Annotated in this window: 151 protein-coding genes, 1 tRNA gene and 1 other RNA gene; 77 read left to right on the top strand and 76 right to left on the bottom strand. The window is 62.8% G+C overall.

Annotated features, from left to right (window positions below; genetic code table 11):
- Positions 1-178 precede the first annotated feature (178 nt).
- The 4 genes from P3T40_RS26180 to P3T40_RS26165 form a co-directional block, all read right to left on the bottom strand.
- Positions 179-577 carry a DUF3443 family protein gene (locus P3T40_RS26180; RefSeq protein ID WP_429270603.1) on the bottom strand — a complete coding sequence of 133 codons (399 nt, stop codon included), beginning with the start codon at positions 575-577 and terminating at the stop codon, positions 179-181.
- Between the two features lie 31 nt (positions 578-608).
- Positions 609-815, bottom strand: coding sequence for a DUF2844 domain-containing protein (locus P3T40_RS26175; RefSeq protein WP_429270602.1), 207 nt, complete (start codon positions 813-815; stop codon positions 609-611).
- Between the two features lie 511 nt (positions 816-1,326).
- Positions 1,327-1,650: a rhodanese-like domain-containing protein gene (locus tag P3T40_RS26170; RefSeq protein ID WP_429270601.1), complete on the bottom strand. Its 324-nt coding sequence runs from the start codon at positions 1,648-1,650 to the stop codon at positions 1,327-1,329.
- An 8-nt stretch (positions 1,651-1,658) separates the two neighbouring features.
- Complete coding sequence (locus tag P3T40_RS26165) at positions 1,659-2,312, bottom strand: protein-L-isoaspartate O-methyltransferase family protein (RefSeq protein ID WP_429270600.1); 654 nt, start codon at positions 2,310-2,312, stop codon at positions 1,659-1,661.
- A gap of 256 nt (positions 2,313-2,568) precedes the next feature.
- Between P3T40_RS26165 and P3T40_RS26160 the strand changes: the two genes are divergently transcribed.
- From P3T40_RS26160 to P3T40_RS26130, 7 genes are all read left to right on the top strand, one after another.
- Entirely contained in the window at positions 2,569-3,609 is a 1,041-nt protein-coding gene (locus tag P3T40_RS26160) for a LacI family DNA-binding transcriptional regulator (protein ID WP_429270610.1), read from the top strand.
- A gap of 3 nt (positions 3,610-3,612) precedes the next feature.
- Positions 3,613-5,100 (top strand): sugar ABC transporter ATP-binding protein, encoded by a 1,488-nt coding sequence (locus P3T40_RS26155; protein ID WP_429270599.1) that lies wholly within the window; start codon positions 3,613-3,615, stop codon positions 5,098-5,100.
- A complete protein-coding gene (locus P3T40_RS26150) occupies positions 5,081-6,094 on the top strand; it encodes an ABC transporter permease (protein WP_429270598.1) in 1,014 nt (337 codons plus the stop codon). The genes P3T40_RS26155 and P3T40_RS26150 overlap by 20 nt, the downstream gene beginning before the upstream one ends.
- 139 nt (positions 6,095-6,233) lie before the next feature.
- Complete coding sequence (locus tag P3T40_RS26145; protein ID WP_429270597.1) at positions 6,234-7,196, top strand: substrate-binding domain-containing protein; 963 nt, start codon at positions 6,234-6,236, stop codon at positions 7,194-7,196.
- A 57-nt stretch (positions 7,197-7,253) separates the two neighbouring features.
- Positions 7,254-8,312: a sugar phosphate isomerase/epimerase family protein gene (locus P3T40_RS26140; RefSeq protein ID WP_429270596.1), complete on the top strand. Its 1,059-nt coding sequence runs from the start codon at positions 7,254-7,256 to the stop codon at positions 8,310-8,312.
- Between the two features lie 34 nt (positions 8,313-8,346).
- Positions 8,347-9,498: a Gfo/Idh/MocA family protein gene (locus P3T40_RS26135; protein ID WP_429270595.1), complete on the top strand. Its 1,152-nt coding sequence runs from the start codon at positions 8,347-8,349 to the stop codon at positions 9,496-9,498.
- Between the two features lie 54 nt (positions 9,499-9,552).
- Complete coding sequence (locus P3T40_RS26130; protein WP_429270594.1) at positions 9,553-10,260, top strand: NAD(P)H-binding protein; 708 nt, start codon at positions 9,553-9,555, stop codon at positions 10,258-10,260.
- 25 nt (positions 10,261-10,285) lie between these two features.
- Here the strand turns inward: P3T40_RS26130 and P3T40_RS26125 are convergent, their stop codons facing one another.
- The 8 genes from P3T40_RS26125 to P3T40_RS26090 all read right to left on the bottom strand — a co-directional run bounded on the left by P3T40_RS26125 (position 10,286) and on the right by P3T40_RS26090 (position 18,638).
- Positions 10,286-10,543 carry a hypothetical protein gene (locus P3T40_RS26125; protein ID WP_429270593.1) on the bottom strand — a complete coding sequence of 86 codons (258 nt, stop codon included), beginning with the start codon at positions 10,541-10,543 and terminating at the stop codon, positions 10,286-10,288.
- A gap of 168 nt (positions 10,544-10,711) precedes the next feature.
- Positions 10,712-12,067, bottom strand: coding sequence for an ABC transporter substrate-binding protein (locus P3T40_RS26120; protein ID WP_429270592.1), 1,356 nt, complete (start codon positions 12,065-12,067; stop codon positions 10,712-10,714).
- Between the two features lie 125 nt (positions 12,068-12,192).
- Positions 12,193-12,951: a GolD/DthD family dehydrogenase gene (locus P3T40_RS26115; RefSeq protein ID WP_429270591.1), complete on the bottom strand. Its 759-nt coding sequence runs from the start codon at positions 12,949-12,951 to the stop codon at positions 12,193-12,195.
- A gap of 60 nt (positions 12,952-13,011) precedes the next feature.
- Positions 13,012-14,295, bottom strand: a complete 1,284-nt coding sequence (locus P3T40_RS26110; protein ID WP_429270590.1) for a D-tagatose-bisphosphate aldolase, class II, non-catalytic subunit — start codon at positions 14,293-14,295, stop codon at positions 13,012-13,014.
- Positions 14,288-15,271, bottom strand: coding sequence for a tagatose kinase (locus P3T40_RS26105; protein WP_429270589.1), 984 nt, complete (start codon positions 15,269-15,271; stop codon positions 14,288-14,290). Before P3T40_RS26105 ends, P3T40_RS26110 begins: the two co-directional genes overlap by 8 nt.
- A gap of 79 nt (positions 15,272-15,350) precedes the next feature.
- Complete coding sequence (locus tag P3T40_RS26100) at positions 15,351-16,166, bottom strand: DeoR/GlpR family DNA-binding transcription regulator (RefSeq protein ID WP_429270588.1); 816 nt, start codon at positions 16,164-16,166, stop codon at positions 15,351-15,353.
- Between the two features lie 296 nt (positions 16,167-16,462).
- The gene (locus P3T40_RS26095; RefSeq protein ID WP_429270587.1) at positions 16,463-17,623 is read right to left on the bottom strand and encodes an ABC transporter substrate-binding protein; all 1,161 of its coding nucleotides are present in this window, start codon (positions 17,621-17,623) and stop codon (positions 16,463-16,465) included.
- Between the two features lie 73 nt (positions 17,624-17,696).
- Positions 17,697-18,638: a CysB family HTH-type transcriptional regulator gene (locus P3T40_RS26090; protein ID WP_429270586.1), complete on the bottom strand. Its 942-nt coding sequence runs from the start codon at positions 18,636-18,638 to the stop codon at positions 17,697-17,699.
- A 217-nt stretch (positions 18,639-18,855) separates the two neighbouring features.
- On the opposite strand from P3T40_RS26090, the gene P3T40_RS26085 reads away from it, so the two are divergent.
- The 7 genes from P3T40_RS26085 (at position 18,856) to P3T40_RS26055 (ending at position 26,084) form a co-directional block, all read left to right on the top strand.
- Positions 18,856-20,535, top strand: coding sequence for a nitrite/sulfite reductase (locus P3T40_RS26085; protein WP_429270585.1), 1,680 nt, complete (start codon positions 18,856-18,858; stop codon positions 20,533-20,535).
- 23 nt (positions 20,536-20,558) lie between these two features.
- Positions 20,559-21,104, top strand: coding sequence for a DUF934 domain-containing protein (locus P3T40_RS26080; RefSeq protein WP_429270584.1), 546 nt, complete (start codon positions 20,559-20,561; stop codon positions 21,102-21,104).
- Positions 21,101-21,841, top strand: a complete 741-nt coding sequence (locus P3T40_RS26075; RefSeq protein WP_429270583.1) for a phosphoadenylyl-sulfate reductase — start codon at positions 21,101-21,103, stop codon at positions 21,839-21,841. Before P3T40_RS26080 ends, P3T40_RS26075 begins: the two co-directional genes overlap by 4 nt.
- An 85-nt stretch (positions 21,842-21,926) precedes the next feature.
- The gene (cysD, locus tag P3T40_RS26070; RefSeq protein WP_429270582.1) at positions 21,927-22,889 is read left to right on the top strand and encodes a sulfate adenylyltransferase subunit CysD; all 963 of its coding nucleotides are present in this window, start codon (positions 21,927-21,929) and stop codon (positions 22,887-22,889) included.
- A 23-nt stretch (positions 22,890-22,912) separates the two neighbouring features.
- Positions 22,913-24,226, top strand: a complete 1,314-nt coding sequence (locus P3T40_RS26065; RefSeq protein ID WP_429270581.1) for a sulfate adenylyltransferase subunit 1 — start codon at positions 22,913-22,915, stop codon at positions 24,224-24,226.
- 75 nt (positions 24,227-24,301) lie between these two features.
- Positions 24,302-25,057 (top strand): uroporphyrinogen-III C-methyltransferase, encoded by a 756-nt coding sequence (gene cobA, locus P3T40_RS26060; RefSeq protein WP_429270609.1) that lies wholly within the window; start codon positions 24,302-24,304, stop codon positions 25,055-25,057.
- 430 nt (positions 25,058-25,487) lie between these two features.
- Complete coding sequence (locus P3T40_RS26055) at positions 25,488-26,084, top strand: plasmid pRiA4b ORF-3 family protein (RefSeq protein ID WP_429270580.1); 597 nt, start codon at positions 25,488-25,490, stop codon at positions 26,082-26,084.
- A gap of 635 nt (positions 26,085-26,719) precedes the next feature.
- Here P3T40_RS26055 and P3T40_RS26050 read toward each other — a convergent pair.
- Genes P3T40_RS26050 through lptF form a run of 3 tightly spaced genes read right to left on the bottom strand, consistent with a single transcriptional unit; the run spans position 26,720 to position 29,360 of the window.
- On the bottom strand, positions 26,720-27,097 hold the full coding sequence (locus P3T40_RS26050; protein ID WP_429270579.1) for a sirohydrochlorin chelatase: 378 nt from the start codon (positions 27,095-27,097) through the stop codon (positions 26,720-26,722).
- A 10-nt stretch (positions 27,098-27,107) separates the two neighbouring features.
- On the bottom strand, positions 27,108-28,256 hold the full coding sequence (lptG, locus tag P3T40_RS26045) for an LPS export ABC transporter permease LptG (RefSeq protein ID WP_429270578.1): 1,149 nt from the start codon (positions 28,254-28,256) through the stop codon (positions 27,108-27,110).
- A 3-nt stretch (positions 28,257-28,259) separates the two neighbouring features.
- Entirely contained in the window at positions 28,260-29,360 is a 1,101-nt protein-coding gene (lptF, locus tag P3T40_RS26040) for an LPS export ABC transporter permease LptF (RefSeq protein ID WP_429270577.1), read from the bottom strand.
- Positions 29,361-29,566: 206 nt separating this feature from the next.
- Between lptF and P3T40_RS26035 the strand changes: the two genes are divergently transcribed.
- From P3T40_RS26035 to P3T40_RS26025, 3 genes are all read left to right on the top strand, one after another.
- On the top strand, positions 29,567-31,078 hold the full coding sequence (locus P3T40_RS26035; RefSeq protein ID WP_429270576.1) for a leucyl aminopeptidase: 1,512 nt from the start codon (positions 29,567-29,569) through the stop codon (positions 31,076-31,078).
- 49 nt (positions 31,079-31,127) lie between these two features.
- Complete coding sequence (locus P3T40_RS26030) at positions 31,128-31,544, top strand: DNA polymerase III subunit chi (RefSeq protein ID WP_429270575.1); 417 nt, start codon at positions 31,128-31,130, stop codon at positions 31,542-31,544.
- A gap of 103 nt (positions 31,545-31,647) precedes the next feature.
- The gene (locus P3T40_RS26025) at positions 31,648-32,244 is read left to right on the top strand and encodes a DUF2486 family protein (protein ID WP_429270574.1); all 597 of its coding nucleotides are present in this window, start codon (positions 31,648-31,650) and stop codon (positions 32,242-32,244) included.
- An 18-nt stretch (positions 32,245-32,262) separates the two neighbouring features.
- Here P3T40_RS26025 and P3T40_RS26020 read toward each other — a convergent pair whose 3' ends face one another.
- On the bottom strand, positions 32,263-32,589 hold the full coding sequence (locus tag P3T40_RS26020) for a c-type cytochrome (protein WP_429270573.1): 327 nt from the start codon (positions 32,587-32,589) through the stop codon (positions 32,263-32,265).
- Between the two features lie 119 nt (positions 32,590-32,708).
- The gene (gene ilvD, locus P3T40_RS26015) at positions 32,709-34,382 is read right to left on the bottom strand and encodes a dihydroxy-acid dehydratase (protein ID WP_429270572.1); all 1,674 of its coding nucleotides are present in this window, start codon (positions 34,380-34,382) and stop codon (positions 32,709-32,711) included.
- 210 nt (positions 34,383-34,592) lie between these two features.
- On the opposite strand from ilvD, the gene P3T40_RS26010 reads away from it, so the two are divergent.
- Positions 34,593-35,576 (top strand): LysR family transcriptional regulator, encoded by a 984-nt coding sequence (locus P3T40_RS26010; protein ID WP_429270571.1) that lies wholly within the window; start codon positions 34,593-34,595, stop codon positions 35,574-35,576.
- Between the two features lie 148 nt (positions 35,577-35,724).
- Entirely contained in the window at positions 35,725-36,630 is a 906-nt protein-coding gene (lgt, locus tag P3T40_RS26005) for a prolipoprotein diacylglyceryl transferase (RefSeq protein ID WP_429270570.1), read from the top strand.
- 173 nt (positions 36,631-36,803) lie between these two features.
- Here the strand turns inward: lgt and P3T40_RS26000 are convergent, their stop codons facing one another.
- From P3T40_RS26000 to P3T40_RS25980, 5 genes are all read right to left on the bottom strand, one after another.
- Positions 36,804-37,529 (bottom strand): SIMPL domain-containing protein, encoded by a 726-nt coding sequence (locus P3T40_RS26000; protein WP_429270569.1) that lies wholly within the window; start codon positions 37,527-37,529, stop codon positions 36,804-36,806.
- Between the two features lie 350 nt (positions 37,530-37,879).
- Positions 37,880-38,338 (bottom strand): EVE domain-containing protein, encoded by a 459-nt coding sequence (locus tag P3T40_RS25995; protein ID WP_429270568.1) that lies wholly within the window; start codon positions 38,336-38,338, stop codon positions 37,880-37,882.
- 106 nt (positions 38,339-38,444) lie between these two features.
- A non-coding RNA gene (gene ssrS, locus P3T40_RS25990) (6S RNA) lies at positions 38,445-38,626 on the bottom strand.
- An 89-nt stretch (positions 38,627-38,715) separates the two neighbouring features.
- Entirely contained in the window at positions 38,716-39,030 is a 315-nt protein-coding gene (locus P3T40_RS25985; RefSeq protein WP_429270567.1) for a cell division protein ZapA, read from the bottom strand.
- The gene (locus tag P3T40_RS25980; protein ID WP_429270566.1) at positions 39,027-39,404 is read right to left on the bottom strand and encodes an ATPase; all 378 of its coding nucleotides are present in this window, start codon (positions 39,402-39,404) and stop codon (positions 39,027-39,029) included. The genes P3T40_RS25985 and P3T40_RS25980 overlap by 4 nt, the downstream gene beginning before the upstream one ends.
- A gap of 818 nt (positions 39,405-40,222) precedes the next feature.
- On the opposite strand from P3T40_RS25980, the gene P3T40_RS25975 reads away from it, so the two are divergent.
- The 5 genes from P3T40_RS25975 to cobC are packed head-to-tail and all read left to right on the top strand — an operon-like array spanning position 40,223 to position 44,549.
- Positions 40,223-41,233: a FecCD family ABC transporter permease gene (locus tag P3T40_RS25975; protein ID WP_429270565.1), complete on the top strand. Its 1,011-nt coding sequence runs from the start codon at positions 40,223-40,225 to the stop codon at positions 41,231-41,233.
- Entirely contained in the window at positions 41,230-42,072 is an 843-nt protein-coding gene (locus P3T40_RS25970; protein WP_429270564.1) for an ABC transporter ATP-binding protein, read from the top strand. The genes P3T40_RS25975 and P3T40_RS25970 overlap by 4 nt, the downstream gene beginning before the upstream one ends.
- A 36-nt stretch (positions 42,073-42,108) precedes the next feature.
- Complete coding sequence (cobT, locus tag P3T40_RS25965; RefSeq protein WP_429270563.1) at positions 42,109-43,191, top strand: nicotinate-nucleotide--dimethylbenzimidazole phosphoribosyltransferase; 1,083 nt, start codon at positions 42,109-42,111, stop codon at positions 43,189-43,191.
- A 24-nt stretch (positions 43,192-43,215) separates the two neighbouring features.
- On the top strand, positions 43,216-43,974 hold the full coding sequence (locus P3T40_RS25960; RefSeq protein ID WP_429270562.1) for an adenosylcobinamide-GDP ribazoletransferase: 759 nt from the start codon (positions 43,216-43,218) through the stop codon (positions 43,972-43,974).
- Positions 43,959-44,549 carry an alpha-ribazole phosphatase family protein gene (gene cobC, locus P3T40_RS25955; protein ID WP_429270561.1) on the top strand — a complete coding sequence of 197 codons (591 nt, stop codon included), beginning with the start codon at positions 43,959-43,961 and terminating at the stop codon, positions 44,547-44,549. The genes P3T40_RS25960 and cobC overlap by 16 nt, the downstream gene beginning before the upstream one ends.
- A gap of 12 nt (positions 44,550-44,561) precedes the next feature.
- Here cobC and P3T40_RS25950 read toward each other — a convergent pair whose 3' ends face one another.
- Genes P3T40_RS25950 through cobU form a run of 4 tightly spaced genes read right to left on the bottom strand, consistent with a single transcriptional unit; the run spans position 44,562 to position 48,030 of the window.
- Positions 44,562-45,476: a cobalamin-binding protein gene (locus P3T40_RS25950; protein WP_429270560.1), complete on the bottom strand. Its 915-nt coding sequence runs from the start codon at positions 45,474-45,476 to the stop codon at positions 44,562-44,564.
- 40 nt (positions 45,477-45,516) lie between these two features.
- Positions 45,517-46,539 (bottom strand): threonine-phosphate decarboxylase CobD, encoded by a 1,023-nt coding sequence (cobD, locus tag P3T40_RS25945; protein ID WP_429270559.1) that lies wholly within the window; start codon positions 46,537-46,539, stop codon positions 45,517-45,519.
- Between the two features lie 4 nt (positions 46,540-46,543).
- Complete coding sequence (gene cbiB, locus P3T40_RS25940; protein WP_429270558.1) at positions 46,544-47,479, bottom strand: adenosylcobinamide-phosphate synthase CbiB; 936 nt, start codon at positions 47,477-47,479, stop codon at positions 46,544-46,546.
- A 2-nt stretch (positions 47,480-47,481) separates the two neighbouring features.
- Positions 47,482-48,030: a bifunctional adenosylcobinamide kinase/adenosylcobinamide-phosphate guanylyltransferase gene (gene cobU, locus P3T40_RS25935; protein ID WP_429270557.1), complete on the bottom strand. Its 549-nt coding sequence runs from the start codon at positions 48,028-48,030 to the stop codon at positions 47,482-47,484.
- A 111-nt stretch (positions 48,031-48,141) separates the two neighbouring features.
- Here cobU and P3T40_RS25930 point away from each other — a divergent pair, with 111 nt between their 5' ends.
- A complete protein-coding gene (locus P3T40_RS25930) occupies positions 48,142-49,635 on the top strand; it encodes a cobyric acid synthase (protein ID WP_429270608.1) in 1,494 nt (497 codons plus the stop codon).
- Positions 49,636-49,786: 151 nt separating this feature from the next.
- Positions 49,787-50,203 (top strand): DoxX family protein, encoded by a 417-nt coding sequence (locus P3T40_RS25925; RefSeq protein WP_429270556.1) that lies wholly within the window; start codon positions 49,787-49,789, stop codon positions 50,201-50,203.
- A 164-nt stretch (positions 50,204-50,367) separates the two neighbouring features.
- Here P3T40_RS25925 and P3T40_RS25920 read toward each other — a convergent pair whose 3' ends face one another.
- The gene (locus P3T40_RS25920) at positions 50,368-50,787 is read right to left on the bottom strand and encodes a PaaI family thioesterase (protein ID WP_429270555.1); all 420 of its coding nucleotides are present in this window, start codon (positions 50,785-50,787) and stop codon (positions 50,368-50,370) included.
- Between the two features lie 174 nt (positions 50,788-50,961).
- Here P3T40_RS25920 and P3T40_RS25915 point away from each other — a divergent pair, with 174 nt between their 5' ends.
- On the top strand, positions 50,962-51,597 hold the full coding sequence (locus P3T40_RS25915) for a ParA family protein (protein WP_429270554.1): 636 nt from the start codon (positions 50,962-50,964) through the stop codon (positions 51,595-51,597).
- A 154-nt stretch (positions 51,598-51,751) separates the two neighbouring features.
- On the opposite strand, the gene panD is transcribed toward P3T40_RS25915, so the two are convergent.
- The 4 genes from panD to P3T40_RS25895 all read right to left on the bottom strand — a co-directional run bounded on the left by panD (position 51,752) and on the right by P3T40_RS25895 (position 54,317).
- Positions 51,752-52,138 carry an aspartate 1-decarboxylase gene (panD, locus tag P3T40_RS25910; protein WP_429270553.1) on the bottom strand — a complete coding sequence of 129 codons (387 nt, stop codon included), beginning with the start codon at positions 52,136-52,138 and terminating at the stop codon, positions 51,752-51,754.
- Between the two features lie 60 nt (positions 52,139-52,198).
- Entirely contained in the window at positions 52,199-53,032 is an 834-nt protein-coding gene (gene panC / locus P3T40_RS25905) for a pantoate--beta-alanine ligase (protein WP_429270552.1), read from the bottom strand.
- Between the two features lie 224 nt (positions 53,033-53,256).
- Positions 53,257-54,129 carry a segregation and condensation protein A gene (locus P3T40_RS25900; RefSeq protein ID WP_429270551.1) on the bottom strand — a complete coding sequence of 291 codons (873 nt, stop codon included), beginning with the start codon at positions 54,127-54,129 and terminating at the stop codon, positions 53,257-53,259.
- A gap of 2 nt (positions 54,130-54,131) precedes the next feature.
- Positions 54,132-54,317: a DUF3460 family protein gene (locus P3T40_RS25895; RefSeq protein WP_429270550.1), complete on the bottom strand. Its 186-nt coding sequence runs from the start codon at positions 54,315-54,317 to the stop codon at positions 54,132-54,134.
- 437 nt (positions 54,318-54,754) lie between these two features.
- On the opposite strand from P3T40_RS25895, the gene P3T40_RS25890 reads away from it, so the two are divergent.
- A complete protein-coding gene (locus tag P3T40_RS25890) occupies positions 54,755-56,494 on the top strand; it encodes an autotransporter assembly complex protein TamA (protein WP_429270607.1) in 1,740 nt (579 codons plus the stop codon).
- A gap of 54 nt (positions 56,495-56,548) precedes the next feature.
- Positions 56,549-60,727: a translocation/assembly module TamB domain-containing protein gene (locus tag P3T40_RS25885; RefSeq protein WP_429270549.1), complete on the top strand. Its 4,179-nt coding sequence runs from the start codon at positions 56,549-56,551 to the stop codon at positions 60,725-60,727.
- A 109-nt stretch (positions 60,728-60,836) separates the two neighbouring features.
- Here the strand turns inward: P3T40_RS25885 and metG are convergent, their stop codons facing one another.
- Both metG and P3T40_RS25875 read right to left on the bottom strand, forming a co-directional pair.
- Positions 60,837-62,987 (bottom strand): methionine--tRNA ligase, encoded by a 2,151-nt coding sequence (metG, locus tag P3T40_RS25880; RefSeq protein ID WP_429270548.1) that lies wholly within the window; start codon positions 62,985-62,987, stop codon positions 60,837-60,839.
- A gap of 407 nt (positions 62,988-63,394) precedes the next feature.
- Positions 63,395-64,045 (bottom strand): OmpA family protein, encoded by a 651-nt coding sequence (locus P3T40_RS25875; protein ID WP_429270547.1) that lies wholly within the window; start codon positions 64,043-64,045, stop codon positions 63,395-63,397.
- Between the two features lie 346 nt (positions 64,046-64,391).
- On the opposite strand from P3T40_RS25875, the gene apbC reads away from it, so the two are divergent.
- From apbC to P3T40_RS25850, 5 genes are all read left to right on the top strand, one after another.
- Positions 64,392-65,480 (top strand): iron-sulfur cluster carrier protein ApbC, encoded by a 1,089-nt coding sequence (gene apbC, locus P3T40_RS25870; RefSeq protein WP_429270546.1) that lies wholly within the window; start codon positions 64,392-64,394, stop codon positions 65,478-65,480.
- Between the two features lie 119 nt (positions 65,481-65,599).
- Positions 65,600-66,133 (top strand): superoxide dismutase family protein, encoded by a 534-nt coding sequence (locus P3T40_RS25865; protein ID WP_429270545.1) that lies wholly within the window; start codon positions 65,600-65,602, stop codon positions 66,131-66,133.
- A 317-nt stretch (positions 66,134-66,450) separates the two neighbouring features.
- Positions 66,451-67,020 carry a dCTP deaminase gene (dcd, locus tag P3T40_RS25860; protein ID WP_012432068.1) on the top strand — a complete coding sequence of 190 codons (570 nt, stop codon included), beginning with the start codon at positions 66,451-66,453 and terminating at the stop codon, positions 67,018-67,020.
- A gap of 87 nt (positions 67,021-67,107) precedes the next feature.
- The gene (locus P3T40_RS25855) at positions 67,108-69,393 is read left to right on the top strand and encodes an Orn/Lys/Arg decarboxylase N-terminal domain-containing protein (RefSeq protein WP_429270544.1); all 2,286 of its coding nucleotides are present in this window, start codon (positions 67,108-67,110) and stop codon (positions 69,391-69,393) included.
- A gap of 2 nt (positions 69,394-69,395) precedes the next feature.
- Positions 69,396-70,109: a lysozyme inhibitor LprI family protein gene (locus P3T40_RS25850; RefSeq protein WP_429270543.1), complete on the top strand. Its 714-nt coding sequence runs from the start codon at positions 69,396-69,398 to the stop codon at positions 70,107-70,109.
- Positions 70,110-70,122: 13 nt separating this feature from the next.
- On the opposite strand, the gene P3T40_RS25845 is transcribed toward P3T40_RS25850, so the two are convergent.
- The 4 genes from P3T40_RS25845 to ppc all read right to left on the bottom strand — a co-directional run bounded on the left by P3T40_RS25845 (position 70,123) and on the right by ppc (position 77,563).
- Positions 70,123-71,046 carry a bestrophin family protein gene (locus tag P3T40_RS25845; RefSeq protein ID WP_429270542.1) on the bottom strand — a complete coding sequence of 308 codons (924 nt, stop codon included), beginning with the start codon at positions 71,044-71,046 and terminating at the stop codon, positions 70,123-70,125.
- A gap of 710 nt (positions 71,047-71,756) precedes the next feature.
- Positions 71,757-73,163 (bottom strand): argininosuccinate lyase, encoded by a 1,407-nt coding sequence (argH, locus tag P3T40_RS25840; protein ID WP_429270541.1) that lies wholly within the window; start codon positions 73,161-73,163, stop codon positions 71,757-71,759.
- A 178-nt stretch (positions 73,164-73,341) separates the two neighbouring features.
- A complete protein-coding gene (locus P3T40_RS25835) occupies positions 73,342-74,157 on the bottom strand; it encodes a helix-turn-helix transcriptional regulator (protein WP_429270540.1) in 816 nt (271 codons plus the stop codon).
- 256 nt (positions 74,158-74,413) lie between these two features.
- Entirely contained in the window at positions 74,414-77,563 is a 3,150-nt protein-coding gene (gene ppc, locus P3T40_RS25830; protein WP_429270539.1) for a phosphoenolpyruvate carboxylase, read from the bottom strand.
- Positions 77,564-78,027: 464 nt separating this feature from the next.
- Here ppc and hemC point away from each other — a divergent pair, with 464 nt between their 5' ends.
- Genes hemC through P3T40_RS25815 form a run of 3 tightly spaced genes read left to right on the top strand, consistent with a single transcriptional unit; the run spans position 78,028 to position 82,216 of the window.
- Positions 78,028-79,011: a hydroxymethylbilane synthase gene (gene hemC, locus P3T40_RS25825; RefSeq protein ID WP_429270538.1), complete on the top strand. Its 984-nt coding sequence runs from the start codon at positions 78,028-78,030 to the stop codon at positions 79,009-79,011.
- Positions 79,011-81,023 (top strand): fused uroporphyrinogen-III synthase HemD/membrane protein HemX, encoded by a 2,013-nt coding sequence (hemDX, locus tag P3T40_RS25820; protein ID WP_429270537.1) that lies wholly within the window; start codon positions 79,011-79,013, stop codon positions 81,021-81,023. The genes hemC and hemDX overlap by 1 nt, the downstream gene beginning before the upstream one ends.
- 2 nt (positions 81,024-81,025) lie before the next feature.
- A complete protein-coding gene (locus tag P3T40_RS25815) occupies positions 81,026-82,216 on the top strand; it encodes a heme biosynthesis protein HemY (RefSeq protein WP_429270536.1) in 1,191 nt (396 codons plus the stop codon).
- Between the two features lie 119 nt (positions 82,217-82,335).
- On the opposite strand, the gene P3T40_RS25810 is transcribed toward P3T40_RS25815, so the two are convergent.
- The 3 genes from P3T40_RS25810 to P3T40_RS25800 form a co-directional block, all read right to left on the bottom strand.
- On the bottom strand, positions 82,336-83,655 hold the full coding sequence (locus P3T40_RS25810) for an MFS transporter (protein WP_429270535.1): 1,320 nt from the start codon (positions 83,653-83,655) through the stop codon (positions 82,336-82,338).
- 105 nt (positions 83,656-83,760) lie between these two features.
- A complete protein-coding gene (locus P3T40_RS25805; RefSeq protein WP_429270534.1) occupies positions 83,761-84,519 on the bottom strand; it encodes an SDR family oxidoreductase in 759 nt (252 codons plus the stop codon).
- Between the two features lie 105 nt (positions 84,520-84,624).
- The gene (locus P3T40_RS25800) at positions 84,625-86,064 is read right to left on the bottom strand and encodes an aldehyde dehydrogenase family protein (RefSeq protein ID WP_429270533.1); all 1,440 of its coding nucleotides are present in this window, start codon (positions 86,062-86,064) and stop codon (positions 84,625-84,627) included.
- Between the two features lie 194 nt (positions 86,065-86,258).
- Between P3T40_RS25800 and ppa the strand changes: the two genes are divergently transcribed.
- Entirely contained in the window at positions 86,259-86,786 is a 528-nt protein-coding gene (gene ppa, locus P3T40_RS25795) for an inorganic diphosphatase (RefSeq protein WP_429270532.1), read from the top strand.
- A gap of 88 nt (positions 86,787-86,874) precedes the next feature.
- On the opposite strand, the gene P3T40_RS25790 is transcribed toward ppa, so the two are convergent.
- Together P3T40_RS25790 and P3T40_RS25785 are read right to left on the bottom strand one after the other, a co-directional pair.
- On the bottom strand, positions 86,875-87,201 hold the full coding sequence (locus tag P3T40_RS25790; RefSeq protein ID WP_429270531.1) for a GIY-YIG nuclease family protein: 327 nt from the start codon (positions 87,199-87,201) through the stop codon (positions 86,875-86,877).
- Between the two features lie 2 nt (positions 87,202-87,203).
- Positions 87,204-88,373, bottom strand: coding sequence for a GNAT family N-acetyltransferase (locus tag P3T40_RS25785; RefSeq protein WP_429270530.1), 1,170 nt, complete (start codon positions 88,371-88,373; stop codon positions 87,204-87,206).
- Between the two features lie 137 nt (positions 88,374-88,510).
- Here P3T40_RS25785 and P3T40_RS25780 point away from each other — a divergent pair, with 137 nt between their 5' ends.
- Together P3T40_RS25780 and glnK are read left to right on the top strand one after the other, a co-directional pair.
- Entirely contained in the window at positions 88,511-90,199 is a 1,689-nt protein-coding gene (locus tag P3T40_RS25780; protein WP_429270529.1) for an NAD+ synthase, read from the top strand.
- A 190-nt stretch (positions 90,200-90,389) separates the two neighbouring features.
- Entirely contained in the window at positions 90,390-90,728 is a 339-nt protein-coding gene (glnK, locus tag P3T40_RS25775) for a P-II family nitrogen regulator (protein WP_007587958.1), read from the top strand.
- A 144-nt stretch (positions 90,729-90,872) separates the two neighbouring features.
- Here the strand turns inward: glnK and P3T40_RS25770 are convergent, their stop codons facing one another.
- The 4 genes from P3T40_RS25770 to P3T40_RS25755 all read right to left on the bottom strand — a co-directional run bounded on the left by P3T40_RS25770 (position 90,873) and on the right by P3T40_RS25755 (position 94,801).
- The gene (locus P3T40_RS25770) at positions 90,873-92,018 is read right to left on the bottom strand and encodes a porin (protein ID WP_429270528.1); all 1,146 of its coding nucleotides are present in this window, start codon (positions 92,016-92,018) and stop codon (positions 90,873-90,875) included.
- Between the two features lie 583 nt (positions 92,019-92,601).
- Positions 92,602-93,381 (bottom strand): ABC transporter ATP-binding protein, encoded by a 780-nt coding sequence (locus tag P3T40_RS25765; RefSeq protein WP_429270527.1) that lies wholly within the window; start codon positions 93,379-93,381, stop codon positions 92,602-92,604.
- Between the two features lie 20 nt (positions 93,382-93,401).
- On the bottom strand, positions 93,402-94,115 hold the full coding sequence (locus P3T40_RS25760) for an ABC transporter permease (RefSeq protein ID WP_429270526.1): 714 nt from the start codon (positions 94,113-94,115) through the stop codon (positions 93,402-93,404).
- A complete protein-coding gene (locus P3T40_RS25755; RefSeq protein ID WP_429270525.1) occupies positions 94,112-94,801 on the bottom strand; it encodes an ABC transporter permease in 690 nt (229 codons plus the stop codon). Before P3T40_RS25755 ends, P3T40_RS25760 begins: the two co-directional genes overlap by 4 nt.
- 163 nt (positions 94,802-94,964) lie before the next feature.
- Here P3T40_RS25755 and P3T40_RS25750 point away from each other — a divergent pair, with 163 nt between their 5' ends.
- Positions 94,965-95,180, top strand: coding sequence for a hypothetical protein (locus P3T40_RS25750; protein ID WP_429270524.1), 216 nt, complete (start codon positions 94,965-94,967; stop codon positions 95,178-95,180).
- A gap of 412 nt (positions 95,181-95,592) precedes the next feature.
- Complete coding sequence (locus P3T40_RS25745; RefSeq protein WP_429270523.1) at positions 95,593-96,303, top strand: pirin family protein; 711 nt, start codon at positions 95,593-95,595, stop codon at positions 96,301-96,303.
- A 168-nt stretch (positions 96,304-96,471) separates the two neighbouring features.
- Here P3T40_RS25745 and P3T40_RS25740 read toward each other — a convergent pair whose 3' ends face one another.
- Positions 96,472-97,008 carry a periplasmic heavy metal sensor gene (locus P3T40_RS25740; protein WP_429270522.1) on the bottom strand — a complete coding sequence of 179 codons (537 nt, stop codon included), beginning with the start codon at positions 97,006-97,008 and terminating at the stop codon, positions 96,472-96,474.
- A 222-nt stretch (positions 97,009-97,230) separates the two neighbouring features.
- On the opposite strand from P3T40_RS25740, the gene P3T40_RS25735 reads away from it, so the two are divergent.
- The gene (locus P3T40_RS25735) at positions 97,231-97,956 is read left to right on the top strand and encodes a response regulator (RefSeq protein WP_429270521.1); all 726 of its coding nucleotides are present in this window, start codon (positions 97,231-97,233) and stop codon (positions 97,954-97,956) included.
- Positions 97,940-99,256, top strand: a complete 1,317-nt coding sequence (locus P3T40_RS25730) for an ATP-binding protein (RefSeq protein ID WP_429270520.1) — start codon at positions 97,940-97,942, stop codon at positions 99,254-99,256. Before P3T40_RS25735 ends, P3T40_RS25730 begins: the two co-directional genes overlap by 17 nt.
- Positions 99,257-99,296: 40 nt before the next feature.
- Here the strand turns inward: P3T40_RS25730 and P3T40_RS25725 are convergent, their stop codons facing one another.
- Together P3T40_RS25725 and P3T40_RS25720 are read right to left on the bottom strand one after the other, a co-directional pair.
- Positions 99,297-99,563, bottom strand: coding sequence for a hypothetical protein (locus P3T40_RS25725; RefSeq protein WP_429270519.1), 267 nt, complete (start codon positions 99,561-99,563; stop codon positions 99,297-99,299).
- 127 nt (positions 99,564-99,690) lie between these two features.
- Positions 99,691-101,367: a sensor domain-containing diguanylate cyclase gene (locus P3T40_RS25720; RefSeq protein ID WP_429270606.1), complete on the bottom strand. Its 1,677-nt coding sequence runs from the start codon at positions 101,365-101,367 to the stop codon at positions 99,691-99,693.
- Between the two features lie 683 nt (positions 101,368-102,050).
- Between P3T40_RS25720 and P3T40_RS25715 the strand changes: the two genes are divergently transcribed.
- Both P3T40_RS25715 and P3T40_RS25710 read left to right on the top strand, forming a co-directional pair.
- Entirely contained in the window at positions 102,051-103,802 is a 1,752-nt protein-coding gene (locus P3T40_RS25715) for an ABC transporter permease (RefSeq protein WP_429270518.1), read from the top strand.
- 23 nt (positions 103,803-103,825) lie between these two features.
- Complete coding sequence (locus P3T40_RS25710) at positions 103,826-105,172, top strand: AAA-associated domain-containing protein (RefSeq protein WP_429270517.1); 1,347 nt, start codon at positions 103,826-103,828, stop codon at positions 105,170-105,172.
- 99 nt (positions 105,173-105,271) lie between these two features.
- Here P3T40_RS25710 and P3T40_RS25705 read toward each other — a convergent pair whose 3' ends face one another.
- The 3 genes from P3T40_RS25705 to P3T40_RS25695 form a co-directional block, all read right to left on the bottom strand.
- The gene (locus P3T40_RS25705; protein WP_429270516.1) at positions 105,272-105,799 is read right to left on the bottom strand and encodes a hypothetical protein; all 528 of its coding nucleotides are present in this window, start codon (positions 105,797-105,799) and stop codon (positions 105,272-105,274) included.
- On the bottom strand, positions 105,796-106,374 hold the full coding sequence (locus P3T40_RS25700) for a hypothetical protein (RefSeq protein WP_429270515.1): 579 nt from the start codon (positions 106,372-106,374) through the stop codon (positions 105,796-105,798). The genes P3T40_RS25705 and P3T40_RS25700 overlap by 4 nt, the downstream gene beginning before the upstream one ends.
- Before the next feature lie 306 nt (positions 106,375-106,680).
- Entirely contained in the window at positions 106,681-107,739 is a 1,059-nt protein-coding gene (locus tag P3T40_RS25695) for a sigma-54 interaction domain-containing protein (protein ID WP_429270514.1), read from the bottom strand.
- A 458-nt stretch (positions 107,740-108,197) separates the two neighbouring features.
- Here P3T40_RS25695 and P3T40_RS25690 point away from each other — a divergent pair, with 458 nt between their 5' ends.
- The 6 genes from P3T40_RS25690 (at position 108,198) to otsA (ending at position 112,950) form a co-directional block, all read left to right on the top strand.
- Positions 108,198-108,515 carry a DUF883 family protein gene (locus P3T40_RS25690; RefSeq protein ID WP_429270513.1) on the top strand — a complete coding sequence of 106 codons (318 nt, stop codon included), beginning with the start codon at positions 108,198-108,200 and terminating at the stop codon, positions 108,513-108,515.
- A 103-nt stretch (positions 108,516-108,618) separates the two neighbouring features.
- Entirely contained in the window at positions 108,619-108,897 is a 279-nt protein-coding gene (locus tag P3T40_RS25685) for a hypothetical protein (RefSeq protein WP_429270512.1), read from the top strand.
- A 345-nt stretch (positions 108,898-109,242) separates the two neighbouring features.
- Complete coding sequence (locus tag P3T40_RS25680) at positions 109,243-110,649, top strand: sigma-54-dependent transcriptional regulator (RefSeq protein WP_429270511.1); 1,407 nt, start codon at positions 109,243-109,245, stop codon at positions 110,647-110,649.
- 81 nt (positions 110,650-110,730) lie between these two features.
- Positions 110,731-110,934 (top strand): hypothetical protein, encoded by a 204-nt coding sequence (locus P3T40_RS25675; protein ID WP_429270510.1) that lies wholly within the window; start codon positions 110,731-110,733, stop codon positions 110,932-110,934.
- Between the two features lie 172 nt (positions 110,935-111,106).
- Positions 111,107-111,334, top strand: a complete 228-nt coding sequence (locus tag P3T40_RS25670) for a hypothetical protein (RefSeq protein ID WP_429270509.1) — start codon at positions 111,107-111,109, stop codon at positions 111,332-111,334.
- A gap of 191 nt (positions 111,335-111,525) precedes the next feature.
- Positions 111,526-112,950 carry an alpha,alpha-trehalose-phosphate synthase (UDP-forming) gene (gene otsA, locus P3T40_RS25665; protein WP_429270508.1) on the top strand — a complete coding sequence of 475 codons (1,425 nt, stop codon included), beginning with the start codon at positions 111,526-111,528 and terminating at the stop codon, positions 112,948-112,950.
- A 218-nt stretch (positions 112,951-113,168) separates the two neighbouring features.
- Here the strand turns inward: otsA and P3T40_RS25660 are convergent, their stop codons facing one another.
- The 6 genes from P3T40_RS25660 to P3T40_RS25635 all read right to left on the bottom strand — a co-directional run bounded on the left by P3T40_RS25660 (position 113,169) and on the right by P3T40_RS25635 (position 118,540).
- A complete protein-coding gene (locus tag P3T40_RS25660) occupies positions 113,169-113,744 on the bottom strand; it encodes a hypothetical protein (protein WP_429270507.1) in 576 nt (191 codons plus the stop codon).
- A 146-nt stretch (positions 113,745-113,890) separates the two neighbouring features.
- Entirely contained in the window at positions 113,891-115,330 is a 1,440-nt protein-coding gene (locus P3T40_RS25655) for an MFS transporter (RefSeq protein WP_429270506.1), read from the bottom strand.
- A gap of 139 nt (positions 115,331-115,469) precedes the next feature.
- The gene (locus P3T40_RS25650) at positions 115,470-115,973 is read right to left on the bottom strand and encodes a YbhB/YbcL family Raf kinase inhibitor-like protein (RefSeq protein ID WP_429270505.1); all 504 of its coding nucleotides are present in this window, start codon (positions 115,971-115,973) and stop codon (positions 115,470-115,472) included.
- A 173-nt stretch (positions 115,974-116,146) separates the two neighbouring features.
- On the bottom strand, positions 116,147-116,593 hold the full coding sequence (locus P3T40_RS25645) for a very short patch repair endonuclease (RefSeq protein WP_429270504.1): 447 nt from the start codon (positions 116,591-116,593) through the stop codon (positions 116,147-116,149).
- Complete coding sequence (gene dcm / locus P3T40_RS25640) at positions 116,593-117,855, bottom strand: DNA (cytosine-5-)-methyltransferase (RefSeq protein ID WP_429270503.1); 1,263 nt, start codon at positions 117,853-117,855, stop codon at positions 116,593-116,595. The genes P3T40_RS25645 and dcm overlap by 1 nt, the downstream gene beginning before the upstream one ends.
- Before the next feature lie 373 nt (positions 117,856-118,228).
- Positions 118,229-118,540 (bottom strand): hypothetical protein, encoded by a 312-nt coding sequence (locus P3T40_RS25635; protein WP_429270502.1) that lies wholly within the window; start codon positions 118,538-118,540, stop codon positions 118,229-118,231.
- A gap of 154 nt (positions 118,541-118,694) precedes the next feature.
- On the opposite strand from P3T40_RS25635, the gene P3T40_RS25630 reads away from it, so the two are divergent.
- From P3T40_RS25630 to P3T40_RS25620, 3 genes are all read left to right on the top strand, one after another.
- Positions 118,695-118,886: a CsbD family protein gene (locus P3T40_RS25630; protein ID WP_429270501.1), complete on the top strand. Its 192-nt coding sequence runs from the start codon at positions 118,695-118,697 to the stop codon at positions 118,884-118,886.
- A gap of 149 nt (positions 118,887-119,035) precedes the next feature.
- Positions 119,036-119,257 (top strand): hypothetical protein, encoded by a 222-nt coding sequence (locus P3T40_RS25625; protein WP_429270500.1) that lies wholly within the window; start codon positions 119,036-119,038, stop codon positions 119,255-119,257.
- 228 nt (positions 119,258-119,485) lie between these two features.
- Positions 119,486-120,190 (top strand): glutathione binding-like protein, encoded by a 705-nt coding sequence (locus P3T40_RS25620; protein WP_429270499.1) that lies wholly within the window; start codon positions 119,486-119,488, stop codon positions 120,188-120,190.
- Between the two features lie 56 nt (positions 120,191-120,246).
- On the opposite strand, the gene P3T40_RS25615 is transcribed toward P3T40_RS25620, so the two are convergent.
- A complete protein-coding gene (locus tag P3T40_RS25615) occupies positions 120,247-121,977 on the bottom strand; it encodes a tetratricopeptide repeat protein (RefSeq protein ID WP_429270498.1) in 1,731 nt (576 codons plus the stop codon).
- A 233-nt stretch (positions 121,978-122,210) separates the two neighbouring features.
- On the opposite strand from P3T40_RS25615, the gene P3T40_RS25610 reads away from it, so the two are divergent.
- On the top strand, positions 122,211-122,546 hold the full coding sequence (locus P3T40_RS25610; protein WP_429270497.1) for a hypothetical protein: 336 nt from the start codon (positions 122,211-122,213) through the stop codon (positions 122,544-122,546).
- A 173-nt stretch (positions 122,547-122,719) separates the two neighbouring features.
- Positions 122,720-123,268, top strand: coding sequence for a DUF2867 domain-containing protein (locus P3T40_RS25605; RefSeq protein ID WP_429270496.1), 549 nt, complete (start codon positions 122,720-122,722; stop codon positions 123,266-123,268).
- Between the two features lie 66 nt (positions 123,269-123,334).
- Here the strand turns inward: P3T40_RS25605 and P3T40_RS25600 are convergent, their stop codons facing one another.
- A complete protein-coding gene (locus P3T40_RS25600; protein ID WP_429270495.1) occupies positions 123,335-123,586 on the bottom strand; it encodes a hypothetical protein in 252 nt (83 codons plus the stop codon).
- 385 nt (positions 123,587-123,971) lie between these two features.
- Here P3T40_RS25600 and P3T40_RS25595 point away from each other — a divergent pair, with 385 nt between their 5' ends.
- Together P3T40_RS25595 and P3T40_RS25590 are read left to right on the top strand one after the other, a co-directional pair.
- On the top strand, positions 123,972-124,301 hold the full coding sequence (locus P3T40_RS25595) for a DUF4148 domain-containing protein (protein ID WP_429270494.1): 330 nt from the start codon (positions 123,972-123,974) through the stop codon (positions 124,299-124,301).
- Between the two features lie 210 nt (positions 124,302-124,511).
- A complete protein-coding gene (locus tag P3T40_RS25590; RefSeq protein ID WP_429270493.1) occupies positions 124,512-125,492 on the top strand; it encodes an alpha/beta hydrolase in 981 nt (326 codons plus the stop codon).
- A gap of 64 nt (positions 125,493-125,556) precedes the next feature.
- On the opposite strand, the gene P3T40_RS25585 is transcribed toward P3T40_RS25590, so the two are convergent.
- Positions 125,557-125,802: a hypothetical protein gene (locus tag P3T40_RS25585; RefSeq protein WP_429270492.1), complete on the bottom strand. Its 246-nt coding sequence runs from the start codon at positions 125,800-125,802 to the stop codon at positions 125,557-125,559.
- Between the two features lie 248 nt (positions 125,803-126,050).
- Between P3T40_RS25585 and P3T40_RS25580 the strand changes: the two genes are divergently transcribed.
- The gene (locus P3T40_RS25580; protein ID WP_429270605.1) at positions 126,051-126,338 is read left to right on the top strand and encodes a DUF3761 domain-containing protein; all 288 of its coding nucleotides are present in this window, start codon (positions 126,051-126,053) and stop codon (positions 126,336-126,338) included.
- Positions 126,339-126,575: 237 nt separating this feature from the next.
- Here P3T40_RS25580 and P3T40_RS25575 read toward each other — a convergent pair.
- From P3T40_RS25575 to P3T40_RS25565, 3 genes are all read right to left on the bottom strand, one after another.
- Positions 126,576-126,650 (bottom strand) — tRNA-Arg (locus tag P3T40_RS25575).
- 406 nt (positions 126,651-127,056) lie between these two features.
- Positions 127,057-127,473 (bottom strand): hypothetical protein, encoded by a 417-nt coding sequence (locus P3T40_RS25570; protein ID WP_429270491.1) that lies wholly within the window; start codon positions 127,471-127,473, stop codon positions 127,057-127,059.
- A 111-nt stretch (positions 127,474-127,584) separates the two neighbouring features.
- Complete coding sequence (locus P3T40_RS25565) at positions 127,585-128,457, bottom strand: LysR family transcriptional regulator (RefSeq protein WP_429270490.1); 873 nt, start codon at positions 128,455-128,457, stop codon at positions 127,585-127,587.
- A gap of 112 nt (positions 128,458-128,569) precedes the next feature.
- Between P3T40_RS25565 and P3T40_RS25560 the strand changes: the two genes are divergently transcribed.
- A complete protein-coding gene (locus P3T40_RS25560) occupies positions 128,570-129,877 on the top strand; it encodes an aspartate aminotransferase family protein (protein WP_429270489.1) in 1,308 nt (435 codons plus the stop codon).
- Positions 129,878-130,070: 193 nt separating this feature from the next.
- Here the strand turns inward: P3T40_RS25560 and P3T40_RS25555 are convergent, their stop codons facing one another.
- A complete protein-coding gene (locus P3T40_RS25555) occupies positions 130,071-130,256 on the bottom strand; it encodes a rubredoxin (RefSeq protein ID WP_429270488.1) in 186 nt (61 codons plus the stop codon).
- Between the two features lie 228 nt (positions 130,257-130,484).
- Between P3T40_RS25555 and P3T40_RS25550 the strand changes: the two genes are divergently transcribed.
- The 4 genes from P3T40_RS25550 (at position 130,485) to P3T40_RS25535 (ending at position 137,880) form a co-directional block, all read left to right on the top strand.
- Positions 130,485-132,413, top strand: coding sequence for an ATP-binding cassette domain-containing protein (locus P3T40_RS25550; RefSeq protein ID WP_429270487.1), 1,929 nt, complete (start codon positions 130,485-130,487; stop codon positions 132,411-132,413).
- 363 nt (positions 132,414-132,776) lie between these two features.
- Positions 132,777-134,762: a DNA topoisomerase IV subunit B gene (locus P3T40_RS25545; RefSeq protein WP_429270486.1), complete on the top strand. Its 1,986-nt coding sequence runs from the start codon at positions 132,777-132,779 to the stop codon at positions 134,760-134,762.
- A gap of 67 nt (positions 134,763-134,829) precedes the next feature.
- Positions 134,830-137,148: a DNA topoisomerase IV subunit A gene (parC, locus tag P3T40_RS25540; RefSeq protein ID WP_429270485.1), complete on the top strand. Its 2,319-nt coding sequence runs from the start codon at positions 134,830-134,832 to the stop codon at positions 137,146-137,148.
- 273 nt (positions 137,149-137,421) lie between these two features.
- Positions 137,422-137,880 carry a CopD family protein gene (locus P3T40_RS25535; RefSeq protein WP_429270484.1) on the top strand — a complete coding sequence of 153 codons (459 nt, stop codon included), beginning with the start codon at positions 137,422-137,424 and terminating at the stop codon, positions 137,878-137,880.
- Between the two features lie 96 nt (positions 137,881-137,976).
- Here P3T40_RS25535 and P3T40_RS25530 read toward each other — a convergent pair whose 3' ends face one another.
- On the bottom strand, positions 137,977-138,960 hold the full coding sequence (locus P3T40_RS25530; RefSeq protein ID WP_429270483.1) for a LysR family transcriptional regulator: 984 nt from the start codon (positions 138,958-138,960) through the stop codon (positions 137,977-137,979).
- A 114-nt stretch (positions 138,961-139,074) separates the two neighbouring features.
- Here P3T40_RS25530 and P3T40_RS25525 point away from each other — a divergent pair, with 114 nt between their 5' ends.
- Both P3T40_RS25525 and P3T40_RS25520 read left to right on the top strand, forming a co-directional pair.
- Positions 139,075-140,385, top strand: coding sequence for an MFS transporter (locus P3T40_RS25525; RefSeq protein ID WP_429270482.1), 1,311 nt, complete (start codon positions 139,075-139,077; stop codon positions 140,383-140,385).
- A 34-nt stretch (positions 140,386-140,419) separates the two neighbouring features.
- Positions 140,420-141,448 carry a histone deacetylase family protein gene (locus tag P3T40_RS25520; RefSeq protein ID WP_429270481.1) on the top strand — a complete coding sequence of 343 codons (1,029 nt, stop codon included), beginning with the start codon at positions 140,420-140,422 and terminating at the stop codon, positions 141,446-141,448.
- A gap of 64 nt (positions 141,449-141,512) precedes the next feature.
- On the opposite strand, the gene P3T40_RS25515 is transcribed toward P3T40_RS25520, so the two are convergent.
- From P3T40_RS25515 to P3T40_RS25490, 6 genes are all read right to left on the bottom strand, one after another.
- Positions 141,513-142,721: a chromate transporter gene (locus P3T40_RS25515; RefSeq protein ID WP_429270604.1), complete on the bottom strand. Its 1,209-nt coding sequence runs from the start codon at positions 142,719-142,721 to the stop codon at positions 141,513-141,515.
- 152 nt (positions 142,722-142,873) lie between these two features.
- Positions 142,874-145,246 carry a bifunctional diguanylate cyclase/phosphodiesterase gene (locus P3T40_RS25510; protein WP_429270480.1) on the bottom strand — a complete coding sequence of 791 codons (2,373 nt, stop codon included), beginning with the start codon at positions 145,244-145,246 and terminating at the stop codon, positions 142,874-142,876.
- 479 nt (positions 145,247-145,725) lie between these two features.
- Positions 145,726-146,610: a PhzF family phenazine biosynthesis protein gene (locus tag P3T40_RS25505; protein ID WP_429270479.1), complete on the bottom strand. Its 885-nt coding sequence runs from the start codon at positions 146,608-146,610 to the stop codon at positions 145,726-145,728.
- Positions 146,611-146,872: 262 nt separating this feature from the next.
- Entirely contained in the window at positions 146,873-147,337 is a 465-nt protein-coding gene (locus P3T40_RS25500) for a RidA family protein (protein ID WP_429270478.1), read from the bottom strand.
- Positions 147,338-147,377: 40 nt separating this feature from the next.
- Positions 147,378-148,574, bottom strand: coding sequence for a PLP-dependent aminotransferase family protein (locus P3T40_RS25495; RefSeq protein WP_429270477.1), 1,197 nt, complete (start codon positions 148,572-148,574; stop codon positions 147,378-147,380).
- A gap of 135 nt (positions 148,575-148,709) precedes the next feature.
- Positions 148,710-149,420 (bottom strand): VOC family protein, encoded by a 711-nt coding sequence (locus P3T40_RS25490; RefSeq protein ID WP_429270476.1) that lies wholly within the window; start codon positions 149,418-149,420, stop codon positions 148,710-148,712.
- A 198-nt stretch (positions 149,421-149,618) separates the two neighbouring features.
- On the opposite strand from P3T40_RS25490, the gene P3T40_RS25485 reads away from it, so the two are divergent.
- Entirely contained in the window at positions 149,619-151,097 is a 1,479-nt protein-coding gene (locus tag P3T40_RS25485; protein WP_429270475.1) for a PLP-dependent aminotransferase family protein, read from the top strand.
- 156 nt (positions 151,098-151,253) lie between these two features.
- The gene (gene htpG / locus P3T40_RS25480) at positions 151,254-153,152 is read left to right on the top strand and encodes a molecular chaperone HtpG (RefSeq protein ID WP_429270474.1); all 1,899 of its coding nucleotides are present in this window, start codon (positions 151,254-151,256) and stop codon (positions 153,150-153,152) included.
- A 229-nt stretch (positions 153,153-153,381) separates the two neighbouring features.
- Here htpG and P3T40_RS25475 read toward each other — a convergent pair whose 3' ends face one another.
- Entirely contained in the window at positions 153,382-153,645 is a 264-nt protein-coding gene (locus P3T40_RS25475; protein WP_429270473.1) for a hypothetical protein, read from the bottom strand.
- A gap of 251 nt (positions 153,646-153,896) precedes the next feature.
- Between P3T40_RS25475 and P3T40_RS25470 the strand changes: the two genes are divergently transcribed.
- Complete coding sequence (locus tag P3T40_RS25470) at positions 153,897-155,756, top strand: glycosyltransferase family 9 protein (RefSeq protein WP_429270472.1); 1,860 nt, start codon at positions 153,897-153,899, stop codon at positions 155,754-155,756.
- 57 nt (positions 155,757-155,813) lie between these two features.
- Entirely contained in the window at positions 155,814-157,604 is a 1,791-nt protein-coding gene (locus tag P3T40_RS25465; protein ID WP_429270471.1) for a tetratricopeptide repeat protein, read from the top strand.
- A gap of 97 nt (positions 157,605-157,701) precedes the next feature.
- On the opposite strand, the gene P3T40_RS25460 is transcribed toward P3T40_RS25465, so the two are convergent.
- Positions 157,702-158,205 carry an OmpA family protein gene (locus tag P3T40_RS25460; protein WP_429270470.1) on the bottom strand — a complete coding sequence of 168 codons (504 nt, stop codon included), beginning with the start codon at positions 158,203-158,205 and terminating at the stop codon, positions 157,702-157,704.
- 237 nt (positions 158,206-158,442) lie between these two features.
- On the opposite strand from P3T40_RS25460, the gene P3T40_RS25455 reads away from it, so the two are divergent.
- On the top strand, positions 158,443-159,123 hold the full coding sequence (locus tag P3T40_RS25455; RefSeq protein ID WP_429270469.1) for a chorismate--pyruvate lyase family protein: 681 nt from the start codon (positions 158,443-158,445) through the stop codon (positions 159,121-159,123).
- Positions 159,120-159,653, top strand: coding sequence for a DNA-deoxyinosine glycosylase (locus tag P3T40_RS25450; RefSeq protein ID WP_429270468.1), 534 nt, complete (start codon positions 159,120-159,122; stop codon positions 159,651-159,653). The genes P3T40_RS25455 and P3T40_RS25450 overlap by 4 nt, the downstream gene beginning before the upstream one ends.
- Positions 159,654-159,656: 3 nt before the next feature.
- Here the strand turns inward: P3T40_RS25450 and P3T40_RS25445 are convergent, their stop codons facing one another.
- Complete coding sequence (locus tag P3T40_RS25445) at positions 159,657-160,352, bottom strand: mobilization protein (RefSeq protein ID WP_429270467.1); 696 nt, start codon at positions 160,350-160,352, stop codon at positions 159,657-159,659.
- Positions 160,353-160,466: 114 nt separating this feature from the next.
- Between P3T40_RS25445 and P3T40_RS25440 the strand changes: the two genes are divergently transcribed.
- The 4 genes from P3T40_RS25440 (at position 160,467) to P3T40_RS25425 (ending at position 164,790) form a co-directional block, all read left to right on the top strand.
- A complete protein-coding gene (locus P3T40_RS25440) occupies positions 160,467-161,390 on the top strand; it encodes a spermidine synthase (protein ID WP_429270466.1) in 924 nt (307 codons plus the stop codon).
- A gap of 335 nt (positions 161,391-161,725) precedes the next feature.
- A complete protein-coding gene (locus P3T40_RS25435) occupies positions 161,726-161,965 on the top strand; it encodes a DUF3311 domain-containing protein (protein ID WP_429270465.1) in 240 nt (79 codons plus the stop codon).
- Positions 161,962-163,506, top strand: coding sequence for a monocarboxylate uptake permease MctP (mctP, locus tag P3T40_RS25430; RefSeq protein ID WP_429270464.1), 1,545 nt, complete (start codon positions 161,962-161,964; stop codon positions 163,504-163,506). The genes P3T40_RS25435 and mctP overlap by 4 nt, the downstream gene beginning before the upstream one ends.
- A 135-nt stretch (positions 163,507-163,641) precedes the next feature.
- Positions 163,642-164,790 (top strand): FUSC family protein, encoded by a 1,149-nt coding sequence (locus P3T40_RS25425; RefSeq protein ID WP_429270463.1) that lies wholly within the window; start codon positions 163,642-163,644, stop codon positions 164,788-164,790.
- Positions 164,791-164,856: 66 nt separating this feature from the next.
- On the opposite strand, the gene yjdN is transcribed toward P3T40_RS25425, so the two are convergent.
- Positions 164,857-165,273 carry a VOC family metalloprotein YjdN gene (gene yjdN / locus P3T40_RS25420; RefSeq protein WP_429270462.1) on the bottom strand — a complete coding sequence of 139 codons (417 nt, stop codon included), beginning with the start codon at positions 165,271-165,273 and terminating at the stop codon, positions 164,857-164,859.
- Between the last annotated feature and the right edge of the window lie 629 nt (positions 165,274-165,902).

The following is a 165,902-nucleotide window of genomic DNA, read 5'->3' as shown; positions in this document are numbered from 1 at the left end:
TGACCCGCCGTGCCTCAGCACTGGGCTTTCGCCTCGAACCCGCAACAACCCCGGCATGACAATACGCAACTGGATTTGTTTCTCAGGAGGGATGGTGCAGTCGGGCCGCCCGTCGAAGCAGGAACCCGCCGAAACCACTAGCGCCATCCCGGCCTAGGGTTGTAGGAATGATCGGCCTTCAGGCCGGTGAGGATGTCAAGATCGCGCGGCCTTGATACTGGGTCGTAAAGAAACCGTTGCCGTCCACCGCCAGGATCGTCGGGTTGGCCGGCAAAGCATTATTTTGCTGTGTGCCCACGCCGAACACCAGTTCACCGGCCACGCTGGCCTGGCCGCCCGCGGATAGTGCGGGCAGTCGGATGACGGTGCCGTTGTTATTCGTTGAGAAAGCTGCGACCGGATTCATGACCTGCTTCGCTAGCGCCACGCGTGTGCTGGCACATGAGTTTGTGGACGAGCAGTAGTAGTACGTCGCGGGTATCAGCGTTTGTGCCACAGTTGCCATGCCGCCACAGGCTGAGAGGGCTACGCTGACGATCAGTAGCGCGATACCGAGGGTTGGGTTGAAGGTCTTCATTGTGATTGTGTCCCGGAAAAGCGGCGCTGCGTTACGGCAGATTGTTCGCGCGGAGATTGGCCGGCATCAGGCCGGGGAGGTAGGCCATGCCGAAGAAATTGCCGGGACGTCCCGCCGATTCGACCTGCAGGTCGCCATTGCGTTGGATCAACGTGCCTGTGCCACGCAAACGCTCTTCGCCCGCGGAGACGAAGTTGGGAAAATAGCCGCCAAGCAACACGTTCATGTCCGGCCGCACGGGGCCTTGCCATGAGACTGCGAAGACGACGTTATTCGGCAGTACATACTCACCGTGATACCGTCGGCGTCGCGCGATTCGTGCGCCGAGTAGGCCGCGGTGGAGGGGATGTAACCGGGCTGGTTGACGCCGCGTGTGGATGTGGAGGGCGTGGAGGAGCAGCGCGAAGCGACATGGCAGAGGATGAGCCGGTCATGGGCGCACCCCCCAGCACGGCGTAGGAGGTAAGCGGCAGCAGTGTTGCCGCGGCCAGCGCGATCGTCACGAATCTCATCAGACTGCTCCGAACATGGGTCGGAGCATGTTGCCTTCAACTGTCTAACGAGGCCGTGCGAAATTTCCCAACCGGGAAGCGAAACTTCGCTGTGGGTCGGGCTGCTAAGGAAGCGCGTGACGGAGATGGCGACGCGCGGCCGCAAGCGTCAGGCACGCTAGCGTGTCGAATGGGATGGGGTAAAGCGAGGAGGCCGCCGCCAAACCGGCACACGGCCCATACACAACACGAATCAGATCAATACGTCGGCACAGCCGGATCAACCTGGCGCGACCACGCATCAATCCCGCCTTGCAGATTGAACACGTTCTTATGCCCGCGCGATTCGAGAAACATCGCCACCTGGGCGCTGCGCGCACCGTGATGGCAGACACAAACGATCTCTACATCGTCATCCAGCTCTTCACTACGCGCCGGAATCTCGCGCATCGGAATGGACACGGCGCCGGCAATCGAAGCCGTCTGGATTTCCCACGGTTCGCGCACGTCGAGCAGCACGGGCGCGGGACGCGATTGATCGGCCAGCCATTCGGCCAAAGCAGGAGCGGTCAGGTTTTGCATCAGCGGTCTCAGAACTTGAAGCGCGGCGGTTGCACGGCATTGATCAGCGGTTCGACGTAGGTCTCGAACACATCGGCGATGCGGTACTGCTTCTCGTCGATGCGTGTGATGATCTGCGCCTTCATCACCGGTGCGGTGCCTACAAACACCGCCAGACGGCCACCAATCTTCAGATGCTCGAGGATCTCTTGCGGCAGGACCGGCAGGCCGCCCGACACGCAGATCACATCGTACGGCGCCGCTGCGGGCCAGCCGCGCGATGCGTCGCCGGTCGCGACTTCCGCATTCAGCACGCCGTTGGCGGCGAGATTGGCCTTCGCCAGTTCGGCGAGTTCCGGTTCGATATCCACGGTCAGCACGTGCTGCGCGCGGTTCGCGAGCAGCGCTGCCATGTAACCCGACCCCGCGCCGATTTCCAGCACGCTTTCATGCTTCTTCACCGCCAGTTCCTGCAGCACACGCGCTTCGACGCGCGGCGCCAGCATGTGTTGGCCAGCCGGCAGCGGCACTTCGAAGTCGACGAAAGCCAGTTCGCGGTAGACCGTGGGGACGAAATTTTCACGCTTGACGATCGAAAGCAGATTCAGCACGTCCTGGTCGAGCACTTCCCAGGGACGGATCTGCTGTTCGATCATGTTGAAACGCGCTTGTTCGATATTCATGGTGGATTCGGCGGTTCGGTTTAGGTGCGACCCGTGGGGGTTCGGGACAACTGCGGAATTGTACCAAATTGAGGGCGGAACCCGTTCACAGACGGGCAACCCGGCCGCAATCCGGCGCGAACCGGTTGCCAACCCTTTGCCCACCTGGTGCCAACCCGGCCCGTGTTAATCCCTACGAGACTGACCTTGCGATTCGCTTAACCATCGCTCAAAAATGTAATCGATTACATTTTCGAGTCAAAAAAACGTGCCTCGCCTGCCTCAATCCGAGACCGACGCGCCCCGAACGGCCCCGCAGCCGTCCGACGGCACTTCCATCGCTGGCGTCGCCGAGCAGGCAGGGGTCTCCGTGGCGACTGTGTCACGGGTTCTGAACGGCCACGCCAACGTGCGCCCCGCCACCCGCGACAAGGTGCTGGCTGCGGTGGACGCGAGCGGCTACCGCGTCAACGAGCTCGCCCGCAACTTGCGCACCGCCGAAAGCCGCCTGCTGCTGACAATGGTGCCGGACGTCGGCAACCCGTTTTACGCGGAAATCGTGCGCGGCATCGACCGGGTCGCGCGCCAGCACGGCTATTTCATGCTGCTGTGCGACACGGGCGCCGATCCGGGCCGCGAGCGCAGCTACTTCGACCTGCTGCGGCGCCGCCGTGCGGATGGCGCCATCTGTCTCGATCCGGCCACCGTGCAGCAGGCGCTCGCCGAGGAGTCCGGCGCGCTGCCATGGGTCGCGTGCTGCGAATTCGATTCGGCGGTCGGCGTGCCGTATGTCGGCATCGACAACTACCGGGCCGCCGGCGACGCCGTGCGGCATCTGCTGGCGCGGGGGCATCGGCGCATCGGCCTGATCAATTCCGACGTCGCCTACCTTTACGCGCGGCAGCGCCAGCAAGGCTATCTCGACGCTCTGCGCGAGGCCGGCATTACCCCCGACCAGCGCTGGCGCATGAACCTGAACAGTCTCGACTACGAAGCGGGCGCGTCCGCCGCGGCGCTGCTGATGACGCAGCGCGACGCGCCGAGCGCGATCTTTGCCGTTTCGGACACGCTGGCGATCGGCGTGATCCACGGCTTGCGCAGTGTCGGCAAGCGCGTGCCGGACGACGTCGCGGTGGTCGGCTTCGACGATATCTCGATCGCGGCGCAGGTCGAGCCGCCGCTCACGACCATCGCCCAGCCGATGCGCGAGCTCGGCGAAACGGCTGCGCGCCTCTTGCTGCAGCGTCTGGCCAATCCCCTGGCTAGCGTGCCCGGCGTGCTGTTGCCGCACCGGCTCGTGATTCGCGGGAGTGCCTGAACGATGAGCCTCGCCGTGCGCTTCGACGACATCCGCAAAGACTTCGGCCCGGTGCGCGTGCTGCACGGCGTGAGCTTCGAGCTGACGCCTGGCCGCATCTACGGCCTGCTCGGCGAGAATGGCGCGGGCAAATCGACGCTGATGAAAATCCTTGCCGGCTATGAGGTGGCGACCACCGGCACGCTGCTCATCGACGGCCAGGTGCAGCAGTTCGCCAGTTCGCGCGAGGCGGAAGCGGCCGGTATTGTGCTGATTCACCAGGAGTTCAACCTGGCGGAGCATCTGTCGATTGCACAGAACATGTATCTGGGCCACGAAAAGCGCCGTGGCTGGTTGCTCGACGACGCGGCGATGCGCGGGGAGGCAACGCGCTACCTCGCGCAGGTGGGCTTGAAAAAACCGCCAGATACGAAGGTGCGCGAGCTCATCGTCGCCGAAAAGCAGATGGTCGAGATTGCCAAGGCGCTGTCGCGCCATGCGCGCCTCCTGATCATGGACGAGCCCACCGCGACGCTTACACCGTCCGAAACCGAGCGTCTGTTTACGCTGATGTCGAAGCTAAAGGCCGAGGGCGTCACGATCATCTACATCTCGCACAAGCTCGACGAGGTCGAGCACATCACTGACGAGGTGATCGTGATGCGCGACGGCCGCTTCGTCGCGCGTGGCGCAACCTCGGGGCTCGCGCGGCAGCAGATGGCCAACCTGATGGTCGGGCGCGACGTGTCCGACATGTTCCCGGACAAAGTGGCGGTGGCCGCTGACGCTGAAGTCGCTTTGAAGGTTGAAGGCCTCGTCGTACCGGATTGGGTCGAATACCTAAGTTTCGAGGTGCGCGCGGGCGAAGTGCTCGGTTTTGCGGGCCTCGTGGGTGCCGGGCGCACGGAAGCCTTCGAGGCGATCCTTGGTCTGCGCCCCCGCAGTGCCGGACGCATCGAGATTGGTGGCCGCGTCGTAGACGTGAAACGGCCGCGCGATGCGATGCGCCACGGCCTCACGTATCTCAGCGAGGACCGCAAAGGCAAGGCGCTGCACGTCGACCTGAACCTGCAGGACAACCTCACGCTGATGACGCTCGAGCACTACGCACATCCGCTACTCGATCTGAAAGCGGGACGTGCCGCACTCAAGCAGGCGGTCGCCGACTTCGGCATTCGCACCGGCGATCTATCGAGCCGTGCCCGCATGCTCTCGGGCGGCAATCAGCAGAAGCTCGCGCTCGCCAAGTTCCTGCAGCCCGAGCCGAACGTGATTGTGCTCGACGAACCTACCCGCGGCGTCGATGTCGGCTCGAAGCGCGACATCTATTTCCTGATTCACCGGCTCGCCGCCCAGGGACGGGCGGTGATCGTCATCTCATCCGAACTGATTGAGCTGATCGGACTGTGCCATCGCGTCGCCGTGATGCGCGCGGGACGCCTGCAGGCCACGCTCGATCTCGATCACCTGACCGAAGAGGAGTTGATCGCTCATGCGACCGGCACCCACTGAAGCCGCCCAATCCGGCCGCGCCGTGCGTCTCGCGCACCATCTGTATGGGCTGGGGCCGCTCGTCGGCCTTCTCGTGCTGTGCATCACCGGCACCCTGCTCAACCACGACTTCGCCACCGTCGACAACCTGATGAACGTGCTCACACGCACCTCGTTCATCGGCATCATCGCGGTCGGCGAGACGTTCGTGATTATTTCTGGGGGCATCGATCTGTCGGTTGGGTCAATGGCCGCGTTGATCGCCGGCAGCATGATCTGGCTGATGAACGGCTTGTCTGCGGGAGTCGGTGGACACACCTTCGCGCCGCTCACGATTATCGCCATCGGTATCGTGCTTGCGTTTGTGCTGGGCGGGCTGTTCGGCTGGGCGCATGGCCTGCTGATTACCAAGGGGCGTATCGAGCCGTTCATCGTCACGCTGGGCACGCTCGGCATCTTTCGCGCGGTGCTCACGTGGCTGGCCGACGGCGGCGCGCTCACGCTCAACAACTCGCTGACCGATCTCTATAGCCCCGTCTATTACGCGAGTTTGCTTGGCGTGCCGGTGCCGATCTGGGTGTTTCTCGTGGTGGCGGCGGGCGGCACGCTGATCCTGAACCGCACCGCGTTCGGCCGGCATGTGCAGGCGATTGGCTCGAACGAACAGGTCGCGCGTTACGCCGCAATCCGCGTCGATACGGTGAAGATCGTTACTTATGTACTCCTTGGCATTTGCGTCGGCGTCGCGACGGTGCTCTACGTGCCGCGCCTCGGTTCGGCTACGCCGACCACCGGCATTTTGTGGGAACTGGAGGCGATCGCGGCGGTAGTGGTCGGCGGTACCGCGCTCAAGGGTGGCGAGGGGCGCGTGATCGGCACGGTGATCGGCGCGATTCTGCTGTCGGTGATAGCGAACATTCTGAATCTCACCAGCATCATCAGCGTGTATCTGAACGCGGCGGTGCAGGGCGCAGTGATTATCGTTGTGGCGTTTTTGCAGCGCGGGCGGCGGTAAAGAAGGGTGGTGGGCAGGTGCAGGGCATGGCGGAAGGCAGCAGTCAAGAATCCGGGGCACACGAAGGCGCCTCATAACGCAAGCATGGGACCGGACTAAGCGCTAAAGCGCTAAGTCCGGTCGACACTGGAGACACAACATGAAGCAGGTCATTCGAGCGATCAGCGCCGGCGTGCTGGCGTTGGGGATACTAGGGGCGACGGGCGCAGCGCGCGCCGACGACAAGGTCATTCTGGGTGTGGCGATCCCGACGGCCGATCATGGCTTTACCGGCGGCATCGACTGGTGGGCGAACAAGGCCAAGGAGGACATGGAGAAGGCGCATCCGGACCTGAAGGTGATCCTCAAAACGTCGGCGAGCGCGCCGGAACAGGCGAACCAGTTGCAGGACATGGTCACCGTCAACAAGATCAACGCGCTCGTGATCTTCCCGCATGAATCGGCTTCGCTGACCCAGCCGGTGGCGCAGGTGAAGAAGAAGGGAATCTACGTAACGGTGGTGGATCGCGGTCTGACCGACACGAGCGCTCAGGATGCGTATGTGGCAGGCGACAACACCGCATTCGGCAGGATCGCCGGCGAGTACTTCTGCAAAACGCTGGACGGCCATGGCGATATCGTCGCGTTACGCGGCATTCCGACCACGCTCGATAACGAACGCTATACCGCGTTCACCACTGCCTTAAAGGCCTGCCCAGGCGTGAAGGTGCTCGACGCGAAATACGCCAACTGGAATCGCGACGACGCGTTCAAGGTGATGCAGGACTACCTGACGCGCTTCAAGCATATCGACGCGGTCTGGTCCGCTGATGACGACATGTCGGTGGGCGTGCTCAAGGCCATCGATCAGGCGAAGCGCACGGACATCAAGGAAGTGCTCGGCGGCGCGGGATCGAAAGAGATGATCAAGCGCGTGCTGGACGGCGACAAGCTCATCAACGCGGACGTCACGTATTCGCCCAAGTTCATCTACGACGCGATCAAGCTGACGGCCGAAGCCCGTTTGAAGGGCCAGACGTTGCCGCCGAAGACGATCATTCCGTCGGTGCTCGTCACGAAGGACAATGCGAAGGAGTACTACTTCCCGGATTCGCCGTTTTAACGCGCCGGCCGCGCGCCTGGCGGCGTGCGGCCCAACCTTTAACCGAGGACGGATACGATGAAAACCATCAAGGGACCGGCGGTCTACCTGGCCCAGTTCCTGGGCGACAAGGCGCCCTTCGACACGCTGGAAAACATGGCGACCTGGGCCGCCAGTCTCGGCTACGAGGGGATCCAGGTTCCGGTCGACGCACGCCTGATCGATCTCGAACAGGCCGCCGCAAGCCAGACGTATTGCGACGAATTGCTCGGTGTCGTGGCCGACGCCGGCGTCGAGATCACCGAACTGGCGACGCATCTGCAAGGTCAACTGGTGGCAGTGCATCCGGCTTATGACCTGCTGTTCGACGGCTTCGCCGCGCCGCACGTGCGCGGCAATCCGCAAGCGCGCACCGAATGGGCGATCGAGCAACTGAAGCTGGCGGCGCAGGCGTCGCGGCGGCTCGGGCTCGACACGCACGTGTCGTTTTCCGGCGCGCTCGCGTGGCCTTACGTCTACCCATGGCCGCAAAGGCCTGCGGGTCTCGTCGACGCCGCCTTCGATGAACTGGCGCGTCGCTGGACGCCGATTCTCGATGCATTCGACGAGGTGGGTGTGGATGTGGCGTACGAACTGCACCCGGGTGAAGATCTGCATGACGGCGTAACCTTCGAACGCTTTCTGGAGCGCCTGGACGGAACGCGCGGACAGCGCCGCGCGAATATTCTGTTCGATCCGAGCCACTACGTGCTGCAGCAACTCGATTACCTCTCGTTCATCGATATCTATCACGAGCGCATCAAGGTCTTCCATGTGAAGGACGCGGAGTTTCGTCCGACGGGCAAGGCAGGCGTCTACGGCAGTTACAGCGACTGGGTCGAACGTCCGGGCCGGTTTCGCTCGCTCGGCGATGGCCAGATCGATTTCGCCGCGATCTTCTCGAAGATGGCGCAATACGATTATCCAGGCTGGGCGGTCCTCGAATGGGAATGTGCGCTGAAGCATCCTGAAGATGGCGCGCGCGAGGGTGCCGAGTTCATTCGCCGTCACATCATTCGCGTCGCCGAACATTCTTTCGACGATTTCGCCGGCAGCGGTGTCGATACGGCGCAATTGAAGCGCGTGCTGGGTATCTGAGCGCTGTGTTGAGCGGTACTAAGGAGCATTTCCTATGACACGAAAGTTACGGCTGGGCATGGTCGGCGGCGGGCAGGGCGCGTTCATCGGCGCGGTGCACCGGATCGCCGCGCGCCTCGACGATCGCTTCGAACTGGTGGCGGGCGCGTTGTCGTCCGATCCAGAGCGTGCCAAGGCGAGCGCGGCGGAAGCCGGCATCGCCCGCAGTTACGCAGACTGGCGCGAGATGGCGCAAGCGGAAGCCGCGCGCAAAGACGACGGCATCGACGCAGTGGCGATCGTCACGCCGAACCATCTGCATGCGCCGGTGGCCACCGCGTTTCTTGAAGCGGGTATCCACGTCATCTGCGACAAACCGCTCGCCGTGTCGCTCGCCGAAGGGCAGGCCTTGGCGAAGCTCGCGCGTGAGAAGAAACGGCTGTTCGCACTGACGCACACGTATTCCGGCTATCCCATGGTTCGCCACGCGCGCGAACTGGTCGAGGCAGGCGGGCTCGGCGAGGTGCGCGTCGTGCAGGTCGAATATGCGCAGGATTGGCTGGCGGAGCCGATCGAGCAATCCGGCACCAACAAACAGGCTGGCTGGCGCACCGATCCGCAGCAGGCCGGTCCGGCAGGTTGCCTCGGCGATATCGGCACGCATGCCTATCATCTTGCGTCATTCGTGACCGGCATGCAGCCTAAATGGCTTTCAGCCGAGTTGCACACTTTCGTGCCGGGGCGCCGCGTCGACGATCATGTGCAGGCGATGCTGCGCTATGAGAGCGGCGCGCGCGGCATGCTGTGGGCGAGCCAGGTGGCGGGCGGCGCGGAGAACGCGCTACGGCTGCGCGTCTATGGCACGAAAGCGGGCCTCGCCTTCGATCAGGAGAATCCCAACGAACTGTGGTTCACGCCGCTGGGTGGCGCGGCAGAGCGGCTGACGCGCGGGAGGGTAAAGAGCGCGATCGCTGCGCATGCCACGCGTGTACCGCCGGGGCATCCTGAGGGCTATCTGGAAGCGTTCGCACAGCTCTATAAGGACGCCGCATTGCAGATCGAGGCATTGGATGCAGGCAAGGAGCCTCCTCCGGAAAGCAGGCTGCTCACGACGGTCGACGATGGCGTGGCGGGACTGCATTTTATCGAGGCGGTGCTCGCGAGCAGCGCGGCTAACGGGCAAATCCAGGAGGTGTTAGGCGGGTAAGCTTCATGTCGACGCTGTAAGATGCGGTGGTGCCCTTTTATGACGGACTCACGCATGTCGACTTCCTTCGCGTCCAGGCAGGCCAATGTCGTCCGCAAACAGACCGTGTTGCTGCTTGGCGGCACGGGTCTCGTGGGGAGCGCGTGCCTGCGATTGCTCGCCCGCGATGACCGGGTTCATGAGGTGCGGATGCTGGTGCGCCGGGCATCGGGGGTGGCCGTGACGGGTTCGACAGGGACCAACCGGATCGTCGAGCATCTGATTGACTACGACAGGCTCGACGCGGATGCGGATATTTTCGACGTCGATTCCGTGATCTGCACACTAGGCACGACCATCCGCACGGCCGGTTCGCAGAACGCGTTCCGCAAAGTGGACTATGAGTATCCGCTACGGATTGCGGGCATCGCGCGCCGCCACGGCGCGTCGCACTTTGCGATTGTCAGCGCGATCGGCGCCGATCCAGAGGCGCGGACTTTTTACAGCCGCGTCAAAGGGAATGTGGAGGAAGGGCTCAAGAAGCTCGACTATCCGGTGCTGACCATCGTGCGGCCTTCATTCCTGATGGGTGAACGCGCTGAGAGTCGTCCTCTGGAGACCGTCGCGCGGCACCTGGGCGTGTATCTGCCGCTGAAGTGGCGTTCCATCTCCGTCGAGCGGGTGGCGCGGGCGCTGGTGACCGAAGTGCTCAGCAACGATACGCGGGGCGTCAATATCATCGAGAACGATGAACTGCATCGCGCGCCGCCGTTGTGCCGTTAGCCGGTAGACGCTAGCGGCGCGGGTTTTAGCTCTTACTCTTCCTGATCTGCTCTTCGAACGCCAGGTCGAGCTTGCTCGCCTTGCGCGGCTTCGGCGGACCGAACCCGTCGACGAATTTGACGAAATCGTCGAGCGTCAGCGGGTCGGAGACTTTTTTGTCCGTGCCGCTCGACTTGTCGACGAGGTAAAACAGGCCGCCGGACAGGCTGATCGCCGCAAACTGCGGATTGCCGCTGCGGGTTTTCAGCCGCTCGACGGCATGGATGGCTCGGGTGGTACGCATGATGGAGGACTGCCGCCGGATGAGGGGGCATTTACTGTATCAGCAATGGAGCGTAATCGCCCACTCAATCGCTGCGCACGCCCCTGGCTTCCGGGGTCGATGCAGAGGCCACGCCTCTCGTGTCGCACGAAAGCGCGTGGCCTGACCGACTGCGGCAGAGGCTTCCGGTTACTTCTGGTAGCCCGCCTGGCGCACCGCACGGTTAGCCGCCGCCTGGCCCGCCTGCAGTGCCTGGTCAACGCTGAGCTGACCGGCAAGTGCACCTGCAATCTGCTGCCCAATAAGGGTTCCGAACGACTGGAATTCCGGAATACCCACGTATTGCACGCCGCTGTACGGGACCTTCTTCAAGGTGGAGTCATTGGGATTGGCGGTGTCGATCGCGTTCAGTACAAAATCGCTGAACGGTGCGGCCTGCTTGTATTCAGGACGTGTGTAGGTCGATTGACGCGTGCCCGGCGGCAGCGATGCCCATCCGATGTCATTGCCTACCAGGGTGATGTATTCCTTGGAGGTCGACCATTCGATGAACCGCTTGGCCGCGTCCTGCGATTTCGACGACTTCGGAATCGCTAAAGACCAGGACCAGAGCCAGTGGGCGCCCTTCGGCGTAATCTGCGTCGGCGCTGCGGCGAACCCTACCTTGTCCGCGATCGACGATTCGGTCTTGTTGTAAAGAATCCCGGCAGCGGACGTTGCATCCACCCAGATCGCGCACTTGCCGCTTGTCATGAGCGACAGGTTTTCGTTGAAGCCATTTGAACTGGCTCCCGGCGGCCCATCTTTCTTTAGCAGATCAACGTAGAAGTTGATGGCGTTTTTCCATTCCGGCGAATTGATCTGTGCGTTCCACTTCTCGTCAAAATACCGCCCGCCGTAGGTGTTCACCAGCGTTGAGACGAAGGCCATGTTCTCGCCCCAACCCGCCTTGCCTCGCAGACAGATACCGTAGACGCCGTTAGGCCTGTCGGTCAGTTTATCGGCAAGCTCGCTAATCTGGCTGTAGGTTGGATGATCCGGCATCGTCAAACCCTTGGCCGCGAATAAATCCTTCCGGTAGAACGTCATCGAGCTTTCGGCATTGAATGGCAACGCGTATAGCGTTCCATGGTACGACAGACCGTCGCGGACCGATTTGAGCACATCGTTGAGATCGTAGCTGGCGGGCAGCCCGGTGACTGGGACGAGCCATCCGCGCTTGCCCCACAGCGGTGCTTCATAGGTCCCGATGGCCGCGACGTCGAATTGACCGCCGTTCGTCGTGATATCCGTCGTCAGGCGTTGCCGAAGCACGTTTTCTTCGAGCACGATCCAGTTCAACTGGATATCGGGGTTGGCCTTCTCGAACACCGGAGAAAGCTTTTTCATTTCAATCAGATCGTTGTTATTCGGTACAGCAATCGTGACGGTGGTCGCATAGGCCACGCTACCGATGCCCAGTCCAATTCCAGCAACAACAGATACGGCAAGACGGCGCCGCAAGGCGTCGCGGCGCAACGAAACCACATCAGAACGGCAGATCATTTTTGTCTCCTAAACATCGTGGGTTGTGTAAAGTCCCTTGCTGCCTCCATTTACTCCCAGGTTTTCGCTCGTGCTTATGTCGTCAATAGCAGTCGCGGGTCAGCCCGATCTGAACGTGTCGGGATCTAAATAATCGTGTAACCACCATCGATCATCAGGTTTGCCCCGTTGACCATGGCGGCTTCCCTGCTTGCCAGGTACATGATTGCGGCGGCGATCTCGGCCGGCTTGGCGAAGCGCCGGGTAGGGATAGCGGCTCTGGCGCGTTCTCCTTTTTCTCCTGCCCATCCACTCAGCCCCAGCTCCGTTTCAACGACAGTCGGCGAAATGGCATTGACCGTCACGCCTCGCGGCCCCCATTCGAGCGCCATGCAATTGGTCATGCCAATGATTCCGGCTTTGCTTGCGCAATAAGCGACATGCCCTTCTATGCCGATCACGGCCGCCTGGGAGGCGAGGTTGATGATCCTTCCCTGCCCACGCGCGAGCATGCCCGGTGCGAATGCGCGCGCAACGAGAAACGCGCCCCGCAGATTGACCGCCATCGTTCTGTCCCACGTTTCAAGCGGGAAATTCTCAGCCGGTGCTAGCGGGCCGATGCCCGCGTTGTTGACCAGAATGTCGACGTGACCGAACAGCGAAAGAATCTCATTAGCCGCTGCCGTGACAGATTCAGCGTCGCTGATGTCAGCGACCCAGCCCGTATGCGGTGCACCGAGGCTCGAAGCTACATCTGCGATGGACTCGGAACGATCCAGCAGGACGAGGGTAGCGCCAGCTGCTGCGAATTGCTCCGCGGCCTGGCGGCCTATGCCGGCTGCCGCGCCCGTTATCACTACAACTGCGTTGCTAAAGTCATATGAAGCGTTGGGCTGAAAGGACATGATTTCCTCCTGGTTCTTGTGGGACTGTCGCGGCGTTTCGTTTCGTTTCGTTTCGTCACGTCACTCGCGACAAGCCGACGCGTAATGTTCGATGACCTCGCGGACCTTGCTCTGCACGATGCTCATCGGCGAGCCGTCGATCATGCCGCGCCGTAGTGCCCAGTACTGGGCCGGTAGATAACGGCTCAGGAGGTTTTCTGGAATCGTTGTGTCAGCGAGGTTTCCCAGCAGCCTTTGCGCTGCTGCATCGACCTCCGGATCAGCCCAGTAGTACCGCACCCGATCGCTATAGCTGTAGGTGCGAAGCAGACGTTTTTGGGCTTCATCGCCGTGGTAATACCTGTCCCAGTTGGCAGGCTTGCGCAGCATCGCAGCTTCCACGACTGCGCGCAGGTCGGCGCGCTTAGCCGCCGGCAACAACTCCGCCTCGATGTCTGCCAGCGCATAGAGGGCCTCGCGCAACGCGAAGGTGACGCCCGGTCCAACTTTCAGAATCGCGAAGCCATCTCGTACGAGCGCCCGCAGGGATTCGGGTGTTTGATAATCGGTCGAGTGCGCTTCGAACACCATGCCGGGCAGTTGTGCGAGCACTCGCGAAAGGCCGATGGCAAGCGCGGGCTGGTAGTCGATCACTTTCGTGTGATCGAACTCGACGCCTGGCTGCACGACCAGCGCAATGACGCGGTCCCACACTGCGTCGAGGTTTCGTGCGCGCCACGCATCACGATGCACAGCGACCGTATCGAACGCCGCGTCCTGCCGTGTGACGTCGACCGTATTCAGCGTTTCGCTTGCACCTCCGGGCACGGGCACCTCGGTGCCGATCACATAGACGGGACGGCTCTTGAGCCCGGTGCGAGCGGCAGCGGCTTCAGCGATGGCGCATAGGCGCGCGGCGCGTTCTGCCACGACGCTGTCCGACAGACGCTCCGGATCGTCACCGCAGGCCATGCTGGTGTCCAGATGGATCTTCGTGAAGCCGGCGCATACGTAGGCTTCGATGAGCGCTTCCGCGCGCTGCATCGCTTCTTCCGCGGGATAACTGCGCCACGCGTTCGGCCCGAGATGATCGCCGCCGAGAATCAGGTGATCGCGCGGCAACCCAACCCGCTCCGCGATCAGGTGAGCAAAGCGGACGAAGTCCGCCGGTTTCATGCCGGTGTAACCGCCGTATTGATCCACCTGATTCGACGTGGATTCGACCAGCAGCGGCGTACCGTCGTCGAGGGCCTGTTGCATCGCTGCGCCAAGCACCCACGGATGCGCGGAGCAGATCGAATAGATTCCCTTCAGGGAATTCGCCGCACTGTGCCCGTTGGAGAGGCGCGCAACCACGTTAGCCATGGTTAGACTCCGGTTTCGCTATGAAGGCGTCGAGTTCGGCCAAGGTCGCGGTGCCTTCCATCGGTCCGCGGAAGCTGACTGCCCGGGCGCCGCTCGCGCAGGCATAGCGCAACGCCTCAGCGACGCTCATGCCCTGCGCCCGGCAGGCGATATAGGTCGCGCCGAAGCAGTCGCCCGCGCCGGTGGGATCGACCTCTTCGACCTGAATCGCAGGCGCATGCAACTCATCGGTGCCGTTGTAGAAGCTGCAACCGTCCTTGCCGCGCTTGACCACGACTTCGCGGATGCCGCGCTGCAAGAGTTCCTCGATGGCGGCGCGCTCGGAACTGGCGGTTGCCAGCAACGTCACCTCGTGACCGCTCGGCAGAAAGACGTCCGTATAGTCGAGAATGAAATCCAGCGCCTCGCGCATCTCCGGAATGCGCAGCATCTCCTTGCGGATATTTGGATCGAAGCTGACCGTACCGCCATGCCCTTTCACGGTCTCGATGACCTTCTTCATGGCCTCGATGATGCGAAACGAGAACAGCGATGAGCCCATCACGTGAAAGTGACGGCAGTCCTTCAGCAGGTCCTCGCGGATATTGGCCACCGAGAGATGAGCCGAGGCGCTATTGGTGATGTTGAAAATGAAGTCGCGCTCGCCGTCCTCGCGATAAGTAACGAAGGCGCTGCCGGTCGTCTGCCCCTTGATGACGGCGATACCCGAGACGTCGACGCCATCCGCGCGCAAGCGCTCGACGTTGAGCGTGCCGAAGTCGTCGTCGCCGACGCAGCCGATCATCGCGCAGCGGCTGCCGAGATGGGCCGCCTGGTCGATGAAAATCGCCGGCGCGCCGCTGGCATAGGGGCCGATGAGCGTGCCTGGTTTGCGAAATGACTGGCCGCGTTCGGTCGCCATGATTTCGACGAGGATCTCGCCCATCGTCAGGATGTAGCCGGGCTTGCCGGCGCTATGCGGTTCAGGATTAGGCATGGCGCTTCTTTGTTTGAACAGGATCGATGTCGCCGCGCAGCGCTTTGTGCTTCATGGTGTCTCTTCCTTTTATGGATGGTTAGCGCGTGGATTTCCGGAACTCGAGAATTCCGTTTTCCCGTCTGTGTAGTTCAAGGTGCTTGCGTGGAAACAGGTCCATCGTGGGCGGATCGATGCCGTCGTCGATGACCAGTCCGCCGATATCGGCGAGGTTGCAAAACACGTGGCCGTCGCGCTCGGACAGTTGCGGTTGATACGCGACGACGATGGTGCGGGCGGCGGCTTGGGTGGCAGCATGAAACACCCGGGCGAGGCTCGGGTTGGCGCAGAGCAGGTTGCCGTCGCGGTCGAGACCTGACGCCTCGAGAATGCAGAGATCGAGCGGGCGAGCCGTGACGGAGCGCTCTGCATCGGGGCCGGTCAGGGTGGTGGCTTCGTCGATGAGGTGTCCGCCGGTCAATTGCAACTCGCAGTGCACGAAGCGCTGGGCGGTTTGAGCCATTGCGATGTCGTTTAACAGCAGCGACAGGTTCGAGCGATCCGAAAGCAGCGGCAGTACCTTGTGGACGATTTCGCCGGCGCCGAGCATCAGCGACTCGTGGTCGTCCACGGATTCTGCAGCGAACCGGGCAATCGCCATTTCCGCAGCCTTGCGAGTGGCGCCATCCGACAGCGGCATCAAGATGCTCTCGCCGGGGCGTTGGGCCAGATACCGCGCCTTGCCGAATGAACGCACCAGATAGCGCTGCTGTTCGAGGTAAGTCAGATCGGTACGTATGGTCACGCTCGACACGTCGAACGCCTGGCTGAGTTCCTCGACCGAGACTTCACCGCGCTTGCGGACCATCTCGACGATCTGCAGCCGTCGCTTCAGTGAACTCTTGTTAGCCAGCATGTCTCCGCTCTTCGAAAGAAAATCCTTTTGTTTCGAAAGAGTTTAGTTTCGAATCGAAAGTGAGTCAAAGAAAAGCGTGGGCGTGGGGGCTGTGGTTTTCCCTGGATGGAGGGGAACAGAGGTCAAGCATTTACATGCGCCAGTGCACTGGACGGCGTGGCGGGAGAGAGACGGTGGGAGTTGGTGTTGCGAGGAGATGCGCCGAGAGGCGGAAGAAGGAGCCGTTCAAAGTGAAGCGGCCCCTTCGTAGATACGTAGGTGCGTCGTTGGGCAGGCCGGATTCCCGGCCATCGAGCTTACTGGCTCAAGTACGTAAACTTCCCGTCCTTGATAATCCCCATCACGCTCGCCCGTTGATCGAGCCCGACGTGATCCTTCGCGCTGGTATTGACCACACCGTTCGGCACGACCAGTTCATGCGCGTGTTCCAGTTCATCGCGCAGCGCGACGCGAAACGCCGGCGTGCCCGGTTGTGCCGTCTTCAGCGCACGGGCCACGGCATCCTGCAGCCGCGGATACACGCCCGCCGCGTCGCCGGCGAATTGCGTGACCGAGCCCGGACCGTACTTCGCTTCATACGCATTCACGAACACCAGTGCGGCCTTCTTCGCCGGATGATCGGCCGGCAGCGTGCGCGCTACTACGACGGGTTGCGTCGGAAACAGCGTACCTTCGACATCCCTGCCGCCGAGCTTGATGAATTCCGGCGTCGCGATGCCATGCGTCTGGTAAATCGGGCCCTTGAAGCCGCGTTCGATCAGCGTGCGCTGCGGCAACACGGTCGGCGTGCCGGCGCCCGCGATCAAAATCGCATCAGGCTTGGCCGCCATCACCTTCAGCACCTGGCCTGTGACGCTCGCATCCGTGCGGTTAAAGCGCTCGGTCGCAACTAACTGGATGTGCCGCAGCGCCGCGAACTTCGAAAACTCATTGAGCCAGCTTTCGCCGTAGCCGTCGGCGAAGCCAATGAAACCCACCGTCTTGACGTTGTGGTTCGACATGTAGCGCGTCATCACGTCGGCCATCGCGCTATCGGTTTGTGCCATCTTGAAGGCCCATACACGCTTGCCTTCCTGCGGTTCGACGACGCTCGCCGAACCGACCAGCGTGATCATCGGCGTCTGGCTTTCCGCCACCGGGTCGAGAGCGGCCATCGCCGCCGGCGTGATATTCGGCCCGACAATCACATCGACGTGGTCTTCGTTGATCAGCTTGTGGATATTGCGTACCGCGGCGCCCGGGTCGGAGCCGTCGTCGAGAATGATGTAGTCGGCCTTCTGTCCGGCGATAGTATCCGGCCACATCAGCATCGCGTTCTTGCTGGTAATGCCGATCACGGCCGCAGGGCCGGTGCTCGACAGGTCAATACCGACTTTCAGATCGGCATGCGCGGCCGTTGCGGCCAACAGGGCCCCGAGCGCGGCGATGCCGCGCAGGCTCTTTTTATACGACATCATCGAAAATCTCCGTAGCGGGAAGCGGAAATTGAAGCGGCTCAAAAAGCGCAGTGCAAGGGCCTGATCGGACGACTCAAAGCTCGTAGCTTTCGTGTTCGCCCTTGAGCGCCTGCTCGATCAGCTTGCGGTTCATGCTCGGCGACAGCAATTCGACGAGCGTATACACGTAGCTGCGCAGGTAAGCACCCTGTTTCAGCGCCACGCGCGTCACGTTGCTGCCGAACAGATGGCCGACCGGCATCGCCCGCAGATGGCGGTCGCGCTCCGCGTTAAAAGCGATATCGGCCATGATGCCGACGCCCAGCCCCAGTTCGACGTAGGTCTTAATCACGTCGGCGTCGATGGCCTCCAACACAATATCCGGTACTAGCCCGCGCAGCCGGAACGCCTCGTTGATCTTGGTGCGGCCCGCAAACGCGTTGTCATACGTAATCAGCGGATATTGGGTCAGATCGTCGAGCGACAGCAGCTTGCGGTCGAGCAACGGATGGTCCGGCTGCATCACCGCGATGTGGTGCCACTGAAAGCACGGCAGCGAGACCAGTTCCTTATAGTTGGCGATTGCCTCGGTGGCGATCGCCAGATCCGCCTGGTCATGAATCACCATCTCGGCTACCTGGGTCGGATTGCCTTGCAGAATCGAAAGGTGAACTTTCGGGAAGCGCTTCTTGAATTCTGCGATTGCGGCCGGAAGTGAGTAGCGGGCCTGCGTGTGGGTGGCGGCGATGACGAGGTTGCCCTGGTCCTGCGCCGCGTAATCTTTACCGACGCGTTTGAGGCTCTCGACCTCCTGCAGGATCTTTTCGACAGAAGCGAGGATAATGCGCCCCGGTTCGGTCAGCGAGCGCACGCGCTTGCCGTGCCGGGTGAAGATTTCGACGCCGAGTTCGTCTTCTAGCTCGATGATCGCCTTCGAGACGCCAGGCTGGCTTGTATACAGTGCCTTGGCCGCTTCGGTGAGGTTGAAGTTCTGCCGCACGGCCTCGCGCACGAAGCGGAACTGGTGCAGGTTCATATATAACCTCTGCGCATATCAAAAGAATTTTTTAGTCGTTTGAAGTATATGGGGAGTTTATTACTATTTCCCCATCTTTTTCAATATGGATATCTGTTTTTGTCATTAGCAAATGAGCGGGGGGCTGAAAGGTTCCGCTCAACCTTACTGGCAAAGGCTGAGATCTTTGCGCGGCGCAACCGGAGCGCGGCGTGTAACGCAAAATTGGGGTCCCCGAATGTACCAATACGATCAGTACGACCAGACCATCGTCGATGAGCGGGTCGCGCAATACGCCGACCAGGTTCGCCGCCGCTTGTCGGGCGAATTGAGCGAAGAGGAGTTCCGTCCGCTGCGCCTGCAGAACGGTCTGTACATGCAGCGCCACGCGTACATGCACCGCATCGCGATTCCGTACGGCAACCTGCGCAGCGACCAGATGCGCGTGCTCGCGACAATCGCGCGCGAACACGACCGCGGTTACGGCCACTTTTCGACGCGCTCGAACATCCAGTACAACTGGATCAAGCTCGAAGAAACGCCGGAAATCCTCCGCAAGCTCGCGGCCGTGCAGATGCACGGCATTCAGACGTCGGGCAACTGTATCCGTAACATCACGGCCGATCAGTTCGCCGGCGTGGCGCCCGACGAAGTCGTCGATCCGCGTCCGTGGGCTGAGATCCTGCGCCAATGGTCGACGTTCCACCCCGAATTCGCCTGGCTGCCGCGCAAGTTCAAGATTGCCGTGTCGGGCTCGACGGAAGACCGTGCCGCCGTGCAGATCCACGACCTGGGCGTGTATCTGAAGAAGAACGAGCAGGGCGAACTGGTGGTCGACATCCTGGCCGGCGGCGGCATGGGCCGTACGCCGATCATCGGCGCGATCATCCGCCGCGACCTGCCGTGGCAACACCTGTTGACCTACTGCGAAGCCGTGCTGCGTGTGTACAACCGCTACGGTCGCCGCGACAACATCTACAAGGCGCGCATCAAGATCCTCGTGAAGGCTTTGAGCCCGGAGAAGTTCTCGGCGCAGGTCGAAGAAGAGTGGCAACACTTGAAGGACGGCCCGTCCACGCTGACGCAAGCCGAAGTCGACCGTGTTTCGCAATACTTCCAGCCGCCGCAGTACGAAAAGCTGCCGGATACCGACGCCTCGTTCGAAAAGCATCTGCTGGAAAACCGCGGCTTCGCCCGTTGGGTCGAGCGCAATGTGCGTCCCCACAAGGTGACGGGTTATGCTTCTGTGACGCTGTCGTTGAAGCCGACCACGATCGCCCCCGGCGACGCCACCGATGCCCAAATGGAAGCCGTGGCCGACTGGGCCGACCAGTATTCGCTCGGCGAGATTCGCGTGTCGCACGAACAGAACCTGATTCTGGCGAACGTGCAGAAGCGCGACCTGTTCGACCTGTGGGAAAAGGCCAAGGCGCAGGGGTTTGCGACGCCGAATATCGGTTTGCTGACCGACATCATCGCGTGCCCGGGCGGCGATTTCTGCTCGCTCGCAAACGCGAAGTCGATCCCGATTGCGCTGGCAATCCAGGAACGCTTCAACGATCTGGATTACGTGTATGACCTCGGCGACGTGTCGCTCAACATCTCGGGTTGTATTAACGCTTGCGGCCACCACCACGTCGGCAATATCGGCATTCTGGGCGTCGATAAGGACGGCTCGGAGTGGTATCAGGTGACGCTCGGCGGCGAGCAGGGTACGGGCGCCACGGGCGCGCATCTTGGCCGTGTGATCGGCCCGTCGTTCTCGGCGGAAGAGATGCCGGACGTGATGTCGAAGGTGATCGATACGTTCGTGGAGAATCGCATTGAAGGCGAGCGCTTCATCGAAACGTACAGCCGTATCGGCATCACCCCGTTCAAGGAACGCGTGTACGCATCGCGTCAGCCGGCTCACGCGTAACCGAGACAAAGGATACTGAACAGATGGCTTCTATCATCAAGAATCGCACGATCGTCAACGATGACTGGACGGTAGTGCGCGCAGCGGAAGACGGTACCTTGCCCGCGGTGGACACGTTGCCGGCTGGCAAGATGCTGGTGCCGCTCGCGTTGTGGCAAGCAGAGCGGGAAGCATTGACGGCCTCGCGTAGCGCCGCCGAAATCGCGGTGTGGCTCGCGGCGGACAGCGAACCGGCTGACATTGTGGGTGACTTCGACAAGATCGCGCTGATTGGCGTGGACTTCCCGGTGTTCCGCGACGGCCGCGGCTACAGCATTGGTCGTCTGTTGCGCGAGCGCTATGGCTACAAGGGCGAAATTCGCGCGATTGGCGACGTGCTGCGCGATCAACTGACCTTCATGTTCCGCTGCGGCTTCGACGCGTACGCCGTGCGTGCCGACAAAGATCTTCATGATGCGCTGAAAGCGTTCGACGAATTCAGCGTGCAGTATCAAGGCGCGGTGGATAATCCGTCGCCGCTGTTCCGCCGCCGCGAAGCGACGGCTGCTGCGCAGAAGGCGTCGGCATGAGTACCGTTGCCTCAGTGACGCCCGAGCTAACTGCGAAGATCGAGCGCCTGAACGCGCTGCTCGATTCGATCGCGGCTCGCCACGAGAAGGTGAAGCTCGCCAGCAGCCTCGCGGCGGAAGACATGCTGCTCACGCATGCAATCCTCTCGCGCGGCGTGAAGATCGGCATCTTCTCGTTGAACACCGGCCGCCTGCATGCGGAAACGTTGGGCATGCTCGACCGGGTGCGCGAGCGCTATGGCTACGAGATCGAACAGTTCCATCCGCAACAGGCATCGGTCGACGAGTATGTTGCGTCACATGGCCTGAACGCGTTTTACGAAAGCGTCGATCTGCGCAAGCGTTGCTGCGAGATTCGCAAGGTCGAGCCGCTGAATCGCGCACTGTCCGACGTGAGCGCCTGGGTGACGGGCCAGCGTCGCGAGCAATCGGTGACGCGTGCCGAACTGCACGAGGAAGAGCATGACGCGGCGCGCAATATCGCCAAGTTCAATCCGTTGACGGACTGGACCGAAGCCGATGTCTGGGCGTACCTGACGGCGTTCGACGCGCCGGTTAATCCGCTGCATGCGCGTGGTTATCCGAGCATCGGCTGCGAGCCGTGTACGCGGGCGATCCGTCCCGGCGAGGACAGCCGGGCAGGACGCTGGTGGTGGGAGTCGCGCGATACGAAGGAATGCGGCTTGCACATCACCACAATTCCGATTGCCGTCGTTTCCGAAAACGCCTCGGCCTGAACGCCGGAGTCGATCTCGATTCTCGATAGAATATTTGCGTGACGCGGGCAACCGCCGGCGACACGAACTCACGAAGGACCCGAACATGAGCACTACGCTCGATTCCACTGTCAACGCACCGACCACCAACACGGCGAACCGGATGGATCACCTCGACTGGCTCGAAGCTGAATCAATACACATCCTGCGCGAACTGGTCGCCGAATGCAGCAAGCCTGCGCTGCTATTCTCGGGCGGCAAGGACTCGGTCGTTGTGCTGCATCTGGCGTTGAAGGCATTCGGCCTCGGAGCGAACCGCAAGACCGTGCTGCCGTTCCCACTCGTGCACATCGACACGGGCCATAACTACCAGGAAGTGATCGACTTCCGTGACCGCCGTGCGCAGGAAATCGGCGCAGAGCTGGTGGTCGGCCACGTCGAAGATTCGATCAAGCGCGGCACCGTGCGCCTGCGCCGCGAAACGGATTCGCGCAACGCCGCGCAAGCCGTGACGTTGCTCGAAACGATCGCCGAACATGAGTTCACCGCGCTGATTGGCGGCGCACGCCGCGACGAAGAAAAGGCTCGTGCGAAAGAGCGGATCTTCTCGTTCCGCGACGAATTCGGCCAATGGGATCCGAAGGCACAGCGCCCGGAACTGTGGAGCCTTTATAACGCGCGTCTGCACAACGGCGAACATCTGCGCGTGTTCCCGATTTCGAACTGGACTGAACTGGACGTGTGGCAATACATCGCGCGTGAGCAGCTCGAACTGCCGTCGATCTACTACGCCCATCAACGCGAAATCGTGCGCCGCAACGGCTTGCTGGTGCCGGTCACGCCGATTACGCCAATGCGTGAAGGCGAGACCAGCGAACTCGCGCAGGTGCGCTTCCGCACGGTGGGTGATATCAGCTGCACGTGCCCGGTGGAAAGCGACGCCGACGATCTCGAGAAGATCATCGCCGAAACGGCTGTGACCGAAATCACGGAACGCGGCGCGACGCGGATGGACGATCAGGTCTCCGAAGCCGCGATGGAACAGCGCAAGAAGCAAGGTTATTTCTAAGCACACACGAGGGTACGGAAATCATGAGCATTCAACAACCGCAAGACCTCGGCGTGCTGCGTTTCATTACTGCGGGTAGCGTCGACGACGGCAAGAGCACGCTGATCGGACGTCTGCTGTATGACAGCAAGGCTGTTTTGAGCGATCAGCTCTCGGCACTGTCGCGCGCGAAGAACAAGCGCACCGTGGGCGACGAAATCGATCTGTCGCTGCTGACGGACGGCCTCGAAGCCGAACGCGAGCAGGGCATCACGATCGATGTTGCGTATCGTTACTTCGCGACGGCAAAGCGCAAGTTCATCATTGCCGACACGCCAGGCCACGAGCAATACACGCGCAACATGGTGACGGGCGCATCGACGGCGCATGCCGCGATCATCCTGGTCGACGCGACGCGCGTCACGTTTGAGAACGGCGTGGCGCAATTGCTGCCGCAGACGAAGCGCCATAGCGCGATCGTCAAGCTGCTCGGTTTGCAGCATGCGATTGTGGCGATCAACAAGATGGACCTGGTCGAGTACAGTGAAACGCGCTTCAACGAGATCCGCGATGCGTATGTGGAACTCGCGCGTCAACTGGGCCTGAACGACGTACGCTTCGTACCGGTGTCGGCGCTGAAGGGCGACAACATCGTGACGGCGAGCGAACGCATGCCGTGGTACGCGGGCGAACCGCTGCTGGACCTGCTCGAAGCCCTGCCGGTGGAGATCCCGACGGGCCAGGTGCTGCGTTTCCCGGTGCAATGGGTAGCGCGCCAGGACGGCAGCCAGGCGGACGATTTCCGCGGCTACATGGGCCGCATCGAAGCCGGTGAAGTGAAAGCCGGCGACACGATCGTGGTGCTGCCGGCGAACCGTGAAGCGACCGTGGCGGAGATTATTGCCCCGGTGCCGGGTGGCACGGCTCAGGTGGACCGCGCGTTCGCGGGCCAGACGGTGACGATTCGCCTGGCGGAAGACGTGGACGTGTCGCGCGGCGATACGTTCGTGCTGCGTGCAGCAGCACCGGAACCGGCGAAGAAGCTGGAAGCCGACCTGTGCTGGTTCGACGACACGCCTTTGTCGACGCAACGCAAGTACCTGCTGAAGCAGACCACGAATACCGTGTTTGCGCGGATTGGCGCGATCAAGCAGGTGCTGGACGTGCATACGCTGTCGCACGCGACGGACCGTCACGATCTGACGATGAACGATATTGGCCGAGTATCGCTGACGCTGCAAAAGCCGCTGGTGTGCGACGTGTACGACTCACATCAGGGCACGGGGGCATTCGTGTTGATTGATGAGGCGACGCACCACACGGTAGCGGCTGGGATGATCCGGGCGTTTTCGGCTTAACGGTCGCGCCAGCGGATTGATGCGCGCACGTGGCGTTGGATTTTTGCACGAACCGGATGAATGGGGTTGAGGCAAATGGGTAAGGTGTATCTGATCGGTGCAGGGCCAGGGGCCGCGGATCTCATCACGGTTCGGGGCGCGCGGCTTTTGGGTCTGGCGGATGTGGTGTTGCACGACGCGCTGGTCGAACCGGCGATGTTGGAGTATGCGCCGCATGCGCGCAAGATTGCGGTGGGCAAGCGCTGTGGTCAGCTTTCGACGGCACAGCAGTTCATCAACAAGCAGATCGTGGATGCGGCGCAGGAGCATGCAGTTGTTGTTCGCCTGAAGGGCGGCGATCCGATGTTGTTTGGGCGTGCTGATGAAGAGATGCGGGCGCTTGAGGCTGCTGGGATTGAGTATGAGGTTGTGCCTGGGATTACGGCTGCGCTGGCTAGTGCTGCCTCTTTGAAGCGTTCGTTGACGCTGCGTGGTGTGTCTCGGAGTGTCGCGTTGGCGACGCATAGCCGGGCGGCTGATACTGAGGCGATCCGTGAGCAGGTGAATGCTGATTCGCTCGTGTTTTACATGGGGCGGGATAGTGGGCCTGAGATAGCACAGGGGCTTATTGATGCTGGGCGGGATGGTCGTACTCCTGTGGCCATTGTTGAAGCTTGCAGTACAGCTCGTGAGCGGATGCTCACACTCACGTTATCTGATCTTGCCTGCGGCATGGCTCAGCAGTGGCTTGATGCTTCGCAGCCCAGTCTTCTTATGATTGGGGATGCTTTTGCTGCGCGCAGCGGGCAGCTCGAGGTGGGGGCTGTGGAAGCGGTGCTTAGTGCTGCTTGAGTTTTTTTCCTGTGCGGCGCTTTGGTGGTTTGCCTACGGCGTTGGCCTTTCCTTGATTTGATATTGGTTTATTAGCTTCGCCCCTGTGCGGGGCGGCACCTACTTTCTTTGCCGCCGCAAAGAAAGTAGGCAAAGAAAGCGGGCTGCAACCGCCAGCCTGTAGTGAGCCATCTCGGTCTTTGACCGGAAACGGCCTTACACGAGACCCGCCCTCGCACCACCCACCTTAGTGACAAAGCTGTCATCCGTTCCAGCGTCGCGCTGCGCGCCCCGCCCTCGAGACTCGTCCCGCACCCGCACCCGCACCCCCATGTCCTCGCGCGAGTGGCCGAGCACCGGATCAATCGTATTGTAGAAATGCTGTCATGGAGGTGGGAGTCGGCAGTGGGGGAGCGATAATGTGGTTCTTCCCGTCTCTCTCATTCATTTCATGGCCAAGTCCTACCAGTTGTACACCCTTCGCGTCGAGATTCGAGGCGTCAGTCCTCCTATCTGGCGTCGCGTCCAGGTTGAAGGGTTCGACTCGCTGCGCAAGCTTCATCACATTCTGCAGGCGGCGTTTGGCTGGACGGGCTCGCACCTGCATGACTTTAAAATCAACGACAAAACGTATGCCATGCTCGATCTTGACGATGCGTTGGACGGGATGGACCCGAACAAAATCTTCGACGACCGGAAGACGAGGCTACAAAAGGTCGCCTACCTTGGCCTGAACTTCGTCTACAACTACGACTTCGGTGACGGTTGGGAACACGACATCGTGGTGGAGAAGGTCGAACCCATCGACGGCGAGCCATATGGTTGTGCGCAAATCCTTGCTGGAGCACGTGCATGTCCACCTGAAGATGTTGGTGGCCCATTTCGATACCAGGACATTCTCGACACACTACGCAAGCGGCCTCGTAGCGAAGAAGCGAAGGACTACCTGCGCTGGGCAGGCGAAGACTTCGATGCCGAACTGTTTGATCGGCGAGCGGCAAATGCTGCACTCCTGCGCATGGCATGGAACCGCTGGGGCGGTAAATAGACCGCACGCGCGCCGCGTCTTGGGCAGCCATGCCGTTCAGATCAGAGCCGCTCGAGTCAGCCGTGGCTGCCGTATTCGGCACCTTGCCGGTATTGGCCGCTGTGACGCGCACGCGTCAAGAAGTGGCCGGCGCAACGCATACACCGACGTAGCGTTTTGCGACGCCGAAGATGGGGGACGAAGAATACGTGACCCACGTGCACGCCACTACATGTGCCAGAGCCGAACTGCGACGCACGGAGTGCGGAGCGGGGATGAATGAACGCCTTGTCACCGAGTATGGTGACGCGAGGTCGCGCCGGCAGCGGCGCTTCGCAGAAGGAATGTTATGCCCGACGGCGGGGCGCGCAGCGCGACGCTGGAACGGATGAGTGCCTTGTCACGAACCCGGGAAACGCGAGAGCGGGTCTCGTCTCGGACCACTCCCGGTGGATGACCGGGATGGCTCACTACGGGCTGGCGGTTGCAGCCCGCTTTCTTTGCCTACTTTCTTTGCGGCGGCAAAGAAAGTAGGTGCCGCCCCGCACAGGGGCGAACCTAATAGACCGATAAGACAGCAAGAAAAGGCCAACACCACAAGAACAACAACCATCAAGGCGCCGCAGGCAAACCCCACCGGGGAAGGGAAAAAACCGCTACTCCTGCACTTGACGAAGGCAATACAGAGCAACAGCATCGAGCACAGACTCATCCTCCCCAACGGCAGTCGCACAGCGAATAGCAACCCCAGGATGCGCCGCCCGGCAAACATCCAGCACCGCAGGTAAATCCCTCCGCACATGCCCACCTTGGCCAAAAAACACGGGCACAACAGTAACAGCGGAACATCCTTGAGCAACCTGCTCAGCAACCGCCGTAGGCAAATCCGGCGACATCAGTTCAAGAAACGCCAACGAAACAGGCCCGGCGGAGCCATGAGAACCCCGCACCTTCTCGGCGAGCCGAAAAAAAGGCTCCGCCCACCGAGCATCCCTCGCCCCATGCCCAAAAAGCACAACCCCATGCAAGGCCATGGCGAAACTCCTAATGCCGATCCACCCACTTCAACCCAACCAACCCAAGCACGAGATACACCAACCCAGGCGTAGCCGCAGTCAAAGGCGCGGGCCAGGTATTCAACATGCCCATGTGCGAGAACAAGGTATTGAACAGCTGAAAGCTCATCCCAAGCATGATCCCGCCAAACACCTTCACACCGACCACGCCAGCCCGCGTATGCAAATACGCAAACGGCAACGACAGCACCAGCATCACCAACACGGCAAACGGATACAGCAGCTTGCGCCACAACGCAATCTCATACCGTTGCGTGTCCTGATGGTTCTGCTGCAAATGCTGGATGTAGCGGAACAGGTTGAACATCGACATGTTGTCCGGCGACACCAGCAGCACCGACAGAATCTGCGGCGTCAACTCCGAGCGCAGTGAGTACTCCGGCACCGTCGTCTGGTTCGCCCGGTAAACCGGATTGAGCGCGTCCTGTGGCGTTCCCGCCACCGGCGGCACGTCGATCAATTGCGTATCCGTCACGTCCTTCAGCAACCAGTGGCCCGGTGGCTGATACCTGCCGCTCTGCGCAATCCGTACGTTCGACAGGCGGAACTTCGAATCGAATTCGTAGATGCGTACGTCGGTGATCGTCGCGTCCGGCTGCAGTTTGCCGACGTTCACGAAACGCGTCACCTGCTCACCATCGGCCCGAGCCGTCAACGTGTCCTTCACCCACACGCCGGACTCGAAGTTGGTCGATACCGCCGAGCCCAACGCCTCCAGCCGCACCCGCTCCGACAACTGATCCGTGTACGGTCCGACCACTTCACCAATGATGTAAGTGAGGAACACCAACGGAATGCCAATCTTCAGCAGCGAACGCAGCGCCTGATTCGTCGCGAGACCCGACACCCGGAAAATTGTGTACTCCGAGTTCGCCGCCATCTGCGCAAACACGTAGATCGCGCTGATCAGCGCCGCCACCGGAATGATTTCGTAGAACCGCGACGGCGTTTGCAACGCCACCCGCAGCACCGCATATTGGAACTTGTAGTTGCCGTGGCCTACCGAGTTCAGTTCGTTGATCAGGTCGAAAAAGAAGAACAGACCCGAAAACGCAAACAGGACGAAGATAAACGTAAGGTAGACCTGACTTGCGAAGTACTTTTCATAGATCCGCATCGGTCAAGCCCCCTGCGACGAACGTTGGAACATCGCCCGGCTAAATAACGGACGATTGCGCACGCGCAGCCAGAAGATGATTGCCACGATCCCCGCCACGATGATGTGTAGTCCGAGGAGTCCCACAGGGAACGACATCTTGCCTTGCTCGACCCACGACTGCACCACGTTCAACAGGTTGGAATACGTCAGATAAATCAGCACGGCCATGACCAGATTGAGGGTGCGGCCGCGACGCGGGTTCTGGTGGGCGAGGGGGATCGCCAGCAGCATCAGGTTGATCGCAATCAGCGGCAAGCCCGCGCGCCACGCGAATTCGGCGAGATTGTCCTTGGTCGGGTTGCGCAGCAGTTCGAGCGTCGGCGTACCGGTGGTGGTCGGGACGTTGACCACCGGCTGGCTCTGGATCTTCACGCCGTACTTTTCGAATTCCATGATGCGGAAATCCGGCTTGCCCGGCTCGCCGTCGTAACGGCGTCCGTTTTCAAGCACGACGAAGCGGTCGCCGTTCTTGTGCGTCTCGGTATGACCGGTCTTCGACACCACCACGTTGACCTTGCCGTTTTCGGTGCTGGTCACGAACACGTTCTCGACGCGCGACTGGTCAGGCGACATCTTCTCGATGAAGAACACCCGGTGGCTCACGGCCGATTCGCGGAACTGGCCAGGCGCGAGCAGCGAAACCTCGTCGCGCTGCTGGAAGCGCGCGCGGATCAGCTTGCTCTGCTGGTTCGACCACGGCCAGCCGACGAACACGAAGAACATGATGAGAATGATGATGGGCGTCGCAAACACGCCGATTGGCTTGATGAAGCGCGTGAGGCTCACGCCCGAGGCCAGCCAGACGACCATTTCCGAGTCTTTGTACCAGCGCGTCAGGACGAACAGGATCGAGACGAACAGGGTCGCGACCAGCATGATCGCCAGATAGCCGATCACGGTCAGGCCGATCAGGACCAGCACATCGCGCGGATCGATTTCCCCGGAGGCGGCGAAGCCGACGATCCGGATCATCATCGTTGTCAGCACGAGCGTGAGGAGAACCATGAACACGGCACCAGCCGTGTACGCGAGTTCGCGCTGGAGGGAGCGTTCAAAGATCATTGTTGATGAAGAGAGTGCCTTGAGAGTGCCCCCCAACCTGCCGCTTAGCGCCAGGCCCCTCGAGAGGGCATGAAAACTTGGGGCGGCCCGGCCTTTTCTTAGGTGCCGGGTGGGTCCCGCCAGCCTACCGTGCAGCCGCCGCGGGAAAAATAGCGGATAATTGCGGCTTTCATCCTAAGCCCAGATTTTATCCGAGGACAAGCGCGATGGACTTTAGCATAAAAGCCTGTGATTGGAGCAAAGGCTCGTCAAACGGGTTCCTGACTGGAAAGTCCGATTGCATCGTGATCGGCATTTTCGAGTCACAAACGCTGTCGGGTGCCGCACTGGAGATCGATGCGGCCACCAAGGGTCTCCTGACCCGCATCATCAAAGCCGGTGACATGGACGGCAAGAGCGGTACCACCCTGTTCCTGCACGAAGTGTCCGGTATCGGCGCGTCGCGCGTTCTGCTGGTTGGCCTCGGCAAGCAGGACGCCTTCAACCAGAAAGCTTACGGCGACGCCGTGCGAGCCGCCTGGCGTGCCATTCTGGCCACCAAGATCGTCCAGGTCACGTTCACGCTTGCCCAGTTGCCGGTGCTCGAACGCTCGGCCGACTGGGGCGTGCGCACGGCCATCCTCGCGTTGCGCGAACTGTCGTACAAGTTCACCCAGATGAAGAGCAAGCCGGACACGACCCCGCGCGCCCTGAAGCGCGTCGTGTTCAGCGTCGACACCGGCGACGAGAAAACCGCCAAGGTCGCCGCCAAGCAAGGCGCTGCGCTCGCCAACGGAATGGACCTGACGCGCGACCTCGGCAACCTGCCGGGCAACGTCTGCACTCCGACCTATCTTGCCAACACCGCCAAGAAGCTCGCCAAAGACTGGAAGCTGAAGGTCGAAGTGCTGGGCCAGAAGCAGCTCGAAGCGCTGCGGATGGGTTCGTTCCTGTCCGTCACGCGCGGCTCGGTCGAACCGCCCCAGTTCATCGTGCTGCAGTACCAGGGCGCCGCAGCCAAGGCCGCACCGGTGGTGCTGGTCGGCAAGGGCATCACGTTCGATACCGGCGGCATTTCGCTGAAACCGGGCGAGGGCATGGACGAGATGAAGTACGACATGCTTGGCGCCGGTTCGGTGCTTGGCACGTTGCGCGCGGTTGTGGAAATGGGCCTGAAGATCAATCTGGTCGTCATCGTCCCGACCTGCGAAAACATGCCGTCCGGCACGGCCACCAAGCCGGGCGACATCGTCACCAGCATGAAGGGCTTGACGATCGAAGTGCTGAATACCGACGCGGAAGGCCGTCTGATTCTGTGCGATGCGCTGACTTACGCCGAGCGCTTCAAGCCGGCTGCCGTGATCGATGTGGCAACCCTTACCGGTGCTTGCGTGATCGCGCTGGGCCACCACAACACCGGCCTGTTCGCGAAAGACGACGCGCTGGCGGGCGAACTGCTCGACGCCTCACGCGAAGCGTCCGATCCGGCATGGCGCATGCCGCTCGACGAGGAATACCACGACCAGTTGAAGTCGAACTTCGCGGATCTCGCCAATATCGGCGGGCGTCCGGGCGGCAGCATCACGGCCGCCTGCTTCCTGTCGCGCTTCACTGAAGCGTACCCGTGGGCCCACCTCGACATCGCCGGCACGGCATGGAAGAGTGGCGCGGCGAAGGGCGCAACGGGCCGTCCGGTGCCGCTCCTGGCGCAGTTTTTGATCGATCGCGCTGCACAATGATCCATCGCAGTACCGACGCGCGGATTGATGCGCCGAGGCGGAGCCGCCGATGACGAGAATCGATTTTCACTCAAACGTCGGCGACTCGTTGTTGTATGCGTGCCGCCTCGCGCGCAAGGCGTATCAGGCCGGCCAGCCCACCATCGTGCTGGCCGAGCCGGCGCGCCTGCGCGCTTTCGATGAGCAGTTGTGGACCTTTGCGCCGCTCGAGTTCGTGCCGCACTGCATGGCCGACAGCGCGCTCGCCGCACAAACGCCGATCGTGCTGGCCGCGAATCTCGACAATGTGCCGCACTACCAGGTGCTGATGAATCTCGGTGCCGAGGTGCCGGCGCAGTTCGCACGCTTCGAAAGATTGCTGGAAGTGGTCGGTAACGCACAGGACGAACTGGTTGCGGGCCGTGAACGCTATCGCTTCTACCGCGATCGCGGCTATGCTCTAACCAACTACAAGCAGGGCGGCTAGCGTCGCCGTGCCGCCGCGCGCGGACGCTGCCGCCGGCGTCTTCCGCGCCGGCCGGCAACGCGGCGCGCTTCCTCATCGCCCGCTTCATCGACGGAGTCTATTCGTGCCCGATTCGTCCGATCCTACGTTCGACTCCTCAATACCGGTTTTGAACGAAATCCTCGTGCCGGGCAAGCCCGCGCACGCCCGGCCCACCCATGGCGCGGATGCCGCTGCCGTTGCTCCCACCGCTGAAGGTGCTCCGGCTGAGGCTGCCGCAGAGGCTGCTGCCGAGCCGGCTGATGGCGTGACCGTGCACGCCGTGACGCCTGCCCAGGTGCATGCCTTTGAACTGCCCGAGCCGCAGGCGCCGTTCGAGCTGGCTTCGGCACCGCCCGGACCCGAGCCGGCCGACCCCATCGAGGCGTTCGGACCCAGCTCCGCGTTCCACTTTTCGCGCGCTTCCGCTTCGGCTCAGCCGGTTCACAACCTCGATGCCGACGTACTCGCCGAACGTTTGCGCGGCCGTTTTGCCAGTTATCTGACAGGTGAAGGGCGCGCGGTGATCGAAGCGCGTTGCCGTGATGCGCTGCAGGATCACACCACGTGGCTGGTCAACCAGATTACGCGGGAAGTCGCGCTGGCGCTCGAAACGGAAATGACCGGGTGGGTGCGTGAAGCGGTCAATGAAGAGATCGCGCGGCGTTCGACCGAACGCTGAACACGCGCGGCACGGCGTTTATTTCAGCGTCAGGATCCAGCTGGCCAGGACGGCGGCCTGATCGGGTGTGAGTTGAGTGTTCGCGGGCATCGGCACCTGGCCCCAGACCCCCGTGCTGCCGTCGATGATCTTGTGGGTGAGGTAAGTCTCCGCGTCGGCGCGTGAAGCGTATTTCGCAGCGACGTCATGCAGCGCCGGTCCCATGAACGGACGGTTCACCGAGTGACAGCTCATGCAGTTCTGCTGCTGCGCGAGCGCGAGGCCGGGAGCCAGTTCCGCCTGCGCCGAAGCGCTGATTGCGAGCCCGCCTGCCAGCGCTATTGCTGCATACGACATTGATTTCATTCTGGTCTCCGTCGGTGCAGGTGCCCGACTTGTGGTGCAGGCATTATAAAAGGAAAGGGGCGCACGGTTTTTCGTGCGCCCCTTTCGGCCTTTTCGGAGGGTCAGTGCCCCGCTCAAGCTTATCCCGTCACTGCGCCCTTGTTGGCCGGCAACGCCAATGCGGAGTACTTGGCCAGCACACCACGCGTGTAACGCGGCTTCGGTTGCTGCCACGCAGCACGGCGGCGCGCCAGCTCAGCATCGTCGATATTCAGTTGCAAGAGCAGCTTGTGCGCGTCGATGGTGATCGAATCGCCTTCCTGCACGAACGCGATGGTGCCGCCCACAAATGCCTCCGGCGCAACGTGGCCCACCACCATGCCCCACGTGCCGCCGGAGAAGCGGCCGTCGGTGATCAACCCCACCGATTCACCCAGCCCCTTGCCGATAATCGCCGAAGTCGGCGCGAGCATTTCCGGCATGCCTGGGCCGCCCTTTGGGCCGAGGTAGCGCAGCACGACCACATCGCCCGCCTTGATCTTGTCGGCGAGAATCGCTTCCAGCGCGCTTTGCTCATCGTCGAACACGCGGGCCGGTCCGGTGATAACCGGGTTCTTCAGGCCGGTGATCTTGGCGACGGCGCCGTCGACCGCAAGGTTGCCCTTCAGGATGGCGAGGTGGCCTTCCTTGTACAGCGCCTTCTCGATCGGGAAAATCACCTGCTGGTCGGCGCGCGGCTTGGCGGGCACGTCCTTCAGTTCTTCGGCGAGCGTCCTGCCTGTGATCGTGATGCAGTCGCCATGCAGCATGCCCGCGTCGAGCAGGATCTTCATGACCTGAGGGATGCCGCCGGCCTTGTGCAGATCGGTCGCCACGTACTGGCCCGATGGCTTTAGATTGCAGATCACCGGCACCTTCTTGCGCATGCGCTCGAAGTCTTCGATGCTCCATTCCACCTCAGCCGCATGGGCGATGGCGAGGAAGTGCAACACGGCGTTGGTCGACCCGCCCGTGGCCATGATCACGGCCACCGCGTTTTCAATCGACTTCTTCGTGATGATGTCGCGCGGCTTCAGGTCCTTCTTGACCGCTTCGACCAGCACGCGGGCCGATTCGGCCGCCGAATCCACCTTCTCCTGATCCGGATTGGCCATCGTCGACGAATACAGCAGCGACATGCCGAGCGCTTCGAACGACGAACTCATCGTGTTGGCGGTGTACATGCCGCCGCACGAACCCGTCGACGGGCACGCGTTCTGCTCGATCCCTTCGAAATCTTCCTCCGACATCCGGCCCGCAGTGAACTCGCCCACCGCTTCGAACGACGACACGATGGTCAGGTCCACGCCCTTCCAGTTGCCCGGACGGATGGTGCCGCCGTACACGTAGATGCCCGGCACATTCATGCGCGCGAGGCCGATCATGCCGCCCGGCATGTTCTTGTCGCAGCCGCCGATCACCACGACTCCGTCCATCCATTGGCCCTGCACACAGGTCTCGATACAGTCGGCAATCACTTCGCGCGACACGAGCGAATACTTCATGCCTTCGGTGCCCATCGACATACCGTCGGAGATCGTCGGCGTGCCGAAGATCTGCGGATTCGCGTCGGCGCCCTTGACCGCGGCGACCGCCGCGTCGGCGAGACGCTGGAGGCCGGCGTTGCAAGGCGTGATCGTGGAGTGACCGTTGGCGATGCCGATCATCGGCTTGTCGAAATCTTCTTTCTGATAGCCGATGGCGTAAAACATCGAACGGTTCGGCGAGCGTGCGACGCCTTGCGTGATGTTCTTCGAACGACGGTTGTACGGCATGGGGATCTCCAGTTTGTTTTGGTCTTTGCTCCGGTCCCGCCCGTTGGGACCGGACCACCGAGGCAAGCTCAACCCGGTTTAGCCGGGTACAACACAGTTCTGTTCAGTTTAGGTTGTTTGGATGGTGGCGCAGGCGGCAAGCGTGCAGTTTTTCAATGTGCGTGCCTGATGTATTATTTGCGGCTCATTAGGTCGTAAAATGTATTAACGATGCTACCCATTACGCCCGATCTGCGCCAGTTGCGCTATTTCATCGCTGTCGCCGAAGAGAAACACTTCGGCCGCGCGGCTGCTCGCCTCTCGATGACGCAGCCGCCGCTCTCGCAGGCCATCCGCGCCCTCGAGGAGACGCTGGGCGTCGAACTCTTCGCGCGTACCAAGCGTTCGGTCGAGCTGACCCAGGTGGGTACCGACCTGCTGCCCGAGGCGCGGCGGCTGCTCGCCAGCGCGGAAGCCCTGCGACCGCTCGCGCAAAGTCTGGCGCGCGGCGAGGCTGGGGTGTTGTCGCTAGCGTTCGTCTCGACCGCGGATTACGGGCTTTTGCCCTCGCTCTTGCGCGATTTCGGCGCTCGCCATCCGCGTGTGCGCCTGCAACTGACCGAGGCGACCAGCGACGTGCAGATCGATGAACTGGTGGCCGGCCGCATCGACGCCGGCCTCGTGATCGCGCCGCTGCCGCCGCGTCATGCCGCGCAGTTGTCCTGGCTATCGATCGCGCGCGAGCCGCTCGTGATCGCCATGTCGACGGAGATGGCCGCGCGGGTCGAAGGGCGGGGTGGTGACGACGGCGCATCGGCCGGCGCGGAGTGGCTCGATGCGCCGATCAGCCTGCGCGATGTCGCCGATGCACCGCTCGTGATCTTCCCGAGGCGTTTGGCGCCTGGCTTTTATGACATCATTATGGATTGCTACGGCGTGGCCGGCCTCACGCCGCGCATCGGCCAGGAGGCGATCCAGATGCAGACGATCGTGAGCCTGGTGTCGGCGGGCATGGGTGTCGCACTGGTGCCTCAGTCGTTGCGTAACCTGCGCCGCACCGGTGTCGTGTACCGGCCGCTGCGCGAGTCGGTGCCGGCCATCGAGACGGGGCTGGTCTGGCGCACCGCGCAGGTAAGCCCGGTGTTGGCCGGGTTTATCGGCATTGTCCGGGCGCACGCCGCCACTGTCGACGTGCAGGCCGGCGTGCACGGGTGAGGGGAGTGAAAGCTGCGGGGCTTACACTGCGCCTTTTTGCACCTCACGGCCTATTCGCAGCGAACGCATCGCGTCACGGCCCGGCCAATGCCAACCTGCTTAGCCTTATCGAATCCGCTTTTGAACCTGAACTGCCCATAACAATACGATGCACATTCATCCCAATTTCGACCCGATCGCGATCCATCTAGGGCCGCTCGCCGTACGCTGGTACGGTCTGATGTACCTGGTGGCGTTCATCATGGCGATCGTCGTCGGCCGGCTGCGCCTGCGTCTGCCGTACGTCGCCGCGCAAGGCTGGACCGCCAAAGATATCGACGACATGCTGTTTTATGGCGTGCTCGGCACGATCTTCGGCGGCCGTCTCGGCTATGTGCTGTTCTATAAGGCCGATTTCTACTTCGCGCATCCGCTCGACATCTTCAAGGTCTGGGAAGGCGGCATGTCGTTTCACGGCGGCTTTCTCGGCGTTACCCTCGCGATGGTGCTGTTCGCGTACCAACGTAAGCGTTCGTGGCTGCAGGTGACCGATTTCGTAGCGCCGATGGTGCCCACGGGGCTCGCCGCGGGGCGGCTCGGCAACTTCATCAACGGCGAGTTGTGGGGCCGCGTCACTGATCCGAACGCGCCGTGGGCGATGATGTTCCCAAGCGCCTCGAACGACGACGCCATCTGGCTCACGCGCCATCCGGATCTGGCTGCGAAGTGGCATCTGAACGAGATATTCGCGCAATACCACATGCTGCCGCGTCATCCGTCGGAACTGTACGAAATCGCGCTTGAAGGCATCACGCTGTTCATCGTGTTGTGGTTCTTCTCGCGGAAACCGCGGCCGATGGGCGCGATTTCCGCGGTGTTTCTGATCGGCTATGGCCTTGCCCGCTTCACGGTGGAATTCGCCCGCGAGCCGGATGACTTCCTCGGCCTGCTGGCGATGGGGCTGTCAATGGGGCAATGGCTGTCGATGCCGATGATCATCGCCGGCGTCGTCATGCTGGTCTGGGCGTATCGACGCAAGGGCCGCGAAGCGGTCAAGGCAGTCGGCGCGAACTGAACGCCATGTTGCACTAAGCGCGCTGAATAAAAAAACGCCACGGCAAGTACTTCCCGTGGCGTTTTCGTTTTTGCGGCTCGCTCTACTTCCTGTTTTGCCGCTGATTTTGCGGCTCGTTTCACTTGTGGAGAACGTGCGGCGGCTCAGTCTTCGAGCCCCTTCGTTCCCGTGCCTTACTTCATCTGCACGGAGCCGTTCACGGTCACGGTCACCGTCGAGGTGCCTGCTTCGAGCGGCAGCGGCGCGGCCGCCTTCGCGTCGGCGCCCATCGCCCGTGCGCTCATCATCATCATGGGACGCGGCATCACGCCGTTGTGTCCGATGTTGACTTCACGGATCGAATAGCCGCTATACCCAAACGCCTGCGCGCCGGCGCTCGCCTGCTGGCGGAACGAGGCGATGGCTTCGCCGGTGAGCTTTTGTTCTGCAGCGCGCTGCGCGTCCGGCGATAGCGAGAACTGCACGTTGCCGACCTGCATGTTCGATGCCATCTGACCAGCCAGCTTCGAGGCGGCAGCGAAATCATGCGACTCGAGTACGACTTCCGTCCGGCCGCGCCATGCGGAGATGCGCCCATCGCGATCGGTTGACGGATAGATCGAGAACGAACCGGTGCGTGCCGTGACGCCGCTCACGCCCTTGGCCTGGCGCAATGCTGCATCGGCGCGCTGGTTGAGCGTGCTGGTGAGCGCAGACGGGTCGCTCGCTTCCTGTTCGTAGAACAGGGTGATGTCCACCACATCCTGCGGAACTTCGGCGCTGGCTTGCGCGTTCAGCGATAGCACGCCAGACGGTTCGGCTTGCGTGACGCTCTGCGCGCGGGCAGCGGCCGATGCGAATGCGAGCGGAGTGGCAAGCGCCATGGCCAATGCGATGGCACGTGCGGTTTTTTGCGTCATTGTTAGACTCCTTGCTTGAGCAGGTTATGCGCGATCACTATATGTGCTGGCTTCGTGCGACGGCCTCCCATGAGGCAATCCACTGCGTGCGCCGCGTGCTCGGCATCGGGATTGATCGTTCTACCCAATGGCACGACGCTTGCCAGCCAGGCGCGCGGATGCCGCTTACGATCTATCTGTGCGATCGATGCGGGTGAGCCGCGCTAGCGACCCAATTAGGCGCGCGCACCCCGTCTTGGTTCCCTAACTTAACAATTAGCTTTCCGCGACGCGAGATCAGACCTCGCGGCCAGCGCGAAATCTCAGCGCGAAGTGAGTGTGCGTGCAGTGTTACGCGAGCCAGTACAAGCCTACGCAAGCCGCTTTGTGATGAAGCGCCACTCGGCTTCGGTGACGGGCGTGATCGACAGGCGATTGCCTTTGGCAAGCACGCGCATGTCCGCGAGTTCCTCATGCTCACGCAACGCGGCAAGCGGAATCAACGGGACTTTCTTCTTGAAGACGACATCGACGAGGACCCAACGCGGTGTCTCAGGCGTCGATTTTGGATCGTAGTACGGGCTCTTCGCATCGAACTGCGTGGGGTCGGGGTAGGGCGTCGATGCGACCTCGGCGAGGCCGGCAATGCCCGGCTCGGGGCAGCTCGAATGATAGAAGAGCACACCGTCGCCAACCTTCATCACGTCGCGCATGAAATTGCGCGCCTGATAGTTGCGCACGCCGGTCCACGGCAAGATGTGTTTCGGTGCGTGAGCGAGGTGATCGATGCTCGCTTCGTCCGGTTCGGACTTCATTAGCCAGTAGCGCATGAATCGAATTGAACGTTGAAAAGAAAGAGAAAACGCCGTAAACCAAGGCTTAAAAACGAAGCCCCAAAGAAAAACGGCACCGGACCCATGTCCGATGCCGTTTGATAAGGTCCCCGCCTTAGCCGCTAGGCCGGCATCCTGAACCGGGAGTTCAGAATTGGTCGCAGTTAGCAGCACTTCGGGTACATCAGACAGAGTGACGCGCACACCCGTGCTGCAAATTTCCACAACCGTGCACATGGCATTGGTTCAAGGAATATATGACCTTGGCGAACCAGGCAGGGAAGCTAAACTGATTGAACTCAAACGTTTGCTGATACTCGATCTCGCACTTCGCATGAATTCGAAACTTGGCCGTACAGCTACTTTAAACCTTTTTACTGCATGCTGTACTGTTGAATCACAGTACCTAGCTGTTCGTTCATCTGGTGCATTGTACGCCGGATTTCCTCGGCGGGAAATGCTTCTCCGTGTCGCACGCTCGCTTGCAGCTTAAGCAGTTCTGATGCCAGCGACAGCGCAGCCATCACTGCAATGCGATCGACGCCACGTACGTTGCTGTTCGCGCGGATCTTCGACATCTCAGCGTCGACGCGTGCCACCGCTTCAAGCAGAGCACCTTCGGTTTCTGGTGAGCAGGCAAGACGATATGGCACGCCGAGAATCGATACTTCGATCTGCTTGGTGGTCATGCGTTTTCTCCGTGGCGGGTGACGGCGCTACCGGCCTCTTCTTCCTGGTGCGCATCATGCTCCGATTCGTGCACGGGCGCGAGCAGGTCGAGCTGGTTGTCCGGCTCGCTATGAGCGCGTGCACGCGGCAACTTTTCGAGGATCGCATTCAGGCGCACCTGGGCGTCGTCGATCTTGGCCGACAGCGCGTCGCGCTCCGCTTGCAGTGCATCGCGCTCGTCGCGCATCTGTGCAAGCTCAGCGCGTGTTGCATCCGCCTCGGCGCGCACCTGGGCGAGCTGAACTTCGAGCGCTTGACGCGCTTCGTTGTGGCGCTGGCTGATCGAAATCAGTCTGCCGATATTCTGTGAAAGTGTTTCGAGTTCGGTGAGCATGTGCTGCGTCCTCTAAAGACATGGCATTTTAGCGCGGAATGTCGCAGGTTCCGACAATTGTCTCGTTTCGAGACGTAACAGCATCGCTTTGTGCAGACTTCGGTGGCCGAATTGGCCTGTACGTCCCCCTGAATTTGACATTTATCCGTCCGCGACCGCACAGAGCCGCTACGCCTTGACCATTCTTGACGGGTTTTTCCGGCGCTCATAAACTCGCGACACTTTGCAGTCCGTCCGCTGTTTCCGTGTCGTGTGGTCATCAAACGGGAAACAGGGAACGACGCCCGCCGGGGCGAAGCTAACGCGTGACGCGCCCGCTATAGTAGGCGACTGCATGTTCATGCGGGTCGACCATGACGTGGGGGTTCAAATCCGAATCCGCGAGTGTGCCACCTCGCGAGAGGCATGGGAAGACGGGCTGGCTGCGCTCTTGCTACGCATCGGCCGGCTAGTTTGCCGTCCGGCATGCAGGCCACTTTCACATTTCCACGTGAACCTCCGGTAAGGCCGGTATGCCCGGGTGAACGGAGCGAACAGTTACTATCTGGGCTGCGGTCACGGTCTCGCCAGGGGCAGGGCGTCATGGCGTGCCATTAATACTTACTCCGCACGCTACGACGCTGCAAATTCACAAAGGCGTGTTACGTCGCCGCGAAAATCCAGCAGCCTCTCTCAAACAGGACTATGAGCCGGCCTACACCCGCATCAAATCGCGTCGCAGCGCCTTCCTCGCGCTGGGTTGGCAGCAGCAATCACGCCATGTTTCCGGCGCTGAGGCAGCGCGGATGAATCGCCTGTCCGTGCGTCGGATGCCGGTCATGCACGCGAGACGCGCTGCGGCGATCTGGTGTGTGCTCGCAGCGCTGGCACTCGCCGTGCTGATCGCCTCGCTCGCGCTCGGCAGCGTGCCGCTCACGCCCGCGCGCGTGTTTGCCGCGTTGCTGCCGCAGTCGTCGCACGGCGGCGTTCCCGCCGACCTCGCCGGCGAGATTGTGCGCTCGTTGCGTCTGCCGCGTGCGTTAGCCGGCTTTGCGTGCGGCGCGCTGCTCGCGGTGGCTGGTGCACTGCTGCAGGTGTTGCTGCGCAATCCGCTAGCCGAGCCGTATGTGCTGGGCGTGTCCGGTGGCGCGGCAAGCTTCGCGCTGTTCGCGATGATGGCCGGCTGCGCGTGGTGGCTCGTCGATGCAAGTGCGTTCGCCGGGGCGTTCGTATCGATCCTGCTGGTGCTTGGTCTCGCGCGCCGCGAGTTGTGGCGCGGCGAGCCGCAGGATACGTCGCCGCGTTTGCTGCTGACTGGCGCGGTGATTGCAGCAGGGTGGGGCGCGCTGATCACGTTGCTATTGACGCTCGCGCCGGACGACCGCTTGCGCGGGATGTTGTTCTGGCTGACCGGCGACCTGAACGGCGGCGGTCTGCCGTGGCTTGCACTCGCGGCGCTCGTCGTCGTGCTGGTGGCGATTCTGCCCGCGGCACCTCAACTCAATGTGCTGTTGCGCGGCGATGCGGCCGCCCAGGCTTTGGGCGTTTCTGTGATGCGCTTGCGGCTGCGCGTGTATCTCGTGGCTTCGCTCGCGGCCGCTGCTGCGGTGACCACGGGCGGGACGATCGGCTTCGTGGGTCTCGTGGTGCCGCATACATTGCGGCTCGCGTTCGGTAACGATCAGCGCATGCTGTTGCCGGCGGCCGCGCTCGGCGGCGGCATGGCGGTGATGGGCGCAGACCTCGTCGCGCGCACGGTGATCGCGCCGGCCCAATTGCCAGTGGGCGTGATCACGGCGTTGATCGGCGTGCCGGTGTTTTTGTGGATGCTGTTGCGCAGACCGCGATGACAACCCATACGACTTCGCCATCCACGGTTGCGACGCTCAGTGCACAACAGGTCACGTTGCGTGCTGGCGAGCGCACGCTGCTCGAGCGCTTCACTCACACGTTCTACCCGGGCGAAGTCTGGTGCATCGCCGGGCCGAACGGGGCCGGCAAGACCACGCTGATCTCCGCGTTGGCGGGTTTGCAGCAGCCAGCCGCAGGCCAGGTCGAACTCGACGGCGTGCGCGTGGCCGACTGGTCGCCGGTGCCGCTCGCGCGACGCCGCGCGTTGATGCCGCAAAGCGCGCACGACGCGTTCAGCGCCAGCGTGCTCGATATCGTGATGCTGAACCGCTTTCCCCATCTCGCGGGGTGGGGCTGGGAGGGTGAGGCCGATCGCGCCGCCGCTCACGAAGCGCTCGACTTGCTGGGCCTCGCGAGTTTTGCGACGCGCGATGTGCTGTCCCTCTCGGGCGGCGAGCGGCAGCGTGTCGCGCTGGCCGCCGTATTGTGCCAGGATGCGCCGCTCCTGCTGCTCGATGAACCGCTGTCGCATCTGGACCTGCATCACCAGATCGACTGCCTCGAGGCCTTGACCGCCTGGGCAGCCGGGCCGAAGCGTACAGTAGTGTTTTCGTGTCACGACCTGAACCTGGCGCGCCGTTTCGCGACGCACGCGCTGTTGCTCGACGGCACAGGCGCGGCCTTCGCCGGCCCGGCGCGCGATGTGCTGACGCCTCCGCTTGCGAGCCGTGCTTTCGGTTATCCGCTGATCCTGCTGCAGGACGACGGCCACGAGGCGCTGATTCCGGCGCCGCGGCCGCACGATGCGCAGCGCGGGTCGGCCGGCCCGGCATCCTGAAGAACGAACAAGAACTTATCTTTTACTCGAAGCCCTATGATTTCGTCCCTCGCCTTACCCGTCGTCGAACCGCTCGACCAGACACTGCGCAGTACGCTGCAACACCTCATCGATACGAAGACCAAGCCGCCCGGCAGCCTGGGGCGGCTCGAAACGCTGGCGCGGCAGATGGGCCTGATCCAGCGGACCACGCATCCGACGGTGCAGCGCCCGGCCATGATCGTGTTCGCCGGCGACCATGGCATCGCGCAGGAAGGGGTGAGCCCCTATCCGCAGGCCGTGACCGCGCAGATGGTGGCGAACTTTCTGGCGGGCGGGGCGGCCATCAACGCACTGAGCCGCGTGGCCGATATCACGCTCGAAGTGGTCAATGCGGGGATTGCGACGCCGTTGCCGAACACCGAGGGCCTCATCGATATTCCCGTCGCCGCGGGCACGCGCAATTTCGCACATGAGCCCGCGATGACGCGCGATCAGGCGCTCGCCGCGATGCGCGCCGGCGCGGAACGCGTGCGTCACCATGCGGCGCTCGGTACCAACGTGATCGGTTTCGGCGAGATGGGGATTGCGAACACCTCGGCGGCCGCCTGTCTGATGAGCCGCCTGTGCGCCGTGCCGATCGACGAGTGCGTCGGCCGCGGCACCGGGCTCGACAATGCCGGGCTCGCGAAGAAGCGCAATGTGCTTGCCTCGGCGCTGGTGCATCATGCGCCCGGTGCCGACACGCGAGACACCACTGCGCCGGACGCCGCCGCGTTGGATGTGCTCGCAACCTTCGGCGGCTTCGAAATCGCCATGATGGCCGGCGCGTATCTCGCCGCCGCCGAAGCGCGCATGACGATTCTGGTGGACGGCTTCATCGCGACCTCCGCGCTGCTGGTGGCCGATGCGTTCGCGCCCAACGTACGTGAATACTGCGTGTTTGCGCATGCCTCGAACGAAGCGGGGCATCGCCGCATGCTCGATCATTTTGGGGGCATCCCGCTGCTCGCACTTGACATGCGGCTCGGCGAAGGCACCGGGGCCGCGCTAGCCGTGCCTCTGCTGCGCGCTGCGGTAGCGTTCCTGAACGAGATGGCCAGCTTTGAATCGGCCGGTGTCGCGGACCGCGATGCGTAAGCGGCTCACAGGCATCGCGCGCTGATGAACCCGCTCATGGAACTGCGCTATTTCTTCACGGCGCTAGGGTATTTCACGCGCGTGCCGGTGCCGCGCTGGGTCGGCTATGAGCCGCACTATCTGAACGCAGCCGCGCGTTATTTTCCGCTCGTCGGTGTGCTGGTGGGCGGGGTGGGTGCGCTCGTCTATCTGGCCGCGTTGCGCGTGTTTCCGCCAGGTGTTGCCGTGCTGCTGTCGATGGCCGTGACCTTGCTGGTGACGGGCGCATTCCACGAGGATGGTCTGGCGGATTGTTGCGATGCGTTCGGCGGCGCGTATACGCGTGAGGACGTGCTGCGCATCATGCACGATTCGCGCATTGGTGCGTTCGGCGCCATCGCACTGGTAGTGGCGCTGGCGCTGAAGTGGCAGACGCTCACGGCGCTGCCGCCATTGAGGGCCGCAGGTCTGATGATTGCCGCACACGCCGCGAGCCGCACGTGTGCGATCAGTTATCTGGCGACGCTCGACTATGTGCGTGCGGAAGGCAAGGCGAAGCCTGTCGCGCAGCGCCTGACCGGTGTGGCATTCGCATGGGCGGCGTTATTCGGGCTGCCGGCGCTGTTCTGGCCTGATTGGCGCTTCGGTTGTGCGGCGCTTATGATGTTGGCAGTACTGCGCTTTGCACTGGGCCGCTATTTCGTCAGACGCATTGGTGGTTATACCGGCGATTGCCTTGGCTTCGCGCAACAGATTTTCGAACTGGCTATCTATTTGGCGGGGCTTGCATGGATCTCGTCCTGATGCGTCATCCGGCCGTCGCCGTCGAGCAAGGCGTGTGTTACGGCCATAGCGACGTAGCACTCATGGACGATCCTGCTGTGTCCGCCGCGGCACTGGCGATGCGTCTCGCTACTTTGCAGGTACCGCCGCCACGCGTGCTGCTGTCCAGTCCGCTGCTGCGTTGCGCGACGGTCGCTGCGGCGATGGCAGGCGATTTCGGTTGCGCGCATAGCATCGACGAACGCCTGAAGGAAATGGACTTCGGCTCGTGGGAGCAACAGCGCTGGGATGCGATCGATCGCGCCTTGCTGGATGAATGGGCGGCCAATTTCGAACACGCGTGTGCCCATGGTGGCGAGAGCGTCGCGCAGTTCGTCGCGCGAGTGCAATCGTGGCTCGATGCGTTTGGGCTGACGCGTGAATGCTCGCCGGCTTATGTGGTCACGCATGCTGGTGTGATACGGGTGATTGCGTCGCTGGTGCTGGGCGTACCCGTTGAGCGTTCGACCCAATGGTCGCTCGATATGTCCGGCGTGGTGTGGCTGCGGCGTGACGATGAGCGGCAGGTCTGGTCGCTCGTGCGGTGGAATGTGTGAACGCGTAGCGTTTCAGTGTGTTCTGCGCGAGCGCGCCACCTCCAGATCCTCACACAGTTGCGCAGCGCCTTGTGCAATGCGTGGCGCAGGACGGTCGATCAGATCGCCGTCGATGGCGAACAGGTTGTTGCGTGCCACGGCTTTGAGGCTCGGCCATGCGCGCCATTTCTCCAGTTGCGGCAGCGGCGTGTCGGGCTTTGTTGCGCCCGCCGATGCGGTCACGATCACTTCCGGGTTGGCCGCGAGCACCGCTTCGGTCGATACCGTCGGCACCAGCGGTGCGAGCTTCGCAAACACATTGCGTCCGCCACATAGCGTGATCACGTCGCTGATCACGTGCGTGCCGTTGAGTGTCATTAGCGGCTGATCCCATACCTGATAGAACACGCTGACGGGCGGCCGGTCCGCATAGCGCGTGCGCAGGCGTGCGATGTCCTGGCGGTACGCGCTGGCGGCGGCGTCTGCGGTGCTCGACGTGCCGAGCAAGGTGCCGAGCCGGGTTAGCGTCGCCGCGACGTCGTCGAGTTGATGCGGTTCGCTGAAGAAGAGCGGAATATGCAGTTCGCGTAGGCGTTCGAGTTGTGCCTGGGCGTTGCCGTGCCGCCAGATCACGATCAGATCAGGCTTGAGCGCGACGATTCGTTCGAGGTCGAGCGCCTTGTTGTCGCCGACGCGCGGAACCTGCTTCGCTTCGGGCGGATAGTCGCTGTACGACACCGCGCCTACGAGCTTCGCACCACCGCCTGCCGCATAGATCAGTTCGGTCACGTGCGGCGCGAGGCTGATCACGCGTTGCGCCGGTGCGGCGAGCGAGACGGTCGCGCCGGTGTCGTCGGTCGCGGTGACGGTGGCCTGCGCGGACGGCACGTAAGCGCAGGCAATGAGGACGGCGCTGACAAGCGAGGCGAGGCGGGGCAGTCGGATCATGTGGCGAGACATTGGTTTTGATTGGCGCGAGTTCGACCGGTCAGCCCGCGCGCGCAGCATCGATGGCCTGAACGCTTTCGCCCAGTCCTTGCTCAAAACGCAGCCACTCCTGCTCTGTACCGGGCAAGCCAGATCGCACGCTTGCCGACGCGGGAAACAAGCGCGTCCAGATACCGCGCAACGCGAGCTCGTGATGCAATGCGGCGGCACGCGGGTCGTCGGTCCACGCAAAGAGCGGCGTGCTGTGCGGCGAAAAACGTTGTGCTCGCAACAAACCGGTCAGGCGCGCGCTTTGCGCCGCGAGTTGCGTACGCATCTGGCTTTGCCACTCTAGATCCGTGAACGCCGCGCTCACCGCATGTCGCGCAGGACCGCTGACGGTCCATGCGCCGAGCACCTCACGCAACCTGCCAAGCAGGGCGGGGTCGCTCAGCACGAAGCCGGCCCGCACGCCGGCGAGGCCAAAGAACTTGCCGGGCGAACGTAGTACGACGAGGCCAGGCCGGTCCGCGTAGGCGGCAAGCGACGCCGCCGCCGGCATTGCATCAGCGAATGCTTCGTCGACCACCAGCGTGCCGCCACGTGCCGTCAGTTGCTCATGCCACCGCAGCAGTTTCGCGGCGCTCAGATGATCTGCCGTCGGGTTGTTCGGATTGACTACCACGGCATGCGTGACATCGTCAGGTAACGCGTCGCACGCGATATCGAGCGGCACGATCCGATGACCCGCGCGCTCGAACGCGGGGGCGTACTCGCTATAGGTGAGCGGGGCGATCGCGACCGTCGCACGCGGCAGCAGTTGAGGCAAGGCGCGAATCGCCGCTTGGCTGCCCGCAACCGGCAGCACATGCCGCGCAGCGGGCGCGCCGTAGTAATGTGCGGCGCAGTCCGCAAAACCGTCGCCCTCGTCGGGCAGGCGGCGCCATGCATCGGCGGGTACCGATGGCACCGGATAGCCATGCGGATTGATCCCGGTCGACAGGTCCAGCCACTGCGCGTACGGCATCCCGTAGCGCTGCGACGCTTCGTGCAGATTGCCGCCGTGGACGATTGGATCAGCCATGAAATCAGCCACGAAAGGGGACGCTCAACAAGGCGAGCACGATCAGCACAGCAAGCCACAGCGTCACCGTACGGTCGACCAACTGCAGCGCAGCGGCGATATGCCCGGCGTTGGCGGGCTGCCCTGCGCCGAGCGTCGGGCGTTGTTCGATGGTGCCGTGATACACCGCCGGCCCGCCGAGCAGCACATTGAGACTGCCGGCACCGGACGCCATCACCGGCCCTGCGTTAGGACTGTCCCAGCGCGGCGCCTGCTCGCGCCAGCAGCGCCAGGCCGTGCGGGTGTCGCCGAGCAACGCATAGCTCGCGGCGGTCAGGCGCGCAGGAAACCAGTTGAGGCCATCGTCGATGCGTGCGGCGGCCCAACCGAAGCGCAGATAACGCGGCGTGCGATAGCCCCACATGGCATCGAGCGTATTGGCGAGGCGGAACGCGAGCGCGCCCGGACCGCCCGCCACCGCGAACCAGAAGAGCGCGCCGAAGATCGCATCGTTGCCGTTTTCGAGCGCCGATTCGACGGCGGCACGCGAGAGCGCGGCTTCGTCGGCAGTGCTGGTCTCACGCGACACGATGCGCGCGGTTAGCGTGCGCGCCTCGGCAAGATTACGTTGGGCGAGCGCGCGGGCGATTGGCGCGATGTGATCGTTTAGGCTGCGTGCGCCGAGCGCAAACCACAGCAGCAGAACATGAACCGCGCAGGCCAATGCAAACGGCAGCACGGCGACGAGCCACGTGGCGACGAGCACCGGCGGCAGCACGGCGAGTCCCCATGCGAGCATGCCCAGGAGCCGTCCGCGCCGCCCGGTGTTTAGCGTCGCTTCGATGCGCATGGCGAGCTTGCCGAATGCGACCAGCGGATGCGCCGCGCGCGGCTCGCCGAGCCAGCGGTCCACGGCGACACCGGCGGTCGCTAGCGCGGCGATCATAGGCAGCGACAGCATGGCTAGCGGGCCGCCGTTTTGAGTGCGAGCGGCAGGCCGGCGACCATCATCGTGACCTGGGTGCTCAATGCCGCGATGCGCTGATTGAGTCGCCCGAGTTCGTCGACATAAAGACGCGTCGCCGCGCCCATTGGCACGACGCCGAGACCAATCTCATTGCTGACGACGATGATCTTGCCGGTGGCCGCGCCAAGCGCCGCCTCGAACGCAGCAAAACGCGCGAGGTAATCGTCGCTGGGGGCGCTGCCGTCGGGTGGGCACAGCAGATTGGCGAGCCACAAGGTCAGGCAGTCAATCAGGATGCAGTGGCCGGGCGCGTCGGCCTGAGCAACGGCGCCGGCGAGATCCACGGACGCTTCGAGCAGCTGCCAGTGCGCCGGACGCCGCGCGCGATGATGGGCGATGCGGGCGGCGAATTCTGCATCGTCCGCGAGACGCGCCGTGGCGATATAGGTGACGGGCCGCGCGCTGTCGCTCGCGAGCTGTTCAGCATGCACGCTCTTGCCCGAGCGGGCGCCGCCGAGAACGAAGGTGAGGTCGCGAGGAATCATGGCGTGATTGTACCGGTGCGCCCTGGCGCGATGGGATAATGCCCGCTTCAAACAACCAGCGTGGGCTTCTGTTTCGTGACGATCGTAAAGACTTCGAACTTGCCTGAGGGGATGCGCGTACCACGCGGCACGTTGATGATCCAAGGGACGACTTCCGATGCGGGCAAGAGCACGCTCGTCGCGGGCCTGTGCCGCCTCGCGCGTCGCGCCGGCGTACGGGTCGCGCCGTTCAAGCCGCAAAACATGGCGCTCAACAGCGCCGTGACGGTGGATGGCGGCGAGATCGGCCGCGCCCAGGCTTTGCAGGCGGTCGCGGCGGGCATTGCTGCGCACACGGATCTGAACCCCGTGCTGCTCAAGCCCACCAGCGATCGCGGCGCGCAAGTGATCATCCATGGCAAGGCGCGCATGGATCTCGATGCGCGCGCCTATCACGACTACAAACCCGTGGCCTTTGAAGCGGTGCTGGAGTCGTATGCGCGTCTGCAGGCCGGTTACGACACGATCTTCGTCGAAGGGGCCGGGAGTCCCGCGGAAATCAATCTGCGCGACCGCGATATCGCCAACATGGGCTTTGCGGAGGCGGTCGATTGTCCGGTCGTGCTGGTAGCGGATATTGATCGCGGTGGTGTCTTCGCCCACTTGACCGGGACACTCGCGTGCCTGTCGGAGAGTGAGCAGGCGCGTGTCTGCGGTTTCATCATCAACCGGTTTCGCGGCGATATCAGCCTGCTCAAGCCGGGTCTCGACTGGCTCGAAGCGCGGACCGGCAAGCCGGTGCTCGGCGTGGTGCCGTACCTGCATGGCCTCACGCTCGATGCCGAAGACATGCTGCCACGCGAACTGCGCGCCGCAGAGGCACAGGGCGCTGAAGAGCGGACGATCCTGCGCGTGATCGTGCCGGTGCTGCCGCATATCAGCAATCACACTGACTTCGACGCGTTGCGTGCGCATCCGCAGGTCGATTTTCACTACGTGCGCAGCGGGATGACGCCGCCCGCCGCCGATCTGATCATCCTGCCCGGCTCGAAGAATGTGCAGGGCGACCTCGCGTTTCTGCGCGCGCAGGGCTGGGATCAGGTGCTGCAACGCCATCTTCGCTACGGTGGCAAGGTCATCGGCGTTTGCGGCGGCATGCAGATGCTCGGACGTGCAGTGGCCGATCCGCATGGTGTCGAAGGGGCGCCGGGAAGCGTCGCGGGTCTCGGCTGGCTTGATTACTCGACCATTCTGACACGCGACAAGACACTGAAGAACGTGACGGGTCGCCTCACGCTGCCGGGTGCGGCAGATGTGGCCGGCTACGAAATTCACATGGGTGAGACCGAAGGCCCGGCGCTGGCTGCGCCGGCGTTGCGGTTGGCCACGCCGGAAGGCGGCGAGCGTCCGGATGGCGCGCGCTCGGAGGATGGGCAGATTCTCGCCACCTATGTGCACAGCCTGTTCGACACTCCGGGCGCGTGCGCCGCGTTGCTGGAATGGGCCGGCTTGAGCGACGCCGAGAGGATCGACTATCCGGCGCTGCGCGAAGCCTCACTTGATCGGCTGGCCGATACGCTGGCCGAGCATCTCGACGTGGCGCGGCTGTTTGCGGCGATCCGCTAATCCGCTTCCGCCGTACTGGGTGCGGCCGATTAATTCCTACTAGGAAATAATCAAAGCCCAAACGGCGGTTTTTCCCTCTCCACGGTTCGAATACAGTCCGGTCTATCGACGACGCGCGTGCGTCGTCCCACTCAACTGACAAGGACTCTTGATGAACTCGAACCGTTCCGCCGAGCTGGCCGCCACGATCCTGCGCCTCGCACTGGGCGTTTTGTACCTCGCCCACAGCCTGCAGAAGATTTTTGTTTTTACGCTGCCGGGGACGGCGCATTTCTTTGAGTCGCTCGGTTTGCCGGGCTGGCTCGGTTATGTGACGGCCTTTGTCGAACTGGCTGGCGGGATCGCACTGCTGCTCGGCGTGCAGGTTCGGTGGGTCGCGCTGGTGCTGCTGCCGTTCATGCTGGGCGCCATGTCGGCTCATCTGCACAACGGCTGGGGCTTCGCTTCGCCGAACGGCGGCTGGGAATATCCGGCTTTCTGGGCGGTGACGCTGGTGGTGCAGGCGCTGCTGGGCGGCGGCGTGGCGGCGTTGAGCGGAGTGAAGGCGCCGCGGGCGGTGGTGGCGTAAGGGTGAGCCACTGAGGTGATGGGTTGTAGAAACCCCTTCGGACGCGATCCGAAGGGGTTTCGTGCTTTCAGCATCGCGCATCTTTTACCAACTGGGTCGAACCCGCCGCTGTAGATTACACAGCAGCCGCTGTGCAATCTACAGCGCGAGATGACCTTATACGCTCACACCAACACCATCTGCGTACACCGGAACAGCGCAATCGTCTTGCCGTTCGGATCTAATACCGTGGCGTCCCACACCTGCGTCGTGCGCCCCAGATGAACGGCCTTGGCGACCGCGCGTATCGTGCCTTCGATGCAGGTGCCGAGAAAATTGCTCTTCAGCTCGATCGTAGTGAAACTACGAGCCGCCTCCGGCAGGTGCGCGATGCAGGCATATCCGCACGAAGTATCGGCCAGACCAATCACGGTGGCCGCATGCAGAAAGCCATTGGGCGCCAGCAGTTCCTTCCGCACGGTCAGCTCCGCGGTGAGCGAGCCCTCTTCCAGCGCGATGACACGCACTCCAAGCAGGTCGGGAAGGGTACCCCGCTGGCGTTCGTGAAGGCCGTCGATCGTGCAGCTCGCGCGCAGTTTGCTCATGATATTTTGCTCCTTTCTGTAACAATGACCCCTCAAGTTGCGTTTCAGGGGTTTCGGGCTGACTGAATTTGTCGATATTATCAACGGCTGGATCGACGGGGTCGACGTAACACCAGACTAGAAGCAGAAGCGGCAAACCGGCTGGCGGTGCCAGCCTTCTTCCCGGGAGTATTCATGACGGTAATCGTGGTGGCCAATCCTAAGGGCGGCGTGGGCAAGAGCACGCTGTCGACCAATCTGGCCGGCTATTTCGCTGCCGCTGGCGAGTGGGTAGCGCTGGCGGACCTGGACAAGCAGCATTCGGCGCATGCATGGCTCGAATTGCGGCCCGCCACGCTGCCGGCAATCGAAGTCTGGGAAGTGGACCCGGAGTCGCCCGCGAAGCCGCCCAAAGGGCTGGAACATGCTGTGATCGATACGCCGGCGGGGTTGCACGGCAACCGGCTCGGCATTGCACTGGATCTGGCGGACAAGGTGATTGTGCCGCTCCAGCCGTCGCTGTTCGATATTCTCGCCACCCAGGAATTTCTCGAGCGCCTCGCCAAGGAGAAGGCGGTGCGCAAAGGCGGGATCGAAATCGGCGTGGTGGGGATGCGGGTGGATGCCCGCACGCGCTCGGCCGAGCAGCTACACCGGTTCGTCGAGGGCCTGAAGCTGCCGGTGCTCGGTTTCCTGCGCGATACGCAGAACTACGTGCAACTGGCCGCTCACGGACTGACGCTATGGGACGTGGCGAAAAGCCGGGTCGAAAAGGATCTGGAGCAGTGGCAGCCGATCATCGAATGGCTGGAACGCAAGCCTAAGGCTTAAGCGGACCCCCCGGCAGGGCGGCAGGGCCGCTGGGCGCGAGGCGCCCCAAGTCACTTCGTGGCCGCAGGGCGCGAGGCTTCCATGTAACTTCGGGTTTGCCGCTTCGGAACGGCCATCTGGATGGCCGGCTCGCCAGGCGACTACGGCAGTCGCTTCAGGTCCAGCTTTGGGTCGGCACGTGATCGCGGCTGCCCTTGATCCTGTTCTTGTCGTCGACGAACACCAGATCCGGTTTCCAGCCCGCTTTGAGTTCAGCTTCGTCCACCGTCGCGAACGCCGCGATGATCACCAGGTCGCCCAGTTGCGCGCGCCGCGCCGCCGAACCGTTCAGCGAGATCATCCCGCTGCCGCGCTCGCCCTTGATCGCGTAGGTCGAAAAGCGCTCGCCGTTGTTGATGTTCCAGATGTCGATGCGTTCGTTCTCGACGATATTCGCGGCTTCCAGCAGATCTTCGTCAATCGCGCACGAGCCTTCGTAGTGCAGCTCGCAGTGCGTGACGGCGACGCGATGGATCTTCGATTTCAGCATGTGACGTTGCATGGCCGTTCTCTTGCCTTTCCTTATGGTCTTTGGGTGCGCCCCCGAGCGGGTCAGGCGGCGTCAGATTTCCAGGTTGTCGATGAGCCGCGTGGCGCCCAGCTTGGCCGCGGCGAGCACGACGAGCGGCGTCTCGGTGTCCTGCGCCGTGGGCGGCAGCAGGTCGACGCGCTTGCGCACGGCGATGTAGTCCGGTTGCCAGCCACGGGCGGCGAGGGCCGCCATGGCGTCGCGCTCGATGGCGGCGAAATCGCGGTTGCCGGCCAGCACGGCGTCGCGCACCCGGTTCAGCTCAGCGGCGAGTCGAGGCGCTTCGGCGCGCTCGGCCGCCTGCAGAAAGCGGTTGCGCGAGCTGAGCGCGAGGCCGTCGGTGTCGCGCACGGTTTCGGCGGCGACGATTTCGGTCGGCAACGCGAACTGGTGGCACATCTGGCGCACGATCATCAACTGCTGGTAATCCTTTTTGCCGAACACGGCGACGCGCGGCTGCACGCACGACATGAGCTTCATCACGACGGTACAGACGCCCTGGAAGAAGCCCGGCCGGAATTCGCCTTCGAGGATGTCGCCCAGATCGTGCGGCGGATGCACGCGGTATTGCTGCGGCTCCGGATACAGATCGCGCTCGGTCGGCGCAAACAGCACGTAGACGTTTTCTTTTTGCAGCTTCTCGATATCGGCTTCTAGCGTGCGCGGATATTTGTCGAAGTCCTCGTTCGGCCCAAATTGCAGCCGGTTGACGAAGATGCTCGCCACCACTGGGTCGCCGTGCTGGCGCGCAAGCCGCATCAGCGACAGATGGCCCTCGTGCAGATTGCCCATCGTCGGGACGAACGCAGTGCGGTTCTGGCCGCGCAACTGGTCGCGCAATTCATGGATCGAGCTGATGACTTTCATGATGGGACGGTTTTCCTCGCGCGGATGCGGGCTCCTGCCGGCACAAAAATGGTGCATTTTCATGCCTTGACGCCCGTGCCGGTGATGACAGGTTCGGAGCGCCGGATTGTAGTGGATTTGCGAGACGCGTGTAACGGGGGCATGCACCTGTTCCGCGCATCGAAACGAGGCGCGGCCCTGATGCAGCGTGTATCGGTCCAAGAGCAGTGATTCGGCCGGCTGTCTCAGGCCGGCAGGTAGGCGAGCCGCACGTAGATAGGCGCGAAGGGCTCGGCCTGGGTGATCTCGATCAGCGATTCGCGCGACAACTCCAGCATGGCGATGAAGTTCACCACCACGACCGGCACGCCGCGCGTCGTATCGAACAGATCCGAAAACTCCATAAAACGCGCGTTCTGCAGACGCCGCAAGATCACGCTCATGTGCTCGCGCACCGACAGTTCCTCGCGCGAGATCCGGTGATGCTGCACGAGCTTGGCGCGCTTGATCACGTCGGCCCAGGCGGCGCGCAAGTCCTCGCTGTTCACGTCCGGGAAACGCGGCGTGATGCTTTGCTCGATGTAGACGTCGGCGCGCAGGAAGTCGCGGCCCAGTTGCGGCAAATGGTCGATCCGCTGTGCCGCGAGCTTCATTTGCTCGTATTCGAGCAGGCGCCGCACGAGTTCGGCGCGCGGATCTTCGGCTTCCTCGCCGGTGTCCGCCTTCTTGACCGGCAGCAGCATGCGCGACTTGATCTCGATCAGCATCGCCGCCATCAGCAGGTATTCGGAGGCGAGTTCGAGATTGGTTTGCCGCAGTTGCTCGACGTAGCCGAGGTACTGCGTGGTGACATCCGCCATCGGGATGTCGAGCACGTTGAAGTTCTGCTTGCGGATCAGGTACAGCAACAGATCCAGCGGTCCTTCGAACGTTTCGAGGAAGACTTCGAGCGCGTCCGGCGGGATGTACAGATCCGTGGGCAGCTTGAAGAGCGGCTCGCCGTACAGGCGTGCGAACGCGATACCGTCGACGGTATCGGGCGTCGAGTCGGTCGCGGGCGCGGCGAGCGCAGCGTCGGGCTGCGCCTTCGCGGCGCGGGCCTCGTCGGCAGTGCTCACGCTTAGAAGTTCTGGTAGTACTGGTAGGCGGTCTGTTGCACGCGCGAGGCTTGCTGCTCGGCGCGCTCTTCAAGGTCGATCGGCTGTTTGTCCCACAGCAGCGAGCGGCCGCGGCGCTGTTCTGCCTCCAGAGTGGGCTTTTGTGCCTTCAGCTGATTCAGGAATTGCGTGATGTCCGATTGATACATGGCTCAACGTCCGTATGGGGAGATGGCGGCAGCCGTTGCGACTGTCGCTCGTGTCAATCGCAATTTTACAGCAAGCGCCGCCCGCGGTCGAAAACTCGCGGAACATCGCTCCTCACGCCGCGTCCAAGGCGGGCGCGCTGGGCCAAACGACCGGCGCCGGTGCGGGCGGACAGGGCATGCGCAGCGCATCGGGCGGCTCGCAATGAGGCCTCGGCGGGGCTCGTGCCGCCAATTTCGAGATGATCGCGAGGCGGCTCCGATGTGGTCAAATAGCGTGCTTCGGGCCGCCGCAGCGGCCGTCAAGCGGAATCATTCATCAACAACGGCCGCGGAGGTCCTGTTTGGCGGGTTGTGCGATCCAACCGTCGCGTGGGCGGCAGGGCAAACCGGATGGGCGGCAAGGGCGGCTCGCGCACGGCACACCCGGCGCCTCGCGGCTGCTGCGCGCCTGGCTGGTGTTCGGCCTCGTCTGGCTGGCGTTCGCCGGGGTTCCGGCGCGCGCGGCCTATAAGGTGGATATCGAGGCAACGCCCCGTGCCTTGCGCAAGCTGCTGGAGGAGCATCTGGATATCGCCCGCTTCGCAAAGCGCGACGATGTCAGCGACGACCAGTTCGGCTTTCTTGTCACCGCCACTCCGCAGCAGGTGCGCGACCTGACCGCGACCGCAGGCTATTTCTCGCCGGTCGTGCGCACCGACGTCCGCACGGTGGGCGGCAAGAAGCGCGTCACCGTGAGCGTGGACCCGGGTCCGCAAACCACCATTTCGTCCATTTCGCTGTCGTTCAACGGGCCGGTGCTGACCGAAGATCCGGCGCAGGAAAACGCCACCCGCTTCGCCTTTTCGCTGCACGAAGGGGACCCGTTCTCGCAGTCCGGCTGGGACGATGCTAAAAGTGCGGCGCTCAGGGCGCTGCAATCGCGTCGCTATGTGGCCGCTAAGATCACGCAGTCTCAGGCGCGTATCGACCCGCGCACGCACCAGGCGAAGCTGTCCGTCGCTTTCGACAGTGGTCCGACCTTCACGATGGGCAAGCTCGAGGTGACCGGCACCCAGCGCTATCCCCAGCAGATCGTCGAGAACGTGAATCCGATTTCCGTCGGCGCAATCTATGACGTGCAGCGGGTAGCCGAATTGCAGCGCCAGTTGCAGAACACGCCGTACTACGCGAGCGTCGCGATCGACGTCGGCAACGACCCCGCCAAGCCGCTCGAGACGCCGGTGCGGGTGAAGGTCAGCGAATATCCGTACAACAGCATCCGCGGCGGGGTGGGTTATGCCACGGATACCGGGCCGCAGGTGCAGGGCAATTACTCGTATCTGAACACTTTCGGCAAGGCCTACCCGTTCACAGTGGGTGGGCGGATCGACCAGATCGAGCAGTTCGGGCAGATCCAGCTTTCCATGCCGCCGGCCGAGCGCGGGTGGACCAACAGCGTGCTCGCGTCCTATGGCACCACCAACGTATCCGACACACGCATCTACAGTCTTCGCGGCGGCGTGCAAACCACCCGCACGTCGCAGTATCTCGACTACGGCTATTCGCTCCTCTACTACGACGACCGGCTCGACCAGAATGCGCCGGTGGGGCCGGAGATCGCCCACGCGCTCGTGCCCGCGTGGTCCTGGACGCGCCGCAATACCGACGACCCGCTGTTTCCGCGCTCCGGCAACCTGGTCCACGTCGAAGCGGGTTTCGCAGTCAAGGGTGTCGCGGCCGATCAGACCTTCGGACGCCTCTACGCGCGCGGCCAACAGTACTTCCCGATCGGCAAGTCCGACCTGGTGGTATTCCGGGCTGAACTGGGCGGTGTGTTCACGGCGGGTAGCTCGAGCGGCATTCCGGCCTCGCTTCTGTTCCGGGCCGGCGGCTCGAACTCGGTGCGCGGCTATAGCTACGAGGGCATCGGCAATAGCGTCGACGGCTCGGTGCTGCCGACCAAATACCTGATCACGGCGTCGAGCGAATACCAGCACTGGTTCACGCATGACTGGGGCGGCGCGGTGTTCTTTGACATCGGCACGGCCACTGACACATGGGGCGAGAAAGTGTTTTACCCCGGCGTGGGTTTTGGCGCGCGTTGGCGCAGTCCGGTGGGGCCGGTGAACGTCGACCTCGCATATGGGATTCGTAACAAGGATATTCGGCCTTACCTGACGCTGGGCATCGCCTTCTGATTTTCAGACCGTAGTGACTTTTGTTTTCAGCATCCTGATTCGCATGGCTCAAGTATGACGACGGATTCTTCCGCCATCCCTCCTCCGCAGACGCCCGGTGACGCAACGCCGGGCGGTTCTGACACGCCGCCGCCCGCGCGCCGCAAGCGCCGGCTGTGGAAGGCGCTCGCGTGGGCCATGGGCGTGCCGGTGCTGCTCGTGGCACTGGCGGCGGGAACGTTATATGGCGCGGTGGCGACTGAGCGCGGCACGGCTTACGCGTGGCAGGCCGCGGTCAAGCTGTTGGGCGGGCGCCTCACCGGCACGCTGGAAGGCGGGACGCTAGCCACGGGCCTGCGGCTGCAGCAGGTGGAGTGGCGCAGCCTCGACGGCAGCGGCACGGACATCAAGATCGATAAGATCGATGGGCGCTGGGCCGTGAGCGGGCGGCCGTGGCGTCTTGCAATCGACTACTTGCACGTGGGCACCATCGACGCGCGGATCGGCTCGTCCTCCTCCAGTAGCAGTGCGCCGATGAGCTTGCCGAAAGAGCTGCGTCTGCCGATGCAAATCGACATACGCGACGTGCGGGTCGATACGCTGCTATTGCATGAAGGCGGGTCGACGTCGGAGTATTCGCACTTCATTTTCCATGGACGCAGCGACGGGCGGCATCACGAAGCTGCGATCGATCAGCTCGACACGCCGTTTGGCTCGGTGACGGCGGCGGCGAAACTGGACGGTGTACGGCCGTTTCCGCTGACCGGCGAAATCGGCTATTCGGGCAAGGTCAACGAGGAGCCGGTGCAGGTAAGCGGTCGTCTGAGCGGCACGCTGGAGACGTTGGTGGCTGAACTGGACGCGAGCGGCATGAAGCTCGCGGGCCACGCGCGCGTCGAGGCGACGCCGTTTGCCGAGGTGCCGCTGCAGCGCGCGACGTTGACGTTCGATCACATTAACCCGCAGGCGTTTGCGCCAGGCGCGCCGCTGGCGGATCTGGCGGTGCGGGCGGAGTTGCAGCCGGTGACGGAGGCGGGCGAGGGTGGTGCAGCGGGTGCGAGCGGGGCGAGTGCGACAAGCGCCCCCGCGGCCAAGCCAGCCGCCGGCTTCGTTGTCGCCGGCCAGGTGTCGATCGTCAACGCGAAACCCGGCGCCATCGACGAGCATCTGCTGCCGCTGATCGAAGCGCATACCGACGTGCGGCTCGACGCGCATGCCCAGAGCATCTCGGACCTGAACGTGCGGCTCGTCAAGAACGCCACGGTAACCGGTGCGGGCACACTGACCGGCAAGCGTGGCCAGTTCGATCTGCACGTGGCCGGACTCGACCTGAACGCGCTTGAGGCGAGCGTGCGTCCGACGCAACTCTCCGGACCGATCGGCATTCGCCTGAACGACGACGTGCAGAGCATCACCCTCGATCTTGCCGATCCCAAAGCCGCTCTGCGCGCCCAGGGCAAAATCACCTTCGACCCGGCGCGCATGAGCTTCAGCGATGTGAGGATCACCTCAGGCCGCGGGCGGATCGATCTTTCGGGCGCCATCAAGCACGACGCCAGTTCCACATACAACCTGAAAGCACAACTGACCGATTTCGACCCGCTCGGACTGACTTCGCAGATGCGGTCGCGCTCGCCCGCAAGCGCCGCACCGAACAACGGCAAGGGCCGCAGCAGCCCGGCCAAAGCCACACCAGCAAAACGCCCGGCGCCTGCCGCAAAGTCGTCGCCGCCGCCCAAGATCCAGGCACGCGTCAACGGCACGATCACAGCGGCCGGCGTCCTCGGCCCCACGTTCACGACCAAGGCCGAAATCAAACTCGGCGAGAGCGTCTACGACGACCTGCCAATGACGGGTGGCGGCACGATCCAACTGGCGGGTTCGCGGATTCTGCCAAGCAAGCTCTCGCTGTCGGTGGCGGGCAATCAGGTTGATCTGCAAGGCAGCTTCGGCGCACCGGGCGACCGCCTGCGGTTTCGTGCGGATGCTCCGCAAATCGAGCGCCTCGGCTTCGGTCTGGCCGGCCAGGTCGCCGCCGACGGCGATGTGACCGGCTCGTTCGCGCATCCGAATGTCGTGCTGAACTACAAGGCCGATAGCGTCGTGTTCGGCGCGAACCGGCTCGGCCACGCAGAGGGCCACGCCGAGTTGCGCGACGGTGCGAACGGCGCGCTTGTCTTCACAACCGACGCTCGCGACCTGAGTACGAGCGGCGTCGAACTGTCGACGCTGAGCGCGCGCCTGAACGGCACACGCGCGCGTCATACGCTGGAGGCCCATGCGGTCGGCACGCTGTATCAGCGGCCGCTCGACCTGGCGCTGGCAGCCCACGGAGGCCTCTCCGACACGGCCGCAGGCACGCGCTGGGACGGCACGGTCACGCAGTTGCAAAACCGCGGCACGCCCGCGCTCAATCTCGAATCGCCGCTGACCATCAGCGCCGCGCCTCAACACGTGACCCTCGGTGCGACCCGGCTGACGCTGGAAGGTGCCGTGCTCGATCTGAAGTCGTTCGCGCTGGATCACGGACGCATCCAGTCGGCCGGCTCGTTGACGGGCGTGTCGGTGACGCGCCTGATGGCGATACAGCAGGAATTCACCGGCGAGCCGCCGCCGGTGAAAACCGATCTGGTGTTTGACGGCGACTGGGATTTCTCGCTCGGCAACACGGCGAGCGGCCACATCCAGTTGAAGCGCCGCGGCGGTGATGTGACCGTGGAAATTGGCAACGGTCTTGCATCGATGGGCATCACCGATCTGTCGGCGCGCGCCGACTTCAGCGCCGGCAATCGCCTGAACGCGACGGTGCATGCGCAGGCAAGCCGGATCGGCGTGATCGACGCCGACGCCCACACTACGCTGGCGATGAACAACGGCGTGCTTGGCGTCAATGACGAGGCGCCGCTCTCAGGCGACATCAACGCCAATGTGCCGTCGCTGAAGACCACCGGCGGCCTGCTCGGCCCCAGTTATTTGCTTGACGGCCATCTCGCGCTGAAACTGGCGCTCGGCGGCACGGTGGCCAAGCCAAGCGTGTCGGGATCGCTGCTGGGCGATGGCCTCTCGGCCACCATGGTCGATCAGGGCATCCAGTTGAAAGATGGGGTGATCCGCATTGCGTTGTCACAGAATCTGGTCGACTTCCAGCAGGTCGAGTTCCACGGCGCAACCGGGACGCTGCGCGCTACCGGGCGGGTGCGTCTCGACGGTTCGGAGCCCGATCTGACCGCGAGCATCGTCGCCGACAAGCTGGAACTGTTCGCGGCGCCAGACCGCAATCTGACGCTCTCGGGCAGCGCGACCGTGGCTAATGGCGGCCACCTGGGGGCAATGGACATCAACGGCAAATTCACCGTCGATCACGCGCTCTTCGACATGCCCGAGCAGGCTGCGCCCAAGCTGGGCGACGACGTGGTGATCGTGCGGCCCGACGGCACGGTGCCCGGCGAATTGAAGCCGGGCGTGATCGCCGGCAACAAACCGGCGAGCCGCTTCGCGCCGCATGCCAGCATCGAAATCAGTCTGGGTAACAACTTCCGTTTCCGCGGTCAGGGCGCAGACCTCGGCCTGACGGGCAAGATTACCGCGGTGAGCGCGCCGGACGTGCCGCTGCGCGCGGTGGGCGATGTGCGCGTGACGCAAGGCTCGACCTATACCGCGTTCGGCCGCAAGCTGAACATCGAAAACGGCTTCTTCACGTTCAACGGTCCGGTGACCAATCCCGGTATCAACATCCTGGCCATGCGGCGCAACCAACAGGTTGAGGCGGGTGTGCAGGTGACCGGCACCGTCGATGCGCCGGTCGCCAAGCTGATCTCGGAGCCGTCCGTGCCGGACAACGAAAAGCTGTCATGGCTGCTGTTTGGCCATGGCACCGACCAGGGCAACAACCTCGGTCAGCAAAGCGCAATGACGACCGCGCTGGCGTTGCTTGGCAACACGCAGGGCAAGCGGATTGCGCAGACCTTTGGGCTCGACGAGTTTTCGATCGGCACGAGCGATGTGGGGCTGACGGATCCGCAGGTGGTGATGGTGTCCAAGGCGATTAACCAGTGGCTGGTGCTCGGTTATGAGCAGGGCTTGCAGTCGGCGAGCAATGCCATCAAGGCAACGGTCAATCTGACGCGCTACTGGTCGGTGGTCGCGTATGGCGGCACCTTCCAGGGGGCGACCCTTTTCTACACCCGGCGCTTTGATAAGTGGCCGTGGTTTAGCAAGTCGACACAGACGCAGACGCAGACGCAGACGCAGTAGGCCGGTGGGTCGCCCTACGAGGCCCTGCGACGCTCAAAAGCAAAAAGCACGTCGACTGACGTGCTTTTTGCATTCCGGCGCAGCGCCGAGTGCCGCTAACGGAGGGGTTTTACTTCACCCGCATGCCCGGCTTCGCGCCGCTATGCGGTTCGAGGATGTAGAGGCCCGGTTCGGCCTTCTCATCCGTTGCGGACGCCGCCAGCACCATCCCTTCGGACAGGCCGAATTTCATCTTGCGCGGCGCCAGATTCGCCACCATCACCGTCAGCTTGCCGATCAGTTGCTCGGGTTGATACGCCGACTTGATACCGGAGAAGACGTTGCGGGTTTTTTCCTCGCCGACGTCGAGCGTCAGTTGCAGCAGCTTGTCCGAGCCTTCCACCGCACGGCAGTCGACGATCTTCGCAATGCGCAGGTCGATCTTCGCAAAATCGTCGATCGAGATGATGCCTGATCCATCGTCTTCAGCGCCGGCTTTGGCTGCCGGAGCATCCGCTTTCGCCTGCGCCTTGGCTTTGGTCTTTGCGTCCGCAGGTGCCGCCGCTTCGGTGGCTTGCAGCGAATCGCGGTTCGCGGCCAGCAGCGCTTCGATCTGCTTCGGGTCGACGCGCGTCATCAGATGCTTGTACGCGTTGATCGGATGCGCGGAGCTAAGCGGCACCGCGACGTCGGACCACTTGAGCGGTTCGATGCCGAGGAACCCTTCCACGGCCTCTGCGAGCTTCGGCAGCACCGGTTTCAGAGCAAGCGACAGCAGGCGGAACGCCTCGACGCTGACGCTGCAGGTTTCGTGCAGGGCGACGGCATTGACCGGGTCTTTCGCCTGATCCCACGGCTTGGCGGTGTCGACGTAGGCGTTGACCGCGTCGGCCAGTTCCATGGTCTGGCGCAGAGCGCGGTTGTATTCGCGGGCTTCGTAGTTTGCTGCGATCTGCGGGATCGCCGTGCGCAGTGTGCCGAGCAGCGGATGCTGCATCGCGCTGTCCTGCACGCGCCCGTCGAAACGCTTGATCAGGAAGCCCGCCGCACGACTCGCGATGTTCACGTACTTGCCGACCAGATCGCTGTTCACGCGCGCCTGGAAGTCGTCGAGGTTCAGGTCGAGGTCTTCCATCGTGCTGTTGAGCTTGGCCGCGAAGTAGTAGCGCAGCCACTCCGGGTTCAGGCCGGTGTCGATCACGCTTTGCGCGGTAATGAAGGTGCCGCGCGACTTCGACATCTTCGCGCCGTCCACCGTCAGGAAGCCGTGCGCGAACACGTTGGTCGGCGTGCGATGACCCGAGAATTCGAGCATGGCCGGCCAGAACAGCGTGTGGAAGTACAGGATGTCTTTGCCGATGAAGTGGTACTGCTCGGCAGTCGAGCCCTTGCGGATCCACGCATCGAAATCGATACCGCGCTTTTCGGCGAGGTTCTTGAAGCTCGCATAATAGCCAACCGGCGCATCCAGCCACACGTAGAAGTACTTGCCCGGCGCGCCCGGAATCTCGAAGCCGAAGTACGGCGCATCGCGCGAAATATCCCAGTCGGCGAGCTTGGCTTCACCGGCGTCGCCGAGCCATTCGCGCATCTTGTTGGTGGCTTCGGGCTGCGCCAGACCGCCGACCCAGCCGCGCAGGAAATTCTCACAACGTGGGTCCGACAGGCGGAAGAAGTAGTGCGTCGAAGTCTTGCGGATCGGCGTGGCGCCTGACACTACCGAGTACGGGTTGATCAGCTCGGTGGGTTGGTAGGTCGAACCGCACACTTCGCAGTTGTCGCCATACTGGTCTTTCGCGCCGCATTTCGGGCACTCGCCCTTGATGAAGCGGTCCGGCAGGAACATTTCCTTGACCGGGTCATACGCCTGTTCAATATTGCGTGCGTCGATCAGACCCGCGTCCTTGAGCGACGTATAAACGGACTCGCTGAGAACCCGGTTTTCTTCGGAGTCGGTTGAATAGTAATTGTCGAAGGAAATGCCGAAGCTGTCGAAATCGCGCTTGTGTTCTTGCCAGACGCGGTCGATCAACTGCTTCGGCGTGATGCCTTCCTTTTCCGCCCGCAGCATGATCGGCGTGCCGTGCGTGTCGTCGGCGCCGACGTAGTAGACCTCATGCCCGTGCATTCGCAGCGCGCGGACCCAGATGTCCGTCTGGATATATTCGACCAGGTGGCCAATATGGATTTGCCCATTCGCATACGGAAGGGCCGACGTGACGAGGATCTGGCGACGGCCGGACGGCGCGCCTGCGGGGAGACCGGTTGCGGGTGCTGACATAGGGTGTGTGCGGGCTTGCGGAGAGACGAAACTTCGATTCTAGCAGGGCGGCTGCGGCGAGCGGCTTGGGCGTGCCTCGCGTGCGTGGGGGGAGCAAGGCCCCACGGGCGTTGGCGCGCTGAACCGGCACCAAAAAAAACCGGGGCTATGGGCCCCGGAGCAACAACGACAAGAGGAGAATGGTGCCGCAGCGGCATAGCCAGCCACGTACCGTAAAGAGAGACAGCGGATTTTCCGGAGAGTTCGAAATTTTTTTCGATTCGTTGACGGAAAACCTGCGGCTGCCTCCCGGGCGGTTTTTACCGGCCGGGATGATCCACCCCGGCCGCTCTATACCGTCCGCCTACGTGACCCGCCCTGCGTGGCCCGCCCCGCGCGGCCCGACCATTCCCCAGCTTGCCTAGCCGTTACTGAGCGTGCTGAGCGGTCGCACGCAGGTAGATTTCCACGCGACGGTTCGCGGCGCGGCCGGCTTCCGTGTTGTTGTCGGCAACCGGATTGTTCTGGCCCATGCCTTGTGCAGACAGGCGCTGCGGATTGATGCCGCGCTGGCCGAGGTAGCCGGTCACGCTTTCTGCGCGGTTAACCGACAGCGTCTGGTTGTACGCCGGCGAGCCCGTGCTGTCCGTGTAGCCCACGACTTGCGCGATGATTTCCGGATTCTGGGTCAGCGTCTGCGACAGCTGATCGAGCACCGGTGCGAACGACGGCTTGATCGCGTAGCTGTTCGTGTCGAACGTGACCGAGCTCGGGATGTTCAGCTTGAGCGAACCGTCCGGCTGCTCGGTGATCTGCGTGCCGGTGCCCTTGGTGGCGCCCGACAGCTTGTTGTGGATGGCTTGCCAGTTGTAGCCGGTGACGCCGCCCACCGCCGCGCCGACGCCGGCGCCGATTGCCGCGCCCTTGCCGCCGCCGAAGATCGCGCCAAGTGCAGCGCCCGTGCCCGCACCCACGCCCGTACCGACGGCCGTGTTGGTGCCTTGCTGGGTTGCGCAGCCTGCGAGCAGCGAACCGGCTACGGCGAATACTGCGAAGCGAGTCATGACTTTTGCGTTCATTTTGAATCCTCTTGATTATTAAAGCGGGTCGACCTTAAACGAGACCGCGTGAAAACCGCACTGCAACTGCGCGATGCCCCGCGCAATCATCTTGCATGGGACCGGAGTAAGTGCTAAAGCACTAACTCCGGTCGACACAACGAAGAAGGGTCTTCCGGCAACGCCTGGCGCCAGCCACTACAATGATGACTGATGTAAGCAGCGATGCGACCCTCTGGCCTGCTGCTGCCGAAGGGTGCCCGGCAAGGCCGTTTTTCGCAATGTCGCATAACAATTTCTTTCAATTTGCGGACGGCGGCCGAAACTTCGATTCGGCCGCGCCGCAAGTGTTCCCTACGGAGTCTCAATGAGCATTGATCGGGCATTGGTCGACGCCGCCCTCGCGAATGTCGCTGACCCCAACACGGGCCGCCCGTTTGCGGCGGCGAAAAACCTCAAGAACATCGCCATTGATGGTGCCACGGTTAGCGTGGAAGTGGTACTCGGCTATCCGGCCAAACGCCAGTTTGAAGCGATCCGCACACTGGTCGGCGATGCGTTGCGCGCCGTGCCGGGTGTCGCCGAAGCGCGTGTGCAGGTGTCGCAGCAAGTCGCCGCGCATACCGTGCAGCGCGGCGTGAAATTGTTGCCGAACGTGAAGAACATCATCGCGGTGGCGTCGGGCAAGGGCGGGGTCGGCAAGAGCACGACCGCCGTCAACCTGGCGCTGGCGCTCGCGAGCGAAGGCGCGTCCGTCGGCATTCTGGACGCGGACATCTACGGTCCTTCGTTGCCCATGATGCTCGGTATCGAGGGCCGCCCCGAGTCACAGGACGGCCAGTCGATGAACCCGATGCGCGGCCATGGCATGCAGGCCAACTCGATCGGCTTTCTGATCGAGCAGGACAATCCGATGGTCTGGCGCGGCCCGATGGCCACTTCCGCGTTGGAACAGCTGCTGCGGCAGACGAACTGGGAAGATCTCGACTACCTGATCGTCGACATGCCACCGGGCACCGGCGACATCCAGCTCACGCTCTCGCAACGTGTGCCGGTGACGGGGGCGGTGATCGTCACGACGCCGCAGGACATTGCGCTGCTCGACGCGAAGAAGGGCCTCAAGATGTTCGAGAAGGTCGGCATTCCGATTCTCGGGATCGTCGAGAACATGGCCGTCCATATCTGCTCGAACTGCGGCCACGAAGAGCATATTTTCGGCGCGGGCGGTGGCGAGAGGATGGCTAAGGAATATGGCGTCGAGGTGCTCGGCAGCCTGCCGCTCGACATTGCCATCCGCGAACAGGCGGACTCCGGCCGTCCGACCGTGGTGGCCGATCCGGACGGGCGGATCGCGGAGATTTACCGCGAGATCGCGCGCAAGGTGGCGATCCATATCGCCGAGCGGGCCCGCGATATGACCTCGAAGTTTCCGAATATCGTTGTCCAGAACACCTAAGGAGCCGTCAGGGCGGCGGGCGAAGGCGTTGGAGACGCCTCCGCTCGCGGTATCATGTCGACTTCATCAGGTTCGGCTCGGCGACCGCAGGGGCGGCCGGCGGTCGACAAGAGGATCGCATGGGAAAACGAATCGACGGGCAGGCGGTGCATGCGTTCATCGTCCTGGCTGCCAGCTGTCTGCTGTTATGCGGCTGCACTACATTCCTGAGACCACAGGAGAAACGCGCCGAGGCACAACTGGTGCCGGCCGTGGGGAGCCAGACGCGCGGCCTGGTGACCTTCATCGAGCGCTCGGATGGCGTGCAGGTGACCTACAACCTTTCCGGCTTGCCACCCGATAGCGACCACGCGCTGCAGGTACACGAGCGTGGCGACTGCAATTCGGCAGACGGCTCGAGCCTCGGCCCGATCTTCGCGCCGGCAGCCGAGCGGCTGAAGATGGGCGCGCGGGTCGAAGGCGACCTCGGCAATATTCACGCGGATTCGAACGGCGTGGCCACGGGCTTTATCGTGGCGCCTGACGTTTCGCTTGACGGTATCCGTTCGGTATTGCAGCGCGCGGTCGTCGTGCATCGCGACGCCTCCGACCCCTATGCCTGGCCGCAACACGGCGCGGGTGTGCCGCTCGCCTGTGGTGTGATTCGCCAGTAATGCCAGGCTGCGGCGTGGTGGCGCAGGATGCGCCCGGGCCGGGTCGAAAAGACCAGGATACTGCGCTGCAACAAAGCCGCGCTTGCTCCCGTCAAATGCACACGCAGCCCAACTTCGCGGCGTCCGGCGGTCTTTCCGCTGTGCCGTGAGCCTATGGTGGCCACATCGTGGTCGTACCTTGGCGGCCCATATTTGCCGCAGTTGCGGCAGCATCGCGCTGATCGCGTAAAATAAGCGCCTTTCGTCCGGCAGCACGCGGCCCTACGGGCCTCGGCCGGATTTTCATCCGTCTTTCATTCGTCACGCAGCGTTCAACTATGACCATCAAATCCGACAAGTGGATCCGCCGCATGGCGGCGTCGCACAACATGATCGAGCCGTTCGCGCCCGATCAGGTGCGCGTCTCCGAGGACGGCCGGAAGATCGTCAGCTACGGCACGTCGAGCTATGGCTACGACATTCGCTGCGCCGACGAATTCAAGATCTTCACGAATATCAACTCGACCATCGTCGATCCGAAGAACTTTGACGAGAAGTCCTTTGTCGATTTCAAGGGTGACGTCTGCATCATCCCGCCGAACTCGTTCGCTCTCGCGCGCACGGTCGAGTATTTCCGCATTCCGCGCAGCGTGCTGACGGTGTGTCTGGGCAAATCGACCTATGCGCGTTGCGGGATCATCGTCAACGTGACCCCGTTCGAACCCGAGTGGGAAGGGCATGTCACGCTGGAATTCTCAAATACGACACCTTTGCCTGCGAAAATCTACGCGAACGAAGGCGTCGCCCAGGTGCTGTTTTTCGAAAGCGACGAAATTTGTGAGACGTCGTACGCGGATCGCGGCGGCAAATATCAAGGTCAGCACGGCGTGACGTTGCCCAAAACGTGACGCTCGCAGCGCACTGACCCACCCGGAAATACAGGTGACCGCTGCACTTTACAAAAGTCAGCGGTCGTTCCTTTTGGAGAATCGCCCATGAAGTTTCGTTTTCCCGTCGTCATCATTGACGAAGATTTCCGCTCCGAGAACATCTCGGGTTCCGGCATCCGGGCTCTCGCCGAAGCAATCGAGAAAGAAGGCGCGGAAGTGCTCGGGCTGACGAGCTATGGCGATCTGACCTCCTTCGCGCAGCAGTCGAGCCGTGCGTCGTGCTTCATCCTCTCGATCGACGATGATGAACTGCTGCCGTATGTCGATAACGTCGCGGTCGAGGGCGAGACGCCCGAGCTGGCCGCCGCGATCGTTGCACTGCGCGCGTTCGTGACCGAAGTGCGCCGCCGCAACGCCGACATTCCGATCTTCCTGTACGGCGAGACGCGCACCTCGCGCCACCTGCCCAACGACATCCTGCGCGAGCTGCACGGCTTCATTCACATGTTCGAGGACACGCCGGAGTTCGTCGCGCGCCATATCATCCGTGAGACCAAGGTGTACCTGGATTCGCTCGCGCCGCCGTTCTTCAAGGAGCTGGTGCAGTACGCGGACGAAGGCTCGTATTCGTGGCACTGCCCGGGGCACTCGGGTGGCGTGGCGTTCCTGAAGAGCCCGCTCGGCCAGATGTTCCATCAGTTCTTCGGCGAGAACATGCTGCGTGCGGACGTGTGTAACGCCGTCGACGAACTCGGCCAGTTGCTCGATCACACCGGCCCGGTGGCCGCGTCCGAGCGCAATGCAGCGCGCATTTTCAGCGCTGACCACGTGTTCTTCGTGACCAACGGCACGTCGACCTCGAACAAGATCGTCTGGCACGGCACGGTTGCGCCGGGCGACATCGTGCTGGTGGACCGCAACTGCCACAAGTCGATCCTGCACGCCATCACGATGACCGGCTCGATTCCGGTGTTCCTCACGCCGACGCGCAACAACTTCGGCATCATCGGCCCGATTCCGCGTAGCGAGTTCGAGCCGGAGAACATCAAGAAGAAGATCCTGGCGAATCCGTTCGCCCGCGAAGCGCTGGCGAAGAATCCGGATCTCAAGCCGCGCATCCTGACCATCACCCAAAGCACGTACGACGGCGTGATCTACAACGTCGAGATGATCAAGGAGATGCTGGGCGACTGGCTCGACACGCTGCACTTCGACGAAGCGTGGCTGCCGCACGCCGAGTTCCACGAGTTCTATCAGGATATGCACGCCATTGGCGCGGGCCGTCCGCGCATCGGCGCGCTGGTGTTCGCCACGCACTCGACGCACAAGCTGCTGGCCGGCATTTCGCAGGCTTCGCAGATCGTCGTGCAGGACTCAAAAAACAGCCGCTTCGACAAGCACCGCTTCAACGAAGCGTATCTGATGCATACCTCAACGAGCCCGCAGTACGCGATCATCGCCTCGTGCGACGTGGCCGCAGCGATGATGGAAGCGCCGGGCGGCACCGCGCTGGTGGAGGAGTCGATCGCCGAGGCGCTCGATTTCCGCCGCGCGATGCGCAAGGTCGACGACGAATACGTCGACGACTGGTTCTTCAAGGTGTGGGGTCCGGAGGAGTTCGCGGAAGAAGGCATCGGTTCGCGCGAAGACTGGATGCTGCGTCCGAACGACGCGTGGCACGGCTTCGGCCCGCTTGCCGAAGGCTTCAACATGCTCGACCCGATCAAGGCGACCATCGTGACGCCGGGTCTGGACATGGACGGTGGTTTCGGCGAGTCCGGCATTCCGGCTGCGATCGTCACGAAGTACCTGGCCGAGCACGGCATCATCGTCGAGAAGACCGGGCTGTATTCGTTCTTCATCATGTTCACGATCGGCATTACGAAGGGCCGCTGGAACTCGATGGTGACCGAGCTGCAGCAGTTCAAGGACGACTATGACAACAACCAGCCGCTGTGGCGCGTGTTGCCGGAGTTCGTCTCGCATCATCCGATGTACGAGCGGGTCGGCCTGCGCGATCTGTGCGAGCAGATCCATAGCGTGTACCGTGCCAACGACATTGCACGCCTGACCACCGAGATGTACCTGTCGAGCATGGAACCGGCCATGAAGCCGTCCGACGCGTTCGCCAAGCTCGCGCACCGCGAGATCGACCGGGTACCGATCGACGAACTCGAAGGCCGCGTCACGTCGATCCTGCTCACGCCGTATCCGCCGGGCATTCCGCTGCTGATTCCGGGCGAGCGTTTCAACAAGACGATCGTCAACTACCTGCGCTTTGCGCGTGAGTTCAACGAACGCTTCCCGGGCTTCCATACGGATATCCACGGTCTGGTGGGCGAGACGATCAACGGTCGCATCGAGTACTTCGTCGATTGCGTGCGCGGCTGAAGATGGGACGGTTGCAACGGATCGGCGGCGCCTGGCTGTTGGCCGCCGCCGTGGTGCTGACGATCGCGTCGACGGCGACGTCCAGCGCACGCGCCGAAGTGGCCGCGGCCGATCCGATCGACGCGGCGATGCGCGCGTGTCTGGCGCGCAGCGACATGTCGTCGACGGCTGGCCAGTTGCAGTGCATGGAGACGGCCCGCCTTGGCTGGCAGGCCGCTGTGAACACGGCATGGCAGCAACTGCTGGCGAAGGTGCCGCCGGCGCGGCGCAAGCCGTGGGAAGATGCCCGGACGCGCTGGCAGGCGTCGCGTGATGCGCAGGCGCCCTTGCTCGACGCGGTCTTTGCGACGCGGCAAGGCGCGATGTACCAGTTGGCCGAGGCCGACATGCAACTGCAGCCGGTGCGCGATCGCGCGCTGTCCCTGCGCAGCGCGGTGGCGGGAGCGGCAACCGGCGCTGCCGCCCCGGTTCGCCCACGCCCCTGCACCGCGGATGCGCTGTGTGAACACGCGACGTTCGACCTGAACCGCTACTACCGCCGGTTGCAGACGAAAATGCCGGCGCGTGCCCGTCCTACTCTCGTGCGAGCGCAGCGGGCATGGACTGCCTATCTGGACGCAGCGAGCGCAGTGACAGACGAAGCCGGACGGGTCGATATCATTGGCGCGCGGGTCGCGACGCTCAAGCGTTTGTCCGAGACGATCGGTAACGGCTGAGGCGGGCGCGTCATCAATTGACCAGGAACTGCTCTTCTTCCGGACCGGGGATGGCGAGGGCGGATTCGCCGATCAGATCGCGCATGGCGTCTTCGATATAGACGGACATCATGTTGAGGGCGAGGTCGTTTTCGTCGGTGCCGAAGGGGTCTTCGAGCTGGGAGGCGATGGCCTCGTGGGCCATGAAGGTGTACGCGACGAAGACCGAGAAGACGGGCGTAAAGAAGCCGGTGTTCTCGACGAGTCCAAACGGCAGCGTCGCACAGAAGAAGTAGACGGTACGGTGAATCATCACCGAGTAGGCAAATGGCAGCGGCGTAGAACCGATACGCTCGCATCCGCCGATGACATCCGACAGCGAATTCAGATTGCGATCGAAGGCGAGCACGGCCATTGGGTCGAGCGCGCCTGCGCGCGACTGGCGCTGCACCCATTCGCCGAGGACCAGCATGAGTGTGGTGGGGCGATAGCGCGATGCCATGACGCGGTCGAGCAACGGTGCGGGCAGGTGCGCGGCGAGGTCTTCGCGGGGATCCGTTTTGCGGAGTTGGTGACGCAGCGCGTGGGGCAGGGCGCTGAGCACGTGGATGAATTCGTTGACGTCGTCTTCGATGAGGGACTCACGGGGCAGGGTGAGGGCCTGACGGGTCATGGAGCGCGCGTCGTTGAGGAGTCGTCCCCAGAGTTTGCGGGCTTCCCACCAGCGGTCGTAGCTGGCGTTGTTGCGGAAACCGAGGAAGACGGCGAGCGCGATGCCGATGAGGGAGAAGGGGGTGGTGCTGAGGTTGACGGTGATTTTCAGGAAGTGTTCGTGGACGGCCACCGCGACGATGGAGATGCAGAAGATCAGGAATAAGCGCGGTAGTAAGCGCGGCAGGACGGAGCCGCGCCAGGCTAACAACATGCGGAACCAGTGGAGGTGGGGGCGGATGATCATTGCTGGGCGCTTTTTTTTTGACCTTCGGTCGGTGGGGGTATTATCGCTCCAGTGGTGGTTGTTTTGCCTTGCGGCGGTTTGGTGGTTTGCTTACGGCGTTGGCCTTTCCTTGCTGTCTTATCGGTCTATTAGGTTCGCCCCTGTGCGGGGCGGCACCTACTTTCTTTGCCGCCGCAAAGAAAGTAGGCAAAGAAAGCGGGCTGCAACCGCCAGCCGGTAGTGAGCCGGTAGTGAGCCATCTCGGTCATCCCCCGGGAACGGCCCAACACGAGACCTGCCCTCGCGTCACCTACGTTCGTGACAAAGCACTCATCCGTTCCTGCGTTGCGTTGCGCTGCGCGCCCCGCCGTCGGGCATAACGCCTTCTGCGAGTTGTGTAGGTATTCTAACTATTTTGGCTTGCCCGCATTCCCGTGTGGACCCATCCGCGACGCACGTCGTGCGGAGTGGGGTGGATGAGTGCTGTGTCACTAACGCGGGAAATGCGAGGGCGGGTCTCGTCTTGGGCCGTTCCCGGTAGCCGGTTGAGATGGCTCACTACGGGCTGGCGGTGTGAGCCCGCTTTCTTTGCCTACTTTCTTTGCGGCGGCAAAGAAAGTAGGTGCCGCCCCGCACAGGGGCGAAGCTAATAGACCGATATCAAATCAAGGAAAGGCCAACGCCGTAGGCAAACAGCGCATACCAAGGCGCCGCAGGCAAAAAGCCCAGCCTTACTTCAGAGCCGCCCGCGCAGCGGCAACAGCCAGCCGAACCTGCTCAGGCGCGGTCCCACCTGGATGATTCCGGCTAGCCACGGACCCCTCTAGCGTCAAATACTCAAACACATCCTCGCCAATAAGATGCGCCACATTCGGCAATTCAGCCCGCATCTCATCGAGCGAAAGATCAGCCAAATCGCAATTGCGATCAACACAAACCCTTACTGCATGTGCCACCGCCTCATGCGCATCCCGAAACGGCAACCCACGCTTGACCAGATAATCAGCCAGATCGGTAGCAGTCGAAAACCCCTGCAACGCCGCAGCCCGCATAGCCTGCGGCTTAACCGTTATCCCCGCCACCATCTCAGCAAAAATCCGCAACGTATCCGCCACCGTATCCACGGTGTCGAACAGCGGTTCCTTGTCTTCCTGATTGTCCTTGTTGTACGCCAGCGGCTGACCCTTCATCAACGTCAGCAATGCCATCAAATGCCCATTCACGCGCCCCGTCTTGCCGCGCGCCAGTTCCGGTACGTCCGGGTTCTTCTTCTGCGGCATGATCGACGAGCCCGTGCAGAAGCGGTCCGCCAGATCGATGAAGCCCACCCGCGGGCTCATCCACAGCACCAGTTCTTCCGAGAAACGCGACACGTGCGTCATCACCAGCGCCGACGCCGCCGTGAATTCAATCGCAAAGTCGCGATCCGATACCGCGTCCAGCGAATTCGCGCAAATGCCGTCGAAGCCCAATGTCTTTGCCACCGCATGACGGTCGATCGGGTAGCTCGTGCCCGCCAGTGCCGCCGCGCCCAGCGGCAGACGGTTCACGCGCGTGCGGCAGTCGCGCATGCGCTCGGCGTCGCGCGTGAACATCTCCACGTACGCCAGCAGGTGGTGGCCAAACGTCACCGGCTGTGCCACCTGCAAATGCGTGAAGCCCGGCATGATCGTTTCGGCGTTTTGTTCAGCCAGATCGATCAGCGCACTGCGCAGATCCTTCAGCAAGCCGACAATCCGGTCGATTTCGCCGCGCAGCCACAAACGGATGTCCGTCGCCACCTGGTCGTTGCGCGAGCGGCCCGTATGCAGGCGCTTGCCCGCGTCGCCGATCAGCGCCGTCAGGCGCGCTTCGATGTTCAGGTGCACGTCTTCCAGATCGAGTTGCCACTCGAACTCGCCACGCTCGATTTCGCCCTTGATCTGTGCCATGCCGCGCTGGATGGCCGCGAGGTCGTCAGCGCCGATGATCTTCTGCGCAGCCAGCATCGCGGCGTGCGCGAGCGAGCCCTCAATGTCGACGAGCGCCAGTCGCTTGTCGAAGAAAACCGACGACGTGTAGCGTTTGACGAGCTCCGACATCGGCTCCGAGAAGCGAGCCGACCAGGCTTCGCCTTTTTTGTGCAGTTGGGACGTCATGGTGTTGGGGCAGTGAACGTGCAGTGAAGAGGCCATCGGCAGTGCAGACGTCGCCGATGCGAACAAGACAGCGATTTTAACATCCGGGAGCAACCGGCTAGGTGGCCGCCGCGTTGCCACGTCGGCGCGGCATAAGCGGGCCTGCAGGTGACCCGTGAGTGGACCTGCAAGCGCGCCGCTATTCCCGCACCAGCACCACCAGCTTCAGATCTTCCCGATGCGCCGGTTTGAACGTGATCTGGTCGTACACTACCCGCCCGTCGCGCGGATGGTTGAATTCGCGCCGGCCGCCTTCGCGCTCGCCCACGTCCTGCGACGCCCAGAAGCGCGCAAACGCGTCGCTCGTGCTCGTCAGCGTATCGATCAGGCCCCGCGTGGGCGCGTCCGTCAGGTGCCGGATCGAGTCGGCGCGAAACTCGGCGGCGAGCCGCCGCGCCCGCGTCTCCCAGTCGACGATCAGTTCGCGCGCCGTCGGCTCCGTAAAGGTGAAGCGCAGCAGATTGCGGTCGTGGCTGCCGTCGAGCCAGCCCACGAACAGGTCCGCCGCGCGCTCGTTCCAGGCCAGCGCGTTCCACTGCCGGTCCAGCACATAAGCGGGCGCGTTCACGAGTTGCACCGTTTCGAGCAGCGTCGCGGGGGCGTCGGCGGCGGCCGGGTCGGGCTCGGCCGGGTCGCGCTGCGCCGCCAGTTCGAACAGATAGGCGCGCTCGGCGCGCGATAGTTGCAGCGCGACGGCAATCCTTGCCAGTGCGTCGGCGGACGCCGACACCGGCCGGCCTTGCTCGATCCATGTGTACCAGGTGGGGCTGACACCGCACAACTGTGCGACTTCCTCGCGCCGCAGACCCGGTGTGCGCCGGCGCGGGCCGGGTGGCAAACCAACCGCCGCTGGCGACAGCCGCTCACGATGCGCGCGGATGAAATCGCCCAGCGCGTGCGCGGGCGTCGCATCGAGCGGAGGCGGGGAGGAATCGGCGGGGGATGGCGTGCTCATCGTGTTAGCAAAGGGAGGTGTCGGCGATACCAGAATAATTGTTCGGCCTGTACTGGTACAAGGCGGTCTCTATTGTAGCGGCAGGAACCGCGTATGCACACGCCCCCGCTGCGCGTGGCCGCGCTCCGCTTGCTGTGGACGAGCCCGCAAAACAAAGCGCCCCGTATTGCTGTGCAGTACGGAGCGCTTCGGGTATGCCGCTCAGAAACTCATTCGCGCTGGCGACGAACGAATTCGCCCCTGCGTCAATCCAGCATCAGCCGGTATTACGCAAGCCCGCCGCAATCCCGTTGATGGTCAGATGAATCCCGCGGTTCAAGCGGACGTTCGTCTCGCCCGCACGGTGGCGCTTGAGCAGTTCCACCTGCAAGTGATTCAGCGGATCGAGGTACGGGAAGCGGTTCTTGATCGAACGCGCCAGCAGCGGGTTATCCGCAAGCCGTTCGGTCTTGCCGGTGATTTCAGACAGCACCTTCGACGTGCGCTCCCATTCGGCCACGATGCGCTCGAACACATGCTTGCGCAGTTTCTTGTCGGTCACGAGCGCGGCGTAGCGCGACGCGACCGCGAGGTCCGTCTTCGCCAGCACCATGTCCATGTTCGATAGCAGGTTCGAGAAGAACGGCCACGTCTTGTGCATCTTCTTCAATAGCGCAAGGCGGCGGGCACGCTCGGCATCCGAGGGCGCGTTGTCCAGATGGGCGGCCACTGCGCTGCCGAAGCCATACCAGCCGGTGAGCAACAGACGGCATTGGCCCCACGAGAAACCCCATGGAATCGCGCGCAGATCTTCGATCTTGCGCTGCTTCGGATCCTGCAGCTTGCGCGAAGCCGGACGGCTGCCGATGTTCAGTTCGGCGATCTCCGAGATCGGCGTAGATTCGAAGAAATACTCCTTGAACCCCGGCGTTTCGTAGACCAGCGCGCGGTACGACGCCATCGCCGCGTCCGACAATTGCTGCATGGTTTCCTCGAAGACCGGCAGTTGCGCGGGCGTGTTGCCGTGCGGCAGCAGCGAGGCTTCGAGCGTCGCGGCGACCACGGTTTCAAGGTTGCGCCGGCCGATTTCCGGATTGCCAAACTTGCTGGCAATCACTTCTCCCTGTTCGGTCAGGCGGATCTGGCCGTCTACCGTGCCCGGCGGTTGCGACAGGATGGCCTGATAGGTCGGGCCGCCGCCGCGTCCGACTGTGCCTCCGCGGCCGTGGAACAGTCGCAGCGTCACGCCGCGTTCGTTGAAGAGCGACACCAGTGCGAGTTCGGCGCGGTACAGCTCCCAGTTCGAGGTGAGGAAGCCGCCGTCCTTGTTGCTGTCCGAATAGCCGAGCATGACTTCCTGCTCGCCGCCCTGGTGTTCGATCAGCGAGTCGACCCCTGGCAGTGCGATCAGGTCGCGCATGATGTGCGGCGCGTTTTGCAGGTCGGGGATCGTCTCGAACAGCGGGATCACCATCAAGCCGGCCTTGGCCGGGTTGTGTGGGTCGCCGAGGAGTCCGTCGAGCAGGCCGGTTTCCTTTTGCAGCAACATCACTTCCACCAGATCGCTGACGGTTTCCGTGTGCGAGATGATGTAGTTGCGTACGGCGCGCGCGCCGAACTTCTCGCGCGTCACGCGGGCGGCTTCGAGCACGCCCAGTTCGCTTTTCACGAGCTCCGAGTAGTCGAGATACGGCGAGCGCAATAGCCGCGGCTGTGCGAGTTCGGCCAGCAGCACGCGCAGCTTGTCGGCTTCGGACAGGCCGGCGTAATCCTCTTCGACACCGGCGAGCTTGAGCAACTCGGCGATCACCGCTTCGTGAATGTCCGAGCTTTGCCGCAAGTCGATGCTGGCGAGGTGGAAGCCGAACACTTCGGCGGCGCGCGCGAGCGGCGACAGACGTGGGCTCGCCAGCGACGCGCCATGGTGCTCGGCAAGCGAATCGATCAGCACATGCAGGTCGCGCGCGAACGCGTCGGCGTCCTCGTAAGGCTGGGCGCGCACCGGTGCCGCGCCGCGCCCGGCGCTGCGCAACGGCACCGCGCCTTCGCCGAGCCGCACGCGCGAGCTTGCCGCGAGCCGCGTATAGATGCCGATCAGCGCACGACGATACGGCTCATCGACGCGGTGCGGCGACTGGTCTGGCGACGCAGCCGCCAGCTCCTTCACGGCATCGCTCGCGCCCGTCAGCAGGTTCGACACAGAGAGCTCGGCGCCGAGCTTGTGCACCTGCTCCAGATAATGTTCGAAGATCACCGCGGCCTGGCGCGTGATCGCTTCTTCCAGCGTGGCAGCGGTCACGTTCGGGTTGCCGTCGCGATCGCCGCCAATCCAGCTGCCCATCTGGAAGAACGCCGGCAGCCGGGCGACAAGACCATGCTCGACCAGTGCAGCCTCGATATCCGCATACAGGGCGGGGATTTCTTCGAGGAAGGTCGCGCGGTAGTACGACAGCGCGTTCTCGATTTCATCAGCCACCGTCAGGCGCGCATCGCGCAGCATCCGCGTTTGCCACAGCGAGGTGACGCGGGCACGCAGCATGGCTTCGTTGTGCGCGCGCTCGCGGTCGGTGAGCTGCTGATCACGTTCGGCAAGCAGGCGGGCGATGTCGTGCTGGGCATCCAGAATGCTCTTGCGCTGCACTTCGGTTGGGTGCGCGGTGAGCACCGGGACGATCAGCGCCTCGTTAAAGAACTGCTGCAAGACCGGCGTGGCGGCCGCATTGGCTTCCATCAGCCGTTCGAGCGCGTAGGCAATCGTGCCGGCCTGCGCGGCCGATCCGGCCAGCGCGTGGATGCGGTGGCGGCGATTGCGATGACGGTCTTCGGCGATGTTCGCCAGATGCGAAAAATAGCTGAACGCCCGCACGACGCTCACGGTCTGCTCGGGGCTCAGCGAGCGCAGCTTCTTGTCGAGCGTCTGCGCGGCGCTGCTGTCGTCTTCGCGGCGAAACCGCACGGCGTTCTGGCGGATTGTCTCGACCACGTCGAACACCTCGTCGCCTTCCTGCTCGCGTACCACGTCGCCGAGCAGCCGTCCCAGATAACGGATGTCCTGGAAGAGCGGCTGGTCTTTGTCCTCGCGTGTGCGGCTGCCGGCTTTTGGCGCGGGCGCGGCTGCCTCTTTCGACACTGCATGCAGGACCGTTTCTGCCGTGCCGTTGCTGGCAGGCTTGGCATTGGACCCGGTCTTCGCGGACTTGCCCGGTTTCACGGCGCTGACCGCCTTGTCTGCCTTGCCAGCCTTGGCTGGCTTATCTGCCTTGGCCGTCTTGGTGGACTGTTTGGACTTCGCCGGGCTGGCGGCGCTGCGTTTGGACAAGGCGCTGGACGTGGCCGGTGCGGTAGGGGTGACTACGGGCGCACCCGCAGAACCGTTGAGCGATGCAGTGTTGCGGCGGGCAGGGCGCGCCGATCCGGAAGACGTCACGATGGGTTTCCTCAGGGAAGCCAGGGTCTATAGAGAGATGGACTGCTACTACATGAACGCTGCGCACGAACTGCGCATGTACTGCGATGCACGACGTTTGCGCTGTCAGCCACGCGGCATCAGCCACCCGGCGAACAGCACGGGAACAACGGGACCGGCGAGAGCGGCAATGAGCGGTAACCTACACTGCCAGCAGCACGTGGGAGAGGAGAGGCCCTCAGTGTTGTCGCGCGGTACGTCGCATTGCATCATCCCGCATGATGCCGTCCGGCGCGCGAACGATCGTGCGTGAAAGGCGGCACGGCGCGGCGGCACAGCGATGGGGTTGAAGTCTTGCGGGTACCCGGAGCGGGCCTGTCTCCTCCAACGGTGGCACGCCAGCGTAGCCATCAGGCCGATAAAGCAAGGCTGGAGCGCGTGCTAACATTGTTTGTTATTACCTCCCGTTATCCAGTGACCTTGCAATGAATTCCGAGACGCTTTCGGCACCACCGCCCTCTACCCTGGTCATCGCTTCGCGGGAAAGCCGCCTTGCGATGTGGCAGGCCGAACACGTGCGGTGTGCGCTGCACAAATTATATCCATCTTGTGACGTAAAAATCCTCGGGATGACGACACGTGGCGATCAAATTCTCGATCGCACGCTATCGAAGGTCGGCGGCAAGGGCCTGTTCGTGAAGGAACTGGAGAACGCGCTGGCCGAAGGCCGCGCCGATCTGGCCGTTCATTCGCTCAAAGACGTGCCCATGGAGTTGCCGCCGGGCTTCACGCTGTCCACCATCATGGAGCGCGAAGACCCGCGCGATGCGTTCGTCTCGAACGCCTACGATTCGCTCGCCGCGCTGCCCGCGGGCAGCGTGGTCGGCACCTCCAGCCTGCGCCGCGAGGCGATGCTGCGTGTGCGTTATCCGCAACTCGTTGTGCAACCGTTGCGCGGCAATCTGGATACGCGGCTCGCGAAGCTCGATCGCGGCGACTACGCGGCGATCATTCTGGCCGCGGCCGGTCTCAAGCGTCTGGGCCTGGGCGACCGGATCCGCGCCCATCTCGATCCGGACGACAGTTTGCCGGCCGCCGGACAGGGCGCGCTCGGCATCGAGATCCGCGCGGGGCGCCCTGAGCTGGAAGCGTGGCTTGCGCCGCTGCATCATGAGCACACGGCAGCCGCCGTCGAGGCGGAGCGGATGGTGTCGCGGGCGCTGGGCGGCAGTTGCGAAGTGCCGCTGGCGGCCTACGCCACCTGGCACGACGGCGCGCTGCATCTGCGCGGCATCGTGGCGACGCCGGATGGCCAGCGCGTGCTGAGCGCGCAGGCCTCGGCGCCCGCGCCGACGGTCGAACGGGCCCTGCAATTGGGCCGCGAGGTGGCGAACGCGCTCGAAAGCCAGGGCGCACTTGAAATCGTCCGCGCGCTCAGCACGGCGAGCGGTCCGGCGACTGGCGCGTGATGGCGGCACAGGCAGGCGTCAACTCATCCCCCCACTCGAACGGCCAGGCGCCGTATACGGCCGTGATCACGCGTCCGGCGGGCCAGTCGGAGGCGCTCGCGGCGCAACTGGCAGTGGCCGGTATCGCCACGCTCGACTTTCCGCTGATCGAAATTGCGCCTGCCGACGACGTGGCGCCGCTGCATGCTGCGTTGGGCGCGCTCGAACGTTATGCGCTCGTGGTGTTCGTCTCGCCCAATGCGGTCGATTACGCGTTTGGCCAGTTCGGCGCGATCTGGCCGCATGCGCTGCCGGTCGGCGTAGTGGGGCCGGGCAGTGTTGCGGCGCTCGCACGTCACGGCGTCGAAGCGCCGGCGTACCGGGTGATCAGCCCGTCGGCCGCGGCGGACGACGAGTCCGCGCGCTTCGACTCCGAGGCGCTCTTCGCGGCCATCGACGCGTCGCTTGGTGCGACCTCGCTCGAAGGCAAGCGCGTGCTGATCGTGCGCGGCGACGGCGGCCGCGAGTGGCTGGCCGAGCGGCTGCGTGAAGCGGGCGTCGAGGTGGAAACCGTGGCGGCCTACCGGCGCCTCGTGCCGGAGCCGTCAATCGGCGCGTGGACGCGCGTGCATGCGTTGCTGGCGGGCGAGCCGCACGCGTGGCTCGTCACCAGTTCCGAGGGCGTACGCAATCTGGATGAGCTGGCGCGCGAGCACCTGAACCCCGTCGAAATCGCGCAACTGAAGCGCGCCACGCTTGTCACGCCACATCCACGTATCGCGCAGACCGCGCGGGGACTGGGTTTTGATAGCATTACGGTGTCCGGTGCGGGCGATGAGCGCATTGCCCGTGCCTTGCTTGCTGCCGTACCTCCCGTTGTTCAACCGGTACCGACCAACCCGGCTCAATCACGCATGACAGAAACGAACGCTTCCACGAACGCTTCACCCCAGCCGGCTGCGACCACAGCGTTGCCGCCCAATCCCCCCTTCACGCCCTACGAAGCGCAACAGCCGCGCCGCAGTGCGGGCGGACCGCTGCTGTGGTTTGTCGTCGTGATCGTTGCTTGTGCAGCCGTGGCCGGCGGCATTGCGCTCAATCGCAAGGTCATCCGTCTCGATCAGCAGTTGTCCCAGCGCCAGCAAGCCAACGACGCGCAAACCGCTGCACTCGCCGTGAAGACCGACCAGGCGGTGGCGACCGTGCATGGGATCGATTCGCAGATGTCGCAGCTCGAAGGCAAGCTGACCGATGCGCAACAGGCCCAGCAGGCGCTGCAACAGCAATACGCCGACCTCGCGCGCAATCGCGACGACTGGACCCTCGCCGAAGTGGCGCAGATGCTCTCGAGCGCGAGCCAGCAACTGGAACTGACGGGTAATACGCAGCTCGCGCTGTTCGCGCTGCAAAGTGCCGACACGCGTCTGGCTGCGTCGGACAGTCCCCAGGCGTTGGCGGTGCGCAAGGCGATTGCACAGGACATCGACAAGCTGAAGTCGGCGCCGTCCACCGATCTGACGGGCCTCGCCATCAAGCTCGACAACGCGATCGACCAGGTCGACTCGCTGCCGCTCAACGGCGAAGCGATCACCGCGCACACCGTACCGCATGCCGCTACGCCGGCTGATAGCGCGCAGGTGGCGGCGGCTACCGGAGAGCCGCGCTGGAAGGTGTGGTGGCAGGCGTTCTCGGCGGGCATCGCCCAGCAACTGACGAGCCTCGTGCAGGTGCGCCGCATCGACAACGCCGACGCGATGTTGATCACGCCCGACGAGGGCTACTTCGTGCGCGAAAACCTGAAGCTGCGTCTGCTGTCGGCGCGCTTGGCCCTGCTGTCGCGCAACCAGACCACGCTGAAGTCCGATCTGCACGCGGCTGACGCGGCACTCGAGCGCTATTTCGACAACGCGTCGAAACGCACGCAGACCGTGCGCGGGCTGGTGAAGGACGTGGACGATGGCTCGGCGGCCGTTGAAGTGCCGAACCTGAATACGAGCCTGCAGGCCGTCAATCAATACCGGAGCCGGGGTTAATCATGGCGATCCGGGGACTTCTTTGGCTGGCCCTGCTGTTTGTCATCGCGGTGGCGCTGGCGACGGTTGGGCGTTTCGATACGGGGCAGGTACTGCTCGTCTATCCGCCGTACCGCGTGGACGTGTCGCTGAACCTGTTCGTGGTCGGACTGGTGGTGCTGTTTATCGTGGTGTATGCGCTGCTGCGCATCGTGCGCAACATCTGGCGCATGCCGCAGCGCGTGGCCACTTACCGGGCCCGTTCGCGTGTGGCAAAGGCGCATGCGGCACTGCGCGATGCGATCGGCAATCTGTATGCCGGACGTTTCTCGCGCGCTGAGAAGGCGGCGCGCGACGCGCTCGCCAACGGCGACAACAAGGGCGCAGCGGGCCTCGTCGCGGCCACGGCGGCGCATCGGATGCATGAGTACGCGCGGCGCGACGAATGGCTGGCGCAGATCGACGAAGCTGACTGGCAGGACGCCCGCCTGATGGCGACCGCCGACATGCGCGCGGACGGCCGCGACGCGGACGGCGCGCTTACTGCGTTGACCGAGATGCAGTCGCAAGGCGGACGCCGCATTCATGCGCAGCAGATTATGTTGCGGGCGCAGCAGCAATTGAAGAACTGGAGCGAGGTGCTCAAGCTCGTCAAGACGCTGGAAAAGCGTGAAGCGATTCATCCGGCGGTGGCGGTGCGTTTGCGCCAGCTCGCAGCTGAGAATCTGCTGCGCGACCGTCGTCACAACGCCGACGCGTTGCTGGAGTTGTGGCATTCGCTGTCGCCGACCGAGCGGCACTCGCCGCGCCTCGCCGATCTGGCGGCTGAATTGCTGGTGACGCTCAATCGCCCGCAGGACGCGCGCAAGATCGTCGAAGAAGCGCTGGCGCAGAACTGGGACGCGCGTCTGTTGCGCCGCTATCCGGACACGGCTGGCGGCGACGCGTTGCCATTGATCCAGAAGGCCGAAGCGTGGCAGAAGGAGCGTCCGGACGACGCCGATCTGATGTTCACGCTGGGCCGCCTGTGTCTGCATCAGCAGCTGTGGGGCAAAGCGCAGTCGTTCCTCGAAACGGCGCTGAAGCTGGCCGATAACGAGACGCTGAAGATCCGTTCGCATCGGGCGCTGGCGCGATTGCACGAACAGCTTGGCGATGGCGAGAAGGCGAGCCAGCACTATCGGGAAAGCGCGCTGGCGATGAACGTTGTTTGAGTGCGGGGCGGCGGTATAGCGGCGTCACGGTGTAAGCGCTCGGCGGCAAGCACTGCCACAAAAGCAAATGGAAAGCCCTCGGAGGAAACGTTCTCCGGGGGCTTTTTAGTTTCGCAGCCCTACTTGTTCACCAACTTCGCCGGCACGCTCAGCGCTAGCAACCCACCCAGCAGCATGAATGCCGCCAGCATATACATGCCCGAGTCGTTGGCGGCGGTGGCCTGCTTGAGCCAGCCCACTGCGTAAGGGCTCAGGAACCCGGCCAGATTGCCGATCGAATTGATCATCGCGATCCCGGCTGCTGCGCCTGTGCCGGCGAGGAACGCTGTCGGCAAACTCCAGAAGAGCGGCAGCGTGGTGAGGATGCCCATGGTCGCAAGCGTGAGTGACGCCATTGCCAGCAGCGTGTTATGCGCCCATACCACCGACAGCACCAGGCCCACTGCACCCGCCGCGGCAGGCAGCGCGATATGCCAGCGCCGCTCGCGTTTGCGGTCCGCACTGCGCGACACCAGCACCATACCCACCACTGCAGCGGCAAACGGAATGGCCGAAAGCAGGCCAATCATGAAGGCATCGGTGACGCCGGTTGCCTTGATGATGGTCGGTAGCCAGAAGCTCACGCCATAGAGTCCCATCACGAACGAGAAGTAGATCAGGCTCATCAGCCAGACACGCGGGTTGGCGAGTACCGTGCGGATCGGCAGGTCGTGTTTGGTGGCGTCCTCGGTCGTGATATTGCGTTCGAGCAGTTGCCGCTCTTCCGGCGTGAGCCAGGTGGCACGGGCGATGCCGTCGTCGAGCATGATGAATACGAGGATGCCTACGAGGATCGACGGAACGCCCTCGAGCAGGAACAGCCACTGCCAGCCATGCCAGCCGTTCGTGCCATTGAACGTCTTCAGGATATAGCCCGACACCGGGCCGCCGATCACGCCTGACAGTGCGATTGCGGTCATGAACCAGGTGGTCATGCGGCCACGCCGGTGCGCCGGATACCAGTAAGTGAGGTACAGGATGATGCCGGGGAAGAAGCCGGCCTCGGCTAGTCCGAGCAGAAAGCGCATCACGTAGAACATGGTGGGCGTGGTGACGAACATCGTCAGCATGGAGATCACGCCCCACGACGCCATGATCCGGGCAATCCACACGCGTGCGCCGACCTTGTGCAGGATCACGTTGCTCGGGATCTCGAAGAGGAAGTAACCGAGAAAGAAAATGCCGGCGCCAAAGCCGTAGATCGCGTCGCTCAGGTTCAGGTCGGTGGTCATCTGCAGCTTGGCGAAGCCGACGTTGACCCGATCGAGATAGGCCACCACGTAGCAGAGCATCAGAAGCGGCGTGAGACGCCACGCAACCTTGCGGTAGGTCGCCTCTTCAAACGTGGAGGGCGGCGCGCCCGCGCCGGGATGGTGAAGCGGATTCGCAGGACTTGCCATCGTGGTGTCTCCTCGTTTTTTTGTGGAAATCTGGTGCCGCCCGTTTGAACCTGTTCTGACGCGTGCCGCTGGTGCCGCACGGTGCCCGACGGTGCCCGACAGTGCCTATACGCAGCGCCCGCCGTCCACTTCGAGGCACACGCCGGTGACGAAGTCCGCTTCATCCGACGCCAGATACAGGCAGGCATTGGCGATGTCCTGCGGCGTCGAGAAGCGGCCGAGCGGGATGCCGGCGAGGAAGCGCTTGCGGTTCTCCGGTGTGTCTTCGACGCCCATGAATTCGGATAGCAGCCCGGTTTCGCCCATCACGGGATTCACGCAGTTCACACGGATGCGGTCCGGTCCCAGTTCGGCGGCGAGCGCCTTGCTGGCGATGATCACCGCGCCTTTGCTGCCGTTGTACCAGACGAGGCCAGGCCGGGGCCGCACGCCGGCGGTCGAGGCGATATTGATGAACACGCCGCCGCCTTGCTGGCGGAAGTACGGCACGAACGCCTGCACGCTCCAGTAGATGCTTTTCACGTTGACCGCGTAGACACGGTCGAACTCCGCCTCCGTCACATCGAGCACGGGCTTGTTGCGATGCGTGGTGCCGGCATTGTTGACGACGACCTGCACGCTGCCAAAGTCCTCGAGCGCGGCTTCTCGCAGGCGTTCCCAGTCGGCGCTCTGCGTGACGTCGCCGGGCACCGCGATGGCCTTGCCGCCCGCCAGCGCGATTTCGCTCGCGACGCGTTCGGCTGCCGCCGCGTTCAGATCGTTGATCACGACGTTTGCGCCTTCGCGCGCGTAGGTCTTGGCAATGCCCTCGCCGAAGCCCGAGCCGCCACCCGTGACGATGGCCGTTTTACCTGTCAACCGCATGATGTCTCCGTATTTGTCCGCGTTGTTGTTGCCGCTGATTGCTCTTGCAAGTGCAGTTGCTCCTGCACTTGCACTTGTACCTGCCCGTGCTGCTGTCGCCGCCCGCTAGCCGTGCCGGATCGCGACCGTCTTCAGCACCGTAAAGCCGTAGAGTGCCTCGAAGCCTTTTTCACGCCCATGGCCGGAATGCTTGACGCCGCCGAACGGCAATTCGACACCACCGCCCGCACCGTAGTTGTTGATAAACACCTGGCCCGAACGCACCCGCCTCGCGAGGCGCAACTGGCGCGCGCCGTCGCGCGTCCAGATACCCGCGACGAGACCGTATGGCGTGCCGTTCGCGAGTGCCACCGCTTCGTCTTCGTCAGCGAAAGACATTGCGGCGAGCACGGGCCCGAACACTTCCTCATTTGCGAGGTGGTGGCCCGCCGGCACATCGCGCAGCAGCGTAGGTGCCTGATAGAAGCCGGTTTCCGGCGCCTCGTGGATGATCTCGCCGTGTGCCACCATGCCAATGCCGTCGTGGTGCGCATCGGAGAGGAAATCCCACACGCGTTGCTGCTGTTTGGCGCTGATGAGCGGTCCGCAGTCGAGATCGGCATGCGACGGCCCGACCCGCAGTGCACTGAACGCAGCGCCGAGGCGGTCGAGCAAGGGCTCGTAGATCGAGCGCTCAATCAGCACGCGGCTGCCTGCCGAACAGGTCTGCCCGGCGTTTTGCACGATCGCCGAGACGAGCACGGGCAGCGCGGCGTCGAGATCGGCGTCGGCGAACACGATTTGCGGTGACTTGCCGCCCAGTTCGAGCGTGACGGGCACGTGATTCTCGGCGGCCATCTGCACGACCAGCTTGCCGGTCTCCGGCGAACCGGTGAACGAGATATGGTCGATGCCCGCATGGCGTGCGAGCGCCGCGCCCGCTTCGTGGCCGTAGCCGGTGACGATATTCAGCGCGCCGGCCGGCAAGCCAGCCTCAGCCGCGAGTTCGGCGACCCGCAGCACCGACAGGCAGGCGTCCTCCGCCGGCTTGACGACGCAGGCGTTACCCGCCGCGAGCGCCGCGCCGACGCTGCGGCCGAAGATCTGCATGGGGTAGTTCCACGGCACGATATGGCCGGTCACGCCGTGCGGTTCGCGCACGGTGAAGACGGTATAGCCGGTCTGATAGGGGAGGGTTTCGCCGTGCAGCTTGTCGGCGGCGCCGGCGTAGAACTCGAAATAGCGGGCCAGCGCGGCCGCGTCCGCCCGCGCCTGGCGCAACGGCTTGCCGGTGTCGCGTGCTTCGAGTTGCGCCAGTTCGTCGTGGCGGGCGGCCACGAGCATGGACAGGCGGTAAAGGATCCGTCCCCGGTCCGCGGCGCTGGCGGCACCCCATGGGCCCTCGAAGGCGTGCCGCGCCGCCCGTACCGCAGCTTCGATATCCGCCGCGGTGCCGCGGGCCAATTGCGTGAAGGGCTGTCCGTCGGACGGATCGAGCACAGGAATCGTCTCGCCCCCGGCAGGGGCGACCCATTCGCTGCCGATGAAGTGTTTCGCTTCTTCCATGCATGCTCCTGGCTGAAAAGGCTGTGTGACACCGCGTTCACAACGATTATCGCGCCGATCGTCCGGGCGGTGCCATCGGCCGATTGGCTATAATGGCGTATTCCGCACTTCTGGCCCGCTGTGCCACGCTCGACCTACGTTAGGCGCTGCATTGCGCGCTGTGTTCCGAATTTCATCCTGTTCAGAGAGCGCTCATGAGCTTCAATCACGTCCCCGCAGGCAAAGACCTTCCGCAAGATTTCAATGTCATCATCGAAATCCCGGCGCAAAGCGATCCGGTCAAGTACGAAGCAGACAAGGATTTGGGCCTGCTCGTCGTCGACCGTTTCATCAGCACCGGCATGCGTTATCCGGCCAACTACGGCTTCATTCCGCAGACGCTGTCGGGTGACGGCGATCCGGTCGACGTGCTGGTGATCACGCCGTACCCATTGCTGGCTGGCTCGGTTGTGCGCGCGCGTGCGCTCGGCATGCTGCAGATGACGGACGAGGCGGGCGTCGACGCAAAGCTGGTCGCCGTGCCGCACGACAAGGTCTGCCCGATGACGGCCAGCCTGAAGTCGATCGACGACGTGCCGTCGTACCTGAAAGACCAGATCAAGCACTTCTTCGAGCAATACAAGGCGCTGGAAAAGGGCAAGTGGGTGAAGGTCGAAGGCTGGGCGGATGTCGAAGCCGCTCACAAGGAAATCAGCGAAGGCGTGGCGAATTACAAGAAGTAAGCCCGTCCGCACTTTCAAATGTAAAAAAACCGCGCTGGCCCGAGAGGGCGGCGCGGTTTTTCATTGGGGCAAGGATCTGGGACAAGCGCTACGCGCTATCTGTCTCTTCAGCTTCTGTCTCTGACGCGGCGTCCGCTTGAACCACCACCGGCAACACGGATTCAAGCGTGCGCACACCCGCTGCCAGCGCCCGCTTCTCCGGCGGCGATAGCCGCTTGACCCAGTACTCGGCGCTCGACGCGCTTGAGCGGTCCGCCAGTTCGAACGAGGCCAGCACTTGCAACGGCTTGCGCGAGCGCGTATAACGCGCGCCGGTACCGTTCACGTGCTTCTCGAAGCGCGCTTGCACGTCAACGGCGATGCCAGTGTAGACGCTGCCGTCGGCGCATTCGATCAGGTAGAGAAACCATGGCATGGCTAGGTCTTGAAGGGATTATGGTCGCGCAGCTCGTCGACATAAGCGTGAATGGTGTTCGTCTCGCTGTCGAGAAAGCGCGCTACTGCATCGGAAAACGCCGGGTGGGCGAGCCAGTGCGTCGAGCGCGTGACGGTGGGCAAAAACCCGCGCGCCATTTTGTGTTCGCCTTGCGCGCCGCCTTCGAACACCCCGAGTTTCTCTTCGATGCAGAATTCGAGCGGCTGGTAGTACGCGGTCTCGAAGTGCAGGCACGGCACATGTTCCAGCGCACCCCAGTAGCGGCCATATAACGTGCCGCCGGTTTGTTCGTCGCGCTGGTAGACCACTAGCGAGCTTGCAATCGGCTTGCCCTCATACTCTGCGATCACGAGCAGCAGGTTCTCCGGCATGGTCGCACCGATCGTGCGGAAAAAGTCGAGATTCAGATACGGACTCGAAAAGTGCTCGCGATAGGTCTGCCTGTAGCACTTGGAGAAGAAGCGCCATTGCGCATCACTGATGTCTTCGCCGCGCACGCGGCGCATCGTGATGCCCGCTTCGCGTACCTTGCGGCGCTCCGCACGGATGTTTTTGCGCTTCTTCTGCTCGAGCGTCGAAAGGAAATCGTCGAAGTCGCGATAGCCGTCGTTCAGCCAGTGAAATTGCACGCCTTCGCGCTGCATCATGCCGAGGTCGGTGAGCGCTTCGGCCTCGTCGGCGGTCGGAAACAGCACATGCAGTGACGACACGTCTGCCTGTTCGGCAAACGCCATCAGCGTAGCGGCGAGATGGCGCAGCGCGTGCGGGTCCGCGGCCAGCAGCCGGTTGCCCTGCACCGGCGTGAACGGCACGGCGCAGAGCAGCTTCGGATAGTACGCGAGGCCGTTGCGCTTGTAGGCGTCGGCCCAGGCCCAATCGAAGACATATTCGCCGTAGGAGTGTCCTTTCAGGTACACCGGCGCAGCCGCTACGAGCCGGTCCGTGCGCGGGTCGGTCAGCGTGACGAACTGCGGCGCCCAGCCGGTATCGGCCACCGCGGATTGACTTGCATGCAGCGCGCTCAGGAACTCATGCCGCAGGAACGGCGTGGGCTGTGCTTGCTGGGCGAGAAGGGCGTTCCACTCGGCCGCGTCCACCTCGGAGGGCGAGGCCAGAATGCCCGTGCGATAATCAAAGCGTTGCTGGTTCAATCTGTTTGACTGTTCCTGATCTGAGCGGCGCTCTGCGAATAGCGGAGCATCGTTCGTTTGTCCGTGTGTGTGTCCGTTGCGTCGAGCCGTCTGGCCGCCGTAACCGGCAAGCCGCGCGGCTTGCCCCCGATCCTGCCATGAAGACCCGAATCGCTCTTGCTCAACTCAATGTCACTGTCGGCGACTTCGCCGGCAACGTCGCGAAGATCGTCGCCGCGGCCCGCGCCGCGCACAACGATGGTGCGAAGCTGCTCGTCGCCCCGGAACTCGCGCTCTCCGGCTATCCGCCCGAAGACCTGCTGCTGCGTCCCGCCTTCTATGCCGCCAGTGCCGCGGCGCTGGCCGATCTCGCGGCGCAACTGAAGCCGCTCACCGGCCTCTACGTGGTGGTCGGTCATCCGCACCGTGACGCCGCGCACGGCCATGGTAAAGCAAACGCGCCAATCGAGCGCGGCGTGCCGCCATTCGATACCTTTAACGCCGCCTCCCTGATCGTCGACGGCGAGGTGGTGGGCACCTATCTGAAACAGGATCTGCCCAACAGCGAGGTGTTCGACGAGAAGCGCTACTTTGCGTCGGATCCGAAGCCGTTCGTGTTCGAGCTGGACGGCACCAAGTACGGCATCGTGATCTGCGAGGACGTCTGGCATGCCCCGGCAGCCCAGCAGGCCAAGGCGGCCGGCGCCCAGGTGCTGCTGATTCCGAACGGCTCGCCGTATCACCTCAATAAGGAAGCGGTGCGGGTCGATATGCTGCGGGCGCGGATTCGCGAGACCGGTCTGCCGATGGTCTACGTGAACATGGTCGGCGCTCAGGACGAACTCGTGTTCGACGGCGGATCGTTCGTACTGGACGGCAAGGGCGAAATGGTCGCCAAGATGGCGCAGTTCGAGGAAGGACACGCGATCGTCGAATTCGACGGCGCGCACCCTGTGCCCAGCAGGATTGCGCCCGAGCAATCGCTGGAGGCGCAGGTCTATGCGGCGCTCGTCATGGGCGTGCGCGACTACATCAACAAGAACGGCTTTCCGGGCGCACTCATCGGCCTGTCGGGCGGCGTGGATTCGGCGCTGGTGCTGGCCGTGGCGTGCGATGCGCTCGGCGCCGAGCGGGTGCGTGCCGTGATGATGCCATCGCGCTACACGGCGGACATCTCGACCACCGACGCCGCCGAGATGGCGCGCCGGGTCGGCGTGCGCTACGACGAGATCGCGATTGCGCCGATGTTCGACGCTTTCCGCACCTCGCTCGCCGATGAGTTCGCCGGCCGAGCGGAAGACGCCACTGAGGAAAACATCCAGGCACGGATTCGCGGCACGTTGCTGATGGCGTTGTCGAACAAGTTTGGCTCGATCGTGCTGACCACCGGCAACAAGAGCGAGATGGCGGTGGGCTACTGCACGTTGTACGGCGACATGGCCGGCGGCTTCGCCGTGATCAAGGACATCGCCAAGACGCTGGTCTACCGGCTGTGCCACTACCGCAACGCGGCCACTACGTTCCCCAAGCAGGACATCATCCCGGAGCGGATTCTCACGCGCGCGCCGTCGGCCGAACTGCGCGAGAACCAGACCGACCAGGACAGCCTGCCGCCGTATGAGGTGCTCGACGCCATCATGCGCATGTACATGGAAGAGGACCGCTCGCTTGCCGAGATCATCGCCGCGGGCTATGCGGTGGACGATGTGAAGCGTGTCACGCGTCTCATCAAGATCAACGAATACAAGCGCCGTCAGGCGCCGATCGGCATACGCGTGACACATCGTGCGTTCGGCCGCGACTGGCGTTATCCGATCACTTCGCGCTACACCGAGCCTGTCGACTAAGGGAAGACCGAGTGGCGGTCTGCGCTGCGGCGCGATCGGCGGCTTGATCAGTGAAATGAGCGGCGCCCCGCAGCACTCTGAGTGAGGCGCGCGGGAAAGTCCGCAGGCCGTCCGGCGCAGCGTAGAATCAAAGCTATCTATTTCCTTTCGATTTTCCGAACAACTATCCGATCAAGAGACGAGGTACGCCATGAAGCGCATCACTGCAGTCATCAAACCCTTCAAGCTCGACGAAGTCCGTGAAGCACTCGCCGAGGTCGGCCTGACCGGGCTGACGGTTACCGAAGTTAAAGGCTTCGGCCGTCAGAAGGGTCACACGGAGCTGTATCGCGGCGCCGAGTATGTGGTCGACTTCCTGCCGAAAGTGAAGATCGAAGTGGTGGTGGCGAACGACCAGTGCGACCAGGTGATCGACGCGATCATCGGTGCGGCGCGCACCGGCAAGATTGGCGACGGCAAGATTTTCGTGGCGGACGTGGAGCGGGTGATCCGCATTCGTACCGGCGAGGAAAACGAAGCAGCGGTCTAAGGCCTCAGGCAAGAACATACGGCGGACGCAGATCCGCTCGCGCCAATAAAAAACGGTGCGATACCCTTGCGGACATCGCACCGATACGCGCCTCTCGCAGCAGCGTGAAAAAGTTTCTAAAGCTGTTCTAACTACACCGTTCGATTAGAACGAGTGTTGGATACCTGCATAAACACCGGTCTGTTGGTGTCCCGGAGTCGGGTTTTCGTTGTACGTAATCGAGCTACCCGAACCGCTGTTGCCGCCGGGGCCAGCTGCGTTAGCATCGAGGCCGAAGTTAGCCGTCTTGCTGTTACGCGTCTGTGCGACCTGGATGTCGAGCAACGTGCGCTTCGACAGGTTGTACGAACCGCCAACCGTGTAGATGTTCGCGTTGCCAGCACCGTTGTTCGCGTTCACGTGATACACGGCTGCGATAAGCGCTGCTGCCGGTGTAGCTTGCCACGTGATACCGCCCCATTCCTGGTCGGTCGTCGTCGGCGTGCCGATAGGTACACCGGTTTCGCCCGAAGTACGTGCTGCCTGGTACACGGCCTGAATCTTGAACTGGCCGAGGAACACGTTCACGCCCGCAAAGTACTCGCGGCCGTAGTTAAACGGACCATTCGGCGAGCCCGCGGTCGGATCGCCGAGGCTACCGTTGATGTTATTGCGGATTTCGTCATACAGGCCACGAACCTGGAACAGCGAGTTCGTGTAGGTCAACTGCAGACCGTCTTCACGACCTTGTGCCGAACCGTTGCCACCGTTGAAGGCCGTCGAGTTCGAGAAGGCGTATTGGCCGTACACATCAAAGCCGTAGAGCTTCGGCGACTGGTACGAAATGTTGTTGCTCGATTGCGGCCAGTTGCGGCCACGGACCAGCGACGCCGACGACCAGTTCGATTGACCGAACGGGTCGAAGTCCCACACGCCGTTGGAGATGAACAGTTCGCGACCGAGGAGCAGGGTACCGAACTGATCGTTTGCCACACCGACTGTCGCCCAACGATTCCAGATGGAGCCGGCAGAGCCGAGTGAGCCAGTTGCAGTGCTGAAGGAGCCTTCCAACTGGAAGAGAACCTTATTGCCGCCACCGATGTCTTCCACACCCTTCAAGCCCCACAGGCTGGTGCCCCAGTCGCCACTCTCAAGGCGGACACGTGAGGTGGAGCCCGTGTAATTAGCATTCGGAAGGCCGCTGATGTATTCAACACCCGCATCCAGACGACCGTACAGCGTCACGCTGCTTTGAGCGTGCGCAACTACACCGGCCGACATCAGCGCCGCGGCGAGTAATGCTTTCTTCATCTTCTCCTCCATACCCTGTCAAAAGAAAAACCCAGTACTGCGAATGGTGTCCGGACCCCAGAGGCGCCGAACAGAAATCCGTACCAGGGAGACGGTTTGGGTCGATCGGGTGTGTTGTCATGACGGTGCAGCGTGGAGCTATCTTTATCGTCATGCCGATCCCTCGTCGACCGGTATCTCCTCTGCGTGTTTTGAAGTGAAACTACTTTTAATCAACTTTGTTTTGGTACTTTGGTTACTAATTTATCAAAAATACCCCTCGATGGGAGAAGAAATTGGCTCAAGGCCGCCTAGGTGTCTCAAAATTGCAATAGTGGTGTGGTCGAGGTCTCACAGCTGCATCCCAAAAACGCCATAAAAGCCTTGTCTGACAAGGGAATCACGGTTCGGCTAAGGCAACGTTAAGGATTGCCACTATTGACGATGCAAAACGGTGGGAGTAGGGCAAAAAACGGGACGTTGGTGCGGTATTTGGGACGTTTGACGACCCAAAACGCGATGCGGAAATGAAAAAAGGCGCTGTTTGTAAGCGCCTTGTAATATTACATGAACTACAGCCGTTGTCCTAAGTGTTGTCTAAACGCTACTTGAGGCTGCCGGACAGAAATTGCTTGAGCCGTTCGCTCTTCGTGTTCCTGAATACTTCGTCCGGATGTCCCTCTTCCTCGACCCGCCCCTGATGCAGGAACATCACGTGGTTAGACACATTACGGGCGAACGCCATCTCGTGAGTGACGACGATCATCGTGCGGCCTTCCTCGGCGAGCGTCTGCATGACCTTCAGCACTTCGCCCACCAGTTCCGGATCGAGCGCGGAGGTCGGTTCGTCGAACAGCATGACGTCGGGATGCATCGCCAGCGCCCGAGCAATCGCGACCCGCTGCTGCTGGCCGCCCGACAGATGCGACGGATACTGCTTTTCCAGTCGCGGAGCGAGACCGACCTTCTCCAGATATTGACGGGCGCGGTCTTCCGCTTCCCGGCGCGGCAGGCCGAGCACGTGGACCGGCGCTTCAATGATGTTTTCCAGCACCGTCATGTGCGCCCACAGGTTGAAGTGCTGGAACACCATAGCCAGCCTGGTGCGCACGCGCTGCAACTGTTTGGGATCGGAGACTTTCAGCGCGCCGGTTTTGTCTTTGAGCGTGCGAACCTCTTCGCCGTCGACGAAGATGCGCCCGGAGTTGGGCTGCTCGAGAAAGTTAATACAGCGCAGCATCGTGCTCTTGCCCGAGCCGGATGAGCCGATCACGCTGATGACGTCGCCGGCGTTCGCACGCAGCGAGACGCCTTTGAGAACTTCGTTGTCGCCGTATTGTTTATGGAGCTCGTCGACGAAGAGCTTTTGCTTCCTGGTGTTCATGAGTCGGGGTCCTTGACGGCTTATTTGCCTTGCGGCCGCAAGTAAGCGAGCCAGCGGCGCTCGGCGCGGCGGAACAGCCACACGAGCGTGAAAGAGATAACCAGGTAGAGCAGGGCAGCGAGGCCGAACGCGTTGAACGATTGATAGGTCGCCGAGTTCACGTCGCGGGCGATCTTCAGGATGTCCGGCACGGTGGCGGTGAAGGCGACCGTCGTGGCGTGCAGCATCAGGATCACTTCATTACTGTAGTAGGGCAGCGCGCGGCGTAGTGCGGACGGCAGGATCACGCGCCGGTACAGCGTGAACGGCGACATGCCGTAGGCGCGCGCGGCTTCGATCTCGCCGTACGGTGTCGCCTTGATGGCGCCGGCGAAAATCTCGGTGGTGTACGCGCAGGTGTTCAGAGTGAAGGCGAGCAGCGTGCAATGCATGCCGTCGCGGAAGAACGCGTTGGTGAGTGCGTGATCGCGGATCACTTCGAGGCTGTAGAGGCCGGTGTAGCAGAGCAGCAACTGCACGTAGAGCGGCGTGCCGCGAAAGATGTACGTATACAGCCACACGAGGCGCGAGAGCCACTTCTTCTTCGAGACCCGCGCTACCGACAGAGGAATCGACAGGCAGAAACCGAGGCCGATCGACACTACCAGCAGCCACAACGTGATGACGACGCCGGTGAAGCGGTAGCCGTCGCTGTAGAGGTAGTTGCGCCAGTATTCCTGAATGATCTCGATCATAGGTCCGCCTTTCGTACGCCGGTCGAGTAGCGCTTTTCGAGGTACATCAACACAAAGTTCGAGACCGTGGTGATGACGAGATAGATGGCCCCCGCAAGCAGGGTGAAGAAGAAGAACCGCAAGGTGCCCTTGCCGGCGTCCTGCGAGGCTTTCACGACGTCGGCGAGGCCGATGATCGAAACCAGCGCCGTGGCCTTTACCATCACCTGCCAGTTATTGCCGATGCCGGGCAGCGCGAAACGCATCATTTGCGGGAACATGATCCGGGAGAACACCTGCCAGCTCGTCATGCCGTAGGCGTGGCCCGCTTCGAGCTGGCCGCGCGGCACGGCGAGGAACGCGCCACGGAAGGTCTCGGTGAAGTACGCGCCGTAGATGAAGCCGAGCACCGCGATGCCGGCCACGAACGGGTCGATGTCGATCTGATCCCAGCCGAGCAGGTCGGTCAGGTTGTTCAGGGCGATCTGCAGGCTATAGAACAGCAGCAGCATTAGCACGAGGTCGGGCACGCCGCGCACGAGGGTCGTATAGACCGTGCCGACGCCGTGCGAGACACGGTTTTTCGACAGTTTGGCCGCTGCGCCGAGCAAGCCCAGCACGAACGCGAACGCAAGCGACAGCACCGCCAGCTTGACGGTCTGCCAGGTGCCGTTGAGAAGCAACGGGCCGTAGCCTTGAAGGAACATATGAGGTCCTTGACGACGCGTGAGGTGCGCACCGCGAAAGACGCGGCCTGACTGCACCGCTGAGCAAATCATGACCATCCGGCCGTTGGCGGCTGGACAGCGCGTTTTCCGACTGTATTACGAGGCTCGCGGCAGGCCCATGCGGGTCCGTCCCGAGTCCCGGATGCTGCGAAGCAGTTTAGGCGCGAGGCGCCTGGCCGGTCAGATCGGTGTCGCAACCGACGAACTGGCCTTGGGCGGCAGTCGCTTCGAAGGGCGGGTAGCGGGCGTCGAAGCCGATGCGCACGGTTTCCGTTCCTTCGGCATTGCGCCGGTGGTCGTGGCCTCGATCGCCACGCACACTGCGAACTTCTTCATGTTTCTCCTGTGTCGACCGTGATGTAACGGTCTCGATGACCGCCAGCTTGTGGCCGGCCGTCGCTATTCTAGGCGGTCAAAATTGTCGTGCCGGATCGTTTGTCCAGCCGTACAGGCCTTCCGCGGGTTTCCCCCATTAGCACTCACAGCGAACACTGCAAGGCCGCATGCCTGAGTCCGCCCGAAAAGCGCGGTATTTTACCCGAACGTGCGCTCCATGCCAGTTTGGCGCCCCAAGCCCGGCAGCGGGGCCCGCGGCTTGCCTCGTGCAACTCTGGGCACGTGGGGTCATGGCCGCCCCGGTCCACGGCGGTTTGGTCAGCGCGCCGATTGCCCGGATTTATAGAACGATCCGGTGCATTCGTGCGGGTTGTTCTAGATGCTTTGCGCCCATACATTCTGGGCATCGCAATGCACACCCACTGGAGAACCCCATGATCGAGATCCGCCGCTCTGAAGAACGAGGCCACGCCAACCACGGATGGCTCGACTCGTATCACAGCTTCTCGTTTGCGGACTACTACGACCCGGACCACATGCACTTCGGACCGCTGCGTGTGATCAACGAAGATCGCATCGCCGGCGGCCAGGGTTTCGGCACGCACGGGCATCGCGACATGGAGATCGTGACCTACGTGCTCGACGGCGCGCTCGCCCACCGGGACAGCATGGGTAACGGCTCGACGATCCGCCACGGCGATGTGCAGCGCATGAGCGCCGGCACGGGTGTGATGCACAGCGAATTCAATGCATCGGAGGACGAACCGGTGCATCTGCTGCAGATCTGGGTCTTGCCGCAGCGCGCGGGCGATCAGCCGGGTTACGAGGAAAAGCGCTTCGACGATGCCGACAAGCGCGGCCGTCTGCGTATCGTTGCTTCGCCGGACGGACGCGATGGGTCGGTAACGATTCACTCGGACGCGTCGATCTATGCGGCGCTGATCGACGGCGCCGAAGAGGCTGCGCTACCGTTGCAGGCTGGCCGGCGCGCCTATGTTCACGTAGCGCGCGGCACACTCACGGTCAACGGCGAAGCACTGGCTGCCGGCGATGCCGCGATGATCGTCGATGCCGCTGCAGTGACGCTCGAACAAGGGAATGACGCCGAGGTGCTGGTGTTCAATCTCGGCGCGTTGAATGGCTGAGCAAGCGATCGAATGAGCGATTGAGCTCTTGAACGGCCAGGGGACGAGAGCTGGCCGCCTTGCTTCTCCCGCAAACAAACAGAAACGCCACGGAAGTCTCTTCCGTGGCGTTTCTGTTTGCACGGCCGGCGCCCTGTAGCGCGCTGACCGTGCGTTGGCAGCACTAACTTACTGGTTAGCTGCCGGGGCCGACGCTGCGCCCTGATGATGCTGCCAATGCTCACGCATCTTTTCGTGGCGAGCTTCCATCTTGGCCCAATGCTGCTTGAGGGCCGTGCTGACGATGGTCTTCTGCTTGTCGTTCAGGCCGTTGTAGAAGTTGAGCCACGCTGCCGAGGTCTGCTCGCGCAACTGGTGGTTCTGCTCTTCAGCCTTCTGATGCATGTCGTGCAGGGCGTTCAGATCGAGGATAGGCTGTTGCTGCATCGCCTTTATCTGTTCGTGCATCTGCTTGTGGGCGGCGCGCATCGCTTCACGATTCTGTTTCATCGTGTCGAGCGCGGCCTGCCACTGCTTTTCCTGATCTGGGCTCAGGTTAAGCTGGGTGTGCAGCTTGGCCATTTCCTCCTTGAAATGATCGTGGTGGTGCCAGCCGCCGGGACCGCCGGGGCCGCCTTGACCGTCAGGTTGAGCGGCGTAAGCGCCAAGACCAATAGCAAGCGATGCTGCGGCGACGGCGACGAAGCGTGACATTTTTGTGGACATGAGTGGCTCCTTGTAATGGAATAGCCGACGATGCAAACACGGCAACACAGGACGGGATGCATTCGGTAAGACACAGCGTAGAGACCTACGGACCGCGCTGTGTTACCTGAGCGCGTGTGGCTATTACGCGACATTACTGGCGCCTTTCGCCGTAACACCCGGTAACCCTTTGAGGGGTGTCCGGCCCGGAAACCCCACCTCCTGCGCGTTAAACTTCATCTCATGGCTACTCAAATACTTGTCGTCGATGACGACCTCGAACTCCGCGACCTGCTGCGCGACTATCTGGCCCGTCAGGGTATTGAGGTGTCGGTGCTGCACGACGCCGGCTCGCTCGAGCGGCGGCTGGAGCGCGAGCGCCCGGATCTGATCGTGCTCGATCTGATGATGCCGGGCGTGGACGGCCTGACGGCGCTGCGCAAGCTGCGCGCCGCAGGCGACGACATTCCGGTGATCATGCTGACGGCGCGCGCCGACGACGTCGACCGCATTGTCGGTCTCGAACTGGGCGCAGACGACTACCTCGGCAAGCCGTTCAATCCGCGCGAACTGCTCGCGCGCGTGCAGGCCGTGCTGCGGCGGCGCCGCACGCTGCCTTCGGCGGCCGCTCCTGAGCAGCGCGAACCATTTACGTTCGGCCGTTTTACGCTGGACTTCCAGTCGCGCACCCTGAATCTCGAAGACAAACCGCTGACCTTGTCGGGCAGTGAATTCGCGCTCCTCAAGATCTTCGTTAATCACCCAATGCGCACGCTCACCCGCGAGCGCCTGCTCGAATTGCTGCATGGTCCGGAATACGACGGCACCGACCGCGGCATCGACGTGCAGGTCTGGCGTCTGCGCCGCATCCTTGAAACCGATCCGTCCACTCCGCGCTTTATCCAGACCGTTCGCGGCCGCGGTTACGTGTTCGTGCCGGATGGCGAACAGCATGCGCCGACCCATTGATTCACTGTTTGGGCGGCTGGCGTTGCTGGTCGTCGGGGTGCTACTGCTGTCGCATTTCGCGGGCTATGCGCTATTTCGCCTCGAGCGCAGTCAGTTTCAGAACCGCTATGCCGTAGAAGAGGCCACGTTCCTGGTTGACGCGGTGCGTCAGCACGTCTTGCATACGCCGGATCAGCCGTTGCCTTCGCGGGTGCGCCTCGTCGACCCGTCGAGCAAGGACGTGCCGCCGCTGCAAGAAGATTCGAATACGCCGCTCAACCATTTTCTGGACGACGTGCGCGACCGCATGCCGCCTGGCACCCAGGTGCGCCTGGGCGACCCCGGCAAGCCGCCTACGCTGTGGGTGCGCCAGCCGAGCGATCCCAACTGGATCGTCGTGCCGGTCCAGCCGCTGCGTCCGCCGCGTTCGGTGGACCGCATGGTGCTGTGGCTCACCATCATCTTTACCTTTGCCGTGATGGCAGCGCTCTTTGCAGCATGGCAGTTGCAGCAGCCGTTGCGCTCGCTCGCCAACGCGGTCGCCCGCTTTGGCCGCGGCCAGCCGGTGCCGCCGGTGCCGGAACGTGGGCCGCGCGAATTGCGTCAGCTGACCCATGGCTTTAACCAGATGGTCCAGGAAGTGGCGCGCACGGAAAACGATCGCGCGGTGATGCTCGCGGGTGTCGCGCATGATCTGAAAACGCCACTGGCGCGGTTGCGCTTGCGCGCCGAAATGATGGACGAGGCCAAGGTGCGCGACGGCGTGGTGCGCGACGTCGATTCGATGACGCATATCGTCGAGCAGTTTCTAGTGTTCGCTCACGACGGCGCCGATCGCAGCGAGGCGGTCGAGGTCGACGCGCAGTGCGAGCGCATCGTGCGCAGCTACCGGGCGGTGGCGGCGGGTGCGGTCAGCGTGCTGACCGATCTGAAGGCGGGCCCGGGCTTCCTGCTGCCGGCCGCTACGCTCGACCGCATTCTGTCAAACCTGCTCGACAACGCCCATGCCTACGGCGCTCCGCCCGTCGTGGTGGCGACGGCCCGTACTTCGGCCGGCTACACCTTGTCAGTGCAGGACAACGGCGGTGGGATTGCGGCGCAGGATCTGATCAACGCCAGCCGGCCGTTCGTGCGGCTCGACCCGGCACGCGGCGGCAACGGCCATAGCGGGCTGGGACTGGCGATCGTCGAACGGCTGGTGCGGCGCGCCGGCGGCGAATGGGAAATCGGCAATCACGGCGGGCGCGGCCTGCGGGTGCTGATGACTTTCTCGTTCGAGGCCGTGCCGCGTATGACGTCGATTTCGGAAAGCGCCTGGTAGCGGTTGGGTAGGGATTGAGTAGTGGCTGGGTAGCGGCGGGTTACTCCGCAAACAGCGTATTCAGCGCACTGGCCGCTTCGCTATCCACCGTGTTCCACGTCACGGTCTCCGCCTCGAAAATATAGTGCGTCGTGTATTTGCCGAGGCGCGTGAGGATTTCCTCCTGAATCAGCTCCGGCGCAACTTCCAGTTTCAGATACCACGCCGTCGACGACAGGCGCGTCTGAAAGGCGCCGTACTCGGCCAGCAGATGGTCGAACGCGTCAGCATCGTGATCGCGGCAAACGATGACCAGATTTCCCTTCATGCATCTCTCCCGATAGAGCGGTAACGACAAGCCTTCCTATGAAGGTTGATCATACCTGCTTACTTCGGGGGTGTCGGCGCGTGGCGCAGGCGGCGTTGCGCCGCCCGTCCGTGCCAGCTCGCCAGGCCTACCAGGTCGTAGCGGCGGTGCGCGCCGGCGGCGCAGTGTCGTCCGGCGGGAGCGCCTCGGTGCGGTCGCGGCCACCCGTTTTGGCGGCATAGAGCGCCAGGTCGGCGCGGCTCATGATCCGCTCGGGCAGATCTTCCGGCGACAGTTCGGTGATCCCGATGCTGACGCTCAGGTTGGCCGAGGCCGGCAGCTTGGTCGACGGCACGGCCTTGAGCCGGGTGCGCAGCCGTTCGACGACCTCGCGGCCGCCTTCGAGTGCGGTGGCCGGCAACAGGATGCCGAACTCCTCGCCGCCCAGCCGGCCGATCGCATCGCTGCCGCGCAGTTCGGCGCGGCAGGTGTCGACGAAGTGCTCGAGGGCGCGGTCGCCGGCGGCGTGGCCGAAGCGGTCGTTGATCTGTTTGAAGTGATCGAGGTCGCCAATCGCCATACAAAGCGGTTGGCCGCTCGCGTGGGCACGTTCGATCTCATGCCGCAGCAGGTCGAGGAAGTAGCGGCGCGACAGGGCGCCGGTCAGCGCATCGTGGCGGGCCTCGGCGGACAGCAGCGTGTTGGCCGATTGCAACTGCTCGGCGAGGTCGCGCGTGGCCCGGTGGTGGCGGCGCTCGCGCACATAGGACACGGTAATCACCCACGCGAGCGCCGCCGTGCCGGCAAGGGTCAGAAACACCAGCAGGCGGTCGCGCTTATGGTTACGCAGCAGTTCGGGCCAGGCGGCGAGCGGATCGACCAGATGGGCGGACAGCCCCGAGTTGAGGCCGCCGCGCGATTCATAGAGGGCCGGCGCGGACCGGTTCGCGGTGCCGAACAGTTGCGTCGCGATGGCCGCGGGCACCCACGGCGCCTGCTCGCGCACCTGCTCCATGTCCGCCTCGATCTGGACGTTCGGAAAGTCTTCGTGGCGATAGATGTTCTGGCGTTCGGCGGCGTTCATCTGCTTGATGTGCCCATCCGGCAGGGCGTGGCCTTCCAGCGCGCTGTTGTGGGCCATGATGATCACGCCGTTCTCGTCAGCGACGAATGTTCCCGCATGGGCGACCCAGTGGCGCAACCGCGAAATTCCGACCTTGGCGATCACCGCGCCGACCAGCACGCCGTCGTCATACACCGGCGCGGCGATGAAGATGCCCGGTTCGCCGCTCGCGCGGCCGACGCCGTAGGCCTCCCCGAAGGCGCCAAGCAGCGCATTGGACAGAAAGTTGCGCCCGCGCATGTCGATGCCGACGAAGTTGCGGCTCTGCGTGTTGCTGGACGCGACGCAGATGCCGTTGGCGTTGACGAGCCAGATCGAGTCGAGTCCGGAGAACCCCTGGGCGTCATGCAGGAAGCCGCTGACCGACACCAGTTCCGGCACTTTGAGCAGGTTTGCGCGCAGCGTGTCGACCGGCATGGCGCCGTTCGCGGCATAGCCTTGCGACTGCGAGAGCGCGTGCTGGACGACGTTGATTTCCGCCATCGTGGCCGGAATGGCACGGGACATGGAGAGATCGCTGGCGATCACTTCGGCCATGTTGTCGACGATCGACGATGACATCTGCCGTTGCGCGTGCAAGGCGGCATCGAGTTCCTGCTGAACCATCCGGTCCGCGATCATGCCGGACACGAGCCAGCACGCGAGCACCACCAGCGCGAAGCTGAGCGGTCCGATTGCCTGGCGCAAGGAATTCCTGTTCATCGACTCTCTGATCCGTCTGACTTTTGGTTGCAACAAGGTCAATCGTTGCAGCGCGCCGGCGCTGAGTCGTTGCTGAGGGCGGCGAGTGATCCGCGGCGATCCGGGGAACGCCAGGTCTCTTCCTTCCGTCTATCTGGCTGGCCAGAGCCATCCGCCCTGTCTCGATTTTAACCGCCAGGTGGCCCAACGCCATCCGTTATTGCGATTCGGTACACGCCATTAGGTAATTAACGACAGCGCGCGCCGGTTTCTGAACAGCGCTGCGGGTTTTCCAGATGTATCCGGCATGCAACGCAACCGGCCGGCCGGAACGTGCGCGCTGCGCGCCGCGTCATTGATTTGCCCCGAAAGGTTGTGCCTGAAACACAGGTTGTAGTAGTGTCGTGCCGTCCAAAACAAGGAAAGCTCGCCAGCCCCCGGGCGGCGCCTGCCCTGACAGGTGGCCGCGGCGGTGGTCCGGGGTGTTCGCCCAGGATCCGGCCGCCGCCGGTCAATGTATCTCCGACGCTAACGACTACCTTGCATATGCTTGTTGCCATGCCTGACTTCCGCTTTCCGGACTCGTCTTCCGGCGTTCGCGCCGTGCTTGCTGCGCAGCCGGCAAGTGCTGCCTTTCCTGCACTTCCGGTGCCGTCCAGCGCGGCCTGTGTCCACCTAACCTATGCAAACAGGAAGGGCGCCTGATGGACTTCAGTTTCGACCTGAAACGCACCGCCAATGCTTCCGCCTGGCGCCTGCTGCCCAACGGCTGGGACTTTGTCGCCTTCCCGCTGATCATCTGCGTGATCGCTTCGGTGGCGATCGGTTTTCACCAGACGCTCGCGCCGATGTCGACGTTGAAGACTCAGGTCATCTCGCTCGATCCGGCGAACCTCCCTGAATACGCGCTGCGCACGACCCTGCGCATGCTCGCGGCGATGGTGGCGTCCCTGGTGTTCACGCTGACCTATGGCACGCTCGCCGCGAAGAGCCGTCGCGCGGGCCTCGTGCTGGTGCCGATTCTCGACATCCTGCAGTCGGTGCCGGTGCTGGGCTACATTTCGTTTACTGTCACGTTCTTCCTCGCGCTGTTCCCGGGGCGCGTGCTCGGCGCGGAACTCGCGGCGATCTTCGCGATCTTCACGAGCCAGGCGTGGAACATGACCTTCAGCTTCTACCAGTCGTTGCGCACGGTGCCGCGCGATCTGGATGAAGTCTCCCGCGGTTTCCACCTGACCGGCTGGCAGCGCTTCTGGAAACTCGAAGTGCCGTTCTCTATGCCAGGCCTCATCTGGAACATGATGATGTCGATGTCGGGCGGCTGGTTTTTCGTGGTGGCCTCCGAGGCAATCACGGTCGGCAACAACACTATCACGCTGCCGGGTATCGGCGCGTATCTGGCGCAGGCGATCTCCGACAAGAACCTGCACGCAATCGGCTGGGTCATCCTGACCATGACGGTCGTGATTCTCGTGTACGACCAGTTCCTGTTCCGCCCGCTCGTCGCCTGGGCCGACAAGTTCCGCATGGAGAACACCAGCTCCGGCAATGCGCCGGAGTCCTGGTTGCTCGACCTGATCCGCCGTACGCGCCTGATTCACCGCCTGCTCGTGCCGATGGGCTGGATCTTCGCCAACGCCGCGCGGGTGCCGATCCGCATGCCGTCCTTCGCAAACGTCAGTTTCCCGATTCCGCGGCTGCAGAAGTCATCGCGCCTCGGCGACTTCGTCTGGGGCCTTCTCGTCATCCTCGTGACGCTCTATGTCGTCTATCGCGTCGTGACCTATGTCCGTACCGGTGTCGACCTTGCCGAAGTGGGGCATGTGCTGGTGCTGGGCCTGATTACGCTGCTGCGCGTGGTGGTGCTGATTGCGATCTCGTCGGTGATCTGGGTGCCGCTTGGCGTGCTGATCGGGCTGCGTCCGGCGCTGGCCGAGAAGATCCAGCCGCTCGCGCAGTTCCTCGCAGCGTTCCCGGCGAACCTGCTGTTCCCGGTGTTCGTGATCGTGATCGTGCGCTTTCAGCTGAATCCGGACATCTGGCTGTCGCCGCTGATCGTGCTAGGCACCCAGTGGTATATCCTGTTCAACGTGATCGCGGGCGCCAGTTCGTACCCGAACGACTACAAAGAGGCGGCGACCAACTTCGGCATCCGCGGCTGGCAGTGGTGGCGCAAGGCGATGCTGCCGGGCATTTTTCCGTATTACGTCACCGGCGCGATCACCGCGTCGGGTGGGGCGTGGAACGCGAGTATCGTCGCGGAGTACGTGCAGTGGGGCAACACCAAGGTTGTTGCTCACGGACTTGGCTCCTATATCGCGCAGACTACCGCCGCGGGCGACTTCCCGAAGATCATTCTCGGCATTGCCGTGATGTCCCTGTTTGTGACTTTGTTTAACCGCCTGCTGTGGCGTCCGATGTACGCCTATGCCGAATCCAAGCTTCGGCTCGATTGACAGGAATTTAAAGGCAAACCGCGATGCAAAATCCTAAAGCTGCCGTAACCGCTGCGCCGGTCCAGACGCCGCCAATGCCACCACGCCTGGGTGAAGAGATTCTGGCGGTCAAGGAAGTGTCCAGAGGCTTCAACAAGAATCAGGGCGAATTGCTGGTTCTCGACGACGTTAACCTGTCGCTGCGCGAAGGCGAGATCGTCGGCATGCTGGGTCGTTCGGGCTCGGGCAAGTCGACCCTGCTTCGCATCATTGCCGGCCTGATCCAGCCGACCGACGGCACGGTGGACTACCTCGGCAAGCCGCTCGACGGTCCCGCTAAAGGCGTGGCGATGGTGTTCCAGACTTTCGCGCTGTTCCCGTGGCTGACCGTTCTGCAGAATGTGGAAGCGGGCCTCGAAGCGCAGGGTGTGGGCGCCCGCGAGCGGCGCGAACGCGCGCTGGCGGCCATCGACCTGATCGGCCTGGACGGCTTCGAAAACGCCTACCCGCGCGAGCTGTCGGGCGGCATGCGTCAACGTGTGGGCTTTGCCCGTGCGCTGGTGGTCGACCCGACGCTCCTGCTGATGGACGAGCCGTTCTCCGCACTCGACGTGCTGACGGCCGAAACGCTGCGTACTGACCTGCTGGATCTGTGGACGCAGGGCCGTATGCCGATCAAGTCAGTGCTGATCGTCACGCACAACATCGAAGAAGCGGTGTTCATGTGCGACCGGATTCTGGTGCTCTCATCGAACCCGGGCCGCGTGATCGCTGAGATCAAGGTGCCTTTCAAGCATCCGCGCAACCGTCTCGATCCGGCGTTCCGCCGCCTCGTGGACGAGATCTACGCGAAGATGACCGCGCGTCAGACCGACGAGTCGACGAAGAAGGGCCTGGAGCTGGGAAGCTGGTTGCCGCATGTCTCGACCAACCTGATGGCCGGTCTGATCGAAATGCTCGCTGCCGCGCCGTATCACGGCCGCGCGGACATGCCGGAAATCGCCCGTTCGCTGCATCTCGAGGTGGACGATCTGTTCCCGGTCGCCGAAGTGCTGCAGCATCTGGGCTTTGCCGACGTGCGCGAAGGCGACATTTTCCTGACGCCGCCGGCCCGCGTGTTTTCGGAGTTCGGCACGCAGGAGCGGAAGATGATGTTCGCCGAGCATCTGCTGCGCCACGTGCCGCTTGCTGCGCGGATCAAGAAGGTGCTTAACGAGCGGCCGGGCCATCGTGCGCCGCGCGTGCGTTTCGAGCAGGAGCTGGAAGATTTCTTGTCGGACAGCGCCGCGGAAGAGACGCTCGACGCGGTGATCAACTGGGGCCGTTACGGCGAGATCTTCTCGTATAACGATCAGACGGAAATTTTCAGTCTTGAGGACGTCGAGTCCTGATCTCCAGGGTGTGAGGAGGGGATTGAAGCAGAGAGATTGAAACAGCGTTTGAAGCGGGGCGGCACGACTCAATCGGCCGCCCCTTATGCTTTGTTGGCTTTATTGCAGGTTGCCCCACCTTTCCACAGCCGGTTCGGCTGACGCCCATCTCCAGCCGTTGTCTTGCAGGCACGCACTTGCCATATACCAGTCTTCGTGCGCGTCCGGCTTGTTGCCATCGGCCACCGAGAACACGAATTCCTTGCAGATGGCGAGCGTCGACGTGAACGCGCGCGTCACCCGCACTTCACCATGACCGTTCTCGACCGGCATCTTGTGCTTAACGCTCCATGGTGCGCTCCCGCCCACCGGCATGCCGCCCACCAGAGCGGCGATCTCGTTCTGCTGATCGGCGTGCATGGTCCGCATGTAGCGGTTCATGGCTTCGTCCGTGGCCGCCTGCACGGCGATGCCGACACCGATGCCGACCGCGGGGTTGGCTGTCACGAGACCCGTGGCGACGCCGGCCGCCGCGCCGCTGGCCGCACCTACCGACGAGCAGCCGCTTGTCAGGACGCTCGCGCCGACGCATAGCGCGCCCGCTAGCACGAGCCGCAGGCTGACCGGTACTGTCAGGTGCGGCTTCATTGCAGCGCGCCCCAGCGTCCGGTGGCGGGTTCTGCGGAGGCCCATTTCCACGCAGTGCCGTCGCGGCAGATCGAAGCGACGTAGAACGCGCTGCTGGCCGGTTTGTCCTTGGTCGCATCCGCGTCGACCGAGAAGACGATTTCCTTGCAGTCGAGCGTGCCTGCACTGATGGTGCGGCTCACGGTGACGCGGCCGTGTGTGTCGTCTTCGATCGGTACCGTGTGGGTCACGCTCCATGGCGCAACGGCGCCGACATCGAGCGGCCCCGCCACTTTGGCGATGCCGTCCTGCGTATTGCGGTGGACTACGCGTTCCGTGTACTGCACGCCGGCCCCGGCCGCGGCGACGACGCCAAGGCCGATACCGGTCGCAACTGCAGCGTTACGGGTGACCTGGCCGGCGACTGCGGCGCCCGCGATACCGGCGCCAGCGGTGGCGGTTTCCGAGTAAAGCGAACTGCAGCCGCTCAAATTGGCCGAGATCAGAGCGGCTACTGTGACGAACGATGCGAACGATGTGATGCGTGCGCGCGGGGCCAGTCGAGCCCACTGCGCATGAGTGATTGGTTTTTGCATTTCCCTGTCTGTGCTCCTGCCTCTGCCGTTCGTACCGGCCGGTCGCGGCACGCTGGGCTGACGACGCGTCGTCTGCGACGCTGCAGCATTTTGCAGTATGCGTTTTGCAATTGGGATAGGGAAAATGCAAGCAATTGCAAAAGATGATGCGACGCACGGCCTTTTCTGGCTTGGCTCAGCGCGCGTCGCGGTATCGATCGGGGTGGCCTTCATGACAGGGTCCAGAGGCGGCGACGCCATTAGGCTGCCCCGCGCTGAACCATGGAATCAGAAGAGAACGCCGCGCCGGCGGGGACTAAGCGGGCCTCAAGGCTCGCCTTCCTCCGGCGCGTCTTCGGTGCCGTAGGTGCTGAGCCGGTTGTAGAGCGTCTTCAGACTTACGCCGAGAGCCTTTGCCGCGCGGCGCTTGTCGCCGCCGCAGTACTTCAGCGTGCCGAGGATGATCTGCTTTTGCGCATCAGCAAGCGGCGTGCCGATCCACACGCTCATCGCGTCCCCTTGGGTGACCGCCTTTTTCACGCGCGAGGCGAGATGCGGGTGGGGCAGTTCCACTGATTTCTCGGCAAGGATGAAGGCGCGGTAGACCGCGTTCTTCAGCTCGCGCACGTTGCCCGGCCATGACCATGTGCGCAGCGTCTCGATGGACCGTTTGCTGAAGCTCTTGCTGGTGCTCTCCTGGGTGTTCAAGGCGGCGAGGAAATGCTGCGCGAGCAGTTCGCGATCGCCGTCGCGTTCCCGCAGCGGCGGAGCGCGCAGCGGAAACACCGCGAGCCGGTACATCAGGTCTTCGCGCAAGCCGTTTTCCTTCACAGCGACAGCGGGGTCGCGGTTGGTGGCCGCAATCACGCGCACGTCGCTGTGGATCAATTCGTTGCCGCCGACCCTATAGAACGTGCCGGTCTCCAGCGCTCGCAGCAGCTTCACCTGGCGTACCGGCGCCATTTCGGTGATTTCATCGAGAAACAGCGTGCCGCCATTGGCGTGCTCGAAGTAGCCGATGCGGCCCTGCACCGCGCCCGTAAAGCTGCCTTTTTCGTGGCCGAACAGTTCGGCTTCGATCAGTTCATCGGGAATCGCGCCGCAGTTGACGGCGATAAAGGGCGCGTCCTTGCGCGCGCTGTGGTCGTGAATCGTGCGGGCGATCAGTTCCTTGCCGGTGCCGGATTCGCCGATGACGAGAGCGGTTGCGTCGGTGGAAGCGACGCGTTCGATTTGATCGTATAAATCCAGCATCACGGGCGACGAGCCATACAGGAGACCGTACGACTTCAGTCCCGCGATGCCGTCCGTCACGCGCGACTTGCTCTGTGCCGCTGCGTTGCCGCCAGCGGTAACAGTGGGCGAGTCCAGATCGATTGACGCCATAACCAGGGTGTCCTGTGCAAATGTATTCGATGGTGCCGCGCAGGCCTGTCCAGAGTGTGAGCCCGCGCAAGGGCGCGATAGGTCACTATCTCACAAAAAATGATTTAACCATCCGCGGCCCGACTCAGCAATCCGCGCATCTACGGGCCGCGACGACTGAAGTATCGCGCTAACGATCGCACATCTGCGCTGTCCAACAAACATGGCGAATGGGTGCCCGTGTGCACCAATACGACGTGCTGATTAACGGTGTTTGTCGGCAATATTGACCGCAGGTGACAGTCTGGATCGGCATCTTTGTCGGATATGCAGATTCGCGGACCGCTATGGTGACCTTAATGCACTGGATTATCAGGTACGCGGTTTGCAACGCTATAACTTTTTAGAAGTGCAGCGCGTGCCGGTGCCATGCAATCGGACATATCACGCGGCTGCAGATGAACGCATAGGAGTGACGCATGACTCAAACCACGCAGCAACTTGAACTAGGGCGGCAGAAGATCGTTGAGGACTTGCGCGTATTGCTGACGGACTCGGAGGAAATACTGCGGCTTGCAGCCAACGTTCCGGGCGAAGGCGTCGGCGCGCTGCGCGAGCGGTTGAGTACGCATGTCGACTCGCTGCAGTCGGCGCTCGGCGATGCGCAGAACGCGGCGCAGCGGCGTTATCGCGTCGCTGCGGTGAACACCGAGCGCTATGTGCGCCACAACCCGTGGCAAGCCATCGGCATTGCTGCAAGCGTTGGTTTTTTGCTCGGCGTGCTGGCAGCGCGTTAGACGCTCCACGAGGTTTTCGGCTCCCTGATTTTGCTGGATGAGCGCGCTGAATCAGCATGTTGAAGCAGCCGCTAGGCACCAATTACGATATGGAGGATGCACTATGGCACGGCCCAAGATTGGCATTTTCGGCGCACTGGTCGCCGTCGGCGGTTTGCTGGCGTGGCGCTGGGCGCAAAAGCACCGGGCCTCGCAAGCCAATTTGAACCGCGAACTGAGTCGCTGGGAGGATGAAGGCGGGGCGGTCGCGTCGACGGCGCAGGCCGCGCCGACCGTGGCGAGCGTGCCGCCGGTCGCAGGCGGCGGGACGCCTCCGGCCGCGACGAATGGTGCGAGCCATCCGAACGGGCTCGGCGAGGCGTGGCCTTTTCCACATAGTTGAGCCGTGTCGGCGCGACCGTTTGGGTCGCGCTTGACCACGGTCCGATGGGCGGCGCAATTAGGACACTAGAGGCGGATAGGCATTCAGTTTGCCTTCATAAAGCCGTATAATAGGCATTCATACAACAATAGCCCAGTTTAATCCTGCGTAACGCAAGTATTGTTGCAAATTCGTGCCAAATCAGGTTTTGCGCAAACGCCACGGGCCGCACGTCAAGTTAGTATCTACTCACACTGACGAGCCGTATTTACGGCGTCCGGGCGGAGGCGCGCAAGCGCCAGGGTATTTCTCCAGGCCTTTTGCGCATGCCATCCACAACCAGAACTTTCGGGCTTTCGAGACGCGATGCCACACGTATTGATTGTTGATGACGACGCCGGTACCCGCGAAGCGCTTGCCGCCATCATTGGGGAAGACGGCCTCACTACGGCCACTGCGGGCGATTTGCGCGAAGCGCGCATCCAACTGGTCCGGCAGATGCCGGATGTCGTATTTACAGACCTGAAGCTGCCGGACGGCAGCGGGGTCGACCTGTTCGAAGACCTCGACCCGCGTTCAGGCGTTGAGGTGATCGTGATTACCGGCCATGCCACGGTGGAGTCGGCGGTCAACGCGCTGAAAATGGGCGCGACCGATTACCTCGTGAAGCCGATCAACATGCAGCGCGTGAAGGCGATTCTGTCGCGCCTGCCGCGTCCCGGTGACCTCAAAGCCGAAATCGGCACCTTGCGCGGCGAGCTGCGCCGCATGGGGCGTTTCGGTCTCATGCTCGGCAATTCGCCAGTCATGCAGGAGGTCTACGACCAGATCAGCCGGGTAGCGCCGACGGCGGCCTCGGTGATGCTGGTGGGCGAGTCCGGCACCGGCAAGGAAGTGGCCGCGCAGACCGTGCATCAGTTGAGCTTGCGCCGCAAGCACGCGTTTCTCGCGGTGAACTGCGGCGCGATTTCGCCAAACCTGATCGAGTCGGAAATGTTCGGACACGAGCGCGGCTCGTTCACGGGCGCTGACCGTCAGCACAAGGGCTATTTCGAACGGGCCAACGGCGGCACGCTGTTCCTCGACGAAATCACCGAGATGCCGATCGAGTTGCAGGTCAAGCTGCTACGTGTGCTGGAAACAGGCATGTTCATGCGGGTTGGTACAACCAAGGAAATCGAAACCGACGTGCGGCTGATTGCGGCAACCAATCGCGATCCGGAGCAGGCGGTGCTCGAAGGCAAGCTGCGGCTTGACCTGTACCACCGTCTGAACGTGTTTCCGATCAGCCTGCCGCCGCTACGCGAGCGCGGCAAGGACGTCGATCTGCTGGCGCAATCGTTCCTCGATGACCTCAACGAGCGGCACAGCACGCGCAAGCATTTCCCGGCTGCGGTCAAGGAGATGCTGCTGTCGTATCCGTGGCCCGGTAACGTGCGCGAACTGAAGAACTATGTGCAGCGCGCGCACATCATGTCCGGGTCGGATTCCGACAGCACGGCCACCGTGCCGTTGCAGATCACGCTGTCGAAACCCGCGGCTGGTACTGCGATCACAATTCCGTTTGGTACCTCGCTCGCCGAGGCGGACCGTCAGTTGATTCTCGCCACGCTCGAGCAATGCGGTGGCGTGAAAACACGCGCGGCGGAGATTCTCGGTATCAGTCTGAAAACGCTCTACAACCGTCTCGTCGAATACGGGAACGACGCCAGCCGTGCTGAAGATGGCGACGTTTCAGACGAATCGCGGGCCTTGGGCGACGCCGACGCCTGATGTGTCGATGTAGTGCCGCGGGGCGTGTGCCTCGGCATAGGCCTTGCTGTGATGGGTTAAACGCACACAAGGGATATTTATATGCCGCAGCACGCCCCCACTCCCACGCTCGAGGCGCACCGTCCCGAGCCGACCGACCCGCCCAATCCCGCCGAACCCGATACCGTGCCGGAGCCGTCGCACGAGCCGATCGAACCCGTCGCGCCACCAATCGGCGATCCTCCTCCGGCGCCGAACGAAACGCCCCATATTTCGCGTGGCGCGGGTCGTCACATCCTGTACTGACGCCAATTTTCAGAAGAGCGGCCGGCTCGTGGCCGCCACTCGCGCCGGCCCGTTCGTTTTGATGTACTTGTTACAAAGCGGACGACGCTTTTACCGGCAAATTGCCGTCGCGGGCCCTAGACTATGTTCAGGTCGTCTATCAGGACGACGGGCTTCCCCAGGAGGCATCGACATGAGACACCCGGCATTGCGGCGCTCCGCGCGCCATTCGAAGCGCGATTCCCGCCCCGGCAGCGAAACAGGGGGCCCGCCATCGGGCGGTCCGCCAGTAGGGCCGGATCCGGCCGGACAGAACCGTATCGCTCCCGATGCCCCGCCGGACGGCGATCACAACCAGGGTGGCGTGCGCCCGGAAGGTCTCGAATACCAGCGCGACCTCGGCTCCGAGCAGGACGCCTGAGGAATTTCGCCGGCGTATCCACACGCGGAAGATTCTTTTTGCAAGAAGCCTGCGCGAGGCAGGTTTCTGCTTGTCTGTCACATTTGCATACATTTTTATTCCGCCTGTTTTGAGATAACGGCACGCGATTTGCGTGCACCATGACGGCACATCCCCGCATGCAACGGACAACTGAATGAGGTGGAGCACCAATGAGCAGATTGATCGTGGTATCGAATCGTGTCGCGCCGACGCAGGAAGGCCGCCCCGCAGCAGGTGGTCTTGCAATCGGTGTACTGGACGCTCTCAAGGAAACCGGCGGCGTATGGTTCGGCTGGAGCGGCGAGACGGTGGCGGAGCCATCCGCGCCGGTGATCGAGAAGCAGGGCAACGTGACGTACGCGACGGTGGGCCTTACCAAGCGCGACTACGATCAGTACTACCGCGGCTTTTCGAATGCGACCCTATGGCCGACTTTCCACTACCGCAATGACCTGTCGCGCTTCGATCGTCAGGAGTACGCCGGTTATCTGCGCGTGAACCAGACGCTGGCTAAGCAGTTAAAGGAGATGGTCAAGCCCGATGACATCATCTGGGTGCACGACTATCACTTGCTGCCGTTCGCGAAGTGCCTGCGCGAACTCGGCGTGAAAAACCCGATCGGCTTCTTCCTGCATATTCCGTTTCCGGTGCCGGAAGTGCTGCGCAGCGTGCCGCCCCACGAAGAACTCGTGAAAGCCATGTGCAGCTACGACGTGGTGGGTTTTCAGACTGAAGCGGACCGCCAGTCGTTCGTCGACTATATCGAACGCGGACAGCATGGCACGTCGAGCGAAGACGGCATGGTGCACGCCTATAACCGCTTCCTCAAAGTCGCGGCTTATCCGATCGGGATTTATCCCGATGCGATTGCCAAGGCCGCCGAACAGTTCACCGACCGCAAGCCTGTTCGCAGCCTGCGCGACGGCATGCGCGGCCGCAAGCTGATCATGAGCGTCGACCGCCTTGATTATTCGAAGGGACTCGTCGAGCGCTTCCAGGCCTTCGAGCGTCTGCTGCTGAGTGCGCCAGGTTGGCACGGGCGCGTCTCGCTGGTGCAGATCGCACCGCCGACGCGCTCGGATGTGCAGACTTATCAACGCATTCGTCAGACCCTTGAAGGTGAAGCTGGGCGCATCAACGGCCGCTTCGCACAGCTCGACTGGACGCCGATTCAGTACCTGAACCGCAAGTACGAACGTAATCTGCTGATGGCGTTGTTCCGGCAATCGCATGTGGGATATGTCACGCCTCTGCGCGATGGCATGAACCTCGTTGCGAAGGAGTACGTGGCATCTCAGGATCCGGCGGATCCGGGCGTGCTGGTGCTGTCGCAGTTTGCCGGCGCCGCCGAGCAATTGCCGGGCGCGTTGGTGGTGAATCCGTTCGACTTGTCGCAGATGGCTGAAGCGCTGGAACGCGCGCTGTCGATGCCGCTCGCCGAACGCCAGGCCCGTCACGCGGACATGATGGCGCCGCTGCGCGAGAACAATCTGTCGGTGTGGCGCGATACCTTCCTTGCCGATCTGCGCAACGTGGCGACGGCGTCGTCGGTGACGGCTAAAGCGGTAAAGCTCGCAGACGTGACGGCGACCTGATGCGCTAAAGCATGGCGCAGCGAGGCGCTGGCGGGGAGTGCCACAGCAGCTTCGCTCTCGCTGTCACGTCGAATTCGCAAAACGGCAAGCGAAGGCTGGCGCAGCGTGGTGAGCGTCCGTCACGCGCGGCACAAACGATCTCCACGGCGGCCCAAAGGGGCCGCCGTTTTTACGCGTGCTGATGTCGCGTCGTCTCGCGCGGACGTCTTGCGGCTGCGTTACGCGTGCTGCTGATTCAGATCGCCCAACGGCACCGGGGTCGTAGTCGGATCGAAGTCCGCCCAACGGCCTTGGCGCCAATGTCCGGAAGCGCGCTCGAGGTCGGTGCCGCCGGCCTCTCGCAGGATGGCTGCCGCGTCGAGCTGATTATCGTTGCAGACATGCACGGCCACCACCACACCCGAGTTGCGGAACTCGCGGCGCACCCGGTCATGGTGCTCGGCGTGGGCCCTGCGCGTCTGCAGGTGAGTACCCACCTGTAAGCCGAGATACGCGCCGACGCCGGCCGCGATGACGACAACAGGCAACGTTGCGGCAAACGCCATAAAGATCGCGGCGCCAATGACCGCGCCTGCTGCCGCGCCGATGGTCGCGCCGTGACCTGTGGTTGCGTGCAGTGGCGGTGCACCGGTCACATGCGGGCTGTGATCCAGCGCATGGCGCGAGTGTTGACCCGGTGGATTGACGAAGAACAGCGTGACGTCTTCTTCGACAAAGCCGCGCTCGAAGAGCGTTTGCGCAGCGGCTTCGGCAGCGGGAAACGTCGTGAAACGTCCAGCGACGATGAGTGACACGGGAACCCCCTCGGCATCGTTCAGAAGCCATGTAGGGAAGTGCAGGGACGCCTGCGGCCGCGCAATGCAGGAACATGCGGCGCGGGTATGGCCTTAGACAACGGCGCGAGTCGAGAGTGCGGTCCGTTCCTGCAAAAACATCAACGTTACGCCGGGGCCGGGTTGGTGCGCTGCATCACGCGCGACGTGCTGATCACGGACGCGACCGCTGCAAAACACGCGGCAACATACAGCGCGATGGTCGGCCCGTGCTGCGGCGCCACCCCGAAGATCAGCGCCACCAACGCGGCGCCGAGCGTTTGCCCGGTCAGGCGTGCGGTACCGAGCATGCCGCTCGCACCGCCGCTGCGTTCGCGCGGCGCCGCGGCGAGCATGGTGCGATTATTGGGCGACTGGAAAATGCCGAAACCGGCGCCGCACAACGCCATGCGCCACGCAATCTGCAGCGGATCGGGATGAGCGCCGAGCGTGGCGAGCAGCAGCAGACCGGCGGTCAGCGCGGCGAGTCCGATGCCGCCAAGCCAACCCGCCGACAAGCGATCCGACAACACCCCCGAGAGCGGCGCAGCGACGATGATGACGAGCGGCCACGGCGTCATCAGTAGGCCGGTCTGGACCTGCGACAAGCCGAGCGTGTCCTGCAACATGAACGGCAACGAAACGAACGCCAGCATCTGCGCGGCGAACGAGCAGACCGAGGTGCCGATCGACAGCGCAAAGATCGGAATGCGCAACAGATCGATGGGCAGGAGCGGAGCCGGCTGTGTCAATTGCCTGCGCACGAAGAAGTAGCCGATCACCACGGCGCCGAGTGCTTCGATGCCGACATAGCCCAATCCTTCGCCGTGTCCGAGGCCATCCACGGCGAAGATCAGCAGGCCGAACACAAACGCGTTCATCACCGCGCTGAGGTAATCGTAGGGCGCCTTATGGCCCGGGTTGGCCGGCAGCGCCCTGAAGCCGCTGACGATGGCCGCGATGCCGATCGGCACATTGATTGCAAAGAGCCACGGCCACGGCGCGATGGCGAGCACGCCCGAGGCGACGGTCGGCCCAACCGCGGACGAGATGGCCACCACCATGGCGTTGATCGCCACGCCGCGCCCGAGGTGAGCGGGCGGATAGATCATGCGCACCAGCGCGGTATTCACGCTCATGATGCCCGCCGCGCCGAAGCCCTGGATCACGCGAGCGAGGGCGAGCGTCGGCAGCGAGGTGGCGAGCGCGCAGCCGAGCGACGCGACGGTAAAGAGGATCAAGCCGCCCAGATAGACGCGCCGGTAGCCGATGCGGTCGCCGAGCGACGCCAGTGGCAGCAGCGAGATGGTGACCGCGAGCTGATATGCGTTGACCACCCAGATCGAGGCGGCCGCGCTAGCGTGCAGATCGCGGGCGATGGTGGGGAGCGCCACGTTGGCGATGGCGCTGTCCAGAACGGCGAGCGTAATGCCGAGCGCCACCACGACGATCGCCCAGTAGCGTTGCGGCAGGGGCAGGCCCAGTTCGGGTTCGGGTGCGGCGGGGCGGGCGCCGGCGGGGGCACCCTCGGGGTTGGAAGCGTTATTGCCGGAAGCTTGTGCGTGCATCTCGTTGGGGATTTTATTGACTGCTGTGAGGCGCGAATCTGAGTTGGCAGCAAAGGACGTGCACCTGTCTCCTGGTCGTCGCGTTGCGCCCGCGGCGCCGGGGCGCGCGTGGCACGCTGCCCGGCGCCGCTTCGCGTGGTTATTTCAGTTCGTACAAACCGGTATGGGTTGTCGAATCGAGTTCGTTGAGATGGGTCATGAAGCGCGCGACCGCATTGGTGGTGTCCGCATTGATCGGCAACTGCGCGACCTTTAGCGCGTGCAGGCGGAAGATAAATCGATGCGTCCGGTCGCCGCGCGGCGGTGCGGCGCCGCCAAAGCCGACCGTGCCGTAGTCGTTGCGCACCTGCAGAGCGCCTTGGGGCAGCAGGTTGCCATCGGGCTTGCCGGCGTTGCTCGGCAGCGAACGGACATCAGCGGGGATATTCACCACGACCCAGTGCCAGAAGCCGCTGCCGGTGGGTGCGTCGGGATCGTGAACGGTGAGCGCGAAACTTTGCGTGCCTTCCGGCGGCGCTTCCCACTGCAGCGACGGGGAGATGTTTTCGCCATCCACACCGAACGCTTTGTCGTGGTATTCCTGCGCTTTCGACATGAAGCCGTTGGTGGGGAACTCGTCGGACCAGAGACGGAAATCAGCCATCGTATGCCTCCCTTAAGGATGGTTCTCAGATGGGCCGAGCTGCCGGAAATGGTACTGCGGACAGACCCGGGTGAGCCAATCGAGTGTATCACCGGCGGCTCATTCGATTACGCGAAACCGGGCCACGTCCAACGGACCCAAACTGTGGACTTGTTGTGGACGAAATGCAGGACTCAGCCGCGCTCTTCGAGCTCGGTGGCGTCGCTGTGCAACCAGTCGACCAGCCGTTGCAGCACGCCGTTGATATCCCGATTGGCTCCACGCAAAGCGCATTCCCACACCACGGCCACGCGCCATCCGGCGGCGAGCAGGGCGGCGCGCGATTTCTCATCGTTGCTGCGGTTGCGGCCTATCTTGTCGCGCCAGAATTCCGGGCGAGTCTGCGGCCATTTGAAGAGCGGGCAATCGTGGCCGTGCCAGAAGCAGCCATGCACGAACACGACAGCGCGGTAGCGCGGCAGGACGATGTCGGGACGCCCCGGCAGATCTCGCGCGTCCAGACGGAAGCGGAACCCCTGCCGATGCAGCAGGCTGCGAATCAGCAGCTCCGGCTTCGTGTTGCGGCCGCGAATGCCGGACATCATCCGGCTGCGCGTGGCGGCGTCGACGATGTCGACCATCAGCTAAAGCGCACGCGCGCCTGTGGGGCCGGCGCGAGCAGCGTCTGGACATGCGGCAGCATGATGCGCGCGACTTCCTGCATCACCGGCATCACGACGCTGTTGCCGAACTGACGGTAGGCCTGAGTGTCGCTGACCGGAATCCGGAACGTGTCGGGAAAGCCCATCAACCGCGCACATTCGCGTGGCGTCAGACGGCGCGGGCGCAGCCGCTTGCCCTGGGCGACGAGAATCTCCGAGCCGTCCTTGTGATAACGGGCCGACAAGGTGCGCGTCACGCTATCCGGGTAGGCCATGCCAAAACCGAAGCCGTTACCCGCCGCACGATGCTTTTCCGCGTAGTTCTGCAGATAGGTCCAGAGGTTCGGCGTTAGCGTGTACTTCGGCTGGACGCGCTTTTTCGCGTGGTCGAAGAAACGGTCGTGGTCCCACGGCAGCACCGGTTCGCTGCCGTCGGTGCGATGCAGGATCGAGCCGAGGCGCGGGCCGACGGTGGGCAGCCGCAGGTCATCCCAGGAGAACGCCGTCTTGCCGCGAAAGCCGACGATGATGATCCGCTCGCGGTGTTGCGGCGTGAAATGCTGGCCGTCCACGATGCGGTAGTGCACTTCGTAGCCCAGCTCGTCGCGCAGCGTCTGCAGGATGACTTCGAAGGTGCGGCCCTTGTCGTGCGACAGCAGATTCTTCACGTTCTCCAGCAGAAACGCGGCAGGGCGCTTGGCCGCGATAATGCGGGCGACGTCGAAGAAGAGCGTCCCCTGGGTAGAGCACTCGAAACCGTGCGGCCGGCCCATAGCGTTTTTCTTGCTGACCCCGGCGATGGAAAACGGCTGGCAGGGAAAGCCGCCGAGCAAGACGTCGTGAGCCGGTACCTCGTTGGCGGGAAATGACACGATGTCGCCGATGAACGAGTGCTCCGCGCCGTAGTTTTCCAGGTAGGTCTTCTTCGAAAAATCGTTCCACTCGCTCGTGAAGACGCATGCGCCGCCCTGCGCCTCGAAGCCCATGCGAATACCGCCGATCCCAGCGAACAGGTCGATAAAGCGGAAGTTGGCCTCGCCGTTTGCGGCGCCCTGCTTGCCGGCGGCGCCCGAGTGCAGCAGATCGCGCAGCGCCGGTTCGAGCATTGAAGGGCACGGCGTCTCGCCCTTTTCCCAGCGGCGCACGGTCTTGATGTCCTTGCCGACGTGAGCGGCGATTTCTCGTTGGGTGAAGCGGGTGCGCGCCTGTTTTAGCAGCTCGAGCGGTGGGGCCTGGGTCACTAGCAGTCCTTGCTGGGGATTTTTGCGGACATTATGACCTGGAGTTGTCCCTTTTTCCTGATCTTCCCCCATCTAACGCGCAAAAATGGCTGGTAGGAGGCGTCTCCGGCGTTGCGCGGAAGCTATTTCGCGAACGCCAACAGGCTTGAATGTCAAGGCACCTGTTGGCTTACGGTCAACGATGGCAAAAATCGCGCTCAGATTGATTGCTAGCTTAATAATGGGTTGCTAGCCTAAGAGTAGTAACGCTGATCTCCGCGTTACGGTGTGTTCGAGCCGCGGCATAGGTCGCGGCTTTTTTTTAGCGACTGGGTTGCCGGTAAGAAAGGGAATCGCAGGGGAAGGCTGACTCGCCGCTAGCCGGGCTGTCAGCTCAGACGCTGGCTCGGCGCTGGCGGCTTTCGTGCGCGCCGAGTGGCATGGCTTTCCACTCGGGCAGGCGCGCTGCCGGGTCGAACCGGTCCAGCTTCAGCAGCAGGCCATCGACGGCACACAGTTGCGCGTGAGTCAGGTGCTCGGCGTCGAGCAGGGCATTGAGACGCTTGCGCCAGTAGGCGGGCGGCAGAATCGAACCACCCAGATCGCCGAGTAGCGAGGGCTCCATTACGCGACGGATGTGCGCAATGTCCTTATCGATTAGCGTTGCGAACAAGGCGTTGTTCGTCGCGGTCTGAGTATGGTCCATGACACATTAACGGCAGGGCAAATATTGACTTTAGGGGTGCGAGCAAAAATTTTTTAACTGCATCCGCAGGCCGGCTCGGCGCCGGGCACACTCGTTGCTGTGGGAAAGTACTGGCGCAAAATCGCGCCGGCACTGCAATCGCAAGGAGCGGAACATGAATAAGGACCAGGTGAAGGGTGTCGGAGAACAGGTGAAGGGCAAGGTTAACGAGGCAGTCGGCAAGGCCACGGGTAACAAGGCCAAGGAACTGAAGGGCGACCTCCAGCAAGGCGCGGGCGAGATCCGCAAGGCGTACGGTGACGGCAAGGAACAAGCCAAGGACAACGCCAAGCGGAACGCGCCGTAACGGGTAGCCCGGTTTGACGAAAAGGCGCTTCGGCGCCTTTTTTTGCGCGCTGCAGCAACTGATCAAGCTGCATACGAGGCGCGGCAAAATCTGCCGCGCCTCGCCCCGCTCGCCTAGACTGGGGACATAGAAAGGACCGGAGGCATACGATGACACCCGAAAAAGTAATCTCGATGTTCGAGCGGCAATACCTGGAGGGCAAGGCGCCGCTCGATGTGGAATACGTCTGTGGCGGCTTCGCGGAGTGGCTATCTTCGGCGTGGGAATATCTGGACGGCGAAGAGAAGGTTTTGTTGATGTCAGTGGGATCGGCACTGTGGCGCGAGGGTTATAACCGGCGTGCCGGGAGCGCGACGAAGGATCCGTGGTGAGATGGGCGGGGTTTTGGCACAGCGAGGGCGGCGCTAGTTGATCAGTACAACTGCTGACACGGCGGGGATTCGGCGTGTAGTTGCTTCACGACTGTAGCGCAGACCGGCTTGGCACCTCGCAAGAAAAGTTTGGCAGGAGCGTTTATATTGTCCGTTTGTTCGCCGGACCCGGTCGCCTCGACAAGGCATAACCGCTGCCGCGTCCATTCATCCTGTCCAAAGAGCCCTATGACCGATCTTTCCCCGTTTCCCATCACGGCCAAGTGGCCGGCCCAGCACCCCGATCGCCTGCAACTCTACTCACTGCCGACGCCCAACGGCGTCAAGGTCTCGGTGATGCTCGAGGAGACCGGTCTTCCTTACGAGCCGCATCTGGTGCGCTTCGACACGAACGATCAATCGACGCCCGAGTTCCTCTCGCTGAACCCGAACAACAAGATTCCGGCCATCATCGATCCGAACGGACCCGACGGCAAACCGCTCCCGCTGTTCGAATCCGGTGCGATCCTGATCTATCTGGCGGAGAAGACCGGTCAGTTCATTCCTCAGGATGCCGCCGGCCGCTACGAAACGATTCAATGGGTGATGTTCCAGATGGGCGGCATTGGCCCGATGTTCGGCCAGGTGGGCTTCTTCCACAAATTCGCCGGCAAGGAGTATGAGGACAAGCGCCCGCGCGACCGGTACATCGAGGAATCGAAGCGCTTGCTCGGCGTGCTGGAGAAGCGGCTGACGGGGCGCGCGTGGATCATGGGCGACGCCTACACGATCGCGGATATCGCGACCTTCCCGTGGGTGCGCAATCTGATCGGCTTTTACGAGGCGGGTGATCTGGTGGGGATTGCGGATTTCCCGAACGTCAAGCGGGTGCTGGATGCGTTCGTCGCTCGTCCGGCGGTGGTGCGTGGACTCAACATTCCGAAGCGCGATTGATGCGCGCGTCGAGGCGGCGGTGCGGCGTGTCCGCTTTGGACTGCGTTGCCCGCCGTCTATCGTTCCGTGATATCGGTCCCGGCACGCGTTGCAAGCGCCGCCCGTGCTGACTGGATCGCGCTGTCCCAATCGCCCAGCACCGGCTGGCGAAACAACTGCGCGCTCGGGTACCACGGGCTGTCCTGGCGCTCGAGCATCCAGCGCCAGCAGGTGTCGAAGCGATTCAGTATCCATACGGGTTTGCCGAGCGCGCCGGCAAGGTGGGCCACGGCGGTATCCACCGAGATCACCAGGTCGAGGTTTGCAACCAGCGCGGCGGTGTCGGCGAAGTCCGTGAGTTCTTCCGTGTAATCGATGACCTGCTGGCCGAGCTCCGCCGTCTGCGTCAGTTGCTGCGATGCCGGGCCTTTCTGCAAACTGTAGAAGCGGACATGCGGGACTTCGAGGATCGGCCGCAGCGCGTCGAGCGTGATCGAACGTCGGGCGTCGTTTTTTCTCAATTCCGCCACATGCGGTCGACTTCCGCCCGCCCAGACCAGGCCCACTTTGAGTTCATCGCTTTCGGCATTGTGTGCAATGCGCTCGGCCCAGCGTTGCGAGGCTTGCGTGTCAGCGAAGAGGTAGGGCGTGGTCCCGGGAATGCTCGCAAGCTCCGTCTTGAACGCGAGCGGCAGGCTGAGCAACGGACAATGGCAATCAAATGGCGGCAGCGGTTGACCCTGCTCGATCAACTGGGTCACGCCGTCCAGATTCGTCAGTAGCCGGATCAGTTCAGACGGGACTTCGAGGACGACCTTTGCGCCGAGGCCCGACACCAGCGCGGCGTAGCGGCAGAACTGCAGCGTATCGCCAAGGCCCTGTTCCGCGTGCAGAAGGATGGTCTTGCCGGCGATAGAGAAATCACCCAGCCACAATGGCTGCTCGAAGACCCGCTGGCTCGCCTTGATCCGATTGCGTTTCCAGCGCCACTCATACTTTTGCCAGCCTTCTTCAAGCCGGCCCAGTTGCAACAGGCAGAGGGATTCGTTCCAGTGCGCTTCGGCGAATTCGGGGCTCAGCGTGATCGCGCGCTCGTAGCTCTGCAGCGCTTGCTCGTGCTGATTCAGGTCGACGAGCGTGAGCCCTAGGTTGTTCCACGCGTCAGCAAATGCAGGCGCGAATTCGAGTGCGCGCTGGTAGCTTTGTTGCGCATCTAGCGGGCGGTTTAGATCGCTCAAGGCGTTCGCGCGATTGCTCCATGCATCCGCGTAGTCCGGTTGCAACGCGATGGCCTGGTCGCAGCTCGCAAGGGCGTCCGCGGGACGGCCGAGATCGCGTAGCACGCAGGCTCGGTTGCTCCATGTCGGCGCGAACTCAGGGCGCAACTTCAGGGCGCGTTCAAAGCTCACCAGCGCTTCGGCGGGGGCATCCAGACCGGCTAGTGCGTTACCGCGATTGTTCAAGGCATCGACGAAATCGGCTTGCAACGCAAGCGCGCGATTCGCACTGGCGAGCCCTTCCTTGAAGCGCCGCAAGGCGTTGTAGGCAAAGGCGAGATTGGAGTGAATCGGCGCCTGCATGCCATTGATCGCGACCGCCTTTTTCAGCAGTTCGATGCCTTCTTCCAGGCGGTCCGACTGGAGCGCCAGTGCGCCTAGCAACTGGATGGCGTCGAAGTGCTTGGGCCGCCCCTTAAGAATCTCGCGGTAAATGTCCTCCGCCTCGGCGTACGCGCCGTTTTGCTGTAGGACCACGGCTTGGCGAAGCAGGGTGTCGACCTGGCGCTGAGGGTTCGCTGTCTTGCTCATAGGATGCATGGGTTGGGGCGTGCCGGAACGACCGGTTTAACGTCGCCCTACCAGATAGTCTTCGATCGCGGTGTTTGGCTGGTCTGTCGTATCCCGTGCGACGCGATTGCGACGCACGGACCTGGGCAGGCGGATGGCGGCGATTATCGCCGAAAAGAAGCCGCTCGACACCGCTCCACCAATTCCGGCGCTCGGCGTATGATGGGCCGGTCAAGACAAACGGAGACGGGACGATGAAATTCCGCGGTTCACTTCTGTTGGCTGGCGCCATGGCTGCGGCCGTGTCGCTCACGGCATGCACCCAGGGCGGTCCGGTTGAGTTCTCTGCCACCGGGGCCGATGCGCCTATTACGTCGCGTGCCGACGATCTGGATTTTGGACCGATGGATCATTCCATTGCCGTTTGCAAGGCCGCGGCGCAAAGCGCGGGGCAGGGACGCTGCGTGAAAGTGCGAGCGTACGAAGCGTGCATGAAGACGCACGGCTACATTACCGTGCTGGGACCGGAGAATCCTTCGTCCTGTGGGCAGCCTGCGTGGGAACAGGATGTGCGCAAGTGGCTTCAGTGAGGCGGGCGTTGTTGATGTGATGACATGGGGATCCGCTTCGATGAGCGGATGCCCTGATGGCTGGGATATTAATCTAGAGTCCTAATTTATTCGGCGGGTTGTCGATTAGGCGTAGCGAACAGCCGTCCTATCGTGCCGGCGATTGTTGATTTTCACCTGGGTGTCTAGTAGCCATGCAAACAACAGAGTGGTCGGTCGCGCCGGTGTCGGTTCCTGGCGATTCGCGTGTGGCGGGAATGTACAACACGCCCTATCTGGCGGATGCTTACGCTATCCGCTTGCCCGACGATGCGATTCCCGATCCCGAGGTGTTAGCGCGATTTATGTTTGCCCATCAACCTTCGTGGGTGGCGGGGCTTTTGTCGGTGCGTGATGCATTGGTTGCCGGCTTCGGCATCAAGACCGCGAGGGAGTTGCGAACCTCACCCAAGCCAGCGGGCGATGAGCGCGTCAACATCTTCAGGATTTACGAGCGGCGGCCGCACGAGATCATTCTGGGCGAGGACGACAAGCATCTCGACTTCCGGGTCTCGGTGATGCGTGAGATGAGGGCGCTTTCGACAGGACCGCGCCCGTATCTGATTGTCTCAACGGTCGTGCATTGCCATAACCGTCTGGGGCGGACTTACATTACGTTGATCGCGCCGTTTCATCGCCTGGTGGTTGAGTCAGGTCTGCGGCGAGCGGCGCGTCTCGGATGGCCTACCGTCGCGAAGGCATGACAGCTAGGCTCTTTCCTTTATCTGCAGTCCGAACCGACGGCCTGTCTTTGTGGAGCTGGCGAGACGCTACTGGACCAGTTGAAGTTGGGGCTGGCGGGACGAGGGCAGCTTGGTGCAGAGATCGAACTCGTCCAGTTCCAGCAAAAGGCTATCGACAGTGCGAAGCTGCGCATTCGTGAGGTGCGTGGTGTCGAGAATCTGGTAAAGACGTTGGCGCCAGTAAGCGGACGGCAGATAGGAGCCGCCGAGATCCCCGTGCAAGGCGGGCCGCATCACACGAGCGATATGCGCGATGCCTTCGTCGATAAACGTGTTCATGTTTGTCCCCGTGAATCCTGCCGGCTGGTCCGGCCGTGTCGATTACGTCTGGTGAATGAGATGAGTTGATGGGCGCACGATGGTGACGTGTATCCGATGTCATTAGGAAGGAATCCGTCGAATCGCATTTAGTCCAGCCACTGCATGGATTGAAGAGTACGCGTGCGCGATCCGGGTCAATCAGACGAATACGGCAGGAATATGGCGTCAATTTATGCCCAGCGGATTGAGTGGTCGCATGGCGCGGGTGATTGTGAGGTTTACGGCAATAGTGAATTCGAAATCCCGGTCTTCACCCTAGGATTCAAGGCCTCTAGACTGTCGTTACTGGCTGCAGACATTCAAGTTTGTAGCGCCGTACAAAACAATCTCTGGAGGTCTCACCATGAAGTCGCTCATCAAGGCTGTTGCTCTTGCCGCTGTTTTGGCCGCGCCGATCGTTTCATTTGCTCAGACGAATGAACCGGTGACGCGTGCACAGGTTCGCAATGAGCTGATTCAACTCGAGAAGGCCGGCTACAACCCGGCGACGGCGAACGACTACGACTACCCGGCAAACATTCAGGCCGCAGAAGCTCGCGTGGCTGCACAAAACGCCACTGCGCAAGCTAATACGACCGGTTATGGTTCGGGTGCCAATGGTTCGACTCAAGCGGGACAGCGCGGTGAAACGACGATTAGCACGTACTCGCCGCCGGTTGCTAACGCTCGTTAATGGATTGCGGCTGGCACGACTGCAGATAGCTTAGGGTGTCTGTGGGTTAGCGGTTGTCGATAGGGAACAGGCCCGCATCTCGATGGAGATGCGGGCCTGTTTGCTTATGCGGACGGATTGATGGGTGGTTGCGCGCGCCGCAGCAGCGGATTGGCTTTTGCGGTATTTTTCATCCACTTCGATCATTCGCCGCACGGGCCGGGATTTTTTATGACAGAGCGTAAGCCGTTTGATGCAGCTGTACGTCGTTTTCTGGATGAGCAGGCTATAGCCACAGGTGCGCTGCCTCCGGCTACGTCGAACGAGGAGCGGGTGCGCATGGCGCGCGGTTTCATGATGCGTGCGCTGGAAAGCCGCGAGTCCATTGCCGGTTTGCCGAATGGTGTTGAGACGCGTGATGTGGAGATTGCCGCTGGGCTGGGGGCGCGGGTTTATTTGCCTCCGGGTGGAAACGCCGCTCGTCCGGTGATGGTGTACACGCATGGGGGCGGGTGGGTGGTCGGCGCGGTGGCGACCGTCGATCCGTTCTGCCGTCTGCTGAGCGAGGCGGCCGGTGTGATCATTGTGTCGGTCGAGTATCGGCTCGCGCCGGAGCATCCTTATCCGGCGGCGTTGGAAGATACGCTAGCGGCTTTTGATTGGGTGGCTGAGCACGCGCATGAGTTTGGTGGTGACGCGTCGAGGCTGGTTCTGGGTGGTGATAGTGCCGGGGCGAATCTGGCCGCGGTGACAGCTAACCGGCTTTGTGCCGATGGGTCGGCGAAGGCGCATGCGTTGCGCGCGCTGCTGTTGCTTTACCCCGTTACGGATCATCCGAGCGCGGAGCATCCATCCTATGCAGAGAACGCGAGCGGCTACGGGCTCGAGGGGAGTCTGATGCGATGGTTCTGGGAACTGTATGCGCCGGGGGTTTCGGCTGAGGACTTGAACGTCGCGCCGCTGCGGTTGCGCGAAGTGCCTAAGCTTCCGCCGACGCTGGTGACCACTGCGCACTATGACGTGTTGCGTGATGAGGGGATCGCGTATGCGGAGAAGTTGAAGGAGGCGGGCGTGGCGGTGACCCATCTGCATGCGCCGGATATGGGACATAACTTTCCGGTGACGCCGAGCCAGGTTGCAAGGTTTCCGCAGGGGGTGGAAATGTTGGGCGCGATTGCGGAGTGGTTGAAAGCGAGCTTGGCGGGTCGCTAGTTTGTGACGATCGCCCTGATCCAGATCAACCCCCAGCTTTGAGCGAGGGGAGGTGAACGGGGAATTAGCCGGCGAAGCTATCAACAACGCGGCGTCCTGCGCGATACCCTGCGTCGCGCGCCTCGTCTTCGCTGCCAAACGTCTTGATGAGTTCATAGAACCGCGTGCTTTGCCCCTCAAGGTGAGGCTCGGCACCGTGCCGACAGACGTACGCAGAGTAATGCCATAGGGTGGCTGGAGCCGGCGGCCCGTATGCAGGGATGGGAAGTACCCAGATTTCAAAGCCTTCGTGTTCGATCTTGTCCCACATGGCAGTCTCCATCCGGAATTTGAAGGAATCGTAGCATGCGAAGCCGGATCGATTCCGACCTCGCAAGCGACTGCGGCCTGCAAAAAATCGTCCGACACGCTTTCGACTTGCCTATTATTTATCGCAATGGAGCAAAGGCGGAACTGGAGTATGCCAAACAGGCGTCGGCACTCTGTACGACCTCCAAATAACGCAGCGATAGATGCGATGTCAAAGGACCGTCTGTGAATCATCTTACCGCCGGGGCGATGAGGGCGGTCGTATCGGTGGCTGTCATCGCGTGCGCCTTCTCCTCTTCGTTAATTTATGCTCGGCCGCCCGCTTCTGATGTATGGGCGCAGCCCAATGAAGCCGAACTGACCTCGCATGGGCACTACGTCAACAAGTCGGGCCAGGAAGTCCACTCGCCCGCGAAAACGAAAAATGGCAGTGTGCCTACTGGCGCATCGGCCAGGTGCGTCGACGGCACGTACAGCTTCAGCCGACATCATTCCGGCACATGCTCGCGGCACGGAGGGGTGGCGGAATGGGATTGATTTACCTCGAGTGGCTGCACAAAGCGTTCAATGTGCTGCCGCCGGCTTTTTACGCTGCGGGAAACGCGAGGCATGGGTTTGATGCGGTGGCCGTATCAAGATAGTCGGCCCATTGCTGCATCATCTCGAGAGTTGCTAGTAGCGGGCAACCCTTAGTAGTGGTGGCAGCAAAAAGCCCCGTAGTGCAAGGCATGGCGGGGCTTTCTTGGCAAGCTTGGGAGATGCTGGGAACTAGGATGGTCCCCCCGACAGGAATCGAACCTGTATCTAGCGCTTAGGAGGCACTTGTTCTATCCATTGAACTACGGGGAGATAGACTCCGTTTAACGGGTGGGCTGAAACCTTTTCAATCGGTCTCTTAACCCCAGCCCTGGGTGTTTCCGGCTTTTCTGCTTCGTCCTAAGCGAAGCGCCGCTGTGCCCTGTCAACCCTAGTTTACATCCGTCTAAACTGATTCTGTAGCCGCGCCAACCGAACTGGCGCTACGACTGGCTCTGAGACGGGAAAACCATGGTTTCAATACTGCCAATGGGCAGCGAGGGCAGAGTATAGCAAAAACGCTCCAGGTCAAAGAGGCGGGCGGAGGCTGAGGCGCGGGAAACAGAACCGAAAATCTACAGGGGGCAGGGCCCATTCGAGGCCACGTCTCCTATTGGAACCGATTCGCTGACTGCCCAAAAGCACGACGAAAGGCCGAACAGCAATGGCACGATGATGCTCACGGCCCAGTAATTCGCGACGCATCCGAAATACCAACAGACACTCCAGAATCCGAGCGACCCACCCGAGTGCCCTGCCGTTCCCCCTCCCCAAGCGCCAGCCGCTCCATAGGCAGCGTCGTCGCCTCATTAATCGCATCAACATAGGTGAAGTGGTAGCGATCGTAAGCAGCCTGCAACCTCCCAAACCCATGACAAAAGTCATCATGCACCACGGTTCTAAACCCCAACGGATAGTGCGCATCTCCGAAGCAAGTCTGCGGCTGCTCCGCCCCATAAAATTCATCATCGAAAAAGAAATCCTCGGTGGTTTCAAGGTCACACGACGTCACCGCGAACGCGCAGATTATTGCCACGAGAAGCATCCCAACTATTGGTGCGCGCATAGTGAATTGAGCCGTAGTGGTATCGGCCAATACAGACTCACGCAGGACAACAAAGTTTTGTGACGCAGCCTTACCGCATGTTTTCTGGCGTTACACAAACAACACAGCACAGCTGAAACTACCCCAGCCCCGTCGGAACACCTAAGACAAAACCGGCGCCATAGTCCTCAACGTGCGAATCATAAGCTCCTTCACACTCTCCACAACAAGCGAATCAACTGCCCCCGAGTACGAAGCAACAGCAATCCCAACACGGGGCAACTCAGGAAGCCGCTCCCCAACAGGCATGATCCGCAAATCCGCCGGAACGGCCCCTCTCGTCAACACAGCGACAGCAATCCCCGCCCTCACGATCGCCAGCAGACCATCCTTGCTGACGCTCTCATAAGCCACACGGTAACTGACATTGGCAGCCTCGAGCACACGCCGCGCGGCCTGATGGTCGAGCGTCTCGGGAACCGACAACGCTATCTGCAAAGGACCATCACTTGGCGGATAGAAGTCCTGCGAAGCAATCCACACCAGATCCTCCCAGCGAATCACCCGCTCCAGGTTCCCCTCCGGCGCAAGCGAGACGAGCGCCACATCAACACGCCGTGCATCGAGCATTTTCTCGAGCAAGGGCGTAGGCGCACATACGACTTCCAGCGCGACCCGCGGATGCTGCGCCGCTATCGCTCGTAACACGACCGGGAGGAACTCGGTGCAATAATCCTCGGGACATCCGAGCCTCACCGAACCGACGAGACCACGATCGGTCACATCGAGCAGCGCCTCGTCATGTGCTCTTACCAACCTTCGAGCGTGCGACAGCAGTCGATTCCCGCGCGACGTGAGTTCCACGCCGCGTGCGGTACGCACCAGCACTGCACCGTCGACGATCTCTTCGATCCTCTTGAGCTGCATGCTGATCGCCGATTGGGTGCGGCCCACTTCCGCCGCCGCGCGCGTGAGCGAGCCGGTGTCCGCAATCGCGACGAACGTCCTGAGCAAATCGAAATCCAGCTGCAACATGGCGGCATCAACTCCTCAAATGGGAGGCATCAGAACTTTTCGTTTCTTCCCACCGGCGCAGATCGCATACATTGATCTTCGGCACGCTCGCCTTCCACTCTGGACACAAGTCATGTCAGCACAAACCGATCGGGATTTTTGGTCAAACGCCCAGCGGCACCTGATCCGCTACGGCGGTACATTCTCGCCCGTCATAATCGAGCGGGCCAGTGGCAGCAATGTCTACGATTCGAATGGCCGCGCGATACTCGACTTCACCTCAGGACAGATGAGCGCCGTGCTCGGTCACTCTCATCCGGAAATCGCCGAAGTTATCGCCGAGAGCGCACACAATCTCACCCACCTTTTCAGCGGGATGCTCTCCCGCCCGGTAGTGGACCTTGCGACGCGCCTCGCCGGCATCGCGCCCGCAGGACTTGAACGCTCCTTGCTACTCAGCACCGGTGGCGAAGCCAACGAGGCGGCGATCAAGATGGCAAAGCTCGTCACTGGCCGGCACGAGATCATCAGCTTCGCGCAATCATGGCACGGCATGACGGGCGGCGCAGCGTCGGCCACCTACAGCGCGGGTCGCAAGGGTTACGGTCCGGCCGCCGTGGGGTCCTTTGCTATTCCGGCGCCGTATCCGTACCGGCCACGATTCGAACGCAACGGTGTCTATGACTGGGCCGCTGAACTCGACTACGCATTCGACCTCGTCGACAGGCAGTCCAGCGGCAGCCTAGCAGCGTTCATCGCCGAGCCTATCCTGAGTTCGGGTGGCCTGATCGAACTGCCGCAAGGCTATATGCGGGCTTTGCAGGCGAAGTGTGCCGAGCGGGGCATGCTCTTGATCGTGGACGAAGCTCAGACCGGCATGGGCAGAACCGGAACGATGTTCGCGTGTGAGCGTGACGGCGTGGTGCCGGACCTCCTGACCTTGTCCAAAACGCTTGGCGCAGGCCTTCCACTGGCTGCCGTGCTGACGACTCAGGAAATCGAGAATCAGGCACACGAACGCGGGTTTCTCTTTTATACGACGCACGTGTCGGATCCGATGCCGGCCGCTGTCGGCCTCAAAGTCATCGAGATCATTGAACGGGATGGGCTGGTCGAGCGCGCCGGCAAAATCGGTCGCCGTTTGCGCGACGGCCTGGAGGCGCTTCAAAGCCGCTTCGAATGCATCGGCGATGTGCGTGGACGTGGTTTGATGCTAGGGATCGAAATCGTCGGCGACAGAGCAACGCAAAGCGCGGCTCCGGCTCTTTCCGCTGCGATCACGCGTCGCTGCCTCGAACTCGGTTTGCACATGAATATCGTGCAGTTGCCGGGATTGGGCGACGTTTTCCGCCTCGCTCCACCGCTGACTATCGCCGAGGCTGAGATCGACAGGGGGCTGTCAATCATCGAACAAGCGATCAGGGACAGCGTGAGCAACTAAGCGCAACTCCTGATTTACCAGCGCCATGAAGAAGCCAGTGCTGTCATTGGTCGAGCCGCCGTAGCGCGGAATCGCCTGCCCTTAATCCCACCAACAAAAGCAAAACGGCCCAGCAGACGCCAAGTCTGCCGGGCCGTTCAGATCGCCACGCGCGGCCATCCTCGGGTCGCGCGCCGGCATCCGCGGAGTTGCTTCAGAACTCCACGACTGCGAATTCCGCCTTGCCCACGTCGCACAGCGGGCAGCGCCAGTCTTCCGGGATATCGGCGAAGCGCGTGCCCGCCGCGATGTCGTCTTCCGGCAGACCTTCTTCTTCGTTATAGATCCAGCCGCAAATCAGGCAGACCCAGCTTTTGTACTCAACAATGACTTCGCTCACGACACACTCTTTCTTCAGTTCACTACAACAATCCGCGCAGTCTGCCCCTTTTTGGGGCGCGCGGCGACCCGCAATATTACCGGAATTTGACAATCCGCTGATTTGCTCCGATGTCGCAGGTGCCACCCCCGGCCACCCAGCCTATATCTTCCGGCATCCAGGCAACCGCGCGCGCGCCCGGTACAATGAGCGGTTCCGGCTCATTGCTGTCTTCTCCTCCAAATCTCCATGTCGCTTTACACCATTACCGGGGCGCAACTTGCGTTCGGTCACGTCGCGTTGCTCGATCACGCGGATTTCTCTCTCGAAGCGGGGGAGCGGGTTGGGCTGATCGGTCGCAATGGCGCGGGCAAGTCGTCGCTGCTGAAGATCGTCGCCGATCTGAGCAAGCCTGACGACGGCCTCGTCACCCGTCAGCAGGGCCTGACTTCGGTCTACGTGCCGCAGGAGCCGGAGTTCGATACGGACGACACGGTGTTCGACGCGGTCGCCGCCGGTCTCACCCACGCCCGCGCGCTGCTGGACGAATACGACGCGGTCGCTAACCAACTCGCGGACGAGCCGGAAGGCCAGCAGCATGACGCCCTGATGTCGCGCATGAACACGCTGCAATCGGCGCTGGACCACTCGGACGCCTGGAACTGGAGCACGCGCGTGGCCACCACGCTGCAGCAGATCGGCCTGAACGGCGAGGCGCGGGTCGGCTCGCTTTCGGGCGGCATGCAGAAGCGCGTCGCGCTGGCACGGGCGCTGGTCGTGCAGCCGGACGTACTGCTGCTGGACGAACCCACCAACCACCTCGACTTCGACGGTATCCGCTGGCTCGAAGACCTGCTGGTTTCGCTGCGCGCCGGGCTGCTGTTCATTACCCACGATCGCGCATTCCTCGACCGCGTCGCCACGCGCATCGTCGAATTGGATCGCGGCCGTCTGCTGTCGTATCCGGGCAATTTCAGCGCCTACCAGACCCGCAAGGCGCAGCAGCTCGAAGTCGAGCAAGTGGAAGCGGCCAAATTCGACAAGCTGCTCGCACAGGAAGAAGTGTGGATCCGCAAGGGCGTGGAAGCCCGTCGCACGCGCAGCGTCGGCCGGATTGCGCGGCTCGTGCAGATGCGCAACGAGCGCGCCGAGCGCCGCAACGTGCAGGGCAACGTCAAGCTCGACGTGGGGCAGGGCGAAAAGTCCGGCAAGATCGTCGCCGAACTGACCGATGTGACCAAGCGCTACGGCTCGCGCACGGTGGTCGACAGTTTCACGGCCACGGTCATGCGCGGCGACAAGATCGGCTTTGTCGGCCCGAACGGCGCTGGCAAGACCACGCTGCTGAAGATGATCCTCGGCGAGTTGCCGCCGGACGCAGGCACGGTCCGGATCGGCACCAATCTACAAGTCGCGTATTTCGACCAGATGCGCGCGCAGCTCGATCTGGACAAGAGTCTCGCCGATACGATCAGTCCGGGCAGCGAATGGGTTGAAGTCAACGGCCAGAAAAAGCACGTGATGAGCTATCTGGGCGACTTCCTGTTCGCGCCGGAACGTGCGCGGTCGCCGGTCAAGTCGCTCTCGGGCGGCGAGCGCAATCGTCTGCTGCTGGCGCGTCTGTTCGCGCGGCCGGCCAACGTGCTGGTGCTCGACGAACCGACCAACGACCTCGATATCCCGACGCTTGAACTGCTCGAAGAACTGCTCACCGAGTACGACGGCACGGTGCTGCTGGTCAGCCACGATCGCGCGTTTCTGGACAACGTTGTGACCTCGGTGTTCGCGGCGGAGGGCGGCGGCAAGTGGCGCGAGTACGTCGGCGGCTTCACGGACTGGCAGATTCAGCGCGACCGTTCGCAGCAGATGGCGCAAGACGCGCAGAAAGAAGCCGCCAAGGAAGCGGCGCCGAAGGACAGCGGCGCTGCGGCGGGCCGTACTGCGCAACGCGCCGCCAAGCTGTCGTTCAAGGATCAGCGCGAGCTCGATGCGCTGCCGGCGCACATCGCCGCGCTGGAAGCCGAGCAAAAGACGATTGGCGCGCAGCTCGAAGACGGTTCGATCTTCGCCAGGGATGCAGCGGAAGGCACGCGGCTGACGGCACGCTACGCGGCGATTGAGGAAGAACTGCTGGCAGCGATGGAACGGTGGGACGAGCTGGAGAGCAAGCGGAAGTGACGCGCAGCAGCGGTTCGCCCTCAGGCCGGGTGCGGGCGAACCGAGGGCGGCCCCATGTCTCGCAATCGGACTGCAACTGGACGCCCACCCTTGTCCGAACGGCCAATCCGGCACGCTGTGAATTGCCGCCTGTATCGAAATCAGTAAAATACCCCGCGAACAGGCTTGCTCCGGGCGCTCGCGCCGGCCGCGCCGCTTTAGCGCTGCGCCGGGGAGCGCCCGGCTACAAAAAGTTTGCCCGCCCTGCGGGCACCCCACCCACCCAGTTGTTTCGTTTCGCTTTTTTTGAAAACTCAACGCATTGTCCACGGACCTGTCCACAGGACCTGTGGACAACGATGAACCGTCGGACCCGAGTCAACCATGTCTACGAAAAAGCCAAACGCCGCGTATAGCGAAGCGTCGATCAAGGTGTTGAAGGGCCTGGAGCCGGTCAAGCAACGGCCCGGCATGTACACCCGCACCGAGAATCCGCTGCACATCATTCAGGAAGTCATCGACAACGCCTCGGACGAAGCCCTCGGCGGCTACGGCCGGCAGATCACGGTCACGCTGCACGCGGACCAGTCGGTGTCCGTCGAAGACGACGGCCGCGGTATCCCGTTCGGCATGCATCCCGAAGAGGGCGTGCCGGTCGTCGAAATCGTTTTCACGCGCCTCCACGCAGGCGGTAAGTTCGACAAGGCCGCCGGCGGCGCGTACACGTTCTCGGGCGGTCTGCACGGCGTGGGCGTCTCGGTCACCAACGCGCTGTCCACGCGCCTCGACGTCACCGTCTGGCGCGACGGCAAGGTCGCCGAACTGGGCTTTGCCGACGGCGATGTGGCCAAACAACTGCAAGTGCGCTCAGCCGCCAAAGGCGAGAAGAAGTCCGGCACGCGCGTTACTGCATGGGCCAACCCGAAGTATTTCGATTCGCCTAACCTGCCGCTCGGCGAACTGCAGCGTCTGCTGCGTTCGAAAGCGGTGCTGTTGCCGGGCGTCGAAGTCACGCTCGTCAACGAGAAAACCGGCGAACGTCAAACTTGGAAGTACGAGGACGGTCTGCGCGGCTATCTGCTCGAAGGCATGAACGGCAGCGATCTGCTGATTCCGCTCTTCGAAGGCGAACGCTACGCTGAGAGCTCGCGCTCGAACGAAGAAACCTTCGCGGAAGGCGAGGGCGCGGCGTGGGTGGTGGCCTGGAGCGAAGAGGGGCCGCTTACGCGCGAGTCCTACGTCAACCTGATTCCGACGCCTGCGGGCGGCACGCACGAATCCGGTCTGCGCGACGGTCTGTTCCAGGCGGTCAAGAGTTTTGTCGAGCTGCACAATCTGCAGCCGAAGGGCGTCAAGCTGCTCGCGGAAGACGTGTTTGCGCGCGTGTCGTTCGTGCTGTCGGCGAAGGTGCTCGATCCGCAGTTTCAGGGGCAGATCAAGGAGCGCCTGAATAGCCGTGACGCGGTCAAGCTGGTGTCGTCGTTCGCGCGTCCGGCGCTCGAGTTGTGGCTCAACCAGCACGTCGAGCACGGCAAGAAGCTCGCGGATCTCGTCATCAAGCAGGCGCAAGCCCGCACGCGCGCCGGCCAGAAAGTGGAGAAGCGCAAGAGTTCGGGCGTGGCCGTTTTGCCGGGCAAGCTGACCGATTGCGAATCCACCGATATCTCGCGCAACGAACTGTTCCTCGTCGAGGGCGACTCCGCCGGCGGCTCGGCCAAGATGGGCCGCGACAAGGAATATCAGGCCATCCTGCCGCTGCGCGGCAAGGTGCTGAATACGTGGGAAACCGAGCGCGACAGGCTTTTCGCTAACAACGAAGTGCACGACATTTCGGTGGCGATCGGCGTCGATCCGCACAGCCCCGACGATCACGTCGATCTGGCCAATCTGCGCTACGGCAAGATTTGCATCCTCTCCGACGCTGACGTGGACGGCGCGCACATTCAGGTGCTCTTGCTGACGTTGTTCTTCAAGCACTTCCCGCAACTGATCGAGCGTGGTCATGTGTGCGTGGCGCGTCCGCCGCTGTTCCGTGTCGATGCGCCGGCTCGCGGCAAGAAGCCCGCGCAGAAGCTCTACGCGCTGGATGACGGTGAGCTCGAAGCGATCCTCGACAAGCTGCGCAAGGACGGCGTGCGTGAGACGCAGTGGTCCATCAGCCGCTTCAAAGGTCTCGGCGAAATGAGCGCCGAACAGTTGTGGGACACCACGATGAATCCGGACACGCGGCGTCTGTCGCCGGTCGCGCTGGGCGAGCTTGACTATGACGCGACGGTCGCGCGCATGACCATGCTAATGGGCAAGGGCGAAGCGGCGTCGCGGCGCAACTGGCTCGAAGAAAAGGGTAACGAAGTCGAAGCGGATATCTGAGTTGAGCGCCTGTACCAGGCCTGCTCGCACAGCGTTCCTTCACGCCACATACGGATACGGAATCTAGATGGACGACAACACTCCCGATCTTTTCACCGAGGCGGTGCCGCCCGGCGAATCCCTGACCCTCGGCAACTACGCCGAGCGGGCGTACCTCGACTACGCGGTGAGCGTCGTCAAGGGGCGCGCGCTGCCGGACGTCTGCGACGGCCAGAAGCCGGTGCAGCGGCGCATCCTGTTCGCGATGAACGACATGGGTCTCTCCGACAACGCGAAGCCGGTGAAATCCGCGCGCGTGGTGGGTGACGTGCTCGGTAAGTATCACCCGCACGGCGACCAGTCGGCGTACGACGCACTGGTGCGCCTTGCGCAAGACTTTTCGATGCGCTACCCGCTGATCGACGGCCAGGGCAACTTCGGTTCGCGCGACGGCGACGGCGCGGCCGCCATGCGGTACACCGAAGCTCGCTTGGCGCCGATCGCCAAGCTGCTGCTGGACGAAATCGACCAAGGCACGGTCGACTTCGTGGCCAACTACGACGGTTCGTTCCAGGAGCCGAAGCTGTTGCCGGCGCGTTTGCCGTTCGTGCTGCTGAATGGCGCTTCGGGCATCGCGGTGGGTCTCGCCACGGAAATCCCGTCGCACAATCTGCGCGAAGTCGCCGCTGCGGCGGTGGCGATGATCCGCAACGAAAAGATCCAGCATGCCGAGCTGATGCAGCACATCGCGGGGCCGGACTTCCCGGGCGGCGGCCAGATCATTTCGAGCGAAGCGGAAATCTCTGCGGCTTACGAAAGCGGCCGTGGCACCCTGAAGGTGCGGGCTCGCTGGAAAATCGAAGACCTTGCGCGCGGCCAGTGGCAACTGGTGATCACCGAACTGCCGCCGAACACGGCTGCGCAGAAGGTGCTCGAGGAAATCGAAGAGCAGACCAATCCGAAGATCAAGCTCGGCAAGAAGACGCTCACGCCCGAACAACTGCAGACGAAGCAGACGATGCTCGCGCTGCTCGACGCCGTGCGCGACGAGTCGGGGCGTGATTCGCCGGTTCGTCTCGTGTTCGAACCAAAGTCGAGCCGCATCGATCAGACCGAATTCGTCAATACACTGCTCGCGCATACCAGCCTCGAATCGAACGCATCGCTCAATCTCGTGATGGTCGGCGGCGATGGACGGCCGTGTCAGAAGAACCTGCGCGAAATGCTCGACGAGTGGATCGCGTTCCGCAAGGCCACGGTCACGCGTCGCACGCGGCACCGTTTGAGCAAGGTGAACGACCGGATTCACATCCTCGAAGGCCGGATGATCGTCTTTTTGAACATCGACGAAGTCATCCGCATCATCCGCGAGTCGGATGAGCCGAAGGCTGCGCTGATCGCGGCATTCAGCCTCTCCGATCGCCAGGCCGAGGACATTCTCGAAATCCGGCTGCGTCAGTTGGCGCGCTTGGAAGCGATCAAGATCGAGAAGGAACTGGCCGAACTGCGCGACGAAAAGACCAAGCTTGAAGAGCTGCTCGGCAGCGACTCGGCGATGAAGCGCCTGCTCATCAAGGAAATCGAAGGCGACGCGAAGCAATACGGCGACGAGCGCCGCACGCTGATCCAGCAGGAAAAGCGCGCGACGTTCGAAGCCCGCGTGGTCGACGAACCGGTCACGGTGGTGATGTCGCAGAAGGGCTGGGTGCGAGCGCTGAAGGGTCATGGGCTCGATCCGGCTGGTTTCACCTTCAAGGCGGGCGACGCACTCTACGCGGCGTTCCAGTGCCGCACGCCCGATACGCTGATTGCGTGGGGAAGCAACGGGCGCGTCTATTCGGTCGCGGTGGCGCTTCTGCCGGGCGGCCGCGGCGACGGCGTGCCGGTCACCTCGTTGATCGAACTCGAGTCGGGCAGCCACCTGATGCACTACTACGCTGCGCCGGCGGACCAGGCCTTGCTGCTGGCATCGAACAACGGCTTCGGCTTTATCGCCAAGGTGGGCGATATGGTGAGCCGCGTGAAGGCCGGTAAGTCCTTCATGACCATCGACGAGGGCGCAGCGCCGCTCGTACCGATGCCCATGCTGCCGGATGCGACCCACGTCGCCTGTCTGTCGGGTGGCGGCCGTTTGCTGGTGTTTGGTCTCGACGAGATGAAGACGCTCTCGGGCGGCGGCCGTGGCGTCACGCTCATGGCGCTCGACGACAAGGAAACGCTGACGCAGGCGCTGGCTATCGGCAAAGCGGGTGTCGTGCTGCTGGGCACCGGTCGTGGCGGCAAAGCGTATGAAGAAACGCTGAGCGGCGCGGCGCTCACGCCGAATATCGGCAAGCGCGCCCGCAAGGGCCGCGCGCCGGACACGAAGTTGAAGGTGTTGGGCATGCGGCCGGCGTTGCCGGCTTAACGAAGAAGTACAGTGGCAGTACCGCGTGCGTGGCCTTCAACCACAGGCAGCGCACGCGGCAAGTAGCAAAATCCGGGGGCCGTCGCGCTAAAACGTGCGCCGGCACAATAAATAAAACAAGGGCGAAAAGCAATGAACTGCGGAACTGCACGAATCACGTGCGGTCGAATGCGGTCATTAGCCGCGTTGCGCAAAGATGTGGACAGCGTCGTTTAGGGGTCCACCCTTTTCGCCGACAAGCGGCACGCCTCATCATCGAGAGAGAGAAACAACATGACCAAAGCCGTCGAGCTCGCGCTCTTTTTGCATTTGCTGGGTGTGGCCGTGTGGGTCGGCGGTATGGTGTTCGCGCATTTTTGCTTGCGCCCGGCGCTCGCCGACCTGTCGCCACAACTGCGCCTGCCGCTGTGGGAATCGGTGTTTGGGCGCTTCTTCAACTGGGTCGCCGCTTCGGTGATCATCATTTTGTTGTCGGGCGGCTTCATGCTGACGCAGTTCGGCGGCGCGCATGCGTCCTGGCAACTGCATGCCATGGCGGGTCTCGGCATCGTGATGATGCTGATCTTTGGGCATATCCGGTTCGCGGTGTTTCCGCGTATCCGCCGCGCCGTGCAGGCGCAGAACTGGCCGGATGGCGCGCGGGCGGTCGGAACCGTGCGGCGCCTGGTGGTCGTCAATCTGGTGCTGGGTGTTGTGACGATCGGGGTGTCTGTCCTGTCCGGTGGGGTCTAGGCGATTCGCCACACCGCACTGCGTGACGCACTACGCACTACGCGCCACGTATCGCAGCATGCCTTGACAAGAAACGCCGCTTATACGCGGCGTTTTTTATATCCGCGCCGCCGTTTGAGCCATCGGCCCAGCGAGCCGCTCCGCCAGCGAATAGCGTTGCATGCACCGCTCCATGCTGTCGAGAAACGCATGATCGGCTGCGTTCATCTTGCGGTCGCGATGCCACAGCAGATGCACGTCGACATCCACGAGGCCTTCTTCCGGCGGCAGGCGCCATAGCCGCTGCTGCGCGAGATCGTCGCGCACGATGTGCTCCGGCAGGCAGCCGACTCCATATCCCGCGAAGATCAAGCGCCGTACTTCGTCGAGACTCGCCGACGACGCCACGATGCGGCCCGTGAAGCCCTTCTGGTCGCGAAACACGGTGAGGGGTGAGAGGCTGTCGCCGATCTGGTCGCTCGTGAACGACACGAAGTTTTCCGTCAGCAGGTCTTCCATCGTCAGTTGCGATTTGCCGAACAGGCGATGGTGCCGTCCGCAGAAAATCGCATAGCGCTGGTGCAGGAAGCAGCGCATTTCCAGTTTATCAATCGGGGTGCGGCACAGGCTCAGACCCGCTGTCGCTGTCTTCTGCAGCAGCGACGAGATGATGTCCGACGAGCGCATCACTTCGATCTGCAGATCGATGCGCGGATAGGTACGATGAAACTCGGCGAGGAACTCGTCGTAGACGGGCGACTCGATCCGGCTCACGCTCAACAGGCGGATCGAACCGGTAATCTCGTCGGTGCGGTCGTCGAGCTCAGTTTCCAGCCGGGAAATATTGCCGTAGATATCGCTCGCGATCCGGTAGACCTCCTCACCCGCCTGGGTGGGCACGAAGTGCGGGCCGCGCCGCTCGATCAGCTTGCGCTCGAGGGTGTCTTCGAGCCGCTTGAGCGCCTGGCTCACGGCAGGCTGCGTGACGTGCAAACGGGCCGCGGCGCGGCTCACACTGCGCTCTTGCATGATCACGAGGTAGGTGCGCAGCAGGTTCCAGTCGAGCCGGTCATTCAGGAAGCGGGCGATTTCAACGCGCATGGGAGCCTTGTTTCTGGTGAGGTATTAGCCAGATTTATGTTGAAAATAATAACTCGAAATTTGACTAATATTTTATGGCTGCCGATAAATGACCGAACCCGCCAAGGAGCCAGCATGAACCAACCTGCAATGTCCGCCCGCCAACCGGCGCGCGCTGCGACAGCCGCGTTTATCGGCACCATGATCGAGTGGTACGACTTCTACATCTACGCCACCGCGGCTGCGTTGGTGTTCGGCTCGCTGTATTTCCCGTCGCACGATCCATTTGTCAGCACGATGGCGTCGTTCGCCACCTTTGCGGTCGGCTTCTTCGCGCGTCCAATCGGCGGCCTCATATTCGGCCACCTGGGCGACCGGATCGGCCGCAAGAAGGCGCTGATGACCACGCTGATGATGATGGGCATTGCGACCGTCTGCGTCGGCCTGCTGCCGGATTTCTCGAAGGTCGGCGTGCTCGCGCCGGTCTTGCTGGTGCTGCTGCGCGTCGTGCAGGGCATCGCCGTGGGCGGCGAGTGGGGCGGGGCGGTGCTGATGGCGGGTGAACACGCGCCGGAAGGACGGCGCACGTTTTTCGCCTCGTTCGCGCAGCTGGGCAGTCCGGCGGGACTCATTCTCTCGCTGGTGGCGTTTCGCGCCGTCACCTCGCTCGACAAGGCCGATTTCATGTCGTGGGGCTGGCGCTTGCCGTTTCTCGCAAGCTCGGTGCTGCTGGTGGTCGGCATCCTGATTCGCCTGGGCGTCAACGAATCGCCGGAATTTGCCCAGATCAAGGAAGCGAACAAGACCGTCAAGCTGCCCGTTGCCGAAGTGTTCAGTTCAGCCTGGCGACTCGTGCTGCTGTGCATTGGCGCCAACACCATCGGCATTGCAGGCGTCTATTTCACCAACACGTTCATGATCGCGTACACGACGCAGTACGTCGGCGTCACACGGTCGCTGATTCTCGATTGCCTGTTTGCGGTTGCGATCATCCAGTTGTGCGCCCAACCGGTTGCCGCCTGGCTCGCCGAGCGCATCGGCAGTGCCCGCTTCCTGAAGCTTGCCGCGCTCGCTGCGATGCTCTCGCCGTATCCGATGTTCGTGCTGGTGCAAAGCGGCAGCGTCGTGCCGATGGTGATCGGCATTGCTATCGCCGTGGTCTGCATGGCGAGCTTCTATTCGGTGATCGCGGGTTTTGTCAGCGGCGTGTTTCCGACGCGTGTGCGCTATTCGGCGATCTCGCTGTCGTATCAGGTATGCGGTGCTGTGGCGGGTGGGCTTACGCCGCTGGTTGGCACCTATCTCGCGCACCGCTTCGTGGGTCAGTGGTGGCCGCTTGCCGTGTTCTACACCTGTCTGGCTGCCATCTCGTTGCTGTGTATCGTCGCGCTCGACGCACGACGTTCGCAACGCGCTGATGCACCGGAAGCGTTGCACGCGAGCTGATCAAGACGAACATCAGTCATACCAGGGAATCAACATGAAAACGTTTTTCCATCCTGAGCAACTGCTGCATCATCCGAGCAACTATTTTTCGCGTGGACAAATGCGTGCGCCGCAGGAAGTGCCAGAGCGTGCTACGCGTCTCGTCAACGCTGTGAAGTCACTCGATTTCGACGTACGTGAGCCGGCCGATTTCGGCACAGCAGCCATTGCCGCGGTTCACAACATGAACTACCTGCGCTTCCTCGAAGAGGCGCACGTCGCGTGGAAGCAAATCTCCGACGACTGGGGCGACGAGGTGATGTCGAACATCTACGTGCGCGAGCCGAACCCGTTGCGCGGCATCCTCGCCCAGGCGGCCCGCTATCAGGCCGATGGAAGTTGCCCAATCGGCGAGCACACGTGGCGCGCCGCTTACTGGTCGGCGCAAAGCGCGCTTGCCGCCGCGGCTGTGGTGAATGGCGGCGAGCGTGAGAGCTACGCGCTATGCCGACCGCCGGGCCATCACGCGCGTGCCGATGCGGCCGGTGGCTTCTGCTACCTGAATAACGCAGCGATCGCGGCGCAGGCGCTGCGCAAGCACTACCCGCGCGTCGCGATTCTCGACACCGATATGCACCACGGCCAGGGCGTGCAGGAAATCTTCTACGGCCGCGAAGATGTGCTGTATGTCTCGATTCACGGCGACCCGACCAATTTCTATCCGGTTGTGACGGGCTACGAGGGTGAGCGTGGCGCCGGTTCAGGCGACGGCTTCAACGTCAACTTCCCGATGCCGCATGGCTCGTCCGAGGAGGTGTTTTTCGGGCGGATCGACGATGCATTGCGCGTGCTGAAGCGGTTCCAGCCGGACGCGTTGGTACTGGCGCTTGGCTTCGATATCTACAAGGACGATCCGCAATCGAAGGTGTCGGTGACGACCGAAGGCTTCGGCCGGTTGGGTACAGCGATCGGCGCGCTGGATCTGCCTTCGGTGATCGTTCAGGAGGGCGGGTATCACCTCGAGAGTCTCGAAGCGAATGCACGGGCGTTCTTCGGCGGCTTCACAGCGGCGCGCTCACGCTGAGCGGGTGGTGCGTTTCAGGTGGTGGGATGCGTAAGGCACACCCGCTCGCCGCAAGGCCCGCTACCTACGCCATCGCCGCATAAGCGAGCCACAGCCCACAGACGCCCGCCACCGTCCCGTAGACGATGTACACCGGCACCTTGAGCTTGGCAAAGCACATGCATGAGAACAGCGCGGTCACCAGATACTGCGGCTGCAGCGGCACGCGCTGCGCGATGCGCAGCACGGCAACCGCGAGAAAGGCAGTCGTCACCGCGCGCAGAATCCGCATGCCGTGCTCGAAACGCGGATTGGCCTTCAACTGATGCAGGTTGCGTTGCGCCATCACAACGAGGCAACCTGAAGGCACGAACAGCGCGAGCGTCGCGATCAGCGCACCAGGCCAGCCGTCGACGAGATAGCCGAAGAACGGCACCACGTTCAGAAGCGGCCCAGGCGAGAGCGGCGAGAGTGAGAATGCCAGCGTGAAATCGTTATCGGATACGCCGATCCCAGGCGTGACGAACAACGCCCTCAGCACCGGCAGCGCGGAGAAGCCGCCGCCAAATAGCGTCATGCCAGCGCCCGCCAGCCGCGGCCACAGCAGCGCGAGTTCGTAGCGATGCGGCAACGGCATGGCGAACAGCACCAGCAGCACGCACAGGGCCGTTGTCAGTTGCAGGTCGCTGCGCGCAATCGAGACCTTGAGCCTTACCTCGCGTGCGGCACTGTTGAACCAGCCGACCGCGAACGCCACCCCGAGCATGGCGACATAAGCGGCCGGGCTGCGCGCACAAGCGAGCGTGAGACAACCGAGCAGCGCCGCGCTCCACTCCAGCTTGCCGCGCACGAGCGCGCGAGTCTGCTTGTACCAGGTCACGCCGATCAGCGTGCCCAGCACGACGCTAAAGTGATTCAGGAGGGTTTGCGAGGCCACGGCGCGCACGAATGGCGTGCGGTAAAAGGTGGCGAACAGCGTCATCAGCATGAAGAACGGCAGCACACTGGCGATGCCTGCCACCCACGCGCCCGAGCGTCCTCGTAACGCATGTCCCAGCTGCACCGCGACGTTGCAGCCAACCGGCCCTGGCACCATCCATGCAAGCGCGATCAGATCGGAGAAGGCGACCCGCGACAGACGGCCTTCGCGTTCGACATAGTGGTTTTCGAGTTGCGCCATCAGCGCAAGACCACCCCACGACAGCGCCGACAGGCCGCACACGACCCGGAACAGCGTCCATAGCGGTTCGCGCTCACCTCGCCGAATAGCGTCCTGGCTGCCTATCATGTACATGACGGTTTGCACGCCGGGTACGCCGGACGTGCTGATATTGGTAGGCCGTTTCGTTATCATGCGCGCCCTGCGTGGCCGGGAAGGCGCGTGGGGTGCTTCAGTACTCTTGAATATATCCGGTTTCGCGATTACGCGTCGTTATGCTGACGCGTTTAAGCGGATTGTCCGCTGCTCGAGGTTGCGTTGGCGCCGGCGCTGTTCCCAGCAGGTTCGCGCGCGCCGCGCCGCTCGGCCATGCCGCATACGCCGAAGCGTTCGAGCAGCGCCGGAATGGCGTCGACCGGAACCGGACGCGAAAACAGGAAGCCTTGCGCTTCGATATGACCGAGCGCCGCCAGCCACGCGATCTGTTCTTCCGTTTCGGTGCCTTCGACTACGACGGTGAGTCCGAGAGAGCGTGCCAGGTTGACGATGGCCGTGACCATCACGCAGACGCTGCGGTCGCCAGGGATCGCCTGCACGAACGAGCGATCCACCTTCAGCGTATCCACCGAGAAGCGGTTCAGATAGGACAGCGATGAATAGCCGGTACCGAAATCGTCCAGCGCGATGCGCACGCCCAGACGCTTGAGCGCGAAGATCTTTTCCGAAACGAGTTCGGGGTACTCCATCATCGCAGTCTCGGTAATCTCGAGTTCGAGGCGGCGCGCGGAGATGCCGGTTTCCTCGATGGCGTGCGAAATGGTTTCGTAGAGATCGCCACGCCAGAACTGCACGGCCGAGATGTTCACCGCCAGCGACAGCGTGTCATAGCCCTGCTGTTGCCACACCGCGAGTTGACGGCAAGCGGTCTCGATCACGAAGTCGCCGATCGGCACAATCAGGCCGGTCGATTCGGCGACGGGAATGAACTCGTTCGCCGGGATCAGACCATGCTGCGGATGATTCCAGCGCACCAGTGCTTCGAAGCCCGTGATGCAGCGGCGGGTAAGGTCGATCTTCGGTTGATACGCGAGGAACAACTGACCTTCGGCGAGCGCCACGCGCAGTTGCTGCTCCCACTTCATCAGATGGTCGGCGCGATGCGAGAGTTGCGGCGAGTAGAACTGATAGCAGTTCTTGCCGGCGTCTTTCGCGCTGTACATGGCGAGGTCGGCCTTTTTCAGCAAGTCGATTTCGCTTTCGTTCGGTACGGAGTAGAGCGCAATGCCGATGCTCGCATGCAGCACGAAGGCACTGCCGCGCACTTCGAACGGTTTGGCGAAGACTTCGGCGGCCGCTTCCGCGAGATCGACGGCGCGCTTCTCGACCTCGTCGCCCTTGATCACGACCACGAACTCGTCACCGCCGATGCGGCTCAACGCACCACCATCGCCGATCGCATCGGCGAGTCGCGAGGCCGTCATCTGCAGAACGATGTCGCCGGCATTGTGGCCGAGGGTATCGTTGACAGTCTTGAAGTTGTCCAGATCGATAAAGAGGATCGCGAGCCGACCCAGGTTCGCCGGGTTGGCGACGTCGTGGCGCAGACTCTGCAGCGTTGCATAGCGGTTGCGCAGGCCGGTCAGCAGATCGTATTCGACCAGATGCGTCATCTCGCGCTCGCGGCCGAGCAGCTTGCCGATCAGCCCGGTGGCCACCGCGAAGAAGCTGAGCATGGCGAGCGAAATAAAGCCCGCCATCAACAGGTAGACGTTGCGCGTGTGGTTGTAGTCGGCGAACTCCTCGGCTTGCGACAGGCCGACCAGCACGCCGAGCGGATAGCCGTCGATATGCCGGTACGAGAAGATACGCGAGACGTTGTCGATCGAATCGACATAGGTGCCCGAGACGTGCTCGGAGGTCGGGTACGAGCCGGTCGCGGAGAACTTGCTGCTGGCGGAATCGGAGTTGCCGGTGCGGCGTGCGAGCACCGTGCCGTTGTCCGAGATCACTGCGATGACACCATCGCGGCCGATCGCCGCGTTGTTATAGAAATCGCTGGTGAAGTAGCTCGGGTCTTCCGAGACCACTACCACGCCGGCGAATGAGCCGTCCCCGTGATTCAACCGGCGCGTCATCTGCAGCGTCCACTGTCCCGATACGCGACCGAGTACCGGCTTGCTGATGTAGAGGTTGTCGTCGTTCTCGTGCTCGTGGACCTTGAAGTGCTCGCGGTCAGACAAGTCGATCTGCTTTGGATTCTGTTCGGCCGTGTTTGAAACGAGAAGGCCGTGCTCGTCGATAATCGATACCTGCACCAGCGTGTCGCTCTGCACGACGCCTTTTTCAACGGTGCTGGCGAGATCGAAATGGTCGGGCGTTTTCTCGAATTCGTATTTGACGAAGCGCGTGATCTGGTCGACCTGATGGATCGCCTTGACCGTGTGCTGTTCGAGTGCGGCTGAGAGGATCGCGGCGGAGGCCATGGCCTCGCGCGAGGTGGCGTCTTTCTCGACCGAAAGGCGCGCGAAAATCACCGTCCATAGCAGGATCAGAACCAGCACGCCGAGAGCGGGAATCGCGAGCAGCGCGCGACGGCGCGGCACAATCGTATCCGCGCGGTGCCTTGCATCGCGTGCAGCAAAGAAGCGGTTCTGACTCATCGGGGAGCGCGCGCCCGTGTGCCGTTGCGCAGCGGCTTCGTGTAAATCGACTGCGCTGGGTTCGAGATTGGCTGCATGGTGAGCGGGATACCGAGACTGCTGCGCAGGAGGAAAAAGCGTGGCGTCGTGCCAGACCGTCCGTGGGTCAACCTATACGTTTCGATATTACTGAATGCCACTGCATTAAGGAAGGGCCCATGCTGCGGGTATACGCGCGCCTCTCCAGGCACGTGATGCGCAGGCTCTCCCCGTGTATGGCGGCCGCGGCCCAAGCCACACCGTGCCGGCATTTTCGAGGGATTCGTCGAGTCGAGGCCGGCCTCTGCGCTCACGTGCAGTCGAACATCGTTACATCCGTGCGACATCGAGTCGTCCTGACGAGGCGTTTTGTGGACAAGCTTGGTCCAAATGGGCAATCGCCACGCGCGTGTTTTTTGCATGCAATGTGCGCGGTGCTCTTCGTGGCCCGATGCTGCGGATTAGGGCAGCCTGAACGTGCCGTCGACTACCGTGACCGAAGATCCGCCTATCCATGTCTTTCCAGTTGCGTCGTCATAGTGCACGGACACCTGACCTGCCCGGCCTATGGCCGTGCCTTGGCGAACCGTGTACGCGAGGCCCGGCCGCCGTTGCTGAGCGGTCAGGAGTCCAGCGAGTGCTGCGTTCGCGCTGCCCGTGACCGGATCTTCGCCGACGCCGAGATTGCCGCCCACCATCAGGCAGCGCACTTCGAAGGTAGCGGGGCCGTTGGCTTCATGCGGGCCGTAGACCGCGATCCCATGTGCGCCGACCGCCTCGACCACGCGTGCGAGTGCCGCGGCATCGGGCTTGATGGCGAGGCACGCAGCAGCCGAATTGACGCGCACGACGAGCCACGGTGCGCCGTTATCGATGCCGCAGGGTGGGGCGCTGAAATCGACAGCGTCGCTCCGCAGCGCCCGGGCGAGTGTTGCGTACAAGTCTGTGGCCAACGGTGTGACGCGTGCGAGCGGCGCGGCGAAGGCCCACGCACCGCCTTCTTGCGCGCGCAACTCCACGAGGCCGGCGCCGCATTGCTGAATCAGTTTGCCCGGCACTTTCGGCTGGTAACCGCTTTCGCGCAACGCATGCGCAGTGCCCAGCGTGGGATGGCCCGCGAACGGCAATTCGCCGTGACTGGTGAAGATGCGCACGCGATAGTCCGCGGCCGGCTCGGTTGGCTTGACGAGGAAGGTGGTCTCCGAGAGATTCGTCCAGCGCGCGATGGCCTGCATCTGGGCGTCGTCGAGGTCGTCTGTGTCGAACACGACGGCAAGCGGATTGCCTTTGAACGGCACCGCAGTGAAGGCGTCGACTTGTTTGAAGCGGACAGTACGAGCGGGCATTGGAGTTATCAGCAATTCAGTAGCGCGACGCGCCGATTCTACTGTGGGATCGGGGTTCCGGCCACCGACATCGCGTGATTTATTGTGTGGTTTTTTAGTGTTTTTATTGGCTCGATTGACTAAAAGCGGAATAGGGCCATTAAAAAGCGTAAAAGGGTGAACAGTGGTGGCGCAGCATGACGGATTGACACCACAAAGCAAAACGCGCCGTGGGCGACTAACACCGCACGACGCGTGACAGCTAACCAACCAAGCGGAAGGATTATTCGACTTCCGCGATCAGCTCGATTTCAACGCAGGCGCCCAGCGGAATCTGCGCGACGCCGAAGGCCGAGCGTGCATGCTTGCCGCGCTCGCCGAACACGTCGGCCACCAGTTCGGACGCGCCGTTGGTGACGAGATGCTGCTCGGTGAAATCGAGCGTCGAGTTCACGAGACTCATCAGCTTGACGATGCGCTTGACGCGGTTCAGGTCGCCCACGTGAGCATGCAGCGTGGCCAGCAGGTCGATGGCGATCGAGCGGGCGGCCGCCTTGCCTTCCTCGGTGGTGAGGTTGGCGCCGAGCTTGCCGGTCCATACCTTGCCGTCCTTCTTGGCAATGTGGCCCGACAGGTACACCGTGTTGCCGCTTTGCGCGCTCATTACGTATGCCGCTGCGGGTGCGCCGGCGGTGGGCAGTTCGATGCCCAGTTCCTTCAGCTTGTCATACACGTTTGCTTGAGTCATGACATGTCCTTGTCGATAGGGGAGAGAGGGTCTGGCGTACTCAAACGCGTGCGCGGATCAGTTCCGCGAGGCGTGCCACGCCTTCGTCGATCTTGGCAGGCGGCACCGTGACGAACGACAGGCGCAGCGTGTTGTGCTGAGCGTCGTTGGCGTAGAACGGACCACCCGGCACGAACGCGACATTCTGTGCGACCGCTTCTTCGAGCAGCTTCATGCTGTCGATGTGGGCGGGCAATTTGACCCACACGAACATGCCGCCTTCGGGGCGGTTCCAGCTCACGCCTTGCGGCATGAAGCGTTCGAGCGCGGCCAGCATTGCCGCGCACTGGTCGCGGTATAGCGCGCGGATGGTCGGCACGTGCGTGTCGAGGAAGCCGTCTTTCACGACCTCGTGCACGATGCGCTGCGTGAAGCTTGGCGTGTGCAGGTCGGTGGCCTGCTTCGCCTGGACCAGCTTGAAGTGGAGTTCCTCGGGGGCAATGATGTAACCGATGCGCAGGCCCGGGGCGAGCACCTTCGAGAACGAGCCGAGATGCACGATGTGGTTTGGCGCCATTGACAGCATGGTCGGCAGCGGTTCGCCCGCGTAGTCGAGCGCGCCGTACGGATCGTCTTCGATGACCGGGAACGGCGCGTTCTTCGCCAGTTCGGCGAGCGCGCGGCGGCGCTCGATCGGCAGGCGGCGGCCAGTCGGATTCTGGAAATTCGGTTGTGCGTACAGCAGGCGGGCGCCGGCCGTCAGCTCGGGGGTGAGCGCTGCGGGGATCAGGCCGTTGTCATCCGTTGCCACCTGGACGTAGCGCGGCTCGTACATCGAGAACGACTGCAGCGCGCCGAGGTAAGTCGGCGTTTCGACCAGCACCGGGCTTTCCGGGCAGATCAGCACCTTGCCGAGCAGATCGAGCGCCTGCTGCGAACCGGTCGTGACCAGCACCTGAGAGGCACGGATTTGCGCGCCGTTGACCGAATAGCGTGCAGCGATCCACTCGCGCAACGGCAGGTAGCCTTCGGTTGCGCTGTACTGCAGTGCGGCGGCCGGCGAATCGCGCAGGATCCGGTCCGACGCTTCGCGCATCCGTTCAGCCGGGAAGGTGGCCGGGGACGGCAGGCCGCCCGCGAATGAAATGACTTCGGGCCGTTCGGTGACCTTCAGGATTTCGCGAATCGCCGAGCTGGTGAGCTTGCGTGCACGTTCGGAAAGTTGCCACACGGGGGCTTGAAGGTCGCTTTGGTCCATGGTTTCCTCGACAGCTAGTGCTGGATCAGATTCGTCAAAAACTTACATTATCGCGCGAGTCGCCTGACTGCGCGCGGTTGTTAAGGCGCGATGCGCCTCGGTGTTACTACTGGGGCGGGCTAGGCGCTCGTGCAACTATTTCAGGGTGCGCAGCCCGTTCGGAGTGTCGAATTCGGCGCTGAGAGCCGCTGTACCCGATGTTGTGCCGGATGCCTCGTCCGGCGCGGAGACCTCGATCAGGTGGACCGCGCCGAGCCAGCGCAAATGCCCTGTGATCGTCTCAGCCTGCGGGTGAACCGCCTTCAGCGACTTCAGCGCCAGCTCCGTTTCCGGCAGCACGGCCGACGGGTGATCCGGCGTATCCCACTGGATCAGCGTTGGCACGATGCCGTCGCCGGCGCCTTGCCAACTGGGGAAGGCGCCGTCATCCGGCACTGAAAGCCCCCAGGTGAATGCGCCGCGGCTCATCGGCACGACCGGCGGGATGCGCTGCGGATACTGCGCCTGCCAGCGCTGCAGGTCCTTGGGCCGCTCCACGCGCACCACCCAATGCGACAGATACGGGCCGCCGGCGAGCCTCGCCTCGGTCTCCGGAGCGTCGAGCGCGAACAGGCGCGGACGCGCTTCGACACCGCTGGCGGGCGGCTCGGCCTCCGGATCGACCGCGATCACCTCCAGATACACGCCGCCCCACAGGTTCAAGAGCCGGTTGTGGGTGCGCATCAGCGGATGCGCACCGCCGCCGGCCGGCGCCACGCCGAGCGTGTCGGCGACGTACTGGGTGCCCTCGTCGAGCGTGCGGGCGCAGATCACGAGGTGGTCGAGTCGAAGCGTATGAGCAGTCATGGCGGTGAACGGAGTCGGATTCTGCGGTGGGGCGGGCAGGCCAGCGGCGTCGAGTGACGCGTGCTGGGGCCGTAAGCATAACCGGTTGCTGCGCCGTCGCGGTATCTCGGCATGAGTTCCGGATCAAATGTAACGCCGTGCACCTGCACAGTAACGGTACAATCGTCCCGATAGTGTTCGGTACAGTTGGAGCCCATCATGTCCGTCGCGCTCGACCAGGCGCTTGACCACGCGCTTGACCAGATTCCCGCCCCCAATGACGCCTCGTCGCTCACGCTCGTCGACCAGCTCGTCCAATGGGCGCGCCGCCGTATCGAGGAGCGCGTGTTCCGCGCCGGCATGCGCATGCCGTCGATCCGAAAGCTGGCGCTGGACAAGGGTGTGTCGCGTTTTACGGTGGTGGAGGCCTACGAGCGCCTCGTCGCACAGGGCTACCTGGATTCGCGCCGCGGCTCTGGCTTTTACGTGCGCGAACGTCTGGCCGCGCCCATGCCCGGCGAGCGGCGTCAGAGCACTGAGGCCGCGCCGGCCTCGAATACGATCGACGTCGTCTGGCTGCTGCGCAACATGCTGCAGACGTCGACCCGGCCGGAACGCGGCCCCGGTCTCGGCTATCTGCCGAGCCGCTGGCTCGACGGCGAACTGATCACCGGCGCGCTGCGCACGCTCGGCCGGCAAAGCGGCGCGCAAATGCTCGGCTTCGGCACGCCGCAAGGCTTCCTGCCGCTACGCCAGCAGGTGCAGACGCGGCTCGAAGAGCTGGAAATCGGCGCGTCGCCGGATCAAGTCGTGCTCGCCTCGGGGATTACCCAGGCCATCGATCTGATCGCGCGCATTTTCGTGCAGCCGGGTGACGCCGTGATCGTCGGCGATCCGGCCTGGTTCCAGATGTTCGGGCGCTTCGCGTCGCAGGGTGCGCGTCTTGTCGGCGTGCCGTACACGCCGGATGGGCCCGATCTGGACGCGCTTGAAACGCTGGTGCAGCAGTGGCGCCCGAAAATGCTGGTCATCAACTCGGTGCTACAGAACCCCACTGGGACGTCGCTCACGGCCGCGCAGGCCTTCCGCATCCTGCGTCTGGCAGAGGAATACGATTTCATCGTCGTCGAAGACGATATCTACGGCGATCTGTGCCCGCAGGGCTATCCGGCCACCCGTCTCGCGAGCCTCGACCAGCTAAAGCGCGTGATCTACCTCGGCAGCTTTTCGAAGACACTGGCGGCCAATTTGCGGGTCGGTTTTATCGCCTGCGCGCCGGAGGTGGCGAAGGCCGTCACGGACCAGAAGATGCTGGTGGGCATGACGAGTCCGGAATTGAACGAGCGCGTGCTGTACAAGATTCTTACCGAGGGCCACTACCGGCGTCACGTCGAACGGCTGCGCGCACGGCTCGACGGCGTGCGCGACAAGGCCGCGAGGATGCTGGAGAAGACCGGCCTGAAGCTGTTTCACACCCCGGGCGCGGGCATGTTCCTGTGGGCTGACACCGGCGTCGATTCGGACATGCTCGCCGCCGCCGGCCACGAAGCGGGGTTTCTCCTGACGCCGGGCAGCCTGTTTTCGCCGCAGCAGTCGCCCTCGAGCTGGACGCGCTTTAACGTCGCCAATTGCGGCGATCCGGCGCTGCCAGCATTCCTGTGCCGCTACCTGGACGGGGTATCACGGCGCGCCTCTTGAAATCGCGCCGATAGCACCCAACTAGCCGCCTGATCCGCCGCGTGACCGGTTGCCAGCGCCGCGCGTTCGTGCCTGCTGCACGAGCCCGACACCCTGAGGCACCACCGGCCACGCTTGCCCCGAATCAACCGCAACAAATAGAGAGGAAGTCCGACCATGGCACAAGAAACCATGAGCTTTCAGGCAGAAGTGAAACAGCTTCTGCAACTGATGATCCATTCGCTGTACAGCAACAAGGAAATTTTCCTGCGTGAGCTGATTTCGAACGCCTCGGATGCGGCCGACAAGCTGCGCTTCGAAGCGATCGAAAACAACGCGCTGTACGAGAACGACCCGAATCTGCGGATTCGCGTGTCCTACGACAAGGCCGCGCGCACCATCACGATCGACGACAACGGCATCGGCATGAGCCGCGACGAAGCGATCTCGCACCTCGGCACGATCGCCCGCTCGGGCACCAAGGAATTCTTCGGCAAGCTGTCCGGCGACCAGCAGAAAGATGCGGCGCTGATCGGCCAGTTCGGCGTCGGCTTCTATTCGGGCTTTATCGTCGCGGACAAGATCACGGTCGAGACGCGCCGTGCCGGCTTGACGGCTGCCGAAGGCGTGCGCTGGGAAAGCGCTGGCGAGGGCGATTTCGCCGTCGAGACGATCGAGCGCGCACAACGCGGCACGACCATCACGCTGCACCTGCGCGCGGATGAGGATGAACTGCTGTCGTCGCATCGCCTGAAGTCGATCATCCAGAAGTATTCGGACCACGTCGCGCTGCCCATCCTGATGAAGAAGGAAGAATGGGACGCGGAAAAGAGCGAGATGGTCACGAAGGACGAGGACGAGACCGTCAACCAGGCGAGCGCCCTGTGGACCCGTTCGAAGAACGAGATCACCGACGAGCAATACAAGCAGTTCTACCAGCACCTCTCGCACGACCATCAGGATCCCCTGACGTGGACGCATAACCGCGTTGAAGGCCGCAGCGAATATACGCAACTGCTGTACGTGCCGAGCGCGGCGCCGTTCGACATGTGGAACCGCGAACATCGCGGCGGGCTGAAGCTGTATGTGAAGCGCGTGTTCATCATGGACGACGCCGAGCAATTGCTGCCCACGTACCTGCGTTTCGTGAAGGGCGTGGTCGATTCGAGCGATCTGCCGCTGAACGTGTCGCGCGAAATCCTCCAGGAAAGCCGCGATGTGAAGGCGATCCGCGAAGGCGTGACGAAGCGCTCGCTGTCGATGCTGGAAGAGCTGGCTAACTCCGAGAACGACGCCGACCGCGAAAAGTACGCGACCTTCTGGAAGGAATTCGGCCAGGCGCTAAAGGAAGGCGTAGGCGAAGACTTCGCCAATAAGGACCGTATTGCCAAGCTGCTCCGTTTTGCCTCGACGCATACCGACTCGCCGGAGCAGACCGTTTCTCTGGCCGATTACGTCGCTCGCATGAAGCCCGAGCAGACCAAGATTTACTACGTCACGGCTGACACCTTCCAGGCCGCGACCCACAGCCCGCACCTCGAAGTGTTCCGCAAGAAGGGCGTGGAAGTGCTGCTGCTGACCGATCGTGTCGACGAATGGATGCTGTCGTTCCTGAACGAGTTCGACGGCAAGCCGCTGCAAAGCGTCGCGCGTGGCGACCTCGATCTGGGCGCGTTGAACGACGAGGAAAAGCAGGCGCAGGAAAAAGTTAGCGAGGAACTGAAGCCGCTCGTCGAGAAGATGAAGGAAGCGCTGAAGGACAAGGCAAAAGACGTGCGTCTCACGTTCCGCCTGACCGATTCGCCGTCATGCCTCGTGGCTGACGATGGCGAAATGAGCGGCTACCTGCAACGGATGCTGAAGGCCGCGGGGCAGCAAGCGCCGTCGTTCCACCCGATTCTGGAAGTGAATCCGGAACACGCGCTGGTGAAGGGCTTGCACGCGGATAGCGCGAACTTTGACGACTGGTGCCACCTGTTGTTCGACCAGGCGCTGCTCGCGGAAGGCGGTGCGCTGGAAGATCCGGCGAGCTTCGTCAAGCGGACCAATGCTTTGTTGTTGGCTCGCGCGGGTTGACGCGGGTTTAAGTCGAGACGCTGGTTTTTAAAGCGTTAGTAGGTTGGGAAAATGCGCTGCTTTTGGCAGCGCATTTTTTTTGGACGTTTTTCTGAACGTTGCGGAAGGAGGGGTCACCCGCCGGGTTGCGACGTGGACGATCCGCTGCCAGGTATGCGTGACGCGCCTGATCAAGACGCGGACCTACCGTTGCGCGCTGGGCGCTTATTGGCCTGTCAACGTCTATCGTTTAACGAGCCGGAGCGTGCTCGTGCTGGCGAACTTGCGAGAGCACCGACCCCGCTAGTTCTTTCGCTTCCATACAGGCGTCGTGGTTGGCCAATACTTTTGCTGCCAGGCTGCCAATAGCGGCGCTCGTCTGTTTCGACGTGTGATGCTGCGCGAGCGCAGAGCCCGCCAGTTCCTTTTCCAGGTGAAACGAACTGTGTCGTGCAAGCACGACGGCGGCCAGATGCGCGATGCGGTCGGAGGTTTCCTTTCCGTTCTGATTCAACTTCGACTCCTTTGCGATTTTTCTTAATACGGCTTAAAGAGGTGGTCACGTTCGGCCGAACGAAAAATCAGTATGGTTTACTAAGTAAAAATTATCAACGGCATTATTTTGAGATTTGAATATGAGATGAAGCCGCGCGATTTCGTCATATTCTGTGGCGGTCCGGCTTCGGACGCCCAATCGTTTTTGAACTGACTTCAACGCATCTGGGCGGCGAGCGGACGTCTCATCGTTACTTCCCGGTTCTTCTCATGTCCGAAACAAACGTGGCCACGCCGGCCGATCCTATGTACCTCGTGTGGTCCGTCCTGTGTGAGCAGGGCCTCGACGCCGCCCAGCAGTGCGCAGTCGCTCTGGTGCATGACGGTGTGACGCCGCAAATTCACGCCGACCTGTGTGCGAGCGCGGGGCACTTCGAGCAGGCGTATCACAGTGCATCGTTGGGACAGGGGGAATCCACCAGCGGCGGCCGTTACGCGCGACTCGCGCTGTTTGCCGATGCGCTTGGCAAGCAGGACGTCGCGAAGCACTACAGCGAGCTTGCAGTCGCGGCGCAATCCGAGGCGATGACGATTGAATGGATCGTCGGGCTGGTTGACCGCTATCGGGCGTATCCGGCTGCGGCGCATCTGCTGCGCGCTTACGCCCAGCGCGCGCCGCACGATGCCCGCGCACCATGGTGGCTGGCAGTGGCTCTCGCCTCGATGTCTGGCGCAGAGGCCAAGGCTGAGCGCCGCGAAGCGCTGGCGCGTGCGTACGAGCTCGATCCGGGCGTTCATCCGGTGTTGCCGCTGCATCTCGTGCTGGCGCATCGTGAAATCCGCAACTGGGACACGGTTGAGCGAGTGTGCCGCGACTTGCTCGCGAAGAATCCCGCCGATACCGAAATGGCGTGGCAATTGAGTCACGCGCAATGGCAGCGTAACGACGCCGCGTCGGCTGAGGCGACGATGCGCGCTGTCGATGCAGTCGTACCCGGTAACGCCGCGGTGGCGGCCGCGATTGGCCAGTATCTGGCCGAGCAGGCGCGCTACTCCGAGAGCGAGGCCGCGCTGCATGGGTCGCTTGCACTCGACCCGAATGCTGTGCAACCGGCCGTGGATCTGGCCGATCTCGAATTGCGCCGCGGCGACTGGTCGACCGCATGGCCGCGCTTCGAAGCGCGGCTGCGACGCGATGACCGCGAGGCGAACAATGTGGTTACCGTGATGGCGCGTCTGTGTCCGCGTTGGCGCGGCGAGCCGCTTGCCGGCAAGAGGCTGGTCGTACATAGCGAACAGGGCAATGGCGACGACATCCAGATGGTGCGCTTCCTGCCGGAACTCGCGGCGCGCGTGTCCGACGAAGGCGGGCGGCTGGTGCTGGCGGTGCGGCGGGCGCTGCAACCGCTGTTCGCGCGTTTTTACGGCGACTGCGTGTCGATAGAGGACGGCCCGCTCGGCAAGCTGGACTACGAGCCGGACTACGGTTTGCCGATGATGAGCGTGCCGCACACACTCGGCTTGCAGGCGAAGCAGGTGCGCGGTGCAGCTTATCTGCAGGCGGATCCCCAAAGGCTGGCGCAATGGCAGGCGAAGGTGCGGGCTGCGGATGACGAGGCGGCTGCGCTTCGCGTTGGCCTCGTGTGGTCCGGCAGTCCGACTCACCGCCGTGATGGGAAACGTTCGATCCCTCTCGCGTCGCTCGCTCCGGTTCTCGCGCTGCCTAATGTCGTGTTCCATCCGCTCACGCCGGGTCTGAGTGCAGATGTCGCAGCCATGACGGCGCAAGGCTATCGCGTGTGTGACCTGACTGGGCTCTATGAAGCCGGCTTCGACGACGTCGCCGCGCATGTGGCTGCGCTTGACGCCGTCGTGACCATCGACAGCGCGCCTCTGCATCTGGGCGGCGCGCTGGGCCGTCCGGTGCTGGCGATGCTTGATCATGTCTCGCATTGGTGTTGGGGTAACGCGGAAACGCAGCCCTGGTACGACTCCGTCGAGCTCTACCGGCAACCTGAGCCGGGCGCGTGGGCGCCGGTAGTCAAGCGGGTAGCGGCGCGGTTGCAGGCAATCGCACACGCAGGTGCGTCCCTGGCACATCAAAGCGAACGCGCTTTCAGCCACGAATAATCGAAGGCTATGTCGTTGCGCGACCCACACCTCTTATCTCTTCTTTCTTCAACCAGCATGGAAGAAATCGACGCTTTGATCGCCCGCGCGGATGCCTATCTAGCTGCGGATCAGACTCCTGAAGCGATGCAGCACTACCAGCACGTGCTGCAACTGCAACCCCGACATGCGCATGCGCTGCACCGGATGGGCATCGCCTGTTTTCGTCTGGAGCAGAACGAACGTTCACACCAGTACCTGGATCAGGCGTTGACCGTCGCTCCGGAGCGGGCAGACATCTGGGAGCATCGCGGGATACTCGCCGCGACAATGGGCGATCGCGTGGCTGCTGAGGCGTTCTACCATCGTGGACTCCACCTCACGGGCGGCACCGCCAGCCTCCATCGCAATCTGGCAGACTGTCTGCGATTGTCAGGGCGTATCGCCGAAGCACGGCAGCACTACACGAGGGCGTTGGACCTGGATCCAAGCTTGCATCACGCAGTTCGCGCCTTGGCCAGAATTAGCACGGAACTTGATCAGATCCTTGAAGCAGCAGACTACTGGTTGCAGGCATGCGCGCTCGATTCGGTTCAGCCGTCCGATGCGATTGAGTTCTTCGACGCTCTGTCGAAAGCCGAACGCCACACACAGATCGACACGGTGCTCGCCCGGCTTCGCGAGCGCTTCGCAACCGATGGCGCCGCGCTGGAAAGGCTAGCTTTTGCCCTCAACGGCATTCATCGCTTCCACGATGCGATGAGTGTGGCCCTTCAGGGAATTGCGATTGACCCGCAGAATGCCTGGCTGCATCACAACGCATCATTCTCGTACAACATGCTCGGCGAATTTGCGCCGATGCGGTTGCACACCATCGAGGCGGCGAGGCTGCTACCCGACAACCCACACATGCAATACAATCTCGCAGCGACGCAACTGCGTCTCGGCGACTTCGAAGAGGGTTGGAAGCAATACCGATGGCATGAAGCGCTGCCGGAAAATGCTGATCTCGTGCGTCCTGCTTTTCCCGAATGGAAAGGTGAGCCCGTGTCGGGGTGCCGGTTCTTGCTAATAGGCGAACAGGGGCTCGGGGATCAACTCCAGTTTCTGCGTACGGCCGACTGGTTGCAACGACAAGGCGCCATCGTCGATGTTTGGGTCGACGCCCCGTTAGGTGAATTGGCCCGTGGCGCGGCGGGCGTTCGTGCCGCTTGGACCACGTCTCCGCCGGGGTCCTATGACTATTGGTGCCGCATGCTCAGGATGCCGGAGCATATGAAGCTCAAGTTGTCGATGCTCCCGGTCGCAATGCCGTATCTGACGGGAGAGCCGGCGAAGGTTCAACGCTGGCAGAACCGGCTGGATGCCATCGCCAAAGTCGGTTCAAGCGGTGTGCGGAAAAAACGCGTTGGTCTCGTGTGGGCGGGCAATCCCGCTTATGCACTTGACCGTTATCGTTCGATCGCGTTGAGCAGATGGCAGCCGGTCCTCACGGAGTCTGATGTGCAGTGGTTCTCGCTGCAAATGGGGCGTGCCCAGGATGAAGCCGCTGCGTTGCCGGCTGAAATCGCCATGCACATGCTCGGACCCGAAATCAACAGTTTTTCCGATACGCTCGCGATCATCGAATCGCTGGATCTGGTCATTACGGTCGATACGGCCGTCGCGCATCTGGCAGGTGCATTGGGGCGACCGGTCTGGGTGATGGTGCCCACTTGCACGGCCTTTCGCTGGATGATCGACCGCAGCGACAGCCCCTGGTATCCGTCAGCGCGCCTGTTCAGGCAGCGGGAACTGGGTGAATGGGACGCACCGTTGGCCGAGGTACGAACCTCACTGCGGGAATTCGCCCACGGTTCGCTTTCCTGAACCGGTTACACGGTGAGGCGATGACTGGTCCGCGCATCCGGACGCGCCTCGCGCGTCCGGATCTCCGTTTGCCAATGCGATGCATGGCCGACGTCCGTTACCGCCCCATCAGCGTATCCATCGTTTCGCCGCGCACGAGAATCTCCGTGCGCCGGTTCAGCGCGCGCCCCTCAGGCGTATCGTTGCTTGCCACCGGGTTGTTGTAGGCGTTGCCCTTGGTGCGGATACGGTCCATTGCGACGCCGCGCGCCACCAGCCCATAACCTACCGCCGTCGCACGGTTTTCCGAGAGTTGCTGGTTATATTCGAGCGTGCCGACATTGTCGGTATAGCCCTCGACCAGGATCGGCTTCTTGCTGCGCTTGAGCAACACTGCGGAGCGGTTGATCACGGCGACCGCGTCGGGACGTACTTCGGATTTGCCGAAATCGAACAATGCTGCTTCCGGCAATTTGACCGAGACGCCATCAGCAACAGGCTTCACTTCGATTCCGACCGCCTGATTCAGTGAGGTCTCTGTCGCGCGGTTCAACGGCGCCGAGCAACCGGTCGTAAGTAGGACCGCCATGGCGCATGCAGTTGCACCCAAGAACGTTCTCATCTTTCTTCTCCTTGAATATCTGATCACATGGCTCGCCCATGCATTGGGTTTGGGCGGACCGCTGGCATTTGCAATGCAGGAATCTTTTATCGCGTGAGGAGGTGAAAGGAGAATCAGACCTATCCGAAAGCTGTGAATCGATTGATGCGTGTCAGCATAGAAGCGCAGCAATGCGGAACCTTATAAGTCGCCCGCGCCGAGGTGCATCCTTACCCGCCGCCGTTATAATCCGACACCATGCTCATCCGTTTCGATGCCGCTGACGCCCATTGGCGCGTCGCGCCCTTACCCGGTTTCAGTCGCGATCAGAAAGACTGGCTCACGCGCGGCGGTTCGCTGACCGCGCATCTGCGCACGCTCGGTGCGGTCGCGGTTCGCGTCACGCGCGAAGCCGTCGCGTTGCCGTGGGCGGACGAGTACGCCGCGCTCGACGTCGAATGTCGCGCGCCGGTGTGGGTGCGGGAGGTGGTGTTGTCGGTTGATGGCACGCCGTTCGTCGCGGCTCACAGCGTCGCGCCGCTGGCGGCGAGCGTCGGCGTCTGGCAGGCGATGCGGCGCTTGCGTACCCGCCCGCTGGCCGAGTTGCTCTACAGCGACAGCAGCGTCTCGCGCTCGGCGCTGGTGAGCCGCCGGCTCACGGCGCGTCATCCGCTGTACCGGTTGGCTGCGCGCGAAATCGGCGAGGCGCATCCGCAGGCGCTGGTTGCACGCCGCTCGGTATTCGAGCGGCACGGTGCACCGCTGATGGTCACCGAGTGCATGCTCCCCGCGTTGTGGGCGCATCTTGCTGCTGCATCGCCGGCAGTGTCGGCGCAGGAGCCGCGTGCGCATCCTCGCGAACATGGACGGCCACTCGAGCACACGGCGTCACGCGCCCATCCAGTGGCTCAGCATGGCCGCGGCGGGAAGGCGTCATGACGCAGAAACGCTGCTTTCCTCCTGTCGTCGACGCCAACACGAGGGTCCTGGTACTCGGCAGCCTGCCGGGTGAAGTCTCTTTGGCACAATCACAGTACTACGCGCACAAGCAGAATCGCTTCTGGTCCCTGATCGGTGACGTAACGGGAGAGGACTTACCCAGCCTCGACTACCCCACGCGCCTGCAGACACTCGTGCGTCACCGCGTCGGATTGTGGGACGTCGTCGCAGAGGCACAGCGCGAAGGCAGTCTGGACAGCCGGATCCGCAACCATGCGAGCAACGACCTGCTTGCCCTGGTTGAATCGCTGCCGCGTCTTGCCGCCGTCGCGTTTAACGGCGGCACGGCGACGCGACTCGGCATGCGGGCGCTACAGGACGCTGTCGGGAAGATTGAATTCGTCAGCCTTCCTTCAAGCAGCCCCGCGTACACCCTCTCTTATTCCGAGAAGCTCAAAGCGTGGGAAGTGCTGCGTCGCTGGCTCGTCGCGCCGGACCTCGTCGAAGCACCGCGCGGTCGTAGTGACTAGCGTCTATACGCCGAGCTTCGCCAACTCGCCATACACCCGCTGCAACCACACCTTGACGCGTTGCCGTTCCAGCAAGCCGAGACCCGTGGAGGCGCGATCGGGATGATTCACCGCGGCCCAGAAGCTCGTGCTTTGCTGGTCGATCTTTTGCATCGTCGTATCGGGCAGATGACGCAGGGTCATCACGCTGGCGCCCAGTGCCTCGGCCCGCGCGCGTTCGCCGGACGCTTCCAGAATCTCGAAACGGTCGCCGCGGACTTCGTTCAGAACCAGCACCAACTTGAGCCGTCCGCCGAACTGGTCGAGCCACTGCCGCAGCAGATCGACTGAATCACGGCCGCTGTCCATGACGTGCCACCACGTCAGCGTGATGCCATGCTCCTCGGCAACACCGAGTACATCCGAATCGTCGAACCACCTGGCGAGCGGCTGCTGCGTCTGGGCCGCGAGGTCAACCAGAATGCGCCGCTGCGGATCTTCGATGGCGGCCTCCATGACGGGATCGAGACTGTCATGCTGGTCGAGTACGGCCGGCGCGGCATAGTCGGCGTAAAAGCGCAGCAGCGCGCCATGCGAGCGGTCCGTGTCGAAGCCTAGAAACGGCACGCCGGTGTCGATAAAATGCTGGGCCAGCACGCGGGCGACGAGCGATTTGCCCACGCCGCCTTTTTCCCCGCCAATGAAGTGGATGGTGCTCATGCTTGCGGATCCTTTGTGGTGAACAAGCAGATTACATGGAAAAGAAAAGCGAGTCTGGCCAATGCTATGCTCTCGTTCGAACCAAAATGGCGTCTTCGACGCGGACATTCCCACATGACGAAACTGATCAAGCGTGCTTCGGCTGAAGCGCGCGCATTCCGCAACAAACAGGCCGACTCCGCCGATGCAAGCCAGAAAATGCAGAAAATGACGCGCACGAGCAAGCGCGCATCGCGCGACGAAGACCTCGACGACGCTCCGCAAATCGAAACGCCGCGCAAGCCGCGCTTCGCGCCCGTGACGTTCTCGGAAGAGGGCGGCGTGCGCTATCTGCACTTCGGCACGGAATGGGTGCAAGGCGCGATGCGTTTGCGCAAGCCCGATCACATCGAGCTCGAATACGCGCAGCAGATGATGGCCTGGCTGTTATTCCTCGAAACGCCGCAGCGCATCGTTCAGCTCGGCCTGGGCGCAGCGGCGCTGACCAAATTCGCCTATCGCTTTCTGAAGCGTGCGAAGGTCGAAGCGGTCGAGTTGAATCCGGCCGTGGTGGTCGCGGCGCGCACGATGTTCGAACTGCCGCATGACGACGCCCGTCTGACCGTGCACGAAACCGATGCATGGGACTTCGTCAACGACCGGGCCAACCACGGCACGATCGGCGCGTTGCAGATCGACGTCTACGACGCCACGGCACGCGGTCCGGTGCTCGATAGCGTCGCGTTCTACCGTGCCGTGCGCGCATGTCTGGTTGACGCGGGCGTGGTGACGGTGAACCTGTTCGGTGATCACCCGAGCTTCGTGCGCAACATGAAGCGCCTGAACGAAGCCTTCGACGGACGCGTGTTTGCGCTGCCGGAAGTGCACGACGGCAACCGTGTGGCGATCGCGTTTTCGGGGCCTGCACTCGAGGTACCGTTCGCGACGTTGCAAGCTCGTGCCAAGGTCATCGAAGCCGAACTCGGCTTGCCGGCGCGCAAGTGGATCAAGGGCCTGCAGGAATCGACCGGGCAGCAGGCCGGTTCGTTCTCCATCTAGGCAAAGGGCTTGGTGCACGCGACTCAGTGCTCGCGATTCGGGGCCGGCCGCCGCGCCGCCCCGGACTCCGGGGCCTTCAACCCGCCGCAACGCCCGTCCAGCGGCCTCTTCCCTGCCGCACACCGCCGCGCACGGCGCCCCGCACAGCTTCCTTTCCCCCTCTGCGCCACAAGGTTTTGCCTCGGGTCGCCCCTGCTTGACCGTACCTTTGCGACTCCTATACTCTTTCATTGCTTTCGGGGCGTCCGCGGCTTATCCGCGGGGCGACCTCCAGTCGTCGGGTCCGCTACCCGTCAACTACGGGACCACAAATCAATAAAAGGATAGGAGACGTCATGGCTCACGACGCCACCGCGAACAAGGCTAGCAAACGCTGGCTCTGGTTGCTGCTGCTTCCCTGGATCGCGATGATCTGGGTGCCGTCATACAACAAGGTCGAACCCCAACTGTTCGATTTCCCGTTCTTCTACTGGTATCAACTGCTGTGGGTGCTGATCAGCGCGGTCATCACGGCGCTCGTTTACTTCAAGACCAAGACACGTTCGCGGGATAGCTCACAGGGGGGCGCTCAATGAATCCCGTCGCCACCTTTGTATTCGTCCTGTTCTTTATTGGCGTCACGATCCTCGGCTTCATCGCGGCTCACTGGCGGCGCGGCGATCTCGCTCACCTCGAGGAGTGGGGTCTCGGCGGCCGGCGCTTCGGCACCATCGTCACATGGTTTCTGCTGGGCGGTGACCTGTACACCGCCTACACCTTCGTCGCGGTGCCCGCGCTCGTGTTCGGCGCAGGCGCTACCGGCTTTTTCGCGCTGCCCTATACGATCCTGATCTATCCGTTCGCCTTCGTCGTCTTCCCGAAGTTGTGGAGCATTGCGAAACGTCAGGGCTACGTGACTTCCGCCGACTTCGTCAATGCCCGCTATGGCAGCAAGACGCTCGCTCTGGCAGTCGCCGTGACCGGTATCGTCGCCACCATGCCGTACATCGCGCTGCAGTTGGTGGGTATCGAAGTGGTGATCGGCGCGCTCGGTTTCGACACCACGGGTTTCGTCGGCGATCTGCCGCTCATCATCGCCTTCGCGATTCTGGCGGCGTACACGTACACTTCGGGCCTGCGCGCGCCGGCCATGATTGCGGTCGTCAAGGACGTGCTGATCTACATCACGATTGCCGCTGCAGTGATCGTGATTCCGCCGCAACTGGGCGGCTTCGGTCACATCTTCGGCGCCGTGCCGCCGGCCAAGCTGCTGCTCAAAGCGCCTGACGTGTCGAGCCTGAACGGCTATAGCGCATACGCCACGCTGGCGGTCGGCTCAGCCTTGGCGTTGTTCCTCTACCCGCACTCGATTACTGCCGTGCTGTCGTCGAAGTCGGGCAACACGATCCGCCGCAACATGGCGATGTTGCCCGCTTATTCGCTGGTGCTCGGCCTGCTTGCGCTGCTCGGTTTCATGGCGCTCGCAGCGGGCGTGAAGGATATGCCGGAATACGCGCCGTACTTCAAGGCCTTCGGTCCGAACTTCGCCGTGCCGGCGCTGTTCCTGCACTTCTTCCCGTCATGGTTCGTCGGCGTGGCGTTCGCGGCTATCGGCATCGGCGCGCTGGTGCCGGCGGCGATTATGTCGATCGCGGCGGCCAATCTGTACACGCGCAACATCCACAAGGAGTTCATCAACCGCACCATGACGAATGAGCAGGAAACCAATATTGCCAAACTGGTTTCGCTGATCGTCAAGGTGGGGGCGGTGGCCTTCATTCTCGGCTTGCCGCTCACGTATGCGATCCAGTTGCAACTGCTGGGCGGCATCTGGATCATCCAGACGCTGCCGGCCATCGTGCTGGGGCTGTACACGCGCGTACTCGACTATCGTGGCCTGCTGCTCGGCTGGGCCGTCGGTATTGCAACCGGCACGTGGATGGCGGTTTCGCTGAAGCTGGCCAGCTCGATCTTTACGATCCACCTGTTCGGCCTCGCGATTCCCGGCTATGCCGCGGTGTGGTCGCTGATCGTGAACCTGGTGGTGTCGGTGGTGGCGAGCTTGCTGGTGCGTGCGATGGGCATGAAGCACGCCGAAGATCGCACTCGGCCGGAAGACTATCTGGACGTGGCGTAAAGCTGACTGGTTCAGGTGTCCCTGAACGGTCCTGACCGTCCCAAGGTGCACCCAAACGCCCGCAACGAAAACTTGCGGGCGTTTTGCATTTTTGGTGCACGATAGCCAGATTGCGTCTTCCACTTCCGCGCAACCATGTCCTCAGCCGATTCCGATTCCGAATCCGATTCCGTGATGCCGCGCCGAAGCCGTGTCGGCCGCGTGGTAAGGGCGATCACTTCGCCGTATTACCGTTACCGGCACGCCAAACTGCTCCATAGCGTGCGGGTGGGGCTCGCGATGATCGTGTCGATCCTTGCCACCACCGGCATCAATATCCCGCATGGCATCTGGTCGTCGGTGACGCTGCTGGTGGTGATCGGCGGCTTGCAGCATCACGGCAATATCCGCAAGAAGGCTGCAGACCGGGCCGTCGGGACGTTGCTAGGGGCGTCCATCGGGCTCGTACTCATCCTGCAGCAGAACCTGTTCGGCTCGCTGTGGCTCACCTACGTGCTGATGTCCATCGTGGCGGGTATCTGCGCGTGGTACGCCATCGGTAAGGCAGGCTATATCGGACTGCTGACGGCGATCACGATGTGCATCGTCGCGGGCCACGGCGACAACATGATCGATACGGGCTTATGGCGCACGCTGAACGTGCTGATCGGCATTGTGATCGCGCTGGCGTTCTCGTTTGCGCTGCCGCTGCATGCGACGTATTCATGGCGTTACCTGCTCGCCGATAATTTGCGCGGTTGCGCGCGGATCTACACACGCCTCGTGGACGGCGCACCGTTTGATGCGGACGAACAGCTCAAGACGTTTCTGGAGCTGAATGCCCGGCTGGTGCAACTGCGCGCGTTGATGCCCTCGGTGGCAAAGGAAATCGAGGCGCCGCCGGGGAAGCTGGAGGAGATTCAGCGCGTTCACCGCGCGGTGTTGAGTGCGTTGGAAATAATGGCGACCGGTGCGCTGGCACAGGCGAACGCTACCGGGCGTGCGGCATTTGCGCGGCAATGCGGAGCCGAGGCGCGCGCGGTGCGGGCCATGCTGCTGGCGATGGCGCGCGGCCTGCGGTTCGGGGGCGCGGCGCGGTTCCTCGCTCCAAAGGTGGTGCTGGCGCATGGCCCAGGCAGTGCGATCGCGCAGCAATTAGCCCCCGAACTGCAGGGGCCGTACTGGTTGAGCGAGCGGCTGATCGAGCAGGTGGACCACTTGCGGGCGCTACTGCTCGAGACGGAGCCGAACTGGAATATCGAGCGGCACGGCCCGCAGGTTCGTGCCGTGGCGAGATCCGGCTGAGGTGCCAAGGCGCCGAGGTCTGCGCTCCGTCCCTGCGCCCCGGACGGAGCCAGAAACCAGCTGCGCTCAGCTAGCGTCGGGAATGGTCACCATCCAGCCGATTCCGAACTTGTCGGTCACCATGCCGAAGCCCTTGCTCCAGAACGTGGCTTGCCATGGCATGTCGACCTTGCCGCCTTCGGCCAGCGCGTTAAAGAGCTTTTCACCGTGCGCCAGGTCATTTGCTGTCAGCGACAGCTTGAAGCCGTCGTGGGTCACCGTATCGGTCATGCAGTTGTCGGACATCATCAGGATGCTTGAGCCGATCTTGACCGAGGCATGCATGACCATATTGTCGTTCTTCGGATCGGCCGGGCGGTTGGCGTCGGGCGGCGCGTCCTTGTAGTGCATCTTGAGCATCAGCTCGGCGCCGAGCTTGTCGGCATAGAAGCTCAGCGCTTCTTCGCAGCTGCCGTCGAAAAATACATAAGCCTGGATTTCCATCGTCGTCTCCCTGGTGTTCACGCGCGACGCAGTGACTGTCCGGGCGGACAGAACAACGCCACAGCGAACGATTGTAGCCGTCTGCTGTGGCGTCAATTGTGAAAACCGGTAAAGACGCGCGGACCCTGATAGGGCCTCGCGCGGTCCGATAGAACCCCGAGCCCCTTCTATGAGCAGGATGTTGTCAAGGCCTTTCGCAAACTGGACCGGGACCCGGTTTGTGGGTGTGCCAGGAGCTGAGGCCCATGAGTTATCCACGGCCGGTCGGCGGGTCGCCAGTCTCGACCACGACGCCGGCCGGCGGTGGATAACTCAGCTCAATATGACTCGGGGTCCTCCTTGCGTTGATTGCGGTATGCCGATATACACGCGTATTCCAGCGGGTTTCCGCCGCCCGGGAACCATTGCCGCGATCCGGTGTACGTCCGCCTGAAGCCGAGCGTCGCGCCCGTGAGACCCCAACGTCTCACCGCCTTCTATCCGCTGGCTCGTGGCCAGCCTCATCCTGTATGCGCGTTGCGCCGGAAATTTCCGGGGAAACATGCCCCATCTATAAAATCGGTTACGTCAGTAACCCAGGGGCTCGACGGGCATGTTCACTTCAAACGGTCCCGTACATCGGATTTCAC

Origin of the sequence: Paraburkholderia sp. EB58 (assembly GCF_050436665.1) — a bacterium.
GTDB lineage: Bacteria > Pseudomonadota > Gammaproteobacteria > Burkholderiales > Burkholderiaceae > Paraburkholderia.
This window is presented reverse-complemented; position numbering and strand designations above follow the sequence as displayed.

Coding starts and splice junctions, on each gene's coding strand:
- P3T40_RS26180 (WP_429270603.1), bottom strand. CDS start 577: ATGAAGACCTTCAACCCAACCCTCGGTATCGCGCTACTGATCGTCAGC.
- P3T40_RS26170 (WP_429270601.1), bottom strand. CDS start 1,650: ATGCAAAACCTGACCGCTCCTGCTTTGGCCGAATGGCTGGCCGATCAA.
- P3T40_RS26165 (WP_429270600.1), bottom strand. CDS start 2,312: ATGAATATCGAACAAGCGCGTTTCAACATGATCGAACAGCAGATCCGT.
- P3T40_RS26155 (WP_429270599.1), top strand. CDS start 3,613: ATGAGCCTCGCCGTGCGCTTCGACGACATCCGCAAAGACTTCGGCCCG.
- P3T40_RS26150 (WP_429270598.1), top strand. CDS start 5,081: ATGCGACCGGCACCCACTGAAGCCGCCCAATCCGGCCGCGCCGTGCGT.
- P3T40_RS26145 (WP_429270597.1), top strand. CDS start 6,234: ATGAAGCAGGTCATTCGAGCGATCAGCGCCGGCGTGCTGGCGTTGGGG.
- P3T40_RS26140 (WP_429270596.1), top strand. CDS start 7,254: ATGAAAACCATCAAGGGACCGGCGGTCTACCTGGCCCAGTTCCTGGGC.
- P3T40_RS26135 (WP_429270595.1), top strand. CDS start 8,347: ATGACACGAAAGTTACGGCTGGGCATGGTCGGCGGCGGGCAGGGCGCG.
- P3T40_RS26130 (WP_429270594.1), top strand. CDS start 9,553: ATGTCGACTTCCTTCGCGTCCAGGCAGGCCAATGTCGTCCGCAAACAG.
- P3T40_RS26125 (WP_429270593.1), bottom strand. CDS start 10,543: ATGCGTACCACCCGAGCCATCCATGCCGTCGAGCGGCTGAAAACCCGC.
- P3T40_RS26120 (WP_429270592.1), bottom strand. CDS start 12,067: ATGATCTGCCGTTCTGATGTGGTTTCGTTGCGCCGCGACGCCTTGCGG.
- P3T40_RS26115 (WP_429270591.1), bottom strand. CDS start 12,951: ATGTCCTTTCAGCCCAACGCTTCATATGACTTTAGCAACGCAGTTGTA.
- P3T40_RS26110 (WP_429270590.1), bottom strand. CDS start 14,295: ATGGCTAACGTGGTTGCGCGCCTCTCCAACGGGCACAGTGCGGCGAAT.
- P3T40_RS26105 (WP_429270589.1), bottom strand. CDS start 15,271: ATGCCTAATCCTGAACCGCATAGCGCCGGCAAGCCCGGCTACATCCTG.
- P3T40_RS26100 (WP_429270588.1), bottom strand. CDS start 16,166: ATGCTGGCTAACAAGAGTTCACTGAAGCGACGGCTGCAGATCGTCGAG.
- P3T40_RS26095 (WP_429270587.1), bottom strand. CDS start 17,623: ATGATGTCGTATAAAAAGAGCCTGCGCGGCATCGCCGCGCTCGGGGCC.
- P3T40_RS26090 (WP_429270586.1), bottom strand. CDS start 18,638: ATGAACCTGCACCAGTTCCGCTTCGTGCGCGAGGCCGTGCGGCAGAAC.
- P3T40_RS26085 (WP_429270585.1), top strand. CDS start 18,856: ATGTACCAATACGATCAGTACGACCAGACCATCGTCGATGAGCGGGTC.
- P3T40_RS26080 (WP_429270584.1), top strand. CDS start 20,559: ATGGCTTCTATCATCAAGAATCGCACGATCGTCAACGATGACTGGACG.
- P3T40_RS26075 (WP_429270583.1), top strand. CDS start 21,101: ATGAGTACCGTTGCCTCAGTGACGCCCGAGCTAACTGCGAAGATCGAG.
- cysD (WP_429270582.1), top strand. CDS start 21,927: ATGAGCACTACGCTCGATTCCACTGTCAACGCACCGACCACCAACACG.
- P3T40_RS26065 (WP_429270581.1), top strand. CDS start 22,913: ATGAGCATTCAACAACCGCAAGACCTCGGCGTGCTGCGTTTCATTACT.
- cobA (WP_429270609.1), top strand. CDS start 24,302: ATGGGTAAGGTGTATCTGATCGGTGCAGGGCCAGGGGCCGCGGATCTC.
- P3T40_RS26055 (WP_429270580.1), top strand. CDS start 25,488: ATGGCCAAGTCCTACCAGTTGTACACCCTTCGCGTCGAGATTCGAGGC.
- P3T40_RS26050 (WP_429270579.1), bottom strand. CDS start 27,097: ATGGCCTTGCATGGGGTTGTGCTTTTTGGGCATGGGGCGAGGGATGCT.
- lptG (WP_429270578.1), bottom strand. CDS start 28,256: ATGCGGATCTATGAAAAGTACTTCGCAAGTCAGGTCTACCTTACGTTT.
- lptF (WP_429270577.1), bottom strand. CDS start 29,360: ATGATCTTTGAACGCTCCCTCCAGCGCGAACTCGCGTACACGGCTGGT.
- P3T40_RS26035 (WP_429270576.1), top strand. CDS start 29,567: ATGGACTTTAGCATAAAAGCCTGTGATTGGAGCAAAGGCTCGTCAAAC.
- P3T40_RS26030 (WP_429270575.1), top strand. CDS start 31,128: ATGACGAGAATCGATTTTCACTCAAACGTCGGCGACTCGTTGTTGTAT.
- P3T40_RS26020 (WP_429270573.1), bottom strand. CDS start 32,589: ATGAAATCAATGTCGTATGCAGCAATAGCGCTGGCAGGCGGGCTCGCA.
- ilvD (WP_429270572.1), bottom strand. CDS start 34,382: ATGCCGTACAACCGTCGTTCGAAGAACATCACGCAAGGCGTCGCACGC.
- P3T40_RS26010 (WP_429270571.1), top strand. CDS start 34,593: ATGCTACCCATTACGCCCGATCTGCGCCAGTTGCGCTATTTCATCGCT.
- lgt (WP_429270570.1), top strand. CDS start 35,725: ATGCACATTCATCCCAATTTCGACCCGATCGCGATCCATCTAGGGCCG.
- P3T40_RS26000 (WP_429270569.1), bottom strand. CDS start 37,529: ATGACGCAAAAAACCGCACGTGCCATCGCATTGGCCATGGCGCTTGCC.
- P3T40_RS25995 (WP_429270568.1), bottom strand. CDS start 38,338: ATGCGCTACTGGCTAATGAAGTCCGAACCGGACGAAGCGAGCATCGAT.
- P3T40_RS25985 (WP_429270567.1), bottom strand. CDS start 39,030: ATGACCACCAAGCAGATCGAAGTATCGATTCTCGGCGTGCCATATCGT.
- P3T40_RS25980 (WP_429270566.1), bottom strand. CDS start 39,404: ATGCTCACCGAACTCGAAACACTTTCACAGAATATCGGCAGACTGATT.
- P3T40_RS25975 (WP_429270565.1), top strand. CDS start 40,223: ATGCACGCGAGACGCGCTGCGGCGATCTGGTGTGTGCTCGCAGCGCTG.
- P3T40_RS25970 (WP_429270564.1), top strand. CDS start 41,230: ATGACAACCCATACGACTTCGCCATCCACGGTTGCGACGCTCAGTGCA.
- cobT (WP_429270563.1), top strand. CDS start 42,109: ATGATTTCGTCCCTCGCCTTACCCGTCGTCGAACCGCTCGACCAGACA.
- P3T40_RS25960 (WP_429270562.1), top strand. CDS start 43,216: ATGAACCCGCTCATGGAACTGCGCTATTTCTTCACGGCGCTAGGGTAT.
- cobC (WP_429270561.1), top strand. CDS start 43,959: ATGGATCTCGTCCTGATGCGTCATCCGGCCGTCGCCGTCGAGCAAGGC.
- P3T40_RS25950 (WP_429270560.1), bottom strand. CDS start 45,476: ATGATCCGACTGCCCCGCCTCGCCTCGCTTGTCAGCGCCGTCCTCATT.
- cobD (WP_429270559.1), bottom strand. CDS start 46,539: ATGGCTGATCCAATCGTCCACGGCGGCAATCTGCACGAAGCGTCGCAG.
- cbiB (WP_429270558.1), bottom strand. CDS start 47,479: ATGCTGTCGCTGCCTATGATCGCCGCGCTAGCGACCGCCGGTGTCGCC.
- cobU (WP_429270557.1), bottom strand. CDS start 48,030: ATGATTCCTCGCGACCTCACCTTCGTTCTCGGCGGCGCCCGCTCGGGC.
- P3T40_RS25930 (WP_429270608.1), top strand. CDS start 48,142: ATGCGCGTACCACGCGGCACGTTGATGATCCAAGGGACGACTTCCGAT.
- P3T40_RS25925 (WP_429270556.1), top strand. CDS start 49,787: ATGAACTCGAACCGTTCCGCCGAGCTGGCCGCCACGATCCTGCGCCTC.
- P3T40_RS25920 (WP_429270555.1), bottom strand. CDS start 50,787: ATGAGCAAACTGCGCGCGAGCTGCACGATCGACGGCCTTCACGAACGC.
- P3T40_RS25915 (WP_429270554.1), top strand. CDS start 50,962: ATGACGGTAATCGTGGTGGCCAATCCTAAGGGCGGCGTGGGCAAGAGC.
- panD (WP_429270553.1), bottom strand. CDS start 52,138: ATGCAACGTCACATGCTGAAATCGAAGATCCATCGCGTCGCCGTCACG.
- panC (WP_429270552.1), bottom strand. CDS start 53,032: ATGAAAGTCATCAGCTCGATCCATGAATTGCGCGACCAGTTGCGCGGC.
- P3T40_RS25895 (WP_429270550.1), bottom strand. CDS start 54,317: ATGTATCAATCGGACATCACGCAATTCCTGAATCAGCTGAAGGCACAA.
- P3T40_RS25885 (WP_429270549.1), top strand. CDS start 56,549: ATGACGACGGATTCTTCCGCCATCCCTCCTCCGCAGACGCCCGGTGAC.
- metG (WP_429270548.1), bottom strand. CDS start 62,987: ATGTCAGCACCCGCAACCGGTCTCCCCGCAGGCGCGCCGTCCGGCCGT.
- P3T40_RS25875 (WP_429270547.1), bottom strand. CDS start 64,045: ATGAACGCAAAAGTCATGACTCGCTTCGCAGTATTCGCCGTAGCCGGT.
- apbC (WP_429270546.1), top strand. CDS start 64,392: ATGAGCATTGATCGGGCATTGGTCGACGCCGCCCTCGCGAATGTCGCT.
- P3T40_RS25865 (WP_429270545.1), top strand. CDS start 65,600: ATGGGAAAACGAATCGACGGGCAGGCGGTGCATGCGTTCATCGTCCTG.
- dcd (WP_012432068.1), top strand. CDS start 66,451: ATGACCATCAAATCCGACAAGTGGATCCGCCGCATGGCGGCGTCGCAC.
- P3T40_RS25855 (WP_429270544.1), top strand. CDS start 67,108: ATGAAGTTTCGTTTTCCCGTCGTCATCATTGACGAAGATTTCCGCTCC.
- P3T40_RS25850 (WP_429270543.1), top strand. CDS start 69,396: ATGGGACGGTTGCAACGGATCGGCGGCGCCTGGCTGTTGGCCGCCGCC.
- P3T40_RS25845 (WP_429270542.1), bottom strand. CDS start 71,046: ATGATCATCCGCCCCCACCTCCACTGGTTCCGCATGTTGTTAGCCTGG.
- argH (WP_429270541.1), bottom strand. CDS start 73,163: ATGACGTCCCAACTGCACAAAAAAGGCGAAGCCTGGTCGGCTCGCTTC.
- P3T40_RS25835 (WP_429270540.1), bottom strand. CDS start 74,157: ATGAGCACGCCATCCCCCGCCGATTCCTCCCCGCCTCCGCTCGATGCG.
- hemC (WP_429270538.1), top strand. CDS start 78,028: ATGAATTCCGAGACGCTTTCGGCACCACCGCCCTCTACCCTGGTCATC.
- hemDX (WP_429270537.1), top strand. CDS start 79,011: ATGGCGGCACAGGCAGGCGTCAACTCATCCCCCCACTCGAACGGCCAG.
- P3T40_RS25815 (WP_429270536.1), top strand. CDS start 81,026: ATGGCGATCCGGGGACTTCTTTGGCTGGCCCTGCTGTTTGTCATCGCG.
- P3T40_RS25810 (WP_429270535.1), bottom strand. CDS start 83,655: ATGGCAAGTCCTGCGAATCCGCTTCACCATCCCGGCGCGGGCGCGCCG.
- P3T40_RS25805 (WP_429270534.1), bottom strand. CDS start 84,519: ATGCGGTTGACAGGTAAAACGGCCATCGTCACGGGTGGCGGCTCGGGC.
- P3T40_RS25800 (WP_429270533.1), bottom strand. CDS start 86,064: ATGGAAGAAGCGAAACACTTCATCGGCAGCGAATGGGTCGCCCCTGCC.
- ppa (WP_429270532.1), top strand. CDS start 86,259: ATGAGCTTCAATCACGTCCCCGCAGGCAAAGACCTTCCGCAAGATTTC.
- P3T40_RS25790 (WP_429270531.1), bottom strand. CDS start 87,201: ATGCCATGGTTTCTCTACCTGATCGAATGCGCCGACGGCAGCGTCTAC.
- P3T40_RS25780 (WP_429270529.1), top strand. CDS start 88,511: ATGAAGACCCGAATCGCTCTTGCTCAACTCAATGTCACTGTCGGCGAC.
- glnK (WP_007587958.1), top strand. CDS start 90,390: ATGAAGCGCATCACTGCAGTCATCAAACCCTTCAAGCTCGACGAAGTC.
- P3T40_RS25770 (WP_429270528.1), bottom strand. CDS start 92,018: ATGAAGAAAGCATTACTCGCCGCGGCGCTGATGTCGGCCGGTGTAGTT.
- P3T40_RS25765 (WP_429270527.1), bottom strand. CDS start 93,381: ATGAACACCAGGAAGCAAAAGCTCTTCGTCGACGAGCTCCATAAACAA.
- P3T40_RS25760 (WP_429270526.1), bottom strand. CDS start 94,115: ATGATCGAGATCATTCAGGAATACTGGCGCAACTACCTCTACAGCGAC.
- P3T40_RS25755 (WP_429270525.1), bottom strand. CDS start 94,801: ATGTTCCTTCAAGGCTACGGCCCGTTGCTTCTCAACGGCACCTGGCAG.
- P3T40_RS25750 (WP_429270524.1), top strand. CDS start 94,965: ATGCTGCGAAGCAGTTTAGGCGCGAGGCGCCTGGCCGGTCAGATCGGT.
- P3T40_RS25745 (WP_429270523.1), top strand. CDS start 95,593: ATGATCGAGATCCGCCGCTCTGAAGAACGAGGCCACGCCAACCACGGA.
- P3T40_RS25740 (WP_429270522.1), bottom strand. CDS start 97,008: ATGTCCACAAAAATGTCACGCTTCGTCGCCGTCGCCGCAGCATCGCTT.
- P3T40_RS25735 (WP_429270521.1), top strand. CDS start 97,231: ATGGCTACTCAAATACTTGTCGTCGATGACGACCTCGAACTCCGCGAC.
- P3T40_RS25730 (WP_429270520.1), top strand. CDS start 97,940: ATGCGCCGACCCATTGATTCACTGTTTGGGCGGCTGGCGTTGCTGGTC.
- P3T40_RS25725 (WP_429270519.1), bottom strand. CDS start 99,563: ATGAAGGGAAATCTGGTCATCGTTTGCCGCGATCACGATGCTGACGCG.
- P3T40_RS25720 (WP_429270606.1), bottom strand. CDS start 101,367: ATGAACAGGAATTCCTTGCGCCAGGCAATCGGACCGCTCAGCTTCGCG.
- P3T40_RS25715 (WP_429270518.1), top strand. CDS start 102,051: ATGGACTTCAGTTTCGACCTGAAACGCACCGCCAATGCTTCCGCCTGG.
- P3T40_RS25710 (WP_429270517.1), top strand. CDS start 103,826: ATGCAAAATCCTAAAGCTGCCGTAACCGCTGCGCCGGTCCAGACGCCG.
- P3T40_RS25705 (WP_429270516.1), bottom strand. CDS start 105,799: ATGAAGCCGCACCTGACAGTACCGGTCAGCCTGCGGCTCGTGCTAGCG.
- P3T40_RS25700 (WP_429270515.1), bottom strand. CDS start 106,374: ATGCAAAAACCAATCACTCATGCGCAGTGGGCTCGACTGGCCCCGCGC.
- P3T40_RS25695 (WP_429270514.1), bottom strand. CDS start 107,739: ATGGCGTCAATCGATCTGGACTCGCCCACTGTTACCGCTGGCGGCAAC.
- P3T40_RS25690 (WP_429270513.1), top strand. CDS start 108,198: ATGACTCAAACCACGCAGCAACTTGAACTAGGGCGGCAGAAGATCGTT.
- P3T40_RS25685 (WP_429270512.1), top strand. CDS start 108,619: ATGGCACGGCCCAAGATTGGCATTTTCGGCGCACTGGTCGCCGTCGGC.
- P3T40_RS25680 (WP_429270511.1), top strand. CDS start 109,243: ATGCCACACGTATTGATTGTTGATGACGACGCCGGTACCCGCGAAGCG.
- P3T40_RS25675 (WP_429270510.1), top strand. CDS start 110,731: ATGCCGCAGCACGCCCCCACTCCCACGCTCGAGGCGCACCGTCCCGAG.
- P3T40_RS25670 (WP_429270509.1), top strand. CDS start 111,107: ATGAGACACCCGGCATTGCGGCGCTCCGCGCGCCATTCGAAGCGCGAT.
- otsA (WP_429270508.1), top strand. CDS start 111,526: ATGAGCAGATTGATCGTGGTATCGAATCGTGTCGCGCCGACGCAGGAA.
- P3T40_RS25655 (WP_429270506.1), bottom strand. CDS start 115,330: ATGCACGCACAAGCTTCCGGCAATAACGCTTCCAACCCCGAGGGTGCC.
- P3T40_RS25650 (WP_429270505.1), bottom strand. CDS start 115,973: ATGGCTGATTTCCGTCTCTGGTCCGACGAGTTCCCCACCAACGGCTTC.
- P3T40_RS25645 (WP_429270504.1), bottom strand. CDS start 116,593: ATGGTCGACATCGTCGACGCCGCCACGCGCAGCCGGATGATGTCCGGC.
- P3T40_RS25635 (WP_429270502.1), bottom strand. CDS start 118,540: ATGGACCATACTCAGACCGCGACGAACAACGCCTTGTTCGCAACGCTA.
- P3T40_RS25630 (WP_429270501.1), top strand. CDS start 118,695: ATGAATAAGGACCAGGTGAAGGGTGTCGGAGAACAGGTGAAGGGCAAG.
- P3T40_RS25625 (WP_429270500.1), top strand. CDS start 119,036: ATGACACCCGAAAAAGTAATCTCGATGTTCGAGCGGCAATACCTGGAG.
- P3T40_RS25620 (WP_429270499.1), top strand. CDS start 119,486: ATGACCGATCTTTCCCCGTTTCCCATCACGGCCAAGTGGCCGGCCCAG.
- P3T40_RS25615 (WP_429270498.1), bottom strand. CDS start 121,977: ATGAGCAAGACAGCGAACCCTCAGCGCCAGGTCGACACCCTGCTTCGC.
- P3T40_RS25610 (WP_429270497.1), top strand. CDS start 122,211: ATGAAATTCCGCGGTTCACTTCTGTTGGCTGGCGCCATGGCTGCGGCC.
- P3T40_RS25605 (WP_429270496.1), top strand. CDS start 122,720: ATGCAAACAACAGAGTGGTCGGTCGCGCCGGTGTCGGTTCCTGGCGAT.
- P3T40_RS25600 (WP_429270495.1), bottom strand. CDS start 123,586: ATGAACACGTTTATCGACGAAGGCATCGCGCATATCGCTCGTGTGATG.
- P3T40_RS25595 (WP_429270494.1), top strand. CDS start 123,972: ATGAAGTCGCTCATCAAGGCTGTTGCTCTTGCCGCTGTTTTGGCCGCG.
- P3T40_RS25590 (WP_429270493.1), top strand. CDS start 124,512: ATGACAGAGCGTAAGCCGTTTGATGCAGCTGTACGTCGTTTTCTGGAT.
- P3T40_RS25585 (WP_429270492.1), bottom strand. CDS start 125,802: ATGTGGGACAAGATCGAACACGAAGGCTTTGAAATCTGGGTACTTCCC.
- P3T40_RS25580 (WP_429270605.1), top strand. CDS start 126,051: ATGAGGGCGGTCGTATCGGTGGCTGTCATCGCGTGCGCCTTCTCCTCT.
- P3T40_RS25565 (WP_429270490.1), bottom strand. CDS start 128,457: ATGTTGCAGCTGGATTTCGATTTGCTCAGGACGTTCGTCGCGATTGCG.
- P3T40_RS25560 (WP_429270489.1), top strand. CDS start 128,570: ATGTCAGCACAAACCGATCGGGATTTTTGGTCAAACGCCCAGCGGCAC.
- P3T40_RS25550 (WP_429270487.1), top strand. CDS start 130,485: ATGTCGCTTTACACCATTACCGGGGCGCAACTTGCGTTCGGTCACGTC.
- P3T40_RS25545 (WP_429270486.1), top strand. CDS start 132,777: ATGTCTACGAAAAAGCCAAACGCCGCGTATAGCGAAGCGTCGATCAAG.
- parC (WP_429270485.1), top strand. CDS start 134,830: ATGGACGACAACACTCCCGATCTTTTCACCGAGGCGGTGCCGCCCGGC.
- P3T40_RS25535 (WP_429270484.1), top strand. CDS start 137,422: ATGACCAAAGCCGTCGAGCTCGCGCTCTTTTTGCATTTGCTGGGTGTG.
- P3T40_RS25530 (WP_429270483.1), bottom strand. CDS start 138,960: ATGCGCGTTGAAATCGCCCGCTTCCTGAATGACCGGCTCGACTGGAAC.
- P3T40_RS25525 (WP_429270482.1), top strand. CDS start 139,075: ATGAACCAACCTGCAATGTCCGCCCGCCAACCGGCGCGCGCTGCGACA.
- P3T40_RS25520 (WP_429270481.1), top strand. CDS start 140,420: ATGAAAACGTTTTTCCATCCTGAGCAACTGCTGCATCATCCGAGCAAC.
- P3T40_RS25515 (WP_429270604.1), bottom strand. CDS start 142,721: ATGTACATGATAGGCAGCCAGGACGCTATTCGGCGAGGTGAGCGCGAA.
- P3T40_RS25510 (WP_429270480.1), bottom strand. CDS start 145,246: ATGAGTCAGAACCGCTTCTTTGCTGCACGCGATGCAAGGCACCGCGCG.
- P3T40_RS25505 (WP_429270479.1), bottom strand. CDS start 146,610: ATGCCCGCTCGTACTGTCCGCTTCAAACAAGTCGACGCCTTCACTGCG.
- P3T40_RS25500 (WP_429270478.1), bottom strand. CDS start 147,337: ATGACTCAAGCAAACGTGTATGACAAGCTGAAGGAACTGGGCATCGAA.
- P3T40_RS25495 (WP_429270477.1), bottom strand. CDS start 148,574: ATGGACCAAAGCGACCTTCAAGCCCCCGTGTGGCAACTTTCCGAACGT.
- P3T40_RS25490 (WP_429270476.1), bottom strand. CDS start 149,420: ATGACTGCTCATACGCTTCGACTCGACCACCTCGTGATCTGCGCCCGC.
- P3T40_RS25485 (WP_429270475.1), top strand. CDS start 149,619: ATGTCCGTCGCGCTCGACCAGGCGCTTGACCACGCGCTTGACCAGATT.
- htpG (WP_429270474.1), top strand. CDS start 151,254: ATGGCACAAGAAACCATGAGCTTTCAGGCAGAAGTGAAACAGCTTCTG.
- P3T40_RS25470 (WP_429270472.1), top strand. CDS start 153,897: ATGTCCGAAACAAACGTGGCCACGCCGGCCGATCCTATGTACCTCGTG.
- P3T40_RS25465 (WP_429270471.1), top strand. CDS start 155,814: ATGGAAGAAATCGACGCTTTGATCGCCCGCGCGGATGCCTATCTAGCT.
- P3T40_RS25460 (WP_429270470.1), bottom strand. CDS start 158,205: ATGAGAACGTTCTTGGGTGCAACTGCATGCGCCATGGCGGTCCTACTT.
- P3T40_RS25455 (WP_429270469.1), top strand. CDS start 158,443: ATGCTCATCCGTTTCGATGCCGCTGACGCCCATTGGCGCGTCGCGCCC.
- P3T40_RS25450 (WP_429270468.1), top strand. CDS start 159,120: ATGACGCAGAAACGCTGCTTTCCTCCTGTCGTCGACGCCAACACGAGG.
- P3T40_RS25445 (WP_429270467.1), bottom strand. CDS start 160,352: ATGAGCACCATCCACTTCATTGGCGGGGAAAAAGGCGGCGTGGGCAAA.
- P3T40_RS25440 (WP_429270466.1), top strand. CDS start 160,467: ATGACGAAACTGATCAAGCGTGCTTCGGCTGAAGCGCGCGCATTCCGC.
- P3T40_RS25435 (WP_429270465.1), top strand. CDS start 161,726: ATGGCTCACGACGCCACCGCGAACAAGGCTAGCAAACGCTGGCTCTGG.
- mctP (WP_429270464.1), top strand. CDS start 161,962: ATGAATCCCGTCGCCACCTTTGTATTCGTCCTGTTCTTTATTGGCGTC.
- P3T40_RS25425 (WP_429270463.1), top strand. CDS start 163,642: ATGTCCTCAGCCGATTCCGATTCCGAATCCGATTCCGTGATGCCGCGC.
- yjdN (WP_429270462.1), bottom strand. CDS start 165,273: ATGGAAATCCAGGCTTATGTATTTTTCGACGGCAGCTGCGAAGAAGCG.